The following is a 170,178-nucleotide window of genomic DNA, read 5'->3' on the forward strand; positions in this document are numbered from 1 at the left end:
GAGTGTCTGGGGCGGCTGTAGCAGCGGGCTCCAGCCCGCCGGGCAGGCTAAGGCCGAAGGCGGCGTTTAGCTTTTCTTCGCCAGCAGACGCGGGATCTCGCGCAGGCACCAGGCTTTGGCTTCGCCCATACTGTCGCGGCGCCACGCCATAATAATATCCACTTCGCGGGTATATTCCGGGCTGACGACGCGCAGCCGACCTTCCGCAATATCTTGCTCCACTATCGAATAGGGCATGGTGGCGACGCCAAGCCCCGCCAGCAGCGCGCGGCGCTTGTCGTCCATGCTGCTCACCGTCAGACGCTGCTGTTTGTCCAGCAGCTGCACCGTCAGCACCGGGCGCTCGCGCGCCGTATCGGCCACGGCGATGCCGCGATATTTCACGCGCGTCACCTCGGACTGAGGTTCCGGCTCGTTGTGAATCGGATGGTCGGCGCTGGCGACATAGACGCTCATCATGGTGTAGAGCTTACGCGTGTTGATTTCGGTCGAGGCGCGGAAGTGCATATCGGGCGCGATAACGATATCGGCGCGGCCCTGCTCCAGCCGCTCCCACGCGCCTGCCAGCACTTCGGTGATGAGCGAAATCTGGGTATTGGCCTTTTCCGACAGCTTCTCCACCAGCGGGAAGAGGGCGTCAGTCGGCACCAGCGCTTCGGTGACGATGGTCAGATGGGTTTCCCAGCCGCGCGCCAGCGCTTCGGCGTCGGTGGTGAGCTTATCCGCCGCTTCCAGCAGCACCCGTCCGCGCTCCAGCAGCATACGCCCGACGTTGGTGAATTTCGTCCGGTGGCCGGAGCGGTCGAACAGCACCACGTCCAGCTCCTCTTCCAGCTTTTGCATGGTATAGCTGAGCGCCGAAGGAACGCGCCCCAGCTCATCCGCCGCTGCCGCAAAACTGCCGCGGCGATCGATCGCATCCATCACGCGCAGCGCTTCAAGGGTTAAGGCACGCTCTTTAGCCATCCGAACTCTCTTTCAGGAAATTTGAATATGCACGGCAGATTAACTGGCTAACAATACGGCGTCCAGCCTTTTACCATAATGGGTATCAAGTCTGCGGTCGTCCTCTGCCGCAGCGAGCTGGAGGTAAATCATGATAACGACGCGTAGTGCGTCCGCGTGCGGGCAGGCCGACTTCGGCTGGTTGCAGGCACGCTATAGTTTCTCTTTTGGTCACTATTTCGATCCCAAATTAATGGGCTACGCCTCGCTGCGCGTGCTGAATCAGGAAGTGCTGGCGCCAGGGGCCGCCTTTCAGCCGCGTACCTATCCGCAGGTGGACGTGCTGAATATCGTGCTGCAGGGCGAGGCGGAGTACCGCGACAGCGAAGGCAACCATATCGTCGCGCGCGAGGGCGAAGCGCTGCTGCTCGCCACGCAGCCAGGCGTCAGCTACAGCGAAATCAACCTGCGCAAGGATCAGCCGCTGACGCGGATGCAGCTCTGGCTCGCCGCCTGTCCCGAGCGGGAAAACCCGACGCTGCAAAAGATCGCGCTGCCGGAGCGCGGCAATCTTCACCTGATCGCCTCGCCAGACGGCGCGGGAAACAGCCTGCAGCTGCGTCAGCAGGTGTGGGTGCATCAGCTGCGGCTGGCGCCGGGCGAAGAGCAGTCGCTGACGCTGCGCGGGCCGCGCGCCTATCTGCAGTCGATTCACGGCTCGCTGGAGGCGGTGACGCGCGAGGATCGTCAGGAGAAGCTGGGCTGCGGCGACGGGGCGTTTTTGCAGGAGGAGCAGCAGATCAGGCTGCGGGCGAAAACCGCGACCTGGGCGCTGGTGATCGATATACCGGTATAAAAAAATTGATGGGATAGGCCTTCGACAGACGGCTCACAAAGCGTAAGAGCGGGCGATATGGGCCGAAGAGCAAAGCGTCCCGCGCCAGGGACAAAAACGCCGGGAGCGTTTTTGAACAACGCAGCGCGTTGGCCCGGCGACGGGCGCACCTCAAGGATGAGGTGCGTAATTGCGCGGGCCGAGCTGGCAGGGATGCCGTTTTTGCGTCTTTGCGATCGGGCCATATCACCCGCGCTGGCACAATGCCAGTGAAGTTAAGGGCGGCTAAAGCCGCCCTTTTGCGTATGTTGCCGCTTTGTCAGCGGATGAGCGCGGCCTGATGCACGCTTACTTCAGCATCGTAAACGCGGTGGTGACGTGCTTCACGCCGCTAACCCGGCTGGCGATATCCGCCGCCGCCTTCGCCTCTTCCGCCGTCACCAGACCTAACAGAAACACTTCGCCGTTCTCGGTGGTCACTTTCACGTTCGAAGATTTCACCTGATCGCTGCCCAGCAGCTGCGAGCGAATTTTGGTGGTAATCCAGGTGTCGGACGACGAGGTGCCGAGGCTGACCTTCTGGCCGATGCGAATTTCGTTGAAGACTTCGGTCGCGCCGTCGACGCCCATGGCGATCTGTTTGGCGCGGCTGGCGATATCCTGCGACGGCGCCTGGCCGGTCAGCAGCACTTTGCCCTGGTAGGCGGTAGCGATAATGCGGGCATCGCTCTTAATCTGCTGATCTTTCGCCAGCGCGTTGCTGACGCGCAGCTCCAGCGTGCCGTCGTCAACCTGGGTGCCGACGGTGCGCGGATCGGTGGCGGTTTTGGTGGCCACGGCCGCGCCGCCTGCGACAACGGCGACGCAGCCCTGCAGCAGCATGGCGGTTAACAGGATGGCGACAGCGTTCAATGCTTTCATGTTTGCTCCTTCAGCTATTCCTGGTGTGGAAACAAGGTGTTATCAATCAGGTCGCACAGACAGTTCAGCGTCAGCATATGCATCTCATGGATGCGGGCGCTGCGGTGCGACGGGATGCGAATTTCCACGTCGTGCGGGCCGAGCAGGCCCGCCAGCTCGCCGCCATCATAGCCGGTGAGCGCAACGATGGTCATATCACGGGTAACCGCGGCTTCCACCGCTTTCACGATGTCTCGCGTATTGCCGCGGGTAGAGATCGCCAGCAGGACGTCGCCAGCCTGACCCAGCGCGCGCACCTGCTTGGCGTAGATTTCATCGTGCTGACGATCGTTGCCGATCGCCGTCAGCATCACATTGTCCGCGCTGAGCGCCAGCGCGGGCAGGCTGGGACGCTCGGTCTCGAAACGGTTGATCATGCTGGCGGCAAAATGCTGCGCGTTAGCGGCTGAAGCGCCGTTGCCGCAGCTAAGGATTTTATTGCCGTTAAGCAGCGACTGCACCAGCGTCATCGCGGCGCGGGAAATGGCGTCCGGCAACGCTTCTGCGGCGGCAATCTGGGTTTGAATACTTTCAGTAAAACACGCTTTAATTCTGTCCTGCACACAACCACCTGGTTCTAAACGTCTGCATTAAAGGCATTGGGCAGCCACTCCAGCACCGTACCGGTAATGGCGATAATGTCGAAACGGCAATCCACCGTCTCAAAACTGCCGCCGCGCTGGGCAAGCCAGAGTGCGGCGGCGCGCAACAGCTTTTGCCGCTTGAGGCGAGTAACGCTGGCCAGCGCGCCGCCGTAGCGCGCATCGCGCCGGTAGCGCACCTCCACGAAGACCCAGCATGCCCCGTCGCGCATGATAAGATCCAGCTCGCCGCCGCGGAAGGTCACGTTGCTGGCGACCCAGCGCAGTCCGGCGTGCTCTAAATAGCGCCGGGCGCGCTGTTCCTGTTCGGCACCGAAGCGCCGGGTGTTCAGGAGGCGGGAACGATCTCGCCCTGACGATACTGGCGCCATGACAACGTCCTGTTGATCACGCAATCCTGATTCGCGCTCAGCTTGCCGGTATTGCCGTCGATGGTGAAGCCCGGCGTCTGGCGCACCTGGTTAAAACTGTTCGCCAGCGTCCAGGCATCGATGCCCATCGCATAGAGGCGAACCAGCGAGTAGTCGTTATTGAACGACTGCGCCGCACGCTGCATCAGCGCTGGATTACGGCCCGAGAGCAGCGGAATATCGCTGAACTGCAGACCTTCCATCTCCAGACGGAAGTCGGGGCCTGCGCCCGCCTGGTAACTGCGCGAGCTGGCGTAGAGCGAGGCCGCGCTGCGGCTGCCGGTACGCATGGCGATCATCGGCTTAATCAGCTGCAGCTCATCCTGCGTCGAGACAATATAGACTGAATCAACGTTGCCGCTGCTCGCCGTCGTCGGCTCGCTCTGCTGCTGCGGCGACGGGATGTTCAGCCCGGCGATGGTCACGCCCTGGGGTTCGGCGGCGGCAGGCTGGACGTTGACCGGCGTACCGCTCAGCGTAATGCCCGCGCCGCTGTTGATGCCCTGTTTCAGCTCCGCGGTCGAGCCGAAGCGCTGCTGCAGCGGCGCCGTGCCGCCCAGCTTCAGCCACTCCTGCGCAAACGCGTTGACCACGCGATCGCCGAAGCTGCTGCGCGGCACCAGCAGCAGCGGCTGACGCTTGCCCTGGTTCCACATATGGTGCGCGGCATCGCGCGCTTCGTCTTCAGGAGAAAGCGCAAAGTAACAAATATTCGGATGGTTCTGGATCTGCTCCGGCGCGTTGAGCGCCAGCACATTGAGCGGCGTCTGGCTGTTGGCGACGGTTTCAACGTTGTTTTTCAGCAGCGGGCCAACCACCAGCGTCGCGCCATCCTGCTGCGCCTGCTGCATCACCTGCTGAATTGGCTGGCTGCTGGTGTCGTACACCTTGATCTGCGCGCTGCTGGAGGGTGGGCTAGCCTCAGGCTGACTCTGGGAGGCGGTGGGCTGTGCGGCGGCGGCGGGCGTAATTGCGGCGGCGGCCGGGCTGACCACGGCGTTGGCTTCGCCGGTCGGCGCGGGCTGCGCGCTTTCCGCGGTAGCTGGCTGGGTCGCGGGCTGTGCGGTGGGCTGCGGCGCAGCGTTCAGGGCGCCGTTTTTCGCATCGTTAAAGCCTTTTTCAATCGCGCTGGCAAAGACCTGCGCCTGACCGTTCAGCGGCAGCAGCAGCGCGATGGTGCTGGTAGAGGCTTTGGTGTAGTTCTGCGCCTGGCTCAGCGGCGTCGGCAGGGTTTTCGCCGCCGGGTTTTGCGGATAGCGCGTTTGCCAGTCTTTCAGGGCGGATTTCAGCATCTCGCCGTCCTGCGCGTTGGCGCGCCAGACGTTAAGCAGATCCAGCCAGCCCTGCAGCGTGTTTTCATCGGCGTTGATCACCAGGCTGCTCATCTCCTGCGGCGTCATCTGCGTCAGCGCCTGCCAGGTGGCGTCGATATTTTTCTGGTGGTCATCGCCGCTCAGCAGCGGCTCCTGCGCAATATAGGCGCGCAGCAGCGCCAGCGAGGGTTTGCCCTGCGCGGCGGCGATCTGCAGGCCGTAATAGCGCGCCTGCTGCTCTTTCGACAGCTCGTCGACCTTGACCTGATTCAGCAGCTGCGTGGCGCCCGGCACGTTCTGCTGGCTGAACAGAAACTGCGATTTAAGCAGCAGCAGCTCCTGCTGTTGCGTGTCGCTGAGCCGGCTCGGCAGCAGGTTGAGCTGCTGGCCAGCTTGCGGATACTTTCCTTCTTTCATCAGGGCACGGATGGCAAGTAATTGCCAGTCTGTCCTGCTATCATCGCTGCTTTGCTGCACTTGCTGCAGATAGTAATCAGACCCGCCGGTAATGGGCCCCTGAATATTTACGTTTGAGGTTTGCGGCCCCTGACCGCTACAGGCGGCTAAAATCAGCCCAGCAAGAAGGACAGGCACAAAGCGTCCTGCTTTATGACGAACGACTTTTGAAGGAAGCATACTGTATCCAGTGATGTTTTTTTCAAGATGCTCAATATTAAATCGGCAATTCGGATGAAACAATGAAACAACTCGATCGGGCAGAGATTTCTGCCAGCACGCTCTACATCGTTCCAACCCCGATTGGTAATTTGGGTGATATCACCCAGCGGGCGCTGACGGTGCTTTCGGGCGTCGATCTGGTCGCAGCGGAAGATACACGTCATACCGGGCTGTTGCTACAACATTTCGCCATCGCTGCGCGGCTCTTCGCACTTCACGACCACAATGAACAGCAGAAGGCCGAACTGCTGCTGGCGAAGCTGCAGGAAGGGCAGAGCATCGCGCTGGTTTCCGATGCCGGGACCCCGCTGATCAACGATCCTGGCTACCATCTGGTGCGCCGCTGCCGCGAGGCGGGCATCCGCGTCGTGCCGCTGCCCGGCGCCTGCGCCGCCGTCACAGCATTAAGCGCCGCCGGGTTACCGTCCGATCGTTTCTGTTACGAAGGGTTTCTGCCCGCCAAAACCAAGGCGCGCTGCGACGCGCTGCGCGCAGTAGCGCAGGAGCCGCGTACCCTGATTTTCTACGAGTCCACCCACCGTCTGCTCGACAGCCTGGAAGATATGGCGAAGGAACTGGGCGCCGATCGTTACGTGGTGCTGGCGCGCGAGCTGAGCAAAACCTGGGAATCGATCCACGGCGCGCCGGTGGGCGAGCTGCTCGCCTGGATCAAAGAGGATGAGAATCGCCGTAAAGGCGAGATGGTGCTGGTGGTCGAAGGGCATAAGGCGGATGAAGAGGCGCTGCCCGCCGATGCGCTGCGCACGCTGGCGCTGCTGCAGAAAGAGCTGCCGCTGAAAAAGGCCGCGGCGCTGACGGCGGAAATTCACGGCGTGAAGAAAAATGCGCTCTATCGCTTTGCGCTCGATCAGCAAGAGGCGTGACAAATGGGGCCGAATGCCCTAATATCCTGCGCCGAAGCTGACCAGACAGTCGCCGCTTTGTCGTCGTCCCTCTTGTAGGGAGACGGGCAGAGGGGAGGAAAGTCCGGGCTCCATAGGGCAGGGTGCCAGGTAACGCCTGGGGGGCGCAAGCCTACGACCAGTGCAACAGAGAGCAAACCGCCGATGGCCCATTTATGGGATCAGGTAAGGGTGAAAGGGTGCGGTAAGAGCGCACCGCGCGTCTGGCAACAGTTCGCGGCACGGTAAACTCCACCCGGAGCAAGGCCAAATAGGGGTTCGCATGGTACGGCCCGTACTGAACCCGGGTAGGCTGCTTGAGCCAGTGAGCGATTGCTGGCCTAGATGAATGACTGTCCACGACAGAACCCGGCTTATCGGTCAGTTTCGACTTTTCAGGTGAAAACCCCGCGCAAGCGGGGTTTTTGCTTTCTGGCAGTGGGAAGACCAAAGGAAGCCCCACCTGATGCAGTTCCCCATGCTAAACTGCGCCCCGGCAACGAAAGGAGCAGCCCGTGGCGAAATATCAGCAACTGACGGATGAGATTCAGCAGCAGATCGAGGCGGGCATCTGGCCGCCGGGCACAAAGCTGCCGTCGCTGCGTCAGCAGGTGGCGCAGCACGGGCTGAGCCTGATGACGGTGATGCACGCCTACGAGGTGCTGGAGAGCCAGGGCTGGATTGTCTCGCGGCCCCAGTCCGGCTACTACGTCGCCCCGCGCGCGCTGCAGACCGCGCCGGCGCAGGTGGCGCTCAGCGAGCAGGTCGATATCAACAACTTTGTCTTCGACGTGCTGCAGGCGATCCGCGATCCGGCGATCGTCCCGTTTGGCTCCGCTTTTCCCGATCCCGAGCTCTTTCCGCAGCGCCAGCTGATGCGCTCGCTGACCAACGTCTCCCATCAGCTGACGCCGCTCGACGCGCTGAATAATCTTCCGCCCGGCAATGCCGCGCTGCGGCAGATGCTGGCGCAGCGCTACGCCCGGCAGGGCATCACGCTCTCGCCGGATGAGATCGTCATCACCAACGGCGCGCTGGAAGCGCTCAATCTCAGCCTACAGGCGCTGACCGAGCCCGGCGACTACGTGGTGATTGAGCAGCCGACCTTCTATGGCGCGCTGCAGGCGATCGAGCGGCTCAAGCTCAAAGCGCTCGCGGTGCCGAGCGACGCGCAGCAGGGCATCGATATGCAGCAGCTGGAAGAGACGCTGCAGCGTTGGCCGGTAAAAGCGTGCTGGCTGATGACCACGCTGCAAAATCCGCTTGGCGTCACGCTCTCGCCCGCGCGCAAGGCGCAGCTGGTGGCGCTGCTGGCGCGCTACCGGGTGCCGCTGATCGAAGATGACGTTTACGCCGAACTCTGGGCGGGCAATGAGGCACCGCATCCGGCTAAATACTGGGATCGCGACGGCGACGTGCTGCACTGCGGCTCTTTTTCCAAGTGTCTGGTCGCGGGGTTCCGCGTCGGCTGGGTTGCGGCGGGACAGTACGCGCAGCGCATCCAGCGTCTGCAGCTCATGAGCACGCTCTCCACCAGCGCGCCGATGCAGCTGGCGCTGGCGGACTTCCTCGCCACGCGCCGCTACGATACCCATCTGAAAAAGCTGCGCCAGACGCTGGCGCGGCGCAAAGAGTGGATGCGTCAGGCGCTCTGCCGCGTGCTGCCGGAAGGGGCCAGCGTAAGCGATTCGCCGGGCGGCTTCTTTTTGTGGGTAACGCTGCCGCGCGGCTATGACACCACGCAGCTCTATCAGCAGGCGTTGCAGCAGGGGATCAGCATCGCGCCGGGGCGGCTGTTTTCAGCGGGGGAGGAGTTTACCCACTGTTTTCGCATCAATACCGCCTGGCCGTGGGACAGGCGCGCCGAGGCGGCGGTCGAGACGCTGGGCCGGCTGATTGCCGACCCGCAGCGCGGTTAAACCTGCGCCGCCTGCTGGTGGCCCCAGGTCAGGTAGTAAACGTCATAGAAATCGACTTCGCCTTTCTGTCGCAGCAGGCGATGAATACCGCTTTTCACCTCTTCTGGCGCGTCCGGCAGATTCAGGATCTTTTTCACGCCCCCTTCAGAGACCGGCTGCACGTAATACCACTCGCCGTTATAGCAGACGCGCAGATCCAGCGCGTCGATATCCTCGAAGCGATATTTCGGGTTGATATCCAGCAGCATCAGAAAGCTCATCACCAGCACAAACAGAGTGGCGAACCAGAAGGCGGGCCAGCCCAGCATCTCGGTGGAGAAAATCAGCGCCACGCACAGCGCGTAGCAAAGGTACATCAGCGCCCAGAGGCCGGGATGGGTTTTCAGAAAAGAGATGCTAAAACGCGGCCGGTTATCGCGGCGCTCTTCACGGTTAAGCGTTGCGATTTCGTCGATTAAGATTTGTTTAATGGCGTCCATTGTTCACCTCACCGTTACTTTTCTGCTCAGTAAAACAGATAACAGTTAGCCGGGGCAGACACAGAAACGCGCAGAATTTTTATAACAGTTGAGGCGCGCCGTCCGGGTAAGAACGGCGCGTGCGTTTAGCTGCGGCCGTGCGGCTCATCCCAGTCAAACGCCGGTCCCAGCGAAATCACGCCGTTCGGGTTAATGGTTTTATGGCTCACGTAATAGTGATGACGGATATGCGGCAGGTTCACCGTCTCGGCGATGCCCGGCATCTGGTAGATATCGCGCAGGAAACCGCTCAGATTGAGATAGTCGCCGATGCGGTGGCGATCGCACTTAAAATGGGTCACGTAGACCGGATCGAAACGCACCAGCGTGGTCCAGAGACGCAGATCCGCCTCGGTGAGCTGGTCGCCGGTCAGATAGCGGTGCTGTCCCAGAATCTGCTCCAGGCGCGACAGCGAATGAAACAGCGCGGTTACCGACTCGTCATAGGCCGCCTGCGAGGTCGCGAAGCCCGACTTATAGACGCCGTTGTTGACCGTGTCGTAAATCCAGCCGTTCAGCTCGTCGATCTTCTCGCGCAGGGCGGGCGGGTAGTAGTCCCCGGCGCGCGCGCCGACCGCGTCGAAGGCGCTGTTGAACATGCGAATGATATCCGCCGATTCATTGCTGACGATGGTGCCCTGCTGTTTGTCCCACAGTACCGGCACGGTCACGCGCCCGGTATAGTGCGGATCGGCATGCAGGTAGAGCTGATAGAGAAATTCGTTCTGATAAAGCTTGTCGCCGGTGGCGTCGGGAAAATCGTCGTCGAAGGTCCAGCCATTCTCCAGCATCAGCGGATGCACTACGGAGACGTCAATCATCGACTCCAGCCCTTTAAGCTGACGCATCAGCAGCGTGCGGTGCGCCCAGGGGCAGGCGAGAGAAACATACAGATGATAGCGATCGCGCTCGGCCTTAAAGCCCGCGTCGCCCGTTGGACCGGCGCTGCCGTCCGCGGTCACCCAGTTGCGCCAGACCGCTTCAGTGCGCTTAAAGCGTCCGCCGGTTGATTTGGTGTCGTACCAGGTGTCGTGCCAGACACCGTCAATCAGTTGGCCCATATCGCCTCCAGTGCAAACAGGGCGAGGAGTATCCTCGCCCTGCTAAGTATATGTGGCATTACGCCAGATGTGTGCTTAACGCAGCGCCGCTGCGGGCGCGGTTTTCTTACGCAGCAGACGGTCGATGCTGTAGGCGCCCGGACCGACCAGGCCCAGCACCAGGAAACCACCCGCAATAGAGAGGTTTTTCATAAACATCAGCTGATTGACGCCTTCCGCGAAGTTGCTGTGGAACAGGAACGCCGTCAGGATAGTGAAGCCCGCGGTAAACAGCGCGGTGAAGCGTGTCAGGAAGCCAAACAGAATCGCCAGGCCGCCGCCAAACTCCAGCAGGATTACCAGCGGCAGCATAAAGCCCGGCACGCCCATCGCTTCCATATACTGCTGCGTTCCCGCATAGCCAGTGATTTTGCCCCAGCCGGCCGTAATAAACAGGATTGGCATTAAAATACGCGCCAGCAGCAGACCAGTATCTTCGAATTTTTTCATCATTTACTCCAGGCTAGTTTGTCGGCAGGGCAGTCGCGCCTGCGTGAGATAATTCCCGGCAAAAGGCGGCTTTGCCGTTTGCTGAGCTGATAGCTGGAGATAATAATCGCGCAGGGGAAAGGTTGTAAGCGAGATATTCTGTAGGTGTTATTCAGGAAAACTGATAAAGCGAAGCCGGCGATTGCGCACCGGCTGAATGCAGAGAAGGATCAGCGCTGCGGCAGAGCCGATTTCAGCATGCGCCAGGTGCTCCAGACGCCGAATCCGCGCTTAAGCAGGCGCATGAATTTATTTGGGCTGCGCACCGACCAGATAGCCAGGGCGCTGCTGCCGATGGCCAGATAGCGTCGCATGCTGAGGAACGTCAGCCAGCCGCGGTCATACTGCGCCGTGCTCAGTAAAAAATCGCGGCGGCTCGCGCTCAGGTCGAGCCGCTGCTGCTGTATTTCACCGACTAATTCATGAATACGTGCTTCACGTTCCAGCTTGCTGCGGCTCATACGCGATCATCCTCCAGCAGCTTGCGATCGGTCTCCAGCTCTTTGCGCGTATGGTGCAGCAGGGTGGACTGACGCGATTTGCGCAGGCTCCACAGGCCGAAGATAATCGCCAGAAGAAAGAGTACGCCGGTAGTGATGCCGATCGCCATCAGGCGATACTGCGCATCGACGGCCCAGATAATCAACACCATCAGGCTCATCAGCCCGAACGCGGTAAACAGCATGGTCAGGCCAACCATCAGCAGCAGCTGAATCAGGTTAGCCTTTTCTGCTTCCAGCTCGACCACCGCCAGCCGCACGCGGGTCTCGACCATGCTGACCAGCGTAGTGACAATGCGCTGACCAATGTTGATGACCCCTTTGCCGGGGCCGTGGCTCTGCTGTGAATCTGCCATGGTTAACGCCGAGAAATCAGCATGCCGATCGCCACGCCGATAGCCGCACCGATGCCAACGCCATGCCAGGGATTGTCACGCACGTAGCCGTCTGCTTTCTGCGCGGCTTCACGCGTGGTCTGCGCCAGATATTCGCCAGAATCGCCCAGCTTCTCGCGCGAGCTGTCGAGCGCAACGCGCGCTTTCTGACGCAGCTTATCCAGTTCACCTTTGGACTTATCCGTTGTGCTGCTCAGCACCTCTTCCAGAGTGTCCGCCAGATTTTTTAACTCAGCACGTAAATGTTCTGATGAAGTCTCTTTTGACATGTAATGTTCCTTTTAGCTTCAGTGGTTGAGTCCGGGTTAGTAAGGCTCCGCCTGTAACTTTTTCAGCTCCTGGCGTGCTTCTTCCAGTTTATGTTCACGCCTGGCGATTTTCTCCTTGTCATCGCCTTCCTGTCGCTCCTCTTTCAGTTCGCTCTCGCGTTCAGCGACTTTCTCTCGCTGCGCCTTGATGCGCGCCTGGTGAGACGCTTTCAGTTTATTGTCGCTGCAGTTCGCGCGCACTTCGGTCAGCGCGCGCTCCAGTCCATTCACGCGACGCTGATTGTTATGCTGTTTCGCCATCGCAATTTCATGCTGAATATCCTGCTCTTTCTGCTGGCAGAGCGATTCCGCCGCCATCAGCGAACCAGAAAGAGAAAACAGCGCGAGGCTAAGAAGTAATTGACGTTTCATCAGGCTTGTTACCTTCCTTTGTTGCAGACCTGCCGCGACCGGACAGCGTCATCTCCTGGCGTATCAGATAGCTGAGCCATCTGTTAAGCATAGACAGCGACCGTAAAAAGTTCAAAAAAGACGGGGGGATACGGACTATTCTGTTGCCGCCCTGCCAGCGCAGGACGGCAAGTGCGAATCAGGAGATATTCAGCGTTGTCGAACCGGCGGAAGCGGAGTCGGGATGTCTGGCGACAACAAAGCCGTCCGGCAGCAGGCGGCGCAGCACCTTTTGCGCCGCAAGGCTCTGCTCTTCGTTCTCGAAATGAATAATCAGCGCATCGCCCGCGGGGGTGATGCTTTTGATTCGGATGCCCTGCGCCGTCAGCTGCTGATAGAGATAAAACCCGTCCGGCAGGGGGCCACCGGCGTGAGATACGCGGATCTGCACCACGCTTTCGTGCCGCAGCAGCGTCGGCGTCAGGCAGATCGCCAGCAGCAGCAGCGCGGCGATAGCCAGCCAGGGCAGCATGCGGCGGGGAAGGGGACCATAAATTTTCATGACTCGCCCTTGCCGTTCTGATTCGCCTGGCGTTTGCGCCACAGCACCACCAGCGATCCCACCAGGCCTGCCACCAGCAGCACCAGCGGCAGCAGCATCAGGCAGAACATCAGCTCATCTTCATAGCGGCGGAAAATCGGCGTCTTGCCCAGCGCAAAGCCGAGCACGGTCAGAATCAGCACCCAGAGCAGCGCGCTGACCCAGTTAAAAAACTGAAAGCGGGCGTTATTCAGTCCGGATAAACCGGCAATGGTTGGCAGCAGGGTACGGACAAAAGCGATAAAGCGGCCAATCAGCAGAGCCGACAGGCCATGACGATGAAACAGGCTGTGCGCGCGGGCGTGATACTGCGCAGGAAGATGAGAGAGCCATTTCTGCACCGTCGGCGTGTTGCCGAGCCAGCGGCCCTGAATATAGCTGACCCAGCAGCCGAGGCTGGCACCGGTGGTCAGCACCAGCACGGTAAGCGGAAAGCTCATGGTACCTTTAGCGATCAGCACGCCGACCAGAATCAGCAGGCTGTCACCCGGCAGAAAGGCGGCGGGCAGCAGGCCATTTTCCAGAAACAGGATCAGGAAGAGCACGCCATAAATGGCCCAGACCAGCGTCGGATCGGAGAGGGTTTCGTAGTCCTGTTGCCACAACGCCTGCAGCAACGCTTGCAAAATATCCATCAATCATTCCTGAACATCATTGTTTTAACGCGTCTTTAAAGACATAAGCGCAGACCGGCAATTAGTTATCTGTTTTAGGAGCGCAGTCTGTGCAGGATTTTCCGGATCCTTCCAGAATAGATTGTTAAATCAGCGAATTTTTAAACCCTGTCGCAAAGGGTAAGAAAGGGTCGATAACTGTAACAAAGATCACAGGTTTGAGACAGGGGGAATGTGCCCGCCGCACAGGAGTTTTACCTGTTGACGCGGCCCGTCAACAGGAGCTTTACACGACCTGACACTATTGCAGATTAACTGACTTTCCTGCGTGAAAACGCAGCAGAATCAAGGTTAACTGCTTGCGCCGTCCGGCAGGATAACGGGATTTTCAGCAAACATATAACGATCCACATTAAATTCAAAATCATCGGCAGTCGCGTTAAACAGCATCTGTTTAGTATTTTCCAGATGTTGCCACATCGCCAGTTTGCAGGCGGCCGGATCTTTACGCATCAGCGCCTTGAGGATTTGATCGTGGTCGTCGCACCAGCTGAGGATGCTGCGCTGATCGATATGCTCGTGGAGTTTGAGCCAGTAGGGGTTGTGCAGGCGATGCAGCCACATTTTTTCAACAATGGCCGCCAGCGCGCTGTTTTGGGTGGATTGCGCAATCCGCACGTGAAACTGCATGTCCCACTGGGAGTCGCGGAAGTGATCTTCCTGACGCGCCTTTTCCTGAATCGCCATCAGTTCGATAATGTCCTGACGCGTCACCTGCGTCGCGGCGAACTCGGCGACGTTGCTCTCAATCAGCTGGCGCGCCTGCAGCAGTTCGAACGGGCCAAAGCTGGCGAATTCGAGTTGGCTGGAGGTCATCACCCGATTCTGCTGCTGACTGGCGATAACGTGAATACCGGAACCTTTACGCACCTCGACGTAGCCCTCTACCTCCAGCATGATGATCGCCTCGCGCACCACGGTGCGGCTGACGTTCATCTCTTCCGCGATCAGGCGTTCGGCAGGGAGCTTATCTCCCACCGGGTAAGACCCTGATTCAATACGGCTTTTCAGATCGCTGGCGAGCTGTTGATAGAGTCGACGAGGTTCGGTCAGTTCCATAGCGCATTCCCGTGTCGCAAATGAAGTTGTTATACCACTTTGCGGCGGTTAAATAAAAGATCCCGCGCAAGGATTGCGCGGGACGCTTTGCTCTTTGGTCAGCGCTCGCCGCCTGGTTAGCGGCCAGCGCGGCTAGCTACGCACCGGCGCGGCCTGCGGCGGTGTGACCTCTTTTTCCAGCTCCGAGACGGGCTGATTGCGCAGCACCGTCCAGATCACCACCGCGCCCAGCAGATCGAACACTGCCAGCGCGGCGAACAGCGGGCTAAAGCCCAGCGTATCGGCCAGCGCGCCGACCACCAGCGCAAACATGGTGCTGGCTGTCCAGGCGGCCATGCCGGTCAGACCGTTGGCGGTCGCCACTTCGTTACGGCCAAAAACGTCGGAGGAGAGGGTGATCAGCGCGCCGGAAAGCGCCTGGTGAGCGAAACCGCCGACGCAGAGCAGGCCGATAGCGACGTAAGGGCTGGTGAAAAGACCGATGGTGCCGGGGCCGATCATCAGCACCGCACCCATCGTCACGACCAGCTTGCGCGACACAATCAGATTCACGCCGAACCAGCGCTGAAACAGCGGCGGCAGATAACCGCCGAGAATGCAGCCCAGATCGGCGAACAGCATCGGCATCCAGGCAAACAGCGCAATCTCCTTCAGGTTGAAACCGTACACCTTAAACATAAACAGCGGGATCCAGGCGTTGAAGGTGCCCCAGGCGGGCTCCGCCAGAAAACGCGGCAGCGCGATGCCCCAGAACTGGCGATTGCGCAGGATCTGACGTGCCGACATCTTTTTAGTATTGCCGGTCTGATGCTGAGCCTCCTGGCCGGAAATTATGTACTGGCGCTCCTCATCGCTGAGCCTGGTTTGCTGTTTGGGATGCTTATAAAAAATCAGCCAGCAGATCGCCCAGATCAGGCTCAGCACGCCGGTGATGATAAACGCCATCTGCCAGCTGTGCGCCACGATCGCCCACACCACCAGCGGCGGCGCCAGCATGGCGCCGATAGAGGAGCCGACGTTGAAGTAGCCCACGGCGACGGAACGCTCTTTAGCCGGGAACCATTCGCTGCTCGCCTTCAGGCCCGCCGGGATCATCGCCGCTTCCGCCGCGCCCACCGCGCCGCGCGCCAGCGCAAATCCGCCCCAGCTGCCGGCCATCGCCGTCGCGGCGCAGAAGATCGCCCACAGCACGGCGAATACGGCATAGCCAACTTTGGTGCCGAGCAGGTCGAGCACGTAGCCGGCGACCGGCTGCATAACGGTATAACAGGCGGAGTAGGCCGCCACGATGTAGGAGTACTGTTGGGTGGTGATATGCAAATCGGTTTGGAGCGTCGGCGCGGCGACGGCGATGGTATTACGGGTGAGATAACCCAGCACGGTGCCTAGCGTCACCAGCCCGATCATATACCAGCGTAGCCCTTTAATCTTACGCATCATTTACCTCTTCCAGTGTGCTGTCTGCGGTCTTGCCGCTGTTGTTATCTGGAGCGGGACCACCGTGAGCTGGCTCAATCTCACGCCCGCAGGCCGCGCAAAAGCGACCCTGTGTTTACCTTGCCATTACGGAGCGAGAGCGTAACTTGTTATACAACTTTAAAAGTTGAGAGCCATCACAAAAGCCCCTTTTGCAATGTGGGATACTGTAAACCTGCCTGATGACAGCCATTTAGCACGCTGCAGAGAGCAAAAACGTCCATGGGCGCAGGGAATAGCTGCTGTTTATGTGAGCAAGATCTCAAATAATTCTGTGGCTGGCTAAAATTGGTATGATAACTTTGAGCGCAATAAGGCTCTATCCAAGAGGAAGCAAGTATGTCGCGTTTTATGACCGAGGATTTTTTGCTGGATACCGAATTTGCCCGCCGTCTTTACCATGACTACGCAAAGGACCAGCCGATTTTCGACTATCACTGCCATCTTCCCCCGCAGCAGATTGCCGAAAATTACCGCTTTGCCAACCTCTATGACATCTGGCTGAAAGGCGATCACTACAAGTGGCGCGCCATGCGCGCTAACGGCGTGCCGGAAGCCTTCTGCACCGGCGACGCCAGCGACCGCGAAAAATTTGACGCCTGGGCGCGCACCGTGCCGCACACCATCGGCAATCCGCTCTATCACTGGACGCACCTTGAGCTGCGTCGTCCGTTCGGCATTACCGACACTTTGCTCTCTGAAAAAACCGCCGACAGCATCTGGGATCGCTGCAACGCGCTGCTGGCGCAGGATGAGTTCACCGCGCGCGGCATCATGCAGCAGATGAACGTAAAAATGGTCGGCACCACCGACGATCCGCTGGATGATCTGCAGCACCACCGCGCGCTGGCGCAGGAGAGCAGCTTCGGCGTGAAAGTGCTGCCGAGCTGGCGTCCAGATAAAGCCTTTAATATCGAAGCAGAAAGTTTCCTGCCGTGGATTGAGAAGCTGGAGTCGCTGACCGACGTCAGCGTGCGCCGCTTCGACGATCTGCGCAGCGCGCTCAGCAAGCGTCTTGACTACTTCGCCGAGCATGGCTGCAAAGTGTCGGACCACGCGCTCGACGTGGTGCTCTACGCCGAAGCGGACGATGCGACGCTGGACGCCATCCTGGCTAACCGCCGCGCCGGCAAAACGCCGGACGCGCAGGCGATCGCGCAGTTCAAAACCGCCGTGCTGGTGTGGCTGGGCGGCGAATATGCGCGTCGCGGCTGGGTGCAGCAGTACCATATTGGCGCGCTGCGCAACACCAACCGCCGCCAGTTTGAACGGCTGGGGCCGGACGTCGGCTTCGACTCGATTAACGATCAGCCGCTGGCGGAACCGCTGGCAAAACTGCTGGGCGCGCAGAACCTGCATAACGCGCTGCCGAAAACCATCCTTTACTGCCTGAACCCGCGCGACAATGAAGTGCTTGCAACCATGGCGGGCAACTTCCAGGGCGAAGGCGAGGCGGGCAAAATGCAGTTCGGCTCTGCCTGGTGGTTCAACGATCAGCTTGACGGCATGCAGCGCCAGATGACGCAGCTGTCGCAGATCGGCCTGCTCAGCCGCTTTGTCGGCATGCTGACCGACAGCCGCAGCTTCCTCTCCTATACGCGCCACGAATATTTCCGCCGTCTGCTGTGCCAGATGATCGGCCGCTGGGTCGAGAACGGCGAAGCGCCGGGCGACGAGGCGCTGCTGGGCCAGATGGTGCAAAACATCTGCTTCAATAACGCGCGCGACTACTTCGGCATCGAGCTGGGAGCCTGATCATGCAGCGGCTAAACCGTCACGACTTTCCCGGCGCGACCTACAGCGAGCGCGTTATCCAGTTCGGCGAAGGCAACTTTCTGCGCGCCTTTATCGACTGGCAGCTCGACTGGCTGAACCAGCACCAGGGCACCGACGCGGGCGTGGTGGTGGTGCGGCCGCGCAACCGCGCCGTCAGCGACAGCCTTAATCAGCAGGACGGGCTCTATACCACGCTGATCCGCGGGCTGAACGAGCAGGGCGAGCGCGTCAGCGAAACGCGCCTGATCCGCAGCCTGAACCGCGAGATCCAGCCTTACGTCGAGCACGCAGATTTCCTGGCGCTGGCCCGCGCGCCGCAGATGCGCTTCGTCTTCTCAAATACCACCGAAGCGGGCATCGCCTTTGCCGAAGAGGATCGCCTGACGGATGCGCCCGCATCCAGCTTTCCGGGCAAGCTGACGCAGCTGCTGTGGGCGCGCTTTGAGCATTTTGGCGGCGCTGAAGACAAGGGCTGGCTGATCGTCCCCTGCGAGCTGATCGACCATAACGGCGACGCGCTGCGCGAGCTGGTGCTGCGCTATGCGCGCCACTGGCAGCTGCCGGAAAGCTTCGCCGCCTGGGTGTCGCAGCACTGCGTGTTCTACAACACGCTGGTGGACCGCATCGTGACCGGTTTCCCGCAGGAGAGCGAGGCGCTGGCCGCTCAGCTCGGCTATGAAGATCGTTTTCTGGTGGCGGGCGAGGTCTACTACCAGTTCATTCTGCAGGGGCCGCGCGCGCTGTTCGACGAGCTGAAGCTTGATGCGCTGGCGCCGCAGGTGCGGCTGGTGGATGACATTGCGCCGTGGAAGGCGCAGAAAGTGGCGATCCTCAACGGCGCCCACACCGCGATGGTGCCGGTGGCGTTTCAGGCTGGCCTGGAGAGCGTCGGCGAGGCGATGGCGGATCCGGCCATCGCAGGCTTCGTCGACCGCCTGCTGCGGGAGGAGATTATCCCCACGCTCGATCTGCCCCGCAGCGAGCTGCACGCCTTCGCCGACGCGGTCGAGCGACGTTTCCGCAACCCTTTTATCCGCCATGCGCTGCTCTCTATCGCACTCAACGGCATGACCAAGTTTCGCACTCGCCTGCTGACGCCGCTGCTGGCGTCGCACGCGCAGAGCGGCGTCTGGCCGCCGCGTCTGACCTTTGCGCTGGCGGCGCTCATCGCCTTTTACCGCGGCGCGTCGGCGGAAAAGCGCTGGCCGCTGCAGGATGACGCGCACTGGCTGGCGCGCTTTGAAACAAACTGGCAGGCCCTTAATAACGACCAGATCTCCCCGGAACAGCTGGTGCGCGAGGTGTTAAGCGACGCGCAGCACTGGGGCGAAGATTTGACCCGGCAGCCTCAGCTGGTGGCCGAGGTCAGCCGACACCTGCAAAATATCATCGTCCACGGCATGCGTGAGGCGTTGAGCACACTGGGATAAAGCTATGCAAGACGCGATTAAGATTCACTCTCAGGATAACGTTGCCGTGGCGCTGCGCGACTTAGAGGCGGGGCAGACCATCGATCTGCAGCAGACGGCGGTGCAGTTGCAGCAGGCGGTGACGCGCGGCCATAAGTTCGCGCTGCGCTCCCTCGCCGAGGGCGAGCTGGTGATCAAGTATGGGCTGCCGATCGCCCACGCCACGCAGCCGATCGCCGCAGGCGAGGTGATCCACTCCAGTAACGCGCGCACCAACCTGAGCGATCTGGATGAGTATGACTATCAGCCTGAATTTGTTGATGTGCCGCCGCAGGCAGGCGATCGCGAGGTGCAGATCTATCGCCGCGCCAACGGCGACGTCGGGATCCGCAACGAGCTGTGGATCCTGCCGACCGTGGGCTGCGTTAACGGCATCGCGCGTCAGATCCTGCAGCGCTTTTTGCAAGAGACCGACAACGCGGCGGGCACCGACGGCGCGTTTCTGTTTAGCCATACCTTCGGCTGTTCGCAGCTGGGCCAGGATCATGAGAACACCCGCACCATGCTGCAAAATATGGTGCGTCACCCCAACGCCGGCGCGGTGCTGGTGATCGGCCTCGGCTGCGAAAACAATCAGGTTGACGCCTTCCGCGAGACGCTGGGGCTGCCGGAGAGCGATCGCATCCAGTACATGGTGTGCCAGCAGCACGACGACGAAGTGGAAGCCGGGCTGGAGCATCTGCGCGCCCTGTATGAGGCGATGCGCCACGACAGGCGCCAGCCGGGCAAGCTGAGCGAGCTGAAGTTCGGCCTGGAGTGCGGCGGTTCGGACGGCTTCTCCGGCATTACCGCCAACCCGCTGCTGGGGCGTTTCTCCGATCAGATGATCGCCAACGGCGGCACCACGGTGCTGACCGAGGTGCCGGAGATGTTCGGCGCGGAGCGTATCCTGATGAGCCGCTGTCGCGATGAGGAGACCTTTGAGAAGACGGTGGCGATGATCAACGACTTCAAGCGCTATTTTATCGACCATCAGCAGCCGATTTATGAGAACCCGTCGCCGGGCAATAAAGCGGGCGGCATTACCACGCTGGAGGAGAAGTCGCTGGGCTGCACCCAGAAGGCGGGCTCCAGCCAGGTAGTCGACGTGCTGAAGTATGGCGAACGGCTGAAGACGCCGGGGCTGAATCTGCTGAGCGCGCCGGGCAACGACGCGGTCGCCACCAGCGCGCTGGCGGGGGCGGGCTGCCATATGGTGCTGTTCAGCACCGGACGCGGCACCCCTTACGGCGGCTTTGTGCCGACGGTGAAGCTGGCGACCAACTCGCCGCTGGCGGAGAAGAAGCCGCACTGGATCGACTTTAACGCCGGTCGTCTGCTGGAAGGAATGAGCATGGAGGCGCTGCTGGAGGATTTCGTCGACACCATCGTGGCGATTGCCAGCGGCGAGCTGACCAACAACGAGAAGAACGATTTCCGCGAGCTGGCGATTTTTAAAAGCGGCGTGACGTTATAGTTTGTCGGGCAAAAAATGGCGGCCTGAAGGCCGCCATTGCTGTCTGTCAGTCTCGAGCCCTTCGCGGGTGGCAGGGTCCGATCGCAAAGTCGCTAAACGCATCCCTGCTCGCTCGGCCCGCGCCATCCTTGGCGCGGGACGCTTTGCTCTTCGGACCCTGCCACCCGCTCTTTGAGCTTTTGCGCCGTCTGAAGCAGTTACCTCAACATCAGCGCTTAGACTGGCGACCTTACGGTCGCCATTTTGTTATCAAGCCCGGCTGGTTTCGCGCTCGGCTTCCGCCTGGCACACCGCCGCGGTAAACAGAATATCGGTCGAGGAGTTCAGCGCCGTTTCGGCGGAGTCCTGCAGCACGCCGATAATGAAACCGACCGCCACCACCTGCATCGCCAGATCGTTAGGAATGCCGAACATATTGCAGGCGACCGGGATCAGCAGCAGCGAACCGCCCGCCACGCCGGATGCGCCGCAGGCGCACAGCGACGCTACAAGGCTCAGCAGAATCGCCGTCGGCACGTCGACGCTGATCCCCAGGGTATGCACCGCCGCCAGCGTCAGCACGGTAATCGTGATGGAGGCACCCGCCATGCTGATGGTGGCGCCCAGCGGAATCGACACCGAATAAGTATCCTCATCGAGATTCAGGCGTTTCGCCAGCGCCATATTCACCGGAATATTGGCCGCCGAGCTGCGGGTAAAGAAGGCGGTCACGCCGCTCTCGCGCAGGCAGGTAAACACCAGCGGGTAAGGGTTGCGACGGATCTTGCTGTAAACCAGCATCGGGTTCACCACCAGCGCCATCAGCAGCATACAGCCCAGCAGCAGCGCCAGCAGGTGCGCATACTGCCACAGCGCGCCAAAACCGGTTGATGCCAGAATCGAGGCGACAAGGCCGAAAATGCCGATCGGCGCGCAGCGGATCACGCAGCGCACCAGCCAGGTTACGGCATTTGAAGCGTCATTAAGCAGGTCGCGCGTGGTCTGTGAGCTATGACGGAACGCCAGGCCCAGACCAATCGCCCATACCAGAATGCCGATATAGTTGGCCTGCATCAGCGCGGTGATGGGGTTCGCTACCATGCTCATCAGCAGGCCGCGCAGCACCTCGGTAATACCGGACGGCGGCGTAATTTCCGTTGTGCCGACCGCCAGCGTCAGCGTCTGAGGTGCCAGATGGCTAAACACCACCGCCACGACCGCCGCGAAAAAGGTGCTCAGCAGGTAGAGCGCGATAATCGGTTTGATATTGCTCTTCTGTCCCTGCTGATGGTTGGCGATCGAGGCGATGACCAGCACCATTACCAGCAGCGGGGCGACCGCCTTCAGCGCGCTGACGAACAGCTCGCCCAGCAGGCCGACGGCCAGCGCAGCATCCTTCGAGAACCAGGCCAGCGCGACGCCAGCCACCAGTCCTGCCATGATTTGTTTTACCAGACTGCCTGCGAACAGGGCGCCCAGACGACCAGAAAGTGAGTTCTGCATAATTGTTCTTTAGGTTGTAGCGGGATGTGGCTCCAGAGGGCGTCGATTAACGCGCCTGAAGCGGTTTGCCCGGCGGAGTATAAGGAAAAGAGCGGGCGAGGAAAGAGATAATTCTGTCGATGCGAGGGGGATCGGATTTCTATTATGCTGTATGAAGAAGGTGTGACAGAGCGATGAAATGTCGCATCTGGAGCTGGCAAAATAAAACAGGGGCATTACCTGCCCCTGTAGCGGATTATTGCGAGCGCTTTTTCTGGTCGCTTTTGCGATTCACCCAGGCGTTGATTAGCAGGGTCGAGCCGAGGATCACGCCGACGACGGTCAGCGAGATCGCCACCGGGATATGGTAGAACTCGACGATCAGCATCTTGATGCCGATAAAGACCAGCACGATCGCCAGCCCATATTTAAGCATCGAGAAACGCTCGGCGACGTTGGCCAGCAGAAAGTACATCGCGCGCAGGCCGAGGATCGCGAACAGGTTAGAGGTCAGCACGATAAAGGGATCGGTGGTCACGGCGAAGATTGCTGGAATGCTGTCGACCGCAAAAATCACGTCGCTCAGCTCAACCATAATCAGCACCAGCAGCAGCGGCGTCGCAAACAGCACGCCGTTCCTGCGGGTGAAAAACTTCTCGCCCTCAAGCTCGTCGGTCATGCGCAGGTGCTTGCGCAGCCAGCGAACCACCGGCTTGTCGCCCACCGCGTTCTCATCATCCTCTTTAGAAAAGGCCATCTTCAGGCCGGTGAGCAGCAGGAACGCGCCGAACAGATAGAGGATCCAGCTAAACTGCGTCACCAGCCAGCTGCCCGCAAAGATCATAATGGTGCGCAGTACGATCGCGCCCAGCACGCCGTAAATCAGCACGCGGCGCTGCAGCGCGGCGGGAATGGAGAAATAGCTGAAGAGCATCAGCCAGACGAAGACGTTATCAACCGCCAGCGCCTTTTCCAGCACGTAACCGGTCAAAAACGCCAGGGTTTGCGTGGTGGCCACTTCGCGCCCGGCGCTCCCCTCGAGATACCACCAGAAGGCGGCGCTGAACAGCAGCGACACCGACACCCAAATCAGCGACCAGACGGCCGCCTGTTTAAAACTCATGGTCTGCGCGCCGCGACGTCCCTGCAAAAAGAGATCGATCGCCAGCATAATCAGCACCACCACCGCAAAGCTGCCCCAGAGAAGAGGCGTTCCTACCGTCTGCATAGCGTTTCCTGCCCTGAAATAAAAAACGGCTGAAGTCAGAAGACGTCAGCCGCTTTACAGAGATGTAAGCAAACCTCGCCTTCCGGCAAGGTCTCACTTACAACGCAGAATCAGATTCCGGGTTGCCTGCCGACCGGATGCTTGCGCATCGTAATGACGATCGTGCAGCTTACAAGTTACTCCCCTTTGCTGTCCGTTAAGATAGGCGCTGGCCATGAAAGAGGCAAGCGCGCGCCATTCATATTTAGACATATTTACACAGCCTGCTCATCGGCAGGGAAAATCACGCCGGTCTGGCGGCGGATTTCAGTCAGCAGCGCGGCGGTGATGCGCGACGTTTCCAGCCCTGGATGCGCGATATGACGCTGCTGCACCAGCTGCGCAAAGGTCTGGGCTTCATAAAGCATGGTATTGATATGCTGCGGCTGGCTGAGATCCTGCACCTGGGCGGCGCGCTGGCGCGGCACCAGGCTGACCGACTGCATCTCCGACAGCTTTTCGATCAGCAGCGAGCCCGCTTCGCCCTGGATTTCGCTGGCGATGCGCGAGTCGCTGACCTTGGAGTGCAGCAGCGTGACGTCGAAGTCGCCGTAGTCGAGCAGCACGCTGCCGTGGCCATCGACCCCGCTGGCCAGCAGCGTAGCGCGTGCGCTTACCGCCTGCGGGGCGCCCCACAGCGCCACCGCCGTCGCCAGGCAGTAGTAGCCGATATCCATTATCGATCCGTTCGACCAGCGCGGATTAAAGGTGTTGGGATTCTCGCCGTCGAGGTAGCGCTGATAGCGCGACGAGTACTGGCAGTAGCTGAACAGCGCCTTGCGCAGCGGCCCGATGGCGGGCAGCGCCTGCTGCAGCTGCGCGAAGTTAGGCAGGCTGGCGGTTTTAAACGCCTCGAACAGCACCACCTGATGCTGACGGGCGCAGGCGATCATCCGCTCGACCTCGCGCAGGTTGGAGGCGAGCGGCTTTTCGCAGATAACGTGCTTGCCGTGCGACATAAACAGCAGTGCCTGCTCGCAGTGCAGGGCGTTGGGGCTCGCCAGATAAACCGCATCGATAAGATCGCTGGCGGCCAGCGCCTCCAGCGAGGTAAAGAGATGCGAACAGGGATACTCCTCGGCGAAGGTTTCCGCCTGCTGCTGTGAACGCGAATAGATGGCGTTCAGGCGCAGATGGCCGCTCTCATGCGCGGCATCGATAAACTGGCGCGTTATCCAGTTGGTTCCCACAATAGCAAAACGGATCACGTCGGCTCTCCTGCGGCAAATAGCGGCAGAGTAACATGGCCGCCACCGGGCGCAAGCGCTGAGAGTAAAGGCAATTTGATGCTGCGATCCGCCTTCCAGTCTGGTGCAAGCGACAGACTCCAGGAGATGAATCGCGCATGCTGTTCAAAGGTGAAAAGCGATGCGTTTGCCAGAAGGCAATTCTACATCCAGGCTGAGCTTGCCCCCCATTGCCTCAATGTAGCGCTTAAGGGTGGCTATCTTAAGCTCGTTGCCGCGTTGCTCTAGCTGCGTAATCGCGGGCTGGCTGATGCCCATTGCGTCCGCAACGCTTTTTTGCGACAGTTGCAGCTCTTCTCGCATCATCTGCAGGCCGGTTTCGAGCACCCTCTCGTCTGCCATATCGCGTATGCGCTGCTGGCTTTCCGCTGAGCGTGCGGCAATAGCGTCATCAAGCGTTCTCATCGTTTCCCCTTCAGTTTGTTCAGGTGCGCCGTGAATTCATCGTCGGCAATACGTATCATGCGCGGGTAAAAATTTTTATCATTGCTTTTATCACCTGCGCAAAGGATGACCGCTCTGCGCACGGGATCAAACGCAAAAAAAGCGCGTACCGGCTTTCCAGCGTATTGAATACGAAGTTCTTTCATATTCTTGTGTCGCGATCCGTTGACCGAATCTGCATAAGGCCGAGGCAGCATAGGCCCGTACGTCCTGAGGTTGATAAGATCGGCAAGGATTTTTTCCTGTAAAGCCTCTTCCTGTTGTTCGAACCACGCATCGAATACCTTACCGAAAAGCACAGTCCACATAGAATATCCTTATAAGCTGTAGCTTATAAAAATGCCATAAGCTGCAGCTTATAAAAGCAAGAAGTACTTCATGATGATTCGCTGCCACTCCATCCAGCCTTTGCAGTTGAGTTGCCTCTCACCCTTCACGCCAGCCTCCTTGTTACGTTTTATGATATATATCCCGCAAGAGGGAACCGCGCCATAGTGATGGCGACTGGCTGAAAAAGGTGGAGAACGCGCTTGAAAGGAAGTAAACACGCACTGAACTGGACCACGCTGCTGGTGGCGATCCCGGTCGGACTGGCGGCGTCGCTGGTGACGCTGGCGTTTCGCGGCGTGATCGAGCTGATCAACCGTTTGCTCTTCAACAGCGGCAGTGAGATTACCGTGGCGATGCACGTCTGGCCATGGATCTTCTGGCCGCTGCTGGTGGGCGCGGGTGGCGTGCTGGCGGGGTTTTTCCTGCGCTACGCGGTGAGCATCGAACAGCAGCAGACGGTTAAGACCGACTATCTGGAGGTGATCAACGCGCAGCTCGACGCGGTGCCGACCCGCACCTCACTGTTTCGCGCGCTCTCCTCTATCGCCAGCATCGGCTCGGGCGCCTCTATCGGTAAAGAGGGGCCGATGGTGCAGCTCTCCGCGCTGTGCGGCAGCGTGCTGGGCCGCTGGGTGCCCGCCTCGCTCAACCTGAAAAACAGCGACGTGGTGGCGATGGCCGCCGCCGCCGGGCTTTCATCGGTCTACCACGCGCCGCTGGCGTCGGCGATTTTCGTGGCTGAAATCGCCTTCGGCATTTCTGCGCTGCAGCGCCTGATCCCGCTGGTGATCGCCTCGTCGGTCGCCGTAATGACCATGTGGTCGCTGGGCTTCCGCAACGCGCTCTATCCGCTGGCGGACGCCAGCTTTCAGATGGACGTAAGCAGCCTGCTGTTAACGGTTGTCATTGGCCTGGCCGCCGGGCTGGCAGGCTGGCTGCTGATTAAGCTTATCGCCCGCAGCAAAGCGCTGTTCGGCCATATCCGTTCGCTGCCGCTGCGTCTGGGCGCTGGCGGCCTGGCGGTCGGGCTGCTGGCGCTCATCTCTACCGATATCCTGGGCAACGGCTATGAGGTGATCGTCAAAATCATGGCGGGCGACTATCTGCTGCCGGGCCTGCTGCTGCTGCTGCTGCTGAAGACGCTGGCGACCACGCTGTCGGTCGGCTCCAACGCGGTGGGCGGTCTTTTTACCCCGTCGCTGCTGATCGGCGCGCTGCTCGGCGTGGCGCTGGCGACGCTGGGGGCGTCGCTGCATCTGCCGCTCGGCAACCTGCTGCTCTACGCGGCCATCGGCATGGCGGCGGTGCTGGCCGCCGTCAGTCAGGCGCCGCTGATGGCGATCCTGATGGTGCTGGAGATGACGCTGAACAGCACGCTGCTGTTCCCGGTGATGATCGCCGCCGTGCTGGCGTCGATGGTGGTCTATCGGCTGCAGTCCGCCAGCACCTATCCGGTAGTCGGCAACCACTTTAACCGCTCGGAGGCGAAATATGACTTCGACAATATGCGCGTGGCGGAGCTGATTATTCCGGGGGCGGCGCTGCAGCCGCAGGAGTCGGTCGGGCAGGCGCTGGCGGTCAGCTCGCTGAAGCGCGAGCGCTACGTCTACGTGATTAACGCGGCGGGCGCCTTTCTCGGCGTGGTTTCAATCCACGATATCGCGCGCAAGGTGCTGGCGCAGGAGATTACGCTGGATTCGCCGGTCTCGACGGTCATGGATGACAACTTTCCCTTTGTCTACCAGAACCAGAGCATGCGCGAAGGCTGGGAGGCGTTTGCGCGCGTCACGCTGGAGCGCCTGCCGGTGCTGAATAATCCGCAGGAGAAGCGCTTTCTCGGCGCGCTGACCAAAACCAGCCTGATCCAGAAAGCGCAGGAGTTCCTTTAGGCCGCGTTGCCGCGCATCGCCTGATCCGTCATCCAGAGCCGGGCGTCAAACTCCAGCTGATGGTAGTCCGGCTCCATATGGCAACAGAGCTGATAGAACGCCTTGTCGTGATCTTTCTCTTTCAGGTGCGCCAGCTCGTGCACCACAATCATGCGCAGAAAAGGCTCGGGGGCGAGGCGGAAAAAGGTCGAGACGCGAATCTCCGCTTTGGCCTTGAGGTTGCCGCCCTGAACGCGCGAAACGGCCGTATGCAGCCCCAGCGCGTGCTTCATCACCTTGATTTTATTGTCCCAGATCACCTTGCTAATCGGCGGCGCGTTGCGCATAAAGCGGTTTTTCAGCGCCTGGGTATAGTCATATAACGCTTTATCGCTGACGATATTGTGGGTGTCGGGATAGCGCTGCTGCAAAAAAGCGCCAAGCTTTTCATGTTTGATCAGCGTCTGAACCTGCTGAAGGATGTTCTCAGGATAACCCTGCAGATAGATGAGTGAGGACATTAGGGATTCCCGGCGAAAGACAGTATACTGCGCCCCCTTTTTAGGGCGTAAAACAGCCAGATTGTACCAGCCGGAGAATTCATGAGCCAACTTGAACTCGCAGATCGCACCCTGATCCTGCATCGTTTTCCGCAAATGCGTGAAGAGAGCCCGCTTCAGGCGTGGGATGCGGCGGATGAATATTTGCTGCAGCAGCCGCTGCCGGAAGGTCCGATCCTGGTGTTCAACGACAGCTTCGGCGCGCTCACCTGCGCGCTCAACCCGCGTCCGGTCTGGCACGTCAGCGACTCCTGGCTTAGCCAGCAGGCGACGCGGCAAAACCTGCGCCTCAATGAACTTGACGACGGTGAAGTGCACTTTCTCAGCAGCCTCGATCCGCTGCCCGCCGCGCCAGCCGCGGTGCTGATCAAGGTGCCGAAAACCCTGGCGCTGCTGGAGCAGCAGCTGCGCGCCCTGCGCGAGGTGGTGACCGCCGAGACGGTGATCCTCGCGGCGGCGCGCGCCAAAGAGATCCATAACTCCACGCTGCAGCTGTTCGAGAAGATCCTCGGCGACACCCGCACCTCGCTGGCGTGGAAAAAAGCGCGTCTGATCTACACCCGGTTCAGCGCGCCGACGCTGGCGCCGCAGGCGGCGACCACCGTCTGGCCGCTGGACGAGACGCCGTATCAGATCCATAACCACGCCAACGTCTTTTCGCGCAGCTCGCTCGATATCGGCGCGCGCTTCTTTATGCAGCACCTGCCGGAAAATATCGAAGGCGAGATCGTCGATCTCGGCTGCGGCAACGGGGTAATCGGCCTGCTGGCGCTGGAGAGCAATCCGCAGGCGGAGGTGCATTTTCTTGACGAGTCTTACATGGCGGTGGCCTCGAGCCAGCTTAACGTCGAGGTGAACCGTCCGCAGGATGTGACGCGCTGCGTCTTTCGCGTCAACAACGTGCTGAGCGGCTATCCGTCAGACCGTCTGCACGCCGTGCTCTGCAACCCGCCGTTCCATCAGCAGCACGCCGTCACCGATCACCTGGCGTGGCAGATGTTCCGCGACGCCAAACGCTGCCTGCAGTACGGCGGCGAGCTGCGCATCGTCGGCAACCGCCACCTCGACTATCACCACAAGCTGAAAAAACTGTTCGGCAACTGCGCGCTGGTGGCCTCGAACCAGAAGTTCGTGGTGCTGCGCGCGGTGAAGATGCGCTGAGTCAGATAGCCAGCGCCAGCTGCATCGCCTGGGCGATTGCCCGGCGGGCATCCAGCTCCAGCGCCACGTCGGCGCCGCCGATCAGGTGAACGCTTTTGCCGTGCGCCCGCAGCGCCGCCTCCAGCTCGCGCTGCGGCTCCTGACCGGCGCAGATAATCACGTTATCCACCGCGACTCTCTCCACGGCGCCGTCGCGTCGCAGCAGCAGCCCTTCATCGTCGATCGCCAGATACTCGACACCGCCCCACATGCGCACGCCGCGCGCCTGCAGCGTGGCGCGATGGATCCAGCCGGTGGTTTTGCCCAGACCCGCGCCCGGTTTGCCCGGTTTGCGCTGCAGCAGCCAGAGGGTGCGCGCGGCAGGCTGCGGCTCGGCGTGCGTCAGGCCGCCGCGCTGCGCCAGCGTCAGGTCGATGCCCCATTCGCGGCAGAAGCTTTCGCTGGTCTGCGCTTCCGGCGGCTGAGAGAGGTACATGGCGGTGTCGAAGCCGATGCCGCCCGCGCCGATAATGGCGACGCGGCGGCCTACCGGTTTTTTGTCGCGCAGCACCTCAAGGTAGCTCAGCACGCTCGGGTGATCGATGCCGGGGATCGCTGGCGTGCGCGGCTGGATGCCGGTCGCCAGCACCACCTCGTCCGCCTCGGCCAGATCCGCCGCCGTCACCCGCCGACCGGTTTGCACCTCAACGCCAGCCGCGGCAAGCTGATGGGCGAAGTAGCGCAGGGTTTCGCTGAACTCCGCTTTGCCCGGGATCTGGCGCGCGATATTGAACTGGCCGCCGATGGCGTCCGCGGCCTCATAGAGCGTTACCCGATGGCCGCGCTGCGCCGCCTGAAGCGCGAAGGCCATGCCTGCCGGGCCAGCGCCCACCACCGCGATAGCCTTCGGGGCGGCGCAGGGCGTGACCGACATCAGGGTTTCGTGGCAGGCGCGCGGGTTCACCAGGCAGGAGGTAATCTTGCCGACAAAGATCTGGTCGAGGCAGGCCTGGTTGCAGGCGATGCAGGTATTGATGCTCTCCGCCGCGCCGCGCGCCGCTTTGCTGACGAAGGCGGCGTCGGCGAGAAACGGACGCGCCAGCGACACCATATCCGCGCAGCCGCTCTGCAGAAGCTGTTCCGCCACCTGCGGATGGTTGATGCGGTTGGTGGCGATCACCGGCGTGGAAACATGCTGACGCAGCCGCCGCGCCGCTGCGGCGAAGGCCGCGCGCGGCACCGACGTGGCGATGGTGGGAACGCGCGCTTCGTGCCAGCCGATGCCGGTATTGAACAGGGTGACGCCGCTTTTCTCCAGCGCGGTCGCCAGCGCCAGCGTCTCTTCCAGCGAGCTGCCGTCCTCCACCAGATCCAGCATCGACAGGCGGAAAATCACAATAAAGTCGGGGCCCACGGCCTCGCGCACCGCACGGGTGACGGCCAGCGCGAACGCCTGGCGGCGCGGCGCGTCGCCGCCCCAGCGATCGCTGCGCTGGTTGGTGCGCGGCGCTAAAAACTGATTAATAAGGTAGCCTTCCGAGCCCATGATCTCGACGCCGTCATAGCCAGCCTGCTGCGCCAGCCGCGCGCAGCGGGCGAAGTCGTCGATGGTTTGCAGGATCGCCTGCTCGCTCATCTCCTGCGGCAGATAAGGATTAATCGGCGCCTGGATCGCCGAGGGCGCGACCAGATCCGGCTGGTAGCTGTAGCGGCCGGTGTGCAGGATCTGCAGGGCGATTTTGCCCCCTTCCGCATGTACCGCGTCGGTGATCTGGCGGTGCCAGCCGCACTGCTCCGGCGAGACCAGCGTCGCCCCATGCTTCATCGCCACGCCCTGGGCATTGGGCGCTACGCCGCCGGTGACGATCAGCGCGACCCCTTCGCGCGCGCGCTCGCCATAAAAGGCGGCAAGGCGCTGCGCGCCGTCGGCATGCTCTTCCAGCCCGGTGTGCATCGAGCCCATCAGGAAGCGGTTGCGCAGCTGGGTAAAGCCCAGGTCGAGCGGGGCGAACAGGGCAGGGTAGGCGTGACTCTTCACGGCGGCATCACTCAGGTTAAGTGGTCGGATGAGTGTAATGTAGCTGCCGTGATGTTAAAAAAAAGTGAAAGTTTGCCGCGCTGTGAGGCGCATCAAAAAAGCGAGCCTTAGCCGCTCCGGCGACGTATCCATGAGAAGCGCGACTGATAGCCGCTGTTGAAGTGGGTATTGCGGCGGTAGCTGGAGCCGGTTTCCGCCATGCAGTAGGTGCAAAAGCTGACGTTTTCGATATGGGCGGCCGGTACGCCCGCCGCTGTCAGCCTCTGCGTCGCCAGCTGCGGCAGATCGAACCAGACGCCGCTGCGGGTCGCCTTCGCCTGCGGCCTGACGGCGAGCGCATTGTGCGGCTGCTCGCGGTGCCAGCAGGGCGATAGCGGGTCGGGCAGGGTAGGAATAATGGCGCTCAGCATCTCCTCGCCCAGCTCATAGCAGCAGGGCGCGATGGCCGGGCCGATGGCGACATACAGGCCATCCGGCGAGCTGCCCGCTTCGCACAGCCTGACGACGGCGCGCTCCAGCACGCCCGCCAGCGTGCCTTTTAGCCCGGCATGCACCGCCGCCACGCGCCGCTGCTGCGTGTCGGCGATCAGCACCGGCAGGCAGTCGGCGGTATAGACCGCGACCGGCCGGGCGCCCAGGCCGATAATCCCGTCGGACTCGCAGCTTTTCGGCGGCACGTTGGCCTCGTCATCCACCACCGTGGCGCTGTGGCGCTGATGGCCGTAAGCGACATCGTCGGGCGGCGCTTCGCCTGCGGGCTGAAAGGCATAGTCAACCCACTCCAGCGCATCAAGCAGGGTAGAGCGTACGCGGATTCCCATATGAATCTCCTCTGAGGCGTTTGGCTGCATTCAGCTTAGGTTAACTGCTACATTTTTAAAGCGTTACCTCTTCCCACTTTCGGCTTAAGGATAACAGGATGAAAATGACCGCAACGCTGCTGACCAGCGGCCTGATGACGCTGATGCTGTCGGGCTGCGCCTCGCAGACGACGCAAGATGCGCAGCAACAGCTCGGCCAGCAGTCGGTGCTGGCCCTGAACTGGTTCCAGCAGTCCGGCGAGTACCAGGCGCTGACGTGGCAGGCCTTTAACGGCGCGCGGCTGGCGTTCGACGCCGCGCCGTCGCTGACCGGCAAGCCCAGGGCAGTGATCGTCGACCTCGATGAAACCATGATCGACAACAGCGCCTACAGCGCCTGGCAGGCAAAAAACGGCCAGCCGTTCAGCGCGCAAAGCTGGTCGAGATGGACCCAGGCGAAGCAGGCGCTGGCGGTGCCCGGCGCGGTTGATTTCGCCCGCTACGTCACCTCGCACGGCGGCACGCTGTTTTACGTGTCGAACCGCGACCAGAAGGATTTCGACGCCACCGTCGCCAATTTGACGCGGCTCGGCTTCCCGGAGGTGACGCCGCAGACCGTGCGCCTCAGCACCGGCAACTCTAACAAGCAGGCGCGTTTCGACGCCATCAAAGCGGCGGGCTACAACGTCGTGCTCTATGTGGGCGATAACCTCAACGATTTCGGCGCGGCGACCTGGCATCAGGGCAACGCGCAGCGTCGCGCTTTTGTCAGCCAGAATCACGCGCTGTTCGGCACCCAGTTTATCGTGTTGCCTAATCCGCTCTATGGCGACTGGGAGAGCGGCATGGCGCAAAGCTACAACAAGCTGACGCCGCAGCAGCAGCTCTCAACGCGCGAGGCGCAGCTAAAAGCGTGGAACGGTAAATAATTCGTCAAGCGAAAGAGCCTGCGCCAGCAGGCTCTTATTTTTAACCGTCGATATTTACGTTTACAGGTAACTATTTTGCTGCAAACTAATTTAATTATCTCTTACTTTTAAAACCCCTTTTATTAAGATTATTGCGCTGCCTTATTTGCCAGCAGCCAGTGTTAATCACTACTGGTTAAGGAATTAATTCGGATTTTTCTGTAGTAAAGTGCCACCGGTAACTGAGCGCGTGGAAAAACGCCGCCAGCCGAAGTGTCATTATTTGTCAGCGGAAAGAGCCTTAAAATAATAAGGTTATTTTAATTGCCTGAAATTATTTACTTTTAATAACGGATTCCACGTTGTTTAAATGGGGTGCGCTTAACCAGATTTACCTTCAATTTACGCTGGCTGAATGGTTCCTTACAAAAAAAGGATTCGGTCTGGCCTGAAAAAAATTACGGATGCGTAACTAATCATAAACGTCTATAAACAATTTCTGTGATCAACTGCGTTATTTCTTCGGCTGATGCCAGCTAACTGTGAGCCGGCTCACCGCTTTGTTCGCCTGAATATTTGATCCCCGGTTGTTGAGAGAGACGATTGTGACAACACTGAAACCTTTATTAGCGAAAAATCGCAGCTGGGCGCTCCAGCGCCGCGAGCGTAATCCTGACTATTTTGAAAAATACCTCCATCAGCAAAAACCGCATTCACTCTGGATTGGCTGTTCAGACAGCCGCGTGCCGGCTGAGGTCCTGACCGGTTCGCATCCCGGCGAACTCTTCGTTCATCGCAATATTGCCAACATGGTGGTCGACGGCGATGACAACCTGATGAGCGTGCTGCAGTACGCCATCTTCTATCTCGGCGTAAAACGCATCGTGCTGTGCGGCCACTACGGCTGCGGCGGCGTTCAGGCGGCAATTGACCTGCCGCAGAGTCCGCTGGCGCATGAAGACTCGGCGCTGGCGCGCCGTATCGCCGCGCTGCGTCAGGCATTAGGGGACGGACTGCCCGATGAGCCTCAGCCAGCAGCGGAGACGCTGAACCGGCTGGTGGAGGTTAACGTGCTGGCGCAGTTCGCCCGTCTCGCCGCCGCCGCCCCGGTGCGCGACGCGTGGCGCGCGGGCCAGACGTTAGATCTGTTCGGCTGCGTTTACGATCTGCAGTCGGGCCACCTTAAAGAGTTAATCCAGCAATCTGCAGAGGAATCTTCGCCATGAATGTGAATACGCTTCGTCAGGATATTCCTGCCGGTCTGGTGGTTTTTCTGGTGGCGCTGCCGCTCTGTCTGGGCATCGCGCAGGCGAGCGGACTGCCGCCGTTCGCCGGTCTGCTGACCGGCGTGATCGGCGGGCTGCTGGTCACCGCGCTTAGCCCGTCACGTTTTGCCGTCAGCGGCCCGGCGGCGGGCCTGGTGACGATTGTCGTCGCCTCTATTGAGACGCTCGGCAGCTTCAGCGCTTTTCTTACCGCGCTGGTGCTGGCTGGCCTGATGCAGTGCGGGCTCGGCCTGCTGCGCGCCGGTCGATTTATCTCGCTGGTGCCGGGCAGCGTCATTAAAGGCATGCTGGCGGCTATCGGCATTTTGCTGATTATCCAGCAGATCCCGGTGGCGTTCGGTGTTGAGGGCGATGCCGGTCTGGCCGGGTTCGCCAGTGGCGCAGCGACCTTTTCCGCGCCCGCGATGCTGGTCGCCGGCGGCAGCCTGGCGATCCTCTGGCTCTGGACTACGCCGCTGGTGAAAAAGGCGGGCATGCTGGGCTGGATACCCGGTCCGCTGGTGGCAGTGCTGTTCGGCTGCGCCGCCACGGTATTCGGCGGACGGCTGATGCCGGAGATGGCGGATCAGCTGTCGCGCATCGCGCTGCCGTCGTTCGACAGCCTCTCCGCGCTGGCGGCGCAGCTGGAGAGCCCGGCCTGGAGTGCGTGGCAGAATCCGTCGGTCTGGGTGGTGGCGGTGACGCTGGCGCTGGTCGCCAGCCTGGAGACGCTGCTGAGCCAGGAGGCGCTGAAGAAGCTGCGCCCGCAGAATCCGCCGCCGTCGCCCAATCGCGAGATGTTCGCGCAGGGGATCGGCAATCTCAGTGCCGGCCTGCTGGGCGCCATGCCGATTACGGCGGTGATCGTGCGCAGTTCAGTGAACGTCAGCACCGGCGCGCAGACCAAACTCTCTATTCTGATCCACGGCGTGCTGCTGCTGATCTGCGGGCTCTGGTTCAGCGATATGCTGAATTCCATTCCGCTGGCCAGCCTGGCGGCGGTGCTGCTCTATACCGGCTATAAGCTGGCGACGCCGCGCCTGTTTGTGGAGCAGTTCCGCATGGGCGCGCAGCAGTACGTGCCGTTCCTCGCCACCATCGGCGGCATTATCCTGTTCGGCATGCTGGCAGGCATCGGCATCGGTCTGGCGACGCAGATGCTCTACAGCCTCTACAAGAGCCACCGCAACGCGCTGCAGCTGACGCGCTATGACGATCACTATGTGCTGCGCTTTCAGCAGAATCTGACCTTTCTACACAATCCGAAGCTGCAGGGGCTGCTGGCGGAGATCCCGGAGAACAGCGTGGTGATTGTGGATCACGATAACGCCGAGTATCTGGATCCCGACGTGAAGGCGGTGCTGAAGGATTTCGGCGACAACGCCGATAAGCGCGGCATTCGCCTTAGCCAGTGGCCGGTGGCGGTGAAGTAAAGAAGGATTCGTCTGTTAGTCAGGCAGCTACGCGGGTGACATGGCCTGATCGCAAAGACGCAAAAGCGGCATCCCTGCCAGCTCGGCCCGCGCAATTACGCACCTCATCCTTGAGGTGCGCCCGTAGCCGGGCCAACGCGCTGCGTTGTTCAAAAACGCTCCCGGCGTTTTTGTCCCTGTCGCGGGACGCTTTGCTCTTCAGTCCATGTCACCCGCTAGTTCGACTAAGGCGTTGTCTGAAAAATCGGATATCTCGGATAGCCGATTTTTTTATTTAAGGCATAATCTCCGCGCCGTCAGCCAGACGGCGCAGCCCACATTGCGAGTAGCGCCAATCTCTACCGTTTATTCACTGAATTGCCCGGGCGGTAAATGCGGTTTAATGGCGCGTGGCGAACGTCCAGAAAGGGCAGGGAGCGGAGAATTTACAAGCTACAAGGTTCAAAACCTATGCGCGTTAAGCTGTTTGCAGAGCACAACACGACAACGAATCTCCTCTCGCTGTTTCTTGTTACCCTGCTGTTTTGCTTTTTGGGGAGCCATCTGCGCGTGCCTGCGGAGCTCTCTCTCTTCTGGCCGGTCAACGCCATTGTCGCCGCTATCATCGTGCGGCATCCCTGGCTGCACCGCCTGCGCTACTATTTCGCCAGCTTCGCCGCCATGGTGGCGAACGACACGCTCTTTTCCGGCTGGGCGTGGCCTGCCGTCACGCTTAACGTCGCCAACCTGCTGTTTATTATCATTGCCGTCTCAATGCTGGTGAAGTCCTACCTGCGCGACTCCGACCGGCGGCAGATCAGCAACGCGCTGCGCATCTTTCCCGCCTGCCTGCTGGCCGCCTTCGCCTGCGCGACCTGGGGCGGACTGGCGCAGGATATGAGCTTCGACACCCGTTTCGCCACCGCCTGGGCCGACTGGTTCAGCGAGCAGTTTTCTACCGGCCTGATGCTGCTGCCGTTCCTGCTGACGCGCAGCTGGCGCAGCCTGACGTTCGCCGCGCTGCTCTCGCCCGGCAAATGGCTACCGCTGCTGAGCGTAGTGCTGTCGCTGGCGATCGGGGCCATGATCGGCGGCGCCGGCAGCCTCACCTTCCCGGTTCCGGCGCTCATCTGGTGCGCCATCGTCTTGCCGATCCCGGTCACCAGCCTGGTGATCCTGCTCACCGGCATCAGCGAAATCGTGCTGGTGGCGCACGGTGTGATGGATATTCAGGGCAGCGACAATCTGCTGCCCTTAAGCCACCTCACCTCGGCGCGTCTCGGCGTCGCCACCCTGACCATCAGCCCGCTGATCGTCGCCGTCAGCATGGATGCGGTGCGTCAGCTTAATCAGCGGCTCGCGCTGCGCGCCAACTACGATTTTCTCACCCAGCTGCTGTCGCGCTCCGGGCTCTATGAAAGTCTGAAGGAGGAGCCGTTCATAACGCAGCGCAACGTCGGAGTGATCCTGCTGGATGTCGACTATTTCAAAGCCATCAACGACAACTTCGGCCATGATGCGGGTGACGGCGTGCTGGAGGAGATCGCGCTGCGCATGCAGCAGGTGGTAGGGAAACAGGGGCGCATCTGCCGTTTCGGCGGGGAGGAGTTCGCCATCGTGCTGTTCGACGCCCGTCCTGAGCGACTCTACCAGCTGGCGGAGGCGGTACGGCAGGCGATCGGCAAAGAGAAGTTCTGGCTGCAGGGCAACACCGTGACCGTTACCGTCAGCCTGGGCCTGGCGCAGGGCAAGGCGGGCGAAGAGCGCGACTGGCACAGCCTGGTTAACCAGCTGATCTCCGCCGCGGATAAAAACCTCTATCTCTCCAAGCGCAACGGGCGCAACCAGACTACGCCCGCCTTCAGAACCCTTATGCTGGCGACCAGCGACGTGGCGTAACGCGTCGCGCCGCCTCGCCTCTAAACGCTGCTTTTCAGCTGGCTGATTTGCTGATGGCGCTCCAGCGCCAGCTCGATCAGTCGGGTAATCAAATCGCGATAGCTGAGCCCCGCCGCCTGCCACAGCTTGGGATACATGCTGATATTGGTAAAGCCGGGCAGGGTATTCACCTCATTGACGATAATCTCGCCCGTTTCCGTCAGGAAAACGTCGACGCGCGCCATTCCGCTGCACTCCAGCGCCTGAAACGCCTTAATTGCCACGGCGCGGATCGCCTCGCTGCGCGCGGCGTCGATAGCGGCGGGCACCTGCGTCTGCGCGCCGGTTTCACTGATATATTTGGTCTCGTAGGAGTAGAAGGCGTCGTGCACCACCACTTCGCCGCACGGGCTCGCCTGCGGATCGTCGTTGCCCAGCACGGCACACTCGATCTCGCGGCCTTTGATGCCGGTTTCAATCAGCACCTTGCGATCGAAGGTAAAGGCGAGATCCAGCGCGTGGTCGAAGTCGTCGACGCTGTCGACTTTACTCACGCCCACGGAAGAGCCCTGATTGGCCGGCTTGATAAACAGCGGCAGGCCGAGCTGCGCGATAATTTCCGCCGCCTGAATGCGCGACCGCTGCGCCTGGGTGACGCTAATCCAGGGCGCGACCTGCAGCCCGGCGTCGCGCAGCAGGCGCTTGGTAAAGTCTTTGTCCATGCTGACCGCCGAACCGAGCACGCCAGAGCCGACAAAAGGCAGCGACGCCATGCGCAGCAGGCCCTGCAGCGAACCATCTTCGCCGAGCGTGCCGTGTACGATAGGGAAAATCACATCGATCTGCGACAGCGCATGACCGCTCTGGCGGGCGATTACCTGCTGCTGCGACGCGCCCGGCACCAGCGCCACGCTTTCGCCAGCGCGGTTAAGGGCGATGAGCGCCGGATCCTGCGCGTTGATCAGAAAGTTCGAGGCGTCGTTCAGATGCCATTGACCCTGTTTATCAATCCCTAACAGCACTGGCTCGAAACGCGTTTTATCGATCGCATCAAGGATATTTTTAGCCGACTGTAACGATACTTCGTGCTCGGCCGATTTGCCGCCAAACACAATGCCTACCCGCAGTTTTGTCATTAGAGCTTGCCTGAAAAGATGTTGCGAAACCCACAAGATAACATGCGGATTTCGCGCTGTAACGGCGTGGTGCAGCCTGGCGTCGGCTTAATTTAGCGCGGCGGAGAGCAGGGCGCGGCACTGGTCGGCGTTGGCGCTGGCCTGTGCCTTTTGATCGGCGCTCAGCGTCTGCCAGGCCTCTGTCACATGCTGGCCCAGGCGCGGCTGGAAGTGGATTTTCTGCAGCGCGTAGTCGGAGTTGCCGCCTTCGATAACCGTGCGCATATCTGCCACAAAGCGGCGGCTGTCGTCATGGTGAATCGCGCAGAACACCGAGGTGTACCAGGCCTCATCCTCTTTGCTGTAGTGGGGCGTCAGCCAGTACCAGGCAGCGGCCAGGCAGAGGAGGAGAAGGGGAATAAGAATGTTAAGTCTGAATCGCATGTATTGGTTCGGTTCGCCGAGGCGAAGCGCGGCTCCTTTAAATTAACGTCATCACTACGATGCCGGTGGCGGAAATCTCGTTTAGGGCGCACTCAAACACCTGACGCATGCCTGGCGGCCACACAACAGGCATGAATGACTGATTGCAGGATTGTAGCCTTGAGAGTCGCGAAAGACATCAGATAATCGGTCAGGCACGGGATTTCATACAGCGCCATATCCTGAGTCGCTTCAAGCTTTACGCCGTTGGGAAGAGTAATGGCAAGAAGAGTGGCGCGAACAGAAGCGCCGCACCCGTGAGTTTCTCAAAGGCATGGAGTTGGAAGACGAGGAAGGCAACCGCATCAGCCTGATCGAGAAGTACGGCGGCAGCGTGGCCAACCCGGCGATCCGCCGCTGCGAGCTGATGACCCGCATTCGCGGCTTCGAAAACATCCGCAATGAAATGGGCTTTATTGGCGAGTTCTACACGCTGACCGCCCCGGCACGCTTTCACGCCGAGGTTATCGACCCGGAGAAGGGCAGCGCGACGGGCTACGTCGCTAAGTACATTTCCAAAAATATTGACGGCTACGCGCTGGACGGCGAGACGGACGACGAAAGCGGCAAGACCTGAAGGAAACCGCATCGGCCGTTTCCGCCTGGGCGGCACGCTGGCACATCCGGCAATTCCAGTTTGTGGGCGGCGCGCCGGTGACGGTTTACCGCGAGCTTCGCCGCATGGCAGACAGCGAAACCGCGCACGGCCTCAGCGTTGAGTTTGCGGCCGCGCATGACGCCGCCGACGCGGGAGACTGGGCAGGATACGTTAATGCACAGGGCGGCCCGTTCGTGCGCCGCGACGAGCTGGCCGTACGCACCTGGTATCAGGGCAGCGAAGACGTGAACGAGTACGGCGAGGAAACCGTGCGCATCAAGGGTGTTTACGCAACGAAAGCGGGCGAAGATACGCCGATCCTCACCCGTCTGGCGCAGTGGAAGATTGTGCCAAAACGTGCCGTTGATTTGGGTTTTGAATTTAAGGACGCGTCCGCGTCCTCTCGGAGTTCTGTCAATAACTGTACGGGGCCAGAGCGCCGACGGTTAGAGCTGGAATTAAAAGCTCGTGGTTTTGAGGGGGATGACGAGGAAATAGGCCTACTAAAAAGAGGCTGTAGCTTAAATGCCGGGGCCAGACGACGGCTTTTTTACCAAAATGGAAGACTTCAGAAAGCTGCATTGGACCGGTGTTGATCTAGAGTAATCCTATTGAAAGATAAAAAAGAGTTTCACATTGAGACTACTTTTATATACTGTATGCATATACAGCTTTTGGGTGAAAAGGAGGAAGCGTGCAGGATTTTCTTTTAGAGTCGGTTAAGCTCCAGCGTATTGATTTGTTTCTTAAACTTGTTGCTGCGAGTGACTGTTCTGAGTCCGAGAAGAATATAGCTATTGAGTGGGTAGCCGAGTTGACAGATGAGCTAATGGCGCGGTTGCGCAACTACGAATACAGTCGCTCTATGCATCAGTCAGAGTAGTAATGCGTGGTCCAGATGGCCGCAGCGGGTGTGCATGTCTATGCTGCATGAATTCGCATGATCTAAGAAGGATCGCATTTCTCTCCGCCCGCCTGTTCTGGCGGGCTTTTGCTTATCTCATGCACTGCATGAAAACCATTACGCAAAGCGGGCAGGCGTGGCGGGGGTACGAGCGCGCGCATTCACTTTGAGTTTTATCTTCTCTTTCATGGGATAGCTAGTTGCTTTTAAGCCAAGCCTAGATTAGCCTTCTTGAGACTGCAAAAAATGCATTTTTTTCACAAAAAAGAGGTTTTCACATGCTTGTAGCATTCACATTAGAAAATTACAAAAGTTTTCGCGACAGGCAAGAACTTAGTTTTGTTTCATCGCCCGGAGATGAGCATCCAGATCACTTCGTTACTCTTGCTAACGGTTTAAGGGTAAACAGATTTGCGGCATTAATAGGCGGTAACGGTGTTGGTAAAACGCAGCTTATCAAAGCAATCAATGAGTTTGCTAGCGGTATCCATAATGATGAATTACACACCTTACACAAACCTTTCCTTCTGAGTAAAGACTGTAGAGATAAGCCTACTTCGTTCGAAGCTATATTTGTTGACGACCTTCAAGAAAATTTTATCCGATATGGCGTATCCGTTCGTGATGAAAATATTGAGAGAGAGTATTTATATATGCGGCCTATCAAAAAAGGAGCTAGAGAGGTTTGTATATTTACACGGGATAAGGAAGGTGTTTCATTTAAAAAGGTGGAATATAAAAAGCATGAAGCTCTGATAAGTCCAGTTTTACGAGAAAGTGGTGCTGTAATTACATTCGCTAAGTCTTTAGAAGTTGATGCCCTGATTGAAACTAGGCGTTGGGCTTTAAAGCAACTGCCTTATTATTCTGAAAATCATAAAAATCCAAGTTTGAAGTTTGTTGAAGGTAGACTTAGACAGCAAATGGAAGGCGATAGTGAAGATAAAAAATTAAACAGTGCCGGTTTGAATATTTTAAAGACGTATAACGAATTAGTTGTTAAGTCTCCGCTTCATATTGATAAAGTTGAGTTTATGAGGTACGGAGAGGAGAACGAATACAGATTTGTTTACTTTATTAAAAATGTGGATGGTGATTTCACACGTATAGGACCTGACCGCAGGGATGACTTTTTTTCTCAGGGCACAATAAATGTCCTGACTTTTCTAGCTGTTTTAATTTGGGTTAATGAATACAGCTTTACTCTATATGTTGATGAACTTGATTCATCCATTCATTATTCACTAGCCAGTTCATTAATCAAAAAGATTTTGGAAAGAACAAGTAAACAAAGAGGTGTTCAATTTGTTATGTCCACCCACAACATCCCATTGCTTGATGACTGCTTTAGAAGAGATGAATTGAATATTATAGTTAAAGATGAAACTAAGTCATCCATAATTACTAATGCATCAACATTTTCAGTAAGGAAAGATGCGAAAGTTTCAGCGAAATATCTTCGTGGTGAATTTGGTTCTGTCCCGTCTTTTCTGAATATCGAAAAATAATTTAGAGAAAAACAATGACTACTTTTGCTTATGATGGTGATGCTACATTTAGCAGTAATCTGGAAATTTCTTCCTTTGGTCAGCTCAAACCTAAAATAACTGGAAGGAAAATTTGTGTTTTTCTCGGTGCAGGCTTTTCTAAAGCTTGGGATGATAAATATCCCTTGAGTGATGATCTTTTTTCAATCACTGAAGATGAATCCTTAGAAAATGCAGATGAGTATGGTTTCTTTTCACTTTTTGAGGGGCTGAACTTTAAATGGGCAGAGTTAAACTCATCTGCGGAGGAAAAAGCGCAGGTTTTTAAAAGTTTTAAATATGCTCTTGATGTTTATAAAAGATATCCGAGCCTATTACCCTCTCATTTAGACAAGCATACGCTTGAATTGTTTGAATCTCAGGTTAAGGTTTATATCAAAAACAAGTTTGCCAAGAAAATCCCTGCAAATGACTTAAAGCTTCATCAAAAATCAAAATTTGGTGTCAACAAAAGCAATATTATATCATTTTTTAAACAATTTGATGATGCAGCAGCTTTTGATGTAATAACAACTAATTATGATATTGTCATTGATAAGGTTTTGAATCATGCTTTTCCTAATAGATCTGTATCGAGAGGCTTTCCTGTTCATAACGAAAATACACTATTGTGCCCTCAACCAAAAGGTATTGGCCTCTATAAGTTAAATGGTGGTTTTGAAGTAGTTGCTAATAATGATTTTTTTAAAATTGATTATGACTCTCTTAGGAAAAATGACGTGATTCCTAATATAATCCTTCCATCTAATGAGCAGGATTATGGTGATAAATATTTTAAAACGGCGTTTATGAAGTCTTCCGGGCAGTTAAGGAACGCCGATTTGCTTTTATTTATAGGATATTCTTTTCCAAAGGAAGATTTTATAATAAATTTCCTGCTCAACACTTTCTTAGATGGAAATAGTAGTGAGAAAGAGACGGTGATAATCGGTCGGGGGAAACAAAGCGTTATTGAAACACATAAAAGGGCATGTGAGGTTTTCAAGGAGCTAAATGACAATTCTGCTCTTTACTATTATGGAGGGGGGTTCCAAGATTTATGTAAGCAATGTTAAACATAGGCCTGCTCAGCAGGCCTCTGATTGTACAAGCCTAAATGTTCTAACTTTTATTCCAACCTGAATTCCTAGTATCCATACTTTAGTAAGTGATGAGGAAAAATTCCATTATTCCGTTAATTATGTGTTATTAAGGTTATAGGGCCTGAATTTTATTACTTCCTCCTCCAACCATTTGTTTATTTCTTCCAAGCGTTTCTGGATGGGAAGTAATTCATTACATACAAATACCCGGCTGGCCTTCTCAACATCCCCAAATCCCCCAACATTATTCGGCATAATCCCCATCATCTGCGGTGGCACGCGGTGTGCGGCCATCATGTCGTCACGGCTGACGTTCTTGATGTTAAGAAACTCATCCTTAGCCGCCACCTCTGACAGCGGGATGATCTGGATCCCATCCTTCTTGCCGTTTGGTGAGTACATGAACAGGTTGCGGAAGTTGCCCGGTCCTTTCGCGCTTTTCATCGCCTTGCGGATATTGTCCACGTCTTCCTGATTCTGCGCCGCGTCGGTCATGTACATAATAAAACCGGCGTGACTCCCGTTGAGGTAATACTTGCGGCGAAACAGCGTGGCCGACTCGTTCAGCAGCGTGGACGGAATGGCGGACAGGTATTCCGGCAGGCCGTAAATCTCCTGATTGAGATCAGGCTCCATCAGGTGGAAGACGCTGCCTGCTGCAAACTGATAGGGCTGGGTGTTCAGACCATACTGCGCAAACCAGTAGGTATCCAAATCAGTACCGCGACGGGTGAATTTTGCCAGCGCCGGCTCAAGCGACAGCACGCCGCCGAGGCGGTTGGTGCGTTTTTCCAGATAGGCGTTGCCGAACACCAGATAGTCCTGCATAAAACGGCTGAACGCGTGCTGACTCAGCAGCGGATGGGGAATAAAGGTGCTGGTCAGGATGTTGCGCTTCACGTTGATCGGCGAGCTGTGATGCACGGCGGCGCGAAACGTGCGCGCCAGCCCGTCAAAGCTCACCGGCGCTTCATACCAGCGATCGGTAACCACACATTCCACGTAATCCAGCAGCTCGCGGCGGTCCAGCACCGGCACCGGGTCGCCGAAGGTGAACGCCTCCGCCGTGGTGCCGCCGGCCATGTTGCTCTGCTGCACGGGCTGCGTGCGCGTGCGATTCCTGCGTTTGCTCATTAAAAAATCTCCACAATATTGCTGCTGTTGGCGGATTCGCCCTGTAGGGGTTCGTTTGCCAGCGCGTGCATGGTTGCCCAGGCTAAATCCGCGTGGCTTGCTTCCTCACTACGGCTGGCTTCGTAAGTAGGGCGGTTGCCGCTGGCCGTGGTGGCGCGGCGGATTGCCATGAATGACTGTGCGATGTCGAGGTGTCCGGCGTCGAATTCCAGACGCCCGCCGCTGATGATGTCGAACGCCTTCAGCACCAGGGCGTTTTTAACGTTCGGGTTATAGACAAATTCCTTAACCGCCGGGAAAAACATCTTCACGTTCTCGTATACGCCGAGGCCTACGCCGGTGGAGTCGATTCCGATATAAGTCACATTGTACTGCTGCGTCAGCTTTCTGATGGACTCAGCCTGCGCGCGGAAGTCCATACCGCGCCACTGGTGGCGCTCGAGGATGCGGAACTTGCCGCCCGCCACGGCAGGCGGCGCGATAACCACGCACCCGGCGCTGTCGCGGTTTGCGGACCAAGGCAAAAAGCTGTCACAAAAGAACGGCCATCTGATCGCCCTGAACATATTGACGCAGACGAACAGCCAGGCGCAGACGCAGCTTTATACCGCTGCCGAGCAAAACGGCAGGCTGCTGCGCGACCGGCAACGCACCATTGAGGAGCTCAACCGTGAAAATGAAGACCTGCGCCGCTGGGCTGATTCCCCTCTGCCTGATCCTGTTGTCCGGCTGCGCCAGCGACCGGCCCTCGCCGGAGGTGAATCTTACCGTGAGTGGCTGTCCCAAAATCACCCGCTGCCAGCTGGACCCGGCCGCGCCGCGAAGTAACGGCGATCTGAATGCCCTGCTGGATGAAACCGAGGCCGCCTGGGCGGCGTGCGCGGACAAGGTCGATACCATTATCAGCTGCCAGGAAAAAGACGATGAACAAGCCGCAGTCCTTGCGAAGCGCCCTGAATAAAGCCGTGCCCTACGTGGCAGACAATCCCGACCGGCTGCACTTGTTCGTGGATAACGGTGTGCTGGTTGCCACGTCCGCCGCGTCGATCTCATGGGAATACCGCTACACCCTGAACGTGGTGATTACCGACTTTACCGGCGACCAAAACCTGCTGATGGCCCCGGTAATGTTCTGGCTGCGGGAGAATCAGCCGGACGCCCTGCAGAACCCCGGCGAGCGGGAAAAGCTCTTTACCTTTGAGGCCGACATCCTCGGCAATGACCGTTGCGACATCAGCATGGACCTGAAACTGACCGAGCGGGTGCTGGCGCGGGAGGTGGACGGGAAAATGACCATTGAGGCCGTGCCGGAGCCGGCCGTGCCGGAGGAGTTCTGGACGGCGCGCCATGGCTGAACTGCATGAGGTTGACGCCTGGCTGGATGCGCTGCTGGCGCAGCTTGAACCGTCGGCCAGAAAAAGGATGCTGCGCGAGGTCGCGCGCGACGTGCGCCGCATCCAGCAGGCGAACATCACGGCGCAGCGCGCCCCGGACGGCACCGCATGGGAACCCCGCCGCGCCAAGGCCCGCACGAAGCCGGGCCGGATACGGCGCAAGATGTTTGCTAAGCTCAAAACCACAAAGTACCTGAAGGCGCAGGCAGACGCTGAGCAGGCGGAGGTTGCGTTTACACCCGCTGTTCAGCGACTGGCCCGTGTTCATCACTATGGACTGCGCGACCGGATAAACCGGCGCGGTGCTATGGTCAAGTATGAGGCTCGAAAGCTCCTTGGTATTAATGATGATGATGTATTTAATTTAGTGAAAGAAATTATTTTGCAGAAAATAATTGGATAGACCCTATAAAAAAGGCTTGCCACACGTCATTGTCAATGGGCAAACCTCAACTATCTCACATTTATTTTAAACGAACTTATTCATAGGTTATCATGAGTGGGTTAATGGTAAGCTTTGAGTCACTATATGAAACATCAAAACATTTCATTGCTGCTTTTCTCCACTCTACCATTTGCTCTCTTATTTTTATTGGCTTACGATAAAGCTTATCTCTTTCTTCTATCAGTTCTTTTTGTCTTTCTCGGATTTTCAGCAGGCCTTCAGATGAGATTTCCCGATAGATATTATGGATCTTTTCTTTAAGTCTTAAATAATTCTCAAACTCCCCATCAATTACAAACACTGAATTGTAAAGCCTGCTGCTGTCGCGCGGCTCGTAATTCAATGAATATATTACCTCTTCTACATATTGATAAGAAACTTCTACTTTATTGTCTAGAGCAAGCTCAAGTTGTTTTAAAGGTTCTCCATTTAGATTGCTAAATGTCGGCCCCTTACTTAAAACCTTAAGAATATCCTTTATGGATTCTAAAAAGCAGGCAAATAACGACATTGCTTGAGTATCATTTTCTTCGAGTATTTTAGTTACTTTTCTTATTTCTTCATAATTCATATTCAATCTTAACTTGCAATCCGCAATGCTTAGATCCAAGTTCTTGGTAATATCTTTAAAGAATACTAACTTATCAAAGAAAACTTTCTCGGGTGCCCCTTCTAGATAAAATGCCCTGGGGATGCTGACGGTTGTTTTCAAGCTTTCAATTCGGGCTGAATTTATTTCATTATCAAGAAAAACCTTCAAATCATCAATTGAGAGGGTTTCCACTGCTTGTATGAAGCTTTCAAATCTAAGATCCATATATTTTCCCTGCTTTTAGTTAATTGCATTGTGTCAGTCTTTACACAAAGGCCTAAAGTTTATTTTCGGAAGTTAAAACGAGATCTTTAATAAATGAACGAAAAACTTACCGAAATCATGCGCCTTATCACCAACCTGATCCGCACCGGCACCGTGTCCGAGGTGGACCCGGTCAACTGGCTGTGCCGGGTGAAAACGGGCGGCATCGAAACCAACTGGATTAACTGGCTCACCACGCGCGCCGGCAGCACCCGCACATGGTGGAGACCCACCGTTGGCGAGCAGGTTGTGCTGCTGAGCCTGGGCGGCAACCTCGAAACCGCGTTTGCGCTGCCCGCCGTCTATTCCGACGCCTTCCCGCCGCCGGACTATTCAGAAAACGGCGCGACAACCGTGTTTCAGGACGGCGGCTGGTTTCAGTACGAGCCGGAAACCGGCCATCTGCTGATAAAGAACATCAAAAGCGTGCGCATAGAGGCGGCCGACGGGATTCAGCTCATCACTGAGCAGTTTGGCGTGGACGCTGGCCAGACCCGGATCAACAGCGAAACCGTGATGAAAGGTGCGGTGACGCAGGGTGGTGGCGGCATGAGTTCAAACGGCGTCGTGGTGCATACCCATCAGCACGGCGGCGTGACGTCCGGCAGCGATATGTCAGGAGGTCCGCAATGATGTATCTCGGCATGAACCGCGACACAGGCGAGGCGATCACCGACATCGACCATATCCGGCAGAGCGTGCGCGACATTCTTATGACGCCGGAAGGCAGCCGGCTGCAGCGCCGGGAATACGGCTCGCTGCTGTCGGTGCTGATTGACCAGCCACAAAACGACGTGATCCGCCTGCAGGTGATGGCTGCGGTGTATACCGCGCTCAGCCGCTGGGAGCCGCGCATCAGGCTGAACACCGTAAACATTACCAGCGCCTTTGACGGCTCAATGGTGGTTGAACTGACCGGCCAGCGGGATGACGGCTCGTCGGTTGCCATGTCTGTTTTAACGGGGGTGAACAGTGGCAGTAATTGACCTTTCCCAGCTGCCCGCGCCTGAAGTGATTGAGGTGCCGGACTTTGAAACCCTGCTGGCCGAGCGCAAAGAGGCGCTGATCGCGCTCTACCCAACGGAGGAGCAGGCGGCGGTGCGCCGCGTGCTGGCGCTGGAGTCCGATCCGATGGTGAAGACGCTGCAGGAAAGTACCTACCGGGAAAGGTAAGAAAAAATCTGTTGCTATTTTGCTGCCAATGGCAACGTGACCAACAAAAAAGCCACCCTGAAAGGTGGCTCTAATCTGCTGATAAAACAGCTTAAATTTGGTGGCCCCTGCTGGGTTTGAACCAGCGACCAAGCGATTATGAGTCGCCTGCTCTAACCACTGAGCTAAGGGGCCAGCGGAGCGGGGATTATAATGTATCTGTTTAGAGCGATCCAGCACTCACGCGCCGGATGCTGAAAAAACGTCCATCACTTGAGTACTTGATTAAACTAAACATTTCCAGAACACGCGGTCAGATTTTACCTGTTACGTACAGAAAAGGCGGCCAGGCAAACATGCTCCGATCCGCCTTTAACCTGACTCATGCCCACATTCCCAACTGAAAATGTTAAGCACCAATCTCTCAATCGCGATAGCGAGACGCCGACTGGCTCAGCGAAAGATAGGGCAGCATCGCGCCGCGCGCCCGGTCATACTCCTGCCACAGCGCGATCTCCTCCAGCGCCGGGATAGTCACCGCTTCGCCCGCCTCCAGTCCCGCCAGCGCGGCATCCACCATCTCTTCCACTTCCATAATCATGCTGGCTGGCACCCCATCGATCGACGTGCCGGAGCGGTCAAAGATCTCCGTACGCGTCACACCTGGCAGCACAGCCTGCACCTGGACGCCGCTGTTCGTCAGCTCGCGCTGCATTGAGCGGGTCAGCGTCAGCACAAAAGATTTGCTGCCGTTATAAGCGCCGTTGAACATCTCATGCGTCAGCGAGAGCACCGAGGCGACATTGATAATCACGCCGCGTCCGCGTGCGCGAAACGCATTGGCCGCCGCATGCGCCAGGCGGGTAGGGGCGATGATGTTGAGCGCCAGCATGGTCTGAATACGATCGATATCGGCGTCGATAAACTCGCCGTCCACGCTCATACCGGCGTTATTCGCCAGCAGCGTAATCGCCGTGTTGAATCGCAGCTCCTGCTCGACGCGCTGCAAATCAGCTGTATCGGTCAGATCGGCGCGCAGGATACGCGCCTCAATCTGATGCTGCTGTTGCAGCGTCTGCGCCAGCGTCTCCAGCCGGGACTGGTCGCGCGCCACCAGAATCAGATCGTAGCCGCGCGCCGCGAGGCGCTGAGCGTAGGTGGCGCCGATACCGCTGGATGCGCCAGTGATTAAAGCAAAGCCTTGCGATGATGCTGACATAATAAACCCCTGTTGTATGATGGTTGTCATATTTGTAGTTAATATGACGATCGTCATATGCATCGTCAAGCTGGAATATGATGGTCGTAATAATTACTATGAACAGCAGAAACTATCAGCGGGAAACGAGCGATGGATAAACATAGCCATAAGGCGCGCACGCGGCAGCGCATTCTGAATGAGGCGGCACGGGTGATGCGCGAATGCGGCACGGAAAGCATTGGCGTGGCGGCGCTGATGAAGCGCGTCGGGCTGACGCATGGCGGCTTCTATGCGCACTTCGACTCGCGCGAGGCGCTGGTGCAGGCGGTTATCGCCGAAATGTTCACCGACTCGACGCAGCGTATGGCGCCGCTGTGGCAGGGCGCCGATCCCGCCACGCAGCTGAACGCGCTGATCGACTACTACCTGTCAGAGTCGCATCGCGACTGTCGCGCCGAGGGCTGCCCGATGCCCGCGCTGGTCAGCGAGGTTGGCCATCTGCCGGAAGAGGCGAAAGCGATCTTTACCCAGGGCGTGACGTCGATGCTGCGGCGGTTAGGCGAGCTGCTTGCCGAGCTGGGGCAGCGCGACGCCGAGGCGCTCGCCAGCAGCCTGCTGGCTGAAATGGTCGGCGCGCTGGCGCTGGCGCGCGCCTGCCCGGATAAAACGCTCTCTGCAACCCTGCTGGCGCGCAGCCGTCAGGCGCTGAAGCGCCGCACCGGGCTGGAGCAGGCGGCATGAGCGAGCACAACATCAGCGATATCATCGCGCCCGGTCTGGAAGTGCTGTTCTGCGGCATTAATCCTGGCCACTCCACGGCGCACACCGGCTATCACTTCGCCCATCCCGGCAACCGCTTCTGGAAGGTGCTCTGGCTGGCTGGCTTTACCCGCGAGCAGCTCCGGCCCGAAGAGGAGCAGCGGCTGCTGGAGACCGGCTGCGGCATCACCATGCTGGTTGAGCGTCCCACCGTGCAGGCGAACCAGCTGGCCGCTGAAGAGCTGCGCGACGGCGGCGCGCGCCTGACCGACAAGGTGCTCAACTACCAGCCGCGCGTGCTGGCGATCCTCGGCAAGGACGCCTTCAAGCGCGCTTTTAATCAGCGCAAGGTGGAGTGGGGCTTGCAGGGCATTTTTATGGGTAAAACCCAGGTCTGGGTGCTGCCTAATCCCAGCGGGCTGAATCGCGCCTCGCTCGATGAGATCGTCGCGGCATACCGGCAGCTCTATGATGCGCTGCAGCAGGGCGTGAAATAGCCGGCAGCGAAAAAAGGGCAATAAAAAACCCCGGCGAGCCGGGGTTTTTTTAACGCGAGCGGATTAGTCGTCCAGGAAGCTACGCAGCACTTCCGAACGGCTCGGGTGGCGCAGCTTACGCAGCGCTTTCGCCTCAATCTGACGAATACGCTCACGCGTAACGTCAAACTGTTTGCCCACCTCTTCCAGCGTATGGTCGGTGTTCATATCGATGCCGAAACGCATGCGCAGCACTTTGGCTTCGCGCGCGGTCAGGCCCGCCAGCACGTCATGGGTAGCTGAACGCAGGCTCTCGGAGGTCGCAGAGTCGAGCGGCAGCTCCAGCGTGGTGTCTTCGATAAAGTCGCCCAGATGCGAATCTTCGTCGTCGCCAATCGGCGTCTCCATGGAGATAGGCTCTTTGGCGATTTTCAGCACCTTGCGGATCTTGTCTTCCGGCATCAGCATGCGCTCGGCCAGCTCTTCTGGCGTCGGCTCGCGGCCCATCTCCTGCAGCATCTGGCGCGAGATACGGTTGAGCTTGTTGATGGTCTCAATCATATGCACCGGAATACGGATGGTACGCGCCTGGTCGGCGATAGAGCGGGTGATCGCCTGACGGATCCACCAGGTTGCATAGGTCGAGAACTTGTAACCACGACGGTATTCAAATTTATCAACCGCTTTCATCAGGCCGATGTTGCCTTCCTGAATCAGATCGAGGAACTGCAGACCGCGGTTGGTATATTTTTTCGCAATTGAAATCACCAGACGCAGGTTCGCTTCCACCATCTCTTTCTTCGCACGACGCGCTTTCGCTTCGCCGATAGACATGCGACGGTTGATATCTTTGACCTGCTCGATGGTCAGGCCGGTCTCTTCTTCGATCTGATGCAGTTTCTGCAGGCAGCGCATCACATCTTCTTCCACTTCCTTCAGCTTCTCTGACCAGGGTTTATTCATGGCCAGCGCGGCTTTGAACCAGCTCTCGCTGGTTTCGTTGCCGGTAAACAGCGTGATGAAGTTTTTCTTCGGCATTTTGCACAGTTCAACGCACAGCTTCATGATGATGCGCTCTTGCGTACGCACGCGCTCCATCATTTCGCGCATGTTGTTCACCAGGTAGTCGAATTGCTTCGGCACCAGGCGGAACTGCTTAAAGACGTCAGAAAGGTTCTGAATCTCCGTTACTGCATCAGCATGGCTGCGACCTTTGCTCTTGATAACAAGGCGGGTCGTTTCATACTGCGTGCGCAGCTCGACGAACTTCTCGCGCGCCAGTTCCGGATCGATAGAGTTATCGTCGTCGGAGCTGTCGTCTTCGCTCTCTTCGTCTTCATCTTCGTCGTCGTCGCGGTCTTCCTGAGACAGCTCAGAGCCGACGTGGGTGGCGGTAGGCGCCAGATCTTCTTCAGCGTTTGGATCCACAAAGCCGGTGATCAGGTCGGAGAGGCGAGATTCGCCCGCTTCAACTTTGTCGTACTGCTCCAGCAGATAGGTAATGGCTTCCGGGTATTCCGCAACGGAACACTGAACCTGGTTGATACCGTCTTCGATACGCTTGGCGATGTCGATTTCGCCTTCGCGCGTCAGCAGCTCAACGGTACCCATCTCGCGCATATACATGCGCACCGGGTCGGTGGTGCGGCCAATTTCAGATTCTACGCTGGATAACACCTGAGCGGCGGCTTCCGCGGCATCTTCGTCAGTATCGGTGCTGTTTTCATTCAGCATCAGATCGTCGGCGTCAGGGGCTTCTTCCACCACCTGAATGCCCATATCGTTAATCATCTGGATGATGTCTTCGATCTGATCGGAGTCGACGATATCTTCCGGCAGATGGTCATTGACCTCAGCATAGGTCAGATAGCCTTGCTCCTTACCACGGGTGACAAGCAGCTTAAGCTGTGACTGCGGGTTTTGCTCCATAAGACGGTATCCACACTTCTGTTAATTAGATTGGTGTCGGTCGGCAGCGAGCCAACTATAACAGTGAAGGCGTTGTATTATTGCCGCTGCCTTCGTCGCGGCCAGGGCTTTTGCCCCTTATATATCGGCACTTAAGCCGCTTTGTATTCTGTTCGAGGCTACCTTACTTGCCAGTTTCCGTTCTGGCAGTGCTCGCACTCCTCACGTACTTCAGTACGCTCCGGGTGCTGCGCGCTGGCAGAACGAAAACTGGCTGCGACGGCTACGCCTCTGTTACTGTGCGTTCTGGCCTGTCTGACTTCACCGCCGACGGCCCTGCTACCTTGCGCTCTGAACGGTAGGCTTTCTCGCCTTGCCCGCTAAGAGTCTGTTCTGGACTATCTGACTTTCTCGCCTGGGCCCTGCCAGCGCGCTCTGAACTGGGCCGGCTTCTTTACCCAGTCGTACTAACAGCGCGCGCGGCGTAATGCCAAATTCGTCACGTCTCCGGCCTGGCTTATCGCGTCGCTTAGCCTCGGCTTGCGGCGCATTGCCCCAGAAACGAATGGGCCAGAGATGCGCTTTTCGCTACGCGCAACATTCTGACCCAGTGACATTCTACTTTTTCGCCAGCGCCTGGCTTAATGTCCAGAATTCACGGCGCTCTTCCGCGCTTAAACCCTGGGTGCGATCGCGAGCGATCAGCTCTTCAAGACGTTGTTCAAGCGCGGCGTCGTAAATGCTCGCCAGCGAGTCGTGAAACACCGCTTCAACTTCCTCATCCACTATCATGTGGTTCCACGTGGCTAAGGTTTCAAGCGTCTGGCTAAAATTTGTGCCGCGATATAACTCTAGTAGCTGTCCGGTCGTCAATCCAGGATTCTCAGTGCAGCGACTCACTAATTCAGTAAACAGCTGCAGGCCCGCCATCTTTACCTGCGACAACCCTTCAAGCGTCGGCACCAGGGTTGCAAGATGCGGGTTTTGCACCAGCAGCGCCACCAGCACGCGCATCGTGGTGCGCTTTAGCGGCGGCGCTGTCGGCGCGGCGCCGCTGGGTGCCAGCTTGGGCATCAGCTTCTCTAACTGGTTATCGTCAAGAATCCCGAGTTTATTACCCAGTTCCTGACGCATATAGATGCGCAGCGTCTCGCCGGGGATCTGGCTAATCAGCGGCAGGGCCAGCGTGCTCAGGCGCGCTTTACCGTCGCGCGTGCTCAGATCGACCTGCGGCAGCAGCGAGTCGAACAGGAAAGAGGAGAGCGGCATCGCCTGCTCCATACGCGCTTCAAACGCCTCTTTACCCTCTTTACGCACCAGCGTGTCCGGATCTTCGCCGTCCGGCAAAAACATAAAGCGTAGCTGACGTCCGTCATTCATGTAAGGCAATGCGGTTTCCAGCGCGCGCCAGGCGGCTTCCCGACCCGCGCGGTCGCCGTCGTAACAGCAGATCACGGTATCGGTGCTGCGGAACAGCAGCTGGATATGCTCCGCCGTTGTGGAGGTGCCCAGCGACGCCACGGCATAATCAATGCCGAACTGCGCCAGCGCCACCACGTCCATATAGCCTTCCACCACTAGCAGGCGTGCAGGCTGCGGATGATGCTTTTGCGCTTCATACAGGCCGTAAAGCTGACGGCCCTTATGGAAAATCGGGGTTTCCGGCGAGTTCAGGTACTTGGGCGTATCGTTGCCCAGCACGCGGCCGCCGAAACCAATTACGCGTCCGCGCTTGTCGCGGATCGGAAACATGACGCGCTCGCGAAAGCGGTCATAGGTGCGGCCCTTATCGTTGGAGACCAGCATGCCGGCTTCCATCAGGGACTCGCGATCCTCTTTATTGCCGCCGAAGCGCTTTAAAACGTTATCCCAGCCCGGCGGCGCGAAGCCGATAGCGAAATGCTCAATCACCTCGGCGCTTAAGCCGCGGTTGCTGAGATAGTCGCGCGCCGCGCGCGCATTAGACTGCGTCAGGCTCTGCTGATAAAACCCGTTAAGGCTCTCCATCAGCTGGTAGAGGCTCTGGCGCTGATGACGCTCCATCTGGCTCGGGCCGCTGCCCGCTTCGTAGGGCACTTCCAGACCATGCTGCGTTGCCAGCTCTTCGATGCTCTCGACAAATTCCAGCCGATCGTAATTCATCAAAAAGTCGATGGCGTTGCCGTGCGCGCCGCAGCCGAAACAGTGATAAAACTGCTTCTCGCCGTTTACGGTGAAAGAGGGGGTTTTCTCATTGTGGAAGGGACAACACGCGTGGAAGTTCTTGCCCTGCTTTTTCAGCTTAACGCGGGCATCGATAAGATCCACGATATCCGTGCGGGCAAGCAGATCATTGATAAAAACGCGCGGGATTCTTCCAGCCATAAGCCCCAGTTTTTCAGCTCATAAACGGCAACAAGCCGCGCTTCCCTTCGGAAAGCACGGCCTCTTACTTGACTCTGTCTGCGTTTAACACGCGGTGGAGGCGAACCTCCGGAAGAACTTAGTACAGACGAGTGCGGCGTGCGTTTTCGCGAGCCAGTTTCTTGGCGTGACGCTTAACTGCAGACGCTTTAGCGCGCTTACGTTCTGTGGTCGGTTTTTCATAGAACTCACGACGACGAACTTCAGCCAGAACGCCTGCTTTCTCGCAGGAACGCTTGAAGCGACGCAGTGCTACGTCGAATGGCTCGTTTTCACGTACTTTAATTACCGGCATGTAACTCTCACCTCGATAAAATTCGGTTTTTGCTGCTGACTGCGGCGCCAGCACATTTCAAAATGGTGCAGCATTTTACTCCAACGCGAGTTGGTTTGTAAAGCACCATGGACAATTAAGAACCAACAGGAGCGTTTGCCGATGCGGCTGCCGGTTTATTTCAAGGGTGCGGAGTATAGCGCACTCTTTGCGCGCCACGAAATCACTTTTTGCAGCGAAAGCGTCGACGAACGCGGGCGTGGCTATGCTACACTGCGCGCCGCAAGTAAGGGGTAAGCGCTATGCGAATTCTGGGTATTGAAACATCCTGCGATGAAACCGGCATCGCAATCTATGATGACGAAGCGGGCCTGCTCGCCAATCAGCTTTACAGCCAGGTGAAACTGCACGCCGATTATGGTGGCGTGGTGCCGGAACTGGCGTCGCGCGATCATGTGCGCAAAACCGTGCCGCTGATACAGGCGGCGCTGAAACAGGCGAACCTGCAGCCGCAGCAGATCGACGCCGTCGCCTATACGGCGGGGCCTGGGCTGGTCGGCGCGCTGCTGGTCGGGGCCACTATCGGCCGCTCGCTCGCCTTCGCGTGGAAGGTGCCTGCGGTGCCGGTACACCATATGGAAGGGCATCTGCTGGCGCCGATGCTGGAAGAGAATCCGCCGCAGTTCCCGTTTGTGGCGCTGCTGGTATCGGGCGGCCATACCCAGCTGATTAGCGTCACCGGCATCGGCGAATATGCGCTGCTGGGCGAGTCTATCGACGACGCCGCAGGGGAAGCCTTCGACAAAACCGCCAAGCTGTTAGGGCTCGACTATCCCGGCGGCCCGATGCTGTCGAAAATGGCGCAGCAGGGCGTGGCGGGACGTTTTACCTTCCCGCGTCCGATGACCGATCGCCCCGGACTCGACTTTAGCTTTTCCGGCCTGAAGACCTTTGCCGCCAATACCATTCGCGAGAATGCGGACGACGCGCAAACGCGCGCCGATATCGCCCGCGCCTTCGAGGATGCGGTGGTCGATACCCTGATGATCAAGTGCAAGCGCGCGCTGGAGCAAACCGGCTTTAAGCGGCTGGCGATCGCGGGCGGCGTCAGCGCCAACCGCACGCTGCGTGAGCGGATGGCGCAGATGATGCAGGCACGCGGCGGAGAAGTCTTCTATGCCCGTCCTGAGTTCTGCACCGACAACGGCGCGATGATCGCCTATGCGGGCATGGTGCGTCTGAAGGGCGGCACGCGCGGCGGGCTGGGCGTCAGCGTACGCCCTCGCTGGCCGCTGGCGGAACTGCCGGCTATTGAAAGCCATTAAGATAACGGCGCTATTTTTCTTACCGACGGCAGCTAAACTTCGCAAGCGGGTGAGACGGACCGAGGAGCAAAGCGTTCCGCGACAGGGATGTCGCGGGCCGAGCTGGCAGGATGCCGCTTTTTGCGTCTTTGCGATCGGGCCGTCTCACCTGCGTCGGCTCCCGACCGTAAAACAGAACAGTCTTTATTTCTTCTCTTCGTCGCGCGCTTTCTTGCGCTTCCAGATTTTACTCTCCTGCCCGCGCCACAGCCGCTGAATATTGTCGTGATGACGCAGCAAAATCAGGCATGACAGCATCGATACCGGAAAGGTGAACTGCGGCTTAAACCACCAGACGTAGAAAGGCGCAATCAGCGCGCTGACGATGGCGCCCAGCGATGAATAGCCGCTCAGCAGCACCGTCAGCAGCCAGGTGCCGGTCATCAGCCCGGTTAAGTCCCAGCCGATCGGCGCGATGGCGCCCAGCGCGGTGGCGACGCCTTTACCGCCGCGAAAGCGAAAAAAGACCGGATAGATATGGCCGAGACAGGCTGCGATTGCGGTAAGGCCAAGGTAAAGCGGCGCGAGATGCAGCAGATAGGCCAGCCAGACTGGCACCATGCCTTTGAGAATATCGAAAACCAAAACGCAGGCCGCAGCGGCTTTGCCGCCGATGCGCAACACATTGGTCGCGCCAGGATTGCCTGAACCCTGAGTACGCGGATCGGGCAGTCCGGCGATTTTGCAGACCAGAATGGCGCTCGAAATCGAACCGCAAAGATAGGCGAAAAAAATCATACCAGGCGCGATAGCACTCATATTACCGTACCGTTTCCTTTAGGGTCGTTTTGTCTTCATGAACCGTGGATAATACGCATTATATGCCGGAAGTGGTATCCGGCTTAGCCAAAAACAGAGAGTGTCATCATGGATATCGTTTTTATCGAACAACTCACGGTGTACACCACCATTGGCGTTTACGACTGGGAACAGGGCATTCAGCAGAAGCTGGTGCTCGATGTCGAAATGGCGTGGGACAACCGGCTGGCGGCGCGCAGCGACGATGTAAACGACTGTCTGAGCTATGCCGACGTTTCTGAGGCGATCCTCACGCACCTGAGCGGCACGCGCTTCGCGCTGGTGGAGCGGGTAGCGGAAGAAATCGCGGACCTGCTGATGACCCGTTTCAGCACGCCTGGCGTGCGCATTAAAGTCGCCAAACCGGGCGCGGTGGCGCAGGCCAGCCAGGTGGGTGTGCGCATCGAGCGCGGGACTATTCCTAAATGAATACGTTGTGATTGCCATCACAATGAAACCAAACCAAATTATTGTCTGTCATAACGGTCGCCGTTGCGTTGTGAAGCGCACAGGTCGCCGCAAGCCTTAAGGTTTCCCTCAGGCAGGCGATGGTAAAATTTCAGGCGGAAGCAGACGCGCGACCGCCTTTTTAATGGGTTTGAAACGGATATAAGGAAAATGTGATGGCAGATATTCATCAGCTTTGGGTGGCTGCAATCCTGGGCATCGTGGAGGGGCTGACGGAGTTTTTGCCGGTCTCCTCCACGGGGCACATGATTATTGTCGGCCACCTGCTGGGGTTCGAAGGCGATAAAGCCGAAACTTTTGAAGTGGTCATTCAGCTCGGATCGATCCTCGCCGTCGTGGTGATGTTCTGGCGTCGTCTGTTTGGTTTGATCGGCATTCACTTCGGTGAAGTGAAGCATGAAGGGGTAGGACGCGGCCATCTGACGCTGATCCATATCCTGCTGGGCATGATCCCCGCGGTGGTCATCGGGCTGCTGCTGCATGACCAGATTAAAACGCTGTTTAATCCCATTAACGTTATGTACGCGCTGGTGGTCGGCGGCGTGCTGCTGCTGGCTGCGGAATACCTGAAGCCGAAACAGCCGAAAGCGGTAGGCATTGACGACATCACCTATCGGCAGGCCTTTATGATCGGCTGCTTCCAGTGTCTCGCGCTCTGGCCGGGCTTCTCTCGCTCCGGCGCCACCATTTCCGGCGGCATGCTGATGGGCGTCAGCCGCTACGCGGCGTCGGAGTTCTCGTTTATCCTCGCCGTGCCGATGATGATGGGCGCCACCGTCCTCGATCTCTATAAAAGCATCGGCTTCCTGACGATGAACGATTTCCCGATGTTTGCCGTCGGCTTCGTCACCGCCTTCGTCGTGGCGCTGATTGCGATCAAGGCCTTCCTGGAGCTGATTAAACGTATCTCGTTTGTCTCTTTCGCCATCTACCGCTTTATTGTGGCGGCAGCGGTCTACGCCATCTTTATGTAACGCCTGCGCGGCCAGCAATCAGGCTGGCCGCATCACCGCAATGCCCTGCGCCACGGCAGCGATACGCCGCCGCGTTAACTCCTCTCTCACCTCCGCCCCTTTGAACCCCGCCTCGATAACCGCTTTGGTCGGCACTGACTGCGCCAGCGCGAACGCCTGACGCAGATAATCGCCCTGCGGATAGGGCAGGCTCTCAAGGCCAGCGCGACCGCGCGCGTCCGCCTCGCTGGTCAGCGCGATTTGCTCAACCCGATGCGGCTTGCGCCAGGCGTCGATGCGGTCGAACAGTGCCACTAAAGCGTCCGCTGACTGACGTTCGATGGTATGCACCACGTCATGGAATTCCGTGACGATCAGCGCCAGGTCGCGAATAGCGTTGGGCACGCGCAGGCGCTGGCAGATCGCCTCCACCAGCGGCACGCCCGCGGCGCCGTGGCCGTGATGGCTCGGCCACTTCTCCGGCGGCGTCAGCGCCTTGCCGACGTCGTGAAACAGCGTGGCGAAACGCACGTCGATCTCGTCCGACAGCGACGCCGCCATCGTCAGCGTCATCAGGGTATGCACGCCGGTATCGATCTCCGGATGCCACCTCGCTGGCGCAGGAATGCCGTAGAGCCTGTCAAGCTCGGGAAACAGCACCTCAAGCGCGCCGCAGTCGCGCAGCGTCTGGAAATAGACCTGCGGATTGCACGACGTCAGCGCCTTCTCTGTCTCCTTCCAGACGCGCTCGGCGGTGAGATGGCTCAGCTCGCCGCTGGCCGCCATCTGGCGCATCAGCGCCTGGGTCTCATCGGCAATGCGAAAGTTAAGGTGAGCGAAGCGCGCGGCAAAGCGCGCCACGCGCAGCACGCGCAGCGGATCCTCGTTAAAGGCGTCGGAAACGTGGCGCAGCAGGCGCGCCTGCAGATCGCGTTCGCCGTGAAAGGGATCGATCAGCTCGCCGTTTTCCCGCTGCGCGATGGCATTGATAGTCAGATCGCGGCGTTGCAGATCCTGCTCCAGCGTCACGTCGGGTGCGGACCAGGTGACGAAGCCGGTGTAGCCGTTGCCGCTTTTCCGTTCGGTACGCGCCAGCGCGTATTCTTCACGGCTTTGCGGATGCAGAAAGACCGGAAAATCGCGGCCGACCTGCTGAAAACCCTGCGCCAGCATCGACTCCGGCGTCGCGCCGACTACCACCCAGTCCCGGTCTTTGACCGGCAGTTTTAACAGCGCATCGCGAACGGCGCCGCCTACTAAATACGTCTTCACTCAACAACTCCAGAGATAATAAAAAGGCGCGCCGGACGGCACATCCGCCGCGAAACATTCAGCGCGCTTGTTGCTCTATTGTTGCACACAATGGCCAGATTGCAGGCATGACGAAAAGGGCATCAAAGGATGCCCTGGCGTATGAAACGCAAAACGCAGGAAAATTAATTCATCCAGCGATCTTTTTTCTTACGGCGCGGCACCATATGCGGCAGCACCAGCCCCAGCAGCAGCCCGACGCCCAGCACGCCGCCGCCATACATAAACCACTGCATAATGATGGTGCGCTGCTTGTCATCCAGCTGAACGTTGGCGGCGTTGACTTTTTTCTGCGCCACGATCAGCTCGTTTTTCAGCTTCTGGTTCTCTTGTTTCAGGCCGTTGATGACGCTGTCGCTATTGGCGACCTTGTTCTGCATCTCGGCGGTGCGCTGGTTCCAGCTGTTGTCGATATTGCCCAGCTTTGCCGTCAGATCTTTGACCTGCTGCTCCAGCTGCGGCACGCGGGTGCGCAGGCTCGGTTCGGCGCTAAGCTGCGACAGCGGGATCCAGGCGGTACGGCCTTCCGAATCGCGGATCTGGCCGTAGTTGGTATCGTTGTTGGTCTGCACCAGCTGCACTTCTTCGCCCGCGTTGAGCTTGCCGAGCAGGCGATACTGATCGCCCGGTCCGCTGCGAATCCAGGTGGATAATTCGTCGGAGATATAGCGTTTTTCATCTGCATGGGCTGGTGCGAGCGTGCTGATAGCCAGCAAGGTAAGGCCTGCGATTACAATTTTTTTCATTCGATGTCGTTTTAGCTTGGGGGTCTGTAAATTTACCGGCACAGTCTGGAACCGCCTCGCATAAATCTGAATGAGAACTATCCTGGTCTCATTTCCCTGCGAAAAGGGTAGCGAAAGCGCAAAGAAAGCCGAGACAGCCCGCCTTCAGTGCATTACTCTTCGCCAGATAACCCTCGTAAGTGCCAGCAGCGTATTAAATAAAAAATTATGACCATCGAAATTGAATTAAAGTTCATTGCCACGCCTGACGTCGCCAGCAAGCTGGCGCAGGCGCTCGCCGCTTACCCGCACCAGCATCAGGCCGCGCGGGCGTTAATCAACACCTATTTTGAAACGGATGACAACCAGCTGCGCCGCTGGGATATGGGCCTGCGTATTCGCGGCGTTGACGGACACCATGAAATGACGCTGAAGAGCGCCGGGAAAACGCTCGGCGGCCTGCATCAGCGCGCGGAATATAACATCGATTTGCCGGAGGCGAAGCTCGATATTGCCCGGCTGCCCGCCGAGGTCTGGCCGCAGGGCACCGACGTCGCCGCGCTGCAGCAGCGCCTGCAACCGCTCTTTAGCACCCATTTTCAGCGCGAAACCTGGCTGGTTCAGGTCGGCGAAAGCGAAGTGGAAGTGGCCTTCGATCGCGGTACGGTGGCCACGGAGACGCTGAGCGAAGATCTGTTTGAGGTTGAGCTGGAGCTGAAAAGCGGCCAGCGCGGCGACATGATGACCTTCGCCCGCGAGCTGGTCGCCATCGGCGGCCTGCGTCTGGGCAGCCTGAGCAAAGCGGCGCGCGGCTATCAGCTGGCGCAGGGCAATCCGCCGCGACCGCTGCGCCCCTTCCCGCTGCTGAAGGCCGCACCGAAAGCGACGGTGGAAGAGGGGATGGTGACCGCGATGTCGAGCGCCCTGAGCCACTGGCAATATCACGAAGAGGTCTGGCTGCGCGGCGACGCCGATGCGCAGCGCAGCGTGGTTGAGGCGCTGGAAGCGCTGCGTCAGGCTTTCTCGCTGTTTGGCGCGCTGGTGCCGCGCAAGGCGAGCAGCGAGCTGCGCCAGAAGCTCACGACGCTGGAAGAGACCCTCGCCGAGCCGGTTAAGGATGTACAGGCGCTGAGCTTCTCGCCGCTCTCCGTTGAAACCCAGTTAGCACTTACTCACTGGCTAGTGGAGTCGCAGTGGCGGCGCTGGATCGATGCAAAAAGCCAGGCGAAGCTCGACGGCTCCTTCAAGCGTTTCAGCGACATCATGCTGAGCCGCATCGCAGCCGATCTCAAAGAGACTTTTAGCGACGTGCAGCAGCTGAATGAGTATCACGACAAGGCGACGCGCCTGTCGCGTCAGCTGCTGGCGGTGCATCTGCTGGCTGGCGCCTATCCGGCGGAAGCCGTTTCCGTCTGGCTGGCGCCGTGGCAGCAGCTGCAGCAGTCTATTGCGCAAAACCAGGAGCACTGGCTGAGATCGCTGGCGAATCAGGCGAGCCGCCAGCCAGCCTTCTGGCTCAACAGCAGCGCGCCACGATGATCTGACCCATCAGGGAGAAAAGACGTTGTTAGAGTTACCCGCGGAATTACAGGCGCAGGCGGCCAGCGTGGCCGAGCGCCTTGGCGTCGCCGCCGACGCCTTAACCGACGCGCAGCGTGCCGCGCTGGCGTTCAGTGATTTCATCGCCGAGAGCCTGCAGCGTCACCCGGAATGGTGGCTGGCGATCCAGCAGCAGGCGCCGCAGCCGGAGGAGTGGCAGCACTACGCGCGCTGGCTGGATGACGATCTCACCGCGGTAGAGAGCGAGGCGGCGCTGATGCGCGCGCTGCGGCTGTTTCGCCGTCGCATGCTGGTACGGATCGCCTGGATGCAGTGTCTGGGCGAAGCCAGCACCGAACAGAGCCTGCAGCAGCTTAGCGTGCTGGCTGAAGTGCTGATCGGGCGGGCGCGCGACTGGGTTTACCAGGCGTGCTGTCAGGATTTCGGCACGCCCTGCAACAGCGCGGGCGAGCCGCAGCCGATGCTGATCCTTGGCATGGGCAAACTGGGCGGCGGCGAACTTAACTTCTCATCCGATATCGACCTTATCTTCGCCTGGCCAGAAAATGGCGCGACGCGCGGCGGACGACGCGAGCTGGATAACGCGCAGTTCTTTACGCGCATGGGGCAGCGGCTGATCAAGGTGCTGGATCAGCCCACCATGGACGGCTTCGTCTACCGCGTCGATATGCGGCTGCGCCCTTTCGGCGACAGCGGCCCGCTGGTGCTGAGCTTCGCGGCGCTGGAGGATTACTATCAGGAGCAGGGCCGCGACTGGGAGCGCTATGCGATGGTCAAGGCGCGCCTGATGGGCGACGATCAGGATCGCTGGAGCCAGGAGCTACAGCAGATGCTGCGCCCCTTTATCTATCGCCGCTATATTGACTTCAGCGTGATCCAGTCGCTGCGCAATATGAAAAGCATGATCGCTCGCGAAGTGCGGCGGCGCGGGCTAACCAACAATATCAAGCTGGGCGCGGGCGGCATTCGCGAAACCGAATTTATCGTGCAGGTCTTTCAGCTGATACGCGGCGGACGTGAGCGCTCGCTACAGCTGCGTTCCCTGCTGCCGACGCTTGCCGCCATCGGCGAGCTGGGGCTGCTGACGGCGGAGCAGGTCGCAACGCTGCGCGACGCTTACCTCTTCCTGCGTCGTCTGGAGAATCTGCTGCAAAGCCTTAATGATGAACAGACCCAGACGCTGCCGGGCGATGCGCTTAACCGCGTGCGGCTCGCCTGGGCGATGAACGCCGAGAGCTGGCCCGCGCTGACGGCGCAGCTTGGAACCCATATGGCGGCGGTGCGCGCCATTTTTGACGAGCTAATCGGCGAAGATATTCCCGAGATCGGCGATCAGCCGGAGCTGCTGGAGTTCAGCAGCATGTGGCAGGACTCGCTCGAAGATGCCGAGCTGGCGCCGCTGGTGCCGCAGCTTGACGATGAACAGCGCCGGGCGCTGCATCGCGCGCTGGACGATTTTCGCCAGGACCTCAGCCGCCGCACCATCGGACCGCGTGGACGGCTGGCGATCGACCAGCTGATGCCGCGGCTGCTGAGCGAGGTCTGCCCGCGCGACGACGCCGCGGTCACCTTCAGCCGCCTTGTTCCGCTACTGCTGGGCGTGCTCACGCGCAGCACCTATCTGGAGCTTCTTACCGAATATCACGGCGCCCTGCGGCACCTGATCCGCCTGTGCGCGGCGTCGCCGATGATCGCCAGCCAGCTGGCGCGCTATCCGCTGCTGCTGGATGAGCTGCTCGATCCCGCCACGCTCTATCAGCCGACCGCCACCGACGCCTATCGCGACGAGCTGCGCCAGTATCTGATGCGCATCCCGGTCGATGATGAAGAGCAGCAGCTGGAGGCGGTACGCCAGTTCAAACAGGCGCAGCTGCTGCGCATTGCGGCAGCGGATATCGCCGGTACGCTGCCGGTCATGAAAGTGAGCGATCACTTAACATGGCTGGCGGAAGCTATTATCGAATCGGTGGTGCAGCAGGCTTGGCAGATGATGGTGCAGCGCTATGGCCGGCCGCAGCATCTTAAAAACGAGGCCGAGCGCGGCTTCGCGGTGCTGGGCTACGGCAAGCTGGGCGGCTGGGAGCTGGGCTACAGCTCCGATCTCGACCTGGTGTTTCTGCACGACTGTCCGGCAGAGACGGTTACCGATGGCGAGCGCAGCATCGACGGCCGTCAGTTCTATCTGCGGCTGGCGCAGCGCATTATGCATCTCTTCAGCACGCGCACCGCCTCCGGGATCCTCTACGAAGTGGACGCACGACTGCGGCCTTCCGGTGCCGCAGGCATGCTGGTCAGCACCTTTGACGCCTTTGACGAATATCAGCGCCACGAGGCCTGGACCTGGGAGCATCAGGCGCTGGTGCGCGCCCGCGTGGTGTTTGGCGATGAGACGCTTGCAGGGCGCTTTAACGCTATTCGCCGCGCCATTCTCTGCCTGCCGCGCGCGCCGGAGACGCTGCAAAAAGAGGTGCGCGAGATGCGCGAAAAAATGCGCGCGCACCTCAGCAACAGGCACAAAGGGCGCTGGGAGATCAAAACCGATGAGGGCGGCATTACCGATATTGAATTCATTGCACAATATTTTGTCTTAGCCTGGGCCGCCGAGCAGCCCGGACTGACGCGCTGGTCCGATAACGTGCGCATTTTCGAACTGGCGGCGCGCTACGACAAAATGCCGGAGGAGGAGGCGCAGGCGTTGACGCATGCCTACGTGACGCTGCGGGACGCGCTGCACCATCTGGCGCTGCAGGAGCTGCCCGGCCACGTTGAGCCGGACGCCTTCACCACCGAGCGACAAACCGTGATGGCGAGCTGGCAGCGCTGGCTGGCGCTGCCGCGCGCACCATAAAGCGCCTGTTGATAGCGCAGATCGCATCTGTGCTATCATCCGCGCACTATTTTTACTGCAGTCTGGAGTGTCTGGAATGAAAGTTACTTTGCCCGCGTTCGACCGTGCTTCGGTACTGGTCGTAGGCGATGTGATGTTGGATCGCTACTGGTATGGCCCAACCAGCCGTATCTCTCCTGAAGCGCCGGTGCCGGTGGTAAAAGTGGACGCTATCGAAGAGCGTCCCGGCGGCGCGGCAAACGTGGCGATGAACATTGCAGCGCTGGGCGCCGCCTCGCAGCTGATTGGCTTAACCGGCGAAGATGACGCGGCGCGCGTGCTGAGCGAAACGCTGAAAAACGTTAACGTTCGCTGTGACTTCGTGGCGGTCAAAACCCATCCCACCATCACCAAACTGCGCGTGCTGTCGCGCAACCAGCAGCTGCTGCGCCTCGATTTTGAAGAGGGGTTCGAGCAGGTCGATCCCGAGCCGATCCATCAGCGGCTGCGTCAGTCGCTGGCGACCGCCGGCGCGCTGGTGCTCTCCGACTATGCAAAAGGGGCGCTCGCCAGCGTGCAGACCATGATTCGCCTGGCGCGCGAGGCGAACGTGCCGGTGCTGATCGACCCCAAAGGCACCGACTTTGAGCGCTATCGCGGCGCGACGCTGCTGACGCCTAACCTGTCAGAGTTCGAAGCGGTGGTCGGCAAATGTAAAAACGAAGAGGAGATCGTCAGCCGTGGCATGCAGCTGGTGGCGGATTATGAGCTCTCCGCGCTGCTGGTGACGCGCTCCGAAAACGGCATGACGCTGCTGCAGCCTGGCAAAGCGCCGCTGCATCTGCCGACGCAGGCGCAGGAAGTGTTCGACGTGACCGGCGCGGGCGATACGGTCATCGGCGTGCTGGCGGCGACGCTGGCGGCGGGCGACGCCCTTGAAGATGCCTGCTTTATGGCGAACGCGGCGGCGGGCGTCGTGGTCGGCAAGCTGGGCACCTCAACCGTCAGTCCGGTCGAGCTGGAAAACGCCATTCATGCGCGTCCCGAAGAGGGCTTTGGCATCATGAATGAAGCGCAGCTTAAAATCGCGGTCGAGCAGGCGCGCAAGCGCGGCGAGAAAGTCGTGATGACCAACGGCGTATTCGATATTCTGCACGCGGGCCACGTCTCTTACCTGGCCAATGCGCGCAAGCTGGGCGACCGCCTGATTGTGGCGGTCAACAGCGACGCCTCAACCAAGCGCCTGAAAGGCAGCAGCCGACCGGTAAATCCGCTGATCAATCGCATGATTGTGCTCGGCGCGCTGGAGGCGGTGGACTGGGTGGTGGCGTTTGAAGAGGATACGCCGCAGCGCTTGATCGCCAGCGTGTTGCCGGATCTGCTGGTAAAAGGCGGCGATTACAAGCCGGAAGATATCGCGGGCAGCAAAGAGGTGTGGGCCAACGGCGGCGACGTGCGCGTGCTGAATTTTGAGGATGGCATCTCTACCACCAACATTATTAAAACCATTCGCGGCGAGTAGTAATGCGGGCGGGCGCATCGCGCCCGCCGTAAAGCTTACTGCGGGGTGTCGATCTTGCCTGCCGGATCGGGCGTCACGACCGCCGGAGCGGGCGCGGAAGGCTGATGGCTTTCCAGCTGCGCCAGACGCTGCTCCAGCGCAGCCAGCTTTTCACGAGTGCGCAGCAGCACCTGCGTCTGCACATCGAACTCTTCGCGATTGACCAAATCCATACGCGTCAGCTGCGCCTGCAGAACCTGGCGAATTTTCTTTTCGACATCGTCGCCAAATTCACGAATCCCTTTCGGCATCGCCTCGTGCACCTGACGCGCAAGTTGTTCAATTTTTTTCGTGTCGATCATGATGATTTCCTGGTTTCGTGTTGCTGGGGACAGCAGGGGGTGGATCCTGATAATGGATAAGTGTAATGCCTGAAACGAAAAGGTTAAACCCGAAATCGACACGGCAGGAAATGCAAAACGTACGCGGTGATGAATAATGCGCCAGGCGGCAGACAGGGCCCGATCGCAAAGACGCAAAACCCGGCATCCTTGCCCGCTCGGCTCGCGTAAATACGCCCCTCATCCTTGAGGTGCGCCCGTCGCCGGGCCAACGCGCTGCGTTGTTCAAAAACGCTCCCTGCGTTTTTGTCCCTGACGCGAGACGCTTTGCTCTTCGGACCCTGTCTGCCGCTGTTGAGCCTTATCTACAGCCTGAAATGCAAAAGCATTTGCGGTTTTGTTGATTGCCCGACCAGTTGAATGGCGCTATAGTGATTTTGCTTATTCTCAGGGCGGGGCGAAATTCCCCACCGGCGGTAAATCAGCGTGAGCTGAAAGCCCGCGAGCGCTTCCCGGTAACGGGAAGGTCAGCAGATCCGGTGTAATTCCGGGGCCGACGGTTAAAGTCCGGATGGGAGAGGGTAACGACATCTGCCGGGCTACGCCCGCTTCGCGTTATTGCCATGTCTTGATGACATCACTCCTAAGCTCGCCCTGATTCTGGTAACTCATATATTTTATAAGGTTTTATTACCATGAATCAGACGCTTCTTTCTGAATTTGGCACGCCGGAACAGCGTGTAGAACGTGCAGTTGCTGCGCTCCGTGAGGGACGCGGCGTGATGGTGCTCGACGACGAAGACCGTGAAAACGAAGGCGATATGATCTTCGCTGCGGAAACCATGACCGTTGAGCAGATGGCGCTGACCATTCGTCACGGCAGCGGCATTGTCTGCCTTTGCCTGACCGAAGAACGCCGTCAGCAGCTTGAGCTGCCGATGATGGTGGAGACCAACACCAGCGCCTACGGCACCGGTTTTACCGTGACCATTGAGGCTGCCGAAGGGGTTACCACCGGCGTATCCGCACAAGATCGCATCACCACCATTCGCGCGGCGATTGCCGATAACGCCAGGCCGAGCGATCTTAATCGTCCTGGCCACGTCTTCCCGCTGCGCGCGCGCGACGGCGGCGTATTGTCACGCGGTGGTCATACCGAAGCGACCATCGATCTGGTGACGCTGGCGGGCTTTAAGCCAGCGGGCGTACTGTGTGAACTGACCAATGACGACGGCACCATGGCGCACGCGCCGGAAGCTATCACCTTTGCCAAAGCGAACAATATGCCGGTCGTCACCATTGAAGACCTGGTGGCGTATCGCCGCGCGCATGAGACGCGTCAGGCCAGCTAAGCTGCGCTGCTGACCAACGAAAAACGGGCCGCTTAGCGGCCCGTTTTGTTTGTAGCCAGGGCGCTCAGCCCAGCTCGCTTACCTGCAGCAGCGCAAGGCTTGCACCCATCACCGTCATGCCGCACAACACGCCGTAACTCGGGTTGTTATGGGGATCGATCTCGCGCGCCAGCGGCATCAGCTCATCCACCGACAGCGCCACCATAATACCGGCGACGGCCGCCATCACTGCGGCGATCGCCACCGGCGACATCATCGGGCCGAGCAGCGCAAACGCCAGCAGCCCGCCGAGGATCTCCGCCATGCCGGAGACGCAGGCCCAGAACAGCGCTTTGCTTTTCGAGCCGGTCGCGGCGTACATCGGACCGGCTACCGCCAGACCTTCGGGAATGTTGTGGATTGCCACCGCCAGCGCGATGCCCAGCCCCAGCTCCATATCGCTGCTGGCGGTGACAAAGGTGGCGACGCCTTCAGGAAAGTTATGCAGGCTGATGCCCAGCGTCAGCAGGATCGCCGTGCGTCGCAGCTTCGCCGGATGGCGCTGCGCCGTCATCAAATCCTGCGGATGCTGATGCGGCAGCAGGCGATCCAGCGCGAAATAGCCGATCAGGCCCAGCATAAACATGCCGTATCCAAGAATCGGCGATATCCCCTCGGTACGCAGCGCGGTCGGCAACATCTCCATTAGCGAAATCAGCAGCATGATGCCGGCGGCGAAGCCGAGCGCGAACGCCAGCATGCGGTTAGAGGGCTTCTGACCCAGCACGCCGACCAGTGCGCCGATAAACGTAGCGCCGCCAGCCAGAATGGTAAGCAGCAAAGGAACCGACATCGCATTCTCCTTAATGATAATCATTCGCATAAAATTAGCGATAACCCTACGGAAGGTCGAGTTATTTTTGGTAAAGAAGTGTCGGCCAAAAGTTATTCAAATTCACTGATGCTCTTCATCATGCTTATGCGCGTTTCCGGCGCTGTTAAAGGGAGTATGGTTGTCCCATTGAAAATGAGTGAGGATGAACAATGCAACAGACGATGCCTGCGCTGTTTTTAGGTCACGGCAGCCCGATGAACGTGCTGGAAGAGAACCGCTACACCCAGGCCTGGCGTCAGGCAGGCGAGAGGCTGCCGCGCCCGCGCGCCATCATCGCCGTATCGGCGCACTGGTACACGCGCGGCACGGCGGTAACGGCGATGGAAGATCCGCGCACTATTCACGACTTCGGCGGCTTCCCGCAGGCGCTGTTTGACACGCGCTATCCGGCGCCGGGCTCGCCCGCGCTGGCGCAGGAGATCGCCGATGCGCTCGCGCCGACGCCGGTGCGCTTCGACCACGAGTGGGGGTTCGATCACGGCTCCTGGGGCGTACTGATCAAGATGTATCCAGACGCCGATATTCCGGTCGTGCAGCTAAGCATTGATGCGACGCAGCCGCCCGCCTGGCATTTTGAGCAGGGCAAAAAGCTGGCGGCGCTGCGCGACAGCGGCGTGATGATCGTGGCCAGCGGCAACGTGGTGCATAACCTGCGCAAGGTGCGCTGGGACGAAACGGCGGAGGCCTGGCCCTGGGCGCAGCGCTTTAATCAGTTCGTACGGGATAACCTGGACTATCAGGGCGCCACTGAGACGCATCCGCTGGTAAACTTTATGCAGCATCCGGACGCGGCGCTGTCGAACCCGACGCCGGAACACTATCTGCCGCTGCTCTATGTGCTGGGCGCGCGTCAGGCTGACGAGCCGGTAACCGTGCCGGTAGAGGGCCTTGAGATGGGCGCTATCAGCATGCTGTCGGTGCAGGTAGGCTAAGCGAAGGCGGGCCGAGGCGGCCCGCTCTGTTTATTCGACGAAAGCGTGGGGATAGAAGCGCGAAAGATCCTGAGTGATCAGGTCGCGATCCTCGCGCAGGCCGATACCGGCCGGCTGATCGTCTATCAGCCAGCTGCCGATCAGCGTGTAGCTGTCGCCGAACTTCGGCAGCGGGCAGAACTGCTGCACGATCATGCCCTCTTCGCCGTAAGGCCCGTCGACGCGCGCAATCTCCTGACCCTTTTCCACGATGCGAATATTGGCACCTTCGCGCGAGAAGAGCGGCTTCACCACATATTTATCCATGTGCGGCACGTTGTCTTCGGCGAAATAAGCGGGCAGCAGGTTAGGGTGACCGGGGAACATCTGCCACAGCATCGGCAGCAGCGCCTTGTTGGAGACGATGCTTTTCCAGGCTGGCTCCAGCCAGCGCACGCCCGCATCCGCCAGCTTGGTAGAGAAGATCTCGCGCAGCATAAACTCCCATGGATAGAGCTTGAACAGGTTGCTGATCACCTGATCCTGCACGTCGGTGAACTGGCCCTTGTCGCCGAGACCGATCTCGTCGATATAGAGGAATTCACTCGGCAAACCCGCTTCGGTGGCGCAGTCCTGCAAATACTGCACCGTGCCGCGATCCTCTTCGGTATCGCGACAGCAGGCGAAGTGCAGCCACTGAAAGCCGTGCTGCTGATGCAACGCGGCGAATCGCTCGATTAGCTTCTCCTGCAGGCTGTTGAACTGATCGCTGCCCGGCGGCAGCTGACCGGCGTTGAGCTGATCTTCCAGCCAGATCCACTGAAAGAAGGCCGCTTCGTAAAGCGAGGTCGGCGTGTCCGCATTGTTCTCCAGCAGCTTAGCGTCGCCCTGACCATCCCAGGCGAGATCGAGGCGTGAGTAGAGCGACGGCTGGCGCTGTTTCCATGAGTCGCGCACGAAATCCCAGGTGTGCTTCGGAATGCGAAATTTTTCCAGCAGCTGCTCGCTGGCCACTACTTTCTCCACCACCTGCAGACACATCTGGTGCAGCTCCGCCGTGGTCGCTTCCAGCTTATCGATCTGCGCCAGCGTGAACTGGTAGTAGGCATCTTCGCACCAGTAGGGCTCGCCGTGCATGGTGTGAAAACGAAAGCCATATTCCGTGGCTTTTTCGCGCCAGTCGGGACGCTCATTGATTGCAATGCGTTGCATAACGGCTTTAGCCTCCCAGCGAACGGCTGGAGGTGCCGGTCGCGCTGCTGCGCGCCATGCTGTTCTGCTTCGCGACCGTTTCGCCGAAGCCGCCGCGCGTGATGGTCGACGTGGTAGCCGGTTTCGGCGCCAGCGCGGTTTTCGGCACGTTCATGGTGCGGCCGGAGGTGGCGGCGCCGTAGTTTTTGCCTGAGGCGTCAACAAACTGGCCGTTCGCCGGGCTGTTCGGGGTACGCGGCGAGAAGAGCGGCTGCTGAGCGAAACCTGCGCCGCCGCCCATCAGGCGTCCCATCATGTAGCCCGCCATGAGCGGCATCCAGAAGCTGCCGCTCTGCTGCGCTTCGGCATTCTGCGTGGTGCCGACGCCAGCCTGGGCCGGCGCCTGCTGGCACTGGTTCTCACCGAACTCCGCCACGCAGTCTTCGCGCGACGCGTATTTCGGCGCGGTGCGCTCCGCTTCTTTCAGCGCGTTGTTGTAGGCGGTGGTGCACTGCGCGCTCTGGCCTGGATTGGCCTTGCTGCAGTCATCCGCGTTCTGATACATCGAGACCGTTTCATCGCTCTGTTCGCAGCCCGCCAGGGTAAATACCGCGGCGATGGCCAATGCGACCGGCGTTAAATGGCGTGCCTGCCAGCTTTTACGGAAAGCGGCATGGCGAATATTTTTTGTCCGTTTCATCGTTGTCGTCCTGTGCCCAAAGGTGATGCTCAGGATAGGGGATCGCTGGTGGAAAATGAAGCTGAGGGCCTGATGAGGAAAGGATCTTTACGTTGTTATACGTTTAACGGCGAGACGGGCCGCAAAGCGGCCATTATGGCCAGCGGCTGAAATTCGAAACGGGTGTGATGTGGACCGAAGAGCAAAGCGTCACGCGGCAGGGAGGGCGCGTGTCGAGCAGGCTGGGATGCCGATTTTGCGACTTTGCGATCGGTCCATATCGCGCACGTTGGCCCCGTCAAGACGGGCCGCAAAGCGGCCCGTTGAGAGAGTTAATTGCGGAACGGGTTGCCGCTGCTGCGCTGGGCGGCAGGGCGCGCGACAGGCGCCGCCGGCTCTGCTGACGGGCCGTTGTCGACGCGTGCGGTCTGCTGTGGATTTTCCGGCGCGACGCTTTCCGGCGAGGTCGAGATCTCCTTGCCGAGCTGGCTATTCAGCTGCTGCAGATCCTGCTCGTTCAGCGTACCCAGCGCATATTTAATATTGAGCTGGTTAATCAGGTAGCTGTAGCGCGCGTCGGAGAGCTGCTGCTTAGCGTTATAGAGCGTCGTGGTCGCATCCAGCACGTCGACAATGGTGCGTGTGCCGACCTGATAGCCCGCCTCCATGGCGTCCAGCGAGCTTTGCGCAGAGACCACCGCCTGTTTATAGGCGTCGATGCTGCTGACAGAGGCGTTGACGTTGTTATAAGAGGAGCGCACCGTCTGCACGGCAGAGCGATGCGCGCTCTCCAGCTGCTCGCTGGCGCTGACGTAGTTGTACTGCGCCTGCTTCACCTGCGAAGTGACCGCGCCGCCGCTGTAAAGCGGCAGTGAGAAGCTCAGGCCCACTTGATTGGTGCCGCTGATGGAGTCGGTGCTGCCGGCGCTCTGGTTGGCGCGTCTGCCGCCATATTTGCTGTTCGACAGGCCGGTTGAGGCGGTCAGATCCAGCGTTGGCATATGGCCAGTTTCTGCAGAGCGGATTTGCTCGCGTGCCAGATCCTGATTCAGACGCGCTGACAGCAGGTTCAGGTTACGGCTCTCTGCCTGCTTCAGCAGCGCGCTGACCGCATCAGGCTTGGTGGTTTTAAAGCGGTCAATATTCAGCGACGCCAGCGCGAGGTAGTCATTGCCGGTGATCTGACGCAGCGCCTCGACCATATTGTCGAGGTTGTTGCGCGCGGTCACTTCGTTTGCCAGCACGCTGTCATACTGCGCGCGGGCATTCTGCACGTCGGTAATCGCTACCAGGCCCACGTTGAAACGCTGTGTGGTCTGATCCAGCTCGCGATAGATCGACTGTTTTTGCGCTTCAATGTAGGAAAGGGTGTCGATTGCCTTTAAAACGTTAAAATAGGCAGTCGCGGTATTGAGAATTAAGTCCTGCTGCGCGACCTGGTAGGTGACATCCTGAATGCCGGCCGTTTTCTCCTGCAGCGTCAGCGCGCGCCACTTCGACATATCGAAAATGGTCTGGGTTAATTGCAGCGATCCGCTGGTCGTGTTGGAATGAAGGCCGCTGCTGTCGCGATAACCGTTGCTATAGGTGTAATCCGCCCCTAAACCTAACTGAGGCAACAAAGGACTGCGCGCTTCGTTAATCTTTTCAAAGGCGGCGTCGCGAGTAGCTGCAGAGCTGCGTAAATCCGGGTTGCTCAGACGCGCTTGTTGATAGACCTGCAGCAGGTCCTCTGCCTGGCTGGCGAGGCTGATACCGGCCAGGCTCAGCCCAATGAGAAGTGGGAGCAGTTTTTTCATTTGCATTCCTTTTGTTGCAGCAAATTACAGGGGTAGCGCTGCCGGATAAGCCAAAAAATAATCGCAGATTCTAGCAGAGTGCGACTGGGAGATAAGTTGGCTGAACGTGCCTTCTCCCCCTAATTTACGTAAATAATTCAGAAAGAACCACTCGGATGGAGTCGCAGGGTTGGCTTTTGCCGCTCCGTCCCAATCTGCATAAGGAGCCCGACGATGAGCGGCGAAAAAAAATCTCCAGTGACTTTTACAAAAAACGATGTAGAAATTATTGCACGCGAAACCGCCTGGAAAGGTTTTTTTTCCATTGTTCGTTACCGGTTTCGCCACCGCCGCTTCAACGGCGAAATGAGTAACGAGGTGGTGCGCGAAGTTTTCGAGCGTGGACACGCTGCGGTGCTGCTACCCTATGATCCCTTACGCGACGAAGTGGTGCTGATCGAACAGATCCGCATTCCCGCCTTTGACGTCAGCGAAACGCCCTGGCTGCTGGAGATGGTGGCGGGCATTATCGAGCCTAACGAAAGCGCCGAAGAGGTAGTACGACGCGAGGCCGTAGAAGAAGCGGGCCTGGCCGTCGGTCGGGTTAAACCCGTGTTAAACTATCTCGCCAGCCCTGGCGGCACCAGTGAACGTTTGTCGATCCTGGTGGGAGAAGTGGATGCCAGCCTGGCAAAAGGATGCCATGGCCTGGAGGAAGAGAATGAGGATATTCTTGTGCATGTGGTCAGCCGCGAACAGGCTTACCGCTGGGTGGAAGAGGGGATTATCGACAACGCGGCGTCTGTCATCGCCCTGCAATGGCTGGCGTTGCACCATGAAAAACTACGAGAAGAGTGGAAGCTAAAATGAAACAGCGCTATGTCCCTGATTTCCCCGAAATGATGCGGCTTTGCGAAACTAATTTCGCCCAGCTGCGTCGTTTGCTGCCGCGCAGCGATGAGGCTGGCGCGTCGGTGGTCTATCAGGTAAAAGGCGCTCGCTATCAGTTGACCATAGAAGAGTCCACGCGCTACACCACGCTGGTGGAGATCCGCCAGGTGGCCCCCACCGTCAGCTACTGGAGCCTGCCTTCTATGTCAGTGCGGCTCTATCATGACGCGCTGGTCGCCGAAGTGTGTTCAACACAGCAGATCTATCGCTTTAAAGCGCGCTATGATTATCCTAATAAAAAACTGCATCAGCGCGACGAGAAACATCAGATCAACCAGTTCCTTGCTGACTGGCTACGCTACTGCCTGGCACAGGGCGCGATAGCGGCGCCGGTCTGCTGATCGCACAGATAATGCATTATTCGGCGTGGAGACGAAGGAAACGCTTTGGATAGCCTGCTAACACTTCCTGCGGCGAATGGGGCCGGGATCAGGATTTTGCAAATCACGGACACCCACCTTTTCGCTGGAAAAAACGAATCGCTGCTGGGCGTGAATACCTGGGCGAGCTATGACGCGGTGCTGGACGCCATTGCGGCGCAGCAGCGCGAGTACGATCTGATTATCGCCACCGGCGATCTCGCTCAGGATCACTCTGTCGAAGCCTATCAGCACTTTGCTGAGGGTATCGCGCGCCTGCCGAAACCCTGCGTCTGGCTGCCGGGCAATCATGATTTCCAGCCGGCGATGGTCGACACGCTGGCCGAGGCGAAGATCAATGCCCACAAGCATGTGCTGCTCGGCGACCACTGGCAGCTGGTGATGCTCGACAGCCAGGTATTCGGCGTGCCGCACGGCATGCTGAGCGACTATCAACTGGAGTGGCTCGATAAAACGCTGGCGATCTATCCGCAGCGCCACACGCTGGTGGTGCTGCATCACCATCCGCTGGCCAGCGGCTGCACCTGGCTCGATCAGCATAGCCTGCGCAATTCTCATCAGCTCGACGCGGTGCTGCAACACTATCCTTTAGCGCGCACCCTGGTGTGCGGCCATATTCATCAGGAGCTGGATATCGACTGGCACGGCCGCCGCGTGCTGGCGACGCCTTCTACCTGCGTGCAGTTCAAACCGCACTGCACCAGCTTCACTATTGATACCGTCGCCCCCGGATGGCGCTGGTTTACCCTCTATCCGGACGGAACTTTCTCGACCGAAGTCGAACGGCTGCAAACCGACGCGTTCCGGCCGGACCTGGACTCGGAGGGATACTAGCCCATGGCGGCACTGCTCTATCTGCACGGTTTTAATAGCTCGCCACGATCCGCCAAGGCGACACAGCTGCAGCAGTGGATGGCGGTGACGCATCCCCATATTGAGGTGATCGTGCCGCAGCTGCCCGCTTTTCCCGCCGACGCCGCCGCGCTGCTGGAGGAGAAAGTGATGGCCCTGAGCGGCCAGCCGCTCGGCTTAATCGGCTCCTCGCTGGGCGGTTATTTAGCGACCTGGCTCTCCCAGTGTTTTATGCTGCCCGCCGTGGTGGTCAATCCGGCGGTACGCCCGTTTGAACTGCTGGCGGATTACCTTGGGTTGAACCAGAATCCCTACACGGGCCAGCAATATGTGTTAGAGTCTCGCCACATTTACGATCTGAAAGTCATGCAGATTGAGCCGCTGGAAGCGCCCGATTTGATCTGGCTGCTGCAACAAACCGGCGACGAAGTGCTCGACTACCGCCAGGCGCTCGACTACTACAGCGCGTGCCGACAAACGGTAGAGCAGGGCGGCAATCATGCGTTTACTGGATTCGAACGCCATTTCCCGCAGATTCTGGACTTTCTGGGTCTGAATCACGAATAACTCGCGGAAATTGCACATAATTTCACGCTTCTGATTAGAAACTTATCATGAGTCAATCAAGCTATAACGCGGATGCTATTGAGGTTCTTACCGGCCTTGAGCCGGTTCGCCGTCGTCCCGGCATGTACACCGATACGACGCGTCCTAACCATCTGGGCCAGGAAGTCATTGATAACAGCGTCGATGAGGCGCTGGCGGGCCATGCCAGACGGGTCGAGGTGATTCTGCACGCCGATCAGTCGCTGGAGGTCATCGATGACGGGCGCGGCATGCCGGTAGATATCCACCCGGAAGAGGGGGTGCCTGCGGTCGAGCTGATCCTGTGTCGTCTGCATGCGGGCGGCAAATTCTCCAGCAAAAACTACCAGTTCTCAGGCGGCCTGCACGGCGTCGGCATCTCCGTGGTTAACGCCCTGTCGAAGCGCGTCGAGGTCACGGTGCGCCGCAACGGCGAGGTCTATGCCATCGCGTTTGAGAACGGCGAGAAGGTGCAGGAGCTGACCAAAACCGGCACGGTGGCGAAACGCAATACCGGCACCAGCGTGCATTTCTGGCCTGACGAAAGCTTCTTTGACAGTCCGCGCTTCTCGGTTTCCCGCCTGACCCACCTGCTGAAGGCCAAAGCGGTGCTCTGTCCCGGCGTGGAAATCCTTTTTAAAGACAAGGTCAACAATACCGAACAGCGCTGGTGCTACGAAGATGGCCTGACCGACTACCTGTGCGAAGCGGTCAACGGCCTGCCGACGCTGCCGGAAAAACCGTTCGTCGGTAGCTTCTCCGGTGAGACGGAGGCGGTGGACTGGGCGCTGCTGTGGCTGCCGGAAGGCGGCGAGCTGCTGACCGAAAGCTACGTCAACCTGATCCCGACCATGCAGGGCGGCACGCACGTCAACGGCCTGCGTCAGGGGCTGCTCGACGCGATGCGCGAGTTCTGCGAATACCGCAATATCCTGCCGCGCGGCGTGAAGCTGTCAGCGGAAGATATCTGGGATCGCTGCGCATACGTGCTGTCAGTGAAGATGCAGGATCCGCAGTTCGCCGGGCAGACCAAAGAGCGTCTGTCGTCGCGCCAGTGCGCCGCCTTCGTCTCGGCGGTGGTGAAAGACGCCTTCAGCCTGTGGCTCAATCAGAACGTGCAGGCGGCAGAGCAACTGGCGGAGCTGGCAATCTCCAGCGCGCAGCGCCGTATGCGCGCGGCGAAAAAAGTGGTGCGCAAAAAGCTCACCAGCGGACCGGCGCTGCCGGGCAAGCTGGCAGACTGCACCGCGCAGGATCTCAATAAAACCGAGCTTTTCCTGGTGGAAGGGGACTCCGCAGGCGGATCCGCCAAGCAGGCGCGCGATCGCGAATATCAGGCGATCATGCCGCTCAAAGGCAAGATCCTCAACACCTGGGAAGTCTCTTCCGACGAAGTGCTGGCGTCGCAGGAGGTGCATGACATCTCCGTGGCGATCGGCATCGATCCCGACAGCGACGATCTCAGCCAGCTGCGCTACGGCAAGATCTGCATCCTCGCCGATGCGGACTCGGACGGCCTGCATATCGCCACGTTGCTGTGCGCGCTGTTTGTGAAGCACTTCCGCTCGCTGGTAAAAGGCGGCCACGTCTACGTCGCGATGCCGCCGCTCTACCGTATCGATCTCGGCAAAGAGGTCTATTACGCCCTTGACGAAGATGAGAAAGAGGGCGTACTGGAACAGCTTAAGCGCAAGAAAGGCAAGCCGAACGTGCAGCGCTTTAAAGGGTTGGGCGAAATGAACCCGCTGCAGCTGCGCGAAACCACCCTCGACCCCAATACGCGCCGCCTGGTGCAGCTAACGGTGGACGATAGCGACATCGAGCAGACGCTGCGCGTAATGGATATGCTGCTGGCCAAGAAGCGCTCGGAAGATCGCCGCAACTGGCTGCAGGAAAAAGGTGATTTGGCCGATATCGAAGTGTAATCATCGCGCTGCGGCGCGGCGCGCGATCCCGGGCTGCAGCCTGAATCGTGCGTCCGCCGCGCACCGGAGTAGATGATGAAAGTCACGCTGGAAGAGCTACGCGTGCTGGTGACGGTGGCGGACTGCGGTTCAATCACCTCGGCGGCGGAGCTGCTGGATCAGACCAGCTCAGGCGTGAGCCGCGCCCTGAGCCGCCTTGAGGCCAAACTCAACAGCACCCTGCTGCACCGCACCACCCGACGACTCGCCCTGACCGAAGAGGGCCAGCTTTTCCTGACCCACGCGCGCCAGATTTTGCTCTCCGTCGAACAGGCGGAAGAGCAGATCGCCCGACGCCGGGAGACGCCTTCTGGCCGCCTGCGCATCAACGCCGCCGCGCCTTTTATGCAGCACGTCATCGTGCCGCTGATCGGCGCGTTCCGGCAGCGCTATCCGCTGATTCAGTTAGAGCTCAATACCGACGATATCGTCATCGATCTGCTGGAGCAGCAGACCGATATCGCTATTCGCATCGGCGAGCTGCGCGATTCCACCATGCGCGCCCGGATGCTTGGCAGCAGCCGGGTTCGGCTGCTGGCCAGCCCCGCCTATCTGCAGCAATATGGCGAACCGCAGAGCGTCGAGGCGCTGGCGCAGCATCAGCTTATCGGCTTCAGCCAGCTGGAGATGCATAACGTCTGGCCCGTCTGGCAGCGCGAAGGCGAGCTGCTGCGCATTCAGCCGACCATTGCCGCCTCGAGCGGCGAAATCATTCGCCAGCTCGCGCTGGCGGGCCAGGGCATTGCGCGCATCTCCGACTTCGTCAGCCATCAGGATCTCGCCGCCGGCCGGCTACAGGAGGTGCTGGTGCAGCAGACGCACGACGTCAGGCTGCCCGTGCATGCGGTTTACTACCGCAACGCGGAGCTGGCGTCGCGCATCACCTGTTTTCTCGACTTTCTCCATCAGGAGATCGCCTCGCAGGCGCGGTTCTGACAAAAAAAAGCCGCGCGTTCTGAGGCGCGCGGCGTGTGACAGTCTGTGACGTCAGGCGGTGGGTTCCAGCACCAGAATCTTCACGTCCAGCACGTCGTCTTTAATCTTCTCGCGATGCGCTTCCATATGCGGCATCTGCTGATGCTGCTCCAGGTGGCGCAGCGACGCCCACTGCTCCAGCATAAAAATGGAGTCGGGGGAATTCTGCTTCCACGGCACCTGCGCCTGATGATCGACCAGCGCGTCGTACTGGTGGCAGCCCTCTTCGGCCAGCACCGACGGAATAAGCGACTTGATCGCCTCCAGCACTTTATTGCGATGTCCTGGTTTAATACAAATTTCAGCCACAACCGTTAGCATGTACCTCTCCTTGTTTGCGGGTCCGCTTTCAGTTAAGCAAAGATCTCGCTGAGATGTGTCCGATAACGTGCGATATCGCGCGGCACGTCCGGCATCTTAATAACGTCGTTACAGATAAAGGTCGGCAGCGCTTCCATGCCCAGGAACTGGTTGGCTTTATGGAAGTGCAGATAGAGGCCGTCGACGCCAACGCCTTCAAAGAACTGATCGGGATCGGTAAAGGCTTCCAGCGGCGCGTTCCAGGTCAGCGACAGCATATATTTTTTGCCCTGCAGCAGGCCGCCCGATCCATACTTTTTGCTGGCGTCGGCGCGCGAGCGGCCGTCGCTGGCGTAGAGCGCGCCGTGGCCTTCGGTAAAGACGTCGTCGATGTAGCGCTTCACCGTCCAGGGCTCGCCCATCCACCAGCCTGGCATCTGGTAGATCACCACGTCGCTGTCGAGATACTTCTGCACTTCATCCGCGATGACATAGTCGCTGTCGGCCAGGGTGACAGTAACCTGATGGCCTAAATCGCGCAGCTGGCTGGCTGCCACTTCGGTCAGAGTGTGGTTCAGCTCGCCTTTGGAGTGAGCGAAGGTTTTACCGCCGTCAATAATCAGAATATTCATTCACTAATCTCATTTGTGTTGCCATAGAGGGCTACTTTACGCCCTCTGCCTCGGCAGAAAAATGGGATTCAGATCACAAGACTTTTGCGCTGGAAGCAATAATCCAGCGGCTTATGACACACTCCACCAACACTCATCACGTCAAACAGAAGAACAAGAATGCGCACATACCTTATCAGCGCGCTGCTGCTGGCCAGCGGCGTCGCGCAGGCGGACTCCCGTCTGGATCAGATCCTCGCCAGCAAAACCCTGAAGGTCTGCACCACCGGCGACTACAAGCCCTATACCTACCTGCGCCCGGACGGCCAGTACGAAGGGCTGGATATCAGCATGGCGCAGTTGCTGGCCGCCAGCCTGGACGCAAAGATCAGCTGGGTGCCGACCACCTGGAAAACCCTCTCGCAGGATTTTAAAGAGAAGCAGTGCGATGTTGCGCTGGGCGGCGTGTCGGTAACGCTGAAGCGCCAGCAGATCGCCTGGTTTGCCCAGCCGCTCGGCGTCGACGGTAAGATTCCGCTGGTGCGCTGTGCCGACAAGGCAAAATACAGCACGGTCGAGCAGCTTAACGCGCCGGCGGTGCGCGTGATTGAGCCAGCGGGCGGCACCAACGAAGCCTTTGTCCACAGCCATCTGCCGCAGGCGACCCTGACCCTGTTCCACGATAACGTCACGATTTTCCAGCAGCTGGTGGACGGGAAGGCCGACGTAATGATCACCGACGCCTCCGAAGCGCTCTATCAGCAGCAGCGCTACCCCCAGCTCTGCGCCGTTAATCCGCAGGCGCCGCTGCAGTACGGCGAAAAAGCCTGGATGATCCCGCGCGACGATATGAGCTGGAAAGCCTATATCGACCAGTGGCTGCACCTCGCTACCGCTACCGGCGAATATGCGCGTATTACCGCGCAGTGGATGGGCGCGGCGCGCTGATTGCCGTGGTCAGCAATCCTGTGCCGCCCTGCGCTTCCCCTGTGACTAATCCTGGCGATTGAGGTACTATCCTCGCCAAATAACCGCCGGGTGTTTCGCCATTGCGGGACACGAAGTGAGGATAAAAATTCAATGAGTGAATTGACGCAGGATGGTGCAGAGCGTCTTGCCCTGCACACATTTACCGAAAACGCGTACCTGAACTACTCGATGTACGTCATCATGGACCGCGCCTTGCCCTATATTGGCGACGGTCTGAAGCCGGTACAGCGCCGTATTGTTTACGCCATGTCGGAACTCGGCCTGAACGCCAGCGCCAAATTCAAGAAGTCGGCGCGTACCGTGGGCGACGTGCTGGGTAAATACCATCCGCACGGCGACAGCGCCTGCTACGAAGCGATGGTGCTGATGGCGCAGCCGTTCTCCTATCGCTATCCGCTGGTCGATGGCCAGGGCAACTGGGGCGCGCCTGACGATCCGAAATCCTTCGCGGCGATGCGCTATACCGAATCGCGTCTCTCTAAATATGCGGAAGTGCTGCTCGGCGAGCTGGGCCAGGGTACGGTGGACTTCGTGCCGAACTTTGACGGCACGATGCAGGAACCGAAAATGCTGCCCGCGCGGCTGCCGAACATTCTGCTGAACGGCACCACCGGCATCGCCGTTGGCATGGCGACTGACATTCCGCCGCACAACCTGCGCGAAGTGGCGCAGGCGGCTATCGCCCTGATTGATAAGCCGAACACCAGCCTCGACGCGCTGCTGGATATCGTACAGGGCCCCGATTATCCCACCGAGGCGGAGATCATCACGCCGCGCGACGAGATCCGTAAAATTTACCAGACCGGCCGCGGCTCTGTTCGCCAGCGCGCGGTATGGAAAAAAGAGGATGGCGAGGTGGTCATCACCGCACTGCCGCACCAGGTTTCCGGCGCGCGCGTGCTGGAGCAGATCGCCGCTCAGATGCGCAATAAAAAACTGCCGATGGTAGAGGATCTGCGCGACGAATCGGATCATGAAAACCCGACCCGCCTGGTGATCGTGCCGCGCTCGAACCGCGTGGATCTCGATCAGGTCATGCACCACCTGTTTGCCACCACCGATCTTGAGAAGAGCTACCGCGTTAACCTCAACATGATCGGCCTCGACAACCGCCCGTCGGTGAAAAACCTGCTGGAGATCCTGTCGGAATGGCTGGTGTTCCGCCGCGACACCGTTAAGCGTCGTCTTAACCATCGCCTTGAGCGCGTGCTGCGTCGCCTGCATATCCTTGAGGGCTTGCTGGTCGCCTTCCTCAATATCGACGAGGTGATCCATATCATCCGCAGTGAGGATGAGCCTAAGCCGGTGCTGATGTCGCGCTTCGGCATCAGTGAAACCCAGGCGGAAGCGATTCTCGAGCTGAAGCTGCGCCACCTGGCGAAGCTGGAAGAGATGAAGATCCGCGGCGAGCAGAGCGAGCTGGAAAAAGAGCGCGATCAGATTCAGGCGATCCTCGCCTCTGAGCGCAAGATGAACACCCTGCTGAAGAAAGAGCTGCAGGCTGACGCCACCGCCTACGGCGACGAGCGCCGTTCGCCGCTGCACGAGCGCGAAGAGGCGAAAGCGCTGAGCGAAAACGAACTGGTGCCGTCTGAGCCGGTCACTATTGTCCTGTCGCAGATGGGCTGGGTGCGCAGCGCCAAAGGCCACGATATCGATCCGTCCGGGCTGAGCTATAAAGCGGGCGACAGCTATCTGGCAGCGGCGCGCGGCAAGAGCAACCAGCCGGTCGCCTTTATCGACTCCACCGGGCGCAGCTATACGCTCGATCCCACCTCGCTGCCGTCGGCGCGCGGGCAGGGCGAGCCGCTGACCGGCAAGCTGACGCCGCCGCCGGGTGCGGTGGTAGAGCAGGTGCTGATGGAGGCGGACGAGCAGAAGCTGCTGATGGCCTCCGACGCCGGCTACGGCTTTATCTGCACCTTCGCCGATCTGGTATCGCGCAACCGCGCCGGCAAAGCGCTGCTGACGCTGCCGGACAACGCGCGCGTCATGACGCCGATGGCGGTGCATCATGAAGATGACATGCTGCTGGCGATTACGCAGGCGGGACGTATGCTGATGTTCCCGGTCGGCGAACTGCCGCAGATGTCGAAAGGCAAAGGCAACAAAATTATCTCTATCCCGGCGGCGGACGCCGCGGCGGGCAACGATAAGCTGGCGTGGCTGCTGATCCTGCCGCCGGGCAGCGCGGTCACGCTCTACGTCGGCAAGCGCAAGCTGGTGCTGCGCAGCGAAGAGCTGCAGAAGTTCCGCGCCGACCGCGGACGTCGTGGCACGCTGCTGCCGCGCGGCCTGCAGCGTATCGACAAGGTAGAGCTGGATGCCCCAGCGCGTGCCGTCAGCGAAGACGGCGAAGCCTGAGCAAGGCGGCGGAGCCTGCTCTCCGCCGCGCCATAATGAGGGATATATGTTACTAGTACTGCGCACCATCTTTGTGGTGATTTACTCGATTCTGGTCTGTGTTTTCGGCTGCATCTGGTGTCTGTTTTCGCCGCGCAACCCGCGCCATGTCGCCACCTTCGGCCATCTCTTCGGCCGTCTCTCTGGCGTATTTGGCATCAAGGTCGAGCTACGTAAACCCGCCGAGGCGGCCCACTACGGCAACGCTATCTATATCGCCAACCACCAGAACAACTACGACATGGTTACGGCGGCGAAGATCGTCCAGCCGACCACCGTCACGGTGGGCAAAAAGAGCCTGCTGTGGATCCCGTTCTTCGGCCAGCTTTACTGGCTGACCGGCAACCTGCTGATTGACCGGGACAACCGCTCAAAGGCGCACAGCACCATCAGCCAGCTGGTCGAACAGTTTCAGAAGAAGCGCATTTCGTTCTGGATGTTCCCGGAGGGCACGCGCAGCCGCGGACGCGGTCTGCTACCGTTTAAAACCGGTGCCTTTCATGCGGCGGTGGCGGCGGGCGTGCCCATTATTCCTATCGTGATTTCCAACACGCACGGCAAGATCAACCTGAACCGCCTGAACAACGGTCTGGTGATCGTCGAGATGCTGCCGCCGGTCGACACCAGCGGCTACACCACGCAGTCGGTGCGCAAGCTGGCGACCCACTGCCGTGAGCTGATGATGGAGAAACTGGAAGCGCTCAACGCCGAAGTCGAAGCGCGCGAAAAAAGCGGTAAACTCTGACCGGCCAGCTTCTCGCCGGCACCCGCACGGATGCACGCGGCGCGCTCTGCCCGCCGCGACGCAACACAGCAATAAATCAAGAATAACAATGGGCGCGCAAGCGCCACGCGTAAAGGGTTTGACGTTCTATGTCTTTCAGCAGACGACAGTTTATCCAGCTTTCTGCTGGTGCGGCGCTTGGCGCCGGTCTCTTACCTTCTGCGGCGCGCGCCGCCTCCGCGCCCGGCGGCGATACGCCGCTGCCGGTGCCGCCGCTTATCGAATCGCGTCGCGGTCAGCCGATCTTTCTGACGCTGATGCGCAGCCACTGGTCCTTTCTCGGCGACAACAATAAAGTGCCGGTATGGGGCATCAACGGGCTCTATCTCGGTCCGACGGTGCGCGTCTACAGCGGCGACGACGTCAAGCTGATCTACAGCAACCGCCTTAACGAGCCGGTGGCGATGAGCGTCAGCGGCCTGCAGGTGCCGGGCGCGCTCATGGGCGGGGCGCCGCGCATGATGTCCGCCGGCGTTGACTGGGCGCCGGTGCTGCCGATCCGCCAGAACGCCGCCACCTGCTGGTACCACGCCAGCACGCCGAACCGCATGGCGCCGCACATCTACAACGGTCTGGCGGGCATGTGGCTGATTGAGGATGAGGTGAGCAAGCAGCTGCCGCTGCCGCGCCACTACGGCGTTGACGACTTTCCGCTGATCATTCAGGACAAGCGCCTCGATAACTTCGGCACGCCCGCCTACGATCCGCCGCACGACGGCGGCTTTCTCGGCGACGTGCTGCTGGTTAACGGCGTGCAGAACCCCTTTGTCGAGGTGTCGCGCGGCTGGGTGCGCCTGCGCCTGCTCAACGCCTCAAACGCGCGCCGCTACCAGCTGTCGCTGAGTGATAACCGTCCTTTTACCGTTATCGCCAGCGATCAGGGCTTTCTGCCCGCGCCGGTGGCGGTGCAGCAGCTCTCGCTGGCGCCGGGCGAGCGCCGCGAAGTGCTGATCGATATGTCGCAGGGCGACGAGGTGTCGATTACCGCAGGCACGGCGGCGGGCATTATGGACCGCCTGCGCGGCCTGTTCGAACCCTCATCGATCCTCACCAACACGCTGGTGCTGACGCTGCGCCCGACCGGTCTGCTGCCGCTGGTGACCGACAATCTGCCGATGCGCCTGCTGGCGGATCAGATCCTCGACGGCATGGCGACGCGCACGCGTGAATTCCGTATCGGTGAGGATATGCCGGGCATCAACGGCGCGCAGTGGGATCTGAACCGCATCGACACCACCGTGCAGCAGGGCACTTTCGAGCGCTGGATCCTGCGTGCCGACCGGCCGCAGGCGATGCATATTCAGGGCGCGGTGTTCCTGATCAAAAGCGTCAACGGCGCGCAGCCGATGGGCGAAGATCGCGGCTGGAAAGATACCGTCTGGGTGGATGGCGAGGTTGAGCTGCTGGTGAGCTTTCCGCAAAGCTCGTCCGATCATTTTCCCTTTGTCTACTACAGCCAGACGCTGGAGCTGGCCGATCTTGGCACGGCGGGGCAGCTGCTGGTGCAGCCGACGGCATAAGCGCTCAGGCGAAAAGGGCGCGCTGCCCGGAAGGACAGCGCGCATAGCCAGGATTAATTGAAGGTTTCCGGATCCGGTCCCAGACGGTTACCGCGATCCAGCTTCGCGATTTCGCTCAGCTCGGTCTTTTCCAGCCGGAAATCGAACACCGCGAAGTTCTCCGCAATACGCTCCGGCGTCACCGATTTCGGGATCACCACCAGCCCGCTGTCGAGATGCCAGCGGATCACAATCTGCGCCGGGGTTTTGCCGTACTTCTTCGCCAGCTGGCGAATAATCTCCTGATCGAACACCCCTTCGCCGCCCTGCGCCAGCGGGCTCCAGGATTCAGTCTGGATCTGATGCATGGCGTTCCACGCGTGCAGCGTGCGCTGCTGCAGCATCGGATGCAGCTCGATCTGATTGACGACCGGTGAGACGCCAGTTTCATCCAGCAGACGCTTCAGGTGCGCTTCGTGGAAGTTACAAACGCCGATGCTTTTGGTCAGGCCCTGCTGCTGCAGCTTGATCATCTCTTTCCAGGCGTCGACATAGTGATCTTTCTCCGGGCACGGCCAGTGCATCAGATAGAGATCGACCTGCTCCAGCTGCAGTTTTTTCAGGCTGGTTTCCATCGCCTGCTGCACATTCTGCTGATCGTCGTTCCACAGCTTGGTGGTGACGAAAATCTCTTCGCGCGGCACGTCGGTATCCTGTAACGCCTGGCCGATCGCCTCTTCGTTTTTATAGGCGGCAGCGGTGTCGATCGAGCGATAGCCGACCTCCAGCGCCTTAAGCACGGCGCGATGGGCATCTTCGTTGCTTGCCTGCCATACGCCCAGCCCCAGCTGCGGCATCATATTGCCGTCGTGCAGTTTGATAATCGGTTGATCTGCCATAGGTGCTCCTTTCTGTTGCAGTGAACCTGTGAGGCTTAAGTCTAGTCAACAAACCTGACCTCGTTTCATTGTGGGCGGCAATTCCGTTTCTCGCCCTGCCTGATCCTGCGGAAGTCTTGCCTGTTTCTCCATTTCAGTGGCGAATTACGCAGCAGCCTGGCAGACTGGTTTCTTTACTCTGCGAGAGATATGCATGGCGCACGAAGCTTTGTGTCAGCACCTGGCGAACCAGGTCGTGACCTTAATGACCCATGGACGCAACCGCCTTTGCCCGGTCAAGAACGTCAACCTGATCTACCTCAATCAGTATCAGCCGCGCACGCCGGTGATGTACCAGCCCGGCATTGTGATTCTGTTTCAGGGCAGCAAAACCGGCTATCTCGGCAGCACCACTTTTACCTATGACGCCACGAAATATCTGATGCTCACCGTGCCGCTGCCGGTCGAGTGCGAAACCTGGGCGTCGCCGGAAGCGCCGGTCGCCGGCATGTTCCTGACGGTCGATACCGCCAGCCTGCAGGATCTGCTGATCGAGATTGGCGACGACGAAGATTTCCAGCCGCAGCCGCAGACTTCAGGCATTCACTCCGCCTGGCTGACCGAGCCGATGCTGTGCGCGGCGGAGCGCCTGCTGGACGTGATGGTGCATCCGCGCGACGCGCGCGTGCTGGGGCCGCAGATCGTGCGGGAGATTATCTACTACGTGCTGACCGGGCCGACGGGCGGCGCGCTGCTGTCGCTGGTGAGCCGTCAGACCCAGTTCAGCCAGATCGCCCGCGCGCTGCGCCGCATTGAAAACCACTATGCGGACAACCTCAGCGTCGATGCGCTGGCGGCGGAGGTGAACATGAGCGTCTCGGCGTTTCATCACAACTTCAAGGCGGTGACGCAAACCTCGCCGCTGCAGTACCTGAAGCGCTACCGCCTGCATCAGGCGCGGCTGCTGATGCTGCATGACGGGCTGAAGGCGAGCGCGGCGGCGGTGCGGGTGGGCTACGAAAGCCCCTCGCAGTTTTCACGGGAGTTTAAGCGCTATTTCGGCGTGACGCCGGGAGAGGAGATTAGCCGCGTGCGTCAGACCGTGGCGGAACCACAGGCCTGACGCCGTACGATCAGGCCTGTTTCTGACGACGTTTTTTCCAGATCACCACGATGCTGCCCGCGAGGCCGACAAACAGCAGCACCATCGGCAGCACCATCAGGATCGCCATCACCTGATCTTCATGGCGTTTGATAAAGGGCACCTGGCTGATGCCATAGCCAAACGCCACGACAATCGCCACCCACAGCAGCCCGCTTAGCCAGTTAAACAGCTGGAAACGGCCGTTCTGCAGGCCGGAAATACCCGCCATGGTTGGCAGAATAGTGCGCACGAAGGCCAGGAAGCGGCCAACCAGCAGCGCCATCAGGCCGTGACGGTTAAAGAGCTGCCACGCGCGCTGATGATATTGCGCTGGCAGGTGCATCAGCCAGCTTTTCACCAGCCGCGTATTGCCAAGCCAGCGTCCCTGAAGATAGCTCAGCCAGCAGCCGAGGCTGGCGGCGGTGGTGAGGATCACCATGGTGGGGATAAAATCCATTACCCCTTTGGCGACCATCGCGCCCGCCAGCAGCAGCAGGCTGTCACCCGGCAAAAAAGAGGCGGGAAGCAGGCCGTTCTCCAGAAACAGCGTCAGAAACATCACGCCGTAAACTACCCAAACCACATTTGGATCGGCCAGCGCGGCGAAATCCTGATGCCAGAGCGCATGAACAATCTCGTGTAAAACACTCATCTGCTATCCCATCGAGTCACAAGGAATCTATTTTAGCGGCAATCCGGCAGAGTGATTTGATCTGCGGCCGGTCGCCATTCTGTGGTTGAGGTTCTGTTTAAGTTACTACTGCGTCAGGCGGGCGAAACCTGCCGTTAAATCGTCAATCAGGTCGTCGACATGCTCCAGACCAATATGCAGGCGCACCAGCGTGCCGTCAAAATCGACGCCGCCCGCTGGTCTGATTGCCGCCAGCTCTTCCGGCTGATTCGCCAGAATCAGCGACTCGTAGCCGCCCCACGAGTAGGCCATGCTGAAATGGTGGAAGCGATCGAGGTAATGCGCCAGTTTTTCGCCGCTCAGTTTTTCATGCAGCACGAAAGAGAACAGGCCGCTGCTGCCGCTGAAGTCGCGTTTCCAGAAGGCGTGGCCTTTGCTCTGCGCCAGCGCCGGATGGTTGACGCGCGCCACTTCCGGCCGCGTCGCCAGCCACTCCGCCACCTGCAGCGCGCTCGCCTCATGCTGGCGCAGGCGCGTGGCGAGGGTGCGCAGGCCGCGGCTCGCCATATAGGCGCTGTCGGCGTCTACCGTCTGGCCCATCAGATAGGAGTTCTCACGCAGCTGCTCCCAGCAGCGCGCGTTCGCCACTGCGGTGCCGATCATCGCGTCGCTGTGGCCAATCAGGTACTTGGTGCCCGCCTGAATCGAAATATCGACGCCGTGCGCCAGCGCGTTAAAGAAAAAGCCCGCCGCCCAGGTGTTATCCATCATGATCACCGCGTCCGGCGCCTTTGCGCGCACCGCTGCGACGATGGCCGGGATGTCCTGCACCTCCATAGTGATAGAGGCTGGAGACTCAAGAAACACCACGCGGGTTTCCGGGCGCACCAGCGCGCCGATTTCGCTGCCGATGGTGTGATCGTAAAAGGTGGTGGCGACGCCGAGCTTGCTGAGGATTTTGGTGCAGAAGTCCTGCGTCGGCTCGTAGACGGCGCCGCACATCAGCACATGGTCGCCCGCGTCGACAAACGACAGAATGGCGTTGGCGACCGCCGCCGCGCCGCAGGGATAGAGCACGCAGCCCGCGCCGCCCTCCAGCTCGGTCATCGCATCCTGCAGCGAAAAGTGGGTCAGGGTGCCGCGGCGGCCATAGAAGAGTTCGCCGGCGGCGCGTCCCGCCGTAGCGCGCTTTTTATCGGCGACGCTATCGAACACCAGCGACGAGGCGCGCTGAATCACGCTGTTGACCGCGCCCTGCGTGTAACGTTTGCTGCGCCCGGCGCTGACTAAGGTAGTATCGATTTTTTTGGTCGTCATTCGTGTTTGCCCTGCGGCCTGCTACAAAGCCTTCACGTTACCACGAATTGCCGGTCAGGGTTGACCCCAAATCCTGATATTCAGAACCTGCCCGAGGGGGAACAGGCGGCGCCGCGCGCCGCCTTTCAGCCGGTTACATCACCCCCATCAGACGCGGTAGCCACAGCGAAATCGCCGGGACGTAAGTAATCAGCATCAGCACCAAAAACAGAATGCCGTAAAAAGGCAGCATCGCGCCGACCACCTGCTCGATTTTCTGTTTGCTCACCGCGCTGGCGACAAACAGCACCGTGCCGACCGGCGGGGTGATCAGCCCGATGCCGAGGTTGGTCATCATGATCATGCCGAAGTGCACCGGATCGATGCCGAGCGTAGTCGCCACCGGCAGCAGCACCGGCGTCAGGATCAGGATAATCGGCGCCATATCCATCAGCGTGCCGATCACCAGCAGCAAGACGTTAATGCACATCAGGATGACGTACTTGTTATCGGACAGGCTGGTAAAGGCGTCGGTGATAAGGGTCGGCAGCTGCATAAAAGTCATGACCGCGCCGAAGCCCGCCGCGAAGGCGATCAGCACCATCACGATAGTCACCGTCTTAATGGTGCGGAACAGCAGGATATGCAGCTGGCTCCACTTGAAGTCGCGATAGATAAACATGGTGACGAAGAAGGCCCAGAGGCAGGCGATCGCCGCCGATTCCGACGCGGTAAAAATACCGGAGAGAATACCGCCCAGGATAATCACGATGGTGAAGAGACCCCAGAAGGCGTCGAAGAAGATCTTCACCGCCTGGCGAAACGGAATGCGCTCGCCCTTGGGATAGCCGCGCTTGCGCGCGAAGGCAAGGCACATCACCATCAGGCAAAGCCCCAGCAGCAGGCCGGGAAAGATGCCAGCGACGAACAGCGAGGAGATCGTCACCACGCCGCCGGTTGCCAGCGAGTAGATCACCGAGTTATGGCTGGGCGGCGTCAGCACCGCCTGCACCGATCCGCTGGCGGTGACCGCCGCCGCGAAGTCGCGCGGATAGCCTTTCTGCTCCATTTGCGGGATCATCACCGAGCCAATCGACGCGGTATCCGCCACCGACGAGCCGGAAATCGCGCCGAAAAAGGTAGAGGCGACAATATTCACCAGCGACAACCCGCCGCGAATAAAGCCGACAAAGATATAGGCGAAGTTCACCAGCCGCCGCGCGATGCCGCCTTCCGCCATAATCGCCCCGGCCAGGATAAAGAAGGGGATGGTAAGCAGCGAGAACTTATTGACGCCGTTCGTAATTTGAATAACCACCGCTTCCAGCGGCAGATCGATCCACCATGCGCCGATAAAGGCGCTGAGGCCCACGGCGAAGGCGACGGGAAAGCCCAACAGCAGCAGCACAACCAGGCTGCCGATCAACATCAATGCGTCCATGGTCGCTCCTTAATGAGTGCCGCCTAAAACCACCACTGGCCGCTGGCTTTGGTCGCCGTTCAGCAGCCGCTCAATCACAAACAACAGGGTAAACAGCGCGCCGATCGGGATTGGCAAATACATCTCGCCGTAGGTCACCGAGGGCAGCGAGGCGAGCGGCTGGATCCACATCGCCACGCACAGGTTGTAGCTCGCCTGGAAGATGATCAAACAGGTCACCACCATCAGCAGATCGCACAGGCGCAGCATCAGCCGCTGCACGGCGGGCGACAGGCGATCGGTCACCATCGAGACGCAGATATGGGTACCGGCGCGATAACCGACCGGCGCGCCGATAAAGGTGAAAATAATCATGCAGACGATGGCGACCGGCTCGGGCCAGGCCAGCGCGCCGTTGAGCACATAGCGAGCGAAAATGCCGATGGGGATTACCGTCACCATAATCAGCAGCGCGACGGCGGCAATGCCCATGCACAGCAGATAGAGCCCATCCATCAGACGAGAGTATCGGTTCATATGCGTTACCTGAATAACGCCGCGCGGAAGGCGCGGCGGGGGAGGGTTATTTAACGTCGGCGATTTGCGTCATCAGATCCTGATATTTGCCGCCAAACTGATCGCGCACCGGCTGCGTCGCCTTCATGAAATAGTCCCTGTCAGTCTGCTGAAAGGTCACGCCGCCTGCTTTCATCTTCTCAATGGACTGCTCGGTGTAAGTCGCCCACAGCTGGCGTTCTTCATCCTGCGCCTCTTTGCCGAGCTTTTTCAGCAGCGCCTGGTCTTCCGGCGTCAGGCGCGCCCACGAGGTTTTTGAGAAGAGGATCATCTCCGGCTGGATAAAGTGGCCGGTCAGGGTGTAGTACTTCGCGACCGGCAGATAGTTGTGGGCGACGAATGTCGGCGGGTTGTTTTCGGTGCCGTCCACCACGCCGGTCTGCATGGCGCTGAAGACTTCACTGACGCCCATCGCCACCGGGTTCGCGCCCATTGCTTTCAGCGTCGCCAGCGAGATGGCGCTGTTCTGCACGCGAATTTTCATCCCTTTAAGATCTTCCGGCTTGCTGAGCGGCTTTTTGGTGATCATGTTGCGTTCGCCCGCGTCGGTCCAGCCAAGAAAGACCATGCGCGCGTTGGCGTCGGCGTCGAATTTATCGACTATTTGCTTGCCGACCTCGCCGTCCAGCACCTTGTGCATATGGTCGACGTCGCGGAAGATGTAGGGCAGCGTCAGCACGCTGGTTTCCGGCGCGATGGTGGTGACCGGCGCCAGCGAGACGCGGATCATGTCGATGGCGCCGAGCTGCACCTGCTGCAGCGTCTGATCTTCGTCGCCCAGCACGCCGCCTGCGTAGACTTTCATCTCCAGCCGCCCGTTAGTCGCCTGTTTCAGCTTGTCGCCCATATGCTGTAGTGCTACGACGGTGGGATAGCCAGCGGGCTGGACCTCCGCCACTTTTAACACCTTCGCTAATGCCGGAGCGGCGTTCAGGCCGAGCGCAGCAGAGACGGAAACGGCAAGGATCCATTTATTCACTCTCATTATTTTTTTCTCCAGGCTGATAGAGGAGGGCACAGGTTACAGGCAGCAGAGGAAATGGCCCGCGTGCTGCCAGAATAGGCAAATTGTGCTGGCTGAAAATGCGGCAATGCTGATTGAATGAACAAGCTCACATTTTGAAACGATGTTTTAATAAATTTATACGGGAAATCACATTTCTGAAATAGCGCTGAAAAGTGTCATAAAAGGTTAGCAACAGCCCGATGAGGGCAGCGTGCTGTTTGTAAATAGTAATGAGAACTACTATCAATTCGCCTTATTTTTGCTATTATTCGCGCTTATCCATTATTCCTGCATATGAAGTTGGAGACGCAGCGTGGTAGCCAGTGACTTAATGCAAACGGATCTCTCTGTTTGGGGCATGTATCAACATGCCGACATCGTGGTAAAAGTGGTAATGATCGGCCTGTTGCTGGCGTCGGTCGTGACCTGGGCGATTTTTTTCGGAAAGTTTGCCGAGCTTAGCGCGGCGAAACGTCGACTGAAAAGCGAGCAGCAGGCGCTGGGCGAAGCCCGCAGCCTGAGCGACGCCGCCCGCGCCGCTGCGCAGTTCAAGAGCCACAGCCACAGCGCGGCGTTGCTGAATGATGCGCAAAACGAGATAGCGCTTTCCGCGGGCGTCGAAGATACCGACGGCATTAAAGACCGCACCAGCTTCCGCCTCGAGCGCCGCGTCGCCGCCTTTAGCCGCCACGCGGGTCGCGGCAACGGCTTCCTCGCCACTATCGGCTCTGTCGCCCCGTTTATCGGCCTGTTCGGGACCGTCTGGGGCATTATGAATAGCTTTATCGGTATCGCGCAGACGCAGACCACCAATCTGGCGGTTGTCGCGCCCGGCATCGCTGAAGCGCTGCTGGCTACCGCTATCGGCCTGGTGGCGGCGATTCCTGCGGTGGTGATCTATAACGTTTTCGCGCGCATGATCGCGGGCTACAAAGCGTCGCTGGGCGACGTGGCCGCGCAGATTCTGCTGCTGCAGAGCCGCGATATCGACCTGGGCAACCTTAACGCGAAAAGCGCTGAAGCGCGCCCGGCCGCTCAGAAATTACGCGTAGGTTAAGTTTATGGCGATGCGATTAAACGACGACCTGGAAACCGATGGCGAGATTCATGAAATCAACGTCACGCCGTTTATCGACGTGATGCTGGTTTTGCTGATCATCTTTATGGTGGCCGCGCCGCTGGCGACCGTGGATGTTCGCGTTAATCTGCCCGCCTCGACCAGCGCGCCGCAGCCGCGGCCGGAAAAACCGGTCTACCTGTCGATTAAAGCGGATAAGCAGTTTTATATTGGCAATGAGCAGGTGACGCCGGAGACGCTGGTGGCGGTGCTGAACAGCCAGACCGACGGCAACAAAGAGACCACGATATTCTTCCAGGCTGATAAGTCTGTCGATTATGAGACCCTGATGAGCGCGATGGATAAGCTGCGCGGCGCAGGTTATCTCAAGATCGGCCTGATGGGGATGGAAACCGCCGCGAAGTAAATTTGCGCGAGTGGAAAAAGGGCAGCCTGCGGGCTGCCCTTTTTGTTTTCTGGGCGGGCGTTGTTTATCGCTTAGATGCCAGCACGCCAGGTTGTCGCGTCTACCACGTTTTTGTCCTGTCGCGGGAGGCTTTGCTCTCTGGCTTCAGCCCCTTACCGTTAAAGAAGAGACTGTACGCGTATGGCTGCGTTTTAGAGCTGGTGTCTGCTTTGTGCCAGAAGCGGACATTACGAATAAAAATTTTGTGTTGACCTGCGTAGAGAAAACGGGTTTCTGTGTAGATAGCTAAACCTGAGAGCTTAAGCACCTCATCAACTTTCATTGTAAGGGCGACCAGATGCCTGACTACCATTTCTATCAAAAAGGTAAACAGATAGTTGCGTTAGAGAATTATGAAGAAAATCAGTCTGTTAATTTAATTAATCAGGGTTATAAAAAGCAATTTGAAGAGGTTAGTGCAACTACGAAAAAAGGCGCACTCACGCGTCTTTCTCACATTCGTACAGATAATCGTATAGACCAGCGTAACTTTTTAGCAGGTGCTGGCACGATGCCGTTGATAGGCATTATGACGGCTGTCGCCGATTTTCTATTACGAAAAAAAAAGCCTTAACATTGACCAAGTCCGCTCCTCGCTCATAACGGATATCGGCCTGCGTGCCACCCCCCCTTAGCGCCAGTAGCGGTGCTTGCGCCCTGATTATCCTTTACTCTTTTAAAATGTCTTAACTGTGCTGGCGAACCGTTCTGGCTTATCAAGCATCACAAAGTGAAAACTGTCATCGATGCACGTGAAGCGGCTATCAGATGCGGAGGCAGAGGCCCGACGGTAGATCGCCTCGGCGCTGTTTGCCGGTATTTCAGATAAGGTGTCATATGCGTAGACGAACGCCATCTGCGAATTACTCCGGCGTCTGCAGCAGCCAGTCCCGCACAGGGGCGGCGTGCCGCATAGCTGTCATAGGTGAATCCTGCTGCATAATTGCAAGGTTAACTATTTGTTACTCTTGGTTTCATAATTGTAAAGTGCAATGGTGAGCTTAATCACATTATTCGCGCCTCGCTCAGGCTAAAACGGAGAAAAAACGCAGGAAGCCACTATGAGTCACACTCCGTCTTTACAAAAGCCTCAGGGCAGCGCCCGAACTATCTTCAACGTTACCAGCGGTAACTTCCTTGAAATGTATGACTTTATGGTGTTTGGCTACTATGCCACCGCCATTGCGAAAACCTTCTTCCCTGGCGACGATCCATTCGCCTCGCTAATGCTGACCCTGATGACCTTCGGCGCCGGATTCCTGATGCGGCCGTTAGGGGCGATCGTGCTGGGCGCCTATATCGACCACCATGGCCGCCGCAAGGGGCTGCTGCTGACGTTAGGGCTGATGGCGATCGGCACGCTCACTATCGCGCTGGTGCCGGGCTACGCCACGCTGGGCGCCGCCGCGCCGATTCTAATCCTGCTTGGCCGCCTGCTGCAGGGCTTCTCCGCCGGCGTCGAACTGGGCGGCGTCTCCGTCTATCTGGCCGAGGTGGCGCCAAAAGGGCGCAAAGGCTTTTTCGTTAGCTGGCAGTCGGGCAGCCAGCAAATTGCGGTAATCTTCGCCGCGCTGCTCGGTCTGCTGCTTAACCATCTGCTGGCGAAAGAGGCGGTGACGGAGTGGGGCTGGCGTATACCCTTTGTCGTGGGCTGTATGATCGTGCCCTTTCTGTTCTGGGTGCGCCGCATGCTGGGGGAGACCGAAGCCTTCAGCCAGCGCAAACAGCATCCGACCATGCGGCAGATTATGCGTTCGCTGGCGAACAGCTGGGCGCTGGTGCTGGCAGGCATGCTGATGGTGGTCACCACTACCGTGATGTTCTACATGATCACCGCCTTTACGCCCACCTTCGGCAAAACCGTACTGATGATGAGCGATAAAGAGAGCTTTCTGGTGACGCTGTGCGTCGGCCTCTCCAACCTGATCTGGCTGCCGCTAATGGGCGCGCTGTCAGATCGTATCGGCCGCCGCCCGCTGCTGATTACCTTTACGCTGCTGATGATTGTTACTACCTGGCCGGTGCTGCACTGGCTGGTGGGAACGCCAACCTTCGCCCATCTGATGGAGGCGGAGCTCTGGCTCTCGTTCCTCTACGCCAGCTATAACGGCGCGATGGTGGTCTATCTGGCGGAAATCATGCCCGCCGAAGTGCGCGCCTCCGGCTTTTCACTCGCCTACAGCCTGGCGACCGCCTTATTCGGCGGCTTTACGCCCGCCATCTCCAGCTACCTGATCCACGCCACCGGCGACAAAGCGATGCCCGGCGTCTGGCTCACCTTCGCCGCCGTTTGCGGCCTGATCGGCACGCTGCTGATTGGCCGCATGGTCAGGCAGTACCGCGCGCGCCACAGCGGCGCGACCGCTGGCGCCGCTATCTAAAACGACAGGTCCACCACCACGCTGTCCGTGTAGTTCCCTGCGGGCGGCGTGTTTTGCGTGGTGAGGATGCGCGCCGTATAGCTGTAGCCGCGCGTCAGCCCGTCCGCGCTGACGCTGGTGGAGCTGGCGCTGCTGTAGCGCTCGGTGCCGCTCGGCCCCCAGCGGTTGCTGCTGGTTCCCTTGTAAATCTCATAGCTCAGGCGGTTCGCGCCGCTCGCCATCTGACGCTGCGTGCCGCTAACGTAGCTGCCGTTGCTTAATCCCACCGTGTAGGTGCTCCCTTTGCTGCACACCACGTTAATCGTCTGCGACACGGCAGAGAAGCTGCCGACCAGCGGCGCGCTGCCGAAGCTGACATTGGGGGAGGTAATGGTGGTGCAGTCGTTGGTAACCACCATGGTGACGCTAATGGGGATCACGCCGCTGCCGGTCTGCGGCGACAGGCAAAGATTACCGACGCCGACGCTGGTGCAGATGTTATAGGTCACCGCCAGGTTAAGCGTAGAGGTATAGGTGCCGGCGGCCACCGTCTGGCCCGGCACGCTGCGCAGGTAGACCGGAATGGCGAAGTTAAGGCTGCCTAGCAGGCCGGCGAGATTGACCAGCACCGACTGGCTGATGACGTAGGGGGCAGCGCCGATGGTCAGCTCGGTGGCGCAGGCGCTATCGATGCAGAGCCGCACCGGAATATTATCGCTGCCGGTATCGCCGCTGCGCTTGAGCGTGCCGCGCGTGCCGCTGACGTTGGTGGCACCGGTGAGCTGAAAGGTGATCTGGTTATTGCCCAGCAGCGAGAGCGCGGAGCCGGAGCCGCAGTTGACGTTAGCGTTGGTTGACGTCGGCTGCAGCGTGCTGTTGACCACGAAAGTCGACACCGAACCAAAGCTGGCGGTAGAGGCGGGCAGGGCGCAGGCGGCGCGCGACAGCGCCGGGAAAAGCGCCATCAGCGCCAGCAGCAGCAGGATTTTTTTCATGGCGTAATCCCTGAGGTAGAGTTATCGGTACCGGGCGTCGGCGCGCCCGCTGGACGCGGCGGCAGCGGACAGATAATGGGCCCATAGGTTTTCAGCGCCTGCGGCTGGCCGCTGGCGATGGTCAGCTCGGCGTTGCAGGTCCGCCCGTCCGGCGTAGCGACGCGCATCGGGTTGCTGGCGCGCAGGTTTTCCAGCCAGGCGATGCCGTCCCAGCCAACATAGGTGGTCGCCTGGCCCTCGCGCATCACCTGGCTGGAGACCGGCAGCGGCTGGCCGTCGGCATCCTGCAGGATGACGCTGGCGGCGCGCAGCTTCTCCACCGGAAAATGCAGCAGATAGCCGCTCTGGCGTTTCACCGCGAAACGCTGCTCGACGCTGGACGTTGTCATATCGGCGGGCAGATCGAGCGTGTCGATATCGTACTTCGCCGGATAGTAGCTGCTGATCGAGGGCACCAGCAGATAGCCGTTGCGGTCGGTGCGCCCCATCGACTGGTTTTCATAGCGCACGTTGACGTCGGGATAGCTGGTTTTCACCACCACGAAGGCGTCGTTGATGGCGTTGGCGGCGAAGGTCTGGCTGTCCATCAGCACCAGGGAACCGGTGAGATCCGCCCACTGGGTGTTGTAGTCGTCGTCGCCGTAGAAGCCCGCCGAGGTGTCGATTTTGTTATTACGCCAGCGCAGGCTGCCCTGGCGATAGTCGCCGCTGTTGCCGCCCTGGTTGGCCCAGGAGGCGTCCCAGGCGAAGCCGCCGTCGCTCGGCATTGAGCGCGAGAGGTAGAGCCGCTGATTATTCTCGCCCTGCTGGTCGCGCTCCATGCTCACCGAGGCGCTGCCGTGCTCGCCAAACGGGATCACCAGCGAAATCGCGCCGCTCCATGCGCCCTGCTGCTGGTCGCGGCTGGCGGAGACGTAGAGGCTCGAGCTGCCCCACAGGGTTTTGCTCCAGGAGAGATTGAGCAGCCGGGTGTGCAGGCCGTCGCCGCCGCTGATATCGATATAAGCGGCGCCGAGGCTGCCGAACTGGCTCAGCGACAGGCTGGCGTTGTACTGGGCGCTGCGGCGCGCCAGGCTATAGGTGGTATTGCTGGTGTCGCTGTTGCCGGTGCGGCTGCTGAGCAGCGCGAGATTGCCGAAATCGCGGCTGCGCAGAATATGCTGCGTGCCGACGCTGAACCAGCTGTTGTTGTACTGGTAGCCCCAGCTGTACTGGGTGCCGCCCGCGCCGCTCATCTGGCTTTGCGCCGCCGCGCCGTTTAGCACGCCGAAGCTGCCGACGCGAAACATCGCGCCCGCGCCGCCCATCGCCAGACTGTCGCTGCCTTCGGCGTGGGTTTCCAGCGTCAGCCAGTCGGTGGCTCCGTAGCGCAGCGACCCGCTCGCCGCCGCCTCGCCGTAATCGGCATTGCGAATGCCGTAGTTGTTGCGAAACGCCCCAGCGGAAAAAGAGTAGTCGCTCAGGCCCGCTTTCAGCAGCGTGCTGGAGACGTAAAACGGCAGCGTCGTGGTGATCTGACGTCCCACCGCGTCGGTGGTGGTGATCACCGCATCGCCTGCCCCGTTGACGAAAGGCACGTTGGTCAGCGACCAGGGACCCGGCTGCACGTTCGCCTGGCTGGATCGGTAGCCGTTGATAAAGAGATCGACGGTGGAGGGCACCGCCGCCTGGCCGGAGAAGGCGGGCAGCGGATAGGTCACCAGATCGGGCCGCACGCTAAAATCGCGGCCGACCTGTATCCCGCCGAGGCGCACGCTGTTGCTCCAGCTCAGCGCGTCGGTGGTGAGATCGCCGACGCGCCAGCTGATGACGTTGTTCTCATCCTCGCTGCTCCACCAGGTATCGTAGCGGATATAGCCATCCTCCTGCGCGGGGGCAGGGCCCTCTATCTGCTGCTGCCAGACGCCGTTGCTGGAAAACTGGCCGGCGGCACCAAAGAGGCGCAGCTCGTTCCAGGCAGACAGTCGGGTGCCCGCGCGGGTGGTACGCGTGGCGTAGAGATCGTAATTGAACAGCGCGCCGGTGGTGGCGCGGCCAGGATAGCGCGGCCCGTTCTGCGCCTCGCCGATCACCTGGCCGGGGAGCCAGGCGGGCGGCACCGTCAGCAGCAGCCGCTGCCGCCGATCGTCGTAATCCGCTTTTACTCCGGGCCACTGGCTGACGTCGACCTGCTGCGGATCGGGCAATTTCTCCACGGGAATGCCGAGGCGCTGCAGATCGCCGGCGCGCACCAGCAGGCGGCCGTCGCGCCGATCTACCGGCACGATAGCGCCGCTTTCGCGCTGGTTGATCACCAGCTCCAGCATATAGCGCTGACTCTCACCGCTGCTCTCCAGCGACGGCGGCGGCGGCAGCGACGAAAAGGTCTCCGCCAGCGCGGTGACTGGCGTCAGAGAGGCGCAGACGCTGGCCACCGCCAGCGCGCAGGGGGAAAGAGCGCGCGGCATTTAGCGGCCGGGCGCGCTGCGCCACGCGCCGGCGTTGGTCTCTGCCGTCAGCTGGCCGCTGACCGCATTTTTCAGCGGCCAGCGATTTTCGCTGTGCGCCAGCACGTAGCCGAACAGGCCGTCGCCCAGCTTGCGCCCGCCAACGGTAACGTTGCTGAGACGCGCATGGCCGCTGCCGCGATTGGCAATCAGCAGCCAGGACCGGCCGCCTTCGCTCACCTGCTGCCAGCTCAGATCCGGCTTCGCCCCGTCGCGCGTCAGCCCGTCGCCGTAGACGAACAGCGGGACCGAGTAGCGCATCTGAAAATTCAGGCCCGCCTGGTTTTCGCCCGGCGTGCGCGGCGTCGGGATCTCATCGAGCACCACGCGGTACGCCCGCTCCTGGCCCGCGGCGGGCGGTGTCTGCTTAATCAGGCGCACCAGCTGTTTTTTGCCCGGCTCAATGCGCACCAGCGGCGGGCTGGCAACGACGCTCTGCTGCGTGGCGTACTGCTCTTTGCCGCCAACCTGCTGCCAGCTGAAGATACGCACCTGCATCAGCGTGGTGACGCTACCGCGATTTTCCAGCCACAGCTCGCTCGCTTTCTCCTCCGGATTGATGGCGGGATCGATTGGCCAGATCATCAGCGAGTTCGCCGCCTGGGCGCTGGCCGTCAGCAGGAAAACAAAGAACAACAGGGCGCGCATCATCAACTTTCTCCTTTAAGCATGCGGCTACCAGCTCAGCGTCACGGTCAGCGTGTCGGTGTAGACGCCGGCACGCGTCGGACCGGGCAGTTTCAGCAGGCCGTAAATCGGCAACGTAATGTTATTGGCATTGCTGTAGCTCAGCGCGACGGCGCTGTTCACCGGGATCGCGGTGGTAAGGCTGGCGTTGGTATAGAGGGTGTAGGGCACGGTATTGGTATTGCTGGTGTGCTTCAGGTTACGCGTCGTGGTGTAGTTGCTGCCGCCGCTGATGCTCATGCTCAGCGGCGTGCCAGGGGTACAGGCAAGCGTAATGGTGCTGCTCTGCACAAAACTGGTGCTGACGCTGTTGCTGGCGACCCCCGACTGCGAGCCGAAATTAAGCGTGCCAAAGACGCCGGTATTGGTCCCGGAGACGACGCAACCCGCCACAATGGAAGCCGAGACTTGAAACGTGCTGGTGGGCAGGCTCCAGGCGCTAAGACTTCCTGTCAGCAGGGGCAGCGCGCAGATCAGCCCGCGCGTAGTGCGCGGCGCAGCCACCCAAATCCTCCTGACCGCGCGATCAGTAATTCACGGCAACGTTAATGGTGTCGGTATAGGTGCCAGCCGGAATCAGCGGGTTAAATCCGCCGCCCACGACGCGGCCGTAAATCGCGTAGTTGGTGCCCAGCGTTTCATCGGTGGTGCCGCTGGCGGCGATATTGGTGTTATTGGCGATAGCGGTGGTAAAGGCGGCGTCGCTGTAGAGGGTATAGGCGATCCCTTGCGTGTTGTTGGAGCCGAGGATCAGGTAGCGCGGCTGGCCGGAAACCGTGCCGAACACCGTTGCCGGTGCCGCGTTGCTGCTGGTCACCTGCACGTTGTAGGTCTGACCGGTGGTGCAGCGCACGTAGATGCCGTTACCCGAGGCACCGACCAGCGTGGCGTTGAGGGTATCGAAAGTCGCCGCGCTGCTGCCGAAGTTCAGGGTACCGAAGTTGACGCCGGTCGTGGCGGACTGGCCGTTCACCAGGCAGCCGGTGGTCAGCGTCAGGGTAGCGTTGATTGTCCCTGTGGTTGTCGCCGCAAAGGTTACAGCAGGGAGTGCCGAGGTCAGGCCTGCAGCGGCAAACAGAAAAAGCTTGAGTTTCATAATTAATCCTTACCGATTAGTCAGAGTCAGTGCTTTTTCGCCCGGTGATTAATGATGAAAACCAATAAAATCTGGTGACTGCCGCACCGACTAAACCGGAAAGGGCATCTTATTATGAGAATAATCTTAGTTTTGGCTAAGGGATTTTTATAAATTTTACTTAATATAGAGCGGCGCGCAAGCGTCGGGGAAGTAATAGCAAAATTTTTCCTTAATCAATGGATGTTTCAGGCTGATAAACCTGCAATACCAATATGTTGGGTTAAAGAAAAAAAAGCAAAGCTCCGGGTGTTTTGCCCTCTACCGCCGCCTCATCAACAGTGATATGTTCATACATTAATCAGGCCCAGTTACCCTTTCAGTTACTATGCCAGGAAAAGTCTCAATCACGCCCCGCTAGCGTCGGAACCGCGCTGAACGATCCTGAAAATAACAAACTGCACGGCTGACCACCTTTTTATCCGACTGTTTTTTAAAATATTTGTTGATTACGACACAGTGCCTGCCCACAGGTGGACTGTGGGGAGTTGCACATGCTGTTGGTCACCTGGGATAGCGTCCTGGTCAGCGTTTCGCTGATGGTCGCTTTTATCGCCGCGTTTACTGCGCTGGACACGGCAGGGCGCGTCGCGGTGTCGCACGGCTGGATGGCGCGTCTATGGCTGCTGGCTGGCGGCATGGCGATGGGCATCGGCATCTGGGCGATGCACTTTATCGGCATGCTGGCGATGATGATGCCAACGCGCTACGACATGCGCCTGACGGTGCTGTCGCTGCTGGCAGCCTGCGTTGCCTGTATGCTGGCGTTCGCGCAGATCCGACACGGGCATTTTAGCCGGCGACGCTGGCTGGCGGGCAGCGCCATGCTCGGCAGCGGCATCGTGGCGATGCACTATACCGGCATGCATGCGCTGCTGATTTCGCCCGCGCCGCACTGGCGCTTTTCGCTGGTGGCGCTCTCTGTCGTTATCGCTTACCTCGCCTCCGCCGCCGCGCTCTGGCTGGCGTTTTGTCTGCGCCAGGGCGAAAAATATCTGCTGATGAGGCGCGCGCTCGGTGCGCTGGTGATGGGCATCGCCGTCGCTGGCATGCACTACACCGGCATGGCGGCGGCGCAGTTCGACCGCCACAGCATGCCGATGGCGCAGGGCGTTAGCGGCCAGGGGCTGGCGGTGTGGGTCGCGCTCGGCACCCTCTCAATCCTCGGTTTTACGCTGCTCGCCTCAATGCTGGACGCCCAGCTGCGCGCCTCGCGTCTGGCGCAGCGCCTTAATCAGGCGAATCAGGAGCTGCATCAGCTGGCGATGCACGACAATCTCACCGCGCTGCCCAATCGCGTGATGCTGGAGCAGCGGCTGGACGCTGCGCTCAGTCAGACAACGCGCGATACGGCGGGCTTTACCCTGATGTATATGGATCTCGACGGCTTCAAGGCGGTCAATGACACCTGGGGCCACTTCGTCGGCGATCGCCTGCTGATCGTGGTCGCCGACCGGCTGCACCGCCAGCTCAGCGACGACAGTACGCTGCTGGTGCGCCTCGGCGGTGATGAGTTTGTGCTGCTGGCGCAGGGCAATGAGGGCCGTCAGGCGGCGGCGCTGGCGCAGCGGCTGGTCAACACCATAGACGAGCCCTTTGAGCTGGATCGCTACCTGCTGCGCGTCTCGCTCAGCGTGGGCGTCGCGCTCTACCCGCAGCACGGCCTCAGCAAGCAGGAGCTGATGTTCAACGCCGATTCGGCGATGTACCACATCAAGCAGAGCGGGCGTAACGGCTACTGCCTGTACGAACCGGCGATGAGCGCCAGCGCGCAGCATCAGCTGGCGCTGGCCAACGACCTGTGGCAGGCGCTGGAGCGTCAGGAGATGCTGCTGTTCTACCAGCCGAAGTTCCGCTCCAGCAGCAGCGAACTGATCGGCTTTGAAGCGCTGCTGCGCTGGCAGCACCCGACGCGCGGCCTGCTGATGCCCGATGTTTTTCTGCCGCGGGCCGAGAAGACCGGGCAGATTGTCGCGCTGGGCAACTGGGTCATTAACGAAGCCTGCCGCCAGCTCAAGCAGTGGCACAGCAACGGCCATCCGCACTGGACGGTCTCCGTTAACCTTTCTGCCCTGCAGTTTCACCAGCGCGATCTGCTGGAGACGGTGCGTCAGGCGCTGCTGCGCCATCAGCTGCCGGGCTATTCGCTGACGCTGGAGATTACCGAAAGCATCGCGATGCGCGATCCGCAGTTTAGCCAGCAGCGCATCAGCGAACTGCAAAAAATCGAGGTCAGAGTGGCGATCGATAATTTCGGCATCGGCTACGCCAATCTGCTGCACCTGAAGCACCTTGACGCCAGCGAGCTAAAAATCGATCGCAGCTTTATCAACAGCCTGCGCGCCGACAGCCAGGACGCCACCGTGGTGAGCGCGATGCTGGCGCTGGCGCAAACGCTGAACCTGCAGATGGTGGCGGAAGGGGTTGAAACCGAAGAGCAGCAGACGCTGCTGACCCGCCTCGGCTTTGACGCTTTGCAGGGCTACCTGCTGGGCAAACCCACGCCCGCCGATCGCATCGCCGACTTCGCCACCGTCTGACGATTGATTTTAACGCTTGCAGGCATCGGAAGCTTTTATGGTGGCAGGCTAATTCCCCTCCGCCTTTTGCCGATAACCTGAGCGAATAATTCATCCTTGTGACTTTTTCATTACAACACTATGGCTGCAATTTTGCGCTTTAACGGGACTTCACTATGTTAGTGACCTCATACGATTCGTTTACCGTCATCGTTTCCATTCTCGTCGCGATGCTGGCGTCCTTTACCGCGCTGGATATGGCGGGCCGCGTCGCCACCTCGACAGGAAAAGTCGCGCTGATATGGCTGTTCGGCGGCGGTTTTGCCATGGGCGTCGGCATCTGGGCGATGCACTTTATCGGTATGCTGTCGATGACCATGGAGATGGTGATGAGCTACGACGCGTCGCTCACCGGCGTCTCAATGGCGATTGCCGTTATCGCGTCTGTTTTCGCGCTCTGGCTGGTCTGTCAGGGGGAGCTGCCGCTGAAAAAACTGCTGGGCGGCGCGCTGGTGCTGGGCAGCGGCGTGGTGGCGATGCACTACACCGGCATGGCGGCGCTGATGTTTTCGCCCGGCATTAGCTGGAACTGGAGCTGGATTGCGCTCTCGGTGGTGATTGCGCTGGTAGCGTCGGGCGCGGCGCTGTGGCTGGCGTTCAACCTGCGCGACGGCACCACCGGCCGCACCACGCTGCTGCGCGTCGGCGCCTCGGTAGTGATGGGCTGCGCCATCGCGGGCATGCACTATACCGGCATGGCGGCGGCCAGCTTTCCGGCGCACAGTCACGCCAGCACGATGGGCGTCAACAGCAACTGGCTGGCGATTCTGGTGACGGTAGTGACGCTGGCGATCCTCGGCATTACGCTGCTGGTGTCGATGCTCGACGCGCGCATGCAGGCGCGCACCGCCATTCTGGCGCGCTCGCTGGCGGAGGCGAACCGCGAACTGGCGCAGCTGGCGCTGCACGACAACCTGACGCGCCTGCCGAACCGCATTCTGCTGGAAGATCGCCTGGAGCAGGCGATCAATAAAGCCAATCGCGAACGCACTCAGTTTGCGCTGATGTTTATGGATCTCGACGGCTTCAAGGCGGTCAACGACGCCTTTGGCCACCACGTCGGCGACAACCTGCTGATCGCCGTTAGCGAGCGCATGAGCGAGCAGATGAAGGGCTACTACACCCTGGCGCGCATGGGCGGCGATGAGTTTGTGCTGCTGATTGAGATCAACGATCCCAACGACGCCGCGACGGTGGCGGACTCGCTGGTAAAGGCTATCGAGCGTCCGTTCGAGATCTCCCGCTACGAGCTGATGGTGTCGCTGAGCATCGGCATCGCCGTCTACCCCGGCGACGGCAATAACGAGCGCGAGCTGATGTTTAACGCCGACGCCGCCATGTACCACACCAAGAACAACGGCCGCAACGGGCATCACTTCTTCCAGCCCTCGATGAATACCCTGGCGCAGAGCCAGCTTCAGCTGAATAACGACCTGTGGCACGCCCTGGAAAATCAGGAGCTGCGGCTGTTTTACCAGCCGAAATATTGCGCGCCGCGCGGCCCGATTATCGGCTTTGAAGCGCTGCTGCGCTGGCAGCATCCGACGCGCGGCCTGCTGACGCCCGACATCTTCCTGCCGCTGGCGGAGAAGACCGGTATGATCCTCACTATCGGCTGTTGGGTGATCAATGAAGCCTGTCGCCAGCTGCATGAATGGCGCCAGCAGGGGCATACTCACTGGTCGGTGGCGGTCAATCTGTCGGCGCTGCAGTTTGAGCAGAGCAATCTGGTGGAGACGGTGACCGAGGCGCTGGCGGCGCACACCATTCCGCCCGAGCTGCTGACGCTGGAGGTGACGGAAACCACCGCGATGCGCAATCCGGACGAAAGCGTGCGCATCCTGACCGAGCTGACGCGGCTGGGTGTCAAAGCCTCAATTGATGATTTTGGAACCGGCTATTCAAGCCTGCTCTATCTTAAGCGCCTGCCCGCCAACGAGCTCAAGATTGACCGCGCGTTCATCAACGAGCTGCAGCATCAGAGCGAAGATGCCACCATCGTTTCCGCCATCGTCGCGCTGGCGCAGTCGCTGGATCTCAAAGTGGTAGCGGAAGGAGTAGAGACCGCCGAGCAGCAGGCTTTTTTAACCGGCCTGGGCTGCCATACCCTGCAGGGATATCTGCTGGGCAAGCCTGTTCCGCCGGAAAAGGTCGAACAGCTGCCCAATTTCGCCTTAGAACCGGAACAGGAAAAAGGGGTTTTGTCGTCGCCGGCGCTCAGCGCGGCGCTGCCGGGATAAGCTGACCGCACAAAGTAACAGGATTGTTGCTTTGTTATTTGTGTTTGGTTAGCAAAATCATGCTTTTATAGCGGATCTGCTGGCGAGCGCACATTGCAACAGCCCGCAGGTTTGCCACAATGAGTGGAAAGCTACCCGGAGAACCTGTATGACTGCCTCTTCTTCCAGTCTGTTGTTGCTGATGTCCTTCGCGGCGGGCACCTTTGCCGCTGGCTCGTCAAATAATCCGCAGCATCTGATGCTCGCCAGCCCGTCGGGCGGCGTGCCCAACAATCCTCTGCCCCTTATTATCTGGCCGCGCGTGGCGCTGGATGAATTACCGGAGGAGGAGGAGGAACCCGATCTCGCCGGCTGGTTCGAGCAAACTTTTGCGCGCAACGGCTGGCCGCCCTCATGGCGTTACGACATTTTTCCCTATACCCACTACCACCCTAATACGCATGAGCTGCTGGGCGTGGCGCAGGGCTGGGCGGAAATCCTGTTTGGCGGCGATACCGGCCGTATGGTGACCCTGCGTGCGGGCGATGCGGTGCTGATCCCGGCGGGCGTCGGCCATAAGCAGGTCTATGCCAGCGAGGACTTTATGGTGGTCGGCGCCTACCCGGAAGGCTTTGCGCCGGAGACCAACCGCGATGAGCCGGCAAAACTGCAGGCGGCGGAAGAGCAGGTTAAGCAGGTGCCGCTGCCGACGCGCGATCCCTTTACCGGCACAGCAGGCGCGCTGACCGAGATCTGGACGCCGATCGCCGACCATTTCTGACCTGCACCGCGTCATAAATTTGAAAACATCCCACCTTATTTTTGGCGTCATCATCGTCGAAAATAAGGCGCGTTATGTTCTCTGTCGATCAGGTTGTCGAACGCTTCTGGCCGCAGGCTCAGCCCGCAGGCTGGCAGCGTCGGGTGCTGCGCTGGGCGCTGCATGAGGAGGAATTTCAGCGCTTCGCCGCGCGCTATCCGCATCTGAAAGGGCTCGATATGGTCGAGCAGATACTGGAGCACCTCGATGTGCGCTGCGAGCTGAGCGAGCGCGATCTGGAGCAGATCCCGTCACGTGGGCCGGTGGTAATCATCGCCAACCATCCGCTGGGCGCGCTCGACGGACTGGCGCTGCTGTCGGCGGTGGCGCAGGTGCGGCGCGATGTGAAAATCGTCGCCAACCGCATGCTGATGATGCTGGAACCGCTCAGTACGCTGATGCTGCCGGTGGACAACATGGGCAACCGCACCAGCCGCGACCAGCTCCAGCGTATGCAGCAGCACCTTAGCAACGATGGGGTGCTGATTATTTTCCCGGCGGGCGAAGTCTCGCGCCTCAGCAGCCGCGGCGTGCGCGATGGCCGCTGGCATCACACCTTTCTGCGCCTGGCGGCGCGCGCCCGTGCGCCGCTGGTGCCGGTTTTCGTCGACGGGCGCAACAGCAGCCTGTTCTACGCGGCGGCTAAAATCGCCCAGCCGCTGGCGCTGCTGATGCTGGTGCGCGAGATGTTCCGCCAGCGCGGCTCGCGCATCAAGCTGCATATCGGCGCGCAGATCCCTTTCGCCCACTGGCATGATGGCCATACGCCGGGCAGAGCGCTGGCGAAGCGGCTGCGCAAACACCTCTATCGCATCGGCCAGCAGCGTCCCGGCCTGTTCCAGACGGAAAAAGCGATTGCGCGCGCCGAAGATCGCGGTGAGCTGAAGCGGGCGCTGCGCGAGAGCGAGCATCTCGGCACCACCGGCGACGGCAAGCAGATCTACCTGTGGCGGCGTAACGGGGCGACCTGGGTGCCACTGCTGCGCGAGCTGGGAAGATTGCGGGAGATCGCTTTTCGCGCGGTAGGCGAGGGCAGCGGCGGCCGCCGCGACCTGGATAACTACGACGATGACTATTACCACCTGATCCTGTGGGACGATGCGCAGCTGGAGATTGTCGGCGCCTATCGCTTTATTCCCGGCGACGAGCAGCTCGCCAGGCGCGGACTGGAAGGCTTTTACAGCCACAGCCTGTTCCACTACGACGCGCGCATGATGCCGATTTTGCAGCAGAGCATCGAGCTGGGCCGCAGCTTTATTCAGCCCGCCTATTGGGGCAAGCGCGGGCTCGACTACCTTTGGCTCGGCATCGGCGCCTATTTAGCGCGTTATCCGCAGACGCGCTACCTGTTCGGCCCGGTCTCTATCTCCGGCGGCATGCCGCTGGCGGCGCGCGATCTGCTGGTGGCCTTCTACCGCCTCTATTTTCCCACCGGGCTGCCGCTGGCGACGTCGCGCCAGCCTTATCCCGCTTCGCTGCCGGACGTGCTGGCGCAGTTTAGCGGCGACGATTACCAGGCGGATCTGCGCAGGCTCAAGCTGCTGCTGAGCAACCTTGGCTGCGCCATCCCGACGCTCTATAAGCAATATTCCGAGCTGTGCGAGCCCGGCGGCGTGCAGTTTATCGATTTCGGCTGCGATCCCGACTTCAATCACTGCATCGACGGGCTGGTGCTGGTGGATCTGACGCGGCTAAAAGCGTCGCGCTACGAGCGCTATATCGCGGTGCATCAGCAAGCGACGCAGCAGGCGTCAGGCTAAAACAGGCGTCGCAGGTCGGCACCTGACGCCGCACCGCCGTAGCGCGCTGTCCGACGCCATTAAGCCCGGCTTTAGTGTCGGGCTTTGCGTGCATTTTGATTTTTAACTGCTTATCCTTCACCGCCAAATTTCCTGCATTACCATAAGCGCATTTACAGTTGAACATTTTCTCGCCTCTGCCGATAACTCACCTACTAACTTTCGTATTCCGCGCATTTATTCTTGTCAAAGCAGGTGGATTCCGATGTAGTCGAGTCGTCATTAAGACCATTCTTAAATTTTTGGGGCAATTTCAGACAGCGCAGCAACAGGCTAATAACAATGGATAAAAATGCTGATGTTATGTATCGGTTACTGGTACAGAGCGTGATCGATTACGCCATCTATATGCTGAAACCAGACGGCACGGTCGCTAACTGGAACGCGGGCGCGCAGCGGGCGAAAGGCTACACGCCGGATGAGATTGTAGGTAAGCATTTTTCGCTGTTTTACAGCGAAAGCGACCGCGAAAAGGGCGTGCCGCAGCGCGGTCTGGAGACCGCCGCCCGCACGGGCAGCTTTGAAACCGAAGGCTGGCGCTACCGCAAAGATGGCAGCGCATTCTGGGCCCATGTGGTTATCGACGCCATTCGCGACCCGCACGGCGAGCTGATCGGCTTCGCCAAGATTACGCGCGACTGCACCGAGCAGCAGGCGCAGCAGCGTAAAGAGCGCGAGCAGGAAGCGCGCTTCCGCCTGCTGGTGGAAGGCGTCACCGACTACGCCATCTATATGCTGGATCACGATGGGCTGGTGGTGAACTGGAACGCTGGCGCGCAGCGCGCCAAAGGCTATGTGGCGGAAGAGATCGTCGGCCAGCACTTCTCCCGCTTCTACAGCGCCCGGGATCGACAGGCGCATATCCCGGAAAAAAACCTGCAAACGGCGTATCGCACCGGCCGTTTCGAAGACGAGGGCTGGCGCTACCGCAAAGACGGCAGCGCCTTCTGGGCGCACGTCATTATTGACGCAGTGCGCGACGACGGTGGCAAGCTGATCGGCTATGCCAAAATTACGCGCGACTGCACCGAACAGCAGGCAATGCTGCGCGCGCAGCGCGAGCAGGAGCAGCGCTTCCGCCTGCTGGTAGAAGGCGTGACCGACTATGCTATCTATATGCTGGATCTGCAGGGCTGCGTGGTGAACTGGAACGCCGGGGCGCAGCGCGCCAAAGGCTACCTTGCCGAAGAGATTGTCGGAGAGCATTTCTCCCTATTTTACAGCGCGCAGGAGCGCCTGCTGGGCGCGCCGGACGCTAACCTGGCGATTGCGCTGGCAAACGGCCGCTTCGAAGATGAAGGCTGGCGCTACCGCAAAGACGGCAGCGCCTTCTGGGCGCACGTGGTGATTGACGCCATCCATAACGACGAAGGACGGCTGATCGGCTTCGCCAAAATCACCCGCGACATTACCGAACGCCGTGAGCAGGAGCAGAAGCTGCTGCGCGCCAAAGATCTGGCCGAAGCGCAGAGCGCGAAAATGTCGGCGCTGTCGAAATTCCTCGACAATATCATTGCCAATATTCCCTCCTGCGTGGTGGTGGAAGATGCCATTACGCGCGAAATCCTGCTGGTTAACGACCGGTCGGAAAAGCTGTTCGGCATCTCGAAGGCGCTACTGGTCAACAGAAAGCCGCATGAATGCATGTCGGCCGAACTCAGCGACTACTTCAACAGCCTGGCGGATATCGCGCTGCGCAGCGAAGGCGTCCACCAGCGCGAACAGCAGCTGCTTACCGCCAGCGGCGAACGCATCCTGAACACCCGCGCCACCATCATTCGCGGTCAGGACGCGCGCCAGAACTACATTATGCTGCTCGTCGAGGATGTGACCGACAAGCGCGCCGCCGACGCGCGCATCCACCATATGGCGCATCACGACAACCTCACCAGCCTGCCGAACCGTATTCTGTTTCGTCAGCGGCTGAGCGAGGCGCTGCGCGGCGATCCTCAGAACGGCCGATACACCGCCACGCTCTGCCTGGATCTCGACAACTTTAAGAACGTTAACGACGCGCTTGGCCACCAGATCGGCGACGAACTGCTGCGTGCGGTGGCTAAACGCCTGCGCGCCGCGCTGCGCGACTGCGACACGCTGGCGCGCATCGGCGGCGACGAGTTCGCCATCGTGCTGCCCGCTGTCGGCAGCGAGGAAGAGGCGGCGCTGGTCGCCCAGCGGCTGATTGAGGCGATACGGCCGCCGGTCAATATCGAAGGCCATAACCTGAGCGTCGGCCTCAGCGTCGGCATCGCCCTGAGCGCGACCCTCACCAACACGCCGGAGCAGATGCTGCGCTGCGCCGATATGGCGCTCTATGAGGCCAAACGCAACGGGCGCAACCGTTACGAGCACTTTACGCTGGAAATGGACAACGTGGCGCGCAGCCGCCGTGCAATCGAGAACGATCTGCGCGAGGCGATCGGCAGCAAGCAGCTCAAGCTCTATTACCAGCCGATTACCGACGGCGAAGCGGTGCAGTCGATTATCGGCTACGAGGCGCTGATGCGCTGGCACCATCCGGTGAAAGGGCTGATTATGCCGAACGACTTTATTCCCATCGCGGAAGAGAGCGGGCTGATCCATATGCTTGGCGCCTATGCGCTGTTCGAAGCCTGTCGCGAGGCGACCACCTGGGAAGGCAAGCAGTCGGTGTCGGTCAACCTGTCGCCGCTGCAGTTTAAAAACAGCTCGCTGGTCTCGGTGGTGGAGGCTGCGCTGCGCGACTCCGGGCTGGAGCCGAGCCGGCTGGAGGTGGAGATCACCGAGTCGGTGCTGCTCGACGACTCGCTCGGCAATATCCGCACGCTGGAGAGCCTGAAGAAACTCGGCGTGCAGATCGCGCTGGACGACTTCGGCACCGGCTACTCGTCGCTCAGCTATCTGCGCTCTTTTCCCTTCGACAAGATCAAAATCGACAAATCCTTTATCAGCGATATGGGCGACAGCCGCGAGGCGCTGGCGATTATCCGCGCCATTACCGGCATGAGCCGCAGCCTGGATATTCAGATCACCGCCGAAGGGGTGGAGAGCAGCGAGCAGTTCGCGAAGCTGCGCGAAGAGGGCTGCACCCTGTTCCAGGGCTACTACTTTGGCCGTCCGCAGCCGTCGGAGCTGCGGCTGAAGGCGCTCTCCGATCCGAGCTAATCGTAGAGGCCGTGCTGCTGCACCGGCGCGTGGCTGAGGTTGTCGCGGATGCGGCGCACCGACTCGCGCACCACCAGCTTGCCGTGCAGCAGCAGAGTGCCGGGCAGCGTCTGCGCGTTCAGGCGCATGCTCTGCACCATGCGCACCGCCTCTGCGCCCAGCTCGTCGCGCGGCACCTGCACGGAGGTGAGCGGAATATCGTGAATGGCGGCGAGATTGAAGCCGTCCATGCTCATCACCGACACATCCTGCGGCACGCGCAGCCCGGCCTGCTGCAGCGCCTCCACCGCGCCAGCGGCGATATAGTCGCCGCTGGCCAGGATCGCGGTAGGGCGCTGGGTGCGGGGGCAGTGCTTCAGGTATTCGCTCAGTCTCTCCGCCGCCTCGATCCGGCTAAAGCTGGTGAGCGTCAGCAGATGCTGGCGGCTGTCGAAGCGCAGATTCATTGCGTGCCAGGCGTCGCGCACGCCCTGCAGACGCTGCTCCATGGTGTAGCGGCGCAGGCAGTGCAGCGACAAAATCTGGCGGTGCCCCTGCTCAAACAGATAGCGGGCGGCGCTTTCGCCAATCAGCTGATGATGCGGTGAGACCGAAGAGAGCCGCATGCGGCGATCCCTCGCGTTGATCAACACACAGGGCTTAGCGATCTCCGCCGCGAGCTGGTGGATATGATCGTCATCGATCCCAACCAGCAGCGCGGCGTCGGTTTGCTGCATCTTCTCCAGAAACAGCGACGTGTCGCTCTCATTCTCCTCCAGCGCGCAGTAGCGCAAACGCACCTCGTGCGGGGCGATCGCCTGCGCAATGCCCTGGATCACCTTGTAGTAAAAGATATCGCTGCGCACGTCGAACGCGCGCGGCGGCGCGAACACCATCAAGTTATTCAGCAGCAGGCGGCCGCTGTGCAGGTTATCCAGCACGCCCTGCTGCTGCGCCACCGCCAGCACTTTATCGCGCGTGCTGGCGCGGGTATTGGCTTTGCCGGCCAGCACGCGCGATACGGTGCTGATCGAGACGCCGCTCAGCGCCGCAATTTCGCTGATTTTCAGCCTTTGTTTCATTTTGTGATCGTCCTCAAATCTGCTGATGAAAAAATTTTCATTGCGTGCTGAATCGCGTCAGATAAGGCAGAGAAGCCGCTTTAAACGCGCTAAAAAGTTTGCCATGAAAAGAGTTGCAAAAAAGAGGCTATACCGATGTTTCGCGCTTTTTTAAGGTGCCAGACAGGTTCACGCAGTACGCCGAAGGGCGGTGTGAAGGATCAAACCGGCCGTTAAAAGCCTGCACAGGAGCTGACAAATGAGCGTTGAATCAACGACTAAGCCAATCGGCGCCGCGCGAACGCTGCGCGCCGTAAAAAATCTCCGCTGGTGGATGCTGGGACTCTTTCTGCTGGGCGTGACGGTAAACTACGTGACGCGCAACTCGCTCGGCATTCTGGCACCGGAGCTGAAAACCAGCCTCAATATGAGTACCGAGCACTACTCCTGGGTGGTGGCGGCGTTTCAGCTCGCCTATACCCTGTTCCAGCCGCTCTGCGGCTGGCTGATCGACGTCATTGGCCTGAAGATGGGCTTCCTGATCTGCGCGCTTATCTGGTCGGTGACCTGTCTGCTGCACGCCGGCGCGGGAAGCTGGCTGCATCTGGCGCTGCTGCGCTTTGTAATGGGGGCATCGGAGGCGGCGGCGACGCCCGCCAACGCCAAGGCGATCGGCGACTGGTTCCCGAAAAAAGAGCGTCCGGTCGCCGCAGGCTGGGCGGGCGTCGGCTTTTCGGTCGGCGCGATGCTGGCGCCGCCGATCATCTATGTGGCGCATATTAGCTTCGGCTGGCAGGGGGCGTTTCTGCTCACCGGCGGCCTGGGGCTGCTGTGGGTCAGCCTCTGGTGGTGGGGCTACCAGTCGCCAGAAAAGCATGCCCGCCTTTCTGACGAAGAGCGCGCCTGGATTACGCAGGACAACGAAGCCGTGGGTGAAAAGCTGCCGTTCTTTCAGGCGCTGAAAACCATCGGCAAAGAGAAGAAGTTTTACGGCATCGCCATTCCGGCGTTTCTCGCCGAGCCCGCCTGGGCGGTACTGAGCTTCTGGGTGCCGCTCTATCTGGCTAACGAGCGCGGCATGGATCTTAAGCAGATTGTGATGTTCGCCTGGCTGCCGTTTCTCGCCGCCGATCTCGGCAGCGTCGCCAGCGGCTACCTGACCAAAATCTATGTGAAGTGGTTCGGCCTGACGCGCGTTAACTCTATCGTCGCCAGCTCGATCACCGGCGCTGTGCTGATGATCTCGCTGGCGCTAATGACCCTGGTAAAAGATCCCTATCTGGCGATCGCTCTGATCTCGATCGGCGGCTTCGGTCATCAGGTGATCTCCTGCATGCTCAGCGCGCTGGTAGTGGAGCGTTTTGATCGTCGCCAGATGGCCACGGTTAACGGCATGCGCGGATCCTGCGCCTGGATCGCCAGCTTTATCTTCTCTCTGATTATCGGCGTCACCGCCGACACCATTGGTTTTAATCCGCTGTTCGTCGCCATGGGCTTTTTCGACCTGGTGGGCGCGATTTTCCTGGTGATGTTTATCGCCGAACGTCGTCAGCGCAGCACGGAACAATAAGGACACCGTTATGAAAACCCTGAAGAACTGGACGCTGAGTCAGCACGCCGATCACTTTGTCGAGCTGAAGGTGGATAACCGCCATCTGCTGCGCCTGTATGTGCTGGAGTCAGGTCTGATGCGCGTGCTGCTGAAGCGCGACGGCGAGCTGGCCCTGAACCGGACCTGGAGCATCGCACCAGGGGACGACGTGCCCTGGGAGGGGCGCGAGCGCGAATCCCTCGACGGGTTTGGGCTGCCGGGCTTTCAGCTGGAGCACGAGGCGAACCAGCTGCGCATCAGCACCGACCGGCTGCGCGTAACGGTGCATCATCCGCTCTGCCTGAGCTGGGAGCATTATCACCAGGGGCAGTGGCAGCCGCTGGCGGCCGATCGCCACACCGGCGCCTATCTGCTGAACGCGCACGGCGACGGGGTGGAGCACTATCAGCGCCGTCAGCCGCAGGATCGCGTCTACGGCCTCGGCGAAAAGAGCGGTGACTTGAACCGCAGCGGCCGTCGCTTTGAGATGCGCAACCTCGATGCGATGGGCTATAACGCCGCCAGCACCGATCCGCTCTATAAGCATATTCCCTTTACCCTGACGCAGCGCGACGGCGTGAGCTTTGGCCTGTTTTACGACAACCTGAGCAGCAGCTGGCTCGATCTCGGCAACGAGCTGGACAACTACCATCTGCCCTATCGCCGCTACCGCGCTGAGGCGGGCGATCTCGACTACTACCTGATGCTGGGGCCGAAGCTACTGGATGTGACGAAGGCCTTTGTGCGCCTGACCGGCCGCACTATTTTTCAGCCTAAGTGGAGCCTGGGCTACAGCGGCTCGACCATGCACTACACCGACGCGCCGGATGCGCAGCAGCAGCTACAGGGCTTCATCCGCCTCTGCCGCGAGCATGAGATCCCCTGCGACTCGTTTCAGCTCTCCTCGGGCTACACCTCAATCAACAACAAGCGCTATGTCTTTAACTGGAACTACGACAAGGTGCCGAATCCCAACGGCATGAGCGAGGCGTTCCACGCGGCAGGCATGAAGCTGGCGGCCAATATCAAACCCTGCCTGCTGCAGGATCATCCGCGCTATCAGGAAGTGGCGTCGCAGGGGCTGTTTATTCGCGACTCGGAGCAGGATCGCCCCGAGCGTTCGGTGTTCTGGGACGATGAGGGATCGCACCTCGACTTTACGCATCCGCAGGCGGTGCGCTGGTGGCAGGAGAACGTGACCGCGCAGCTGCTGGAGAAGGGCATCGACGCGACCTGGAACGATAACAACGAATATGAAGTGTGGGACGGCGAAGCGCGCTGCCACGGGTTCGGGCAGAGCATCGCCATCAAACACATTCGCCCGGTGATGCCGCTGCTGATGATGCGCGCCTCGCTGGAGGCGCAGCAGCGCTTCGCGCCGGAGAAGCGGCCCTATCTGATCTCCCGTTCCGGCTGTGCCGGGATGCAGCGCTACGTGCAGACGTGGAGCGGAGATAACCGCACCAGCTGGCAGACGCTGCGCTACAACATCCGCATGGGACTAGGCATGAGCCTTTCGGGCCTGTTTAACGTCGGTCACGACGTCGGCGGCTTCTCCGGCGACAAGCCGGATGCCGAACTCTTTGTGCGCTGGGTGCAGAACGGCGTGATGCATCCGCGCTTCACCATCCACTCCTGGAACGACGATCACACCGTGAACGAACCCTGGATGTATCCGGAGGTGACGCCGCTGATCCGCGAGGCGATCCGTCTGCGCTACCGCCTGATGCCCTATCTCTACACCCTGCTGTGGCAGGCGAGCGCGCAGGATGAGCCGATGCTGCGTCCCACTTTCCTCGATCACGAAGAGGACAGTGAGACGTACCGCGAAAACGACGACTTTCTGCTGGGGCGCGATCTGCTGGTGGCCAGCGTGGTGGAGGAGGGCAGCCGCGAGCGCGAGGTCTATCTGCCGCGCAACGCCCACGGCTGGTATGACTGGCACAGCGGCCAGTGGCTGGCGGGCGGCCAGACCGTGACGCTGGACGCGCCGCTCGATCGCTTGCCGCTGCTGGCGCGCGCCGGTTCCGCCATTCCGCTGGGACGCTGCGAAAGCACCACCGATGCGCGGCTCGACAGCGTGCGCGAACTGCAGCTGTGGCCTGCGCCGGGCGAAGCGCGCACCGAGGGCGAGTTTTTCGACGACGACGGCGAGAGTCACGGCTGGCGGCAGGGCAATGCGCTCTGGATGCGCTGGGCGCTGCGCAGCAGCGGCGATCGTCTTGAGCTGACGCTGGAGAAGCGCGGCGACTATCAGCCAGCGTGGCGTGAGATTGAGGTGTTGCTGCCTGCTGGCGAGCGGCGCGAGCTGTGGATCAACGGCGAGAAGGGCGGGCGGTTTAGCTTGTAAAACCAAGAAGAGATGTTTGCGAGCGAGGCGCGACAGCAGGTGAGATGGCCCGATCGCAAAGTCGCTTTACGCATCCTTGCTCGCTCGGCCCGCGACCTCCCTGTCGCGGGACGCTTTGCTCTTCGGGCCATCTCACCCGCTTATTGACTTTTTATGCTGTCTATTCGTCTTTAAAGGCAACAACAAAGGTACTAGTTAGCGCCGTGGCTTTCCGCATTCATACGCGCCAGATCTTTATCGACCAGGAACAGGCCTTCGCCTTTGTGGCCCACCAGCGCCAGCTTATCCAGCACGGTTTTGAACAGCTTCTCTTCTTCGTGCTGCTCAGCCACGTACCACTGCAGGAAATTGAAGGTGGAGTAGTCGAGGGAAGTAATGGCCGCATGCGCCAGCTCGTTGATCTTGCGCGTAATCAGCTTCTCATGCTCCAGCGCCTGCTCCAGCAGCTCCGGCAGGGAGTTATAGGCGACCGGCGGCGCGGCGATAGAGCCCAGCACCGGCATCGCGCCCGTATCGCTCAGGTAGTCGAACAGGCGCTGCATATGCTCCATCTCTTCGCGAGAGTGCTCTTTCAGAAACGCCGCTGCGCCTTCCAGACCTTTATCGCTGCACCACGCGCTCATCTGCAAATAGAGATTCGCGGAGAAAAATTCGAGGTTAAGTTGATCGTTAAGACGCGCGGTCATTTCAGCAGTCAGCATTAGCGATTCCTTTATAGAGGCAAAATAAGTAAACAGGTGATAAGTGATGAATTATGCACCATAAAGCGCGGGGAAAGATAGTTTTTTACGAAAAAATCACATTTTATCTCATTGATTTAAATAGAATTATTTAGCTATTTGAATGCGAGCGATTATCATTCCTTGACCCGTTATGCTTCGCACTACGTTAGTGCAAAGCTGATGCGTATTAATGGTGCAGAGCGGCTTACTTCCTGTGCGAAGTTGGAAAAAGGGCAATATTCGCTGCGCCAGCCTGGCGCGGATAAATATAAAGCGATGCAGATTTGACCAGTTATTTATTTAAAAGCGAAAGCGAGGAAAACTTTATTTTCAAAAGAGACGTTATGCGACGGCTGGCATAAATCCTGCAACCGTCAGAGTTCCATATATCGCAACTGATAAACTAGTCGCAGGGAATAACCATGTCTGAAGAAAAAATAACGCTGACAGGCGAACGGGTTTCAGCCAGCAAAGGAAGTTATCTGGCACTGATTGTGGCTATCCTCTTTTTTTCAGGATTGCTGTACCAGGTAGAGGGCTTTCACTGGCTGGGTGCCTTTGACTTCACCACGCTGGGCGGCAGCTTCGGCACCATGAAGGATCCCGCCAGCAATACCTTTCTCGGCGCGGGCGGACTGAGCGCCAAAGCGGGCTTTCTCTTTGCGCTCTCGCTGACGCCGACCGTCATGCTGGCGCTGGGCGTGCTGGAAATTTTTACCCACTACGGCGCGATGCGCGCGGCGCACAAGCTGCTGACGCCGCTGCTGCAGCCGCTGATGGGGCTGCCGGGGCGCTGCGGGCTAGCGCTGATCACCGATCTGCAAAGCACCGATGCGGGCGCCGCGCTGACCAAAGAGATGTATGACCGCGGTCAGGTAACGAAAAAAGATATTGTGGTGATGAGCGCCTGGCAATATTCCGGCGCAGGATTGATCAATAACTATTTTGCTATCGGGTCGGCGCTGTTCGCCTCAATGACGCTGCCGATTATTATTCCGCTCGCCTTGATGTTCGTTCTTAAATTTGTCGGTGCGGCGCTGACGCGTTGTGTGTTAAACAGTGTTTATAAGAAGGATTTCAGCGATGGAAAATAACGGCGCGGTAAAAAGCAGTCAGAACCCTTTTGATATTTTTGTCGCTGGCGCGCGCAAAGGTTTCCATATTGCCATTCATAACCTGATGCCGAACGTGGTGATGGCCTATGTACTGGCGGAGGTGCTTAATTTACTCGGCATTATGCCGTTTCTCGGCCAGCTGTTCGCGCCGGTAATGGGGCTGTTTGGCCTGCCGGGCGAAGCGATTACCGTACTGCTGACCGCCTGGCTCTCCTCTTCAGCCGGTACCGGCGTAGCGGTGAGCCTGCTGACCAAAGGGATAGTGACCGGCGCGGATATCACTATTCTGGCGCCCGCCATTTTTTTGATGGGGTCGCAGCTGCAGTACATGGGCCGCCTGCTGGGCGTGGCCGACGTGCCGAAAAAATACTGGCCGCTGCTGATGCTGGTAAGCGTCATCAATGCGGCGATCGCGATGTTCGTTATGCGTCTTTTTGTTTAGGAGAGAAGCGGTGTCAAAGGTCTTAGAGCACTATCACTATCTGCATGAGATTCCAGAACTGGGCTTTCAGGAGGTTAAAACCTCCGCCTATATTGCCGGGCAGCTGGAGAAAGCCGGGCTGAAGGTGACGCGCAATATCAATCAGACCACCGGCATCGTGGCGGAGATCGACAGCGGCGTACCGGGTCCGGTGCTGGCGCTGCGCGCCGACATGGACGCGCTCGGCCATATCATCGACGGCGTTGCCTGCGCGCGCCACACCTGCGGCCATGATGGCCACGCTTCTGTGGTGCTGACCGCCGCGCAGGAGCTGCTGGCGGAGGGGGCGGTGAAAAAAGGGCGGCTGAAAATTCTGTTCCAGCCAGCCGAAGAGCTGGGCGCTGGCGCGCTGGCGATGGTAGAGGGCGGCGCGCTGGATGACGTGGAGATGATCTTCGGTTTCCATTTGCGGCCGCTGGAGGAGTGCGTGGTGGGGCAGGCGACGCCAGCGGTGCTCTACTCCGCCTGCTCGACGCTGGAGGCCACCATTAAAGGCGCGCCCGCGCACGCCGCGCGTCCGCATCTCGGCATTAACGCGCTGGATGCGGCGGTGCAGGCGGTCAATGCCGTCAACGCCATTCATCTCTCGCCGGGGCTGAACTGGAGCGTAAAAGCGACGCGCTTTCTCTGCGACGCTGGCGTCACTAACTCGGTGCCCGACGAGGCGCGCGTGGTCTGGGATCTGCGTTCACAGGAGAACGCGCCGATGGCGATGCTGAAGGAGAAGGTCACTCAGGCGATCCAGCACAGCGTCGCGGCGCTGGGCGCATCGGCTCAGGTGGTGGTACTGAAAGAGATGCCGGCGGCGGAGATCCATGATGACGCGACGGCGGTGATCCGCGCGGCGATTACCGAGGTGCTGGGCGAAGAGGGCTTACTGGAGGCAAAAACCACGCCGGGCAGCGAAGATTTCTTTTTCTATCCGGTCAAGCGCCCTCACGTTAAGGCGGGCTTCTGGGGACTGGGGACCAACCTGACGCCAGGCCTGCACCATCCCGACATGCGCTTCGATCTCAACGCGCTGGAGATCGGGGTGAATATCTTTAAATCCTGCGTAAAAAGCGTGCTGGGATAAATAAGCGGCTGCCCGCATGACTGCGGGCAGCCGCTGAAATTTTACCGGCCCTGTTCGCCGCCGCGCGCAAAATATTGTATGCTATGCCGCCTTAACGAAGACTGGGTAACCGGAATCGCCGCCAATGTAGAACGCGCATCAACCACCGCCTTCTGACGCCGTTGCGTCACGCCTGGCTCCGTTTACCTGCCGGATTTCCGGCCATCATGATTACTCTGCAGCGTCCCCCTGTGTGACGTTGCCTCGATGAGAAGAACTCACTCATGTCTAATTTCATGCAAGAGGTGGCGCGCCGCCGCACCTTTGCGATCATTTCGCACCCCGATGCCGGTAAAACCACCATCACTGAAAAAGTGCTGCTGTTCGGACAGGCTATCCAGACCGCCGGTACGGTAAAAGGTCGCGGCTCCAGCCAGCACGCCAAATCGGACTGGATGGAGATGGAGAAGCAGCGCGGTATCTCTATTACCACCTCCGTTATGCAGTTCCCCTACCGCGAGAGCCTGGTCAACCTGCTCGATACGCCGGGGCACGAAGACTTCTCGGAAGATACCTACCGTACCCTGACGGCGGTGGACTGCTGCCTGATGGTGATCGACGCGGCCAAAGGCGTCGAGGATCGTACCCGTAAGCTGATGGAGGTCACCCGTCTGCGCGACACGCCGATCCTGACCTTTATGAACAAGCTCGACCGCGACATCCGCGATCCGATGGAACTGCTGGATGAAGTGGAGAGCGAGCTGAAAATCGCCTGCGCGCCGATTACCTGGCCGATCGGCTGCGGCAAACTGTTCAAAGGCGTTTACCACCTCTATAACGACGAAACCTATCTCTACCAGACGGGCAAGGGCCACACCATTCAGGAAGTGCGCATCGTCAAAGGGCTGGATAACCCTGAGCTGGACAGCGCGGTCGGCGAAGAGCTGGCGGCGCAGCTGCGCGAAGAGCTGGAGCTGGTTAAAGGCGCGTCGCACGAGTTCGATCGCGAGCTGTTCCTGAGCGGCGAGATCACGCCGGTCTTTTTCGGCACCGCGCTGGGCAACTTTGGCGTCGATCATATGCTCGACGGTCTGGTCTCCTGGGCACCCGCGCCGATGCCGCGCGCGACTGACCTGCGTACCGTGAGCGCGCAGGAAGAGAAGTTCAGCGGTTTCGTATTCAAAATTCAGGCAAACATGGACCCGAAACACCGCGACCGCGTCGCCTTTATGCGCGTGGTGTCCGGTAAATATGAAAAGGGCATGAAGCTGCGTCAGGTGCGCACCGGCAAAGATGTGGTGATCTCCGACGCGCTGACCTTTATGGCGGGCGACCGTTCGCACGTGGAAGAGGCCTGGCCGGGCGACATCATCGGTCTGCACAACCACGGCACCATTCAGATCGGCGACACCTTTACCCAGGGCGAGAACATGAAGTTCACCGGCATTCCGAACTTCGCCCCGGAGCTGTTCCGTCGCATCCGCCTGCGCGATCCGCTCAAGCAGAAACAGTTGCTGAAAGGGCTGGTGCAGCTGTCGGAAGAGGGCGCGGTGCAGGTGTTCCGCCCGGTGCACAACAACGATCTGATCGTGGGTGCGGTGGGCGTGCTGCAGTTTGACGTCGTCGTGGCGCGTCTGAAAAGTGAATACAACGTCGAAGCGATCTACGAAGCGATCAACGTTTCAACAGCGCGCTGGGTCGAGTGCAGCGATGCGAAGAAATTCGAAGAGTTCCAGCGTAAAAACGAGGTGAACCTCGCGCTGGACGGCGGCGATAATCTGACCTACATCGCACCGACCATGGTTAACCTGAACATCACGCAAGAGCGCTATCCTGACGTGATTTTCCGCAAAACCCGCGAGCATTAATCCACGTTACAACAGGGCCGACCAGCTTTGGCTGGCCCTGTTCTTCCTCTCCAGACTCCTCCTAAAAATCCTGTTTTTCCGCTTAACTGGCGTGCTATCAACCAGTTATTCAGGCAAAACGCCAAACAGCGACTATGATTATTCTGTCGGACGGCAAAAGAGAAATAGCTTCTCGCTTACGTCCAGCGATGCAGCAGCGCCGTTTGCTGCTGTTGCGCCCACGGTTGTGGGTGAGCTCACTGACAGAAGGAAGATATCGATGAATAAGACTAAGATTGCCCAAACGCTGATGGCGGTAATGGTTGGTTCCGCCCTGTTAAGCGGCAGCGCCCTGGCTGATGACTCGCTGACGCAAAAAGCGCAGCAAAGCGCGGATAACGCCGGTGCGAAAATCAATAGTTCTATGAAAAAAGTCGATGGATTTATGGATGACAGCGCCGTCACTGCAAAAGCCAAAGCGGCTCTGGTAGATGACGAGGCGATAAAAAGTACGGATATCTCCGTGAAAACGCATGATGGCGTGGTAACCCTGAGCGGTTTTGTCACCTCGCAGGACCAGGCTGAAAAAGCCGTCGCCGTTGTGAAAAACGTGGAAGGTGTTAAATCCGTCAGCGACAAACTGCACGTTAAAGACAGCAAATCACAAAGTATGAAGGGATATGCCGGAGATGCGGCAACGACGAGCGAAATTAAAGCTAAACTATTAGCAGATGACATCGTTCCGTCGCGTCACGTTAAGGTAGAAACCACTGACGGCGTGGTTCAGCTTTCAGGAACCGTCGCGACTAAAGCGCAGTCAGATCGCGCTGAAAGTATCGCGAAAGCGATCGAAGGCGTTAAAAGCGTTAAGAACGACCTGACCGTGAAGTCTTAACGTCGTGAGCGCGGCGTCCCTGCGACGCCGTGCTGACAAAACAAAACCCAAACTGGGAAGAAACGAGCAGTTCGATTTCACTATGGTAAGGAGAGGCTTATGTTTCGTTGGGGTATTATTTTTCTGGTAATTGCACTGATCGCGGCGGCGTTAGGATTTGGCGGCCTGGCCGGTACGGCAGCATGGGCGGCTAAAGTTGTCTTCGTCGTTGGTATTATCCTGTTCCTCGTGAGCCTGTTTACCGGCCGCAAACGACTCTGACCGGTTGTGTCATTCTGATTTTCGCAACGAGCATGCATAAAGCGGAGACCAGCCAGCCGCCGCGCCGCGTAAAGGAAACGCACCAGGCGCGACGGCCGCTGCCGGAGGTTGTGGCGGCAGGTCAGGAGTAAAACATGGCTGGTTCTCCGGGATGCTGTCAACCTGAAGCGGATAAACGCAACGGCAAACCTCAGAACCTTTTCTGAGGAACAGAAGTGGGTATCCGGATCCCTGTCACGCTGGGCGCACTTGAACCCTTAGCCCTTTCCCCGTTTAAAGCGCGAAAAATCGCCCTGGTATGTGAAGGCGGCGGTCAGCGCGGCATTTTCACCGCAGGCGTGCTGGATGAGTTTCAGCGGGCCAAATTCAATCCTTTCGATCTTTTTATCGGCACCTCAGCTGGCGCGCAGAATCTCTCTGCTTTTGTCTGCGGACAGCAGGGCTACGCGCGGCGCGTCATTACCCGCTACACCACCAGCAAACTCTTTTTCGATCCGCTGCGTTTCGTGCGCGGCGGCAACCTGATCGATCTCGACTGGCTAATCGACGTAACCCAGCGCGAACTGCCGCTGGCGCTGGAGAGCGCTAAACTGCTGTTCGACAGTGGACGCGAGTTTTATATGTGCGCCTGCCGCAGCGACGACTACTCGCCTGGCTACTTTGCGCCGACCCGCGCCAACTGGCACGATCTGATTAAGGCGTCGAGCGCCATTCCCGGCTTTTACCGCCTTGGCGTCGATCTGGAAGGCATCAGCTATCTCGACGGCGGTATCAGCGACGCCATTCCCGTGCGCGAAGCGGCGCGGCGCGGCGCCGACACCATCGTGGTGATCCGCACCGTCCCGTCGCAGATGTTCTATACGCCAAAATGGATGAAGCGCATGGAGCGCTGGCTTAACGCCAGTGCGCTGCAGCCGATGATCAATATCCTGCATCATCATGAAGCGAGCTACCGTGAGATTCAGCAGTTTATCGAGCAGCCTCCCGGCGACCTGCGCATCATCGAAATCTACCCGCCGCACGTGCTGGCGAGCATGGCGCTGGGCAGCCGCGTCGCCGCGTTAAATCAGGATTATCACCTGGGACGGCGCTGCGGCCGCTACTTCCTCGCCACGCTGGGGCAGTGGCTCAGCGACGCCGAGCCGTTTGTGCGCTATACCACCGTTACGCCGCCCGCGCCGGTCGCCAACGCGCCCGACAACCGGCCGATTATGACGCCGCCGGTGGCGGGCAATGACGCAGACTATGATGAGGATTCGCTGGCATGAGATTTACCGATACCCACTGCCATTTCGATTTTCCGCCCTTTGTCGACGATGAGCCTGCCAGCATCGCGCGCGCCGCCGAAGCGGGCGTGGAGCGTATTATCGTGCCAGCAGTAGAGGCAAGCCGCTTTGCGCGCGTCGTGTCGCTGGCGGCACACTACCCCGCGCTCTACGCCGCGCTCGGCCTGCATCCCATCTTTGTTGAGCGCCACGAGGATGCCCATCTTGAGCAGCTGGAAAACTGGCTGCGGCAGCGACCAGCGAAGCTGACGGCGATAGGGGAGATCGGCCTCGACCTCTATAGGGAGAATCCACAGTTTGCGCGCCAGGAGTTTTTGCTCGACGCGCAGCTGCGGCTGGCGAAGCAGTATGATTTGCCGGTGCTCCTGCATTCGCGTCGCACCCATGACAAGCTGGCGCTGCATCTGCGCCGCCACAACTTGCCGCGGCGCGGCGTGGTGCACGGCTTTGCGGGGAGCCTGCAGCAGGCGCAGGCCTTTATCAAACTCGGCTATGCGATCGGCGTTGGCGGCACCCTGACCTATGAACGCGCCAGCAAAACCCGTAACACCCTGGCGCAGCTGCCGCTCGACGCGCTGCTGCTGGAGACCGACGCGCCCGATATGCCGCTGCACGGCTTCCAGGGCGAGCCGAACCGGCCGGAGCGGGCGCGTCTGGTATGGCAAACCCTGTGCGAACTGCGCCCCGAACCGCCACAGGTTATCGCCGAAGCGCTGTGGCGCAATACGTGTGCGCTGTTCAACCTGCCTGACTGATCTCTCCTGATGTGATAATAGTAACATTGCGCCTCTCTGCGTTATAATGACGCTGTTGCTAACAGCTACTGGCGGCGGTGTGATGAAATACACGTTATCTGCCGCTTTATGTTGTTATAATTATCACATTACACCGGCGCCTCGGCGTCTGTTTGTTATCTGGAGAACAACATGACTGACATTACCGCCGCTGCGCAGCGCGCGCTGCAACTGATGGACCTGACGACCCTGAACGAAGACGATACCGATGAGAAGGTGATCGCGCTCTGCCGTCAGGCAAAATCACCGGCGGGCAACACCGCCGCGATCTGCATCTATCCACGCTTTATTCCGGTTGCGCGCAAAGCGCTGCGCGAGCAGGGCACGCCTGAGATCCGCATCGCCACCGTTACTAACTTCCCGCACGGCAACGATGATATCGATATTGCGCTGGCGGAAACCCGCGCCGCCATCGCCTACGGCGCGGATGAAGTCGACGTGGTATTCCCTTATCGCGCGCTGATCGCCGGCAACGCGCAGATCGGTTTTGATCTGGTGAAGGCCTGTAAAGCGGCGTGCGCAGAAGCTAATGTGCTGCTGAAGGTGATCATCGAAAGCGGCGAGCTGAAAGAGGAGGCGCTGATCCGTCAGGCTTCTGAGATCGCCATTGACGCTGGCGCGGACTTTATCAAGACCTCTACCGGCAAGGTGCCGGTCAACGCCACGCCGGAAGTGGCGCAGATCATGATGAGCGTGATCCGCGACAAAGGTGTGAAAGAGAAGGTGGGCTTTAAGCCAGCGGGTGGCGTGCGCACGGCGGATGATGCGGCTATCTACCTCAGGCTGGCGGACGATATCCTTGGCGAAGGCTGGGCCGACGCGCGCCACTTCCGCTTCGGCGCGTCCAGCCTGTTAGCCAGCCTGCTGAACGCGCTGGGCCATCAGAGCGCCACCAGCAAAACTGGCTACTGATTGCGTGACGGCGGCTGCTGGCCGCCATTCTCATCTCAACCCTGATCATGGGGGCGACTGTGTTTCTGCCGCAAGAAATTATCCGTAAAAAACGCGATGGCCAGACGCTGAGCGAAGAGGAAATTCGCTTCTTCATCAACGGCGTGCGCGATAACAGCGTTTCCGAAGGTCAGATCGCCGCGCTGGCGATGACCATCTTTTTTCACGATATGGCGCTGCCGGAGCGCGTGGCGCTCACCATGGCGATGCGCGACTCCGGCACCGTGCTGAACTGGCAGGCGCTGGGCCTCAACGGGCCGGTGGTCGATAAGCACTCCACCGGCGGCGTCGGTGACGTCACCTCGCTGATGCTGGGGCCGATGGTAGCCGCCTGCGGCGGCTATGTGCCGATGATCTCCGGGCGCGGCCTCGGCCATACTGGCGGCACGCTGGACAAGCTGGAGGCGATGCCGGGCTTCGATATTTTCCCGGAGGACGATCGTTTTCGCCAGATTATCAAACAGGTCGGGGTGGCGATTATCGGCCAGACCCGCTCGCTGGCGCCGGCGGATAAGCGCTTCTACGCCACGCGCGATATCACCGCCACCGTAGATTCTGTTCCGCTGATCACCGCCTCGATTCTGGCGAAAAAGCTGGCCGAAGGGCTGGATGCGCTGGTAATGGACGTTAAAGTTGGATCCGGCGCCTTTATGCCGACCTTCGAGGCGTCGCTCGACCTGGCGCAGGCGATCGTCGGCGTGGCCAACGGTGCGGGCTGCACCACCACCGCGCTGCTCACCGATATGAACCAGGTGCTCGCCTCCAGCGCCGGCAACGCGCTGGAAGTGCGTGAAGCGGTGCGCTTCCTGACCGGCGCAGAGCGCAACCCGCGCCTGCTGGAGGTAACGCTGGCGCTCTGCAGCGAGATGCTGATTTCCGGCAGGCTGGCGGCCAGCGAAGCAGAGGCGCGCGGCAAGCTGCAGCAGGTGCTGGATAACGGCCAGGCGGCCGAGGTATTCGCGCGTATGGTCGCCGCGCAGGGCGGCCCCGCCGATTTCGTCGAACGGCACGAGGCTTATCTGCCCCAGCCGACGCTCAGCAAGCCGGTCTACGCCGATCGTCCCGGCATCGTCAGCAGCATGGACACGCGCGCGCTGGGTATGGCGGTGGTGGCGATGGGCGGCGGACGCCAGCGCGCCAGCGACGCTATCGACTACAGCGTCGGGCTGAGCGAGATGATTACGCTGGGCGAACGCGCCGATGGGCAACGTCCGCTGGCGATGGTGCACGCCAGCAGCGAGGCGAGCTGGCAGCAGGCGGCGGCGGCGATAAAAGCCGCCGTAACGCTGAGCGACAGCGCGCCGGCAGCGACCCCGGTGGTTTATCGCAGGGTCAGCGCCAGCGACGCCTGAGCGTAAGCGCATAACAGCAGCCGGGCGGGCAGCGAGCCTCGACTGCCGAACCTCTGCTGTCGTCCACGACGCCGCCGCAAAAAAGCCGCAAATCTGCGGCTTTATGCTGCCGTTGAGCAGGCATTCGGGTATACTGATCTGATCGCTTTTTTTTGACTTGTCACGCGCGCAGGCGCAGGAGACTTGCATGAAACGTGCTTTTATTATGGTGCTTGATTCCTTTGGAATCGGCTCAAGCAAAGACGCCGACAAATTTGGCGACGCAGGCTCGGACACGCTCGGCCATATCGCCGAAGCGTGCTTTAACGGCAAAGCGGATCAGGGGCGCAAAGGCCCGCTGCATCTGCCGAACCTGACCGCGCTGGGGCTGGGTAAAGCCGCCGAGCTCTCTACTGGCCGCTTCCCGCTGGGCCTCGATCCCGATGCGGAAATCACCGGCGCCTACGCCTACGCCAGCGAAATTTCATCCGGCAAAGACACGCCGTCTGGCCACTGGGAAATCGCTGGCGTGCCGGTGCTGTTCGACTGGGGCTACTTCAGCGACAAAGAGAACAGCTTCCCGCAGGAATTGCTCGACAAGCTGGTCGAGCGCGCGAAGCTGCCGGGCTATCTCGGCAACTGCCACTCCTCCGGCACGGTGATCCTCGACCAGCTGGGCGAAGAGCATATGAAAACCGGCAAGCCGATTTTCTACACCTCGGCGGACTCGGTGTTCCAGATCGCCTGTCACGAAGAGACCTTTGGCCTCGATCGCCTCTATGAGCTGTGCGAAATCGCCCGTGAAGAGCTGACCGAAGGCGGCTACAACATCGGCCGCGTCATCGCGCGTCCGTTTGTCGGCGACAAAGCGGGCCATTTCGAACGTACCGGCAACCGTCACGATCTGGCGGTAGAACCGCCTTCACCGACCATGCTGAAAAAGCTGGTGGATGAAAAGGGCGGCGAAGTGATTTCGGTGGGGAAAATCGCCGATATCTATGCCCAGCAGGGCATCACGCAGAAGGTGAAAGCGACCGGCCTGGATGCGCTGTTCGACGCGACCATCGAGCAGATGAAGAAGGCGCCCGACCAGTCGATCGTCTTTACCAACTTTGTTGATTTCGACTCGACCTGGGGACACCGCCGCGACGTCGCTGGCTACGCGGGCGGGCTGGAGCTGTTCGATCGTCGTTTGCCAGAGCTGATGGCGCTGGTGAAAGAGGATGACATCTTGATCCTCACCGCCGATCACGGCTGCGATCCGACCTGGCAGGGCACCGAGCACACGCGCGAGCATATTCCGATTCTGATCTACGGCCCGAAAGTAAAACCCGGCTCGCTGGGCTATCGCGAAACCTTCGCCGACATCGGTCAGACGATTGCGCACTATTTTGGCCTGTCCGATATGGACTACGGCAAGAGCATGCTGTAAACAGAGCCGCTGAATTTAAAAAGGATAAACAACAATGGCAACTCCTCACATTAATGCAGAAATGGGCGACTTCGCCGACGTGGTACTGATGCCGGGCGATCCGCTGCGCGCGAAGCACATTGCGGAAACCTTTCTGGAAAATCCGGTAGAAGTTAACAACGTGCGCGGCATGCTGGGCTACACCGGTACCTACAAGGGGCGCAAAATCTCCGTAATGGGCCACGGCATGGGCATCCCGTCCTGCTCCATCTACACCAAAGAGCTGATCACCGACTTTGGCGTGAAAAAGATCATCCGCGTCGGATCCTGCGGCGCGGTGCGCGCAGACGTGAAGCTGCGCGACATCGTTATCGGCATGGGCGCCTGCACCGACTCTAAAGTCAACCGCATGCGCTTCAAGGATCACGATTTCGCGGCGATCGCCGACTTCGATATGGTGCGCAACGCGGTTGACGCGGCGAAAGCGCTGGGCGTGGACGCGCGCGTCGGCAACATCTTCTCTGCCGATCTCTTCTATACCCCGGATCCGCAGATGTTTGACGTGATGGAGAAGTACGGCATCCTCGGCGTGGAGATGGAAGCGGCGGGCATCTACGGCGTGGCGGCGGAGTTTGGCGCGAAAGCGCTGACCATCTGCACCGTGTCTGACCATATCCGCACCCATGAGCAGACGACCTCTGCCGAGCGCCAGACCACCTTCAACGATATGATTAAGATCGCACTGGAGTCGGTGCTGCTGGGCGACTAAGCCTGCGCTTGCCTGTTCCCCGTCTTGTGCCTTGCTGCATAAGGCGGGGAGTCTTACAGGCCTTTCGTAACATTCTCACTAAATGACACACTTTTCCCGACTCCTGTGCATCTTCCTGCTGGCGCCGATCGCTTAGCTCCCTATCATTAGCGCGACATCAAAAAAATAACCTGTCCGCCAATGCCGCCTAATGAATTTTCGTAATTTCGAAGCTGAAGAAAAGCTCTTCGCGCGCCGCGCGCTGGTCGCCTTTGCGCTGGTCGTTATCTGTTTCACTATTCTCGGCGTCAATCTCTACCGTTTGCAGGTGCGCGATCACGGCTATTACCAGACGCGCTCGAACCAGAACGACATCAAAATGATCCCTATCGCGCCGACGCGTGGGCTGATCTTCGATCGCAACGGCATTCCGCTGGTGCATAACGTGACCTGGTACGATATTACGCTGACGCCGTACAAAATCGACGATATGCAGGCGACCCTGAAGGCGCTGACGCCGATCGTCGATCTGACGCCCGACGAGATCGACGCCTTTACCCGCACGCTCAAGCAGAGCAGCCGCTATAAGCCGGTGGTGCTGAAAGAGGAGTTGACCGACGAAGAGGTGGCACGCTTCTCGGTGAACCAGTATCGCTTCACCGGCGTCAGCGTGGAGAGCTATCAGGATCGCGACTATCCCTACGGCGCCGACCTGGCGCACGTCGTCGGCTACGTCTCGAAAATCAACGATAACGACTACAAGCGCCTCAACGCCGCGGGCATCGCCGAGAACTACGCCGCCGACCACAATATCGGCAAGCAGGGCATTGAGGGCTACTACGAGTCGCTGCTGCACGGCAAGCCGGGCTACCAGGAAGTGGAGGTGGATAACCACGGCCGCATCGTGCGCGTGCTGAAAGAGGTGCCACCGGTAGCGGGTAAAAATATTACGCTGACCCTCGATCTGCATCTGCAGCAGTACATAGAGAGCCTGCTGGCCGGGCAGCGCGCGGCGGTGCTGGTGGAGGATCCGCACGACGGTTCAGTGCTGGCGATGGTCTCCAGCCCGAGCTACGATCCCAATCCCTTCGTCAAGGGCATCAGCTATCAGGCCTATAAGACCCTGCTTCAGGACAAGAATCTGCCGCTAATCAATCGCGTTACTCAGGGGCTTTACCCGCCTGCCTCGACGGTGAAGCCCTATATGGCGATGTCGGCGCTGCTGACCGGCGTCATCACGCCGCAGACCCATTTCTACGGCGCGCCGACCTGGACCCTGCCGGGCACCGATCGCCGCTATCGCGACTGGAAAAAAAGCGGCCACGGCATGCTGGACGTTACCAAAGCGATTGAGGAGTCTGCCGACACCTTCTTCTATCAGGTGGCCTTTATGATGGGCATCGACCGTATTCACAGCATGCTTAGCCAGTTTGGCTACGGCAAATCCACCGGCATCGATCTTAACGAAGAGTACAGCGGCCTGCTGCCGAGCCGCGAATGGAAGCTCAAGGTGCATAAAAAAGGCTGGTATCAGGGCGATACGGTCTCGGTGGGCATCGGGCAGGGCTACTGGATCGCCACGCCGATTCAGATGGTGAAGGCGATGGTGGCGCTGATCAACAACGGCAAGGTCATTGCGCCGCATCTGCTGGCGAAAGCCGAGCGCGGCAAATTCGTAGAGCCCTATCAGCCGACGCTGCCGCAGCCGCAGATCGGCGACGCCCGTTCGCCTTACTGGGCGCTGGTGCGCCGCGCCATGTTCGGCATGGCCAACGCGCCGAACGGCACCGGCTATAAATATTTTCACACCGCGCCTTACGGCATTGCGGCGAAGAGCGGCACCTCGCAGGTGTTTAGCCTGAAGCAGAACCAGACCTATAACGCGAAGATGATCCCGGTGCGCCTGCGCGACCATATCTTCTATACCGCATTCGCGCCGTTTAACAACCCGAAGGTGGCGGTGGCGCTGATACTGGAGAACGGCGGCAACGAAGGCGTGACCGCCGCGCCGGTGATGCGGCAGATCCTCGACCATATCTTCCTGCCGACAACGCCGACGCCGCCGGTCGAGATGGCGCGGCAGCCGTAAAAAACGGCTACAGCAGGGCGGTTGCTGCGAAAAAGCCGGCGCAGGGCCGGCCTTGCGCGCTACTCCTGGCTTAAGGTCTGGGTAACGTGGCTGATGGCGCGCACGACCTCTGACGAGCTGTCGCGCAGCTCGCCGATCACGCCGCCCGCCTGCTGGGCCAGCTCGACGCCGTGATCGGCGCGCTTCATGTTGGAAGCTATGCCTTTCAGCGCCTTGGACGCCAGCAGATGATTCTGCCGCACCCGATTTTCAATCTCGCTGGTGGCCTGATTGATATTGGCCGCCAGCGTGCGCACCTCATTGGCCACGACGGCGAAGCTGCGGCCGTGTGTGCCGGCACGTGCCGCCTCAACCGCGGCGTTAAGCGCGATCAGGTTGGTCTGATCGGCGATGCGGCGGATGCTGGCGACAATGGCGCCGATGCGGTCGGAGGAGTCGCTGAGATCGGCGATATCGTCCGAAATGCCGTGCAGCTCGCCCGCCAGCGCGTTAATGGTCTGCACGCTCTCTTCAATTACGCTGGCGCCGTGGCGGGTGCTTTCGCTGGTTTGCAGCGCGGTCTGATAGGCCTGCTGCGCCGCGTCGCGCTCCTGCTGGTTCTTCTCTACCTGCGCCGTTACGTCAGTGGCAAACTTCACCACCTTATAGAGCTTGCCTTCATCATCAAACACCGGGTTATAGGTGGCGCGCAGCCAGATGGTGCGGCCCTGTTTATTCACCCGCTGGAACTGGCCGGAGATAAACTCGCCGCGGTTGAGCTTTTCCCAGAACGCTTTGTATTCGTCGCTCTGACGCAGCGCTTCGGAGCAGAAGCGGCTGTGCGGCAGGCCGATCACCTCCTCGGCGCGGTAGCCCATGGTTTTGAGGAAGTTGGCGTTCGCTTTGAGCACTTCACCTTTGAGGTTAAAGGCGATAACCGCCATCGACCGCTCAATGGCGGTGGTCATGGCGCGCTGCTCCTGGGCGTCGACGATACGCGCGGTAATATCGGTCGCCAGCTTGACGATTTTCACCACGCGGCCGTGGCGATCCTGTACCGGCACATAGTTAGCCTCCAGCCAGACCGGACGGCTGTGTTTCGCCAGACGCAGGAATTTATCGCTAAAGCTTTCGCCACGCTTCAGGCGCAGCCAGAAGTCGCGATAGTGCGACGACTGCGCAAAGTCGGGGGTGCAAAACAGACTGTGATGCTTACCGACGATGTCGTTCAGCGTATAGCCCATGCGCTCCAGAAATAGCGGGTTAGCGTTAAGGATGATGCCGTCAGGCGTAAACTCAATCATCGCGATAGCGTCGTTGAGCGAGTTAAGCGTCGCCGCAGGGCGCGTTTGTTTTTGCCACGCAAGGCGTGACAGCAGACCTGATGAAATAGTGGAAAACATGGTGCACCTTATTATGGGTATGAAGTGTCGCTATCGTTATCGGCCAGGGAGGCGAAAAAGTAAGCGCAGCGCGACGAGGTTGCCGCTTTTTTTACCAGTTATTCTGGTGATTGCTATAAAACGCAGCAGTCAGTACGCGACTGGATGAAAAGCGTTTGACGCTGTGCAGCCGTTAAGGTTTAATGCGCCCCGTTGCCCGAATAGCTCAGTCGGTAGAGCAGGGGATTGAAAATCCCCGTGTCCCTGGTTCGATTCCGGGTTCGGGCACCAAAATTAAAGAACCCAGCCTTATGGCTGGGTTTTTGCTTTTGTGCGGAACCCGTCATCGAACCGGTTCGATGTCCTCGCCGCCTTATCATGGAAATGATGGTCTGAGCCGTCACTGACATGGCCCTTTTCCAGGCGCTTTCCATAAATCAGCTCGTGTCATATCCCGACATTGTCCGTCCGATAGATGTCCTTTCTGGTGGCTGGCGCGCTTGTGCAGGCTCGCCAGCTGCTGTGCGTCTGGATTTGAAAATATTCGTTATCTTTGATTCGGGAAAACGCCCTTGCCGCGCCTGAACGCACTGATGCTAATGACCATAGCAGCACAAAAAATATCGCACAAACGATCTTACGTTACATCACGAGTTATATAAAAAAAGCATAAATATGCCAGTGCTTATATTTTTATATTAAAGAGAAATTATTTTTAAAGGTATTTTGTTTATGCATGGTCGAAATAATAAAAAACGACTGTTTTAAGATGGCATATTGCAAAAAGGTAAATAAGTGGTAAAAGCCCTTTGTTCGCGAGAAAGGAGAGCGGGGTTTTATTGTTCTATATGATGTTTGATATCCGATAAGATGTTCTATAAATTAATAATTTTAAAGTGATTTGTTCTTGCTTGCTTGAGGCAGGGGATTTGACGCTTTGCGTGTATGTATTGCCTGTAAAGTGATTAAAGTATTCTTAAATTTAAATATGATTAAAAAAGTTTTATCAGCTTTTTTTTAGTGTTAGCATGAATATTGACCATTTCAGGTCGTTTAAAGTTAAGGAGAACTTTAATGAAAAATATTTTAAGTAACCAACTGGATTCTATATCGGGTGGATGGGCAGATGTAGACGGAAGCGGTCACCATTCAGCCACTAATGGTGGCTCTCGTTCCGGACAAAGCAACACCGGTGGGAATAGTGGTAATCATAGTCTTCAGTCTTTTTTATCTCAAAATTTCCCATATGGTAGTGGCTCTGGCGCAAGTGGGTTCTGGGGTGGGACGAGCACTGGTAATGGTTATGGTAGTAATACACACGGTTACAATGCAGATGCACGCCATGCAGGTGATAACCATTAATTAATTACCTGGAGAAATGAAGCGCAGAGCCAATGCTCTGTGCTTTTAAGGTGGCTGTCATGAATAAATATGTTTTTTTTTACAAAAGTAATTTTCTTAAAGCTATACAGAAAGATTTAATTACCGTAGCGGTCAAAAAAAACATGAAAGAAAGGGGCTATAAAAAACACCATATTGAAGTTGAGGCGGACAACGAAGTTGAAGCAGTGACAAAATTTGCTGAGTTTAATGATGGTTATCTAAATTCTTTAAAAGATTTCTCAGGTAGTATCTTAATCTGTGCGCTAGTTGTTGTTTTTATGGCCGTTATTTATATAGTCAGGACGTATTGATGTAGTAATCCTGTTAATTTGCATTAGAGAGTAATTATCAATATTAAATGGACTTAATAGTGAAATACAAAATGTCAGATATTAGTAAATCTCCAGGATGCAAGGTTTGTATTCCAGACTTGCTGCATTTCGTATGGGTTGGTGACACAAATAAATTTCATCCAAATTACATCGAAATATGGAAAAAAACCAATTTAGATAAACAAGTGTACTTTTGGTATGATTCAAGATGTTCATTAAGTTACGCGTTTAACGATATAGTTAAAAATCATATAGAACTCAAAGGTTTTCATGATAAAATTGATGCTGAAATATACATCAGGAATCAAGCTTTTAGATATATAATGACTAGTATTTCCCGGGGGGGTATATTTGATGATTGTCTAATTGATTTTTTTCACGAAGTTGGCATCTCTTGCGTAAAACTCCCTCGAAAACACTTAAATCCGGTAATAAAAAGGATGGGTGTGGCATTTCACGACATTAACGAATTGTTTGAGGGTGATCTGGCAAAGTTTAAGCTTTTTTATTATTATGAAATTATTTTGCGCGGTAATTTGGCTAGCGCAAGTGACATAGTAAGGCTTTTAATTATCTATAAGTTTGGTGGGATGTATATTGATGTGGATACATTACCCTACATTGATAACTTATTTAAAAAATCGAATGAGTTTATAATTGATGCAAATAATGCAGAAAATGAGATTTTGAACTTATTCAAAACCAGGCGCTTATTAAATAAGCTATCATCTTATGATAAAAATGATTCTGATTTTTTTTCTTATTGCGATAAGGTTTTACACAAAGATCTGCTTGAGTCAGTTGATTTTGACCTATCTCAATTTTCTATAAAAAATATTTTGCCTTTAGGTAAGTTGTATGTTCATAAAAATTTATTATTTCTAGGTGCCGTTAAGAAGCTAAAAGGGATTTACTTTAATAATATTATTGCTTCTCATCCCAAGGCCAAGTCTATAAATATCATCCTCCGTACAATGAAAAAGAGATACAGATTTCTGGAGAAGAAAGACTGTATTTTTAATCGTTATAACAGATGTGGCGAAAATGAAGAGTATCTTTCGCGTCTTTTAAGCTGGCGAACTGAATTAATAGATAAAAATTATAAGGTGACTTCAGTTTTAACAGGGCCGGGATTGATAGTTGAAGTTTTGCTTGGACTGGCTTATGTCTTAATTGATTCGGACGAGTTAACAGATCCCGTCTCTATAGCTTTAGATATGCATAATGACATTTTTGGCGTGGCTTTCTTTCAGCATAATATGGACACTCCTGAAGGTTTGATTTCCTCATGGAGGAAGTAATGAAGTGAATAAAGGTGGTTTTAAATCAACTAATTGAATGGTTTTTATTTCAGAGGTAACTTGATAATTAATTAAAAAATGAGAGAGTTATAGAGAACCTGGGTTTAGTAAAGCGTTTTTTTCATGATCGTTTTGCTTTTTCCCGCACTCGCTTACTTTCTGCTTAACAATCAGTTTTCAGGATTGTAAGGCAGCAGCAGCATCATCCCTGGCGCCAGCGCGGCAAACCCCAGCAGCGCCGTGCCTGCCCCCAGGCCCGCATAGGCCGCGCCAAACAGCGCGGATCCGGCAACCTGACCCGCCGCCAGCATAAAGAACGCCACGCTTACGCCTGCCGCCGCTGAAGCTGGCGTGGCGGCCGCGCCATACACCAGCAGCACGCCAGAAAGCGTCACGTAGCCCGCCCCGCCCAGCGCTACGGCGGGAAACAGCCACCATGAAAAGCCCTTCAGGCTCGCCAGCAGCAGCAGCGGCAGCGCCAGGCAGAGCTGCGACAGCCGATAGATCTGCGCCAGGCTAAGGGCGCGCCGCGCCGCCCCGGTCAGCGCGCCCGCAATGCCCGCGCCGCCGCTGGTCAGCCACAGCAGGCTGCTGGCGCGCGCGTCGAGATGCAGATGATTACGCAGAATATCGGGGCCGAAGCTCCACCAGGCGGCGCTGGCGGATCCGCTAATAAAAGCAACAAGCGCCAGCCGTAACAGCGATCGCTGCCGCATCAGATCGCGCCAGCGGGGGCGATCGGCATCGTGCCCACGGCGATCTTCAGGCAAATAGCGTCGCGCCAGCAGCAGGCACAGTAAAGCCAGCAGCGCAAAGGCAACGCAGGCAGCACGCCAGCCGCCGGGCAGCAGCATCAGCACGGGCACGGAGAGCATAATGCCCGCGCTGGTGCCGGCATTGATGGCGGTATTGGCGGAATCCTGCTGCGCAGGCGGCACGCCGGTGCTGACCGCGCTGGCGATAGCAGGCGAAGCGAGGCCGGCACTCAGTCCAGCGATAAACAGCCCGCCAGCGAGCATTAGCGGCGCAAAAGCGCAGGCAAGCAGCAGTAATCCGCCTGCGGCGCAGAGCGCGGCAAGGTAAGCCGTTTTTCGGGCACCAAACCGCGCCACTAGCCCGGGGGCTGCGGCGGTAGCAAGACAATAAGAGAGGTAGCTGCAGGCGGTAATGATCCCGGCAAGATGAACATCAAACGGCACTTCCTGCCTTGCCGCCGGCATCATCAGCCCCCACGCAAAGCGTGCCATGCCGTAGGTGACGGCAATCAGCGAAAAGCCAGTGACACCCAGCGCAGTCGCCGTTCTCATGGTCGCACCTCAGTCGGCAGCATCAGCCGTGCGGCGGCGTCGCCCGCATGGTTCGCCGCATCCGCGCCGAGCATCAGCGCCGAGATGACCGCGCCCTCAAACAGCATCCACACCGCGTTCGCCAGGCGCTCATCTGCCACGCAGTCGCCGATATAGCGACGCAGCGCATAGCGATAGTCGAGCGCGTGCGCCGCCAGCATCGCGTCTTTCTCCGCATATTCGCCCCAGGCTTTGATAAAAAAGCAGCCTTGCGCGCCATACTGCTCTGTCCATTCCCCCAGCGCCTCAAACAGCCGCCGCAGCGCCTGCGGATGCTGCGCAGGCAGCAGGTCGGCAAAAAATCGCGTCCGGCGCGCCGCCATCACGCTGATGGTCAGCGCTTCGCGCGAGGAAAAGTGATGATAGAGCGTGCGCGTGGAGACGCCCGCTTCCCGGCAAATCTGGTCGGTGCTGGTGGCATGAAAGCCGTTGTTGTAGAACAGCCTTTCGGCCGCCTGCAAAATATCGTCGCGTTTGTTCATCTTTTAAAGGTAAACCGATCGTTTTACTTTTGCGTAATGGCGGCGGCGATTTATTTTTCCGACAGGGCCAGATTACGCCAGGCAGCGCAGATAACGCGCCCCGGATTGCCTCACGATGGCCTTCGCCTGCTGGATGATATCCTGGCCTTCGAAGGCGCCGTAAAGCCGGGAAAAGGCCAGCGCGTCGCAGCGGCGCAGCATTTCGCTTACCGTTGCGGCGGAGAGCGGCAGCATATTGGGATAGCTCCACATAAAGGAGACTGCATCTTTGCCTGGCGTGACCTGAAAAATATCGCCCGCCAGCATCACGCCGCCGTTGGCTTTCCAGTGCAGCACGCAGCCGCCGGCGAAATGGCCGCCGAGGCGCACGATATCGACCTCGCTGTTTAGCGGCAGCGTCTCGCCCTGCCAGAAATGAATGGCGTCGCTGTCGCGCATCACCCATTGACAATCGTCGGCGTGCAGATAGATCGGCGCATTAAACTCCTCCGCCCACGCCTGCATCGTGGTGTAGTAGTGCGGATGCGAAATAGCGATAGCTGAAAGCCCGCCGATCGCATGGATCAGCTGGACGGTGGCGGGATCCAGGTTGGCGATGCAGTCCCAGAGAATATTGCCGCCGCCGCCGCTGCGCAGCAGCAGCGCGCGCTGGCCAATGGCGAAGTTCGGCACGGTTTTGATGCCGAGCAGGCCCGGCTCAAGCTGCTGCCATTTGTTCTGATGGCTGCGGGTAAGCGCGGCAAAATCGATCCACTGCTGTCCGGCGGCGGGCACCCACTGCCGCTCGTCCTCGCAGATTTTACAGCGCTGCGGCGAAACCTCAGCGTAGGCGGTGCCGCAGGTGGCGCAAAGTTGCATGCTTTTCTTCTCCGGAATAAAGGTTACTCTGACTATAGCCGTTGAGCGCGCAGGCGAAGGATCGCCCTGCAAGAGGCAGATTTCGCGCGCGCTGCCGCTGACTATGCGGAAACTGTGATTTAAACCGGATAAAATCTTGCGCTTAAGCCGATAAAGCGCGGCTGATCACGTTTCCAGCGCCTCTCTTTACAGAAATATCCGCACAGGCAAAATACATCTTATTTCTTAACCTCCGCGTGCCATGTCTGACGAAGCGCTGCGCCAGCAGATACAGATTTTGAAAAAGCATAATGCGCGACTCAAGCGTATAGCGCACGACGCCCGCAGCAAACTCGACGCGGCGCTGGATGGCACCGGCCTTTGCCTGTGGCAGCTGGATATTCCCTCGGGCAAGCTGGTGATCTTCAACCGGCGCTGGGGGGCGATGCTGGGCTATCAGCCGAAAGAGAGCAGGGCGCTGTTCTCCGAATGGCGAGAGAGCCTGCATCCCGACGATGCCGACGAGGTGCTGAAAGCGTTTTATGACCATCTCGAAGGCAAGGCGCCTTACTATGAGGCGCTGCACCGGATGATCGCCAAAAACGGCGGCGTCACCTGGGTGCTGGATCGCGGCCGCATCAGCGAGTGGGATGAGCAGGGCAGACCGCTGAAGGTCACCGGCACCCATATCGACATGACCAAAGAGAAGCAGTACGAATCACAGCTGGCGATGCTGGCGAATCACGATCCCCTGACGCAGCTCGCCAACCGTCACGCCTTGCGCAACGCCTTCATCCAGATGCGCAGCGCGTGCGCGCTCTGCGTCGCCTTTATCGATCTTGATGATTTCAAGCATGTGAACGACACCTTCGGCCATCGCAGCGGTGACCGCCTGCTGATCCAGCTCAGCCAGCGCCTGAGCGCGGTGTGCCCTGAGCCAATCCTGGCGGGGCGGCTGGGCGGCGACGAGTTTGTGCTGCTGATGCCGTACGGTCAGGACGATCCGCGGGTTGAGCAGGTAAGCCGCGCCTGCCTGCAGGCGGCGCTGGCCCCGTTTGAGCTGGAGAACGGCACGGCGACCATCGGCGCTTCGATCGGCATCGTACAGGCGCAGCCGCAGGAGGGATTCAGCGCGGCGGTGAGCCGCGCCGACGAGGCGATGTATCGCATTAAGCGTAACGGGAAAAACGGCATCGGGCTGGGCTAATCCGCCAGACTCCACGGCTATCCTCGCGGCAGCAGCCAGTTTTTAAACAAGCGCGTCAGCAGCGGCATCCACAGCCAGACCACCAGCGCGACCACGGTCGCATCGCCTAGAAAATGTCCCCATAGCGTGCCGCGGCTGGCGGGTATTAGCGCGGCCCAGAGCGGCGGGATCAGCAGGGTCGAAGGGAAAATCACGCCTAACGTCAGCAGATACTGTTTCCACTTCGCCGGACGCGGCGTCGCCTTTCTGGCGGGCGTGAACCAGAATGCGGCGCCGGGGCGCACGTCGATATGCTCCGGGCCGGAGAGCAGCTGCGGCAGTTCGGCAATCAGCTTCTTGCGTGCCTCGGACTGGCTCCAGTTGAATAAGTTATCGAGGCTGTCGAAGCGGATCAGCACGGTATAGACGCTTTCGCCGTGCACCGGACGCAGCACGTTCACCCCCAGATGGCCAGGAAACTGCGCCGCCTGCGGCATGATCTGTTCCAGCCACTGCTCATAAGCCTGCTCTTTCTCCGCCTGAACGCTATGAGTGATCACCAGCGTAACGTGACTGGCCTGATAATTGTTCATATCGCCTCCCGGCGCGTTGAAAGTGATTTACAGCAGTAGCGCTGTTGGATACAAAAATAGGAGATGAGAACTTTTATTGTTAGCGGAATGATTTTGGGTTGTTGTTCAACAATTTTTGGGGAGAGCTGAGGCATGCGATTAAACCTCGAGGCGCTGCTGATTCTGGATGCGCTCGACCGTCACGGCACCTTCGCCGCTGCGGCGGCGCGGCTGTTTAAAACCGCGTCGGCGCTGAGCTATACGGTGCAGAAGATGGAAGCGGACATGAAGATCACGCTGCTCGATCGCTCGGGTCACCGCGCCACTTTTACCCCAACCGGACGGCTAATGCTGGAAAAAGGGCGCACGCTGCTGCGCGCCGTCAACGAGCTGGAGCAGCAGGCGCGCTACGTCGAGAGCGGCTGGGAGAGCAATCTGACCATCAGCGTCGACGCCTCAGTGCCGTTTTCCCTGCTGTCGCCGCTGATTGACGCGTTCTATCAGCAGCATCCCCATACGCAACTGCAGTTTCGTCAGGACGTGCTGGCGGGCTGCTGGGAGGCGCTGAGCTACGGCGAGGCGGATCTGGTGTTCGGCGCGGTGCAGGAGCCCGCGACGCGCAAAGATATCGGCTGCGTGGCGCTGGGCTGGCTCGACTATGTTTTTGCCGTCGCACCAGACCATCCGCTGGCGCAGATGCCGGAGCCGCTGCTGCGCGAGCAGATACGCCAGTATCGCGCGGTGACGGTGCACGACTCCTCGCGCCACGGCGCCGGCGTCGATCTGCGCGTGCTGGATGAACAGAAGACGCTGAGCGTGCACGACTTTCATGCCAAGCTGCAGGCGCAGCTGGCGGGCCTGGGTTGCGGCTATCTGCCGAGCTACCTCGCCGCGCCGCACTTGGCGGACGGCACGCTGGTGGCGCGCCGGCTCGACAGCGAAACGCGGCGCGATATGGCTTATATGGCATGGAATGAGCGCGCCAGCGGCAATGCGGCGCGCTGGTGGCGCGAAAGGCTGCAAACCCTGGAGGGGCTGCGCGACATCTACGCCGCGCCCTGAGCGCAAAGCGCGTCTGAGGCTAGAGCGAGATAAAATGGTGCGCTTTCGGCGCGCCTTCGTCCTGATGGAACGCCAGCACCGCCGCCTGCAGCGCCGCGTCCGCTTTTGATACGCGCTGATGCTGACGCAGATGCTCCTGCCAGGATTCCACTAAAAACCACTCCTGAATCCACGCCGCGTCCTCCGTATGCGACATTACGCCCCAGGCGTAAGCGCCATCGCGGCGACGCGCCAGCGCCAGCTTATTGATGGCCGCCAGGAAGGCGGGGCGATCCTCTTCCGCCACGCGGTAGTGGATCTGCACCATCACCGGGCCGCGATGCGCGTCGATGCTTTGCGCCACCGCCGGTTCCTGCCAGTGCAGCGCGGGCTGCAGATCCGCCTCGCCCTGCGGCAGCGTTTTGCGACGCAGCAGCAGCGCGCTCAGCATCAGCGCTGCCGCCGCTACCACCAGCGTCGCGACGACGCCCGCCTGCTGCGCCACCAGGCCCCACAGCAGGCTGCCGCCCGCCAGCGCGCCGTTAAACACCATCAGATAGACCGCCAGCCCGCGGCCGCGCACCCAGTCCGGCAGCACCGCCTGGGCGACGCCGTTCAGCGTGGTCAGCGCCACAATCCAGCCGCTGCCCAGTACCAGCATCAGCACCAGCGCCAGCCACTGCGGCGGCGTCAGCGCTAAGCCGAGCATCACCAGCCCGTTGATGGCGGCGGCGAGCAGCAGCAGCGCATCGGCGCTCATACTGGCGCGCAGACGCGGCAGCAATAGCGCGCCGGCAATCGCGCCGATGCCCACCGCGCCGAGCATCATGCCGTAAAATCCCGCCGTGCCCTGTAGCAGCTGGCGCGCCACCAGCGGCAGCAGCGCCCAGAGCGCGCTGGCGAAGATAAAGAACATCGCGGCGCGAAACAGCACGCGGTGCAGCTCGCGACTCGCTTTGACGTATCGCAATCCGGCGCGAAAGGCGCCGAAGAAGTGCTCGTTCAGCGCATCCTGCGCTTTCGCCGGGCGTTGCCAGCACAGCAGGGCGGCGATAACGATAAAGTAGCTGGCGACATCTGCGCCGTAGGCCGCCATCGCGCCAAGGCTCGCCAGCAGCAGCCCGCCAGTCGCTGGACCGATGGCGCGCGCGATATTAATGCCGAGCGAATTAAGCGCGACCGCGTTTTTCATCTCCTGGCGCGGCACCAGTTCCGGCACGATCGCCTGCCAGGCTGGCCCAAACAGCGCCGCGCCGATGCCGCCGACGAAGGTCAGCCCAATCAGCCACTCCGCCGTGAGCCAGTTGTTGTGGGAGAGGATCAGCAGCGCGCCGCTGACGCTGGCCATCAGTATCTGAATCGCAATCAGCAGGCGGCGACGGTCAAAAATATCGGACAGCACGCCCGCCGGCAGCGCCAGCAAAAACACCGGCAGCGTGGCGGCGGTCTGCATCAGCGCCACCGCGGCGGGATTATCTGACAGGCCGGTAATCAGCCAGGAGCTGGCGACGTCGCGGATAAAACTGCCGGTATTACCCAGCACCGAAGCGCTCCATATCAGGGCGAACATGGCGTAGCGAAAAGGGGAGAAAGCGCCGCCCGCAGGCGTAGGGATCATATTCTGGCTCATCTTCTGTCTCCGGCCGCGCGGGGTGGCGCAGCGTGATTAAGTGGCGATAGCTGGAACATTACGGGGGCTCTGCCAGGCTTGATAGCGGAATATCTGCGGCAACTTGCCCAGGATTTTTGCACAACCTCAGTCGCTAAAATTGTTTAACGACTTATTAAAATTTCTGCTTTAGGTTTTATGGTACGTCCAGGTTAGCTTGATTAGCGAGACACAACCTCACTGATAACGGAGACCCGAAATGAGCACCTTCACGACGAAAGATGGCGTAAGCATTTACTTCAAAGACTACGGCAAAGGGCAGCCCGTTCTGTTCAGCCACGGCTGGCCGCTCGATGCTGATATGTGGGAGAGCCAGCTGGTTCACCTGGCCGAAAATGGCTACCGTGCGATTGCTTTCGACCGTCGTGGTTTTGGTCGTTCCGATCAGCCGTGGGAAGGTTACGACTACGATACCTTTGCCGAGGATATTCACGGTCTGATTGAACATCTGGGGCTGAGCGACGTGACGCTGGTGGGCTTCTCTATGGGCGGCGGCGACGTGACGCGCTATATCGGCCGTTACGGCACGGAGAAAGTGAAAAGCCTGGTGCTGCTCGGCGCGGTCACGCCGATCTTCGGTCAGACCGCCGATCACCCCGAAGGGCCGGAAAAAGCGGTGTTCGACGGTATTATCGCCGGGCTGCGGAAAGATCGCGCGCAGTTTATCAAAGAGTTCGCCACGCCTTTCTATGGGCTTAACGCGGGGCAGACCGTCTCCGACGGCGTGCTGACGCAGACGTTGAATATCGCGCTGCTGGCGTCGCTGAAAGGCACTCTCGACTGCGTTACCGCCTTCTCGCAAACCGATTTCCGCGGCGACGTGGCGAAAGTAGACGTGCCGACGCTGATTATTCACGGCAGCAACGACCAGATCGTGCCGTTTGAAGCGACCGGCAAGCTGGCGCACGAGCTGATCGCCGGATCGGAGCTCAAGGTTTACGACAACGGCCCGCACGGTTTCGCCGCAACGCATCAGGATCAGCTTAATCAGGACCTGCTGGCGTTTCTACAGCAGCATTAATCACACTTTCTGTAAATCTGACGCTAAACGCCCGTACGGGCGTTTTTTATTTACGCTTCGCTTAACGCGCGTGCGCTAAATAAAGTTCAGGAAACCGCAACTTCAATAAGCTAAAGGTCAGATTGTTTATTGATCGTTTTTAATTCTCTAACAGAGGCTACGGCTTTTTATACCGCTTCGCTTTATTACCCTTTTACGCCTCACCTGTTGAGTGAGGAATTATCTTATTTTTATACGAAAAATGATCATTTTATGATCAATCGTCTCGCTTAAATAAGCTCAGCTCCTCTCTTTCACGCTTCGCTTAACTAATGCCATTTCTCCAGAGCGAAAGTTAAATAGCGCTGCTTTTCGCCTTTATAAAGCTGAATAACCGAAAGGAAACGAGGATTTTTTCACGCTAATAACGGGGAAACACGATTTCATCAAGAAACAGTTGGCACGTTGATTTGTTTGTTGTTGCCGACAACTTTTTGTTATTCGCTGGCAAGCAGTACTTGATCCATTATTTTTAAAAGCTACATTTAACCCTGCGCCATCGACGCTGATGAAGCGTAGGCTGTGATATTTTTATTATTAATCCTTAAGAGGAACACAGTATGTCTCAATATCGTGGTGGAGCCGGGAACTTTGCGGTAGATCGTGAGCGTGCAGCAGAAGCAGGTAGAAAAGGCGGCCAGAAGAGCGGCGGCAATTTCAAAAATAACCCTGAGCGCGCAATCGAAGCCGGTCGGAAAGGAGGTAAGATTAGCCGTCGTGGCTGAAATATCAGTAAGTTAGATGTGATAGCTGTCAGCATCTGACCGCGGGTGACTCATCTTTTTTCTCTTTTAGTTCTCCTTGTGAAACACATTTGACAAGAGCATATTCCTGCCTTTCTTTGAGAATCAGGATCGCCATAATTAAACCGGACTCGGTCTTTTCCCTGTCCGGTTTTTTATTGTTTTTTTGTCAAGCTGGCGCAGCAGTAAAGTTAACTTTCACACTGATATGGCGCTGCGCGACTGATAACGTTTATTCAAAAACCGCTTTAATTTATACAAGTTCCTGCAGCTTGTACAATTATGCGTGAGAGAGTGACGTTTAACTGCTGCAGCAGGAGAGAAAGTAAATTTAGCTAACTCCTTGCTGTAGATAGAAAAATGTATTCTGTATGCCACTTTTGCTTAATAGCGCTTTCATTTTTTATAAAATTGTGGCGAGGAAACCGACGCATTTTATCGCGATAAAATGAAGGCCGCGGCTCTTATGGAAACTCTCGCCTTCACGCAGAAAAAAAGATTCAGCCGCAGCGGATAACGGCCAGCCTGTCCAGCGCGAGGTCGCAGACTGTTTGATTAGGTTTTGCCTGAGAGAGAGGCCCATTAACATCAGCTCGATGTCAGCGACTGAGAGTAGGGTAATGGCGTTAACCGCCATATTTTAAATATCTCTGGTGTAGTGCGAAAAGCGATCTGGATAAAACGCAAGAAAGCAAACTAAATAAAATTTGCGTCTCAATCCAGATATATCAAGCTTTTTATCGAAAGTATGTACTTACTATCTGTTATGGATGGCAGGCTAAGGGTGCTGGCTCGACTGAGCCAGCGAAAAGATCAGGGCGCTGCGGGCTGCCAGACGTCTGGCGCCTGCGCATCAATGCGCGTTGGCAGCAGCTTCGCATTGTAGAAGGCATCGGCGATGATCTGCTGCTCCGCCAGATCGCTTTTTTTCACCGGCTCAACCTGGTAACTGCGCTGGGCATTTGCCTTCTCAATCGTCGCAGCAGGCAGTTTGCCCCACAGCGGCGAAAGCTGTGCCGCCGCCTGGGCAGGATTCGCTTTCAGCCAGGCGGCTTCCTGTTTAAGCGCCTGATAAACGCTGTTCAGTACCTGCGGATGCGCGCTGGCGTAGGGCGTTGACGCAAGATAGTAGCGCTGATAGTTCGCCAGCCCGTTGCCGCTGGCGAGCACGCGTGCGTGCTGTTCTACCTGAGCGCTGGTGACGTAGGGCTCCCAGGTAACCCAGGCAGCAACGCTGCCGTTCTCCAGCGCCGCGCGTCCGTCAGCGGGCGTCAGCCAGGCGGGCGAAACCTCGCTGACGCTCAGCCCTGCTTTCTTAAGGGCGGCAATCAGCAGATAGTGGCTGCCCGCCGCTTTGGTCACGGCGATCTTTTTCCCCTTTAAATCCTGTAGCCTGTTTATTGGCGAATCGGCAGGCACCAGAATCGCCTGCGCTGCCGGCGATGCTGTTTCACGCGCATAGTAGGTGAGGTTCGCGCCCGCCGCCTGGGCGAACAGCGGCACGGTGTCGGCAACGTCGGCGGAAAGATCGACGTTGTTGAGATTGAGCGCCTCCAGCAGCGGCAGTCCGCTGGAGAATTCATGCCAGCTTACTTTAATACCCTGCGCCGCCAGAGCTTTGTCGAGATCGCCGCGCTGCTTGATCAGCGTCAGCAGGGTAGAGGATTTCTGATACCCGATACGAAGGGTTTCATCTGCGTGCGTAGAGAATGAGAAAAGGGCGGTGAGCAACAGCGCACCGCCCAGTAAGGGACGAAAAGGTTTCATGGGCGTTCCTGTGAGAGAGGGATCATCAGACTGATGATAAAAGCGCGTCAGGGACGCGCTAAACGCCTTTTTCGCATAAGCTTTGCGCCAGCGCGGAAATACGCTAATCGGCCATCAGATGGCCATACATCGTCATCAGACGACGCGTGACGCCGTTGGTCCAGCCAAAGCCATCCTGCAGCGGATATTCGCCGCCGCCGCCGGGACGGGCGCGATCGCCGCTGATGTCATATTTCTCTACCAGCTTATGGTGCAGCTGATAGAAGTTGTTCACCGTGGTAAGCCAGTTGACGGCAATCTCTGTCGCCAGCGTCTCTTCGCCATACTGGTTGAGCCCGATGACTGCCATCCACTGCAGCGGTGCCCAGCCGTTGGGTTTGTCCCACTGCTCGCCGCTTTCGACCATTGAAGCGACCAGTCCGCCACTGGTCAGCAGCAGCTGACGCAGCGCGATAGCCTGCAGGTGCGCCTGTTTCGGCGTTGCCAGGCCAACAAACAGCGGCACTACAGCGGCAGCAGTAAAGGCGCCGAAGCGCTCGCGGCGCCAGTCGTAGTCGCGGTAGACGCCTGCCGTGCTGTCCCACAGGTAGCGGTTAATTGCGCGTTTGCGCGTTTCCGCTTTCTTCTGCCATGCCAGCGCGGTTAGCTCTTCGCCTTTCGCATGGGAAAGCGTGGCGATCATCAGCTCCAGCTTGTAGAGAAACGCGTTCAGATCGATCGGGATGAACTGCGTGGTGCGAATGCTGGCCAGACGTTTAGGATCGCGCAGCCAGCGGGAGGAGTAGTCCCAGCCGGATGCCGCGCCCGCGCGCAGATCGCGATAGACTTCATTCGCCGGTCGGCTGGAGTGGCGCGCCGTCTCGACATCTTCGATCCAGGACTCATCACGCGGCGTATCGCGGTCGTCCCAGTAGCGGTTCAGCAGCGAGCCGTCAGCCATACGCACCACGTGGCGATAAGCCTGACGCGGCATCAGCGAGCCGGCCCCATCCATCCAGAACTGATACTCTTTCATCAGCTGGTCGAGATAACGCTTCGCGCCGCGCACGCCATCTTCTTCAAACAGCTCGACCATCAGCGCGAAGACCGGCGGCTGTGAACGGCTCAGGTAGTAGGTGCGGTTGCCGTTGGGAATATGGCCGTAGTTATCGATCAGCCATGCGAAATTGTCCGCCATATGGCGCAGCAAATCGTCGCGTCCGCTCTCCGCCAGGCCGAGCATGGTGAAGTAGGAGTCCCAGTAGTAGGTCTCGCCAAAGCGGCCGCCTGGCACCACGTAAGGTTTCGGCAGCGGCAGCAGCGACGAGTGCGGCAAATGCTGCTGCGGCATTTTGGTTAGCACCGGCCATAGCGCGTCGATATGCTCGTTCAGGGTTTTATCTGGATTCGAAACATAAAAACTTTCGTTTATCGCCGGCAAATAAAAATGGTCCGCCACAAAACGCGCCAGATCGAAATCACGGCTGCGTTTCTGACGACGATAGCGCATTAACACATCCAGCGGATCGTATTTAGGCGAGCAGTCCGGAAAGGTTTTGCTGTCTTCGAAGATGCGCGACATCTGCACATGCTCGAACAGCTCCATGTAGCGATCGGCAGGCGTGAGCGCGTCAGGCGCCGGTAGGCCTTCAATCAGCTCCGGTTCCGGCTCCGAATCCTGCATACGATTAAGCTTGAGCTCGTGGGGATCGTATTGATACTCAACTTCCGCCCCTTTGCGAACCTCATCGAATGCGTTGAGTTGCTGGCGATAAGTATTAATAGCGGCCTCCTTGAGTCTGAGGGTTGCATAAAAGAAAAATTATAGACTTATGGCGGCCCCAAACAACAATGCAGAATATCTATGAACGTAATAAAAATTGTCTATCAATGGGTTATTTAGCGGAATTGCTCTGCTTATCAAGCAAATAACGCGCTGCGCTTAAAACATCTATTTAGGAGTAATCTTTCAGGAACAGAAATAAATCGCGCAGAGTTGAAAAAAAGCGGCAAAAATTGACAAAAACCGACGTTGCCGCTGCGCTGTGGATTGAGCAATTTGTGGCATTTTTGCACAGTTAGCGATGGTGCTCTTCTGCCAGCCGCATACAGGGATGCGGCGTGGCTTGTCGCGCTTTAAAAGTGATGCTGTTTTACTCGCTGACGCGGTAGCGTTCCAGCCAGTGTGCATACGGCGCAGGCAGTACCCATGATGGCTGCGGCTTGTCGAGCGCCAGCGCCGCCTGATAAGGCCAGTGCGGATTCTTCAGGTGCGCGCGGCCGACCATCACCAGATCAAGCTGGCCTTTCTCGACGGTAGCGTTGGCGATCTGCGGCGCATCAATGCCCCATGCTGAGGCAACGGCGATATCCGCCTCGCGGCGAATCCGCTCGGCAATCGGCGCCAGAAAAGCAGGCGTGCCCCACGGAATAGTGGCGTCCGGCGTGGAAAAGCCGACGCTAACGCTCAGCAGGTCCAGACCGTTAGCGCGCCAGTAGCGCGTCAGGTCGATCGCTTCCGCCAGCGTCTCTTCGTCGCGGCCGTCATACTCCAGCACGCCAAAGCGCGCGGTTAGCGGCAGATTTTCCGGCCAGACTGCACGCACTGCGTCGAAGGTTTCGCGCAGGAAGCGGCTGCGGCCCGCGGCGTCGCCGCCGTACTCATCGGTGCGCTGGTTGGCGTGCACCGAGAAAAAGCTCTGCGCCAGATAGCCGTGAGCGAAGTGCAGTTCCAGCCACTCATAGCCCGCGTCGCGCGCGCGGATGGCCGCCTGCACGAAGTCGTTGCGCACGCGCGCAATATCGTCGAGCGTCATGGCGCGCGGCACCTGCGGCAGGTTATGGCCGAAGGCAACGGCGGAAGGGGAGAGGGTCTCCCAGCCGCGTCCGTCGTCAGCTGCGATATGGTCATCGCCTTCCCAGGGTTTGTTGGCACTCGCTTTACGACCGGCATGACCAATCTGAATGCCCGGCACGGCCCCCGCCGCTTTGATCGCCTGGGCGACCTGCGCCAGCCCTTCGGCCTGCGCATCATTCCATAAGCCCAGACAGCCCGGAGTGATGCGGCCTTCTGGCGAAACGGCGGTCGCTTCGACAATCACCAGGCTCGCGCCACCGCGCGCCAGCGCCGCGTAGTGCACGCGGTGCCAGTCGTTGACCTGGCCCTGCTCGGCGCTGTACTGGCACATAGGCGGCACCGCAATGCGGTTGCGCAGCGTCACCTCTTTCAGACGAAATTCAGAAAACAGAGACATAGCACCCTCTTGATTGTGTGAGATTTCAGCCGCTGATTTTCCCGTCAGCGCACGTCGCCAAAGCGTCACAGGCGACGTTGGAGAGGGGAAACATCAGGGCCGATTCGCCATGCAATGTATCCTGAGACCTTTAACGCAGCCTACGCTCCCTGTGCTGCGTCAGAGGCGCGACGCGGACGGATTCAGGCGTCTGATCCGCGGCGCGCTTCCGTTTCCGCCTTATTTTGCCAGCGCCGCCTTAATGACCTCCTGATAAGGCGTGGTGGCGCGGCCAATCAGCTTGCTCAGGCTGCGTGAGTCGTCGAACAGGCCGCCCTGCGACGCGCCCTTGTCGGAATCCGCCAGCATCTCCGCCAGGCCGTCCGGCAGGCCAGCGCCTTTCAGCGCAGCGGCAAATTCGGCGGGAGAGAGGTTAACGTATTCCACCTGCTCGCCGGACTGGCGCGCAATCTCTGCGGCGAATTCCGCCAGCGTATAGCTGTCGTCGCCCGCTAGCTCATAGATTTTGCCCGCCTGATCGTCGCGGCTGATCACCTCTGCCGCCGCTTCGGCGTAATCCTGGCGCGCCGCCGAGGCGATGCGTCCTTCGCCAGCCGATCCGATAAAGGCGTGATGCGTCAGCGCCGGCGCGATGCTGGCCGCGTAGTTCTCGGTGTACCAGCCGTTGCGCAGCAGCGCGAACGGGATGCCGGAGGCCTGCAGCAGCGCTTCGGTGGCGCGATGTTCGTCGCCGAGGCCCAGCGGCGAGCTGTCGGCGTGCAGCAGGCTGGTGTAGGCGATAAATTTTACGCTGGCTGATTTAGCCGCGTTAATCACCGCTTTATGCTGCGCTTCGCGCTGACCTACTTCGCTGCCAGAGATCAGCAGCAGCTTATCCACGCCGGAAAAAGCGGACATCAGGGTATCCGGCTGGCTGTAGTCCGCCTTACGCACCGTCACGCCTTTCGCCGCCAGGTCTGCGGCTTTTTCCGGCGAACGCACGGCGGCGACGATCTGCTCTGCCGGCACTTTTTTCAGCAGGGCTTCAATCACCAGACGGCCTAGCTGGCCAGTTGCGCCTGTCACTGCAATCATTTTCTCTCTCCTTTGCGTTTGTCGTTGTCGAACGCAAGAGTAGGATATAAGCTAACTTTTCGTAAGTACTTACAGCTTTGTTAGTTTAGAGAAACAAGATTAAATGTCTGAAAAAATAAGTGAAAAATTTAGCCGCGGCGAACTGCTTAACGTCAACTGCCCGTCGCGCGATGTGCTTAAGCGCGTTACCAGCCGCTGGAGCGTACTGATTTTTCTCGCGCTGCGTAATGACAGGCTGCGCTTTAGCGAACTGCGCCGCGCGGTCGGCGGCGTCAGCGAGCGCATGCTGGCGCAGACGCTGCGCCATATGGAAGAGGACGGCTTCGTCGAGCGCATCGCCTATAACGTCGTGCCGCCACATGTAGAATATCGCCTGACGCCGCTCGGCCGCGAGCTGGAAGGGCAGGTGGTTGGCCTGGCGGACTGGCTGGAGCTCAACGTGGACCGGATTCTGGCGCAGCGGAAAAAAGCCTGACGGCGTTGCCGCCTGGCAGCGCGACGGCAGGCAAAGAGGCACGGGCAATATTCGTCCTGAATAAAAAACGGCGCTGATGCCTTTATTCCCGCTGCGCAACCTCTGATTGTTATTAACAACTTTATTTCATGCTTGCGCGGCGACTTAATTAAACGTGGCGGAAATGGCAATAATGGCCAGGGGCAATAAATCAGGTTTTTTAAACGTAACGCCTTAAAAAGAATTCTTAATCACCTAAATGCTTAATTTACTGTCATTAAGCGTCACAACGAACCGCAAAATTGACCGCTTTTCAGCTGTGGGTATAGATAAAATAACATGCTCAAACAGGGCGTTGCGTCAGGAAAGCGTCGCTACGCCGCCTGGATTCCCCTCCGCCGTAATCATGCAACAATAAATAACAAAGATGTCACATTGACGCCTGTCAATTAACCTAAAGTAGGGCATTAAAATAGGTGATTGCGGACAAAAACAATGACCAAAATCAAAAAACGCTGTTATAGTTTTTGCATCCCAGACTGTTTCTGTTTGTCAGGCGCAAGTTCTTATAAATTTGCGTCAGCAAGTGGCTTAAGCGCAGCGTAAATATTAACGCTGTGCTTTAGTTGTTAACTATAAGTAAATATATGGTGTTATATGTGGCAACGAGGTAAGCAATGTTCGGATTAGATGCGTTTCACCTGGCCAGGATACAGTTCGCATTTACTGTCTCCTTTCACATCCTTTTTCCCGCCATTACCATCGGTCTCGCCAGCTTTCTGGCCGTGCTCGAAGGGATGTGGCTGAAAAGCCGTAACGAAACCTATCGCGATCTCTATCACTTCTGGTCCAAAGTCTTTGCCGTTAACTTTGGTATGGGCGTGGTCTCGGGCCTGGTGATGGCCTATCAGTTCGGTACCAACTGGAGCGGCTTTTCGCAGTTCGCGGGCAGCATCACCGGTCCGTTGCTCACCTATGAAGTCCTGACCGCCTTCTTCCTTGAAGCGGGCTTCCTCGGCGTGATGCTGTTCGGCTGGAACCGCGTCGGTCCGGGTCTGCACTTTTTCGCGACCTGTATGGTGGCACTCGGCACCCTGATCTCCACCTTCTGGATCCTCGCCTCCAACAGCTGGATGCATACGCCGCAGGGCTACCTGATCCAGAACGGCATCGTGGTGCCGGAGGACTGGCTGAAAATCATCTTCAACCCCTCGTTCCCCTATCGCCTGTTCCATATGTCAGTGGCGGCGTTCCTCGCCAGCGCCTTCTTTGTCGGCGCATCCGGCGCATGGCATCTGCTGCGCGGCAACGACAATCCGGCCATCCGCAAGATGTTTTCGATGGCGCTGTGGATGGCGCTGATCGTCGCGCCGATTCAGGCGATGATCGGCGATGCGCACGGCCTGAATACCCTTGAGCATCAGCCAGCCAAGATCGCGGCGATTGAAGGCCACTGGGAAAACCCGCCGGGCGAAGCGACGCCGCTAATCCTGTTCGGTATCCCGGATATGGATGAAGAGCGCACCAAATACGCGGTGGAAATCCCTTATCTTGGCAGTTTGATTCTGACGCACAGCCTGGATAAGCAGGTGCCGGCGCTGAAGACCTTCCCGAAAGAGGATCGTCCTAACTCGCTGATCATCTTCTGGTCTTTCCGCGTCATGGTGGCGATGGGGCTGCTGATGATTACGCTCGGCGTGGTCAGCCTGTGGCTGCGCTATAAAGGCCGTCTCTATCAGTCGCGTCCGTTCCTGTGGTTTGCTTTGCTGATGGGGCCGTCTGGCCTGATCGCGCTGCTGGCGGGCTGGTTCACCACGGAAATCGGCCGTCAGCCGTGGGTGGTGTACGGCGTGCAGCGCACTATCGACGCGGTTTCCGGTCATGGCGATCTGCATATGAGCATCAGCCTGCTGGCCTTTATCGTGGTCTACTCTGCGGTGTTTGGCGTAGGTTATGTCTATATGGTGCGCCTGATTAAGAAAGGCCCGCTGACCGGCGAAGGTAAGGATGTGCGTCACGGCGGTCCAGGCCACGGCAAGACGCCGGCTCGTCCGCTCTCTGCGGCCCATGAAAGTCTGAACGATCCGCAGGAGGAAAAATAACATGATCGATTTTTCCATTATCTGGTTTGCGATTATTGTTTTCGCCACCCTGATGTATATCGTCATGGACGGTTTCGATCTCGGTATCGGCCTGCTGTTCCCTTTCAATAAGGACGCGGTTGAGCGCGACATGATGGTGAACACCGTCGCGCCGGTCTGGGACGGCAACGAAACTTGGCTGGTGCTGGGCGGCGCGGGCCTGTATGGCGCCTTTCCGCTGGCCTATTCGGTGATTGCCGATGCGCTCTCTATTCCGCTGACGGCGATGCTGATCGGCCTGATCTTCCGCGGCGTTGCCTTCGAGTTCCGCTTTAAGGCAACCGAGACGCACCGCGCATTCTGGGACAAGTCGTTCGTTGCCGGTTCTGTGCTTGCGACCTTTAGCCAGGGCGTGGCGGTCGGCGCAATGCTCGACGGCATTCAGGTGTCGGGGCGTCATTTCAGCGGCTCGGCGATGGACTGGCTGGCGCCGTTCCCGCTGTTCTGCGGCGTGGGTCTGGTTATCGCCTATGCGCTGCTGGGCTGTACCTGGCTGATTATGAAAACCGAGAACGAGCTGCATCGCAAGATGTCCGCGCTGGCAACGCCGCTGGTGATTGCGCTGCTGGTGGTTGTCGGCATTATCAGTCTCTGGACGCCGTTCAGCCATGATGCCATCGCGCAGCGCTGGTTTACCCGTCCAAATCTTTACTGGTTCCTGCCAGTTCCGGCGCTGGTGCTGCTCTGCTCGTGGGGCATTGTGCGCGCCATCAAGCGCGAGGCGCACTATTCGCCGTTCCTGCTGACGCTGGCGCTAATCTTCCTCGGCTTCTCTGGCCTGGGCATCAGCGTGTGGCCGAATATTATTCCGCCTTCGGTGACTATCTGGCAGGCGGCGTCGCCGGCGATTAGCCAGGCCTTTATGCTGGTGGGCAGCTTGTTAATTATCCCGATGATCCTGGGCTACACCTTCTGGAGCTACTACGTGTTCCGCGGGAAAATCAAAGCAGACGAAGGATACCATTGATATGCGAACCGAGGTCGGCAGCGTGAAAAACCACAAGGAACCCAAAGCCCCGTTGTGGAAACGCATTCTGTGGCTGGTGGTGATCTATGGAGCAAGCGTGCTGGCGCTCGGCGTCGTGGCCATGCTGTTCCGGATGATGATGACAGCGGCAGGGATGCGCAGCCACTAGTGGTTTCTGGTTGATGATGAAGGCTGGCTCTGCCAGCCTTTTTTTATGCTGGTGTAGGTGCTGGTACAGACGCGGATGGCCTAAGAGCCGTCATCCGCAGCGAAAAGGTTCAGCAGGCGCACCTGTGGCTGAAACGCGGATGGCATGGGCAGAGGAGCAAAGCGTCCCGCGACAGGGATGTCGCGGGCCGAGCGCGCAGGGATGCCTTGAGCGACTTTGCGATCGGCCCATGCCATCCGCGTCTGCACCAGCACCGCACCTTCATCAAAATAAGAAGGCCAGCTTCACCAGCCTGTTCTCCTCCGTTATCTGGCTAAGCATTAAATGCCTTTTCTCCGCGCTTTGCTTACGCTCCCTTTACCCTTCCTTACATGCGTAGGTCGTTTTTGTTATGATTATGTGACTAATCTCGCAATACTTTCTACGATCCGCACCGAAATGCTCAGCCTGAACGTTAAAAAACAGTACATCAACGATCTGGTGAACTGGATTGAGGCCAATCTGACCGACGATCTCAACATCGACCTGATTACCCTGAAATCTGGCTACTCCAAATGGCACATGCAGCGCATGTTCAAAGAGATGACCGGCCAGACGCTGGCGGCCTACACGCGAAAGCGTCGTCTTACCATGTCTGCTATGGCGCTGCGCCTGACCCGCATGCCGCTGATCGACATCGCGGTGCGTTTCGGCTTTGATAACCAGCAGAACTTCACCCGCGTCTTTAAAAGCCACTTCTCGCTTACGCCGGGCGCCTTCCGACGCGTGCCTGAGTTGCAGCTGCAAAGCTTCCACGGGCCTATCTCCGTCTATGGCGAAATGCTGCAGGCGCAGCTGGTGGAGCGCGATGAGCTACAGCTGCGCGGCGAACTAATCGAGTGGGAGTGCAAATTCGGCGACTACGTGCGCGACCATGCGCAAACCGTCGCGCAGCAGGCGCGCCACTTTGTGCAACTGGCCGCGCCACACGTCGAGCGCGGCTGGCTCGGCTTTCAGTACGGCCCGGGCAGCTCGGCGGCGGAGCAGCAGCATATCAGCCTGTTCCAGGCGCTGGAGAGCCAGCACGCCGACATTCTGGGGTCGCAAACAGTCAACTGGACCTCAGCACGTGGCCTCTACGCCACCTTTCCCTGGCAGGGCGCGCCTGAGCAGCTGACGCGCTTTATCGCCGATCTCTACTACGTGCATCTGCCCGCGCTGGGCGTCGCGCGCCGCCAGGGCAAAGATCTGCTGCGGCTCGACATGAAAGCCTCGACGCCGGATGCGCTGGTGGGGCTCTTCTCAATACCGGTCGCGCGCAGCTGAGAACGGCTTTTCGTGCGGTGAAATGTGATAAACCGCACGATTTTATAAAATAGATGCGCTTTCTGGCGTAAAATTCCTGCCTTAACCCGACAGCCATGCGGATATCGTGCATTTGGCCTGCCGGACTGAATATTCATCTGCCTTTCAGGTTCTTTCCGAACCAGACAGTTAAAACGACGACAATCATGAAACTCTCTACGCTGTTCCTTGTTACGGCGCTTGCTGCGTTGCCGCTCTTCGCCAGCGCCCAGATGGCTGAACCCTTTACGCCGCCTGCTGGCCTGCACCCGCATGCCCAGCCGAGCCAGCACGAAATCCTGGGCGACAATGCGCTGCCGCAGCAGCCGCAAAAGCCGTTCAGCTCCGACGCGTTAAACGACAACGTCTAATCGCCACGCGCGCCCATCTGGCGCGCGCCTTTGTTTTACTCCTTCTTTTACCACTGTGCAGGCCGCTGCCCGCGCAGGCTTTCGGCTGCGCGAAAACAGCACAATCGAGCCTTGCGCGTAAGATATATCATGAGTACTCTGAGCGTCTTAAATGAGAATCATTTCTAAAATATCTCACCTACTGACCTTTGCAGCCAAAGGCGCTGGCCAGCTGCGTAACAGGAGAACTTATGCATTCCGACAACCGAGCCTCCCGCAGCCGCGCGCCGCAGCGCGTGCGCAACGAGCTACGTTTTCGTCGTATTAGCGTTGTCAGCAAAACGCTCATCGCCGGTGAATTCTGGCGCGTGGAGTTTCACGGCAGCGATCTGGCGGGCTTCGCTTCACCTGGTTTTGACGACCATATCAAACTCTTTTTCCCGCAGGAGAGCGGCGCGGAGTTGCCGCTGCCGCAGGTGACCGACGAAGGCGTGGTCTGGGCGGACGGCGCTCGTCCGCCAGCGCGCGACTACACGCCGCTCGCCTTTGACGGCGAATCATCGCTGACCATCGATTTTTATATCCATGAAGGCGGCGTCGCCAGCGGCTGGGCGCAGCAGGCGCAAGTGGGCGATCGATTAATCATCGGCGGTCCGCGCGGCTCGCTGGTGGTGCCGACCGACTACGCGTTTCAGCTCTATGTCTGCGACGAAACCAGCCTGCCTGCCTTTAAGCGCCGCGTGGCGGCTGCCGAGGCGCAGGAGCTGCATCTGTTCGCCTGCGTGGATGAGACCACCGGCCGCGACTACCTGCCGGACCTCGCTGGCGTGAACGTGCGCTGGCTCGGCAGCGGCGCCGCGCAGGCGGGTAAGCTTGAGGCGCTCATCGCCGAGCTGGATACCATTACGCTGCCGCAGGAGGATTACTTTATCTGGCTGACCGGCGAAGGCGCGTTCGCGAAAGCGCTTGGCGACTACTTTGTCGAGCGTCGCGGCCTGGATGCCGCCTTCGTGCGCGCTGTCGCTTACTGGCACGCCAGATAGGCCGCCACCGCCGCCCGTGTTGAATTTTGCCAGGCGGCGGACTACTATCATCCTCCCGTAAAAAACTCCCTTCAGGCAGGCAATGAAACAGGATCTGGCTATCTCGTGTCACCAGGATTCCGCGCCGCGCGCTGAATGCGGCGGCCGTCGCAAACGTCGTGAGAAGATGCTGGATGCCAGCGATATCCGCCTGTTAATGCTGCACTTCCTCGCGCAAAACGACGCGCACGGCTATGAGCTGATCAAATCGATCGAAGAGCTTTCCAGAGGGGAATATTCCCCCAGTCCAGGCATAATCTACCCCAACCTGACGCTGCTGGAAGAGATGGACGCTATCCGCGTGGTGGATGCGCAGGCGTCGCGCAAGGCCTATACGCTGAATGTGGCAGGGCGCGCGCGGCTGGCTGAACAGCAGGCGCATATCGCGCACCTTATCGAGCGTCTCTCATCGCTGGCGGTGCTGGTGAACAACCGTAGCCTTCCTGACGTCGATCGGGCAATTCATCGCATCCGCACCACGCTCAATAGCCGCCTGTCGCAGCAGGACATTTCGGCGGAAACGCTGGAAAAGGTGGTCGAGGCGCTGAATGCGGCGGCGGATAAAATCGCCGCCAGCTAACGCCGCTGCCTCAGGGCTTCTTCTTGTCTACATGACCCAGCGAACGCTCCGGGAAGCAGAGATCGCGCACGCGCTGCTTCAGCGCCGCCGCATCGGGAAAACCGCCGTCGCGCTTACGCTCCCAGAGCGTCTCGTTATCAAGGGTAATAACAAAAATGCCGCCGGTGCCCGGCTTGAGCGTCACCGCCGACAGGTCGTCCGCGAAGGTTTGCAGCAGCTCCTGCGCCATCCAGGCGGAGCGCAGTAGCCAGTTACACTGCGTGCAGTAGTGAATAGTGACGGACGGTTTCTCAGTCATAGGGTTTCCGTAGCGAAAAAAGAGAAGAGCGCACGGCGCAGCTTGGCAATTCGTGCGGTGTAAGATACATCTTACTCTAAAGCTAGTTGATAATGATTACCACTTACATTACATTTCTGGCGAAATTATTCCTATAAAAATGACGTTTCTCTTTACGGTTTTATGTGCGAAGCCGGAATTTAGCTACTGACAGCAAGTAAGTGAGCAAATACTAACAATCAAAAGGTATTTGCGCTTATGTCTTTAATGTTTCAGGGATTGACCCAACAGCGGCTGTGTAAAATTGCGCTGCTCGCCTCATCTGTTCACGCCGCCTGCGGCTACGCCGCCAGCGATTCGCCTCTCATTGACACCGCCAGCAGCGATGCGGTGATGACCGTCACCGCGCCGAAACCCAAAGCGGGCAACAAAACCACCCTGACCGCAGCCGATCTGCAAAAGCGCGGCGCGAACGACTTCGGTTCCATCATGCGCTACGAGCCGCTGATCGCCGCTACCGGCTCGGCGGGCGGCTCCTCCTCGGGCAAAAGCGGCTTCGATCGCGCAGGCTACAGCGGCTACAACATTCGCGGACTGGAGAGCAACCGCGTCGGACTTGACGTTGACGGCATTCCGTTGCCGGACGCCACCGGCCGCGCCTATGCCAGCCGTGCTGGCAACAATACCTTTGGTATCGGTCGCGGCGACTACATCGATCCCTATATGTTCGGCAGCATCGAGATTGAGAAGGGCGCGACCGCGGTCGATCAGCCCAACGCCTCGATTGGCGGCAACGTCTCGTTTCACAACAAAAGCGCCGACGACTACCTGAGCGGCAGCAAAAACACGTACTTCGGCTATCAGAGCAACTACAACTCCGCCGACCGCAGCTGGCACAACGGCATCACGGCGGCAGCGGGCGACGATGAGCTGCGCGGGCTGTTCGTCTACAGCCGCCGCGACGGGCAGGAGACGCAAAACAACAGCGGCGTGAAAGAGGCCTATCCGGCTAACTGGCACTCCGACGCCTTTATGACCTCCGGCATCTGGCAGCCGAACGACCAGCACAAGCTGAGCGCCACCTTCGACTACTACCACAAAACCAATCACACCCACTATGATGGCTGGGATACCTCCGGCAACACCGTCTGGGGCACCTCGCAGCAGCAGAGCGACACGCGCCGCTTCGGCGTCAGCCTGGCGGATGAGTGGACGCCCTATAACGACCTGCTCGATACGCTGACCACGCACCTCTACTGGCAGAAAACCGAGTCGCACGACAATACGTTTATGCCGGGCAGCGCCAGCGCGTATCAAAGGGTCTATTCGGATTACAACACCCGCAGCCTGGGCTTCGACACGCGCGCCAGCAAAATCGTCGGCCGCCATGAGCTAAGCGCCGGCGTCAACGCCCGCACGGAAAACAGCGAGCGTCCGTTCCGCCAGTCGCCCGCGCCGAGCCAGACCAGCGTGATTATGCAGCCGCAGGCCGACAGCCGCAGCTACACCCTCGCGGGTTACCTGCAGGATAAAATCAATTTCGACGCCGAGGGTCATAACGTCGCGGTTATTCCCGGCGTGCGCGTGATGTATCAGAACACCAAACCGCGCAACCTCGTCGATCTCGCCGCGGGCAGCAGCGTGCTGACCGACGCGCAGCTGGAAACGCTCTACGGATCCGGCAACAGCGACACCGAAGTGCTGCCATCGCTCACCCTGCAGTACGATCTCACCCCTGCGCTTATCACTTATTTGCAGTACAAGCGCGGCGTACAGTTCCCGACCGCCAGCCAGCTTTATGGCTCCTGGAACCTTGGATCCAGTTACGCCGGGCGCGCCCAGTACGCGCTGGTCGGCAATGCGGATCTCGACACGGAAACCAGCAACAACTTCGAGTGGGGCCTGAAAGGCCAGGCGGTGGAAGGCGTGACGGTAAACGCCTCGCTGTTCTACAACCAGTATAAAAACTTTATCGCCTACACGCGCTACACCCGCGCCGGTAATCCCGATAAGTTCGTCAACGTGCCGGGCAACATCTATACCACCTATCAGGCGGAGAACCGCGATAAGGCCTATATCTACGGCGCTGAGCTGGCGACCCGCATCAACTTCGGCAGCTGGTTCCAGCCGGTCGACGGGCTGAGCGCCACCTTCGCGCTGGGCTATAACGAAGGGAAATCGAAGTCGAGCTACTCAGGCGACAAATATGTCGATCTCGACAGCGTCGCGCCGCTGAAGGCGATTGTCGGACTGGCGTGGGACGACGTGCAGCGCGGCTATGGCGCGGCCGTGACCGCGACCTTCGTGAAAGGCAAGCGCGCCACCGAGACCGGCCGTGAAAGCTACAGCAACAGCGGCGCGGCGCTCGCTGACGCCGCCGGCGAGTATATGCGCGTGCCGGGTTATGGCATGGTGGATGCAACGGCCTACTGGCAGGTGGCGAAAAACGTCCGGCTGAGCGGCGGCGTCTATAACCTGACCGACCGCAAATACTGGGATTACACCAGCAGCCGCGAGCTGACCAGCGACACGGCGCAGGATCGCAACGACGTGGCGCTGGCGGTGATGCCGGGCCGGACGTACCAGCTGGGCGTCAACGTCGATTTCTAATCACTGGAACGCCCTGCGCAGGCGCAGGGCGCATCTCTTAGGGGAGCAAGGCGCAATGAATTCACTGTGGCAGCACTACCAGACGCTGAAAAGCCGTCATCCGAAAAAATATGCCCGCGAGCTGGCTGCGCTGATGGGCATCAGCGAAGCGGAGCTGTGCGCAGCGCGCGTCGGCCAGGAGGCGCAGCCGCTGAAGCCGCAGTTTCGCGAGCTGCTGTCGGCGCTGGAGGCGGTGGGCGAAACGAAAAGCATCACCCGCAATGAATATGCGGTGCATGAGCATCTTGGCCTTTATCAGAACCTGAAGCTGGGCGATCACGCCGGGCTGGTGCTGAACCCGCGCGCGCTCGACCTGCGCATCTTCCTCAGCCAGTGGCGCAGCGCTTTCTTTCTGCGCGAGCAGAGCGCGCGCGGCGAGCGGCAGAGCATTCAGATCTTCGATCGTCACGGTGACGCGGTGCTGAAAATCTACGCCACCGACCACACCGATATGGCGGCCTGGCAGGCGCTGATCGCGCGCTTTGTCGACGACGCGTCCGCCGCGCTGCATGTAGAGCCTGTGGAAACCGCCCGCTTCGCCGAGCATATCGACGCCGCCGCTATCGACAGCGAATGGCGCGCCATGACCGACGTGCATCAGTTTTTCGCTCTGCTGAAGCGTCATAACGTCTCGCGGCCTCAGGCGTTTCGCGCGGCGGGCAGCGATCTGGCGTGGCGGGTGGATAACGACGCGCTGGCGCGGCTGCTGACGCTGGCGCAGCGAGACGGCAACGAAATCATGATCTTCGTCGGCAATCGCGGCTGCACCCAGATCTTTACCGGCGCGGTGGAAAAAGTGGCGCCGATGGAGAACTGGCTCAATCTGTTCAATACGCGCTTCACGCTGCACCTGATGGCGGATCGCATCCACGAAAGCTGGGTGACGCGCAAACCGACCGGCGACGGCTTCGTCACCAGCCTGGAACTGTTCGCGGCTGACGGCACGCAGATCGCCCAGCTCTACGGCCAGCGCAGCGAAGGCACGCCGGAGCAGGCGTGCTGGCGCGAGCAGGTGACCTCGCTGAGCGCGGCGGGAGAAGCCGTATGAAAGGGGTAATCGCCGGCCTAACGCTGCTGCTGGCGCTGCCGTCGCTGGCGGCGGATCGGGTGATCTCCATCGGCGGCGACGTCACGCAGATCGTCTACGCGCTTGGCGCGCAGCGGGCACTGGTAGCGCGCGACAGCACCAGCCAGCATCCGGCGCTGGCGAAGCGGCTGCCGGACATCGGCTATATGCGTCAGCTCAACGCCGAGGGCATTCTGGCGCTGAAGCCGACGCTGGTGCTGAGCAGCGAGCTGGCGAAGCCGTCGCTGGCGCTGCAGCAGGTCGCTCAGGCTGGCGTTAAGGTGGTGGAGATAAGCGGCGAGAACAGCCTGGCGGCGATCCCCAAAAAGATCGCCGCCATCGGCAAGGCGCTGCACCGCGACGAAGAGGCGCAGGCGCTGGCGCAGCAGGTTAACCGGACGCTGGCGGCACTGCCGAAGCGGCCGCTGCCGGTGAAGGTGCTGTTTATTATGTCGCACAGCGGCATGAAGTCGCTGGCGGCGGGTAGCGATACCGCCGCCGACGGCGCCATCCGCAGCGCGGGCCTGATCAACGCCATGGCGGCGGTGCCGCGCTATCAGCCGCTGTCGCAGGAGGGCGTCATCGCCGCCGCGCCGGATCTGGTGGTGATCGGCGACGATGGGCTGAAAACCCTCGGCGACGAAGAGAAGGTGTGGCAGCTGCCGGGCCTGGCGCTAACCCCGGCTGGCCAGCATAAGAACCTGCTGGTGATCGACGAGATGGCGCTGCTCGGTTTCGGCCTGGATACGCCAGGCGCCATCGTTAAGCTGCGCAAAGCGGCGGAAGCGGCGCGGCATGAGTAATGCCGCCGCGCCGCGCTGGCTGGCGCTGATGCTGGCGAGCATGCTGGCGGCGATGGCGCTGGCGGCGAATCTCGGCGCGATGCCGCTGTCGCTGCGCGCGCTGTGGCGGGCGCCGCTCAGCGATATGGTCTGGCAGATCTGGCTGCATATCCGCCTGCCGCGCGTGCTGCTGGCGGTGCTGATCGGCATGGCGCTGGCGGTCTCCGGGGCGCTGATGCAGGGGCTGTTTCGCAATCCGCTCGCCGATCCCGGCCTGCTCGGCATCAGCAGCGGCGCGGGGCTGGCGGTGGCGATCGCCATTCTTCTGCCGCTGACGCTGCCCCCGCTGCTGGCGCTCTGGCTGCCGACCCTGGCGGCCTTTCTCGGCAGCCTGGCGGTGATGGCGCTGATCTTCAGCCTCAGCCAGCGGGCGCAGGGCAGCCTGGCACGGCTGCTGCTGGTGGGCATCGCCATCAACGCGCTGTGCGGCGCGGCGGTGGGCGTGCTCTCCTGGCTCAGCAACGACCAGCAGCTGCGTCAGCTTTCGCTGTGGGGCATGGGCAGCCTGAGCCAGGCGCAGTGGCCGATGCTGGCGGTTTGCGCCGCCTTTATCCTGCCAGCGCTGCTGCTGACGCAGCGACGCGCGCGCCATCTTAACCTGCTGCAGCTGGGCGAAGAGGATGCGCACTATATGGGCCTCGACGTCAGGCGCACCCAGCGGCAGCTGCTGACGCTGAGCGCGCTGCTGGTAGGTGCGGCGGTTTCGGTCAGCGGCATTATCGGCTTCGTGGGCCTGGTCGTGCCGCACGTGATGCGCTTCTGCCTTGGCAGCGATCACCGCTGGATGCTGCCCGGTTCGGCGCTGGCGGGCGCGATCCTGCTGCTGCTGGCGGATACGCTGGCGCGCACCCTTGTGGTGCCGGCCGAGATGCCGGTAGGACTGTTGACCAGCCTGCTGGGCGGTCCCTGGTTTCTCTGGCAGATCCTGCGCCAGCAGCGAGGAGTGGAATAATGGATCAGTTAGAGGCGCGCAGCCTGCGCTATGCACGCGGCGGACGGGTGCTGATCGACGCGCTGGATCTGTCGCTGGCGTCGGGCGAGCTGGTGGCGCTGATTGGCCCGAACGGCGCAGGCAAATCGACGCTGCTGCGGATGCTGACCGGTTTTCTGACGCCCGATGAGGGCGAGTGTCGGCTGGGCGATCGTGCTTTAGCGGCCTGGCCGCGCGCGCGGCTGGCGCAGCGGCGCGCGGTGATGCGTCAGCAGAATCCGGTCGCCTTCGCGCTGCCCGCCGCCGACGTGGTGGCGATGGGCCGCGCGCCCTGGCCTGCCGCAGGCGCGGCGACTATTGTCGAGGAGGTGATGGCGCTGACCGGCTGCAGAGAGCTGGCCGGGCGCGACTATCGGCAGCTTTCCGGCGGCGAACAGCAGCGCGTGCAGCTGGCGCGCGTGCTGGCGCAGCTCTGGCGCGACGGGTCGCCGCGCGGCTGGCTGTTTCTCGACGAGCCGACCTCGGCGCTCGATCTCTACTGGCAGCAGAAGACGCTACGGCTGCTGCACCAGCTGTCGCGCCAGAGCGATTTCGGCGTTTGCGCCGTGCTGCACGATCTCAACCTGGCCGCGCTCTGGGCGGATCGCATTCTGCTGCTGCATCAGGGCAGTCTGGTGGCGCAGGGCTCGCCGCAGGCGGTGATGACCGAGGCGACGCTGACGCGCTGGTATCGGGCGGACCTGCGCGTCTCTGCTCATCATGAAAGCGGCAGGCCGACGATTCAGCTGCGCGCATAAAACCGTTTGGCTTATTATTCATGGCGTTAGCGCTTAGCGGCGCGCCGATTTTCAGCCATACTTGCTACTCTGAATCACTGAACAGGGAAGCAAGATATGAATGATGCATTAGATCAGGCCGCTGAGCAGCTTGGCGAGCGGCTTCTCTCCTCTGAGTGGCGGTTAGCGACCGCCGAATCCTGCACCGCCGGCTTGATCAGCATGACGCTGGCGAAGGTGGAAAACAGCGGCAACTTCTATACCAGCGGCTTCGTCACCTACAGCGATAAGGCGAAAAGCCAGCTGCTCGGGGTGCGGCCGGAAACGCTGGAGGCGCATACCGCGGTGAGCGAACAGACGGCGCGCGAGATGGCGATCGGCGCGCGCGAGCGCTCCGGCGAGCCGGTGAGCCTGTCAATTACCGGCTATGCCGGACCGGACGGCGGCGAAGATGGCACGCCCGCCGGGACCATCTGGTTTGGCTGGACCTTGCCCGACGGCAGCGTGGTGGCTGAGATGCGACGCTTCGAGGGCGAGCCGAAATCGGTAATGGAGCAGGGCGCACAGTTCGCGCTGGCGCGCCTTGCGGTGCTGCTGCGCGACGTCGCCCTGCATCAGACCGCTTAGCGGCAGTCGACAATCAGGCGGCCGCGCACCTTGCCGTCCAGCAGATCCTGCGCGCCCTGTTTCGCTTCGCTGAGCGGGATCAGCGTCGTAAGCTGGGTCAGCGTGTCGCTGTTCAGCAGTTCACCAAGGCGCTGCCACGCCTGCTGGCGCAGCGGTTTCGGACACATGACGCTGTCGATGCCGGTCAGGGTGACGCCGCGCAGGATAAAGGGCGCGACGCTGGCGGGCAGATCCAGCCCCTGCGCCATACCGCAGGCGGCGACCACGCCGTCGCGCTGGGTAGCGGCCAGCACGTTACTCAACGTATGGCTGCCGACGCTGTCGATTGCCGCCGCCCAGCGCTCTTTCGCCAGCGGCTTGCCGGGCTGCGACAGCTCGTTGCGGTCGATAACCGAACGCGCGCCGAGCGTATCGATCAGATAGCCTTCGTCGCTGGCGCGTCCGCTGGCGGCGATCACCTCAAAGCCCAGGCGCGCCAGCAGGCTGACGCTGAAGCTGCCGACACCGCCGCTTGCGCCGGTGACCAGCACGGGGCCGCGGTCCGGCGTCACGCCCTGTTTCTCCAGCGCCATCACGCACAGCATCGCGGTCAAGCCCGCAGTGCCGATCGCCATAGTCTGTAGCGGGCTCAGGGCGGCGGGCACCTCTACCAGCCAGTCGCCGGGCACGCTCGCCTTCTGCGCCAGGCCGCCCCACTGTTTCTCGCCGACGCCCCAGCCGGTCAGCAGCGCTACGTCGTCCAGCCGCCACTCTGGATGGCGGCTGGCGGTGACGCGGCCGACGAAATCGATGCCCGGCACCATCGGGAAATGACGCACGATCGGCCCTTTATTGCAGATGGCGAGCGCATCTTTGTAGTTGAGGGTGGAGTAGGCGACGTCGACGGTGACGTTATGGTCGGGCAGCTGGGATTCGTTGAGTTCTTTCAGGTTGGTGCGGTAGCCTTGCTCATCATTTTCAATGACTAATGCTGTAAACATGCAGCCTCCGGCAATCAGGAAATGTGCCGGCCAGTCTACTCCTCCTCGGGGGTAAGGGGTAGAGCGTGCGCAGAGGCGGCAGGAAAGCGCCGGGAAATGCATAAACTTTCATAAAGCAAAGATAATTAAGCATTTATTTAAGGCGTTTGTTTTTTAAATACTTATTTATCATGGCGTTGCATATTTATCGCCTGCCGGGTTATTAAGCCAGGCGGGTTGTTCCCGCGCGAAAAAAATGACATGATTGCGCCTCTTTTTACCTGCCCGTCGAGGATTTGCTATGGCCGGAATACTGCGCAACCGCACCTGCCGCCGCTCGCTTTGCCCTGTGCGCAAGGCGCTCCTCTCTGCTCGCCGCTTTCCGCTGTGCCCGCTCATCATGCGGTGAGGCCAGCTAAACGTTCGCTGTTGGGCATGCGTAAAGACAGACGCCATCTGGCTTTACTGATGTCTATCGGGTGCGGCTTTCGCTTTTGCTCTGACTCCGCTTCCGCCTGACGTTATTCGCCGGGGAATCTTCCCTATTGCCGTGCCTCTGGCACCCACTCATCCTTCACCGTTGGGGATTTGTGTTATGACACCACTGAAAATTGCCGCCAGCGTTGCTGTGGCTCCCAGCCTTACCCTCAATACCGGGCGTGACGTAGTGACGCTGGACAACACCGACTTTACCGATGTGGCGGCAGTGGTCGTCTCGCTGGCCGATACGCGCAGCGGCGTGCTGGCCCTGTTGCGCCATACCGGCTTCAATCTGCCGGTGTTTGTCGCCAACGCCTGGGAGGAGGAGGTGCTGCATCTGCCGGGCGTGACCGGCGAGCTGAACGGCTCCGCGCAGGAGTGGGCGGCGCTGGAAGCGGCCGCGGCGGAGTATGAGGCGAACCTGCTGCCGCCGTTTTTCGATACCCTGACGCGCTATGTTGATATGCAGAACAGCACTTTCGCCTGTCCTGGCCATCAGGGCGGGGCGTTTTTCCGTAAGCACCCGGCGGGACGGCAGTTTTACGATTTTTACGGCGAAAACGTGTTTCGCTCCGACATGTGCAACGCCGACGTTAAGCTCGGCGATCTGCTGATTCACGAAGGCTCGGCGAAAGATGCGCAGAAGTTCGCGGCAAAGGTCTTCAACGCGGATAAAACCTACTTTGTGCTCAACGGCACCTCCAGCGCCAACAAGGTGGTGACCAACGCGCTGCTGACGCGTGGCGATCTGGTGCTGTTCGACCGCAATAACCATAAATCGAACCACCACGGCGCGCTGATCCAGGCGGGCGCGACGCCGGTCTATCTGGAGGCGGCGCGCAATCCTTTTGGCTTTATCGGCGGCATCGACGCGCACTGTTTCGACGAGGCCTGGCTGCGCGAGCGCATCAAAGAGGTGGCGCCGCAGCGCGCCGGAGAAGCGCGTCCTTTCCGGCTGGCGATCATTCAGCTTGGTACCTACGATGGCACGGTTTATAACGCGCGTCAGGTGGTGGATCGCATCGGGCATCTCTGCGACTACATCCTGTTCGACTCTGCGTGGCTCGGCTATGAGCAGTTTATTCCGGTAATGGCGGGCACCTCGCCGCTGACGCTGGAACTCACTGAACAAGACCCGGGCATCTTCGTTACCCAGTCGGTGCATAAGCAGCTGGCCGGTTTTTCGCAGACGTCGCAGATCCATAAAAAAGATAACCACATTCGCGGTCAGAAGCGCTTTTGTCCGCACAAGCGGCTGAATAACGCCTTTATGCTGCACGCCTCCACCAGCCCCTTTTATCCGCTCTTCGCCGCGCTGGACGTTAATGCAAAGATGCATCAGGGGGAAGCGGGCCGCCAGCTGTGGCAGTCGTGCGTGACGCTCGGCATCGAGGCGCGCAAGGCGATCCTCGATCGCTGCGAGATGATCCTGCCGTTTGTCCCGGAGCAGGTAGACGGCATGCGCTGGCAGGATGCACCCACGGAGAGCATCGCCCGCGACAGCCGCTACTTCAGCTTTGAACCCGAGGCGAAGTGGCACGGTTTTGCCGGGTACGCGCAGGATCAGTATCTGGTCGATCCCTGCAAGCTGCTGCTGACCACGCCGGGCATCGATGCGGCGAGCGGCGAGTATGCCGACTTCGGCATTCCCGCCACTATTCTCGCCAACTACCTGCGCGAAAACGGCATCGTGCCGGAGAAGTGCGACCTTAACTCTATTCTGTTTCTGCTGACGCCGGCAGAGAGCGCGGAGAAGATGGCGCATCTGGTGGCGATGCTGGCGCAGTTCGAACAGCACGTCAGAGAGGATGCGCCGCTGGCGGAGGTGCTGCCGACGATTTATCGCAAAAATCAGGCGCGCTACAAGGGCTATACCCTGCGTCAGCTCTGCCAGGAGATGCACGATCTCTACGTCAGCTTCGACGTGAAGGATCTGCAGAGGGCGATGTTCCGGCAGCAGCGTTTTCCGGCGGTGAAGGTAAACCCGCAGGACGCGCATCAGGCCTATATTCGCGGCGACGTCGAGCTGGTGCCGATCGCGCAGGCCGAAGGGCGCATCGCTGCTGAAGGCGCGCTGCCTTATCCGCCAGGCGTGCTTTGCGTGGTGCCGGGCGAGGTGTGGGGCGGCGCGGTGCAGCGCTATTTCCTGGCGCTGGAAGAGGGCGTCAACCAGCTGCCGGGCTTCTCGCCGGAGCTGCAGGGGGTTTATACCGAGGATGACGGGCAGGGGCGTCTTCAGCTGGTGGCGAATATGATCGTGGAGGGGCGCCTGGCCGGGCGGTAGCGGCGGCGGGTTCCGCCCGCCAGACGGTTTTGCCTGCTGCGCAGGCGGCTCTGAGCAGGTTTCGTTCGCCCGGCAGCGAGGCAGTTTCATTTCGCCCGCTGCGGGCGACCGAGCAGGGCCGGTGGGCGCCGGCCCTGCACCCGCGCCCCGGGCCAGCT

156 protein-coding genes, 2 tRNA genes, 1 other RNA gene, 3 pseudogenes and 1 riboswitch (1 of these 163 running past the window's edge) are annotated in these 170,178 nt (G+C 59.2%); of the genes and pseudogenes, 93 read left to right on the top strand and 69 right to left on the bottom strand.

What is annotated here, in order from left to right; all coding sequences use genetic code 11:
• Positions 1 to 21, top strand: partial view of a BglG family transcription antiterminator gene (locus tag ACR6A7_RS12300; protein ID WP_434125116.1) — the end only. The gene continues 1,890 nt to the left of window position 1, outside the view; 21 of the gene's 1,911 nt are visible here — the last part of the coding sequence; the start codon falls outside the window, past its left edge; its stop codon occupies positions 19 to 21.
• A 45-nt stretch (positions 22 to 66) separates the two neighbouring features.
• On the opposite strand, the gene ACR6A7_RS12305 is transcribed toward ACR6A7_RS12300, so the two are convergent.
• Positions 67 to 966 (bottom strand): LysR family transcriptional regulator, encoded by a 900-nt coding sequence (locus ACR6A7_RS12305; RefSeq protein WP_434125117.1) that lies wholly within the window; start codon positions 964 to 966, stop codon positions 67 to 69.
• A gap of 130 nt (positions 967 to 1,096) precedes the next feature.
• Here ACR6A7_RS12305 and ACR6A7_RS12310 point away from each other — a divergent pair, with 130 nt between their 5' ends.
• Positions 1,097 to 1,801, top strand: a complete 705-nt coding sequence (locus ACR6A7_RS12310; RefSeq protein WP_434125118.1) for a pirin family protein — start codon at positions 1,097 to 1,099, stop codon at positions 1,799 to 1,801.
• A gap of 327 nt (positions 1,802 to 2,128) precedes the next feature.
• Here ACR6A7_RS12310 and dolP read toward each other — a convergent pair whose 3' ends face one another.
• From dolP to ACR6A7_RS12330, 4 genes are read right to left on the bottom strand one after another with little or no spacing between them, the layout of a single operon-like run.
• Entirely contained in the window at positions 2,129 to 2,701 is a 573-nt protein-coding gene (gene dolP / locus ACR6A7_RS12315) for a division/outer membrane stress-associated lipid-binding lipoprotein (RefSeq protein ID WP_434125119.1), read from the bottom strand.
• Positions 2,702 to 2,715: 14 nt separating this feature from the next.
• Positions 2,716 to 3,303: a DnaA initiator-associating protein DiaA gene (gene diaA / locus ACR6A7_RS12320; RefSeq protein ID WP_033754962.1), complete on the bottom strand. Its 588-nt coding sequence runs from the start codon at positions 3,301 to 3,303 to the stop codon at positions 2,716 to 2,718.
• Positions 3,304 to 3,317: 14 nt separating this feature from the next.
• A complete protein-coding gene (locus ACR6A7_RS12325; RefSeq protein WP_434125120.1) occupies positions 3,318 to 3,713 on the bottom strand; it encodes a YraN family protein in 396 nt (131 codons plus the stop codon).
• Complete coding sequence (locus ACR6A7_RS12330) at positions 3,671 to 5,701, bottom strand: penicillin-binding protein activator (protein WP_434125121.1); 2,031 nt, start codon at positions 5,699 to 5,701, stop codon at positions 3,671 to 3,673. The genes ACR6A7_RS12325 and ACR6A7_RS12330 overlap by 43 nt, the downstream gene beginning before the upstream one ends.
• A 62-nt stretch (positions 5,702 to 5,763) precedes the next feature.
• On the opposite strand from ACR6A7_RS12330, the gene rsmI reads away from it, so the two are divergent.
• The 3 genes from rsmI (at position 5,764) to ACR6A7_RS12345 (ending at position 8,564) form a co-directional block, all read left to right on the top strand.
• Positions 5,764 to 6,627, top strand: coding sequence for a 16S rRNA (cytidine(1402)-2'-O)-methyltransferase (gene rsmI / locus ACR6A7_RS12335; RefSeq protein WP_434125122.1), 864 nt, complete (start codon positions 5,764 to 5,766; stop codon positions 6,625 to 6,627).
• Positions 6,628 to 6,660: 33 nt separating this feature from the next.
• Positions 6,661 to 7,038: RNase P RNA component class A (gene rnpB / locus ACR6A7_RS12340), an RNA gene on the top strand.
• Positions 7,039 to 7,160: 122 nt separating this feature from the next.
• Positions 7,161 to 8,564 (top strand): aminotransferase-like domain-containing protein, encoded by a 1,404-nt coding sequence (locus ACR6A7_RS12345; RefSeq protein WP_434125123.1) that lies wholly within the window; start codon positions 7,161 to 7,163, stop codon positions 8,562 to 8,564.
• Here the strand turns inward: ACR6A7_RS12345 and ACR6A7_RS12350 are convergent.
• The 11 genes from ACR6A7_RS12350 to ACR6A7_RS12400 form a co-directional block, all read right to left on the bottom strand.
• A complete protein-coding gene (locus ACR6A7_RS12350; protein ID WP_434125124.1) occupies positions 8,561 to 9,043 on the bottom strand; it encodes a YlaC family protein in 483 nt (160 codons plus the stop codon). The genes ACR6A7_RS12345 and ACR6A7_RS12350 overlap by 4 nt on opposite strands.
• Positions 9,044 to 9,168: 125 nt before the next feature.
• Entirely contained in the window at positions 9,169 to 10,143 is a 975-nt protein-coding gene (locus ACR6A7_RS12355) for a glutathione S-transferase family protein (RefSeq protein WP_434125125.1), read from the bottom strand.
• A gap of 75 nt (positions 10,144 to 10,218) precedes the next feature.
• Positions 10,219 to 10,632, bottom strand: a complete 414-nt coding sequence (locus ACR6A7_RS12360) for a DoxX family protein (RefSeq protein WP_434125126.1) — start codon at positions 10,630 to 10,632, stop codon at positions 10,219 to 10,221.
• Positions 10,633 to 10,841: 209 nt separating this feature from the next.
• Positions 10,842 to 11,132: a YqjK-like family protein gene (locus tag ACR6A7_RS12365; protein ID WP_434125127.1), complete on the bottom strand. Its 291-nt coding sequence runs from the start codon at positions 11,130 to 11,132 to the stop codon at positions 10,842 to 10,844.
• On the bottom strand, positions 11,129 to 11,527 hold the full coding sequence (locus ACR6A7_RS12370; RefSeq protein ID WP_187143609.1) for a phage holin family protein: 399 nt from the start codon (positions 11,525 to 11,527) through the stop codon (positions 11,129 to 11,131). Before ACR6A7_RS12370 ends, ACR6A7_RS12365 begins: the two co-directional genes overlap by 4 nt.
• Before the next feature lie 2 nt (positions 11,528 to 11,529).
• Positions 11,530 to 11,835 (bottom strand): ElaB/YgaM/YqjD family protein, encoded by a 306-nt coding sequence (locus ACR6A7_RS12375; RefSeq protein WP_434125128.1) that lies wholly within the window; start codon positions 11,833 to 11,835, stop codon positions 11,530 to 11,532.
• A gap of 36 nt (positions 11,836 to 11,871) precedes the next feature.
• Positions 11,872 to 12,246 carry a DUF1090 domain-containing protein gene (locus ACR6A7_RS12380; protein WP_434125129.1) on the bottom strand — a complete coding sequence of 125 codons (375 nt, stop codon included), beginning with the start codon at positions 12,244 to 12,246 and terminating at the stop codon, positions 11,872 to 11,874.
• Between the two features lie 178 nt (positions 12,247 to 12,424).
• Positions 12,425 to 12,787 (bottom strand): EnvZ/OmpR regulon moderator MzrA, encoded by a 363-nt coding sequence (gene mzrA, locus ACR6A7_RS12385; RefSeq protein ID WP_434125130.1) that lies wholly within the window; start codon positions 12,785 to 12,787, stop codon positions 12,425 to 12,427.
• Positions 12,784 to 13,461, bottom strand: a complete 678-nt coding sequence (locus tag ACR6A7_RS12390; RefSeq protein ID WP_434125131.1) for a DedA family protein — start codon at positions 13,459 to 13,461, stop codon at positions 12,784 to 12,786. Before ACR6A7_RS12390 ends, mzrA begins: the two co-directional genes overlap by 4 nt.
• 330 nt (positions 13,462 to 13,791) lie before the next feature.
• The gene (exuR, locus tag ACR6A7_RS12395; protein WP_434125132.1) at positions 13,792 to 14,559 is read right to left on the bottom strand and encodes a transcriptional regulator ExuR; all 768 of its coding nucleotides are present in this window, start codon (positions 14,557 to 14,559) and stop codon (positions 13,792 to 13,794) included.
• 132 nt (positions 14,560 to 14,691) lie between these two features.
• On the bottom strand, positions 14,692 to 15,996 hold the full coding sequence (locus ACR6A7_RS12400; RefSeq protein WP_434125298.1) for an MFS transporter: 1,305 nt from the start codon (positions 15,994 to 15,996) through the stop codon (positions 14,692 to 14,694).
• 378 nt (positions 15,997 to 16,374) lie between these two features.
• Between ACR6A7_RS12400 and uxaC the strand changes: the two genes are divergently transcribed.
• Genes uxaC through ACR6A7_RS12415 form a run of 3 tightly spaced genes read left to right on the top strand, consistent with a single transcriptional unit; the run spans position 16,375 to position 20,736 of the window.
• Positions 16,375 to 17,790: a glucuronate isomerase gene (gene uxaC / locus ACR6A7_RS12405; RefSeq protein WP_434125133.1), complete on the top strand. Its 1,416-nt coding sequence runs from the start codon at positions 16,375 to 16,377 to the stop codon at positions 17,788 to 17,790.
• Positions 17,791 to 17,792: 2 nt separating this feature from the next.
• A complete protein-coding gene (locus ACR6A7_RS12410; protein WP_434125134.1) occupies positions 17,793 to 19,241 on the top strand; it encodes a tagaturonate reductase in 1,449 nt (482 codons plus the stop codon).
• 4 nt (positions 19,242 to 19,245) lie between these two features.
• Complete coding sequence (locus ACR6A7_RS12415) at positions 19,246 to 20,736, top strand: UxaA family hydrolase (protein WP_434125135.1); 1,491 nt, start codon at positions 19,246 to 19,248, stop codon at positions 20,734 to 20,736.
• 249 nt (positions 20,737 to 20,985) lie between these two features.
• Here ACR6A7_RS12415 and sstT read toward each other — a convergent pair whose 3' ends face one another.
• From sstT to ACR6A7_RS12440, 5 genes are all read right to left on the bottom strand, one after another.
• Positions 20,986 to 22,218, bottom strand: a complete 1,233-nt coding sequence (sstT, locus tag ACR6A7_RS12420; RefSeq protein ID WP_434125136.1) for a serine/threonine transporter SstT — start codon at positions 22,216 to 22,218, stop codon at positions 20,986 to 20,988.
• 235 nt (positions 22,219 to 22,453) lie between these two features.
• Positions 22,454 to 23,425: a TerC family protein gene (locus ACR6A7_RS12425; RefSeq protein ID WP_434125137.1), complete on the bottom strand. Its 972-nt coding sequence runs from the start codon at positions 23,423 to 23,425 to the stop codon at positions 22,454 to 22,456.
• Positions 23,426 to 23,679: 254 nt separating this feature from the next.
• Positions 23,680 to 24,672: a Gfo/Idh/MocA family protein gene (locus tag ACR6A7_RS12430; RefSeq protein WP_434125138.1), complete on the bottom strand. Its 993-nt coding sequence runs from the start codon at positions 24,670 to 24,672 to the stop codon at positions 23,680 to 23,682.
• A gap of 144 nt (positions 24,673 to 24,816) precedes the next feature.
• Positions 24,817 to 25,116: a helix-turn-helix domain-containing protein gene (locus tag ACR6A7_RS12435; protein WP_434125139.1), complete on the bottom strand. Its 300-nt coding sequence runs from the start codon at positions 25,114 to 25,116 to the stop codon at positions 24,817 to 24,819.
• Positions 25,113 to 25,463 carry a type II toxin-antitoxin system RelE/ParE family toxin gene (locus ACR6A7_RS12440; RefSeq protein WP_434125140.1) on the bottom strand — a complete coding sequence of 117 codons (351 nt, stop codon included), beginning with the start codon at positions 25,461 to 25,463 and terminating at the stop codon, positions 25,113 to 25,115. The genes ACR6A7_RS12435 and ACR6A7_RS12440 overlap by 4 nt, the downstream gene beginning before the upstream one ends.
• A gap of 222 nt (positions 25,464 to 25,685) precedes the next feature.
• Between ACR6A7_RS12440 and ACR6A7_RS12445 the strand changes: the two genes are divergently transcribed.
• Positions 25,686 to 27,374, top strand: a complete 1,689-nt coding sequence (locus ACR6A7_RS12445) for a chloride channel protein (RefSeq protein WP_434125141.1) — start codon at positions 25,686 to 25,688, stop codon at positions 27,372 to 27,374.
• Here ACR6A7_RS12445 and ACR6A7_RS12450 read toward each other — a convergent pair.
• On the bottom strand, positions 27,371 to 27,874 hold the full coding sequence (locus tag ACR6A7_RS12450; protein WP_033755025.1) for a M48 family metallopeptidase: 504 nt from the start codon (positions 27,872 to 27,874) through the stop codon (positions 27,371 to 27,373). The genes ACR6A7_RS12445 and ACR6A7_RS12450 overlap by 4 nt on opposite strands.
• Positions 27,875 to 27,955: 81 nt before the next feature.
• On the opposite strand from ACR6A7_RS12450, the gene rlmG reads away from it, so the two are divergent.
• The gene (gene rlmG / locus ACR6A7_RS12455; protein WP_434125142.1) at positions 27,956 to 29,074 is read left to right on the top strand and encodes a 23S rRNA (guanine(1835)-N(2))-methyltransferase RlmG; all 1,119 of its coding nucleotides are present in this window, start codon (positions 27,956 to 27,958) and stop codon (positions 29,072 to 29,074) included.
• Position 29,075: 1 nt separating this feature from the next.
• Here the strand turns inward: rlmG and ACR6A7_RS12460 are convergent, their stop codons facing one another.
• Positions 29,076 to 31,091, bottom strand: coding sequence for an oxidoreductase (locus ACR6A7_RS12460; protein WP_434125143.1), 2,016 nt, complete (start codon positions 31,089 to 31,091; stop codon positions 29,076 to 29,078).
• 107 nt (positions 31,092 to 31,198) lie between these two features.
• Positions 31,199 to 31,912 (bottom strand): purine nucleoside phosphorylase YfiH/LACC1 family protein, encoded by a 714-nt coding sequence (locus ACR6A7_RS12465; protein WP_434125144.1) that lies wholly within the window; start codon positions 31,910 to 31,912, stop codon positions 31,199 to 31,201.
• A 98-nt stretch (positions 31,913 to 32,010) separates the two neighbouring features.
• On the opposite strand from ACR6A7_RS12465, the gene ACR6A7_RS12470 reads away from it, so the two are divergent.
• The 4 genes from ACR6A7_RS12470 (at position 32,011) to ACR6A7_RS12485 (ending at position 37,375) form a co-directional block, all read left to right on the top strand.
• Positions 32,011 to 32,820 carry a 5'-nucleotidase, lipoprotein e(P4) family gene (locus ACR6A7_RS12470; RefSeq protein WP_434125145.1) on the top strand — a complete coding sequence of 270 codons (810 nt, stop codon included), beginning with the start codon at positions 32,011 to 32,013 and terminating at the stop codon, positions 32,818 to 32,820.
• 584 nt (positions 32,821 to 33,404) lie between these two features.
• On the top strand, positions 33,405 to 34,025 hold the full coding sequence (locus ACR6A7_RS12475; RefSeq protein ID WP_434125146.1) for a carbonic anhydrase: 621 nt from the start codon (positions 33,405 to 33,407) through the stop codon (positions 34,023 to 34,025).
• Between the two features lie 2 nt (positions 34,026 to 34,027).
• Entirely contained in the window at positions 34,028 to 35,497 is a 1,470-nt protein-coding gene (locus ACR6A7_RS12480; RefSeq protein WP_434125300.1) for a SulP family inorganic anion transporter, read from the top strand.
• 450 nt (positions 35,498 to 35,947) lie between these two features.
• Entirely contained in the window at positions 35,948 to 37,375 is a 1,428-nt protein-coding gene (locus ACR6A7_RS12485) for a GGDEF domain-containing protein (protein WP_434125147.1), read from the top strand.
• Positions 37,376 to 37,395: 20 nt separating this feature from the next.
• Here ACR6A7_RS12485 and ddlA read toward each other — a convergent pair whose 3' ends face one another.
• Together ddlA and ACR6A7_RS12495 are read right to left on the bottom strand one after the other, a co-directional pair.
• Positions 37,396 to 38,490: a D-alanine--D-alanine ligase gene (gene ddlA, locus ACR6A7_RS12490; protein WP_434125148.1), complete on the bottom strand. Its 1,095-nt coding sequence runs from the start codon at positions 38,488 to 38,490 to the stop codon at positions 37,396 to 37,398.
• Between the two features lie 87 nt (positions 38,491 to 38,577).
• Positions 38,578 to 38,913, bottom strand: coding sequence for a hypothetical protein (locus tag ACR6A7_RS12495; RefSeq protein WP_434125149.1), 336 nt, complete (start codon positions 38,911 to 38,913; stop codon positions 38,578 to 38,580).
• A 268-nt stretch (positions 38,914 to 39,181) separates the two neighbouring features.
• Here ACR6A7_RS12495 and ACR6A7_RS12500 point away from each other — a divergent pair.
• The 4 genes and pseudogenes from ACR6A7_RS12500 to ACR6A7_RS12515 all read left to right on the top strand — a co-directional run.
• A pseudogene (locus ACR6A7_RS12500) lies at positions 39,182 to 40,146 on the top strand (replication endonuclease); the annotation flags it as partial.
• Positions 40,147 to 40,244: 98 nt separating this feature from the next.
• Entirely contained in the window at positions 40,245 to 40,433 is a 189-nt protein-coding gene (locus ACR6A7_RS12505) for a hypothetical protein (protein ID WP_434125150.1), read from the top strand.
• 299 nt (positions 40,434 to 40,732) lie between these two features.
• The gene (locus ACR6A7_RS12510) at positions 40,733 to 41,962 is read left to right on the top strand and encodes an AAA family ATPase (protein ID WP_434125151.1); all 1,230 of its coding nucleotides are present in this window, start codon (positions 40,733 to 40,735) and stop codon (positions 41,960 to 41,962) included.
• Between the two features lie 14 nt (positions 41,963 to 41,976).
• The gene (locus tag ACR6A7_RS12515) at positions 41,977 to 43,056 is read left to right on the top strand and encodes an SIR2 family protein (protein ID WP_434125152.1); all 1,080 of its coding nucleotides are present in this window, start codon (positions 41,977 to 41,979) and stop codon (positions 43,054 to 43,056) included.
• A 123-nt stretch (positions 43,057 to 43,179) separates the two neighbouring features.
• Here ACR6A7_RS12515 and ACR6A7_RS12520 read toward each other — a convergent pair whose 3' ends face one another.
• Together ACR6A7_RS12520 and ACR6A7_RS12525 are read right to left on the bottom strand one after the other, a co-directional pair.
• Positions 43,180 to 44,217 (bottom strand): phage portal protein, encoded by a 1,038-nt coding sequence (locus ACR6A7_RS12520; RefSeq protein ID WP_434125153.1) that lies wholly within the window; start codon positions 44,215 to 44,217, stop codon positions 43,180 to 43,182.
• Positions 44,217 to 44,726: pseudogene (locus tag ACR6A7_RS12525) on the bottom strand (phage terminase large subunit family protein); the annotation flags it as partial. The gene ACR6A7_RS12520 and the pseudogene ACR6A7_RS12525, both read right to left, overlap by 1 nt.
• Between ACR6A7_RS12525 and lysB the strand changes: the two are divergent.
• The 4 genes from lysB to ACR6A7_RS12545 are packed head-to-tail and all read left to right on the top strand — an operon-like array spanning position 44,608 to position 46,014.
• Entirely contained in the window at positions 44,608 to 45,045 is a 438-nt protein-coding gene (gene lysB / locus ACR6A7_RS12530) for an Rz-like lysis system protein LysB (RefSeq protein WP_434125301.1), read from the top strand. The pseudogene ACR6A7_RS12525 and the gene lysB overlap by 119 nt on opposite strands.
• Positions 44,939 to 45,178, top strand: a complete 240-nt coding sequence (gene lysC / locus ACR6A7_RS12535; protein WP_233215846.1) for an Rz1-like lysis system protein LysC — start codon at positions 44,939 to 44,941, stop codon at positions 45,176 to 45,178. Before lysB ends, lysC begins: the two co-directional genes overlap by 107 nt.
• The gene (locus tag ACR6A7_RS12540; RefSeq protein ID WP_434125154.1) at positions 45,141 to 45,572 is read left to right on the top strand and encodes a phage tail protein; all 432 of its coding nucleotides are present in this window, start codon (positions 45,141 to 45,143) and stop codon (positions 45,570 to 45,572) included. The genes lysC and ACR6A7_RS12540 overlap by 38 nt, the downstream gene beginning before the upstream one ends.
• A complete protein-coding gene (locus ACR6A7_RS12545) occupies positions 45,565 to 46,014 on the top strand; it encodes a phage virion morphogenesis protein (RefSeq protein WP_434125155.1) in 450 nt (149 codons plus the stop codon). The genes ACR6A7_RS12540 and ACR6A7_RS12545 overlap by 8 nt, the downstream gene beginning before the upstream one ends.
• A 76-nt stretch (positions 46,015 to 46,090) precedes the next feature.
• Here the strand turns inward: ACR6A7_RS12545 and ACR6A7_RS12550 are convergent, their stop codons facing one another.
• Positions 46,091 to 46,873: a hypothetical protein gene (locus ACR6A7_RS12550; protein ID WP_434125156.1), complete on the bottom strand. Its 783-nt coding sequence runs from the start codon at positions 46,871 to 46,873 to the stop codon at positions 46,091 to 46,093.
• A 93-nt stretch (positions 46,874 to 46,966) separates the two neighbouring features.
• On the opposite strand from ACR6A7_RS12550, the gene ACR6A7_RS12555 reads away from it, so the two are divergent.
• The 3 genes and pseudogenes from ACR6A7_RS12555 to ACR6A7_RS12565 all read left to right on the top strand — a co-directional run.
• A complete protein-coding gene (locus tag ACR6A7_RS12555; protein WP_434125157.1) occupies positions 46,967 to 47,545 on the top strand; it encodes a phage baseplate assembly protein V in 579 nt (192 codons plus the stop codon).
• On the top strand, positions 47,542 to 47,898 hold the full coding sequence (locus ACR6A7_RS12560) for a GPW/gp25 family protein (protein WP_434125158.1): 357 nt from the start codon (positions 47,542 to 47,544) through the stop codon (positions 47,896 to 47,898). The genes ACR6A7_RS12555 and ACR6A7_RS12560 overlap by 4 nt, the downstream gene beginning before the upstream one ends.
• Positions 47,885 to 48,079, top strand: a pseudogene (locus tag ACR6A7_RS12565) (baseplate assembly protein); the annotation flags it as partial. The gene ACR6A7_RS12560 and the pseudogene ACR6A7_RS12565, both read left to right, overlap by 14 nt.
• Before the next feature lie 104 nt (positions 48,080 to 48,183).
• Here ACR6A7_RS12565 and ACR6A7_RS12570 read toward each other — a convergent pair.
• Together ACR6A7_RS12570 and ACR6A7_RS12575 are read right to left on the bottom strand one after the other, a co-directional pair.
• Positions 48,184 to 48,259, bottom strand: a tRNA-Ile gene (locus ACR6A7_RS12570).
• Between the two features lie 229 nt (positions 48,260 to 48,488).
• The gene (locus ACR6A7_RS12575; protein WP_434125159.1) at positions 48,489 to 49,283 is read right to left on the bottom strand and encodes an SDR family NAD(P)-dependent oxidoreductase; all 795 of its coding nucleotides are present in this window, start codon (positions 49,281 to 49,283) and stop codon (positions 48,489 to 48,491) included.
• Positions 49,284 to 49,415: 132 nt separating this feature from the next.
• Between ACR6A7_RS12575 and ACR6A7_RS12580 the strand changes: the two genes are divergently transcribed.
• The gene (locus ACR6A7_RS12580; RefSeq protein ID WP_434125161.1) at positions 49,416 to 50,006 is read left to right on the top strand and encodes a TetR/AcrR family transcriptional regulator; all 591 of its coding nucleotides are present in this window, start codon (positions 49,416 to 49,418) and stop codon (positions 50,004 to 50,006) included.
• Entirely contained in the window at positions 50,003 to 50,521 is a 519-nt protein-coding gene (mug, locus tag ACR6A7_RS12585; RefSeq protein ID WP_434125163.1) for a G/U mismatch-specific DNA glycosylase, read from the top strand. The genes ACR6A7_RS12580 and mug overlap by 4 nt, the downstream gene beginning before the upstream one ends.
• Before the next feature lie 63 nt (positions 50,522 to 50,584).
• Here mug and rpoD read toward each other — a convergent pair whose 3' ends face one another.
• From rpoD to rpsU, 3 genes are all read right to left on the bottom strand, one after another.
• A complete protein-coding gene (rpoD, locus tag ACR6A7_RS12590) occupies positions 50,585 to 52,429 on the bottom strand; it encodes an RNA polymerase sigma factor RpoD (protein ID WP_434125165.1) in 1,845 nt (614 codons plus the stop codon).
• Positions 52,430 to 53,026: 597 nt separating this feature from the next.
• Positions 53,027 to 54,772 carry a DNA primase gene (gene dnaG / locus ACR6A7_RS12595; RefSeq protein ID WP_434125167.1) on the bottom strand — a complete coding sequence of 582 codons (1,746 nt, stop codon included), beginning with the start codon at positions 54,770 to 54,772 and terminating at the stop codon, positions 53,027 to 53,029.
• A gap of 118 nt (positions 54,773 to 54,890) precedes the next feature.
• Positions 54,891 to 55,106: a 30S ribosomal protein S21 gene (gene rpsU, locus ACR6A7_RS12600; RefSeq protein WP_001144069.1), complete on the bottom strand. Its 216-nt coding sequence runs from the start codon at positions 55,104 to 55,106 to the stop codon at positions 54,891 to 54,893.
• 281 nt (positions 55,107 to 55,387) lie between these two features.
• On the opposite strand from rpsU, the gene tsaD reads away from it, so the two are divergent.
• Complete coding sequence (tsaD, locus tag ACR6A7_RS12605) at positions 55,388 to 56,410, top strand: tRNA (adenosine(37)-N6)-threonylcarbamoyltransferase complex transferase subunit TsaD (protein ID WP_434125169.1); 1,023 nt, start codon at positions 55,388 to 55,390, stop codon at positions 56,408 to 56,410.
• A 183-nt stretch (positions 56,411 to 56,593) separates the two neighbouring features.
• Here tsaD and plsY read toward each other — a convergent pair whose 3' ends face one another.
• On the bottom strand, positions 56,594 to 57,208 hold the full coding sequence (gene plsY / locus ACR6A7_RS12610) for a glycerol-3-phosphate 1-O-acyltransferase PlsY (RefSeq protein ID WP_434125171.1): 615 nt from the start codon (positions 57,206 to 57,208) through the stop codon (positions 56,594 to 56,596).
• A 108-nt stretch (positions 57,209 to 57,316) separates the two neighbouring features.
• On the opposite strand from plsY, the gene folB reads away from it, so the two are divergent.
• Positions 57,317 to 57,676, top strand: coding sequence for a bifunctional dihydroneopterin aldolase/7,8-dihydroneopterin epimerase (folB, locus tag ACR6A7_RS12615; RefSeq protein ID WP_434125173.1), 360 nt, complete (start codon positions 57,317 to 57,319; stop codon positions 57,674 to 57,676).
• A gap of 194 nt (positions 57,677 to 57,870) precedes the next feature.
• Complete coding sequence (gene bacA, locus ACR6A7_RS12620) at positions 57,871 to 58,689, top strand: undecaprenyl-diphosphate phosphatase (RefSeq protein WP_434125175.1); 819 nt, start codon at positions 57,871 to 57,873, stop codon at positions 58,687 to 58,689.
• An 18-nt stretch (positions 58,690 to 58,707) separates the two neighbouring features.
• Here the strand turns inward: bacA and ACR6A7_RS12625 are convergent, their stop codons facing one another.
• Positions 58,708 to 59,940 carry a multifunctional CCA addition/repair protein gene (locus ACR6A7_RS12625; protein WP_434125176.1) on the bottom strand — a complete coding sequence of 411 codons (1,233 nt, stop codon included), beginning with the start codon at positions 59,938 to 59,940 and terminating at the stop codon, positions 58,708 to 58,710.
• Between the two features lie 164 nt (positions 59,941 to 60,104).
• Positions 60,105 to 60,725, bottom strand: a complete 621-nt coding sequence (locus tag ACR6A7_RS12630; protein WP_434125177.1) for a TIGR04211 family SH3 domain-containing protein — start codon at positions 60,723 to 60,725, stop codon at positions 60,105 to 60,107.
• 207 nt (positions 60,726 to 60,932) lie between these two features.
• On the opposite strand from ACR6A7_RS12630, the gene ACR6A7_RS12635 reads away from it, so the two are divergent.
• The 3 genes from ACR6A7_RS12635 to hldE all read left to right on the top strand — a co-directional run bounded on the left by ACR6A7_RS12635 (position 60,933) and on the right by hldE (position 66,613).
• The gene (locus ACR6A7_RS12635; RefSeq protein ID WP_434125178.1) at positions 60,933 to 62,243 is read left to right on the top strand and encodes a CYTH domain-containing protein; all 1,311 of its coding nucleotides are present in this window, start codon (positions 60,933 to 60,935) and stop codon (positions 62,241 to 62,243) included.
• Positions 62,244 to 62,268: 25 nt separating this feature from the next.
• Complete coding sequence (gene glnE / locus ACR6A7_RS12640) at positions 62,269 to 65,112, top strand: bifunctional [glutamate--ammonia ligase]-adenylyl-L-tyrosine phosphorylase/[glutamate--ammonia-ligase] adenylyltransferase (protein ID WP_434125179.1); 2,844 nt, start codon at positions 62,269 to 62,271, stop codon at positions 65,110 to 65,112.
• Between the two features lie 76 nt (positions 65,113 to 65,188).
• Complete coding sequence (hldE, locus tag ACR6A7_RS12645) at positions 65,189 to 66,613, top strand: bifunctional D-glycero-beta-D-manno-heptose-7-phosphate kinase/D-glycero-beta-D-manno-heptose 1-phosphate adenylyltransferase HldE (RefSeq protein ID WP_434125180.1); 1,425 nt, start codon at positions 65,189 to 65,191, stop codon at positions 66,611 to 66,613.
• 35 nt (positions 66,614 to 66,648) lie between these two features.
• Here the strand turns inward: hldE and ubiK are convergent, their stop codons facing one another.
• Entirely contained in the window at positions 66,649 to 66,954 is a 306-nt protein-coding gene (gene ubiK / locus ACR6A7_RS12650) for a ubiquinone biosynthesis accessory factor UbiK (protein ID WP_033752486.1), read from the bottom strand.
• A gap of 418 nt (positions 66,955 to 67,372) precedes the next feature.
• A riboswitch (FMN riboswitch) is annotated at positions 67,373 to 67,520 on the top strand.
• 108 nt (positions 67,521 to 67,628) lie between these two features.
• Here ubiK and ribB point away from each other — a divergent pair.
• Positions 67,629 to 68,285 (top strand): 3,4-dihydroxy-2-butanone-4-phosphate synthase, encoded by a 657-nt coding sequence (ribB, locus tag ACR6A7_RS12655; protein ID WP_434125182.1) that lies wholly within the window; start codon positions 67,629 to 67,631, stop codon positions 68,283 to 68,285.
• Between the two features lie 64 nt (positions 68,286 to 68,349).
• Here the strand turns inward: ribB and zupT are convergent, their stop codons facing one another.
• Positions 68,350 to 69,117 carry a zinc transporter ZupT gene (gene zupT / locus ACR6A7_RS12660; RefSeq protein WP_434125183.1) on the bottom strand — a complete coding sequence of 256 codons (768 nt, stop codon included), beginning with the start codon at positions 69,115 to 69,117 and terminating at the stop codon, positions 68,350 to 68,352.
• A gap of 191 nt (positions 69,118 to 69,308) precedes the next feature.
• On the opposite strand from zupT, the gene ygiD reads away from it, so the two are divergent.
• Positions 69,309 to 70,091 carry a 4,5-DOPA-extradiol-dioxygenase gene (gene ygiD / locus ACR6A7_RS12665; protein ID WP_434125185.1) on the top strand — a complete coding sequence of 261 codons (783 nt, stop codon included), beginning with the start codon at positions 69,309 to 69,311 and terminating at the stop codon, positions 70,089 to 70,091.
• A gap of 30 nt (positions 70,092 to 70,121) precedes the next feature.
• On the opposite strand, the gene ACR6A7_RS12670 is transcribed toward ygiD, so the two are convergent.
• The 3 genes from ACR6A7_RS12670 to tolC all read right to left on the bottom strand — a co-directional run bounded on the left by ACR6A7_RS12670 (position 70,122) and on the right by tolC (position 73,739).
• Positions 70,122 to 71,282: a glutathionylspermidine synthase family protein gene (locus tag ACR6A7_RS12670; protein ID WP_434125186.1), complete on the bottom strand. Its 1,161-nt coding sequence runs from the start codon at positions 71,280 to 71,282 to the stop codon at positions 70,122 to 70,124.
• A 7-nt stretch (positions 71,283 to 71,289) separates the two neighbouring features.
• Positions 71,290 to 71,961, bottom strand: coding sequence for a DUF1190 family protein (locus tag ACR6A7_RS12675; protein ID WP_033792232.1), 672 nt, complete (start codon positions 71,959 to 71,961; stop codon positions 71,290 to 71,292).
• A 311-nt stretch (positions 71,962 to 72,272) separates the two neighbouring features.
• On the bottom strand, positions 72,273 to 73,739 hold the full coding sequence (tolC, locus tag ACR6A7_RS12680; RefSeq protein WP_434125187.1) for an outer membrane channel protein TolC: 1,467 nt from the start codon (positions 73,737 to 73,739) through the stop codon (positions 72,273 to 72,275).
• A gap of 213 nt (positions 73,740 to 73,952) precedes the next feature.
• On the opposite strand from tolC, the gene nudF reads away from it, so the two are divergent.
• The 6 genes from nudF to ACR6A7_RS12710 all read left to right on the top strand — a co-directional run bounded on the left by nudF (position 73,953) and on the right by ACR6A7_RS12710 (position 79,386).
• Complete coding sequence (nudF, locus tag ACR6A7_RS12685; protein WP_434125188.1) at positions 73,953 to 74,588, top strand: ADP-ribose diphosphatase; 636 nt, start codon at positions 73,953 to 73,955, stop codon at positions 74,586 to 74,588.
• A complete protein-coding gene (locus ACR6A7_RS12690) occupies positions 74,585 to 75,010 on the top strand; it encodes a DUF1249 family protein (RefSeq protein ID WP_434125190.1) in 426 nt (141 codons plus the stop codon). Before nudF ends, ACR6A7_RS12690 begins: the two co-directional genes overlap by 4 nt.
• Positions 75,011 to 75,055: 45 nt before the next feature.
• Complete coding sequence (gene cpdA / locus ACR6A7_RS12695) at positions 75,056 to 75,883, top strand: 3',5'-cyclic-AMP phosphodiesterase (protein WP_434125192.1); 828 nt, start codon at positions 75,056 to 75,058, stop codon at positions 75,881 to 75,883.
• Between the two features lie 3 nt (positions 75,884 to 75,886).
• Complete coding sequence (yqiA, locus tag ACR6A7_RS12700) at positions 75,887 to 76,468, top strand: esterase YqiA (protein ID WP_434125193.1); 582 nt, start codon at positions 75,887 to 75,889, stop codon at positions 76,466 to 76,468.
• 47 nt (positions 76,469 to 76,515) lie between these two features.
• Entirely contained in the window at positions 76,516 to 78,411 is a 1,896-nt protein-coding gene (gene parE, locus ACR6A7_RS12705) for a DNA topoisomerase IV subunit B (protein WP_434125194.1), read from the top strand.
• A gap of 75 nt (positions 78,412 to 78,486) precedes the next feature.
• On the top strand, positions 78,487 to 79,386 hold the full coding sequence (locus ACR6A7_RS12710) for a LysR substrate-binding domain-containing protein (RefSeq protein ID WP_434125196.1): 900 nt from the start codon (positions 78,487 to 78,489) through the stop codon (positions 79,384 to 79,386).
• A gap of 51 nt (positions 79,387 to 79,437) precedes the next feature.
• Here the strand turns inward: ACR6A7_RS12710 and ACR6A7_RS12715 are convergent, their stop codons facing one another.
• Both ACR6A7_RS12715 and ACR6A7_RS12720 read right to left on the bottom strand, forming a co-directional pair.
• The gene (locus ACR6A7_RS12715) at positions 79,438 to 79,746 is read right to left on the bottom strand and encodes a putative quinol monooxygenase (RefSeq protein WP_434125198.1); all 309 of its coding nucleotides are present in this window, start codon (positions 79,744 to 79,746) and stop codon (positions 79,438 to 79,440) included.
• Between the two features lie 32 nt (positions 79,747 to 79,778).
• Positions 79,779 to 80,357, bottom strand: coding sequence for an NAD(P)H-dependent oxidoreductase (locus ACR6A7_RS12720; protein WP_434125200.1), 579 nt, complete (start codon positions 80,355 to 80,357; stop codon positions 79,779 to 79,781).
• Between the two features lie 159 nt (positions 80,358 to 80,516).
• On the opposite strand from ACR6A7_RS12720, the gene ACR6A7_RS12725 reads away from it, so the two are divergent.
• From ACR6A7_RS12725 to ftsP, 4 genes are all read left to right on the top strand, one after another.
• Positions 80,517 to 81,284 (top strand): transporter substrate-binding domain-containing protein, encoded by a 768-nt coding sequence (locus ACR6A7_RS12725; protein ID WP_434125202.1) that lies wholly within the window; start codon positions 80,517 to 80,519, stop codon positions 81,282 to 81,284.
• 132 nt (positions 81,285 to 81,416) lie between these two features.
• Positions 81,417 to 83,690, top strand: coding sequence for a DNA topoisomerase IV subunit A (parC, locus tag ACR6A7_RS12730; RefSeq protein ID WP_434125204.1), 2,274 nt, complete (start codon positions 81,417 to 81,419; stop codon positions 83,688 to 83,690).
• Positions 83,691 to 83,736: 46 nt separating this feature from the next.
• Positions 83,737 to 84,474, top strand: coding sequence for a 1-acylglycerol-3-phosphate O-acyltransferase (locus ACR6A7_RS12735; RefSeq protein WP_434125206.1), 738 nt, complete (start codon positions 83,737 to 83,739; stop codon positions 84,472 to 84,474).
• Between the two features lie 128 nt (positions 84,475 to 84,602).
• Entirely contained in the window at positions 84,603 to 86,033 is a 1,431-nt protein-coding gene (gene ftsP, locus ACR6A7_RS12740; protein WP_434125207.1) for a cell division protein FtsP, read from the top strand.
• Between the two features lie 53 nt (positions 86,034 to 86,086).
• Here ftsP and dkgA read toward each other — a convergent pair whose 3' ends face one another.
• Positions 86,087 to 86,911, bottom strand: coding sequence for a 2,5-didehydrogluconate reductase DkgA (gene dkgA / locus ACR6A7_RS12745; RefSeq protein ID WP_033752450.1), 825 nt, complete (start codon positions 86,909 to 86,911; stop codon positions 86,087 to 86,089).
• Positions 86,912 to 87,104: 193 nt separating this feature from the next.
• Here dkgA and ACR6A7_RS12750 point away from each other — a divergent pair, with 193 nt between their 5' ends.
• Positions 87,105 to 88,013, top strand: a complete 909-nt coding sequence (locus ACR6A7_RS12750; protein WP_434125209.1) for an AraC family transcriptional regulator — start codon at positions 87,105 to 87,107, stop codon at positions 88,011 to 88,013.
• A gap of 10 nt (positions 88,014 to 88,023) precedes the next feature.
• Here the strand turns inward: ACR6A7_RS12750 and ACR6A7_RS12755 are convergent, their stop codons facing one another.
• From ACR6A7_RS12755 to ACR6A7_RS12775, 5 genes are all read right to left on the bottom strand, one after another.
• Positions 88,024 to 88,686, bottom strand: a complete 663-nt coding sequence (locus tag ACR6A7_RS12755) for a DedA family protein (RefSeq protein WP_434125211.1) — start codon at positions 88,684 to 88,686, stop codon at positions 88,024 to 88,026.
• A gap of 105 nt (positions 88,687 to 88,791) precedes the next feature.
• Complete coding sequence (gene metC, locus ACR6A7_RS12760) at positions 88,792 to 89,982, bottom strand: cystathionine beta-lyase (protein ID WP_434125213.1); 1,191 nt, start codon at positions 89,980 to 89,982, stop codon at positions 88,792 to 88,794.
• A 133-nt stretch (positions 89,983 to 90,115) separates the two neighbouring features.
• Positions 90,116 to 91,402, bottom strand: coding sequence for a TRAP transporter large permease (locus ACR6A7_RS12765; protein WP_434125214.1), 1,287 nt, complete (start codon positions 91,400 to 91,402; stop codon positions 90,116 to 90,118).
• Positions 91,403 to 91,411: 9 nt separating this feature from the next.
• Positions 91,412 to 91,918, bottom strand: a complete 507-nt coding sequence (locus ACR6A7_RS12770) for a TRAP transporter small permease (RefSeq protein ID WP_434125216.1) — start codon at positions 91,916 to 91,918, stop codon at positions 91,412 to 91,414.
• 46 nt (positions 91,919 to 91,964) lie between these two features.
• Positions 91,965 to 92,942 (bottom strand): TRAP transporter substrate-binding protein, encoded by a 978-nt coding sequence (locus ACR6A7_RS12775; RefSeq protein WP_434125217.1) that lies wholly within the window; start codon positions 92,940 to 92,942, stop codon positions 91,965 to 91,967.
• A 352-nt stretch (positions 92,943 to 93,294) separates the two neighbouring features.
• Here ACR6A7_RS12775 and exbB point away from each other — a divergent pair, with 352 nt between their 5' ends.
• The 4 genes from exbB (at position 93,295) to ACR6A7_RS12795 (ending at position 96,867) form a co-directional block, all read left to right on the top strand.
• Positions 93,295 to 94,020, top strand: a complete 726-nt coding sequence (exbB, locus tag ACR6A7_RS12780; RefSeq protein WP_434125219.1) for a tol-pal system-associated acyl-CoA thioesterase — start codon at positions 93,295 to 93,297, stop codon at positions 94,018 to 94,020.
• A 4-nt stretch (positions 94,021 to 94,024) separates the two neighbouring features.
• The gene (exbD, locus tag ACR6A7_RS12785; RefSeq protein WP_434125221.1) at positions 94,025 to 94,447 is read left to right on the top strand and encodes a TonB system transport protein ExbD; all 423 of its coding nucleotides are present in this window, start codon (positions 94,025 to 94,027) and stop codon (positions 94,445 to 94,447) included.
• A gap of 337 nt (positions 94,448 to 94,784) precedes the next feature.
• Positions 94,785 to 95,060 carry a hypothetical protein gene (locus ACR6A7_RS12790; RefSeq protein WP_434125222.1) on the top strand — a complete coding sequence of 92 codons (276 nt, stop codon included), beginning with the start codon at positions 94,785 to 94,787 and terminating at the stop codon, positions 95,058 to 95,060.
• 487 nt (positions 95,061 to 95,547) lie between these two features.
• Entirely contained in the window at positions 95,548 to 96,867 is a 1,320-nt protein-coding gene (locus ACR6A7_RS12795; RefSeq protein ID WP_434125224.1) for an MFS transporter, read from the top strand.
• Here the strand turns inward: ACR6A7_RS12795 and ACR6A7_RS12800 are convergent.
• Genes ACR6A7_RS12800 through ACR6A7_RS12820 form a run of 5 tightly spaced genes read right to left on the bottom strand, consistent with a single transcriptional unit; the run spans position 96,864 to position 102,110 of the window.
• Complete coding sequence (locus ACR6A7_RS12800) at positions 96,864 to 97,841, bottom strand: Csu type fimbrial protein (RefSeq protein ID WP_434125225.1); 978 nt, start codon at positions 97,839 to 97,841, stop codon at positions 96,864 to 96,866. The two genes, ACR6A7_RS12795 and ACR6A7_RS12800, sit on opposite strands and share 4 nt — an antisense overlap.
• Complete coding sequence (locus tag ACR6A7_RS12805; RefSeq protein ID WP_434125227.1) at positions 97,838 to 100,288, bottom strand: fimbria/pilus outer membrane usher protein; 2,451 nt, start codon at positions 100,286 to 100,288, stop codon at positions 97,838 to 97,840. The genes ACR6A7_RS12800 and ACR6A7_RS12805 overlap by 4 nt, the downstream gene beginning before the upstream one ends.
• Positions 100,289 to 100,978 carry a fimbrial biogenesis chaperone gene (locus ACR6A7_RS12810; protein ID WP_434125229.1) on the bottom strand — a complete coding sequence of 230 codons (690 nt, stop codon included), beginning with the start codon at positions 100,976 to 100,978 and terminating at the stop codon, positions 100,289 to 100,291. It abuts the gene before it with no gap.
• A gap of 24 nt (positions 100,979 to 101,002) precedes the next feature.
• Positions 101,003 to 101,491, bottom strand: coding sequence for a Csu type fimbrial protein (locus ACR6A7_RS12815; RefSeq protein ID WP_434125302.1), 489 nt, complete (start codon positions 101,489 to 101,491; stop codon positions 101,003 to 101,005).
• A 49-nt stretch (positions 101,492 to 101,540) separates the two neighbouring features.
• Positions 101,541 to 102,110, bottom strand: coding sequence for a spore coat protein U domain-containing protein (locus ACR6A7_RS12820; protein WP_434125231.1), 570 nt, complete (start codon positions 102,108 to 102,110; stop codon positions 101,541 to 101,543).
• Between the two features lie 533 nt (positions 102,111 to 102,643).
• Here ACR6A7_RS12820 and ACR6A7_RS12825 point away from each other — a divergent pair.
• The 5 genes from ACR6A7_RS12825 (at position 102,644) to ACR6A7_RS12845 (ending at position 112,710) form a co-directional block, all read left to right on the top strand.
• The gene (locus ACR6A7_RS12825) at positions 102,644 to 104,689 is read left to right on the top strand and encodes a putative bifunctional diguanylate cyclase/phosphodiesterase (protein WP_434125233.1); all 2,046 of its coding nucleotides are present in this window, start codon (positions 102,644 to 102,646) and stop codon (positions 104,687 to 104,689) included.
• Positions 104,690 to 104,844: 155 nt separating this feature from the next.
• Positions 104,845 to 106,968 carry a putative bifunctional diguanylate cyclase/phosphodiesterase gene (locus tag ACR6A7_RS12830; RefSeq protein ID WP_434125235.1) on the top strand — a complete coding sequence of 708 codons (2,124 nt, stop codon included), beginning with the start codon at positions 104,845 to 104,847 and terminating at the stop codon, positions 106,966 to 106,968.
• A 148-nt stretch (positions 106,969 to 107,116) separates the two neighbouring features.
• Positions 107,117 to 107,728 (top strand): cupin domain-containing protein, encoded by a 612-nt coding sequence (locus tag ACR6A7_RS12835; protein WP_434125236.1) that lies wholly within the window; start codon positions 107,117 to 107,119, stop codon positions 107,726 to 107,728.
• Between the two features lie 74 nt (positions 107,729 to 107,802).
• The gene (gene olsF, locus ACR6A7_RS12840; RefSeq protein ID WP_434125237.1) at positions 107,803 to 109,527 is read left to right on the top strand and encodes a bifunctional ornithine lipid synthase OlsF; all 1,725 of its coding nucleotides are present in this window, start codon (positions 107,803 to 107,805) and stop codon (positions 109,525 to 109,527) included.
• 321 nt (positions 109,528 to 109,848) lie between these two features.
• Positions 109,849 to 112,710 (top strand): EAL domain-containing protein, encoded by a 2,862-nt coding sequence (locus ACR6A7_RS12845; protein ID WP_434125238.1) that lies wholly within the window; start codon positions 109,849 to 109,851, stop codon positions 112,708 to 112,710.
• Here the strand turns inward: ACR6A7_RS12845 and ACR6A7_RS12850 are convergent.
• Entirely contained in the window at positions 112,707 to 113,771 is a 1,065-nt protein-coding gene (locus ACR6A7_RS12850; RefSeq protein WP_434125239.1) for a LacI family DNA-binding transcriptional regulator, read from the bottom strand. The two genes, ACR6A7_RS12845 and ACR6A7_RS12850, sit on opposite strands and share 4 nt — an antisense overlap.
• A 238-nt stretch (positions 113,772 to 114,009) precedes the next feature.
• Between ACR6A7_RS12850 and ACR6A7_RS12855 the strand changes: the two genes are divergently transcribed.
• Complete coding sequence (locus ACR6A7_RS12855) at positions 114,010 to 115,320, top strand: MFS transporter (RefSeq protein ID WP_434125240.1); 1,311 nt, start codon at positions 114,010 to 114,012, stop codon at positions 115,318 to 115,320.
• A gap of 10 nt (positions 115,321 to 115,330) precedes the next feature.
• Complete coding sequence (locus tag ACR6A7_RS12860; protein ID WP_434125241.1) at positions 115,331 to 117,691, top strand: glycoside hydrolase family 31 protein; 2,361 nt, start codon at positions 115,331 to 115,333, stop codon at positions 117,689 to 117,691.
• A 191-nt stretch (positions 117,692 to 117,882) separates the two neighbouring features.
• Here ACR6A7_RS12860 and ftnA read toward each other — a convergent pair whose 3' ends face one another.
• Positions 117,883 to 118,392 (bottom strand): non-heme ferritin, encoded by a 510-nt coding sequence (gene ftnA / locus ACR6A7_RS12865; protein WP_434125242.1) that lies wholly within the window; start codon positions 118,390 to 118,392, stop codon positions 117,883 to 117,885.
• Positions 118,393 to 118,835: 443 nt separating this feature from the next.
• Here ftnA and ACR6A7_RS12870 point away from each other — a divergent pair, with 443 nt between their 5' ends.
• From ACR6A7_RS12870 to mrdA, 13 genes are all read left to right on the top strand, one after another.
• A complete protein-coding gene (locus ACR6A7_RS12870) occupies positions 118,836 to 119,507 on the top strand; it encodes a nucleoside recognition domain-containing protein (RefSeq protein ID WP_434125243.1) in 672 nt (223 codons plus the stop codon).
• Complete coding sequence (locus ACR6A7_RS12875) at positions 119,497 to 119,970, top strand: YjiG family protein (RefSeq protein ID WP_434125245.1); 474 nt, start codon at positions 119,497 to 119,499, stop codon at positions 119,968 to 119,970. The genes ACR6A7_RS12870 and ACR6A7_RS12875 overlap by 11 nt, the downstream gene beginning before the upstream one ends.
• A gap of 10 nt (positions 119,971 to 119,980) precedes the next feature.
• Positions 119,981 to 121,084 (top strand): M20 peptidase aminoacylase family protein, encoded by a 1,104-nt coding sequence (locus tag ACR6A7_RS12880; RefSeq protein WP_434125246.1) that lies wholly within the window; start codon positions 119,981 to 119,983, stop codon positions 121,082 to 121,084.
• Between the two features lie 263 nt (positions 121,085 to 121,347).
• Positions 121,348 to 122,931 carry a peptide chain release factor 3 gene (prfC, locus tag ACR6A7_RS12885; RefSeq protein ID WP_434125247.1) on the top strand — a complete coding sequence of 528 codons (1,584 nt, stop codon included), beginning with the start codon at positions 121,348 to 121,350 and terminating at the stop codon, positions 122,929 to 122,931.
• Positions 122,932 to 123,190: 259 nt separating this feature from the next.
• Positions 123,191 to 123,805 (top strand): molecular chaperone OsmY, encoded by a 615-nt coding sequence (gene osmY, locus ACR6A7_RS12890; protein WP_434125248.1) that lies wholly within the window; start codon positions 123,191 to 123,193, stop codon positions 123,803 to 123,805.
• Between the two features lie 99 nt (positions 123,806 to 123,904).
• On the top strand, positions 123,905 to 124,066 hold the full coding sequence (locus ACR6A7_RS12895; RefSeq protein WP_009634777.1) for a DUF1328 domain-containing protein: 162 nt from the start codon (positions 123,905 to 123,907) through the stop codon (positions 124,064 to 124,066).
• A gap of 215 nt (positions 124,067 to 124,281) precedes the next feature.
• Positions 124,282 to 125,334, top strand: a complete 1,053-nt coding sequence (locus tag ACR6A7_RS12900; protein ID WP_434125249.1) for a patatin-like phospholipase family protein — start codon at positions 124,282 to 124,284, stop codon at positions 125,332 to 125,334.
• Positions 125,331 to 126,107 carry a TatD family hydrolase gene (locus ACR6A7_RS12905; RefSeq protein ID WP_434125251.1) on the top strand — a complete coding sequence of 259 codons (777 nt, stop codon included), beginning with the start codon at positions 125,331 to 125,333 and terminating at the stop codon, positions 126,105 to 126,107. The genes ACR6A7_RS12900 and ACR6A7_RS12905 overlap by 4 nt, the downstream gene beginning before the upstream one ends.
• A 171-nt stretch (positions 126,108 to 126,278) precedes the next feature.
• Positions 126,279 to 127,058 (top strand): deoxyribose-phosphate aldolase, encoded by a 780-nt coding sequence (deoC, locus tag ACR6A7_RS12910; protein ID WP_434125252.1) that lies wholly within the window; start codon positions 126,279 to 126,281, stop codon positions 127,056 to 127,058.
• Between the two features lie 59 nt (positions 127,059 to 127,117).
• On the top strand, positions 127,118 to 128,449 hold the full coding sequence (gene deoA, locus ACR6A7_RS12915; protein ID WP_434125254.1) for a thymidine phosphorylase: 1,332 nt from the start codon (positions 127,118 to 127,120) through the stop codon (positions 128,447 to 128,449).
• Positions 128,450 to 128,636: 187 nt separating this feature from the next.
• The gene (gene deoB, locus ACR6A7_RS12920; protein WP_434125256.1) at positions 128,637 to 129,860 is read left to right on the top strand and encodes a phosphopentomutase; all 1,224 of its coding nucleotides are present in this window, start codon (positions 128,637 to 128,639) and stop codon (positions 129,858 to 129,860) included.
• Between the two features lie 34 nt (positions 129,861 to 129,894).
• Positions 129,895 to 130,608 (top strand): purine-nucleoside phosphorylase, encoded by a 714-nt coding sequence (deoD, locus tag ACR6A7_RS12925; RefSeq protein WP_033752378.1) that lies wholly within the window; start codon positions 129,895 to 129,897, stop codon positions 130,606 to 130,608.
• A 190-nt stretch (positions 130,609 to 130,798) separates the two neighbouring features.
• The gene (gene mrdA, locus ACR6A7_RS12930; RefSeq protein ID WP_434125258.1) at positions 130,799 to 132,676 is read left to right on the top strand and encodes a penicillin-binding protein 2; all 1,878 of its coding nucleotides are present in this window, start codon (positions 130,799 to 130,801) and stop codon (positions 132,674 to 132,676) included.
• A gap of 59 nt (positions 132,677 to 132,735) precedes the next feature.
• On the opposite strand, the gene ACR6A7_RS12935 is transcribed toward mrdA, so the two are convergent.
• A complete protein-coding gene (locus ACR6A7_RS12935; protein ID WP_434125260.1) occupies positions 132,736 to 134,058 on the bottom strand; it encodes a methyl-accepting chemotaxis protein in 1,323 nt (440 codons plus the stop codon).
• Between the two features lie 194 nt (positions 134,059 to 134,252).
• On the opposite strand from ACR6A7_RS12935, the gene ACR6A7_RS12940 reads away from it, so the two are divergent.
• The 4 genes from ACR6A7_RS12940 to ACR6A7_RS12955 all read left to right on the top strand — a co-directional run bounded on the left by ACR6A7_RS12940 (position 134,253) and on the right by ACR6A7_RS12955 (position 137,053).
• Positions 134,253 to 134,328 (top strand) — tRNA-Phe (locus ACR6A7_RS12940).
• Positions 134,329 to 135,111: 783 nt separating this feature from the next.
• Positions 135,112 to 135,399, top strand: coding sequence for a hypothetical protein (locus tag ACR6A7_RS12945; protein WP_434125261.1), 288 nt, complete (start codon positions 135,112 to 135,114; stop codon positions 135,397 to 135,399).
• Positions 135,400 to 135,458: 59 nt separating this feature from the next.
• Entirely contained in the window at positions 135,459 to 135,731 is a 273-nt protein-coding gene (locus ACR6A7_RS12950) for a hypothetical protein (RefSeq protein WP_434125262.1), read from the top strand.
• Positions 135,732 to 135,790: 59 nt separating this feature from the next.
• Positions 135,791 to 137,053, top strand: a complete 1,263-nt coding sequence (locus ACR6A7_RS12955) for a TcdA/TcdB catalytic glycosyltransferase domain-containing protein (RefSeq protein ID WP_434125263.1) — start codon at positions 135,791 to 135,793, stop codon at positions 137,051 to 137,053.
• A gap of 170 nt (positions 137,054 to 137,223) precedes the next feature.
• On the opposite strand, the gene ACR6A7_RS12960 is transcribed toward ACR6A7_RS12955, so the two are convergent.
• The 3 genes from ACR6A7_RS12960 to ACR6A7_RS12970 all read right to left on the bottom strand — a co-directional run bounded on the left by ACR6A7_RS12960 (position 137,224) and on the right by ACR6A7_RS12970 (position 139,739).
• Complete coding sequence (locus ACR6A7_RS12960; protein WP_434125265.1) at positions 137,224 to 138,360, bottom strand: MFS transporter; 1,137 nt, start codon at positions 138,358 to 138,360, stop codon at positions 137,224 to 137,226.
• Positions 138,357 to 138,881 carry a TetR/AcrR family transcriptional regulator gene (locus ACR6A7_RS12965; protein WP_434125266.1) on the bottom strand — a complete coding sequence of 175 codons (525 nt, stop codon included), beginning with the start codon at positions 138,879 to 138,881 and terminating at the stop codon, positions 138,357 to 138,359. Before ACR6A7_RS12965 ends, ACR6A7_RS12960 begins: the two co-directional genes overlap by 4 nt.
• Before the next feature lie 72 nt (positions 138,882 to 138,953).
• Positions 138,954 to 139,739, bottom strand: coding sequence for an MBL fold metallo-hydrolase (locus ACR6A7_RS12970; protein WP_434125267.1), 786 nt, complete (start codon positions 139,737 to 139,739; stop codon positions 138,954 to 138,956).
• Positions 139,740 to 139,980: 241 nt separating this feature from the next.
• Between ACR6A7_RS12970 and ACR6A7_RS12975 the strand changes: the two genes are divergently transcribed.
• Positions 139,981 to 140,925 carry a diguanylate cyclase domain-containing protein gene (locus ACR6A7_RS12975; protein ID WP_434125268.1) on the top strand — a complete coding sequence of 315 codons (945 nt, stop codon included), beginning with the start codon at positions 139,981 to 139,983 and terminating at the stop codon, positions 140,923 to 140,925.
• 17 nt (positions 140,926 to 140,942) lie between these two features.
• Here ACR6A7_RS12975 and ACR6A7_RS12980 read toward each other — a convergent pair whose 3' ends face one another.
• A complete protein-coding gene (locus ACR6A7_RS12980) occupies positions 140,943 to 141,497 on the bottom strand; it encodes an antibiotic biosynthesis monooxygenase (protein ID WP_434125269.1) in 555 nt (184 codons plus the stop codon).
• 132 nt (positions 141,498 to 141,629) lie between these two features.
• Between ACR6A7_RS12980 and ACR6A7_RS12985 the strand changes: the two genes are divergently transcribed.
• Complete coding sequence (locus tag ACR6A7_RS12985) at positions 141,630 to 142,538, top strand: LysR substrate-binding domain-containing protein (RefSeq protein WP_434125270.1); 909 nt, start codon at positions 141,630 to 141,632, stop codon at positions 142,536 to 142,538.
• Positions 142,539 to 142,557: 19 nt separating this feature from the next.
• On the opposite strand, the gene ACR6A7_RS12990 is transcribed toward ACR6A7_RS12985, so the two are convergent.
• Positions 142,558 to 144,147, bottom strand: coding sequence for an MFS transporter (locus tag ACR6A7_RS12990; RefSeq protein ID WP_434125272.1), 1,590 nt, complete (start codon positions 144,145 to 144,147; stop codon positions 142,558 to 142,560).
• A 238-nt stretch (positions 144,148 to 144,385) separates the two neighbouring features.
• On the opposite strand from ACR6A7_RS12990, the gene ACR6A7_RS12995 reads away from it, so the two are divergent.
• Both ACR6A7_RS12995 and ACR6A7_RS13000 read left to right on the top strand, forming a co-directional pair.
• Positions 144,386 to 145,207, top strand: coding sequence for an alpha/beta fold hydrolase (locus ACR6A7_RS12995; RefSeq protein WP_434125273.1), 822 nt, complete (start codon positions 144,386 to 144,388; stop codon positions 145,205 to 145,207).
• A 599-nt stretch (positions 145,208 to 145,806) separates the two neighbouring features.
• Complete coding sequence (locus ACR6A7_RS13000; protein ID WP_311783835.1) at positions 145,807 to 145,971, top strand: con-10 family general stress protein; 165 nt, start codon at positions 145,807 to 145,809, stop codon at positions 145,969 to 145,971.
• A gap of 831 nt (positions 145,972 to 146,802) precedes the next feature.
• On the opposite strand, the gene ACR6A7_RS13005 is transcribed toward ACR6A7_RS13000, so the two are convergent.
• From ACR6A7_RS13005 to ACR6A7_RS13020, 4 genes are all read right to left on the bottom strand, one after another.
• Positions 146,803 to 147,756, bottom strand: coding sequence for an aliphatic sulfonate ABC transporter substrate-binding protein (locus tag ACR6A7_RS13005; protein WP_434125275.1), 954 nt, complete (start codon positions 147,754 to 147,756; stop codon positions 146,803 to 146,805).
• Positions 147,757 to 147,859: 103 nt separating this feature from the next.
• Positions 147,860 to 149,518: an alpha,alpha-trehalase gene (locus ACR6A7_RS13010; protein ID WP_434125303.1), complete on the bottom strand. Its 1,659-nt coding sequence runs from the start codon at positions 149,516 to 149,518 to the stop codon at positions 147,860 to 147,862.
• 370 nt (positions 149,519 to 149,888) lie between these two features.
• Positions 149,889 to 150,989: an NADH:flavin oxidoreductase/NADH oxidase gene (locus tag ACR6A7_RS13015; protein ID WP_434125276.1), complete on the bottom strand. Its 1,101-nt coding sequence runs from the start codon at positions 150,987 to 150,989 to the stop codon at positions 149,889 to 149,891.
• A 219-nt stretch (positions 150,990 to 151,208) separates the two neighbouring features.
• Positions 151,209 to 152,063: an SDR family oxidoreductase gene (locus ACR6A7_RS13020; protein ID WP_434125277.1), complete on the bottom strand. Its 855-nt coding sequence runs from the start codon at positions 152,061 to 152,063 to the stop codon at positions 151,209 to 151,211.
• A 103-nt stretch (positions 152,064 to 152,166) separates the two neighbouring features.
• On the opposite strand from ACR6A7_RS13020, the gene ACR6A7_RS13025 reads away from it, so the two are divergent.
• The 8 genes from ACR6A7_RS13025 (at position 152,167) to ACR6A7_RS13060 (ending at position 159,129) form a co-directional block, all read left to right on the top strand.
• Entirely contained in the window at positions 152,167 to 152,538 is a 372-nt protein-coding gene (locus tag ACR6A7_RS13025; RefSeq protein WP_434125278.1) for a winged helix-turn-helix transcriptional regulator, read from the top strand.
• 656 nt (positions 152,539 to 153,194) lie between these two features.
• On the top strand, positions 153,195 to 154,619 hold the full coding sequence (locus tag ACR6A7_RS13030; protein ID WP_434125280.1) for a cytochrome ubiquinol oxidase subunit I: 1,425 nt from the start codon (positions 153,195 to 153,197) through the stop codon (positions 154,617 to 154,619).
• A gap of 1 nt (position 154,620) precedes the next feature.
• Positions 154,621 to 155,625, top strand: a complete 1,005-nt coding sequence (cydB, locus tag ACR6A7_RS13035) for a cytochrome d ubiquinol oxidase subunit II (protein ID WP_434125281.1) — start codon at positions 154,621 to 154,623, stop codon at positions 155,623 to 155,625.
• Position 155,626: 1 nt separating this feature from the next.
• The gene (locus tag ACR6A7_RS13040; RefSeq protein WP_434125282.1) at positions 155,627 to 155,794 is read left to right on the top strand and encodes a DUF2474 domain-containing protein; all 168 of its coding nucleotides are present in this window, start codon (positions 155,627 to 155,629) and stop codon (positions 155,792 to 155,794) included.
• 438 nt (positions 155,795 to 156,232) lie between these two features.
• Positions 156,233 to 157,099, top strand: a complete 867-nt coding sequence (locus tag ACR6A7_RS13045; protein WP_434125305.1) for a helix-turn-helix domain-containing protein — start codon at positions 156,233 to 156,235, stop codon at positions 157,097 to 157,099.
• Between the two features lie 185 nt (positions 157,100 to 157,284).
• A complete protein-coding gene (locus ACR6A7_RS13050) occupies positions 157,285 to 157,488 on the top strand; it encodes a hypothetical protein (protein ID WP_434125283.1) in 204 nt (67 codons plus the stop codon).
• Positions 157,489 to 157,718: 230 nt separating this feature from the next.
• Positions 157,719 to 158,510: a siderophore-interacting protein gene (locus ACR6A7_RS13055; RefSeq protein ID WP_434125284.1), complete on the top strand. Its 792-nt coding sequence runs from the start codon at positions 157,719 to 157,721 to the stop codon at positions 158,508 to 158,510.
• 82 nt (positions 158,511 to 158,592) lie between these two features.
• Complete coding sequence (locus ACR6A7_RS13060; protein ID WP_434125286.1) at positions 158,593 to 159,129, top strand: PadR family transcriptional regulator; 537 nt, start codon at positions 158,593 to 158,595, stop codon at positions 159,127 to 159,129.
• A gap of 10 nt (positions 159,130 to 159,139) precedes the next feature.
• On the opposite strand, the gene ACR6A7_RS13065 is transcribed toward ACR6A7_RS13060, so the two are convergent.
• Positions 159,140 to 159,427 carry an Rdx family protein gene (locus ACR6A7_RS13065; RefSeq protein WP_033752326.1) on the bottom strand — a complete coding sequence of 96 codons (288 nt, stop codon included), beginning with the start codon at positions 159,425 to 159,427 and terminating at the stop codon, positions 159,140 to 159,142.
• Positions 159,428 to 159,664: 237 nt separating this feature from the next.
• Between ACR6A7_RS13065 and ACR6A7_RS13070 the strand changes: the two genes are divergently transcribed.
• The 6 genes from ACR6A7_RS13070 (at position 159,665) to ACR6A7_RS13095 (ending at position 166,297) form a co-directional block, all read left to right on the top strand.
• Complete coding sequence (locus ACR6A7_RS13070; protein WP_434125288.1) at positions 159,665 to 162,016, top strand: TonB-dependent receptor domain-containing protein; 2,352 nt, start codon at positions 159,665 to 159,667, stop codon at positions 162,014 to 162,016.
• A 55-nt stretch (positions 162,017 to 162,071) separates the two neighbouring features.
• Positions 162,072 to 163,103: a hemin-degrading factor gene (locus tag ACR6A7_RS13075; protein ID WP_434125289.1), complete on the top strand. Its 1,032-nt coding sequence runs from the start codon at positions 162,072 to 162,074 to the stop codon at positions 163,101 to 163,103.
• Positions 163,100 to 163,924, top strand: coding sequence for a heme/hemin ABC transporter substrate-binding protein (locus ACR6A7_RS13080; protein WP_434125290.1), 825 nt, complete (start codon positions 163,100 to 163,102; stop codon positions 163,922 to 163,924). Before ACR6A7_RS13075 ends, ACR6A7_RS13080 begins: the two co-directional genes overlap by 4 nt.
• Entirely contained in the window at positions 163,917 to 164,915 is a 999-nt protein-coding gene (locus tag ACR6A7_RS13085) for a FecCD family ABC transporter permease (protein ID WP_434125291.1), read from the top strand. The genes ACR6A7_RS13080 and ACR6A7_RS13085 overlap by 8 nt, the downstream gene beginning before the upstream one ends.
• Positions 164,912 to 165,691, top strand: a complete 780-nt coding sequence (locus tag ACR6A7_RS13090; RefSeq protein ID WP_434125307.1) for a heme ABC transporter ATP-binding protein — start codon at positions 164,912 to 164,914, stop codon at positions 165,689 to 165,691. Before ACR6A7_RS13085 ends, ACR6A7_RS13090 begins: the two co-directional genes overlap by 4 nt.
• Before the next feature lie 96 nt (positions 165,692 to 165,787).
• A complete protein-coding gene (locus tag ACR6A7_RS13095; protein ID WP_434125292.1) occupies positions 165,788 to 166,297 on the top strand; it encodes a CinA family protein in 510 nt (169 codons plus the stop codon).
• Here ACR6A7_RS13095 and acuI read toward each other — a convergent pair.
• Positions 166,294 to 167,277, bottom strand: coding sequence for an acrylyl-CoA reductase (NADPH) (acuI, locus tag ACR6A7_RS13100; RefSeq protein WP_434125293.1), 984 nt, complete (start codon positions 167,275 to 167,277; stop codon positions 166,294 to 166,296). The two genes, ACR6A7_RS13095 and acuI, sit on opposite strands and share 4 nt — an antisense overlap.
• Positions 167,278 to 167,851: 574 nt before the next feature.
• Between acuI and ACR6A7_RS13105 the strand changes: the two genes are divergently transcribed.
• Positions 167,852 to 170,020: an ornithine decarboxylase gene (locus tag ACR6A7_RS13105; RefSeq protein ID WP_434125294.1), complete on the top strand. Its 2,169-nt coding sequence runs from the start codon at positions 167,852 to 167,854 to the stop codon at positions 170,018 to 170,020.
• Positions 170,021 to 170,178: the final 158 nt, after the last annotated feature.

The organism is Pantoea phyllosphaerae, assembly GCF_051025595.1.
In the GTDB taxonomy this organism is placed as follows: Bacteria; Pseudomonadota; Gammaproteobacteria; order Enterobacterales; family Enterobacteriaceae; genus Pantoea.

Bases quoted from the DNA above. Each gene is read 5' to 3' on its own strand.
- nudF (WP_434125188.1), top strand. From the start codon at position 73,953: ATGAGCGGCGAAAAAAAATCTCCAGTGACTTTTACAAAAAACGATGTA.
- ACR6A7_RS12965 (WP_434125266.1), bottom strand. From the start codon at position 138,881: ATGAACAAACGCGACGATATTTTGCAGGCGGCCGAAAGGCTGTTCTAC.
- ACR6A7_RS12540 (WP_434125154.1), top strand. From the start codon at position 45,141: ATGAACAAGCCGCAGTCCTTGCGAAGCGCCCTGAATAAAGCCGTGCCC.
- dolP (WP_434125119.1), bottom strand. From the start codon at position 2,701: ATGAAAGCATTGAACGCTGTCGCCATCCTGTTAACCGCCATGCTGCTG.
- ACR6A7_RS12365 (WP_434125127.1), bottom strand. From the start codon at position 11,132: ATGAGCCGCAGCAAGCTGGAACGTGAAGCACGTATTCATGAATTAGTC.
- ACR6A7_RS12580 (WP_434125161.1), top strand. From the start codon at position 49,416: ATGGATAAACATAGCCATAAGGCGCGCACGCGGCAGCGCATTCTGAAT.
- ACR6A7_RS12415 (WP_434125135.1), top strand. From the start codon at position 19,246: ATGCAAGACGCGATTAAGATTCACTCTCAGGATAACGTTGCCGTGGCG.
- ACR6A7_RS12710 (WP_434125196.1), top strand. From the start codon at position 78,487: ATGAAAGTCACGCTGGAAGAGCTACGCGTGCTGGTGACGGTGGCGGAC.
- ACR6A7_RS12875 (WP_434125245.1), top strand. From the start codon at position 119,497: ATGGAAAATAACGGCGCGGTAAAAAGCAGTCAGAACCCTTTTGATATT.
- ACR6A7_RS12860 (WP_434125241.1), top strand. From the start codon at position 115,331: ATGAAAACCCTGAAGAACTGGACGCTGAGTCAGCACGCCGATCACTTT.
- ACR6A7_RS12675 (WP_033792232.1), bottom strand. From the start codon at position 71,961: ATGAAACGGACAAAAAATATTCGCCATGCCGCTTTCCGTAAAAGCTGG.
- ACR6A7_RS13070 (WP_434125288.1), top strand. From the start codon at position 159,665: ATGTCTTTAATGTTTCAGGGATTGACCCAACAGCGGCTGTGTAAAATT.
- ACR6A7_RS12750 (WP_434125209.1), top strand. From the start codon at position 87,105: ATGGCGCACGAAGCTTTGTGTCAGCACCTGGCGAACCAGGTCGTGACC.
- ACR6A7_RS12325 (WP_434125120.1), bottom strand. From the start codon at position 3,713: ATGGCGCCAGTATCGTCAGGGCGAGATCGTTCCCGCCTCCTGAACACC.
- ACR6A7_RS13025 (WP_434125278.1), top strand. From the start codon at position 152,167: ATGTCTGAAAAAATAAGTGAAAAATTTAGCCGCGGCGAACTGCTTAAC.
- ACR6A7_RS12775 (WP_434125217.1), bottom strand. From the start codon at position 92,942: ATGAGAGTGAATAAATGGATCCTTGCCGTTTCCGTCTCTGCTGCGCTC.
- ACR6A7_RS12435 (WP_434125139.1), bottom strand. From the start codon at position 25,116: ATGAGAACGCTTGATGACGCTATTGCCGCACGCTCAGCGGAAAGCCAG.
- ACR6A7_RS12310 (WP_434125118.1), top strand. From the start codon at position 1,097: ATGATAACGACGCGTAGTGCGTCCGCGTGCGGGCAGGCCGACTTCGGC.
- bacA (WP_434125175.1), top strand. From the start codon at position 57,871: ATGGCAGATATTCATCAGCTTTGGGTGGCTGCAATCCTGGGCATCGTG.
- ACR6A7_RS12545 (WP_434125155.1), top strand. From the start codon at position 45,565: ATGGCTGAACTGCATGAGGTTGACGCCTGGCTGGATGCGCTGCTGGCG.
- ACR6A7_RS12905 (WP_434125251.1), top strand. From the start codon at position 125,331: ATGAGATTTACCGATACCCACTGCCATTTCGATTTTCCGCCCTTTGTC.
- ACR6A7_RS12770 (WP_434125216.1), bottom strand. From the start codon at position 91,918: ATGAACCGATACTCTCGTCTGATGGATGGGCTCTATCTGCTGTGCATG.
- ACR6A7_RS12820 (WP_434125231.1), bottom strand. From the start codon at position 102,110: ATGAAACTCAAGCTTTTTCTGTTTGCCGCTGCAGGCCTGACCTCGGCA.
- ACR6A7_RS12960 (WP_434125265.1), bottom strand. From the start codon at position 138,360: ATGAGAACGGCGACTGCGCTGGGTGTCACTGGCTTTTCGCTGATTGCC.
- ACR6A7_RS13050 (WP_434125283.1), top strand. From the start codon at position 157,285: ATGAAACTCTCTACGCTGTTCCTTGTTACGGCGCTTGCTGCGTTGCCG.
- ftnA (WP_434125242.1), bottom strand. From the start codon at position 118,392: ATGCTGACTGCTGAAATGACCGCGCGTCTTAACGATCAACTTAACCTC.
- ACR6A7_RS12725 (WP_434125202.1), top strand. From the start codon at position 80,517: ATGCGCACATACCTTATCAGCGCGCTGCTGCTGGCCAGCGGCGTCGCG.
- dnaG (WP_434125167.1), bottom strand. From the start codon at position 54,772: ATGGCTGGAAGAATCCCGCGCGTTTTTATCAATGATCTGCTTGCCCGC.
- ACR6A7_RS12380 (WP_434125129.1), bottom strand. From the start codon at position 12,246: ATGAAACGTCAATTACTTCTTAGCCTCGCGCTGTTTTCTCTTTCTGGT.
- ACR6A7_RS12510 (WP_434125151.1), top strand. From the start codon at position 40,733: ATGCTTGTAGCATTCACATTAGAAAATTACAAAAGTTTTCGCGACAGG.
- ubiK (WP_033752486.1), bottom strand. From the start codon at position 66,954: ATGATCGACACGAAAAAAATTGAACAACTTGCGCGTCAGGTGCACGAG.
- ACR6A7_RS12555 (WP_434125157.1), top strand. From the start codon at position 46,967: ATGAACGAAAAACTTACCGAAATCATGCGCCTTATCACCAACCTGATC.
- ACR6A7_RS12690 (WP_434125190.1), top strand. From the start codon at position 74,585: ATGAAACAGCGCTATGTCCCTGATTTCCCCGAAATGATGCGGCTTTGC.
- ACR6A7_RS13055 (WP_434125284.1), top strand. From the start codon at position 157,719: ATGCATTCCGACAACCGAGCCTCCCGCAGCCGCGCGCCGCAGCGCGTG.
- ACR6A7_RS12950 (WP_434125262.1), top strand. From the start codon at position 135,459: ATGAATAAATATGTTTTTTTTTACAAAAGTAATTTTCTTAAAGCTATA.
- ACR6A7_RS12800 (WP_434125225.1), bottom strand. From the start codon at position 97,841: ATGAAAAAAATCCTGCTGCTGCTGGCGCTGATGGCGCTTTTCCCGGCG.
- ACR6A7_RS12330 (WP_434125121.1), bottom strand. From the start codon at position 5,701: ATGCTTCCTTCAAAAGTCGTTCGTCATAAAGCAGGACGCTTTGTGCCT.
- yqiA (WP_434125193.1), top strand. From the start codon at position 75,887: ATGGCGGCACTGCTCTATCTGCACGGTTTTAATAGCTCGCCACGATCC.
- zupT (WP_434125183.1), bottom strand. From the start codon at position 69,117: ATGTCGGTTCCTTTGCTGCTTACCATTCTGGCTGGCGGCGCTACGTTT.
- ACR6A7_RS12985 (WP_434125270.1), top strand. From the start codon at position 141,630: ATGCGATTAAACCTCGAGGCGCTGCTGATTCTGGATGCGCTCGACCGT.
- ACR6A7_RS12390 (WP_434125131.1), bottom strand. From the start codon at position 13,461: ATGGATATTTTGCAAGCGTTGCTGCAGGCGTTGTGGCAACAGGACTAC.
- tolC (WP_434125187.1), bottom strand. From the start codon at position 73,739: ATGAAAAAACTGCTCCCACTTCTCATTGGGCTGAGCCTGGCCGGTATC.
- ACR6A7_RS12630 (WP_434125177.1), bottom strand. From the start codon at position 60,725: ATGAAAAAAATTGTAATCGCAGGCCTTACCTTGCTGGCTATCAGCACG.
- ACR6A7_RS13075 (WP_434125289.1), top strand. From the start codon at position 162,072: ATGAATTCACTGTGGCAGCACTACCAGACGCTGAAAAGCCGTCATCCG.
- ftsP (WP_434125207.1), top strand. From the start codon at position 84,603: ATGTCTTTCAGCAGACGACAGTTTATCCAGCTTTCTGCTGGTGCGGCG.
- ACR6A7_RS12980 (WP_434125269.1), bottom strand. From the start codon at position 141,497: ATGAACAATTATCAGGCCAGTCACGTTACGCTGGTGATCACTCATAGC.
- ACR6A7_RS12995 (WP_434125273.1), top strand. From the start codon at position 144,386: ATGAGCACCTTCACGACGAAAGATGGCGTAAGCATTTACTTCAAAGAC.
- ACR6A7_RS13015 (WP_434125276.1), bottom strand. From the start codon at position 150,989: ATGTCTCTGTTTTCTGAATTTCGTCTGAAAGAGGTGACGCTGCGCAAC.
- uxaC (WP_434125133.1), top strand. From the start codon at position 16,375: ATGTCGCGTTTTATGACCGAGGATTTTTTGCTGGATACCGAATTTGCC.
- ACR6A7_RS12370 (WP_187143609.1), bottom strand. From the start codon at position 11,527: ATGGCAGATTCACAGCAGAGCCACGGCCCCGGCAAAGGGGTCATCAAC.
- ACR6A7_RS12795 (WP_434125224.1), top strand. From the start codon at position 95,548: ATGAGTCACACTCCGTCTTTACAAAAGCCTCAGGGCAGCGCCCGAACT.
- plsY (WP_434125171.1), bottom strand. From the start codon at position 57,208: ATGAGTGCTATCGCGCCTGGTATGATTTTTTTCGCCTATCTTTGCGGT.
- ACR6A7_RS12790 (WP_434125222.1), top strand. From the start codon at position 94,785: ATGCCTGACTACCATTTCTATCAAAAAGGTAAACAGATAGTTGCGTTA.
- exbD (WP_434125221.1), top strand. From the start codon at position 94,025: ATGGCGATGCGATTAAACGACGACCTGGAAACCGATGGCGAGATTCAT.
- ACR6A7_RS12450 (WP_033755025.1), bottom strand. From the start codon at position 27,874: ATGTCCTCACTCATCTATCTGCAGGGTTATCCTGAGAACATCCTTCAG.
- ACR6A7_RS12975 (WP_434125268.1), top strand. From the start codon at position 139,981: ATGTCTGACGAAGCGCTGCGCCAGCAGATACAGATTTTGAAAAAGCAT.
- acuI (WP_434125293.1), bottom strand. From the start codon at position 167,277: ATGTTTACAGCATTAGTCATTGAAAATGATGAGCAAGGCTACCGCACC.
- ACR6A7_RS12895 (WP_009634777.1), top strand. From the start codon at position 123,905: ATGTTTCGTTGGGGTATTATTTTTCTGGTAATTGCACTGATCGCGGCG.
- ACR6A7_RS12765 (WP_434125214.1), bottom strand. From the start codon at position 91,402: ATGGACGCATTGATGTTGATCGGCAGCCTGGTTGTGCTGCTGCTGTTG.
- ACR6A7_RS12835 (WP_434125236.1), top strand. From the start codon at position 107,117: ATGACTGCCTCTTCTTCCAGTCTGTTGTTGCTGATGTCCTTCGCGGCG.
- dkgA (WP_033752450.1), bottom strand. From the start codon at position 86,911: ATGGCAGATCAACCGATTATCAAACTGCACGACGGCAATATGATGCCG.
- lysB (WP_434125301.1), top strand. From the start codon at position 44,608: ATGGACTCAGCCTGCGCGCGGAAGTCCATACCGCGCCACTGGTGGCGC.
- ACR6A7_RS12945 (WP_434125261.1), top strand. From the start codon at position 135,112: ATGAAAAATATTTTAAGTAACCAACTGGATTCTATATCGGGTGGATGG.
- metC (WP_434125213.1), bottom strand. From the start codon at position 89,982: ATGACGACCAAAAAAATCGATACTACCTTAGTCAGCGCCGGGCGCAGC.
- ACR6A7_RS12355 (WP_434125125.1), bottom strand. From the start codon at position 10,143: ATGGGCCAACTGATTGACGGTGTCTGGCACGACACCTGGTACGACACC.
- ACR6A7_RS12990 (WP_434125272.1), bottom strand. From the start codon at position 144,147: ATGAGCCAGAATATGATCCCTACGCCTGCGGGCGGCGCTTTCTCCCCT.
- ACR6A7_RS13020 (WP_434125277.1), bottom strand. From the start codon at position 152,063: ATGATTGCAGTGACAGGCGCAACTGGCCAGCTAGGCCGTCTGGTGATT.
- ACR6A7_RS12465 (WP_434125144.1), bottom strand. From the start codon at position 31,912: ATGGGAATCCGCGTACGCTCTACCCTGCTTGATGCGCTGGAGTGGGTT.
- ACR6A7_RS12440 (WP_434125140.1), bottom strand. From the start codon at position 25,463: ATGTGGACTGTGCTTTTCGGTAAGGTATTCGATGCGTGGTTCGAACAA.
- ACR6A7_RS12830 (WP_434125235.1), top strand. From the start codon at position 104,845: ATGTTAGTGACCTCATACGATTCGTTTACCGTCATCGTTTCCATTCTC.
- ACR6A7_RS12520 (WP_434125153.1), bottom strand. From the start codon at position 44,217: ATGAGCAAACGCAGGAATCGCACGCGCACGCAGCCCGTGCAGCAGAGC.
- ACR6A7_RS12855 (WP_434125240.1), top strand. From the start codon at position 114,010: ATGAGCGTTGAATCAACGACTAAGCCAATCGGCGCCGCGCGAACGCTG.
- mrdA (WP_434125258.1), top strand. From the start codon at position 130,799: ATGAATTTTCGTAATTTCGAAGCTGAAGAAAAGCTCTTCGCGCGCCGC.
- mzrA (WP_434125130.1), bottom strand. From the start codon at position 12,787: ATGAAAATTTATGGTCCCCTTCCCCGCCGCATGCTGCCCTGGCTGGCT.
- ACR6A7_RS12805 (WP_434125227.1), bottom strand. From the start codon at position 100,288: ATGCCGCGCGCTCTTTCCCCCTGCGCGCTGGCGGTGGCCAGCGTCTGC.
- ACR6A7_RS12560 (WP_434125158.1), top strand. From the start codon at position 47,542: ATGATGTATCTCGGCATGAACCGCGACACAGGCGAGGCGATCACCGAC.
- ACR6A7_RS12715 (WP_434125198.1), bottom strand. From the start codon at position 79,746: ATGCTAACGGTTGTGGCTGAAATTTGTATTAAACCAGGACATCGCAAT.
- ACR6A7_RS12515 (WP_434125152.1), top strand. From the start codon at position 41,977: ATGACTACTTTTGCTTATGATGGTGATGCTACATTTAGCAGTAATCTG.
- ACR6A7_RS13005 (WP_434125275.1), bottom strand. From the start codon at position 147,756: ATGAAACCTTTTCGTCCCTTACTGGGCGGTGCGCTGTTGCTCACCGCC.
- cydB (WP_434125281.1), top strand. From the start codon at position 154,621: ATGATCGATTTTTCCATTATCTGGTTTGCGATTATTGTTTTCGCCACC.
- mug (WP_434125163.1), top strand. From the start codon at position 50,003: ATGAGCGAGCACAACATCAGCGATATCATCGCGCCCGGTCTGGAAGTG.
- folB (WP_434125173.1), top strand. From the start codon at position 57,317: ATGGATATCGTTTTTATCGAACAACTCACGGTGTACACCACCATTGGC.
- ACR6A7_RS12360 (WP_434125126.1), bottom strand. From the start codon at position 10,632: ATGAAAAAATTCGAAGATACTGGTCTGCTGCTGGCGCGTATTTTAATG.
- ACR6A7_RS12755 (WP_434125211.1), bottom strand. From the start codon at position 88,686: ATGAGTGTTTTACACGAGATTGTTCATGCGCTCTGGCATCAGGATTTC.
- osmY (WP_434125248.1), top strand. From the start codon at position 123,191: ATGAATAAGACTAAGATTGCCCAAACGCTGATGGCGGTAATGGTTGGT.
- ddlA (WP_434125148.1), bottom strand. From the start codon at position 38,490: ATGACAAAACTGCGGGTAGGCATTGTGTTTGGCGGCAAATCGGCCGAG.
- ACR6A7_RS12635 (WP_434125178.1), top strand. From the start codon at position 60,933: ATGACCATCGAAATTGAATTAAAGTTCATTGCCACGCCTGACGTCGCC.
- ACR6A7_RS12735 (WP_434125206.1), top strand. From the start codon at position 83,737: ATGTTACTAGTACTGCGCACCATCTTTGTGGTGATTTACTCGATTCTG.
- ACR6A7_RS12850 (WP_434125239.1), bottom strand. From the start codon at position 113,771: ATGAAACAAAGGCTGAAAATCAGCGAAATTGCGGCGCTGAGCGGCGTC.
- ACR6A7_RS13045 (WP_434125305.1), top strand. From the start codon at position 156,233: ATGCTCAGCCTGAACGTTAAAAAACAGTACATCAACGATCTGGTGAAC.
- rsmI (WP_434125122.1), top strand. From the start codon at position 5,764: ATGAAACAACTCGATCGGGCAGAGATTTCTGCCAGCACGCTCTACATC.
- ACR6A7_RS13095 (WP_434125292.1), top strand. From the start codon at position 165,788: ATGAATGATGCATTAGATCAGGCCGCTGAGCAGCTTGGCGAGCGGCTT.
- ACR6A7_RS12470 (WP_434125145.1), top strand. From the start codon at position 32,011: ATGAAAATGACCGCAACGCTGCTGACCAGCGGCCTGATGACGCTGATG.
- ACR6A7_RS12410 (WP_434125134.1), top strand. From the start codon at position 17,793: ATGCAGCGGCTAAACCGTCACGACTTTCCCGGCGCGACCTACAGCGAG.
- ACR6A7_RS13060 (WP_434125286.1), top strand. From the start codon at position 158,593: ATGAAACAGGATCTGGCTATCTCGTGTCACCAGGATTCCGCGCCGCGC.
- deoB (WP_434125256.1), top strand. From the start codon at position 128,637: ATGAAACGTGCTTTTATTATGGTGCTTGATTCCTTTGGAATCGGCTCA.
- ACR6A7_RS12575 (WP_434125159.1), bottom strand. From the start codon at position 49,283: ATGTCAGCATCATCGCAAGGCTTTGCTTTAATCACTGGCGCATCCAGC.
- exbB (WP_434125219.1), top strand. From the start codon at position 93,295: ATGCAAACGGATCTCTCTGTTTGGGGCATGTATCAACATGCCGACATC.
- ACR6A7_RS12400 (WP_434125298.1), bottom strand. From the start codon at position 15,996: ATGCGTAAGATTAAAGGGCTACGCTGGTATATGATCGGGCTGGTGACG.
- ACR6A7_RS12970 (WP_434125267.1), bottom strand. From the start codon at position 139,739: ATGCAACTTTGCGCCACCTGCGGCACCGCCTACGCTGAGGTTTCGCCG.
- rlmG (WP_434125142.1), top strand. From the start codon at position 27,956: ATGAGCCAACTTGAACTCGCAGATCGCACCCTGATCCTGCATCGTTTT.
- prfC (WP_434125247.1), top strand. From the start codon at position 121,348: ATGTCTAATTTCATGCAAGAGGTGGCGCGCCGCCGCACCTTTGCGATC.
- ACR6A7_RS12550 (WP_434125156.1), bottom strand. From the start codon at position 46,873: ATGGATCTTAGATTTGAAAGCTTCATACAAGCAGTGGAAACCCTCTCA.
- parE (WP_434125194.1), top strand. From the start codon at position 76,516: ATGAGTCAATCAAGCTATAACGCGGATGCTATTGAGGTTCTTACCGGC.
- ACR6A7_RS12350 (WP_434125124.1), bottom strand. From the start codon at position 9,043: ATGGACGCCATTAAACAAATCTTAATCGACGAAATCGCAACGCTTAAC.
- ACR6A7_RS13000 (WP_311783835.1), top strand. From the start codon at position 145,807: ATGTCTCAATATCGTGGTGGAGCCGGGAACTTTGCGGTAGATCGTGAG.
- ACR6A7_RS12425 (WP_434125137.1), bottom strand. From the start codon at position 23,425: ATGCAGACGGTAGGAACGCCTCTTCTCTGGGGCAGCTTTGCGGTGGTG.
- rpsU (WP_001144069.1), bottom strand. From the start codon at position 55,106: ATGCCGGTAATTAAAGTACGTGAAAACGAGCCATTCGACGTAGCACTG.
- ACR6A7_RS12870 (WP_434125243.1), top strand. From the start codon at position 118,836: ATGTCTGAAGAAAAAATAACGCTGACAGGCGAACGGGTTTCAGCCAGC.
- tsaD (WP_434125169.1), top strand. From the start codon at position 55,388: ATGCGAATTCTGGGTATTGAAACATCCTGCGATGAAACCGGCATCGCA.
- exuR (WP_434125132.1), bottom strand. From the start codon at position 14,559: ATGGAACTGACCGAACCTCGTCGACTCTATCAACAGCTCGCCAGCGAT.
- ACR6A7_RS13080 (WP_434125290.1), top strand. From the start codon at position 163,100: ATGAAAGGGGTAATCGCCGGCCTAACGCTGCTGCTGGCGCTGCCGTCG.
- olsF (WP_434125237.1), top strand. From the start codon at position 107,803: ATGTTCTCTGTCGATCAGGTTGTCGAACGCTTCTGGCCGCAGGCTCAG.
- rpoD (WP_434125165.1), bottom strand. From the start codon at position 52,429: ATGGAGCAAAACCCGCAGTCACAGCTTAAGCTGCTTGTCACCCGTGGT.
- deoD (WP_033752378.1), top strand. From the start codon at position 129,895: ATGGCAACTCCTCACATTAATGCAGAAATGGGCGACTTCGCCGACGTG.
- ACR6A7_RS13065 (WP_033752326.1), bottom strand. From the start codon at position 159,427: ATGACTGAGAAACCGTCCGTCACTATTCACTACTGCACGCAGTGTAAC.
- ACR6A7_RS12720 (WP_434125200.1), bottom strand. From the start codon at position 80,357: ATGAATATTCTGATTATTGACGGCGGTAAAACCTTCGCTCACTCCAAA.
- ACR6A7_RS12375 (WP_434125128.1), bottom strand. From the start codon at position 11,835: ATGTCAAAAGAGACTTCATCAGAACATTTACGTGCTGAGTTAAAAAAT.
- ACR6A7_RS13030 (WP_434125280.1), top strand. From the start codon at position 153,195: ATGTTCGGATTAGATGCGTTTCACCTGGCCAGGATACAGTTCGCATTT.
- ACR6A7_RS12670 (WP_434125186.1), bottom strand. From the start codon at position 71,282: ATGCAACGCATTGCAATCAATGAGCGTCCCGACTGGCGCGAAAAAGCC.
- ACR6A7_RS12810 (WP_434125229.1), bottom strand. From the start codon at position 100,978: ATGATGCGCGCCCTGTTGTTCTTTGTTTTCCTGCTGACGGCCAGCGCC.
- ribB (WP_434125182.1), top strand. From the start codon at position 67,629: ATGAATCAGACGCTTCTTTCTGAATTTGGCACGCCGGAACAGCGTGTA.
- ACR6A7_RS12825 (WP_434125233.1), top strand. From the start codon at position 102,644: ATGCTGTTGGTCACCTGGGATAGCGTCCTGGTCAGCGTTTCGCTGATG.
- ACR6A7_RS13040 (WP_434125282.1), top strand. From the start codon at position 155,627: ATGCGAACCGAGGTCGGCAGCGTGAAAAACCACAAGGAACCCAAAGCC.
- hldE (WP_434125180.1), top strand. From the start codon at position 65,189: ATGAAAGTTACTTTGCCCGCGTTCGACCGTGCTTCGGTACTGGTCGTA.
- ACR6A7_RS12495 (WP_434125149.1), bottom strand. From the start codon at position 38,913: ATGCGATTCAGACTTAACATTCTTATTCCCCTTCTCCTCCTCTGCCTG.
- ygiD (WP_434125185.1), top strand. From the start codon at position 69,309: ATGCAACAGACGATGCCTGCGCTGTTTTTAGGTCACGGCAGCCCGATG.
- ACR6A7_RS12935 (WP_434125260.1), bottom strand. From the start codon at position 134,058: ATGTTTTCCACTATTTCATCAGGTCTGCTGTCACGCCTTGCGTGGCAA.
- sstT (WP_434125136.1), bottom strand. From the start codon at position 22,218: ATGCAGAACTCACTTTCTGGTCGTCTGGGCGCCCTGTTCGCAGGCAGT.
- parC (WP_434125204.1), top strand. From the start codon at position 81,417: ATGAGTGAATTGACGCAGGATGGTGCAGAGCGTCTTGCCCTGCACACA.
- ACR6A7_RS12845 (WP_434125238.1), top strand. From the start codon at position 109,849: ATGGATAAAAATGCTGATGTTATGTATCGGTTACTGGTACAGAGCGTG.
- deoC (WP_434125252.1), top strand. From the start codon at position 126,279: ATGACTGACATTACCGCCGCTGCGCAGCGCGCGCTGCAACTGATGGAC.
- ACR6A7_RS13105 (WP_434125294.1), top strand. From the start codon at position 167,852: ATGACACCACTGAAAATTGCCGCCAGCGTTGCTGTGGCTCCCAGCCTT.
- ACR6A7_RS12305 (WP_434125117.1), bottom strand. From the start codon at position 966: ATGGCTAAAGAGCGTGCCTTAACCCTTGAAGCGCTGCGCGTGATGGAT.
- ACR6A7_RS12485 (WP_434125147.1), top strand. From the start codon at position 35,948: ATGCGCGTTAAGCTGTTTGCAGAGCACAACACGACAACGAATCTCCTC.
- ACR6A7_RS13085 (WP_434125291.1), top strand. From the start codon at position 163,917: ATGAGTAATGCCGCCGCGCCGCGCTGGCTGGCGCTGATGCTGGCGAGC.